204 protein-coding genes, 2 tRNA genes and 1 other RNA gene (2 of these 207 only partly in view) are annotated in these 230,686 nt (G+C 47.1%); 78 read left to right on the plus strand and 129 right to left on the minus strand.

The window, feature by feature from the left end; all coding sequences use genetic code 11:
- The 6 genes from NO559_RS00275 to NO559_RS00300 form a co-directional block, all read right to left on the minus strand.
- Window positions 1-782: the 5' portion of an alpha/beta fold hydrolase gene (locus NO559_RS00275; protein WP_258329762.1), read on the minus strand. 37 nt of this gene lie to the left of the window's left edge; 782 of the gene's 819 nt are visible here — the first part of the coding sequence; the start codon lies at window positions 780-782; its stop codon lies off the left edge, out of view.
- A gap of 19 nt (window positions 783-801) precedes the next feature.
- Window positions 802-1,311: a protein tyrosine phosphatase family protein gene (locus NO559_RS00280; RefSeq protein WP_258329763.1), complete on the minus strand. Its 510-nt coding sequence runs from the start codon at window positions 1,309-1,311 to the stop codon at window positions 802-804.
- A gap of 935 nt (window positions 1,312-2,246) precedes the next feature.
- Window positions 2,247-3,356: an OmpA family protein gene (locus NO559_RS00285; RefSeq protein ID WP_258329764.1), complete on the minus strand. Its 1,110-nt coding sequence runs from the start codon at window positions 3,354-3,356 to the stop codon at window positions 2,247-2,249.
- A 34-nt stretch (window positions 3,357-3,390) separates the two neighbouring features.
- Window positions 3,391-4,209, minus strand: a complete 819-nt coding sequence (locus NO559_RS00290) for a mechanosensitive ion channel domain-containing protein (RefSeq protein WP_258329765.1) — start codon at window positions 4,207-4,209, stop codon at window positions 3,391-3,393.
- Between the two features lie 160 nt (window positions 4,210-4,369).
- Window positions 4,370-5,605 (minus strand): TMEM143 family protein, encoded by a 1,236-nt coding sequence (locus tag NO559_RS00295; RefSeq protein ID WP_258329766.1) that lies wholly within the window; start codon window positions 5,603-5,605, stop codon window positions 4,370-4,372.
- A gap of 19 nt (window positions 5,606-5,624) precedes the next feature.
- Entirely contained in the window at window positions 5,625-6,026 is a 402-nt protein-coding gene (locus tag NO559_RS00300) for a hypothetical protein (protein WP_258329767.1), read from the minus strand.
- A 248-nt stretch (window positions 6,027-6,274) separates the two neighbouring features.
- On the opposite strand from NO559_RS00300, the gene NO559_RS00305 reads away from it, so the two are divergent.
- The 5 genes from NO559_RS00305 (at window position 6,275) to NO559_RS00325 (ending at window position 13,343) form a co-directional block, all read left to right on the plus strand.
- Window positions 6,275-6,991, plus strand: a complete 717-nt coding sequence (locus NO559_RS00305; RefSeq protein ID WP_258329768.1) for a response regulator transcription factor — start codon at window positions 6,275-6,277, stop codon at window positions 6,989-6,991.
- On the plus strand, window positions 6,981-8,321 hold the full coding sequence (locus NO559_RS00310; protein WP_258329769.1) for a FecR domain-containing protein: 1,341 nt from the start codon (window positions 6,981-6,983) through the stop codon (window positions 8,319-8,321). Before NO559_RS00305 ends, NO559_RS00310 begins: the two co-directional genes overlap by 11 nt.
- A 70-nt stretch (window positions 8,322-8,391) precedes the next feature.
- Window positions 8,392-10,632, plus strand: coding sequence for a CHASE2 domain-containing protein (locus tag NO559_RS00315; protein ID WP_258329770.1), 2,241 nt, complete (start codon window positions 8,392-8,394; stop codon window positions 10,630-10,632).
- 124 nt (window positions 10,633-10,756) lie between these two features.
- Window positions 10,757-11,947: an aromatic ring-hydroxylating dioxygenase subunit alpha gene (locus NO559_RS00320; protein ID WP_258329771.1), complete on the plus strand. Its 1,191-nt coding sequence runs from the start codon at window positions 10,757-10,759 to the stop codon at window positions 11,945-11,947.
- 4 nt (window positions 11,948-11,951) lie between these two features.
- Entirely contained in the window at window positions 11,952-13,343 is a 1,392-nt protein-coding gene (locus tag NO559_RS00325; protein WP_258329772.1) for an MATE family efflux transporter, read from the plus strand.
- A 16-nt stretch (window positions 13,344-13,359) separates the two neighbouring features.
- On the opposite strand, the gene NO559_RS00330 is transcribed toward NO559_RS00325, so the two are convergent.
- The 3 genes from NO559_RS00330 to NO559_RS00340 all read right to left on the minus strand — a co-directional run bounded on the left by NO559_RS00330 (window position 13,360) and on the right by NO559_RS00340 (window position 16,036).
- A complete protein-coding gene (locus tag NO559_RS00330) occupies window positions 13,360-13,665 on the minus strand; it encodes a hypothetical protein (protein ID WP_258329773.1) in 306 nt (101 codons plus the stop codon).
- Window positions 13,666-13,777: 112 nt separating this feature from the next.
- Window positions 13,778-14,239, minus strand: coding sequence for a hypothetical protein (locus tag NO559_RS00335; protein ID WP_258329774.1), 462 nt, complete (start codon window positions 14,237-14,239; stop codon window positions 13,778-13,780).
- A gap of 78 nt (window positions 14,240-14,317) precedes the next feature.
- Window positions 14,318-16,036 (minus strand): bifunctional sulfate adenylyltransferase/adenylylsulfate kinase, encoded by a 1,719-nt coding sequence (locus NO559_RS00340; protein WP_258329775.1) that lies wholly within the window; start codon window positions 16,034-16,036, stop codon window positions 14,318-14,320.
- Window positions 16,037-16,261: 225 nt separating this feature from the next.
- Between NO559_RS00340 and NO559_RS00345 the strand changes: the two genes are divergently transcribed.
- The 4 genes from NO559_RS00345 to NO559_RS00360 all read left to right on the plus strand — a co-directional run bounded on the left by NO559_RS00345 (window position 16,262) and on the right by NO559_RS00360 (window position 22,616).
- On the plus strand, window positions 16,262-17,998 hold the full coding sequence (locus NO559_RS00345; RefSeq protein ID WP_258329776.1) for an amidohydrolase: 1,737 nt from the start codon (window positions 16,262-16,264) through the stop codon (window positions 17,996-17,998).
- 199 nt (window positions 17,999-18,197) lie between these two features.
- The gene (locus NO559_RS00350; protein WP_258329777.1) at window positions 18,198-20,252 is read left to right on the plus strand and encodes an ATP-binding protein; all 2,055 of its coding nucleotides are present in this window, start codon (window positions 18,198-18,200) and stop codon (window positions 20,250-20,252) included.
- A gap of 76 nt (window positions 20,253-20,328) precedes the next feature.
- The gene (locus NO559_RS00355) at window positions 20,329-20,862 is read left to right on the plus strand and encodes a DUF2058 domain-containing protein (protein WP_258329778.1); all 534 of its coding nucleotides are present in this window, start codon (window positions 20,329-20,331) and stop codon (window positions 20,860-20,862) included.
- Window positions 20,863-20,966: 104 nt separating this feature from the next.
- Entirely contained in the window at window positions 20,967-22,616 is a 1,650-nt protein-coding gene (locus NO559_RS00360) for an acetolactate synthase large subunit (protein ID WP_258329779.1), read from the plus strand.
- 537 nt (window positions 22,617-23,153) lie between these two features.
- On the opposite strand, the gene NO559_RS00365 is transcribed toward NO559_RS00360, so the two are convergent.
- The 15 genes from NO559_RS00365 to NO559_RS00435 all read right to left on the minus strand — a co-directional run bounded on the left by NO559_RS00365 (window position 23,154) and on the right by NO559_RS00435 (window position 36,851).
- On the minus strand, window positions 23,154-24,647 hold the full coding sequence (locus NO559_RS00365) for an aldehyde dehydrogenase (protein ID WP_258329780.1): 1,494 nt from the start codon (window positions 24,645-24,647) through the stop codon (window positions 23,154-23,156).
- A 150-nt stretch (window positions 24,648-24,797) separates the two neighbouring features.
- Complete coding sequence (gene lipA / locus NO559_RS00370) at window positions 24,798-25,820, minus strand: lipoyl synthase (protein WP_258329781.1); 1,023 nt, start codon at window positions 25,818-25,820, stop codon at window positions 24,798-24,800.
- Window positions 25,821-25,872: 52 nt separating this feature from the next.
- Window positions 25,873-26,517 carry a lipoyl(octanoyl) transferase LipB gene (gene lipB / locus NO559_RS00375; RefSeq protein WP_258329782.1) on the minus strand — a complete coding sequence of 215 codons (645 nt, stop codon included), beginning with the start codon at window positions 26,515-26,517 and terminating at the stop codon, window positions 25,873-25,875.
- Window positions 26,518-26,799, minus strand: coding sequence for a YbeD family protein (locus NO559_RS00380; RefSeq protein ID WP_258329783.1), 282 nt, complete (start codon window positions 26,797-26,799; stop codon window positions 26,518-26,520).
- Window positions 26,800-26,812: 13 nt separating this feature from the next.
- Complete coding sequence (locus NO559_RS00385; RefSeq protein ID WP_258329784.1) at window positions 26,813-27,976, minus strand: D-alanyl-D-alanine carboxypeptidase family protein; 1,164 nt, start codon at window positions 27,974-27,976, stop codon at window positions 26,813-26,815.
- Between the two features lie 76 nt (window positions 27,977-28,052).
- Window positions 28,053-28,805 (minus strand): septal ring lytic transglycosylase RlpA family protein, encoded by a 753-nt coding sequence (locus NO559_RS00390; protein ID WP_309149043.1) that lies wholly within the window; start codon window positions 28,803-28,805, stop codon window positions 28,053-28,055.
- 8 nt (window positions 28,806-28,813) lie between these two features.
- Window positions 28,814-29,788 (minus strand): lytic murein transglycosylase B, encoded by a 975-nt coding sequence (gene mltB, locus NO559_RS00395; RefSeq protein ID WP_258329785.1) that lies wholly within the window; start codon window positions 29,786-29,788, stop codon window positions 28,814-28,816.
- 179 nt (window positions 29,789-29,967) lie between these two features.
- Window positions 29,968-31,113 (minus strand): rod shape-determining protein RodA, encoded by a 1,146-nt coding sequence (gene rodA / locus NO559_RS00400; RefSeq protein ID WP_258329786.1) that lies wholly within the window; start codon window positions 31,111-31,113, stop codon window positions 29,968-29,970.
- Window positions 31,103-33,007: a penicillin-binding protein 2 gene (gene mrdA / locus NO559_RS00405; protein WP_258329787.1), complete on the minus strand. Its 1,905-nt coding sequence runs from the start codon at window positions 33,005-33,007 to the stop codon at window positions 31,103-31,105. Before mrdA ends, rodA begins: the two co-directional genes overlap by 11 nt.
- Window positions 33,008-33,057: 50 nt before the next feature.
- Window positions 33,058-33,525 carry a 23S rRNA (pseudouridine(1915)-N(3))-methyltransferase RlmH gene (gene rlmH, locus NO559_RS00410; RefSeq protein WP_258329788.1) on the minus strand — a complete coding sequence of 156 codons (468 nt, stop codon included), beginning with the start codon at window positions 33,523-33,525 and terminating at the stop codon, window positions 33,058-33,060.
- Entirely contained in the window at window positions 33,525-33,857 is a 333-nt protein-coding gene (rsfS, locus tag NO559_RS00415; RefSeq protein ID WP_258329789.1) for a ribosome silencing factor, read from the minus strand. Before rsfS ends, rlmH begins: the two co-directional genes overlap by 1 nt.
- Window positions 33,858-33,901: 44 nt before the next feature.
- Window positions 33,902-34,552: a nicotinate-nucleotide adenylyltransferase gene (gene nadD, locus NO559_RS00420; RefSeq protein ID WP_258329790.1), complete on the minus strand. Its 651-nt coding sequence runs from the start codon at window positions 34,550-34,552 to the stop codon at window positions 33,902-33,904.
- Between the two features lie 20 nt (window positions 34,553-34,572).
- Window positions 34,573-35,829 carry a glutamate-5-semialdehyde dehydrogenase gene (locus NO559_RS00425; RefSeq protein ID WP_258329792.1) on the minus strand — a complete coding sequence of 419 codons (1,257 nt, stop codon included), beginning with the start codon at window positions 35,827-35,829 and terminating at the stop codon, window positions 34,573-34,575.
- Window positions 35,830-35,987: 158 nt separating this feature from the next.
- Window positions 35,988-36,575, minus strand: coding sequence for an LON peptidase substrate-binding domain-containing protein (locus NO559_RS00430; RefSeq protein ID WP_258329794.1), 588 nt, complete (start codon window positions 36,573-36,575; stop codon window positions 35,988-35,990).
- Between the two features lie 21 nt (window positions 36,576-36,596).
- Entirely contained in the window at window positions 36,597-36,851 is a 255-nt protein-coding gene (locus tag NO559_RS00435) for a YkgJ family cysteine cluster protein (protein WP_258329795.1), read from the minus strand.
- Window positions 36,852-37,173: 322 nt separating this feature from the next.
- On the opposite strand from NO559_RS00435, the gene NO559_RS00440 reads away from it, so the two are divergent.
- The 5 genes from NO559_RS00440 to NO559_RS00460 all read left to right on the plus strand — a co-directional run bounded on the left by NO559_RS00440 (window position 37,174) and on the right by NO559_RS00460 (window position 41,357).
- Window positions 37,174-38,079, plus strand: coding sequence for a mechanosensitive ion channel (locus NO559_RS00440; RefSeq protein ID WP_258329796.1), 906 nt, complete (start codon window positions 37,174-37,176; stop codon window positions 38,077-38,079).
- Complete coding sequence (locus NO559_RS00445; RefSeq protein WP_258329797.1) at window positions 38,066-38,917, plus strand: CBS domain-containing protein; 852 nt, start codon at window positions 38,066-38,068, stop codon at window positions 38,915-38,917. The genes NO559_RS00440 and NO559_RS00445 overlap by 14 nt, the downstream gene beginning before the upstream one ends.
- The gene (locus NO559_RS00450; RefSeq protein ID WP_258329798.1) at window positions 38,914-40,257 is read left to right on the plus strand and encodes a magnesium transporter; all 1,344 of its coding nucleotides are present in this window, start codon (window positions 38,914-38,916) and stop codon (window positions 40,255-40,257) included. Before NO559_RS00445 ends, NO559_RS00450 begins: the two co-directional genes overlap by 4 nt.
- 454 nt (window positions 40,258-40,711) lie before the next feature.
- Entirely contained in the window at window positions 40,712-40,924 is a 213-nt protein-coding gene (locus NO559_RS00455) for a hypothetical protein (RefSeq protein ID WP_258329799.1), read from the plus strand.
- Window positions 40,925-40,928: 4 nt separating this feature from the next.
- The gene (locus NO559_RS00460; protein ID WP_258329800.1) at window positions 40,929-41,357 is read left to right on the plus strand and encodes a hypothetical protein; all 429 of its coding nucleotides are present in this window, start codon (window positions 40,929-40,931) and stop codon (window positions 41,355-41,357) included.
- 477 nt (window positions 41,358-41,834) lie between these two features.
- Here NO559_RS00460 and NO559_RS00465 read toward each other — a convergent pair whose 3' ends face one another.
- From NO559_RS00465 to NO559_RS00475, 3 genes are all read right to left on the minus strand, one after another.
- Window positions 41,835-44,399, minus strand: coding sequence for an RND family transporter (locus tag NO559_RS00465; protein ID WP_258329801.1), 2,565 nt, complete (start codon window positions 44,397-44,399; stop codon window positions 41,835-41,837).
- Between the two features lie 37 nt (window positions 44,400-44,436).
- Window positions 44,437-45,801 carry a UDP-N-acetylmuramate:L-alanyl-gamma-D-glutamyl-meso-diaminopimelate ligase gene (gene mpl, locus NO559_RS00470; RefSeq protein ID WP_258329802.1) on the minus strand — a complete coding sequence of 455 codons (1,365 nt, stop codon included), beginning with the start codon at window positions 45,799-45,801 and terminating at the stop codon, window positions 44,437-44,439.
- 74 nt (window positions 45,802-45,875) lie between these two features.
- Window positions 45,876-46,154, minus strand: coding sequence for a PilZ domain-containing protein (locus NO559_RS00475; RefSeq protein ID WP_258329803.1), 279 nt, complete (start codon window positions 46,152-46,154; stop codon window positions 45,876-45,878).
- A 218-nt stretch (window positions 46,155-46,372) separates the two neighbouring features.
- Here NO559_RS00475 and ppa point away from each other — a divergent pair, with 218 nt between their 5' ends.
- Window positions 46,373-46,903 (plus strand): inorganic diphosphatase, encoded by a 531-nt coding sequence (gene ppa / locus NO559_RS00480; protein ID WP_258329804.1) that lies wholly within the window; start codon window positions 46,373-46,375, stop codon window positions 46,901-46,903.
- A 61-nt stretch (window positions 46,904-46,964) separates the two neighbouring features.
- On the opposite strand, the gene NO559_RS00485 is transcribed toward ppa, so the two are convergent.
- Both NO559_RS00485 and NO559_RS00490 read right to left on the minus strand, forming a co-directional pair.
- Window positions 46,965-47,441: a hypothetical protein gene (locus tag NO559_RS00485; protein WP_258329805.1), complete on the minus strand. Its 477-nt coding sequence runs from the start codon at window positions 47,439-47,441 to the stop codon at window positions 46,965-46,967.
- Window positions 47,442-47,609: 168 nt separating this feature from the next.
- Window positions 47,610-48,323, minus strand: coding sequence for a M15 family metallopeptidase (locus NO559_RS00490; RefSeq protein WP_258329806.1), 714 nt, complete (start codon window positions 48,321-48,323; stop codon window positions 47,610-47,612).
- A 103-nt stretch (window positions 48,324-48,426) separates the two neighbouring features.
- Between NO559_RS00490 and NO559_RS00495 the strand changes: the two genes are divergently transcribed.
- Window positions 48,427-48,693, plus strand: a complete 267-nt coding sequence (locus NO559_RS00495; protein ID WP_258329807.1) for a TfoX/Sxy family protein — start codon at window positions 48,427-48,429, stop codon at window positions 48,691-48,693.
- Between the two features lie 2 nt (window positions 48,694-48,695).
- A complete protein-coding gene (locus tag NO559_RS00500; protein WP_258329808.1) occupies window positions 48,696-49,016 on the plus strand; it encodes a Rieske (2Fe-2S) protein in 321 nt (106 codons plus the stop codon).
- Between the two features lie 137 nt (window positions 49,017-49,153).
- On the opposite strand, the gene pnp is transcribed toward NO559_RS00500, so the two are convergent.
- From pnp to rlmE, 15 genes are all read right to left on the minus strand, one after another.
- Window positions 49,154-51,265, minus strand: coding sequence for a polyribonucleotide nucleotidyltransferase (gene pnp / locus NO559_RS00505; protein WP_258329809.1), 2,112 nt, complete (start codon window positions 51,263-51,265; stop codon window positions 49,154-49,156).
- Between the two features lie 130 nt (window positions 51,266-51,395).
- Window positions 51,396-51,665, minus strand: coding sequence for a 30S ribosomal protein S15 (gene rpsO, locus NO559_RS00510; RefSeq protein ID WP_258329810.1), 270 nt, complete (start codon window positions 51,663-51,665; stop codon window positions 51,396-51,398).
- 168 nt (window positions 51,666-51,833) lie between these two features.
- Window positions 51,834-52,760: a tRNA pseudouridine(55) synthase TruB gene (gene truB / locus NO559_RS00515; RefSeq protein ID WP_258329811.1), complete on the minus strand. Its 927-nt coding sequence runs from the start codon at window positions 52,758-52,760 to the stop codon at window positions 51,834-51,836.
- A 2-nt stretch (window positions 52,761-52,762) separates the two neighbouring features.
- On the minus strand, window positions 52,763-53,167 hold the full coding sequence (rbfA, locus tag NO559_RS00520; protein ID WP_258329812.1) for a 30S ribosome-binding factor RbfA: 405 nt from the start codon (window positions 53,165-53,167) through the stop codon (window positions 52,763-52,765).
- 127 nt (window positions 53,168-53,294) lie between these two features.
- Window positions 53,295-55,943 carry a translation initiation factor IF-2 gene (gene infB / locus NO559_RS00525; RefSeq protein ID WP_258329813.1) on the minus strand — a complete coding sequence of 883 codons (2,649 nt, stop codon included), beginning with the start codon at window positions 55,941-55,943 and terminating at the stop codon, window positions 53,295-53,297.
- Window positions 55,944-55,988: 45 nt separating this feature from the next.
- Window positions 55,989-57,485 (minus strand): transcription termination factor NusA, encoded by a 1,497-nt coding sequence (gene nusA / locus NO559_RS00530; protein WP_258329814.1) that lies wholly within the window; start codon window positions 57,483-57,485, stop codon window positions 55,989-55,991.
- Window positions 57,486-57,552: 67 nt separating this feature from the next.
- Window positions 57,553-58,008 (minus strand): ribosome maturation factor RimP, encoded by a 456-nt coding sequence (gene rimP / locus NO559_RS00535; RefSeq protein WP_258329815.1) that lies wholly within the window; start codon window positions 58,006-58,008, stop codon window positions 57,553-57,555.
- A gap of 198 nt (window positions 58,009-58,206) precedes the next feature.
- Window positions 58,207-58,283 (minus strand) — tRNA-Met (locus NO559_RS00540).
- Between the two features lie 238 nt (window positions 58,284-58,521).
- Window positions 58,522-58,608: transfer RNA gene (locus NO559_RS00545), tRNA-Leu, on the minus strand.
- A 6-nt stretch (window positions 58,609-58,614) separates the two neighbouring features.
- The gene (gene secG / locus NO559_RS00550) at window positions 58,615-59,007 is read right to left on the minus strand and encodes a preprotein translocase subunit SecG (protein ID WP_258329816.1); all 393 of its coding nucleotides are present in this window, start codon (window positions 59,005-59,007) and stop codon (window positions 58,615-58,617) included.
- Between the two features lie 15 nt (window positions 59,008-59,022).
- Window positions 59,023-59,784 carry a triose-phosphate isomerase gene (tpiA, locus tag NO559_RS00555; protein WP_258329817.1) on the minus strand — a complete coding sequence of 254 codons (762 nt, stop codon included), beginning with the start codon at window positions 59,782-59,784 and terminating at the stop codon, window positions 59,023-59,025.
- A 108-nt stretch (window positions 59,785-59,892) separates the two neighbouring features.
- Window positions 59,893-61,230 carry a phosphoglucosamine mutase gene (glmM, locus tag NO559_RS00560; protein ID WP_258329818.1) on the minus strand — a complete coding sequence of 446 codons (1,338 nt, stop codon included), beginning with the start codon at window positions 61,228-61,230 and terminating at the stop codon, window positions 59,893-59,895.
- 29 nt (window positions 61,231-61,259) lie between these two features.
- On the minus strand, window positions 61,260-62,099 hold the full coding sequence (gene folP / locus NO559_RS00565) for a dihydropteroate synthase (RefSeq protein ID WP_258330183.1): 840 nt from the start codon (window positions 62,097-62,099) through the stop codon (window positions 61,260-61,262).
- A 57-nt stretch (window positions 62,100-62,156) separates the two neighbouring features.
- A complete protein-coding gene (gene ftsH, locus NO559_RS00570) occupies window positions 62,157-64,103 on the minus strand; it encodes an ATP-dependent zinc metalloprotease FtsH (RefSeq protein WP_258330184.1) in 1,947 nt (648 codons plus the stop codon).
- Between the two features lie 177 nt (window positions 64,104-64,280).
- The gene (gene rlmE / locus NO559_RS00575) at window positions 64,281-64,904 is read right to left on the minus strand and encodes a 23S rRNA (uridine(2552)-2'-O)-methyltransferase RlmE (protein WP_258329819.1); all 624 of its coding nucleotides are present in this window, start codon (window positions 64,902-64,904) and stop codon (window positions 64,281-64,283) included.
- 161 nt (window positions 64,905-65,065) lie between these two features.
- On the opposite strand from rlmE, the gene NO559_RS00580 reads away from it, so the two are divergent.
- The gene (locus NO559_RS00580; protein WP_258329820.1) at window positions 65,066-65,374 is read left to right on the plus strand and encodes a YhbY family RNA-binding protein; all 309 of its coding nucleotides are present in this window, start codon (window positions 65,066-65,068) and stop codon (window positions 65,372-65,374) included.
- Window positions 65,375-65,386: 12 nt separating this feature from the next.
- On the opposite strand, the gene NO559_RS00585 is transcribed toward NO559_RS00580, so the two are convergent.
- The 11 genes from NO559_RS00585 to NO559_RS00635 form a co-directional block, all read right to left on the minus strand.
- On the minus strand, window positions 65,387-65,806 hold the full coding sequence (locus NO559_RS00585; protein WP_258329821.1) for a hypothetical protein: 420 nt from the start codon (window positions 65,804-65,806) through the stop codon (window positions 65,387-65,389).
- 273 nt (window positions 65,807-66,079) lie between these two features.
- Entirely contained in the window at window positions 66,080-66,556 is a 477-nt protein-coding gene (gene greA, locus NO559_RS00590) for a transcription elongation factor GreA (protein ID WP_258329822.1), read from the minus strand.
- A gap of 18 nt (window positions 66,557-66,574) precedes the next feature.
- Entirely contained in the window at window positions 66,575-69,793 is a 3,219-nt protein-coding gene (gene carB, locus NO559_RS00595; protein WP_258329823.1) for a carbamoyl-phosphate synthase large subunit, read from the minus strand.
- 90 nt (window positions 69,794-69,883) lie between these two features.
- Window positions 69,884-71,038, minus strand: coding sequence for a glutamine-hydrolyzing carbamoyl-phosphate synthase small subunit (gene carA, locus NO559_RS00600; RefSeq protein WP_258329824.1), 1,155 nt, complete (start codon window positions 71,036-71,038; stop codon window positions 69,884-69,886).
- 305 nt (window positions 71,039-71,343) lie between these two features.
- Window positions 71,344-73,089, minus strand: a complete 1,746-nt coding sequence (gene aceK / locus NO559_RS00605; RefSeq protein ID WP_309149044.1) for a bifunctional isocitrate dehydrogenase kinase/phosphatase — start codon at window positions 73,087-73,089, stop codon at window positions 71,344-71,346.
- A gap of 49 nt (window positions 73,090-73,138) precedes the next feature.
- On the minus strand, window positions 73,139-73,627 hold the full coding sequence (gene rraA, locus NO559_RS00610; RefSeq protein ID WP_258329825.1) for a ribonuclease E activity regulator RraA: 489 nt from the start codon (window positions 73,625-73,627) through the stop codon (window positions 73,139-73,141).
- A gap of 784 nt (window positions 73,628-74,411) precedes the next feature.
- Window positions 74,412-75,035 carry a glutaredoxin family protein gene (locus NO559_RS00615; protein WP_258329826.1) on the minus strand — a complete coding sequence of 208 codons (624 nt, stop codon included), beginning with the start codon at window positions 75,033-75,035 and terminating at the stop codon, window positions 74,412-74,414.
- Window positions 75,036-75,178: 143 nt separating this feature from the next.
- Window positions 75,179-75,637 (minus strand): hypothetical protein, encoded by a 459-nt coding sequence (locus NO559_RS00620; protein WP_258329827.1) that lies wholly within the window; start codon window positions 75,635-75,637, stop codon window positions 75,179-75,181.
- An 8-nt stretch (window positions 75,638-75,645) separates the two neighbouring features.
- On the minus strand, window positions 75,646-77,691 hold the full coding sequence (locus NO559_RS00625; RefSeq protein WP_258329828.1) for an RHS repeat domain-containing protein: 2,046 nt from the start codon (window positions 77,689-77,691) through the stop codon (window positions 75,646-75,648).
- A gap of 237 nt (window positions 77,692-77,928) precedes the next feature.
- Window positions 77,929-78,486, minus strand: a complete 558-nt coding sequence (locus tag NO559_RS00630; RefSeq protein ID WP_258329829.1) for a hypothetical protein — start codon at window positions 78,484-78,486, stop codon at window positions 77,929-77,931.
- A 194-nt stretch (window positions 78,487-78,680) separates the two neighbouring features.
- A complete protein-coding gene (locus NO559_RS00635) occupies window positions 78,681-80,276 on the minus strand; it encodes an isocitrate lyase (RefSeq protein WP_258329830.1) in 1,596 nt (531 codons plus the stop codon).
- 136 nt (window positions 80,277-80,412) lie between these two features.
- Between NO559_RS00635 and NO559_RS00640 the strand changes: the two genes are divergently transcribed.
- Both NO559_RS00640 and NO559_RS00645 read left to right on the plus strand, forming a co-directional pair.
- The gene (locus NO559_RS00640) at window positions 80,413-81,360 is read left to right on the plus strand and encodes a LysR family transcriptional regulator (protein ID WP_258329831.1); all 948 of its coding nucleotides are present in this window, start codon (window positions 80,413-80,415) and stop codon (window positions 81,358-81,360) included.
- Between the two features lie 127 nt (window positions 81,361-81,487).
- Window positions 81,488-83,659, plus strand: coding sequence for a malate synthase G (locus NO559_RS00645; RefSeq protein ID WP_258329832.1), 2,172 nt, complete (start codon window positions 81,488-81,490; stop codon window positions 83,657-83,659).
- 53 nt (window positions 83,660-83,712) lie between these two features.
- Here NO559_RS00645 and NO559_RS00650 read toward each other — a convergent pair whose 3' ends face one another.
- The 5 genes from NO559_RS00650 to grpE form a co-directional block, all read right to left on the minus strand.
- Window positions 83,713-86,175, minus strand: a complete 2,463-nt coding sequence (locus NO559_RS00650; RefSeq protein ID WP_258329833.1) for a DUF6351 family protein — start codon at window positions 86,173-86,175, stop codon at window positions 83,713-83,715.
- Between the two features lie 364 nt (window positions 86,176-86,539).
- A complete protein-coding gene (gene dapB / locus NO559_RS00655; RefSeq protein ID WP_258329834.1) occupies window positions 86,540-87,346 on the minus strand; it encodes a 4-hydroxy-tetrahydrodipicolinate reductase in 807 nt (268 codons plus the stop codon).
- 60 nt (window positions 87,347-87,406) lie between these two features.
- Entirely contained in the window at window positions 87,407-88,543 is a 1,137-nt protein-coding gene (gene dnaJ / locus NO559_RS00660; protein ID WP_258329835.1) for a molecular chaperone DnaJ, read from the minus strand.
- A gap of 131 nt (window positions 88,544-88,674) precedes the next feature.
- Window positions 88,675-90,603 carry a molecular chaperone DnaK gene (gene dnaK / locus NO559_RS00665; RefSeq protein ID WP_258329836.1) on the minus strand — a complete coding sequence of 643 codons (1,929 nt, stop codon included), beginning with the start codon at window positions 90,601-90,603 and terminating at the stop codon, window positions 88,675-88,677.
- A 136-nt stretch (window positions 90,604-90,739) separates the two neighbouring features.
- Window positions 90,740-91,348, minus strand: a complete 609-nt coding sequence (gene grpE / locus NO559_RS00670) for a nucleotide exchange factor GrpE (protein ID WP_258329837.1) — start codon at window positions 91,346-91,348, stop codon at window positions 90,740-90,742.
- A 285-nt stretch (window positions 91,349-91,633) separates the two neighbouring features.
- Between grpE and recN the strand changes: the two genes are divergently transcribed.
- Window positions 91,634-93,298, plus strand: coding sequence for a DNA repair protein RecN (gene recN / locus NO559_RS00675; RefSeq protein ID WP_258329838.1), 1,665 nt, complete (start codon window positions 91,634-91,636; stop codon window positions 93,296-93,298).
- A gap of 81 nt (window positions 93,299-93,379) precedes the next feature.
- Here the strand turns inward: recN and fur are convergent, their stop codons facing one another.
- Window positions 93,380-93,796 carry a ferric iron uptake transcriptional regulator gene (fur, locus tag NO559_RS00680; protein WP_258329839.1) on the minus strand — a complete coding sequence of 139 codons (417 nt, stop codon included), beginning with the start codon at window positions 93,794-93,796 and terminating at the stop codon, window positions 93,380-93,382.
- Window positions 93,797-93,868: 72 nt separating this feature from the next.
- Here fur and NO559_RS00685 point away from each other — a divergent pair, with 72 nt between their 5' ends.
- On the plus strand, window positions 93,869-94,237 hold the full coding sequence (locus NO559_RS00685; protein WP_258329840.1) for an outer membrane protein assembly factor BamE: 369 nt from the start codon (window positions 93,869-93,871) through the stop codon (window positions 94,235-94,237).
- An 18-nt stretch (window positions 94,238-94,255) separates the two neighbouring features.
- Here NO559_RS00685 and NO559_RS00690 read toward each other — a convergent pair whose 3' ends face one another.
- The 3 genes from NO559_RS00690 to NO559_RS00700 are packed head-to-tail and all read right to left on the minus strand — an operon-like array spanning window position 94,256 to window position 96,466.
- Window positions 94,256-94,585: an RnfH family protein gene (locus NO559_RS00690; protein ID WP_258329841.1), complete on the minus strand. Its 330-nt coding sequence runs from the start codon at window positions 94,583-94,585 to the stop codon at window positions 94,256-94,258.
- 37 nt (window positions 94,586-94,622) lie between these two features.
- Complete coding sequence (locus NO559_RS00695) at window positions 94,623-95,054, minus strand: type II toxin-antitoxin system RatA family toxin (protein ID WP_258329842.1); 432 nt, start codon at window positions 95,052-95,054, stop codon at window positions 94,623-94,625.
- A gap of 35 nt (window positions 95,055-95,089) precedes the next feature.
- Window positions 95,090-96,466, minus strand: coding sequence for a sodium-dependent transporter (locus NO559_RS00700; protein ID WP_258329843.1), 1,377 nt, complete (start codon window positions 96,464-96,466; stop codon window positions 95,090-95,092).
- A gap of 169 nt (window positions 96,467-96,635) precedes the next feature.
- Here NO559_RS00700 and smpB point away from each other — a divergent pair, with 169 nt between their 5' ends.
- Together smpB and ssrA are read left to right on the plus strand one after the other, a co-directional pair.
- Window positions 96,636-97,118 (plus strand): SsrA-binding protein SmpB, encoded by a 483-nt coding sequence (gene smpB / locus NO559_RS00705; protein ID WP_258329844.1) that lies wholly within the window; start codon window positions 96,636-96,638, stop codon window positions 97,116-97,118.
- Window positions 97,119-97,487: 369 nt separating this feature from the next.
- Window positions 97,488-97,881: a transfer-messenger RNA gene (ssrA, locus tag NO559_RS00710) on the plus strand.
- Between the two features lie 775 nt (window positions 97,882-98,656).
- Here the strand turns inward: ssrA and NO559_RS00715 are convergent.
- Window positions 98,657-98,803 carry a helix-turn-helix transcriptional regulator gene (locus tag NO559_RS00715; RefSeq protein WP_375542729.1) on the minus strand — a complete coding sequence of 49 codons (147 nt, stop codon included), beginning with the start codon at window positions 98,801-98,803 and terminating at the stop codon, window positions 98,657-98,659.
- 113 nt (window positions 98,804-98,916) lie between these two features.
- Here NO559_RS00715 and NO559_RS00720 point away from each other — a divergent pair, with 113 nt between their 5' ends.
- From NO559_RS00720 to NO559_RS00730, 3 genes are read left to right on the plus strand one after another with little or no spacing between them, the layout of a single operon-like run.
- A complete protein-coding gene (locus NO559_RS00720) occupies window positions 98,917-99,219 on the plus strand; it encodes a type II toxin-antitoxin system HigB family toxin (protein WP_258329845.1) in 303 nt (100 codons plus the stop codon).
- Window positions 99,220-99,252: 33 nt separating this feature from the next.
- Window positions 99,253-99,621, plus strand: coding sequence for a type II toxin-antitoxin system HigA family antitoxin (locus NO559_RS00725; RefSeq protein ID WP_258329846.1), 369 nt, complete (start codon window positions 99,253-99,255; stop codon window positions 99,619-99,621).
- Window positions 99,614-102,016: a DEAD/DEAH box helicase family protein gene (locus NO559_RS00730; RefSeq protein ID WP_309149045.1), complete on the plus strand. Its 2,403-nt coding sequence runs from the start codon at window positions 99,614-99,616 to the stop codon at window positions 102,014-102,016. Before NO559_RS00725 ends, NO559_RS00730 begins: the two co-directional genes overlap by 8 nt.
- Before the next feature lie 498 nt (window positions 102,017-102,514).
- Here the strand turns inward: NO559_RS00730 and groL are convergent, their stop codons facing one another.
- Both groL and groES read right to left on the minus strand, forming a co-directional pair.
- A complete protein-coding gene (groL, locus tag NO559_RS00735; protein WP_258329848.1) occupies window positions 102,515-104,146 on the minus strand; it encodes a chaperonin GroEL in 1,632 nt (543 codons plus the stop codon).
- A complete protein-coding gene (gene groES, locus NO559_RS00740) occupies window positions 104,143-104,457 on the minus strand; it encodes a co-chaperone GroES (RefSeq protein ID WP_258329849.1) in 315 nt (104 codons plus the stop codon). The genes groL and groES overlap by 4 nt, the downstream gene beginning before the upstream one ends.
- Window positions 104,458-104,636: 179 nt before the next feature.
- Here groES and NO559_RS00745 point away from each other — a divergent pair, with 179 nt between their 5' ends.
- Window positions 104,637-105,224 carry a hypothetical protein gene (locus NO559_RS00745; RefSeq protein ID WP_258329850.1) on the plus strand — a complete coding sequence of 196 codons (588 nt, stop codon included), beginning with the start codon at window positions 104,637-104,639 and terminating at the stop codon, window positions 105,222-105,224.
- Between the two features lie 28 nt (window positions 105,225-105,252).
- Here the strand turns inward: NO559_RS00745 and NO559_RS00750 are convergent, their stop codons facing one another.
- From NO559_RS00750 to ectA, 17 genes are all read right to left on the minus strand, one after another.
- Complete coding sequence (locus NO559_RS00750) at window positions 105,253-105,558, minus strand: chaperone modulator CbpM (RefSeq protein ID WP_258329851.1); 306 nt, start codon at window positions 105,556-105,558, stop codon at window positions 105,253-105,255.
- A 1-nt stretch (window position 105,559) separates the two neighbouring features.
- On the minus strand, window positions 105,560-106,486 hold the full coding sequence (locus tag NO559_RS00755) for a DnaJ C-terminal domain-containing protein (protein ID WP_258329852.1): 927 nt from the start codon (window positions 106,484-106,486) through the stop codon (window positions 105,560-105,562).
- 82 nt (window positions 106,487-106,568) lie between these two features.
- Window positions 106,569-107,165: an Hsp20/alpha crystallin family protein gene (locus NO559_RS00760; protein ID WP_258329853.1), complete on the minus strand. Its 597-nt coding sequence runs from the start codon at window positions 107,163-107,165 to the stop codon at window positions 106,569-106,571.
- Window positions 107,166-107,245: 80 nt separating this feature from the next.
- On the minus strand, window positions 107,246-107,851 hold the full coding sequence (locus NO559_RS00765; RefSeq protein ID WP_258329854.1) for an Hsp20/alpha crystallin family protein: 606 nt from the start codon (window positions 107,849-107,851) through the stop codon (window positions 107,246-107,248).
- Window positions 107,852-107,944: 93 nt separating this feature from the next.
- Entirely contained in the window at window positions 107,945-108,427 is a 483-nt protein-coding gene (locus NO559_RS00770; protein ID WP_258330187.1) for an Hsp20 family protein, read from the minus strand.
- Between the two features lie 202 nt (window positions 108,428-108,629).
- A complete protein-coding gene (gene nhaA, locus NO559_RS00775) occupies window positions 108,630-109,988 on the minus strand; it encodes a Na+/H+ antiporter NhaA (protein WP_258329855.1) in 1,359 nt (452 codons plus the stop codon).
- A gap of 13 nt (window positions 109,989-110,001) precedes the next feature.
- Window positions 110,002-110,838: a GGDEF domain-containing protein gene (locus tag NO559_RS00780; protein ID WP_258329856.1), complete on the minus strand. Its 837-nt coding sequence runs from the start codon at window positions 110,836-110,838 to the stop codon at window positions 110,002-110,004.
- Window positions 110,839-110,847: 9 nt separating this feature from the next.
- The gene (locus tag NO559_RS00785; protein ID WP_258329857.1) at window positions 110,848-111,243 is read right to left on the minus strand and encodes a DUF2391 family protein; all 396 of its coding nucleotides are present in this window, start codon (window positions 111,241-111,243) and stop codon (window positions 110,848-110,850) included.
- A 91-nt stretch (window positions 111,244-111,334) separates the two neighbouring features.
- Window positions 111,335-112,771: a sodium/proline symporter gene (locus NO559_RS00790; protein WP_258329858.1), complete on the minus strand. Its 1,437-nt coding sequence runs from the start codon at window positions 112,769-112,771 to the stop codon at window positions 111,335-111,337.
- Window positions 112,771-113,664, minus strand: coding sequence for a TPR end-of-group domain-containing protein (locus tag NO559_RS00795; protein ID WP_258329859.1), 894 nt, complete (start codon window positions 113,662-113,664; stop codon window positions 112,771-112,773). The genes NO559_RS00790 and NO559_RS00795 overlap by 1 nt, the downstream gene beginning before the upstream one ends.
- Window positions 113,649-115,079, minus strand: a complete 1,431-nt coding sequence (locus tag NO559_RS00800; RefSeq protein WP_258329860.1) for an aspartate kinase — start codon at window positions 115,077-115,079, stop codon at window positions 113,649-113,651. The genes NO559_RS00795 and NO559_RS00800 overlap by 16 nt, the downstream gene beginning before the upstream one ends.
- Before the next feature lie 15 nt (window positions 115,080-115,094).
- The gene (locus tag NO559_RS00805) at window positions 115,095-115,436 is read right to left on the minus strand and encodes a TraR/DksA C4-type zinc finger protein (RefSeq protein ID WP_258329861.1); all 342 of its coding nucleotides are present in this window, start codon (window positions 115,434-115,436) and stop codon (window positions 115,095-115,097) included.
- Complete coding sequence (gene thpD / locus NO559_RS00810) at window positions 115,433-116,404, minus strand: ectoine hydroxylase (protein ID WP_258329862.1); 972 nt, start codon at window positions 116,402-116,404, stop codon at window positions 115,433-115,435. The genes NO559_RS00805 and thpD overlap by 4 nt, the downstream gene beginning before the upstream one ends.
- 12 nt (window positions 116,405-116,416) lie before the next feature.
- On the minus strand, window positions 116,417-116,815 hold the full coding sequence (locus NO559_RS00815; protein ID WP_258329863.1) for an ectoine synthase: 399 nt from the start codon (window positions 116,813-116,815) through the stop codon (window positions 116,417-116,419).
- Window positions 116,812-116,946 (minus strand): hypothetical protein, encoded by a 135-nt coding sequence (locus NO559_RS00820; RefSeq protein ID WP_258329864.1) that lies wholly within the window; start codon window positions 116,944-116,946, stop codon window positions 116,812-116,814. Before NO559_RS00820 ends, NO559_RS00815 begins: the two co-directional genes overlap by 4 nt.
- 150 nt (window positions 116,947-117,096) lie before the next feature.
- Window positions 117,097-118,395 (minus strand): diaminobutyrate--2-oxoglutarate transaminase, encoded by a 1,299-nt coding sequence (ectB, locus tag NO559_RS00825; protein WP_258329865.1) that lies wholly within the window; start codon window positions 118,393-118,395, stop codon window positions 117,097-117,099.
- Between the two features lie 118 nt (window positions 118,396-118,513).
- The gene (ectA, locus tag NO559_RS00830; RefSeq protein WP_258329866.1) at window positions 118,514-119,023 is read right to left on the minus strand and encodes a diaminobutyrate acetyltransferase; all 510 of its coding nucleotides are present in this window, start codon (window positions 119,021-119,023) and stop codon (window positions 118,514-118,516) included.
- A gap of 416 nt (window positions 119,024-119,439) precedes the next feature.
- Between ectA and NO559_RS00835 the strand changes: the two genes are divergently transcribed.
- Complete coding sequence (locus tag NO559_RS00835; protein WP_258330188.1) at window positions 119,440-119,952, plus strand: MarR family winged helix-turn-helix transcriptional regulator; 513 nt, start codon at window positions 119,440-119,442, stop codon at window positions 119,950-119,952.
- Window positions 119,953-119,982: 30 nt separating this feature from the next.
- Here NO559_RS00835 and NO559_RS00840 read toward each other — a convergent pair whose 3' ends face one another.
- From NO559_RS00840 to NO559_RS00850, 3 genes are read right to left on the minus strand one after another with little or no spacing between them, the layout of a single operon-like run.
- Window positions 119,983-121,410 carry an efflux transporter outer membrane subunit gene (locus NO559_RS00840; RefSeq protein ID WP_258329867.1) on the minus strand — a complete coding sequence of 476 codons (1,428 nt, stop codon included), beginning with the start codon at window positions 121,408-121,410 and terminating at the stop codon, window positions 119,983-119,985.
- Window positions 121,411-124,623 carry an efflux RND transporter permease subunit gene (locus NO559_RS00845; RefSeq protein WP_258329868.1) on the minus strand — a complete coding sequence of 1,071 codons (3,213 nt, stop codon included), beginning with the start codon at window positions 124,621-124,623 and terminating at the stop codon, window positions 121,411-121,413.
- Window positions 124,624-124,635: 12 nt separating this feature from the next.
- The gene (locus NO559_RS00850; RefSeq protein WP_258329869.1) at window positions 124,636-125,880 is read right to left on the minus strand and encodes an efflux RND transporter periplasmic adaptor subunit; all 1,245 of its coding nucleotides are present in this window, start codon (window positions 125,878-125,880) and stop codon (window positions 124,636-124,638) included.
- Between the two features lie 181 nt (window positions 125,881-126,061).
- Here NO559_RS00850 and NO559_RS00855 point away from each other — a divergent pair, with 181 nt between their 5' ends.
- From NO559_RS00855 to NO559_RS00880, 6 genes are all read left to right on the plus strand, one after another.
- Window positions 126,062-127,000, plus strand: coding sequence for a LysR family transcriptional regulator (locus tag NO559_RS00855; RefSeq protein ID WP_258329870.1), 939 nt, complete (start codon window positions 126,062-126,064; stop codon window positions 126,998-127,000).
- A gap of 80 nt (window positions 127,001-127,080) precedes the next feature.
- Window positions 127,081-128,247, plus strand: a complete 1,167-nt coding sequence (locus NO559_RS00860) for an ABC transporter permease (protein WP_258329871.1) — start codon at window positions 127,081-127,083, stop codon at window positions 128,245-128,247.
- A gap of 6 nt (window positions 128,248-128,253) precedes the next feature.
- Entirely contained in the window at window positions 128,254-129,027 is a 774-nt protein-coding gene (locus NO559_RS00865) for an ABC transporter ATP-binding protein (protein WP_258329872.1), read from the plus strand.
- Window positions 129,028-129,059: 32 nt separating this feature from the next.
- Complete coding sequence (locus tag NO559_RS00870; RefSeq protein WP_258329873.1) at window positions 129,060-129,959, plus strand: MlaD family protein; 900 nt, start codon at window positions 129,060-129,062, stop codon at window positions 129,957-129,959.
- Window positions 129,946-130,551: an ABC-type transport auxiliary lipoprotein family protein gene (locus NO559_RS00875; RefSeq protein ID WP_258329874.1), complete on the plus strand. Its 606-nt coding sequence runs from the start codon at window positions 129,946-129,948 to the stop codon at window positions 130,549-130,551. The genes NO559_RS00870 and NO559_RS00875 overlap by 14 nt, the downstream gene beginning before the upstream one ends.
- 188 nt (window positions 130,552-130,739) lie before the next feature.
- Window positions 130,740-131,294 (plus strand): GIY-YIG nuclease family protein, encoded by a 555-nt coding sequence (locus NO559_RS00880; RefSeq protein ID WP_258329875.1) that lies wholly within the window; start codon window positions 130,740-130,742, stop codon window positions 131,292-131,294.
- A 36-nt stretch (window positions 131,295-131,330) separates the two neighbouring features.
- On the opposite strand, the gene NO559_RS00885 is transcribed toward NO559_RS00880, so the two are convergent.
- Window positions 131,331-131,792 (minus strand): cytochrome c, encoded by a 462-nt coding sequence (locus NO559_RS00885; RefSeq protein ID WP_258329876.1) that lies wholly within the window; start codon window positions 131,790-131,792, stop codon window positions 131,331-131,333.
- Between the two features lie 138 nt (window positions 131,793-131,930).
- Window positions 131,931-132,437, minus strand: a complete 507-nt coding sequence (locus NO559_RS00890; protein ID WP_309149046.1) for an MgtC/SapB family protein — start codon at window positions 132,435-132,437, stop codon at window positions 131,931-131,933.
- A gap of 209 nt (window positions 132,438-132,646) precedes the next feature.
- Between NO559_RS00890 and NO559_RS00895 the strand changes: the two genes are divergently transcribed.
- A complete protein-coding gene (locus NO559_RS00895) occupies window positions 132,647-134,035 on the plus strand; it encodes a substrate-binding domain-containing protein (RefSeq protein WP_258329877.1) in 1,389 nt (462 codons plus the stop codon).
- A gap of 5 nt (window positions 134,036-134,040) precedes the next feature.
- Here NO559_RS00895 and NO559_RS00900 read toward each other — a convergent pair whose 3' ends face one another.
- On the minus strand, window positions 134,041-138,327 hold the full coding sequence (locus tag NO559_RS00900) for a diguanylate cyclase domain-containing protein (protein ID WP_258329878.1): 4,287 nt from the start codon (window positions 138,325-138,327) through the stop codon (window positions 134,041-134,043).
- Window positions 138,328-138,630: 303 nt separating this feature from the next.
- Between NO559_RS00900 and NO559_RS00905 the strand changes: the two genes are divergently transcribed.
- From NO559_RS00905 to NO559_RS00920, 4 genes are all read left to right on the plus strand, one after another.
- Window positions 138,631-139,590, plus strand: coding sequence for a DUF523 and DUF1722 domain-containing protein (locus NO559_RS00905; protein ID WP_258329879.1), 960 nt, complete (start codon window positions 138,631-138,633; stop codon window positions 139,588-139,590).
- Between the two features lie 18 nt (window positions 139,591-139,608).
- Window positions 139,609-141,021, plus strand: a complete 1,413-nt coding sequence (locus tag NO559_RS00910) for a deoxyribodipyrimidine photo-lyase (RefSeq protein ID WP_258329880.1) — start codon at window positions 139,609-139,611, stop codon at window positions 141,019-141,021.
- 506 nt (window positions 141,022-141,527) lie between these two features.
- Window positions 141,528-142,487, plus strand: coding sequence for a CoA ester lyase (locus tag NO559_RS00915; RefSeq protein WP_258329881.1), 960 nt, complete (start codon window positions 141,528-141,530; stop codon window positions 142,485-142,487).
- A gap of 83 nt (window positions 142,488-142,570) precedes the next feature.
- Window positions 142,571-143,839 (plus strand): CaiB/BaiF CoA-transferase family protein, encoded by a 1,269-nt coding sequence (locus NO559_RS00920; RefSeq protein WP_258329882.1) that lies wholly within the window; start codon window positions 142,571-142,573, stop codon window positions 143,837-143,839.
- Between the two features lie 614 nt (window positions 143,840-144,453).
- On the opposite strand, the gene NO559_RS00925 is transcribed toward NO559_RS00920, so the two are convergent.
- Both NO559_RS00925 and NO559_RS00930 read right to left on the minus strand, forming a co-directional pair.
- On the minus strand, window positions 144,454-145,344 hold the full coding sequence (locus NO559_RS00925) for a fumarylacetoacetate hydrolase family protein (RefSeq protein WP_258329883.1): 891 nt from the start codon (window positions 145,342-145,344) through the stop codon (window positions 144,454-144,456).
- A 71-nt stretch (window positions 145,345-145,415) separates the two neighbouring features.
- Entirely contained in the window at window positions 145,416-146,300 is an 885-nt protein-coding gene (locus NO559_RS00930; RefSeq protein ID WP_258329884.1) for a LysR substrate-binding domain-containing protein, read from the minus strand.
- 249 nt (window positions 146,301-146,549) lie between these two features.
- On the opposite strand from NO559_RS00930, the gene NO559_RS00935 reads away from it, so the two are divergent.
- Entirely contained in the window at window positions 146,550-147,452 is a 903-nt protein-coding gene (locus NO559_RS00935) for a TIGR01777 family oxidoreductase (RefSeq protein ID WP_258329885.1), read from the plus strand.
- A 2-nt stretch (window positions 147,453-147,454) separates the two neighbouring features.
- Here the strand turns inward: NO559_RS00935 and NO559_RS00940 are convergent, their stop codons facing one another.
- Window positions 147,455-149,809, minus strand: a complete 2,355-nt coding sequence (locus tag NO559_RS00940) for an aminotransferase class III-fold pyridoxal phosphate-dependent enzyme (protein ID WP_258329886.1) — start codon at window positions 149,807-149,809, stop codon at window positions 147,455-147,457.
- A gap of 93 nt (window positions 149,810-149,902) precedes the next feature.
- Between NO559_RS00940 and NO559_RS17015 the strand changes: the two genes are divergently transcribed.
- Window positions 149,903-150,034, plus strand: coding sequence for a hypothetical protein (locus NO559_RS17015; protein ID WP_375542731.1), 132 nt, complete (start codon window positions 149,903-149,905; stop codon window positions 150,032-150,034).
- A 177-nt stretch (window positions 150,035-150,211) separates the two neighbouring features.
- On the opposite strand, the gene NO559_RS00945 is transcribed toward NO559_RS17015, so the two are convergent.
- Window positions 150,212-151,414: an aminomethyltransferase family protein gene (locus tag NO559_RS00945; RefSeq protein WP_258329887.1), complete on the minus strand. Its 1,203-nt coding sequence runs from the start codon at window positions 151,412-151,414 to the stop codon at window positions 150,212-150,214.
- Window positions 151,415-151,963: 549 nt separating this feature from the next.
- On the opposite strand from NO559_RS00945, the gene NO559_RS00950 reads away from it, so the two are divergent.
- Genes NO559_RS00950 through NO559_RS00960 form a run of 3 tightly spaced genes read left to right on the plus strand, consistent with a single transcriptional unit; the run spans window position 151,964 to window position 156,631 of the window.
- Window positions 151,964-153,007, plus strand: coding sequence for a spermidine/putrescine ABC transporter substrate-binding protein (locus NO559_RS00950; RefSeq protein ID WP_258329888.1), 1,044 nt, complete (start codon window positions 151,964-151,966; stop codon window positions 153,005-153,007).
- 7 nt (window positions 153,008-153,014) lie between these two features.
- Window positions 153,015-155,378 (plus strand): bifunctional diguanylate cyclase/phosphodiesterase, encoded by a 2,364-nt coding sequence (locus tag NO559_RS00955; protein ID WP_258329889.1) that lies wholly within the window; start codon window positions 153,015-153,017, stop codon window positions 155,376-155,378.
- A gap of 47 nt (window positions 155,379-155,425) precedes the next feature.
- Complete coding sequence (locus NO559_RS00960; RefSeq protein ID WP_258329890.1) at window positions 155,426-156,631, plus strand: Nramp family divalent metal transporter; 1,206 nt, start codon at window positions 155,426-155,428, stop codon at window positions 156,629-156,631.
- Window positions 156,632-156,658: 27 nt separating this feature from the next.
- Here NO559_RS00960 and NO559_RS00965 read toward each other — a convergent pair whose 3' ends face one another.
- Complete coding sequence (locus tag NO559_RS00965; RefSeq protein WP_258329891.1) at window positions 156,659-158,224, minus strand: PAS domain-containing methyl-accepting chemotaxis protein; 1,566 nt, start codon at window positions 158,222-158,224, stop codon at window positions 156,659-156,661.
- A gap of 293 nt (window positions 158,225-158,517) precedes the next feature.
- Here NO559_RS00965 and NO559_RS00970 point away from each other — a divergent pair, with 293 nt between their 5' ends.
- Both NO559_RS00970 and NO559_RS00975 read left to right on the plus strand, forming a co-directional pair.
- Entirely contained in the window at window positions 158,518-159,936 is a 1,419-nt protein-coding gene (locus tag NO559_RS00970; RefSeq protein ID WP_258329892.1) for a sodium-dependent transporter, read from the plus strand.
- A gap of 38 nt (window positions 159,937-159,974) precedes the next feature.
- Window positions 159,975-161,324 carry a sodium-dependent transporter gene (locus tag NO559_RS00975; protein WP_258329893.1) on the plus strand — a complete coding sequence of 450 codons (1,350 nt, stop codon included), beginning with the start codon at window positions 159,975-159,977 and terminating at the stop codon, window positions 161,322-161,324.
- Between the two features lie 24 nt (window positions 161,325-161,348).
- Here NO559_RS00975 and NO559_RS00980 read toward each other — a convergent pair whose 3' ends face one another.
- The 7 genes from NO559_RS00980 to NO559_RS01010 all read right to left on the minus strand — a co-directional run bounded on the left by NO559_RS00980 (window position 161,349) and on the right by NO559_RS01010 (window position 167,630).
- A complete protein-coding gene (locus NO559_RS00980) occupies window positions 161,349-162,110 on the minus strand; it encodes an ABC transporter substrate-binding protein (RefSeq protein ID WP_258329894.1) in 762 nt (253 codons plus the stop codon).
- A gap of 115 nt (window positions 162,111-162,225) precedes the next feature.
- Complete coding sequence (locus tag NO559_RS00985) at window positions 162,226-162,591, minus strand: glutathione S-transferase N-terminal domain-containing protein (RefSeq protein ID WP_258329895.1); 366 nt, start codon at window positions 162,589-162,591, stop codon at window positions 162,226-162,228.
- Between the two features lie 77 nt (window positions 162,592-162,668).
- Entirely contained in the window at window positions 162,669-163,433 is a 765-nt protein-coding gene (locus NO559_RS00990) for a PepSY-associated TM helix domain-containing protein (RefSeq protein ID WP_258329896.1), read from the minus strand.
- Window positions 163,434-163,444: 11 nt separating this feature from the next.
- Window positions 163,445-163,981, minus strand: coding sequence for an FMN-binding protein (locus NO559_RS00995; protein WP_258329897.1), 537 nt, complete (start codon window positions 163,979-163,981; stop codon window positions 163,445-163,447).
- A gap of 49 nt (window positions 163,982-164,030) precedes the next feature.
- Window positions 164,031-165,215 carry a porin gene (locus NO559_RS01000; protein ID WP_258329898.1) on the minus strand — a complete coding sequence of 395 codons (1,185 nt, stop codon included), beginning with the start codon at window positions 165,213-165,215 and terminating at the stop codon, window positions 164,031-164,033.
- Between the two features lie 136 nt (window positions 165,216-165,351).
- The gene (gene feoB, locus NO559_RS01005; RefSeq protein WP_258329899.1) at window positions 165,352-167,397 is read right to left on the minus strand and encodes a ferrous iron transport protein B; all 2,046 of its coding nucleotides are present in this window, start codon (window positions 167,395-167,397) and stop codon (window positions 165,352-165,354) included.
- A gap of 5 nt (window positions 167,398-167,402) precedes the next feature.
- A complete protein-coding gene (locus tag NO559_RS01010) occupies window positions 167,403-167,630 on the minus strand; it encodes a FeoA family protein (protein WP_258329900.1) in 228 nt (75 codons plus the stop codon).
- Between the two features lie 249 nt (window positions 167,631-167,879).
- Here NO559_RS01010 and NO559_RS01015 point away from each other — a divergent pair, with 249 nt between their 5' ends.
- From NO559_RS01015 to NO559_RS01030, 4 genes are all read left to right on the plus strand, one after another.
- Window positions 167,880-168,224 carry a metalloregulator ArsR/SmtB family transcription factor gene (locus NO559_RS01015; RefSeq protein WP_258329901.1) on the plus strand — a complete coding sequence of 115 codons (345 nt, stop codon included), beginning with the start codon at window positions 167,880-167,882 and terminating at the stop codon, window positions 168,222-168,224.
- 18 nt (window positions 168,225-168,242) lie between these two features.
- Window positions 168,243-169,256 carry an ArsJ-associated glyceraldehyde-3-phosphate dehydrogenase gene (locus tag NO559_RS01020; RefSeq protein WP_258329902.1) on the plus strand — a complete coding sequence of 338 codons (1,014 nt, stop codon included), beginning with the start codon at window positions 168,243-168,245 and terminating at the stop codon, window positions 169,254-169,256.
- 194 nt (window positions 169,257-169,450) lie between these two features.
- Entirely contained in the window at window positions 169,451-170,680 is a 1,230-nt protein-coding gene (arsJ, locus tag NO559_RS01025) for an organoarsenical effux MFS transporter ArsJ (protein ID WP_258329903.1), read from the plus strand.
- Window positions 170,681-170,712: 32 nt separating this feature from the next.
- A complete protein-coding gene (locus tag NO559_RS01030; protein ID WP_258329904.1) occupies window positions 170,713-171,603 on the plus strand; it encodes a radical SAM protein in 891 nt (296 codons plus the stop codon).
- Here the strand turns inward: NO559_RS01030 and NO559_RS01035 are convergent.
- Window positions 171,598-173,568, minus strand: a complete 1,971-nt coding sequence (locus NO559_RS01035) for an LTA synthase family protein (RefSeq protein WP_258329905.1) — start codon at window positions 173,566-173,568, stop codon at window positions 171,598-171,600. The genes NO559_RS01030 and NO559_RS01035 overlap by 6 nt on opposite strands.
- A gap of 120 nt (window positions 173,569-173,688) precedes the next feature.
- The gene (locus NO559_RS01040; RefSeq protein WP_258329906.1) at window positions 173,689-174,546 is read right to left on the minus strand and encodes a PA4780 family RIO1-like protein kinase; all 858 of its coding nucleotides are present in this window, start codon (window positions 174,544-174,546) and stop codon (window positions 173,689-173,691) included.
- 179 nt (window positions 174,547-174,725) lie between these two features.
- On the opposite strand from NO559_RS01040, the gene NO559_RS01045 reads away from it, so the two are divergent.
- On the plus strand, window positions 174,726-175,571 hold the full coding sequence (locus tag NO559_RS01045) for an ABC transporter substrate-binding protein (protein WP_258329908.1): 846 nt from the start codon (window positions 174,726-174,728) through the stop codon (window positions 175,569-175,571).
- A 55-nt stretch (window positions 175,572-175,626) separates the two neighbouring features.
- On the opposite strand, the gene speB is transcribed toward NO559_RS01045, so the two are convergent.
- Both speB and NO559_RS01055 read right to left on the minus strand, forming a co-directional pair.
- Window positions 175,627-176,550, minus strand: coding sequence for an agmatinase (speB, locus tag NO559_RS01050; protein WP_258329909.1), 924 nt, complete (start codon window positions 176,548-176,550; stop codon window positions 175,627-175,629).
- Window positions 176,551-176,821: 271 nt separating this feature from the next.
- Window positions 176,822-178,177 (minus strand): DegQ family serine endoprotease, encoded by a 1,356-nt coding sequence (locus NO559_RS01055; protein ID WP_258329910.1) that lies wholly within the window; start codon window positions 178,175-178,177, stop codon window positions 176,822-176,824.
- A gap of 375 nt (window positions 178,178-178,552) precedes the next feature.
- On the opposite strand from NO559_RS01055, the gene NO559_RS01060 reads away from it, so the two are divergent.
- The 5 genes from NO559_RS01060 (at window position 178,553) to NO559_RS01080 (ending at window position 182,254) form a co-directional block, all read left to right on the plus strand.
- Complete coding sequence (locus NO559_RS01060) at window positions 178,553-178,936, plus strand: BlaI/MecI/CopY family transcriptional regulator (protein ID WP_258329911.1); 384 nt, start codon at window positions 178,553-178,555, stop codon at window positions 178,934-178,936.
- Between the two features lie 11 nt (window positions 178,937-178,947).
- Complete coding sequence (locus NO559_RS01065; RefSeq protein WP_258329912.1) at window positions 178,948-180,420, plus strand: M56 family metallopeptidase; 1,473 nt, start codon at window positions 178,948-178,950, stop codon at window positions 180,418-180,420.
- 100 nt (window positions 180,421-180,520) lie between these two features.
- Window positions 180,521-181,135, plus strand: a complete 615-nt coding sequence (locus NO559_RS01070) for an energy transducer TonB (RefSeq protein ID WP_258329913.1) — start codon at window positions 180,521-180,523, stop codon at window positions 181,133-181,135.
- 10 nt (window positions 181,136-181,145) lie between these two features.
- On the plus strand, window positions 181,146-181,556 hold the full coding sequence (locus NO559_RS01075; protein ID WP_258329914.1) for a biopolymer transporter ExbD: 411 nt from the start codon (window positions 181,146-181,148) through the stop codon (window positions 181,554-181,556).
- A gap of 8 nt (window positions 181,557-181,564) precedes the next feature.
- Window positions 181,565-182,254, plus strand: a complete 690-nt coding sequence (locus NO559_RS01080; RefSeq protein WP_258329915.1) for an SIMPL domain-containing protein — start codon at window positions 181,565-181,567, stop codon at window positions 182,252-182,254.
- 36 nt (window positions 182,255-182,290) lie between these two features.
- Here NO559_RS01080 and NO559_RS01085 read toward each other — a convergent pair whose 3' ends face one another.
- On the minus strand, window positions 182,291-183,295 hold the full coding sequence (locus NO559_RS01085) for an AraC family transcriptional regulator (RefSeq protein ID WP_258329916.1): 1,005 nt from the start codon (window positions 183,293-183,295) through the stop codon (window positions 182,291-182,293).
- A gap of 147 nt (window positions 183,296-183,442) precedes the next feature.
- Here NO559_RS01085 and NO559_RS01090 point away from each other — a divergent pair, with 147 nt between their 5' ends.
- The 3 genes from NO559_RS01090 to NO559_RS01100 all read left to right on the plus strand — a co-directional run bounded on the left by NO559_RS01090 (window position 183,443) and on the right by NO559_RS01100 (window position 186,665).
- On the plus strand, window positions 183,443-184,600 hold the full coding sequence (locus NO559_RS01090; protein WP_258329917.1) for an acyl-CoA dehydrogenase family protein: 1,158 nt from the start codon (window positions 183,443-183,445) through the stop codon (window positions 184,598-184,600).
- Window positions 184,601-184,649: 49 nt separating this feature from the next.
- Window positions 184,650-185,423 (plus strand): enoyl-CoA hydratase, encoded by a 774-nt coding sequence (locus tag NO559_RS01095; RefSeq protein ID WP_258329918.1) that lies wholly within the window; start codon window positions 184,650-184,652, stop codon window positions 185,421-185,423.
- Between the two features lie 63 nt (window positions 185,424-185,486).
- The gene (locus NO559_RS01100) at window positions 185,487-186,665 is read left to right on the plus strand and encodes a thiolase family protein (RefSeq protein WP_258329919.1); all 1,179 of its coding nucleotides are present in this window, start codon (window positions 185,487-185,489) and stop codon (window positions 186,663-186,665) included.
- On the opposite strand, the gene NO559_RS01105 is transcribed toward NO559_RS01100, so the two are convergent.
- Window positions 186,662-187,321 (minus strand): ABC transporter substrate-binding protein, encoded by a 660-nt coding sequence (locus NO559_RS01105; protein WP_258329920.1) that lies wholly within the window; start codon window positions 187,319-187,321, stop codon window positions 186,662-186,664. The two genes, NO559_RS01100 and NO559_RS01105, sit on opposite strands and share 4 nt — an antisense overlap.
- A 286-nt stretch (window positions 187,322-187,607) precedes the next feature.
- Here NO559_RS01105 and NO559_RS01110 point away from each other — a divergent pair, with 286 nt between their 5' ends.
- From NO559_RS01110 to NO559_RS01150, 9 genes are all read left to right on the plus strand, one after another.
- On the plus strand, window positions 187,608-187,994 hold the full coding sequence (locus tag NO559_RS01110; protein ID WP_258329921.1) for a MerR family DNA-binding transcriptional regulator: 387 nt from the start codon (window positions 187,608-187,610) through the stop codon (window positions 187,992-187,994).
- Window positions 187,995-188,036: 42 nt separating this feature from the next.
- Window positions 188,037-189,206 (plus strand): isovaleryl-CoA dehydrogenase, encoded by a 1,170-nt coding sequence (locus tag NO559_RS01115; RefSeq protein ID WP_258329922.1) that lies wholly within the window; start codon window positions 188,037-188,039, stop codon window positions 189,204-189,206.
- A gap of 72 nt (window positions 189,207-189,278) precedes the next feature.
- Window positions 189,279-190,886, plus strand: coding sequence for a carboxyl transferase domain-containing protein (locus NO559_RS01120; protein ID WP_258329923.1), 1,608 nt, complete (start codon window positions 189,279-189,281; stop codon window positions 190,884-190,886).
- Between the two features lie 132 nt (window positions 190,887-191,018).
- Entirely contained in the window at window positions 191,019-191,231 is a 213-nt protein-coding gene (locus tag NO559_RS01125; protein WP_258329924.1) for a hypothetical protein, read from the plus strand.
- Between the two features lie 165 nt (window positions 191,232-191,396).
- The gene (locus NO559_RS01130) at window positions 191,397-192,200 is read left to right on the plus strand and encodes an enoyl-CoA hydratase/isomerase family protein (RefSeq protein WP_258329925.1); all 804 of its coding nucleotides are present in this window, start codon (window positions 191,397-191,399) and stop codon (window positions 192,198-192,200) included.
- Window positions 192,201-192,238: 38 nt separating this feature from the next.
- Window positions 192,239-193,138 (plus strand): hydroxymethylglutaryl-CoA lyase, encoded by a 900-nt coding sequence (locus NO559_RS01135; RefSeq protein WP_258329926.1) that lies wholly within the window; start codon window positions 192,239-192,241, stop codon window positions 193,136-193,138.
- A gap of 79 nt (window positions 193,139-193,217) precedes the next feature.
- On the plus strand, window positions 193,218-194,033 hold the full coding sequence (locus NO559_RS01140) for an enoyl-CoA hydratase-related protein (protein WP_258329927.1): 816 nt from the start codon (window positions 193,218-193,220) through the stop codon (window positions 194,031-194,033).
- A gap of 95 nt (window positions 194,034-194,128) precedes the next feature.
- Entirely contained in the window at window positions 194,129-194,758 is a 630-nt protein-coding gene (locus NO559_RS01145; protein WP_258329928.1) for a DUF3313 domain-containing protein, read from the plus strand.
- A 254-nt stretch (window positions 194,759-195,012) separates the two neighbouring features.
- Window positions 195,013-196,476, plus strand: coding sequence for a DEAD/DEAH box helicase (locus tag NO559_RS01150; protein WP_258330190.1), 1,464 nt, complete (start codon window positions 195,013-195,015; stop codon window positions 196,474-196,476).
- A gap of 310 nt (window positions 196,477-196,786) precedes the next feature.
- Here NO559_RS01150 and NO559_RS01155 read toward each other — a convergent pair whose 3' ends face one another.
- The 5 genes from NO559_RS01155 to NO559_RS01175 form a co-directional block, all read right to left on the minus strand.
- Complete coding sequence (locus NO559_RS01155) at window positions 196,787-197,497, minus strand: DUF4145 domain-containing protein (protein ID WP_258329929.1); 711 nt, start codon at window positions 197,495-197,497, stop codon at window positions 196,787-196,789.
- A 114-nt stretch (window positions 197,498-197,611) separates the two neighbouring features.
- Window positions 197,612-198,073: a hypothetical protein gene (locus tag NO559_RS01160; RefSeq protein ID WP_258329930.1), complete on the minus strand. Its 462-nt coding sequence runs from the start codon at window positions 198,071-198,073 to the stop codon at window positions 197,612-197,614.
- Between the two features lie 110 nt (window positions 198,074-198,183).
- The gene (locus NO559_RS01165; protein ID WP_258329931.1) at window positions 198,184-198,705 is read right to left on the minus strand and encodes a hypothetical protein; all 522 of its coding nucleotides are present in this window, start codon (window positions 198,703-198,705) and stop codon (window positions 198,184-198,186) included.
- A 1,514-nt stretch (window positions 198,706-200,219) separates the two neighbouring features.
- Complete coding sequence (locus tag NO559_RS01170; RefSeq protein WP_258329932.1) at window positions 200,220-200,426, minus strand: cold-shock protein; 207 nt, start codon at window positions 200,424-200,426, stop codon at window positions 200,220-200,222.
- Window positions 200,427-200,655: 229 nt separating this feature from the next.
- A complete protein-coding gene (locus NO559_RS01175) occupies window positions 200,656-202,107 on the minus strand; it encodes a hypothetical protein (protein WP_258329933.1) in 1,452 nt (483 codons plus the stop codon).
- A 428-nt stretch (window positions 202,108-202,535) separates the two neighbouring features.
- Here NO559_RS01175 and NO559_RS01180 point away from each other — a divergent pair, with 428 nt between their 5' ends.
- Window positions 202,536-202,988 (plus strand): hypothetical protein, encoded by a 453-nt coding sequence (locus NO559_RS01180; protein WP_258329934.1) that lies wholly within the window; start codon window positions 202,536-202,538, stop codon window positions 202,986-202,988.
- Between the two features lie 109 nt (window positions 202,989-203,097).
- On the opposite strand, the gene NO559_RS01185 is transcribed toward NO559_RS01180, so the two are convergent.
- From NO559_RS01185 to NO559_RS01200, 4 genes are all read right to left on the minus strand, one after another.
- Window positions 203,098-204,522, minus strand: coding sequence for a sigma-54 dependent transcriptional regulator (locus tag NO559_RS01185; RefSeq protein ID WP_309149047.1), 1,425 nt, complete (start codon window positions 204,520-204,522; stop codon window positions 203,098-203,100).
- Window positions 204,519-205,736, minus strand: coding sequence for a PAS domain-containing sensor histidine kinase (locus tag NO559_RS01190; RefSeq protein WP_258329935.1), 1,218 nt, complete (start codon window positions 205,734-205,736; stop codon window positions 204,519-204,521). The genes NO559_RS01185 and NO559_RS01190 overlap by 4 nt, the downstream gene beginning before the upstream one ends.
- 244 nt (window positions 205,737-205,980) lie before the next feature.
- Window positions 205,981-207,420 (minus strand): sigma-54 dependent transcriptional regulator, encoded by a 1,440-nt coding sequence (locus tag NO559_RS01195; protein WP_258329936.1) that lies wholly within the window; start codon window positions 207,418-207,420, stop codon window positions 205,981-205,983.
- Window positions 207,421-207,650: 230 nt separating this feature from the next.
- Window positions 207,651-209,843 carry a bifunctional diguanylate cyclase/phosphodiesterase gene (locus tag NO559_RS01200; RefSeq protein WP_258329937.1) on the minus strand — a complete coding sequence of 731 codons (2,193 nt, stop codon included), beginning with the start codon at window positions 209,841-209,843 and terminating at the stop codon, window positions 207,651-207,653.
- A gap of 257 nt (window positions 209,844-210,100) precedes the next feature.
- Between NO559_RS01200 and NO559_RS01205 the strand changes: the two genes are divergently transcribed.
- Both NO559_RS01205 and NO559_RS01210 read left to right on the plus strand, forming a co-directional pair.
- The gene (locus tag NO559_RS01205) at window positions 210,101-212,608 is read left to right on the plus strand and encodes a 6-hydroxymethylpterin diphosphokinase MptE-like protein (RefSeq protein WP_258329938.1); all 2,508 of its coding nucleotides are present in this window, start codon (window positions 210,101-210,103) and stop codon (window positions 212,606-212,608) included.
- 39 nt (window positions 212,609-212,647) lie between these two features.
- A complete protein-coding gene (locus tag NO559_RS01210) occupies window positions 212,648-213,379 on the plus strand; it encodes a class I SAM-dependent methyltransferase (RefSeq protein ID WP_258329939.1) in 732 nt (243 codons plus the stop codon).
- Between the two features lie 19 nt (window positions 213,380-213,398).
- Here the strand turns inward: NO559_RS01210 and gmd are convergent, their stop codons facing one another.
- From gmd to fliS, 12 genes are all read right to left on the minus strand, one after another.
- Complete coding sequence (gmd, locus tag NO559_RS01215) at window positions 213,399-214,466, minus strand: GDP-mannose 4,6-dehydratase (protein WP_258329940.1); 1,068 nt, start codon at window positions 214,464-214,466, stop codon at window positions 213,399-213,401.
- A complete protein-coding gene (locus NO559_RS01220; RefSeq protein WP_258329941.1) occupies window positions 214,467-215,414 on the minus strand; it encodes a GDP-mannose 4,6-dehydratase in 948 nt (315 codons plus the stop codon). It lies immediately after the preceding gene.
- Window positions 215,414-216,649, minus strand: coding sequence for a class I SAM-dependent methyltransferase (locus NO559_RS01225; protein ID WP_258329942.1), 1,236 nt, complete (start codon window positions 216,647-216,649; stop codon window positions 215,414-215,416). Before NO559_RS01225 ends, NO559_RS01220 begins: the two co-directional genes overlap by 1 nt.
- Window positions 216,646-217,479 (minus strand): glycosyltransferase family 2 protein, encoded by an 834-nt coding sequence (locus NO559_RS01230; RefSeq protein WP_258329943.1) that lies wholly within the window; start codon window positions 217,477-217,479, stop codon window positions 216,646-216,648. Before NO559_RS01230 ends, NO559_RS01225 begins: the two co-directional genes overlap by 4 nt.
- Window positions 217,480-217,485: 6 nt before the next feature.
- Window positions 217,486-218,301 (minus strand): hypothetical protein, encoded by an 816-nt coding sequence (locus NO559_RS01235; protein ID WP_258329944.1) that lies wholly within the window; start codon window positions 218,299-218,301, stop codon window positions 217,486-217,488.
- A 51-nt stretch (window positions 218,302-218,352) separates the two neighbouring features.
- A complete protein-coding gene (locus NO559_RS01240) occupies window positions 218,353-218,994 on the minus strand; it encodes a glycosyltransferase family 2 protein (RefSeq protein WP_258329945.1) in 642 nt (213 codons plus the stop codon).
- Window positions 218,976-220,115, minus strand: a complete 1,140-nt coding sequence (locus NO559_RS01245; RefSeq protein WP_258329946.1) for an N-acetylneuraminate synthase family protein — start codon at window positions 220,113-220,115, stop codon at window positions 218,976-218,978. The genes NO559_RS01240 and NO559_RS01245 overlap by 19 nt, the downstream gene beginning before the upstream one ends.
- Window positions 220,116-220,134: 19 nt before the next feature.
- The gene (locus tag NO559_RS01250) at window positions 220,135-221,028 is read right to left on the minus strand and encodes a sugar nucleotide-binding protein (RefSeq protein ID WP_258329947.1); all 894 of its coding nucleotides are present in this window, start codon (window positions 221,026-221,028) and stop codon (window positions 220,135-220,137) included.
- A complete protein-coding gene (locus NO559_RS01255) occupies window positions 221,028-223,127 on the minus strand; it encodes an aminotransferase class III-fold pyridoxal phosphate-dependent enzyme (protein WP_258329949.1) in 2,100 nt (699 codons plus the stop codon). The genes NO559_RS01250 and NO559_RS01255 overlap by 1 nt, the downstream gene beginning before the upstream one ends.
- Entirely contained in the window at window positions 223,124-224,005 is an 882-nt protein-coding gene (locus NO559_RS01260; RefSeq protein WP_258329950.1) for an aldo/keto reductase, read from the minus strand. Before NO559_RS01260 ends, NO559_RS01255 begins: the two co-directional genes overlap by 4 nt.
- 31 nt (window positions 224,006-224,036) lie before the next feature.
- On the minus strand, window positions 224,037-225,038 hold the full coding sequence (gene pseB, locus NO559_RS01265; RefSeq protein ID WP_258329951.1) for a UDP-N-acetylglucosamine 4,6-dehydratase (inverting): 1,002 nt from the start codon (window positions 225,036-225,038) through the stop codon (window positions 224,037-224,039).
- A gap of 168 nt (window positions 225,039-225,206) precedes the next feature.
- Window positions 225,207-225,596 carry a flagellar export chaperone FliS gene (fliS, locus tag NO559_RS01270; RefSeq protein ID WP_258329952.1) on the minus strand — a complete coding sequence of 130 codons (390 nt, stop codon included), beginning with the start codon at window positions 225,594-225,596 and terminating at the stop codon, window positions 225,207-225,209.
- A 355-nt stretch (window positions 225,597-225,951) separates the two neighbouring features.
- Between fliS and NO559_RS01275 the strand changes: the two genes are divergently transcribed.
- The 6 genes from NO559_RS01275 to NO559_RS01300 all read left to right on the plus strand — a co-directional run.
- Window positions 225,952-226,752 (plus strand): flagellin, encoded by an 801-nt coding sequence (locus NO559_RS01275; protein ID WP_258329953.1) that lies wholly within the window; start codon window positions 225,952-225,954, stop codon window positions 226,750-226,752.
- A gap of 302 nt (window positions 226,753-227,054) precedes the next feature.
- Complete coding sequence (locus tag NO559_RS01280; RefSeq protein WP_258329954.1) at window positions 227,055-227,855, plus strand: flagellin; 801 nt, start codon at window positions 227,055-227,057, stop codon at window positions 227,853-227,855.
- An 82-nt stretch (window positions 227,856-227,937) separates the two neighbouring features.
- Window positions 227,938-228,738, plus strand: coding sequence for a flagellin (locus NO559_RS01285; protein WP_258329955.1), 801 nt, complete (start codon window positions 227,938-227,940; stop codon window positions 228,736-228,738).
- A gap of 62 nt (window positions 228,739-228,800) precedes the next feature.
- On the plus strand, window positions 228,801-229,199 hold the full coding sequence (locus tag NO559_RS01290; RefSeq protein ID WP_258329957.1) for a flagellar protein FlaG: 399 nt from the start codon (window positions 228,801-228,803) through the stop codon (window positions 229,197-229,199).
- A gap of 70 nt (window positions 229,200-229,269) precedes the next feature.
- On the plus strand, window positions 229,270-230,625 hold the full coding sequence (fliD, locus tag NO559_RS01295) for a flagellar filament capping protein FliD (protein ID WP_258329958.1): 1,356 nt from the start codon (window positions 229,270-229,272) through the stop codon (window positions 230,623-230,625).
- Window positions 230,626-230,662: 37 nt separating this feature from the next.
- Window positions 230,663-230,686, plus strand: the 5' end (the start) of a protein-coding gene (locus NO559_RS01300; RefSeq protein WP_258329959.1) for a hypothetical protein. Its footprint extends 300 nt past the window's final position; the window shows 24 of its 324 coding nt (coding positions 1-24); its start codon is at window positions 230,663-230,665; its stop codon lies beyond the right edge, outside the window.

A 230,686-nucleotide genomic window follows, 5' to 3' on the forward strand; every position in this document is an offset into this window, starting at 1 on the left:
ATGCGCTTAAAAGCGCGCTTGTCTTGCAAATAAAACAGATGGCCACCACTAAACAGCTGTAAATGGGAGTGCGGTATTTGGCTATGCATGGCCTCTAGATTTGCTGGCGGGGCTATACCATCAAAGCGGCCACCACAAATAAAAACCGGCATCTGCAACTGCGGCAACTGAGCGTAAGTATCGTGGCCTATACGCGCCTGTAATTGACGCTGGAGACCTATGGCGTGGTTAGGTTCATCAACACCGATTTGCTTAGCTGCTAGCTGATAATTAATTAAACGCTGAAACGTCTCGGCATGGCTAAGCTGCCAGGCATGATCCCTGCGGGTATCGCTTAACACTAAAAACCGTTTAGCGCGCTCGTAGGCTGGTAGCGCATCTAAGGTATGCATAGCAAAAGAGTCACCGCCCTCTCCACCACTGGAGGTGCAGGCCAGGACTAAACGTTGCACATGCTGTGGGTAATTCAGGGCAAAATGCTGCGCCACCATGCCACCAAAAGAGACACCCATAACTAGGCAACTATCCCATCCCACCGCCGCTAATAAAGCTGCAGTATCATCGGCGTAGTCCTGTAGCGTATAGGGATAATCTGGCTTACCGCTTTGCCCCAGGCCACGCTGGTCAAAAGCCAGTATGGTAAAGTGCTGGGCCAAGCTGGAATCAAAAATATTGGGCTTGTTGCGCAGGTCTGCGCCACTGCCATTAATATAAAGCAGCTTGGGGCCATGGCCTTGTATTTCGTAATACAAAGATATATCGCGGGCTTGTATAAACGGCATACTTTAATAAAGCTAAGTGTTAGAAACGATAGAGTTTTTCACGTACTACCGGTGCCATACCACTTAAGCCCCAACGCTGCCCCTCGGCCATAGCCTCGTCTACAGAATTGCCTTGTAACTTAGCTGATATCACCGCCACCAAAGCGCCCACTCTGTTGCCACTGGCGCAATGTAATAACACCGCCTCGCCATCTACCTGCGCCAGCAAGGCCGCTAATTTTTCGGCATTAGCCACATTTATGTCACCGGCATCACCAATAGCAAGATTGTGGTATTGCATACCTAGTGACTCAACCGCCGCCTGCTCATCCCACATTAATTCATCATGAGGGCGTAGGTTAATAATATGTTTGATGCCCGCCTGTTTAAGCAGTTGCAGCTCAACTATGCTGGGCTGGCCACTGCTAAATATATACTCATCGGTTTGACGTATATTTTTAATCGACGAATCATTGATTAGCGCGCTATCAAATTCAGCCCATACTAAGCCTGCCACTAGCATCAGGGCACTAAAGAATAGGGTTTTCATACTAAGCCTCCACGGCCACAGCCTTTATTGTTGTGATTGGGCATTAGTTTAACAAATAGTCAGCGCTATTGTTGTTCTTTATAGTCGATCTGATAACAGCCAAAATAGAGATAGGCATACACTTATCGGCTAGCCTCAAAACATTTGAAACACAGCAATATTAAAATACGCTCGATGGCAGAGGGGTGAGCCGGGTGCTGTCGCGAAATATAAGAGGGCTGGCCGGGGTAGCGGATGAGACAGCGTAGCGCCTTAAGGCTCTGTAGCGGACACGGGCGTCTTGTTAGATAAAGGAGGGAGGGGCCAGACCATGTAGCGGCGGTATCCGGCTCAGTCATCGGGTTTAGTAAACCACTGTGCTGGTCTAGAACGTTCCCAAAAAAAACAAAACCGAAAGCTTACCTGTTGGGATAATTAGAAGTTTTAAATCCGGCAATGGCACAAGGTCATTGCTCCATGATGGCGGCCCTCCGGGCTACCTTCACTCCCGCCTGAGCCCGCCTCCCCTGCGGGGAAGGCAGTCGGTCTCATGCGCTCACTCAGCGCTCATCTTTTATATTCCGCAATAACCTTCTGCCATTACCTGTCTATCGTAGTACATCAAAGTACATATTTTTTACCGACAGTAGTAAACGCTAGCACGAGGGTTGAGCCAGGTGCTGTCGTAAAATATAAAAGGGCTAGCCGGGGTAGCGTATGAGACAGCGCAGCGCCTTAAGGCTCAGTAGCGGACGCGGTCGTCTTTTTAGATAAAGGGGGGAGGGGCCAGACCATGTAGCGAGAGCATCCGGCTCAGCCATCGGCGTAACTAAACCTCACAATCAGCAAAGATTTCTCAGTCAAAAAAAAGCTCCTACCAAGGCAGGAGCTTTTTCATAGTTACGTCATACCGCCTTTGCGTAAAGGCGAAACATATCAGTATTAATTTACAGCGTTTACTCTGTTACTTGCGCTTTAAATACCGCAGCTACTCGACGATTAGCCTTGCGGCCAGCTACTGTTGAATTATCAGCTACAGGGCGGTCTTCGCCATAACCTACAGCGGTTAAACGATTAGCGGCTATGCCAAACTGGTTAATTAACACATCGCGCACTGCCTCGGCACGGCGCTGTGATAAACGCTGGTTAAAGGCGGCACCACCACTGCTATCGGTGTGGCCTTCTATTACAGCTGTTACCGATGAATATTTACGCATAAAGGCCGCAGCCTTTTCTACTTCTGGCATAAAGTTATCAGTTAGCTGCGCTGAGCTGCTAGCAAAAGATACATTTAATACTATGGTCTCTGTGCGAGTCAGTTTTTCAGCACAACCTTTGGCATCAACCTTGGCACCAGCAACCGTATTGGGGCACTGATCTTTAGAGTTGACCACGCCGTCGCCATCTGAATCCAGCTCGCAGCCGCGGCTGTCTACACTAACACCCATAGCACTATTCGGGCATTGATCCTGGCTATCTATCACACCATCTTTATCAGCATCGGCTACCATAGGTTTTTGAGCTACCGGCTTGGCGGCTGTTTTGCCGAAGGCATAGCTCAAAGCGATGGTGAAAAGACCATCATTCTCGCTGTAGTCCAATGCGTGTACCAAGCGATAATCAACCTTAGTAGACCATCTATCACTAAAGGCATAGCGAAAGCCGGGGCCAAAGGTCGCCGTAGTTTCACCGTTTTCACCCGAAAGGTCGTAGTCATATTCCTGATGGCCAAGGCCCAAAGCCAGGTAAGGAGTAAACTTGTTATTACCTAAAGCATTAAGGTTATAGATACCTTCTAATAATAAATGCTTCATATCAGCATCATTACCGGGAACACCTTCGCTATCCATAGAGCCTTGTAGGTATTTTAATTCCGTACCCCATGATTCGTTATATTGATACTCCACGCCCAAGCCATAGACTACATCTTCATTTAAGCGTCTTTCACTATCAGGCTTTTGGTGGCCTACCATAGGGTTAAGATACCACTGGCCGCTGTGATCTTCAGCAAGTGCAATATTAGCTATAGACAGGGCTATGGCTGTTACTAATGTTTTTTTCATCATAATAAACTCCAATTTTATATTAATAAGCTTTATGCTAGCTCACTTCTTTGTGTAAGTGCACATCCATTTGTGGATAAGGTATACCTATACCCTCTTCATCAAATCGCAACTTAATTTTCTCGGTAAGATCAAAGCGCGTAGGCCAGTAATCCGCTGAATTAACCCAGGGGCGAACTACAAAATTAACCGACGAATCAGCTAACTCAGATACCGCAATAGTCACTTCTGGATCAGCTAACACACGCTCGTCGGCAGCCACAATCTCATTAAGTATTTGTTTAGCTAGGCGTATATCTGCATCGTAAGATATACCCACAATTAAATCGATACGCCTAGTAGGCTCTGTTGAGTAATTAGTGATGGCCCCACCCATAATACCTGAATTTGGCACTGTAATAATTTTATTATCACCGGTTTTAAGAATAGTGCTAAAAATACTGATATTTTTCACTGTGCCCATCACGCCACCGGCCTCTATAAAATCACCCAGTTTTATGGGGCGAAACAATATGATCAGCACCCCTGAGGCGAAATTAGCCAATGAGCCCTGTAAGGCCAAGCCCACCGCCAGACCCGCCGCACCAATAATGGCAACAAATGAAGCCGTTTGTATGCCTATTTGCCCTAAGGCAGCAATCACCACAAAAGCTAGCAGCAGGCCATTAATTAAGTTAGCCGTAAAATTGCTAATGGTGCCGTCTACGCCACTTTTTACCATAGAGTTTTTAACCGCAGTAGCAATGTATTTTGCAATCATTTTACCAATTACAAAAATAGCAACAGCCAAGGCCAACTTAACGCCGTACTCAATAATTACCGGCAGATAATTATCAAGCATTTTTTGTATATCCATATTTCGCCCCTTCATGTTAATCGTTAATTAATATATGCACACAAACTAAATTTCAATTGCTTCCACATCAGCACGAAAACAATTATACGGACTATAACGCGGCAAAAACATCATACAAGCATATTATTTTACAGCATTTTACAACTGCCAATGTAGGCTCTTACATTGTCGCTGTTGAGCTAAAGTATTTATTCCAGCGGCACTCTAAAACATTGATAGTCTCAGATAAAGGCATGGACCTATAAAAACCTCTATCATGTTTAACAACGCCTAAGTTTAGCAACTTATTTAGCGCATCATCTATTTCAAAATCAATATCACACTGCCATAGATCTTTTAACCAAGCCTCTACTGCCGTATCAATTTTTTGCCTTGATAAAGGCTTATCCGCGACAAACAAAATAAAATAAGCCAATAGGGCCTCTTTGACCTCCTCTTCTTCAGCATCATTAGTGATGCGGAACAGAACCCCGGCATTATTATCCAAGTTTTTAAAATAGAGGTTTTTAGTCAACTCCTGCATAAACCGCAGCTTTCTGTTTTTGAAGTTAGCAAACTGCTTCCATATATAAGTCGCTAGCGTAGCAGCACCGGCCAATAAGGCAACTATAGCAGTATTATTGATATTTACCGGCTCAGCATGCAGCCCCAACCAAAAGCCCAGCAACGACCCCAACAGTAGCAAAGTGGCACTAAGCTTAGTTGTTAACACTATACCGCCGCTAATAATTGCCGGCACACCTATTAACAACTTGTCTCGCATACGCATACGCACCTGGGTATTAGGAAACAGCATTTCTAAGTCTGCTTTCGGCACATTGCAAAACAACTTTAACATGCTGCGACCGGCCATATGATCGGGTTGCAAAGGGTTTTCTGACCAGCCATCTTTAAAGCGTATGTAAATCACCACACGATCATAATGGGTAAATCTTATAGTCTTAGAAAACAAGCCTAAGCAGCTGGTCAAGCGTTCTTCGCGTATAGACTCACCCCGACAAAACAATAACTGTTCTGAAAAATCGTCAAAATCAACCTGCAAGCGTATTTTGAAAAGCGAGGACTCTTGCATCGCTTGATGAATATCGCCCTGATTCAAGGGCTGGTAATTCGCTTTTTCCAACAACTCCGCTAGTAACACCGGAAAATCATCATCACCTTTTGTTACCTTATATAGACAGGGGTACGGCAAGGTATCTGAATCAGGATCTACCGAAGAGTAGCTATTCTTTAATCGCTCTATGCGCTGATGAAATTCATAATGAAACACGCTATCTAGCATGCGCACCATCTGTCGAAAGCTATCCTCTTGCGCTTGCAGCGTAATATTAGTAAGGCACATCTCAACAAGGTCATGCTTGCGAAAAGGAATGAAACGATTTTTGCTTGCCCTCATGCCCCCACCTCCAGCGCTGTTAAACAGCCGCCCTTTGTAGATAAGTATCCACCTTAATACTGGCGGGTTTGACTAAGCTCTCTAACAAGGTCAGTGTTGGCTGCTGCTCTGATCGTACAACTATACCTAATTTAGCCATAGTCACTCGGCCATGAACTGACAAGCTCAATTGGTTGGTAAGCAAGACATTACCACTATTTATCACCGCACATTGATCCACATCAACTATATGCTTACCCCTACCATCCTCATACTCTAACTGTAAGCTCAACTGGCCACTAAAATTAACCCCAGCGGTGACCCAAGCTCTTATTGCGAATAGGCCCTGCCAGGTAGTCGTCACTGAGGCATGACGATGCCCAGTCATGGCATCGCTAACATTATCATCTAAGACCATATAATAATTTTGATAGCTACTCATGGATATTTCCTATAAACACTAATGCCAGTAAATTCATTGTTTAAGTTACTGAAACAAGCATAACAATATTTACTAATATCAATTGTAAAACCCTGTAAAATGTAAAAATCTGTGGCTATCATGCAATATCAGAACGTTTTACACGGTTTTACAACTGCAATAGCACAATACGCGGTATTATTACCGCTATTTAAACTCAGTCATGAAGGCCGAGATAGCTTGATTAAATCAGGATTAAGGAAGCGCCCTTGCACATAGGCCTACTAGAAGATGACCCACAACAAGCCGAACTAGTTTGTAACTGGCTAAGCGCTGCTGGCCACGATATTTGCCACAAGGCTAACGGCAGTGATTTTTTAGAGGCTTGCAAACACCAGCTTTTCGATATGGTCATACTAGATTGGGAGCTACCCGATCAAACCGGCATAGAGGTATTGAACACACTAAGAAACATTGAGCAAAATAATCTGCCCGTTTTATTTACCACCCAACGTGACAGCGAAGAAGACATAGTCGCCGCTCTCAGTGCTGGCGCTGACGACTACCTCATTAAACCCCTACGCCAAGCTGAACTAATGGCGCGCCTAGAGGCTATGCGCAGAAGAGCTGGCATAGAATCGCCTAGTGAAGTTATAAGTTTAGGCCCTATAGTTATCGACAGCCGTAAACGCAGCATTACCGTGCATGGTGAAGCAATTAAAGTCACCCAAAAAGATTATGAAGTCGCACTACTACTGCTAAGCAATATAGGCAAGGTGCTCTCCCGTGAGTTTTTATTAAAAACCGTGTGGGGCGTGGAAGCCACACTGAATACACGCACTGTAGATGTACATGTCAGCAGAGTAAGGCGCAGCTTAAAAATTAACCCCGATATGGGTTACTGCATTAAAACTATTTTCCAGCACGGCTACCGTTTAGAAAAAATCCCTGCCACTACTATGAGCATTAACAGCAATGATAAATAAATTACGCTTAGCACTAGCGTTTATTTGCAGCCTACTAGTAATCACTAGCAGCCAAGCAGCCGAGTGGCTTTATACCGTAAGGCCAGGCGATAACCTTTGGAACCTGTGTAAGCAATACACCACCCACCCACGCTGCTGGCAGGACTTAGCTAAAACTAACAAGGTCACTTATCCCAAGCGTTTACCACCCGGTTTTGTTATTAGCTTTCCCGTAGACTGGCTCAAGGCCATACCTCGCCCCGTGGAGGTTCGCTTTGTTCTGGGTGAGGTCAGTATTCAAGCGCCCAACAGCGACATAAGCTTAGCCCCTAGCATCGGTGATAAATTGGCGATAGGTAGTAAAATCACCACCCAACAAGGCCATATCAACTTGCGCTTTGGTGATGGCAGCCTAATGCAATTAGAGCCCCACTCTGAGCTACTCTTAGACAGCTTATCCAACTTTGATGGCGTAGGCATTGTTGATAGCCGCATGCGCTTAAACCAAGGCGCGGTTAAAACCCGAGTCATTAAACGCCAACCCGCCAGCCGCTTTCAAATCACCACGCCCACGGCCGTGGCAGCCGTGCGCGGCACCGAATATCGCGTGAGCAGTGTTATAGGCGAGCAAGCGTTAATGCGCAGCGAAGTTTTCGAAGGTTTAGTAGACGTTAGCGCTGCCAGCAATTCGCAACCCGTCGCCGCTGGCTTTGGCATTGTTGCCAAACAGGGTCAAGCCCTAAACCCAGCCAAGCCGCTACTACCTGCACCAAAGTTCAGCATTAATAAGCAAGCTCAATTACTACCTTTACAGCTACAATGGCAGCCCGTGCAAGATGCCCAACATTATTTATTAAGCCTGTTCGAAGATAACGACCAGCAAGAGCTAATCAGCCAGTGGCAAGTAGCCCAAAGCCAGCATCAACTCGTAGATTTAGCCGCCAATTGTTATCGCTTGCAACTGCGCGCCGTTGATCAGCAACAATTACAAGGTTTAGCCAGCCAGCAAAGATTATGCATAGCTCCTGCAATCTCGACGCCTATATTAGATAGCAGCAAACTAAAATCATATAACAAAACTGCCACATTAGAATGGCCAGCACTGGCCAATGCGAAACGTTATTACTATCAACTCGCCTTAGATAAAAACTTTGAGCAGATTATTGATGAGCAATGGCAAAACCACACCCAGCTAACACTATCCGGCGAGCAGCCACTTTATATACGTATAAAAGCACAGGGTGAACAGGGGCAAACCACTGCCTACAGCAACGCCTTACACTGGCAACCCAGCGCTAACAATTGGCCTGCCGCCATTATTTTTGTTTTATATGCGCTGGCTGTTTTATAAATCCAATTGGCGCCGGCTACGGCGCCATCAAGAGCTAATTAGTCTAGCCTTACTGCTAAGTTTACTTAGCTTGTGGCTAAGCAGCCATAATATAAGCAAACAATTTGATTGGTTGCTATACGATCAAGTCCAACAGTTTAGCCAGCTGCCTGCCGCCAATGACATCGTAATTGTTAACATAGATGAAAAAAGTATTGCCACCCTAGGGCGCTGGCCTTGGCCTAGAGACAAACACGCTCAACTCATTACACAATTACAGCAGGCTGGGGCTAAAGCTATAGCATTTGATATTATTTTTGCTGATAGTGACAGCAACAATCCCGAGGCTGATCTCGCCTTTGCCCAAGCTATAGCCGACCACGGCAAAGTGCTACTGCCCTTATACATCAAACAAATCAGTTTGCAGGGGCAGGTTTTAGAAGTCCCCCCCGCCCCACTATTTTACCGCGCAGCCCACAGCATAGGTCATGTGCATGTAGCTCCCAACGAGGACGGTGTGGTGCGCAGCTTATTTTTAAAAGAAGGAGTTAACAGCGCTTACTGGCCACATTTGTCTCTAGCCTTATGGCAAATGTTAGCTGGCCCCCAGCCTTTACCTGGCAGCCAGCAAGCAGCTGCCAATACAACATCACAACAACAATATATTATCCGAGATTTTCATAATTTCTTACCCATGCCAGGCCCGCAACAAGGCTTGCGCCACGTTTCGTACAGCGATGTAATAAACGCGGAAGTCGATAGCAGCTTATTAAAACACAGCTTGGTTTTTGTTGGTGCCAGCGCCGCCGGGCTTGGCGATACTATAACCACACCTATAGGCACCATGAACGGGGTAGAGTTTAATGCCTGGGCTTTTCACGCGCTGCGCAACGGCGTGCTCATACAACAACTAAACCGCACTACGCTCATTATTTGTCACAGCATCAGCGTGTTTATCTTGCTATTAATATTAGGCAGGCTCAGCCCCCGCGCATTTTTAACGGCCACACTGTTAAGCATTATAGGCTTAGTGACTATTAGCGCTCTACTGCAGCTACAGGCCCAACTATGGCTAGCCATCAGCCCCATCATTATTGCCTTGTTAGCCTTTTACCCTTTATGGAGCTGGCGACGCCTAGAAGTAGCCTTGCACTACCTGTGCCAAGAAATGAACGATCTGGAATCCAGCCCTATCACTACAGCACTAGCAATTTCAGCTAACAAAAAGCCAAGCACAAAAGCTAAAGGCAGTGAATTAGTCTCACAAACCATTAACCGCTTAAAACAGTTAAGAAATATCGCCCAAACTAACCAACGCTTAATGCAAAAAAGCCTAGAACAGTTAAATGATGCCGTCATTATCAGCAACACAAGTGGCCGCATTATACTTAGCAACCAAGCTTTCGCAGAGATGATAAGCCCTACAGAACAACAGCAACAGGATCTTTACGCAGCCCTCTCTAACATTGAGCTGCAGAACTATAATTGGCCATCTGTTATTAACGACTTACAAATCAACAGCCCGGCCTTTGCCCTACAAGGCACACACAAACACAGCGGCAAAGATTTGTTTTGCCAAGGCCATGTGGCGGCAATTAACAGCTCACACAACGACACCTTCATTATTAGCATCACTGATGTTAGTCAATTAAAAGCAGCAGAAAAATCACGTATAGAAGCACTAAACTTTTTATCACATGATTTACGCTCCCCCATGGTTTCTGTACTAGCTATTATTGAACAACAGCAAAAACATACAAACCCTCAGCAACAGGCATTAGCCAACATAGCGCTATTAGTACAAAAGAACTTATCCTATGCTGAAAGTTTTTTACAACTCAACCGTGCAGAAGCCATAACTCACGAGCAACTGCATTTATGTGACCTACATTCAGTATTCGACAGCGCCCAGACCCAGGCAATAGCTTTAGCTCACAGTAAAAATATCAACATTATTACCCAACGCAGCAATGAAGATGCCTGGGTACTAGGGGATAACAATCTGTTAGAAAGAGCCTTAATCAACCTACTCTCAAACGCTATTAAATATAGCCCTGCCAACAGCAAGGTTAGTTTGTCACTGATAGCTGAAGATGAGCAGCTATTATTACAAGTCTGTGACCAAGGCTGCGGCATTAACGCTGATGAGCTGCCCACACTGTTTGATCGCTACACCCGCGCCAAGCAACACCAGCATGAAATGGGCAGCGGCCTAGGGCTGCACTTTGTAGCCACAGTTGCCCATAAACACCAAGGGCAGATAGAGGTTAGCAGCCAACTAGGCGAAGGCAGCTGCTTCACCCTTAAGCTCCCCAAAGCTAATCCTGTTTAGCGCTTTAGATTGTTGCGTTCAAAAAACTCAATAAAAAATTCAAAACGCCGATAACAACACTAACAACAAAAAAACAATAGGCCTTAACGTCATAAACAAAACCGGCGTTATACAGGATATTTAAATGGATTTTAACAGGGAACTACAACGCTGCTTATTGCCATTAGGCCAAGCTTATTCGCTACCCGCTCACACATATACTGATGAGTCTTTTTTTTACTGGGAAAAACGCGCCAGCTTTGAAGAACAGTGGTTTTGCTTGGGGTTAGCTAAAGAGCTACCCAATTGTGGCGACTATGTTTTAAAAGATGTTTATGACCATAAACTTATACTCCTACGCGATGAACAAAAACAACTGCGGGCCTATAGCCGCGTTTGCCGCCACCGCGCCATGGACATGGCAGCCTGCCCTACATTGGCGAATCAAAATAGCAAGTCTGACATCTCGGCAGACAAAGGTAATATCAGCAAAATAATCTGCCCCTTCCATCGCTGGGCTTACGATATAAATAATGGCCAACTTCAGCAAAGCCCTCATGCACAACTCAGTACTACACAGCAAGAGATCCGCCTGCCTGAGTATCGACTACAACTATGGCAAGGCTTTATTTTTATTAATATCAATGGTCTAGCCGGTGAATTCCCCAAACAGCTACTAGTGCTAGAACAACAACTATCGCAAGCTAAGATCAGCCATTACGACATACATCCCAACACCACAAAGACAAATTATGAAGGTAATTGGAAACTGGCCATGGAGATTGCCATGGAGTCCTATCATCATATAGGCGCACATATTAATACCTTTCAAAAAGTATCTCGCGCCAGCAGCACCTATGTAGACCATGGCAACCAACGCTATGCAGCATTAATTAACCCCTACTGCAAAAACATTGATCGCAGCCTAGGCCCCGTTAAATTGGATTTATTCCCCCCGTCCAGCATAGAGCAACACTACCAGGGCTTTGTTTATTACGCGCTATTCCCCAATTTACTCATTGGCAGCATGGGGGGATTTTTCGACATCAACATTATTTACCCTATGAGCAAAGACAGCCATGTAGTCGAAGCCTTTCTTTTAGTGCCTGAAGGTGAAAGCAACAACCCCGGCGTAGCCACTATCCTGCAGCAATTTGACACCATAGAGCAAGAAGACGCAGCACTGATGCAAGCCTGGATTAAAGGCTTAAGCTCTGCACAAGCCACGCAAGGCCCATTAACAAAACTAGAAGAGGCCAACTGGCTGTTTTACCAATACCTACTATCCAGCCTGGCAGTTAAAAACACCTCGCCTATAAGCCTGCAAGAGGTATAAACCAATGAAACTAGCCTGTTTTATACAGGAGTTTAAGCAACTCATAACGCTAGCCATCCCCATGGCCATAGCTGAAGCCGCCGCTATGGGTATGGCTTTTTGTGATGCGATTTATGCAGCCCATGCCAGCATAGATGATTTGGCCGGAGTATCCTTAGGTGCGGCCTTTTGGAGCCCGCTAATCGTATTTAGCTTTGGTGCTTTAATTATTATTGCTACTTATGCCGCCAGGCATATAGGCGCCAACAAAACTCAGCACTTAGATAAATCCTTACAAAGTGGTTTACGCCTAGCTATTTGTTGGGGCTTATTACTCAGCGCCCTGCTTTTTTGCTCGCACTGGCTAATGCCCTATTTTTCCCTTAGCGAAAAAGCTCAACAAGTGGCTAGCAGTTATATTATGTGGTTGTCGCCAGCATTATTTTTATGGACCTTATTCACCGCTCTAACATTATTTGCTGAAGGTATAGGGCAAGTAAAACTACCCATGATTATTGCTATTATAGGTTTAGCTTTTAATGCGCTGGCCAACTACTTACTGGTTTTTGGCTTTTGGTTTATTCCCGCGCAGGGGGGCGTGGGCTGTGCCTACGCCACATCATTAACAGCTATCTTAATGCTAGTTTGTTTTGTTATTTGTATAAAAAATCCTAATTACAGCCGTCATCAACTTTTAAAAAAATACTACCGTATACCGTTTTCAGAGATTAAAAAACTATTACTCAAAGGATTGCCCGCCGGTATAGGTGCCATGTCAGAAAATTTAATTTTTGTATCGGTGGCGCTTATATTAGCAGCCACCAGCACCCAAGCTGTAGCTGCTAACCAAATGGTAAGAACATTTTACGAGGTGATTTTTGTATTGATATTTGCTCTGTCACAGGCGGTAACTATACGCACCGCTACAGCGATAGGTAGCAATAACAGCAAACTAATACGCCGCTGCATTAACACTGGCATATACAGCACCTTATCTATCGCCATGCTATTAGCGCTGGGGCTCTACACTGGCGCAAGCTTTATTATTGGCTTATACACCGATGACCTCAACACCGCCAGCTTGGCCAATAGCATCATGTTAATCAGCGCATTTTTATTGCTACCCGACAGTTTTCAATATGTCATGCTGGCTATTATGCGTGCCTATCACGATATAAAAATACCTTATTTATTGTTCACCGCCTGTGGCTGGCTAATTGCGTTACCGCTAGGTTTAGTGCTGTGTTATAGCAATTATTTAAGCCCAGCCCCCATGGGGCCGGTAGGCTTATGGTATGGAATATTAATAGGCCTGAGCGTTGCCTGCCTAGCACTATGGCTACGCTTTAAGTTGCACACACAAAATATACGTTGCCACAAAGATCAAGCACAGCTCGTAGCTGAACTCAGCGTTTAAACCGTAACAACAGAGGCTAATTCATGTGCTCTGAAAATAATAATGGCCAAGCCCTTTCATTGCCCAGCCATAAACTTAAATCATGGGCCTCAGGTTTTGTACAGGGATGAGCATTGAGTTCTGAGGCTAGGGCAGCTGCCAGGGGAGGGAAATAAAGCACTAATTCACAGTGCAAGCTTTGCGATTCATGCCGCCTAAACACAGCCATCTCACTAGGGCTGCCCGCAGCGTCATAAGTTGCGATAAATAAAGTTTTTATTTTTTCTAAATTATCATCAGCCAGCAATGGATCACCAAGGTTTTTAAGAAACCAGCTACTCATAACAAGCTCTTAAACTCTATGACAATATGCTTAAAACCTGATCCCAATGAACCACTGCCAAACTATCAGACTTAAGCAATTAATAAACGCCTAAGCCTGAATCCAGATAAATTTACTGACTATCTTGAGCTGGGGCAGTCTCATCATCCCCCCAGATTTTCCACCATTTTTTACGGCCCTGACGCTCTTCCTGCCCTTTTTCAGAGCCTTTAGTGGCCTCATTTTGAACCTGCTCTGTTTTATCGCTCATGGATTTCTTTTTTTGTTGGGCCTTAGCTTTATTTTCATCCATATCGTCACTTATATCGTCGTCCATGCCCTCTTCAGCCTTGTCAGCTTTAGCTTTTTTGGCTTTATCCTTCTTGGCTTTTTTTTCTTTTTTCAGTTTATCTTTCTTCTCCGCCATCTCTTCTTCTAACTCATCGGCACCCTCATCCTTGGCCTGCATAGCTGCAGTATGTGCTGCTTTCTGCTCTGCTGTGGGTTTACCCTTGCCCGCCCATTCTGGCTTATCAGCAACAGCAGGCAATGAAATTAAAAGACTTACCATGGTAGTTAATAGTGTAATTTTCATAATAATCGCTCTTTTATGTTTGTTATTGTTGCGCCCTAATTTGCTACAGCTAACTGCAAACCCTCTTGGCAGTGTAGCTTAAATCACACCAATTTCCTCTAAGCGTGCTACCACTATATCAATGGCCTCGGCCATTTCATACTGCGAGGTATCTATACGCATCTCCGGATTTTCTGGCTCTTGATAAGGGTCGTCTATGCCGGTAAAGCCTTTTACCTTGCCCGCTCTAGCCATGGCATACAGGCCCTTACGGTCACGGCCTTCGCAAACCTCTATAGGGGTGGCAACATGTATCTCTATAAATGTGCCCACCCCCTCAATTAAATTACGCACACTGCGGCGCCCAGCAATATAGGGGGCTATAGGTGCACAAATGGCTACACCACCGTTTTTGGTAATCTCACTGGCCACATAACCTATACGCTGTATATTCAGTTCGCGATGCTCTTTAGAAAAGCTGAGCTCGCTGGATAGGTTTTTGCGTACCACATCACCGTCTAATAACGTGACATGCCTACCACCGCGTTCACGCAAACGTACCATCAAGCCATTAGCTAAGGTTGATTTACCCGAACCGGACAAGCCGGTAAAAAACACGGTAAAACCCTGCTTAGCCCGTGGCGGCATGGTGTGCTGTAACTCTTCAACAATTTCCGGAAAGGCAAACCAATCCGGCACTGGGTCGCCGCGCTTTAAAATTTCTCGCAGCTCTGCCCCCGAAATATACAAACCCTCTTCTCCGGGTAGCAGCTGGCCTTCTTCGCAAAATTCTTCACGCCCCTGGGCATAGAGTAAAAAAGGTGCCGACAATATTTTTATCCCCAGTTCCGCTTGATAAGACTGCACTAACTGCTGGGAGGCTTCCGGCTCATAAAAGGCACAACCCTCATCGTTTAAACCGGGGCCGGCATGATCATGGCCCACTATAAAATGAGTGAAGCCGTAGTTTTGCCGAATAATCGCCTGCCATAGCGCTTCACGGGGGCCAGCCATGCGCATACCCAACGGCAATAAACTTAATTGCGCCGAACCCTGAGGGTAACGTTTTAATACTTTTTCGTAGCAACGCACCCGGCAGTAGTGATCCAAGTCACCGGGCTTAGTCATACCTACTGCTGTATGAATAACAAAATTAGCATTGTTCTCGGCCATCAGGCGCTTAGTCATAATGACATGGGCGCGATGCATGGGGTTGCGGGTTTGCAAAGCTATGGCCTTAGACCACCCCCACTCAGCAAACTTTTTGCGCAGCGAGCGGGGGCTGTCACGGTATTGTTTAAAGTCATAATACAGTGGCGGTGTAACCCCCACTAAACTGCCCCCTACATAGTACTCACCAGCCTCAGCCTGTAAGTAATGCACCCCTGGGTGACAGTCTTTCTCACTGCCAAATACCGCTTGCGCTTCGCGGGCCTTGTCAGGCCGCCAGCAATCGCTAACCGTCATATTGGCTATCACCACCCCTTCGGCATCGCGCAGAGTAATGGTTTGCCCCGGGCTCAACTGCTGGGCAAAACTGGCGCTAACATCCAAGGTAATAGGCATGGGCCACAAAGTGCCATCGGCCAAGCACATGCTGTCCAGTACGGCGTTGTAATCCGCTTCATTCATAAAACCGTTTAGGGGCGAAAAAGCACCATTCAACAACAGCTCTATATCGCACATTTGGCGTTTGCTTAAATCCCAGGAGAGATTAGTTTTAGCCTGCTCTTTGGCGGCAACTAAAGCCTCACCTTGTGCATATAGGTCTAATAATTGGCCACCGTGAGCTGTGCCAGCTGGGATTACATCACTCATACATTATCCTTCTTTTTAGAGTGGCTAATTCTACGGATTTTTAAATTAAATGCAGCTATAGAAATAGTGCAGCTTAACAGCCACACGGCGCCGGACTTTTTGCTTATTTAACATACAAACCATTAATTCTAAGCCATCGCTATAGCCAAACCGCTGATTAGTGATTATATTGGCGACACAAAATAAGCTTTTACTTACTATAATCACAATAACCCCGGAGCTACTATGTCAGTTCTTAATTCCCGCTTTATCAAACAACTGGGCCTAACCGCCCTGAGCGCAGCCCTAGCCGCCTGCTCACCCGGCAGCCCGCCTGCCAGCCAGGCCAAAGCCGACCTAATCTTAAACAACGCCAAAGTCTATACCGTTGATGAGCAACAGCCCTGGGCTGAGGCCGTAGCCGTAAAAGATGGCAAGATAGTCTTTGTAGGGTCTAATCAGGAGGTACAGCAATGGGCCGGTGACAACACCCAACTACAAGACCTAGCTGGCAAGATGTTATTACCGGGCTTTATCGACTCTCACGCTCACCCCGCCGCCGGTGGCGCCTATGTGCGCAGCTTATCGCTAGACACCTACGCCACCCCCAAGGACTGGGTTAAAGCCGTAGCCGACTATGCAGCCGCCAACCCCGATGCCCCCGTACTGTTTGGCTATGGCTTTTTAGCCAGCGCCTTTGGGCCCGAAGGCCCCACTGCTGCGCAATTAGACAGCGTGGTTGCCGACCGCCCAGTATTTATCATGGATGAAGGTTTTCACGGTGGCTGGGCTAACAGCAAAGCCATGCAAGTGTTAGGCATCAATAAAAACACCCCCGACATCACCCCTGGCTTTAGCTATTACAAACGTGATGCCCAGGGCAACCCTACCGGCTACTTTCTGGAAGATGCCGCTTCGGCCGCCGTCGATGCGCTCAATATTATCAACCCCGATAGCGTAGCCCTAGGTACAGCTGATGTTTTCGATATTATGAACAGCTACGGCATTACCGCCGTATTTGATGCAGGCGCCCTAAGCATTGATGACATACAAATCGAAGTCTTAGACAAGCTCTATGAGCAAGGCGAATTTACCGTGCGCATGGTAGGCTCGCATGCGGCCATGACCCCAGAGTCCTATAACACCGCAATAGAAAAAACCGTAGCCAAACGAAACGCTAGCAAACGCCCCATGTACCATATCAATACCCTAAAAATTATGGATGACGGCACCATAGAAGGGCGCACTGCGGGGATGTTTGAAGACTACCAAGGCGAGCCCGGCAATAAAGGCACCCATGTATTTAGCCAGGCACAAATGGATCATATGGTCACCGAAGCCACCGCCAAAGATATAGACGTGCATATACACGCCTTAGGCGAACGTGCCATAGCCGATGCCTTAAACGCCATAGAAGCAGCCAAAAAAGCTCACCCCAATAGCAGCAGCCGCCATGCGATTTGCCATGTGCAAGTGATACGCGACCAAGAAATTAAACGCTTTGCGGAACTAGGGGTTACTGTGCAAAGCACCCCGCTATGGGCCTCTTACGATGACTTTGGCGAACAGTTTGTGAGTGCAGACCAATTTAACCGCTACTTCCGCTTTAACACCCTCAAAGAAGCCGGGGTAAAAATGGCCTTTGGCAGTGACTACCCCGCCACCGGCGCAGGCACCTTGGGCATGTCACCCTTATTTAATATAGAGATAGGCCATACTCGCCAAAGCGCTGGCGAGCCCAATGCCAAAATCCAGCCCAATATTAATGAGCGCCTGGATATAGCCACATTAATACGCGGCTACACCATTAACGGTGCCTACCAAATGCATATGGAAGATCAAATTGGCTCCATCAGCGTGGGCAAACTCGCGGACTTCGTAGTGCTGGCTGACAATATCTTTGAGGTTGACCCTTACCAGATACACAAAGTCGCGGTAAGCCAAACCTATTTAGGCGGTAAGCTAGTGTACTCACAGCCTTAGCCTTATACGGTAAAAACCCCATATACCATGCAGCCTTAGGGCTGCATTTTTGTTTGTGCTGAGAAAATAAAACCGCCCACAAGCTATAATCTTTAGTTATTATCCCCCAGTAAGAACAATATAAGTGGACTCCCTATGCTTCACTACCTATATTAGCTAATAAAACATTCACGCATAAAAATCTGCAAAACATAACTCTATGCCTAATCTCCCCAGCCAACCCATTTCCAATACGCTGTTTAACAAACTTCCGGGGGCGGCCTATCGCTGTAAAAATACACAGCAGCGCTGCATGATAGAAATTACCGACGGTATAGAAAACCTAACCGGCTACAAGGTTGACAGTTTTATTAATCAGCAACTGCCCCTGCACAGCCTCATACACCCCGACGATCAAGAGCCCAGCTGGCAAGAAATTCAACAAAAACTAAAACATCATAACGAATACGACATTGAATACCGCATCATTAATAAATCGGGCGAAATACATTATGTATGGGAGCACGGCGTAGGTATCTATCAACAGGGGCAACTTACCGAGCTAGTAGGTTTTATTAGCGACCTAACCCCCAAAACCAAACAACTAGAAAAAACCCAACAGCATCAGCAATTACTCTTATCCTTAGCCAGCAGCCCGCACCTTGCCCAAGGGGAGCTGATACCCTTTTGCGAAACACTTTCCGAACAATCGGCTATCACCCTAAATGTAGACAGAGTTGGCCTGTGGCTAATTAACGAACAAAACGATGGCATAGATTTAATCACCCTCTACCAAAAAAACACTCACAGTCACGCCACGAATGTGACGCTATATGAAAAAGATTACCCCGAATATTTTAAAGCCATACGCACAGGCAGGGGCATGGATATTAGCGACATCGCCCAAGACCCGCGCACCCAGGAGTTTCTTAAAGAATACGCCCCCGCCACAGGTGTAACCGCCATGTTAGACGTGAGCATACGGTTGGCAGGAGAGGTGATAGGTGTTATCTGCAATGAAGTGGTAGGCCACGCCCGACGCTGGGCAGTAGAAGATATAGCCCACGCCAATGAACTCGCCGACCTAACCGCGCAACTTATCGCCAATAAAAAACAAATAGAAATCGAAAATAAAATCATTGCAGCTAACGCCTCCAGCAAAGCTAAAAGCCAACTGTTAGCCACCATCAGCCATGAAATACGCACCCCCATGAATGGGGTATTAGGCATGGTAGAGCTGCTATACGCCACTCCATTAAGCCAAGAGCAAAAAAATTATTTAGATACTATTCGCGACTCCGGTAGTTTACTGCTCACCATAATTAACGATGTTTTAGACTATTCAAAACTCAATGCTGGCAAGCTGCAACTGCTAGCCACTGCCACCCCCGTTAAAGAATTATTCACCAGCGTGATCTGGCTACTCAAGCAAACCCATAACAAAAATGTTGAGCTTATATTAAAACAACAAGGCCCCCTACCAGAGCAACTCAACCTTGATAAACAGCGCCTAAAACAAGTGCTTATGAACCTAATCGCCAACGCACTTAAATTTACCGAGCGGGGCAATATTACCGTTAGCTATGGGCCTATAGATGACCAGCAATGGTTTTTTAGCGTAACTGATACCGGCATAGGCATAGACCCCATAGCCATACCCAAGCTTTTTGAACCCTTTGAGCAAGTTGTTCACCACGGCGAAGTCATAGAGGGCACAGGCTTAGGTCTATCCATCTGCAAAAATATCGTCAACCTTATGCAAGGCAGTATTAAAGCCAGCAGCGTACCCGGCAAAGGTACTGAGATTGTAGTGACGCTACCGCTAGAGCCAGCAGCAGACAACCAGCTGACCACAGCCACCCACACCACTACCGACAAACTGCAGGCAACTGCAACATCGCTAAAAGTCTTAATCGCCGACGATAATCCCACTAACCGCTTGGTTATTGAAGGCCTGCTCAAACAATGTGGCATTAAGCCCGACCTGTGCAGCAACGGCTTAGAAGCCATAGAAATGTTCCAGCACAATGATGGCCACTATGACCTCATTCTTATGGATTGCGACATGCCCATCATGGACGGCTTTACTGCCAGCAGGAAAATCAGGCAGCTTAGCAACAACGCTAAACAACCGCATATAGCAGCCCTAACCGCACATGCCTTAAGTGAGTTTCGCCAACAAGCCCAAGAGGCAGGCATGAATCACTACCTCACCAAACCCATCAACATTAGCGCTTTGAAAAAGCTTTTAGGCGATTTAAATAACCTAAGCTAAACCCTACTGCTATTGCCTAGCCAAGCCGCATTGCCGATAATGGCAGCCTATCCTCCAAGTTTTTAAAGGTGGCAAGATGGCCTCACTACAAGACCAACTACTCAAAGCAGGCATAGTCGATGCCAAAAAAGCCAAAAAAATTAAGCAAGAGCAACGCAAACAGGCTAAACAACAGCCCAAAGGTAGTGTACAAGTCGATGAGGCTAAGCAACTGGCCCAGCAAGCCCTAGCTGAAAAAGCCGCCAAGGCCAAAGCTTTAAATAAGCAACAGCAACAACAGGCCGAGAAAAAAGCCATACAGGCGCAAATTATTCAACTCATTAGCCGCCACCGCATAGATAGAGGTGACGGTGACATAGCCTACCAATTTACCGACGGCAAAAAAATCAAAAAACTCTATGTTACCGCCCTGTTGCAAACACAATTAAGTAACGGCTTAATCGCTATCGCGAAACTTAATGAAGGCTATGAGTTAGTACCCGCTGTAGTGGCAGATAAAATCAAACAACGGGACGAATCAGTTATCGTGCTAATCAATGACAAAAAAGACAGCATAGATGAAGACGACCCCTATGCCGATTATCAAATCCCCGACGATTTAATGTGGTAGTGCTGGTTTAATAGCTACCCTTTAAAACACAAAAATAGCTCATCATTTATACCGTTAGCGAAATATGGTCTATGCTCAAACTACCCTAACGTAGAGGAGCAGCTATGAAAGCGTCAGACCTAATGGTGAAATGCCTGGAAGAAGAAGGCATAGAATATATTTTTGGTGTACCCGGCGAAGAAAATGCCGACTTTATGATGTCGCTGGAACACTCCACCCAAATCCGCTTCATACTCACCCGCCATGAACAAGGCGCTGCCTTTATGGCCGAAATATACGGCCGTCTCACCGGCAACCCTGCCGGCTGCCTAGGCACTTTGGGGCCTGGTGCCACCAACTTAATTACCGGCGTTGCCGATTCCAATATGGATAGAGCCCCCATGCTGGTACTCACCGGCCAAGGCGCCTCTACCCGCCTGCATAAAGAATCCCATCAAGTAATGGACGTGGTGCATATGTTTGAGCCCGTCACCAAATGGGCCACCACGGTTTGGCACCCCGAAAACATACCCGAAATTATGCGTAAGGCGGTACGCCTGGCCCGCACCGAAAAACCCGGCGCCGTACATATAGAACTACCCGAAGACATCGCCAAGCTACCCTGCGACAAGCAGCCCTTACCGGTAAAAAAATTCCGCCGACCAGTACCCGCCGATAAAATTATGGACCAGGCCTTTGCCCGTATACAGCAAGCGAAAAACCCCATCATTATTGCCGGCAATGGCTGCATACGCCGCCGTGCCAGCAAGCAGTTACGGTTGCTGTGTGAAAAAACACAAATCGGCGTACTCAGCACCTTTATGGCCAAAGGCTGTGTCGATATGGATGCCCCCTACTGCCTTTACACCATAGGTTTAGGCGCAAAAGACATACCTGCCTGCGCCCTAGACGCGGCCGACTTAGTCATCACCCTAGGCTACGATATGGTGGAATACCACCCCAAGCTATGGAATAACGACCGCAGTAAAGACATCATACACATAGACTTTTTACCCGCCGAAATCGATGAAAACTACCACCCTCAAATCGAAGTGGTGGGCGATTTAGCTCACGCCCTGTGGATGCTTAACGAGCGTATTGACGCCCAGGGCTACAGCTTCGACACCGCACGCCAGCAAGCAGTACGCCGCGATATGACCGAAGAGTTAAACCGCTATGCCGAAGATGTGACCGAAGGCATAATCAAACCACAAAAAGCATTAAGCGACGCCCGCGCGGTAATGGGGCCAGAGGATATACTGCTATCCGATGTAGGCGCGCATAAAATGTGGATAGCCCGTCACTACCAATGCCACGAACCCAACACCTGCCTAATCCCCAACGGTTTTTGCTCTATGGGCTTTGCTCTACCCGGCGCGATTGCCGCCAGCTTGGTACACCCCGACCGCAATATTTTAGCTATTAGCGGCGACGGCGGTTTTATGATGAATGTACAAGAAATGGAAACCGCCCACAGACTCAACTGCAAACTCACCGTCATGGTTTGGGAAGACGGCGGCTACGGTTTAATTGCCTGGAAGCAAAGCAATGAATTTAAAAAACACACCGACCTATCCTTCACCAACCCCGACTGGTTGCAACTGGCCTCTGCCTTTAACTGGCACGGCCACCGAGTCAATAACAGCGCGGATTTAAAAAACACACTCGCCCAAGCCCTAGCCGAAGACGGCCCCAGCCTAGTGGTTATTCCCATAGACTACAGAGAAAATATGGCCTTAACCGAGCGTTTAGGGGAGATGACCTGCCCCATATAAAGTCACCGTAAAGCAAATACAGGCAGTACATTATTTGATGATCTTAGTTAGTGGAAAGCTACGAGGCTCTTAGCTTTCCATAATATGATTTCACTATTAGCTGCCTGTTTTCTTCACCGAAAAATCAGCATTCGCACGATGCCAGAGGGCTGAGGCGGGTGCTGTCGCGAAATATAAAAGGGCTGGCCGGGGTAGCGGATGAGACAGCGCAGCGTCTTAAGGCTCAGTAGCGGACACGGGCGTCTTTTTAGATAAAGGGGGGAGGGGCCAGACCATGTAGCGACAGCATCCGGCTCAGCCGTCGGCGTTAGTAAACTATTGTGTTGGCTTAAGTTGTTCTTGGCAAAAAAGAATCTTACCTATTGGCATAGTTAGATATTTTAAACCCGGCAATGGCAGAAGGCTGGCCATCAGGGCTAGTAAAGCTCACATTTAACAAAGGTTGCTCAAGCAATAAAAAAGCCCTTACCTAAGTAAGAGCTTTAGCATCGTTAAACAATACGGCTTTTGTGCAGCCGCAGCATTTAGCTATAAAGACTAACTAATATCTATCCAAGTGGATTTTAGCTCAGTGTAATCATCAAAGGCGTGTAAGGATTTATCACGGCCATTACCCGATTGCTTAAAGCCACCGAAGGGCACAGTAATATCGCCACCAAAATAATTATTCACCCATACCGAGCCCGCCTCAATTTCAGCGGCAACACGGTGGGCACGGCCCAAGTTGTTGGTCCAAATACCACAGGCCAAACCATAAATAGAATCATTGGCTATAGCCACCGCATCGGCTTCGTCTTTAAAGGGGATGGCAACTAACACAGGGCCAAACACCTCTTCTTGCGCAATTTGCATATTATTGCGCACGCCTTTAAAAATCGTCGGCTCGTAATAATAACCGCCCTCTACTACCTGCGCGGGCTTACCACCACAGACCAACTCAGCGCCTTCTTTGGTGGCTACATCCACATAGTATTCAACGGTATCGAATTGCTTTTTATCAATTAAAGCGCCCATTACCGTATTGGGGTCCAAGGGGTTGCCGGGCATATGGCCCTTGGCCGCCTCAGCTACCTTGGCAACAAACTCATCTATAATGGATTCTTCTACCAATAAGCGTGAACCGGCAGTACAGGTTTCACCTTGGTTATAAAAGATCGCCAGCGCTGCCATTTTCGCGGCTTTATCCAAGTCAGCGTCAGCAAACACAATATTGGGTGACTTGCCGCCCAGCTCTAAAAAAGTACGTTTTAAATTAGATTTGGCGGAATACTCCATCAGCATTTTGCCTACCGGTGTAGAGCCGGTAAAAGTTTGGCCATCTATATCCATATGTAAAGATAGCGCCTCACCCAAGCTGCCGCCGGGGCCAGGCAACACTTGCAACACACCATCAGGCAGACCAGCCTCTTTGGCTAAACCGGCTAAACGCAAGGCAGTTAGGGGAGTATTAGAAGCGGGTTTTAAAATCACCGAGTTGCCGGTCGCTAACGAGGGGCCTAGTTTCCAAGCGGTAGTGGCCAGCGGGAAATTCCACGGCACTATAGCCACCACCACCCCTAGGGGCATACGGGTTACTAGACCTAATTCACCGGGGCCGGTGGGAGCAATTTCGTCGTAGACCTTATCCACGGCCTCGCCATTCCAGCGCAAGGTATTTATCGCGCTAGCGGAATCTACATAAAGGGTGTCGGAGATAGGTTTGCCGCAATCTAAGCTTTCTAATAATGCCAGCTCTTGTTGATGCTCTTCTAACAAGTTGGCCCAGCGCACGATGACTTTTTTGCGCTCGGCGGGGGGCAGCTTAGACCATACCCCAGACTGATAAGCTTTACGTGCGCCAGCAATGGCCAGCTCGGCATCTTCGGGACCACAGCAGGCTATATCTGCTAGCTTTTGGCCATTGGCGGGGTTGATGTCGGCCGTGGTTTTGCCCGAAAGCGCATTTACGTATTCACCATTAATAAAAGCGCGGCCTTCGATGCTGAGTTCAGCGGCTCGTTGCTGCCAATCTGCCAGTGTTAGATCACTCATAAGCTTACCTATTTTATTGAATTTATTATTGAAGCATGTGCTACAAGCATGCAATACGGTTACTGCTAAGTGCTCAAAACTAGCACAGCCCTATAGCAGTAACAACACCCACAAGATGTTATTCAATAGTAGGAAAAACTCTGTTTACAACTACTTAAACTGGCTGATATCAACCTGCTTATCGGCGTGATAGGAAGATCGCACCATAGGGCCGCTGGCCACACTCTTAAAGCCCAACTGCTTGGCAATTTCACCAAACTCGTCAAACTCTTCGGGGGTGACAAAACGCTCTACCGCTAGGTGATCTTTACTGGGCTGTAGGTATTGGCCCATGGTAATCATATCCACATCGTGGGCGCGCATATCTTTCATCACTTGGATCAGCTCTTCGCGGCTTTCACCCAGGCCCAGCATCAAGCCCGACTTGGTGAGCACATCGGGGCAGCGCGCCTTGAAGTTTTTCAACAAGTCCAGCGACCACTGGTAATCAGAGCCGGGGCGTATTTTTTTATACAGGCTGGGTACCGACTCCAGGTTGTGGTTAAACACATCCGGCGGCTCATTAGCCAAAATATCCAATGCGATATCCATGCGGCCACGAAAATCAGGTACCAGCGCCTCAAAGCGTATGCCGGGGCAAGCAGCGCGGGTTTCGCGTATACAGTCGGCAAAATGCTGCGCACCACCATCGCGCAGGTCGTCGCGATCTACTGAGGTCACTACCACATACTTGAGCTGTAAATCGCCTATGGCGGCGGCTAGCTCTTTGGGCTCGTTTTCATCTAGGGCATTGGGGCGGCCATGGGCCACATCACAGAAGGGGCAGCGACGGGTGCAGATCTCACCCATAATCATAAAGGTGGCGGTGCCACCGCTAAAACATTCGCCTAGGTTGGGGCACATGGCCTCTTCGCAAACCGAAGCCAGCTTATGCTTGCGCAACAGGTTTTTAATACGGGTGACTTCTTTGCCTGCTGGCACTTTAGCCCGTATCCAGTCGGGTTTTTTCGGCATCACTTCGGTGGGTATGACTTTTACCGGGATGCGGGCAACCTTATCGGCACCCCGTAGTTTTTCACCCTGTACAACTTTTTTAACGGCCTTTTTAGGCGCTGCTGGCGACGCTGCCTTTTGAGCACTTGCCGCGGTATTGACTTCGTTTTGTTCTGACACGTTGCAACCACTAGTTAGATGAGAGAGTGCGGATACCACTCAAGAAAAATTGTCAGGCATTATACCCAAGATCGGCCATGAGTTCGCCCAATAACTGCTCGGCTATAGGTGCTACCGCCACCGGCTGGTTTAACTCTTGCGCCATGCTGGTAACCGCCATGCCCGCATAGCCACAGGGGTTAATACGGGCAAAGGGCTGCATATCCATATCAACATTAAGGCTGAGGCCGTGAAAACTGCGGCCCTTACTCACCCGCAAGCCCAGCTGGGCGATTTTAGCTCCCGAATCCACATACACCCCGGGCGCGTCAGCTCTAGGGTTAGCACTGATACCCTGCTTGGCCAAGACCTTGACTATGGCCTGCTCAATTACGGTTACTAACTGCCGGACACCTATGCCTAAGCGTTTGATATCTAAGAGTAAATACACCACCAGCTGGCCGGGGCCGTGGTAGGTAACCTGACCGCCCCTATCCACCTGTACTACCGGTATATCGCCGGGGGCCAGCACATGCTCAGCTTTGCCGGCCTGGCCTTGGGTAAATACGGGGTAATGCTGTAACAGCCAGATTTCGTCGGTACAGTCAGCACTGCGCTCTTGGGTGAAGGTTTTCATGGCCTGCCACACCGGCACATAATCGACTAGGCCTAAGTGCTTAACCACTAAAGCTTGGCTAGCAGTTACCGCAGCAGCCATTTATAAAACCATTTTGACGCGGCTAGATAATTTCAATTCAGCGTGTATGGCCTCTAATTGCGTTACCCCTTCAGCGGTAATGGTAATAGTCACTGATTGGAAAGTGCCTTTGCCGCTGGCCTTGACCGATACTGAGTCGTGATCCACTTCAGCATGTTTATTCATAAGTTCAACAACAAATTGCTGAAAGTCATCGGAGGCATCCCCCAGCACCTTGATGGGGTACTGGCAGGGAAACTCTATTTTGGGTTTTTGATCGTCGGGAATATCAGAAAAGTTCATCACCTAGCCCCTACTAAAACGCCAGTAATTGTTTAAAAAACAATACAATACCGGCCCACAGGCGCTTAAATAAGCCACCCTCTTCCACCGATTCTAAGGCCACTAGCGGCTCTTGCAATAGGGTTTCGCCCGCCAAACTTACCACTAGTTCACCGTAGACTTTGCCCTTGGTAACCGGTGCCTTAATCGTTTCATCTATATTGAGCACGGCTTTGATATTATCGTGCTGGCCGCGGGGGATGGTTAGATGTATGTCGCGGCTCACCCCTAGTTTTAAACTATCACTGTTGCCAGCCCAGACTTTGCTATCGGTTAACTCGGCACCGGCATCGTATAGCTGGTGGGTTTCAAAATAGCGAAAGCCGTAAGACAGCAACTTTTGCGTTTCACGCTCTCGGGCCGACTCACTGCTAGTACCCATGACCACCGAGATTAAACGCATATCATTGCGCTTAGCTGAAGTCACCAAACAATAACCCGCCTCGCTGGTGTGACCGGTTTTTAGGCCATCAACACTGGGGTCTTTAAACAATAGACGATTGCGATTGGTGGTACGTATATTGTTGTAGGTGTAATCGTGTTGGCTATACAAGGCATATGATTCAGGAAATTTTAAAATCGCCTGAGCCAGCTTAGCCAAGTCACGAGCCGTGGTGTAATGCTCGGGGTCGGGCAGGCCGTGGGCGTTTACAAAATGGGTGTTTTCCATGCCCAAAATTTGCGCATGCTGATTCATAACATCGGCAAAGGCCTGCTCACTGCCCGCCAAATGTTCGGCCACCGCCACACTGGCATCATTGCCCGATGAAATCACTATGCCCTTGTGCAGTTCACCTAAGGGCACCTGCTTACCCACTTCTATCCACATCAGCGAGGAGCCTGCAAACACGGGGTTTTGCGCCCAGGCGCGCTTGCTTATTAACACCATGTCGTCATTGTTAATATTGGGGTTATTTTTTAAATCGTAGGACAGCACATAGCTGGTCATCAGCTTGGTTAAACTGGCTGGCGGCAGACGTTCATCCGCATTGCTTTCGACTATGACCTTGCCACTGTTGGCGTCTATTAACAAATAGCCAGAGGCGGCAATTTGCGGCGGCGCGGGGATAATAGCTGGCGCGGCCAAACTTAAGGTGGTTAGAGTGAAGCTGGCAAAAAGAAAAGCAATATATCTCATAAGTATGTGTATAAACCCACTATATATGGTGAGGTGAATGAAGTAACAGGATGGTAACGGAACTCAACGTGTTGCGCTACTCGCTAATCAACCTGGGTGTGGCCAGCTGCTTGCTGCGCAGCTCGCTGTCTAGCTGCTCCACTTTGGCATAGTCGACAAAGGGGCCCAGCAATACGCGATAAAAGCCAGGCACCTCGCTGGTGATAACACTAGCCACCTGACCCGTTTCCTGGGTTAATTTATCGCGAAAGTTTTGTGCCGAGGCCAAGCTCTGAAACGAGCCCGCCTGCAAATAATAACGCTTTAGGCCTAAGTCGCCGGGCAGGCTCATAGGGTCTATGGCCTCTACCCGCAATCGGGCGGTGCCCTTTTGGGCGTAGCCCAGCTTAACCGCAGCGGCATAGGACAGGTCTATAATCCTATCCTCGTGAAAAGGTCCTCTATCATTGATGCGCACAATAATTTGCTTGCCGTTCTCCAAGTTGGTGACCTTGGCAAAACAGGGTATAGGCAAAGTTTTATGGGCAGCAGTGGCTTTGTACAGGCTGTATAACTCGCCATTAGAGGTGTTGCGGCCATGAAACTTGGTGCCATACCATGACCCTATGCCCTCTTCCACATAGCCTTTCACCCCCGGCAATAGGTGATAGGTTTTACCCAGCACCTTATAAGGGCTGCGATTACCCGCCGTGGTAATAGGCTCGCGCACCGGCACGGCATCACTGATTTGATCAGCGGTAAGCACTATGGGCGGAGCACTATCTTTGGCTTCAAAGACGCTACAAGCCGTTAACAACACGGCGATAACAGCAATAAAAATGACTTTCATGATTGCGCTTACTTAATGGATTCACTGAGTTGAAAAACAGCCATCGCATACAACTTGCTGTGGTTGTAACGGGTAATTACATAAAAGTTTTTAAAACCTATCCAGGCTTCATCACCCTGCTCGCCTTGTAAAATCATAGCCGTGGCCGGGCTATTAATATCGACATCAAAGCTGGGCTGAAAACCGCCAGCCTGTATATCCTGCAAACTATGTTGTGGTTTTAAGGATTGATTGGCCAAGTCGCGATCGGTTTTATCGTTAATAGTGGCGGTAACGGTAACGGCCTCACCGCTTTGCCAACCGTGTTTGCTAAAATAATTAGCGACACTGCCTATGGCATCGATGGGGTTATTAATAATGTCGGCAATACCGTCACCATCAAAATCCACCGCATAATGCCGGTAGCTGCTGGAGATAAACTGGCCAAAACCCATAGCGCCAGCATAAGACCCCATCAGCTCTTCGGCCTTAAAGCCCTGCTCTTTTACCAGTAATAAGTATTGCTCTAGCTCACTGGTAAAAAATTTGCTGCGCGGTGGGTAATCAAACGCCAAAGTGGCCAGTGCATCCAATACTCTATAACTACCTTTAAGCTGACCGTAGCGTGTCTCTACCCCGATAATAGCGGCAATAATATGGGCGGGCACACCAAACTGCAGCTCGGCTCTAGCCAGCGGCACTTTATATTGTTGTAAAAATTCACGGCCCTGGGCTATGCGGCGCTCATCTAAAAAGATTTTACGGTAATCTTTCCACGTTAATACTTTTTCGGCGGGGCGCGAGATTGCATCTAAGATGGCTTGCTTGCGTTCAGCCCTGGCCAATAAACCGCTGACATAAGCCGTATCAAAACCGTGCTCGCTAGCCATACGCTGGACAAAAGCTTGCGCTTGCTCATGGCTTTGGTAGCTAGCTTGTAAGCCCGTACTTAAGCACAAAGCCAGTGCCGCCACTGCACTTTTAAACCCAGTTTTGTTAGTCAATTTTTTACCCACGTTTAACCTCTACACATCAACAAGCTATGCATTAAAATATTTTTTACTGCTTGCCGCTCTCCGTAGCCGCCAGCATAACATAGCAGCCCTGCGCAAATAGGAACTAGTTTAAACTTTAACGCATCGTTTATTGCTGACATGGCTTAGCCCGTTTAAAAACTAAAATTTTATTGATCAATAATGCGTTTTTCAGTGCTAATAGCCATCAGTAAACCAAAGCCCACCATCAGACTCACTATGGAAGTACCGCCCTGGCTCACCAAGGGCAAAGGCACCCCCACTACCGGCAACAAACCCGATACCATACCCATATTGACAAACACATAAACAAAAAAAGTCAGGGTAATACTGCCCGCCAATAAACGGCCAAAACAGTGCTGGGCTTTATAGCCTATCCACAGCCCCCTACCAATAATCAGCAAATACAAAGCCATTAATACCAGCACACCTTTTAGACCTAACTCTTCGGCCAATACGGCAATAATAAAATCGGTGTGACTTTCGGGTAAAAAGTCTAATTGTGACTGGGTGCCATTCAGCCAACCCTTGCCCTCAAAGCCGCCAGAACCTATGGCGGTTTTAGACTGAATAATATTCCAGCCAGCCCCCAGCTTATCGCTTTCGGGATTGAGCATGGTCAGTATGCGCTGCTTTTGATAACCGTGTAACACATAGTGCCACATGGGGTAAGCGGCCATTAAAACCAAGCCCAGAGCGCTGGCAATATACGACCAAGGTATACCCGCTAAAAACAGCACAAATAAACCCGAGGCGGCAATTAATATAGAAGTACCTAAGTCGGGCTGTTTAGCAATCAATAAAGTGGGGACAAAAACAATCACTAAGCTGACAATAACATGGCGAAAACTCGGCGGTAATACCCGCTTAGAAAAATACCAGGCCACCGCCATAGGCAGTACCACCTTCATTAACTCTGAGGGTTGAAAGCGAAAGCCCCCCAAACTTAACCAGCGTTGCGCACCTTTAGCACCCACACCAATAAAGGGCACTAAAATCAGTAATATCACACAAGCCACATAGGCGGGCGGCGCTAAGCGTTTAATACGCTCCACATCAAACTGGGCAATAAAAAACATCACCGCATAGGCCAAGAGAAAAAAGCGGCTCTGTTTATAAATAACCGAAATATCCTGACCGCTGGCACTGTATAAAACAAACAAGCCGCCGCCGGTAAGCAGCATCAGTAAAAACAGCAGCGGTAAATCTATATGTAAACGCTGCCAAATACTGTTGCGGCGTGCCAGCTGCGAGCCGGTATTGGGCATTTGCCGCACGAAGTCACTATGACTCATTTGCCACCTCTGTAGCCGCAACGTTAAACACTGGGCTGCTGGATTCTTTATTCAACATATCTTGATCGATTAACCAAGCATCAAATACTTTTCTTACCACCGCGGCAGCTCTGCTACTTTTTTCACCATTTTCTATGATCACAGCCACGACTATTTTGGGTTTATCGACAGGCGCAAAGCCTACAAATAAGGCGTGGTCGCGCTGCCGTTTTAAAATTTGCTCGGCATCATACTCCGCCCCCTGGGCTATACCTATTACCTGTGAGGTACCGGTTTTTCCCGCCATACTAAAACGGGCGCCGCGGCGTATGCTGTGTGCCGAACCACGTCGACTATCAATAACCTGCGCCATGGCCTGTATTACCGACTGCCAGTGTTGGGCCTGCACCTCTATATAAGGTTTGGCCACAGGAGGCAAAGCCTGCTCTGCTTGCTGACGCAATAAACGCGGCACAAAGTTATCGCCACGGTTGGCCACCGCTGAAAAAGCCGAAGCCAATTGCAGGGGGGTTACCAGCATATAACCCTGACCTATACCTACGTTTAAAGTTTCACCGGGGAACCAAGGCAGGCGTTTCATTTGTCGCTTCCAGGTTCTGGACGGTAATAAACCATCGCGTTCGTTAGTGTTGTCTATCTCTACTTTGCTACCCAGGCCAAAAGGTTGGGCAAAATCATGCATGCGATCTATGCCCAGCTGGTAGGCCAAGTCCCAAAAATAAGTATCACAGGATTCTGCGATGGCCTGTTCTAATTGCACATGTTCACCATGACCACGGCGACGGGTTTTCCAGGTCCAGTCGCGGTATAGGCGATCATCATTAGGCAGCTGATACCAGCCGGGGTCGCGCACTTTGGTCTGCGGCGTCACCACCTTGTGATGTAAACCCGCCAAACCGAAAATAGGCTTAACCGTAGAGCCCGGAGGATATTGGCCTTGTAGCGCTCGGTTAAATAGCGGCAGGTCTAAGGAGTCACGCAGCTGCGAGTAATCTTTGTTACTAATGCCGTTAACAAATAAATTGGGATCAAAACTAGGCGTACTGACCATGGCAATAACACCGCCATTACTGGGGTCTATAGCCACTACCGCACCGCGCTCGCCCGCTAAAGCATCGTGCGCCACCTTTTGTACATGGGCGTCCAGGTGTAAATAAATATCGGCGCCGGGCTCTGGGTCTTGCCGCTCTAATACCCGCAGTACCCGGCCGCGAGCATTGGTTTCTACGTTTTGATAACCCACTTTACCGTGTAGCAACTCTTCGTAGTATTTTTCTAGGCCTATTTTGCCTATGTACTGGCTGCCACTGTAGTTAACCTCATCGATCACCGCCTGTTCGCGCTCACTGATACGCCCCACATAACCCAGCACATGAGCAAAATATTCGCCTTGAGGGTAGTAGCGGCTTAGCCGCGCATCCACATCTACCCCGGGCAGCCTATAGCGATTTACCGCTATGGCGGCAATTTCCTGCTCGCTGAGCTGTGTTTTTAAGGTAATCGCCTGATAGGCGCGACGGCGGCTGAGTAGCTGCTTAAACTTTTCTATATGCTCGTCGTTGAGCTCTACAATGGTTTGCAACGTGGCCAGGGTTTGTTCTAAATCCCCCACCTGCTCTTTAACCACGGTGAGTTCGTAGCTGGGAATATTTTCGGCTAGCAATACGCCATTGCGATCATAGATTAGGCCGCGCTTAGGGGGGATGGCCTGCAGCTGTACGCGGTTGCGGTCGGACTGGGTGCGATAAATATCGTGATCCAATACCTGCAGTGAAAAATAACGCCACACCAGCAATAGCAATAGCGCGCTCACACCTAATAGCACCACCACTAACCTGGCGGCATAGAGTCGCTTTTCGGTGTAAGGGTCTTTAATGCTAACGCGTGGTGACATGCACTACAGCCAAGGTTGTTATTGTTATGTTCATGAACGAATTAAAACAATTAGCGATGATAGGGGTGATTACAATTGATCGTCCAAGCCCTATAAAGTTGCTCAGCTAATAATATACGCACCAAAGGGTGAGGCATAGTTAAGGCCGATAAAGACCATTTTTTTTGTGCCAAGGCCAAACATTCCGGTGCCAAGCCATCGGGGCCGCCTATCAATAAACTAATATTATTGCCGCTAAGCTGCCATTCGCTTAGCTCTACGGCCAGTTTTTCGGTACTCCAGGGCTTGCCTAAAACATCCAGCGCCACCACGGTATCGCCTTTGCCTATAGCCGCCAGCATTTGCTGGCCTTCGCTTTGTATGGCGCGCTGTATATCGGCGCCCTTACCGCGCTTGCCCAGGGGCAGCTCTTTAAACTCTAATTTAAGCTCAGGCGGCAGGCGCTTTTGGTACTCATGCACGCCCTGCTCTACCCAGCCGGGCATTTTAGTGCCCACGGCGATTACCCGTAAGCGCATTAGGCGGGCACAGACCAGAGTTTTTCCAACTCATAAAAGTTGCGCGCTTCTTCTAACATCACGTGTACAACCACGTCGCCAAAATCTACCAGCACCCACTCGGAGCCGCTATCGCCCTCTACACTCAAGGCTTGCAGGCCTTGTTTTTTTAACTCGGTGTAAACATTGTCGGCTAGGGATTTAACATGGCGATTAGAACTGCCGGTGCACACCAACATATAGTCGGTAACGCTGGTTAAGCCTTTTACGTCTAGGGTGACGATGTCTTTACCCTTGAGGTCGTCCAAGGCTTCAAAAGCGGCGTCTTTAAGGGTTTCGGCGGTAAACTTCATGGTTTTTCATTTCCTGTGCTAAGGCTAAGCAGTGTGGCTAATGCTCACTCGCTGCGGTACAGCTGATGCTGCTCTATGTAATTTAATACCGGCTCAGGCAGGGCCTGGCTGGGTCGTTTACCCTCCCTAAATGCCTGCCGTATCGCGGTGGCAGAAATCGGGTATGGGGTCAGTGTTTGTAATAATAGCTGCCCTGCGGGCTGTTGTAGCAAGACGGCCACCGTCTCAACTTGATGTGCGGCGAGTAGCTCTGCCACTGGCCCCTGAGTCGGTAGTGTAGCCTCTGGCCTGGCCATCACTATGATATGGGCGTAATCCAACAGCTCCTGCCAGCGATGCCAAGTGTCTAAATGACAAAAAGCATCTACCCCCATGACCCAACACAATACGGCATGCTCGCCATATTCGCGGCGTAGTTCGATTAGGGTATCGATGGTATAGGACAACTGATCGCGTTGCAGTTCACGACCATCCACGCTCAAGCCAGGCTTACCCGCTATAGCCAGCTCTACCATGGCTAGGCGCTGTTGGCTGCTAACCCCGGGGGTAGCACGGTGTGGTGGCCTATGGCAGGGGATAAACCTAAACTCATCGGCCGCCAATACAGCTTTTAGCTCCTGCGCTGAAAGCAAGTGGCCATTGTGTATGGGGTCGAAGGTGCCGCCCAATAACGCGATTACCGGCGGCTTAGTCAAAACGTTGGACTCGCAGGGCATTATTGACGTATATGGCCATCACCAAAAACTACGTATTTTTGTGAGGTGAGGCCTTCTAAGCCCACCGGCCCACGAGCGTGAATTTTGTCGGTGGAGATACCTATCTCCGCCCCTAGGCCGTACTCAAAACCGTCGGCAAAACGCGTGGAGGCATTAATCATCACCGAGCTGGAGTCTACCTCGCGCATAAAGCGACGGCCCTTGCTGTAATTTTCGGTGACTATAGAGTCGGTGTGCTGGGAGCTGTAGCGGTTGATATGCGCTATGGCCTCATCAAGATCGGCCACTATTTTTATCGCCAAAATAGGGGCTAGATATTCTGTGCGCCAGTCCTCTTCGCTGGCAGCCAAGGCCTGGGGCAGTATTGCTAGGGTTTGTTCACAGCCACGCAACTCCACCTCTTTTTGCTGATAACCCTGAGCGAGCAGCGGCAGTATTTCTTCAGCCACAGCGCTGTGTACCAATAAGGTTTCCATGGTGTTACAGGTGCCGTAGCGGTGCGTTTTAGAGTTCATGGCGATGTTATAGGCCTTATCTAAATCGGCCTGCTCATCGATATACACATGGCAAATACCATCTAAGTGCTTAATAACAGTCACTTTGGCATCGCGGGATATACGCTCGATTAAGCCTTTGCCACCACGGGGTACCACCACGTCTACAAATTCGGTCATGGTGATTAGCTCGCCTACGGCGGCTCTATCGGTGGTAGTGATGACTTGCACTGCGGTTTCCGGTAGGCCGGCTGCGGCTAAGCCCTGCTTAATGCAAGCAGCTATAGCTTGGTTAGAGGCTATGGCCTCAGAGCCACCGCGCAAAATGGTGGCATTGCCCGATTTAATGCATAGGCTGGCTGCCTCTACAGTCACATTGGGGCGCGACTCATAAATAATGCCTATCACACCTAAAGGCACGCGCATTTTACCCACTTGTATGCCTGAGGGGCGGAAGCTCACGTCTGTCATTTCACCCACTGGGTCTGCCAGGGTGGCCACTTGTTGCAAGCCCTCTATCATGGCGTCTATGCGCTCGGGGGTCAGTTCTAATCTATCCAATAAGGCGGCATCTAGCTGATTGCTGCGGCCGTTCTCCATATCAATGGCATTAGCGGCTAATAGGCTATCGCGGGCACTGGCCAGTGCTTTAGCGGTAGCCAGCAGAGCGCGATTTTTTGCCCCGGTATCGGCTGCGGCCATAGCGCGCGAGGCTGCCCGCGCTTGCTGACCCAACTCAGCCATATATGACTTTACGTCCATTCTTTACTCAACCTGTGTTTTTTACTGCGGTGTTATTCGATTATCAACTTGCGATTAGATATGCGGCCCAAAAGCCCCACTCAAAGATGGGCGCCATTATACCTGATGAGCCAAAGGAAATAATCACTATCTTGCAATGAACGGCACAGCTTGTGCGTTCATTCCATGGCAGCTAATAAATCCATCAGGCCTTCTATGCGGGTAAGGGAGTCAGAAGTTAGCAGCGAGTACTTCACCGACTCGTCTATGGGCAATAGCTGAGCTAAAACGCAGCTCAAGCTATCGACGTCGTTGAGGTCACTATCTATCTCTAGGCTGGCGATATGGGGGTGTTCGACTAATTGCGCCAGTAGGTTTTTTAATTCGGCGCTATATTGAGGGATGGGGATGCTGGGCTCGGGCTCTATCCACTCCACCTCGGCCTGCCACAACTCATTAACCCGCTGCTCGGCATGCTGTATGCGAAATTTTTTTTCGCCCTCTATTACCACCACTAGCAGGCCGTTCTCCAAGGAGTGCCAATCCACTATGCTGGCATAGGTACCCACATCGGCCAGTTTAGTACCCTGCGGTTGGCTGGCCACGCTGACCTCTGAGCCCTGCCGCAACCAGGCCACACCAAAACCAGTATTGGTTTTGAGGCAATCCTTTACCAAATCCAAATAACGAGGTTCGAATATCTGTAAGGGCATACGCCCCTTGGGAAATAACACCGCTTTTAACGGGAATAATGGAATAGTCTCCATAAACTGCCCCGGCTGCTGAATTTAAGACTGGGTTGCTAGCTCTAACACTGTTATTAAGTGTAATGCCTGATCGCGGTTATCACCACATACCTCAATATCAGCTTGAAACTGAGCACACAGGGCTGGCCGCTGAGGCAAGCCAAATAATTTGCAGAGATTGTCATCGTCTAACTGTACACAACGCACACCAGAGGGTTTGCCCTGGGGCATGCCAGGTATAGCGCTATTTATAGAGGGGGCAATGCAGCATGCACCGCAGCCTAAGCGGCAGTTCATTGGAAGAGTTTCATTTGGATTGCTTCACTTGCATGGGTTCACTTGGGTTGACCGCCGCGCGCTGTTATTGGCCAGGCCAGCCGAGAGTGATTATAACTCTATATTGCTGGCCTAGGTTAAACGTATTTAGCAAGCATAAGTCTATGCCGTATCTAGCGTTGTTCAGTGCTGCTCTGTGATTACGTTAATGGCCACCTTGCTTCAGGTGCTCGCAAGCCCTACACATTTCCCTAGCTGTACTAATATAAAACACGAGCAAGATCATTTTTAAGCAGCAAGATATCAACACCGCATAATACAACCACTCAGCTAGAGGCTTGCTATGGCAGAATCCAAACCGGTTTTCGATTGGCAGAATACGCTAACTGAAACCTATCATGAGTTCGCCCGTCAAACGATAGAACATATCCCCCAGTTACTAGGCGCTCTGGCTTTACTGCTTATTGGCTGGGTCATGGCGTGGCTGCTGCGTTTAGTCGCTCGCAAGTTAATTCGGGGGCTGGATGTACTGTTATTGCGAACCGCTCAAAAACGGGGACTAGCGCAATCATCCAACCGCTCCTACGCCCACTGGGTGGGCAACATAGTATTCTGGAGTGTATTGCTGTTTTTTATAGCTGCCAGCGCCAATATGATGGACTGGAAAATTATCGCCAGTGCCAGCAACGCTTTATTAATCTACCTCCCTAATGTACTCACTGGTTTGTTGATTATTTTGGCCGGCTTTGCTTTAAGTGGCATCGCACGCTCAGCCGTCGCCAGCGCCGCCGAGTCCACCGGTATCGCTCAAGCCGAACTGCTCGCACGTATAGCTCAGGTATCGGTAGTATTAACGGCGGTGATTATTGGTGCAGAGCAGTTAGGCATTAATGTTACCTTCCTCACCACCGCCCTGATTGTAATTACTGGTATATTTTTTGGCGGCGCAGCATTAGCTTTTGGCCTGGGTGCCAAGCACTTTGTGGCGAATGTGATTGGCGTACAAACCGCATGCAAACATTATCAACTAGGGCAACTGATTAAAATCGATGACATTGAGGGTTATTTATTAGAGATTACCTCCACCTTGGTAATTTTAGACACACCACAAGGCCGCGCTGCAATTCCCGCTAAGTTATTCCATGAAAAAATCAGCGAGATCATTACTGACACCGCTAGTAATGAAGCCGAGCCTCCACTGACTGGCAATCGCTTTAGCAAAAAAGGGGGGCATGATGAGCCAGTATGAATTGGATGTAGTGCTATCATTTATTCAGCAGCACCCCCAAGCCGCTGCACGTGAGCTGGAGTTACAATCACAGGACATAACCGCCGAACTTATTAAGGCTCTGCCACTGCGCCAAGGTCGCGAGCTGATTAGCCATATGCTGCCGCCTTATGCTGCTAGGCTATGTGCACATCTTTCGCTGGATATCACAGCTGGACTGCTTGCTGAATTTAGCAGCAATCAAGCGACGGCTATTTTAAGAAACATTCCCAAAACTAAGCGAGAACAAATTCTTATAGAGCTACCGGAAAAAACCGCCGTATTATGCCGTTTGCTGCTGAGCTATTCTGACGACTCTGTAGGTGCCTGGATGAGCGCCGATATTGTCATGTTACCGCCCAACTGCCTGGCAGCTGAAGCGCTGCAACGATTTGCCAATACCAATGGAGCCACCCTGGGCGATGCACTACCGGTTGTAGACAGCAACAACTATTTAGTAGGCCTCGTTTCAATAAGAGACTTATTAAACGCCAATAAAGCATCCTCCATTTCTCACCTTTGCATAGATGCACCCGCCCCCCTTTCTAGCCGCGCCAGTCTGGCGACGGCAGCCCACCATGAGGAGTGGCAACAATATGATGTTCTACCTGTGATTAACCGCAATAAAGAGTTAATCGGCTTATTAGCTCATGCCGATTTGCGCCGCAGCTTAGAACAATACGGTGAAATACCACGAGCCATTCCCCAAAATAATTTTCTGAGTAATATGGGGGAAGCCTATATAGGCTCACTGGTCGCACTATTAGCGCTGCTAGGCAACAAGTCCGATTCAGAATCCATGCTGGGAGAGCATCGATGAGTGATGAAGCAACAGCTGCCTCTGAAATATCCGAGCCTGAGGTATCAATATCTACAGAGATTTTGACGCGGGCTTTTTTCCGTAACTACCCTCGCGATGCCGCGCGCAAACTAGAGACATTACAAGCAAAAGCTGCAGCACAGATATTAGCTTCGCAGCCACCTGCGCTACGCCAAGGTGTGTGGATAAACATTACCCCGCCAGCAGCTAGCCAGATACTACCTCTGACCCCCGATGCCGTTGCCCTAGAACTGTTAGCGGCATTAGATGCCGGCCCCTGTGCCAGCCTGATCAGCCGACTTGAGCAACAGCAATGCGAACGCTACCTGTCATTAATGGGGCAAAGCCAAGCCCAAGAACTGCGGGAATTACTGAATTATCCACCCGACTGTGCTGGCCATATGATGGACACTGGCGTACTGACATTTAGCAAAGATATTACGGTGGCAGAAGCCATGGCACAACTAACCCAACACCCTGCCATTATGCGACGACGCCTATATACCCTAGACAGTGACTTTCGCCTACACGGGCAAGTAGACCTAGTGGATTTGGTGGCGGCACCAGCAAGCCAAACCTTAGCAGAGCTAAGTTCTTCAATCTCCGAATTTGTGGCCGCGCTAGACCCCAAGGAAGACGTTGCCGAAAAATTACAGAAAAACACCCTAGACATACTACCCGTTATTGATGTGCACCATCGCATATTGGGTATTATTCGCGGCGCCAATGCCATAGAGGCATTAAAAGAAAATATTTCCGCCGATTTGCAAACCATGGTTGGTGCCAGCGCAGATGAAAGAGCACTATCGAGCAGCTTATTTGCCGTTAAAAAACGCCAGCCCTGGTTGCAAATCAACTTGTTAACCGGCTTTTTAGCCGCTTCCGTGGTCGGTTTATTTGAAAGCACTATTGCGCAATTTACCGCCCTGGCCATATTGATGCCCATTGCCGCTGGGCAATCGGGTAATACCGGCGCGCAAGCACTAGCCGTCACTATGCGAGGCCTGACCCTGCGGGAAATCACCATTCGCCATTGGTTTAGAGTCATGATTAAAGAGGCCGGAGCCGGTTTCATCAATGGTATAGCCGTAGCCATCACCTGTGGCGCGGGAGTGTATTTATGGAGTCAGAGTATGGGACTGGCACTAGTGCTGTCTATGGCAATGATAATATCCATGACCATAGCCGGTATAGCCGGGGCGTTGGTGCCTATTTGTTTAAAAAAATTGGGGCAGGATCCCGCTCAATCTTCCTCCATTATATTAACGACGGTTACGGATATTGCGGGCTTTATGTCTTTTTTGGGGATCGCGACATTATTGGCTAGTATGTTGGTGTGAAAGTTAGTATCTAGGTGTAGTTGATTTGGGCTTTCTTTATTGATTTTTGTTTTTTGCTTAGCTTGGGTTCCGCCCTGCTGGGCGGGTTACTTTCTTTTGCTTGCCCAAAAGAAAGCTAACCAAAGAAAAAGGCCCCCCTAGTCCGTCGTCGGCTACGCCGATACCCTGCGCTACTCAGAAAATAACGGCCGCTGCGCAACTCGCATTTTTTGATACTTAATCAAAAAACACTCGGACAGTGCTCGCTACGTTGTGCCGTTATTTCCCTCCGTTGCTCGGCGACTCCCAAGGGGACTTCGGGTGCTTCGTAGTTGGTTTTGGAGGGCAATTTGAGCTTAAATGATGGGGGGGGGATGGTATACATAAAAATATAGGCGTAATGTCTAAATATAGCTATTCAGCTTGATAAGACTGTTAAAGCACCACTCAAACTCGCGTAGGAAAATTTTTAAGGATGACTGAATTGACTGCCCCCCAAATTCTACTTTCAGGAGAGTGGCAAGCTGCACTATTCCTTGGAGCTTTTTTTGTTGTAAATATAGCTATTACATCTTTCTTATCCGCTTACCTCAAGAAAAGAGCTGAAGATTATGCCTATCAACAAGTGGCAGCCGATATAACTAAGGCTGTAGAGTCTATAAAAGCTGATTTTTTCGGAAAATATTGAACGGATGAAATCCGATCTAGCCGGTGATATTGGACGAAGCCAGTATTTATATGAACGAGAACATGAAATACTCCAAAGCATTTCTACTCTGATATCTGAGGTTGAGCTGGCAAACAACAACTTCCGTTCTCAAAAGGTGATAGGTAGTAATACATCCGACAAAATATTTTTTGAGTTACAGGATAAGATCAAAGAAACAACTAACTACATATTCAAAGTAAGGGCTTTTATTCCAGATGAAATAATTCACGAAGCGATGAGATACATTGAATTAATTAATATCCACCATATGGATATTGGCTTATCTGAGCCCGATGAACTTCAGGAAAGAAAGATGCATTGGATGCAGGCAGATTTTAATGTTGTTTCAGAAAGTGGTAAATCATTGGTTGAATTAATTAGAATGCGAGTAAATCAGTGGTATAAGCTTTAAGATCAATGTGCTTGAAAGGTGCTATTTCAGGCTTTCGCAAAATCCACTACGAATTCAAAGGATCAGAGCACTTGAAAGACATTATTCTAGCTTTCTCAAATCCTACTACGAAGCACCCGAAGTCCCCTTGGGAGTCGCCGAGCAACGGAGAAAAGTAGCGGCGCGAAGCAGCGAGGACTGTTTGAGTATTTTGAAGATTTAGTATCTTCAAAATGCGAGTTCCGCAGCGGCCGCTAGTTTTTGAGTAGCACAGGGAACCCGAAGGGCGACGGACTAGGGGTGCCTTTTTCTTTGGTTAGCTTTCTTTTGGGCAAGCAAAAGAAAGTAACCCGCTCAGCAGGGCGGAACCCAAGCTAAGAAAAAAACAAAAATCAATAAAGAAAATCCAAATCAACTTCCTGGATTCCGGGCCATAGCCCGCCATGACAACCCCAAGCCCCTAGATACCTACCTACACAGGCATGACAGCCCCAACACCTACTGCCCTTCCTTACCCAAAGGCTTGAACGCAATAATCAACTGCGGCAATAATAATAAAGCCCCCATCAACGCGGCAAACATGGCCGAGGCAGTGAGCAAGCCAAAATAAATACTGGGTTTAAAGTTAGACAAAGCCAAAATCGAAAAACCCAAAACAATGGTCACCGAGGTGTAATACATAGCCTGCCCGGTAGAGGCGTGACAGCGGTACATGGTGGCTATGTAGTTGCGGTCTTTTTCAAACTCATCTTTAAAACGATGCACATAGTGTATGGTGTCATCCACACCTATGCCTATGGTGATAGCGGCTATGGTTACCGTCATAATATCTAAGGGTATTCCTATTAACCCCATACCGCCCAACACTAAGGTAGCAGCTAATAAATTGGGTGTGATAGCCAACAGCGCCATTTTGAATGAGCGAAACAACACTACAAACATCAGCATAATGCCTAAAAACACGGCACCTAAAGTGAGAATTTGCGAACGGAACAGGCTTTGCAGCATGTTGTTATACAACACCAACATGCCACTTAGGCGCACATTATCTTCGGCAAAGCCTAACTCATTAACCAAGTGCGATTTAATCTGTTTCATTAATTCATCGCGCTGCAGGCTGCGGCTGGTTTCTTTGACTCGTATGCTAATTCTTGCTTGATCTATCTCCTCGTCTAAATAAGGCGCTAACAATAAACTATGTATATCTTCGGGCAATTTCTTTTGGATTAAAGCCAATTGTATATTGTCGTAGCCGGGTGATAATTGCTCTAGCATTTTACCCGTGGTCGCCAGCGACATGACCTTGCCTGTTTCTGGCAGGCTGTCTATGTAATCGTGTACCTGCTCTATACGAGCCAAACCTGTGCGTGTAAACCAAATGCTGCTAGGGCCAGCATTTGCAGTGTCGTCATCTGCAAAACTCACATCATCAGCAAAAAAATCATCTTCGAAATCGTCGGCAAAATCATCGACAGCAGCTGCGTCATCAGCGCCGCTAGCTGGTTGCTCAGTACTGGCAAATACAGGGCCGCTTGCTTCTGCATCAATAATAATTTCTAGTGGTATGGTGCCACCTAGCTGTTCGTCTATTAGCTCCATGCCCTGATAAATTTCAGTAGATTCTTTGAAGTAATCGATAAAACGATTTTCGACTTTGAGTAAGCTAACCCCCCAAGCGCTCAAGCCAGCCAATAATAACGCCGCAATTAAGACTTTATTTTTATGATGCTCGGTAAGTTTGGCAAACCATAAAGTCATAGCAGCATCATGGGTATCTTCATCGCTTTTAGCAGCGCTGAGTGCGGGCTTTTTCATCAGCAACATAATGGAAGGCAATAACACAAAGGACAACACTAAGGCGGTGCTCACCCCTACGGTCATCATCCAACCAAAATCGATCACTGGCCGTATGCCACTAACCACCAGCGAGGCAAAGGCCACATTGGTGGTTAAGGTAGTGTACAAACAGGGCTTGGCCATAAACTGAGTGGTCTTGGCCACTAGTTGCGCCTGGCTATCATCGGGGTAGGCGTGTAACACCTCACGGTAGCGCACAATTAAGTGAATGGTGATAGACAAGGTAATAATTAATAACAGCGCCACAAAATTGGAGGAGATTACCGTCATACGCCAATCCAACCATGTGATTAGCCCCATCATAAATACCACGGTGGCCAAGCAGGTAGCCAAGGGCACGATTACCCAGCTGGGGCGTTTAAAAATAACTGCCATAACAAAAATAATAAACAGCATAATGCCGCTGCCAAAAACGACTAAATCGCTTTTAACAAAGTCAATCATATCCACTGCTATCATAGGCACACCACCTAAAAATAACTGTGCATTGCCGCGGTAACGATCCAGCACTTGGCGTACGCTATTGACCATTTCTGCTTGCTGTTTATTGAAGCTAACAGCGTAATCTCTAAAGGCTTGTTCGGCTTGCTGTAACTGCAATTGCTGCGCTTGCGTAAAACCCGGCCTGTGGGAGAGCGCCCGCAAATCATCCCGGGCATTGAGCAATTTAAAATACTGTTCATCGCGCTGTATGTTGACCTGTAAGGCTGTGGTCTTTGTATCCAGACTGGTTAGCAGGCTTTTATATACAGGGCTGGTGGTCAGTTCTTTGCGGGCTAACTCCCTATCCAGCTCGGGCATGCGCAAATTCATTATGCCCTTGTCATTGGCCACATCCTCTAAGGTGACTGGCGGGCTCTGCAGTAATGGCACATCTAAAATACTCACCACTGAGGTGATTTTGGGCAGCTGGGCTAAATCGCTTTGCAGGGCATCCAGTTGCGCCAATACCGCATCGCTAAGCAAATCTTGCTCGGGGGTGTAGGTGACCACCAAATAGTCGTCGGCACCATAGCGCTTATTAATTTCCCGGAAAAACTCTAAGTCTTTATCGCCCTCTAACACCAAGGAGTCGGCGGAGGCATCTAATTTAAAGTTGGGGATGTGACTGGCAAAACCAGCCAATATCAACAAGGTGGCTAATAGGGTCACTAAGGGACGCTGTAAAATTAATCTTTGATAAAACGAAAATAAACGCTGTTGCATGCGTAGAGTTATCCTTTAAACGATACCATGTGGTTGTTTATTTACTGAGCGCAGTAATGAGTTTTTGGTGTATTCCGGCAAAGCCGCCGTTGCTCATAATGACAATTTGTTCGCCGGGCTGAGCGCTGGCCACTAACTGCTCAATAATATGGTCTATGCTATGGCTAACACTGGCCCTACCCTCGCTGCCGGCCACGACTTGCTCTAAGCTCCAATCCAGCCCCGGCGGCTGATACCAGATTACGCGATCGGCTTGCTGAGTGGCATTGGGCAACTTAGCTAAATGCGCGCCCATGCGCATAGTGTTTGAGCGCGGCTCTATCACTGCGGTGATTTTTTGCGAACCCACTTTGGCGCGCAGGCCCGCTAGGGTGGTGGTAATCGCCGTAGGGTGATGAGCAAAATCATCGTACACCGCAACACCGTTAACCTCGGCTAATAGCTCCATGCGCCGCTTTACCCCTAAAAACTGGCTAAGGGCCTGCGCGGCTATAGCGGGGCTAACCCCCACATGCCTGGCTGCAGCCATCGCCGATAGCGCATTGCTGACATTGTGATGGCCACCATGGGCCCAATTAACCGTAGCCACGGGCTGGCCATCCAGCTGTACCTCAAACTGGCTGCCGTCGGCCTTTTGCAGTGTTGCCGCCCAACCCGCCGCTAAGGGCTTGTTGATAGCTGTGTAAACCTTCTCAGACCACAGGCCCTGTTTAAGCACAGCCTCTAGGCTGTCAGTTTGGGCGGGTAAAATAACCTGGCCATTGCTGGGTATGGTGCGTATTAAATGGTGAAACTGCTTTTGTATCGCCGCTAGGTCGTCAAAGATATCGGCGTGGTCAAACTCTAAATTATTAAGTACGGCAGTACGCGGGCGGTAATGAACAAATTTTGAGCGCTTATCAAAAAAGGCACTGTCGTATTCATCAGCCTCAATTACAAAAAAGGGCGATTCCCCCAGACGCGCCGATACGCCAAAATCGGCGGGCACACCGCCGATTAAATAACCGGGGCTCATGTTGGCGTATTCTAGTATCCACGCCAACATGCTAGAAGTGCTGGTTTTACCGTGCGTGCCAGCACAGGCTAATACCCAGCGATCTTGCAGCAAATGCTCAGATAACCACTGCGGGCCAGAGGTATACTTAAGCCCCTGCTCCAGCATGTATTCAACGGCGGGGTTGCCTCTAGACATGGCATTGCCCACCACCACTAAATCGGGGGCGGGGTCTAGCTGGGCGGGATCATAACCCTCAGTCAGTGCAATACCTTGCTCCTGCAACTGAGTGCTCATGGGGGGGTATACATTGGCATCTGAACCAGAAACGGTATGGCCTAACTGGCGGGCTAAAATAGCTAAGCCGCCCATAAAAGTGCCGCAGATACCCAAGATATGGATATGCATTACTGTCCTTAAGTGATTTTTATTGCGCGGATAGTATCACTGCAGCTAATTGAAACCCAGCACTAAGACCAGCCTTAGTCCTCGCTATCGACATACTCTAAACCTATGCCATTTTTATCGTGACGCACAACCCGCATTTTTACTACGGGAGCCTCACCATCACCCATGCCCTGCACCTGCACCGCTACGATCTCATTAATTTCAGGCATGGTATGCCCCTCGGAAAGTATAAAGGCACCCGTATCAGAAATATCACCCGTATGGGTTGCCAGCTCGCCCACTTCCGGGTGTGATACCTTGACCTCGGCACGAAACTTGGTGCGCACATCACGCCTTTTGTCTGAATCCGTCATAATAAAACCTAAGTTATTGTTATTGTCCTAAACCATCTCTGTGGCAAGGTTAGCATAAGCCGACCATTCAAGCATTGGTATTCAGCCCAGCTCAGTTTATAATCGCAGATCAATTTTTTAGGCCACTACTTTTAGCCTAGCGGTTATTAATACAGCGGCTAACCCCCTACTAATGGCACTAACTGTCAAATATTAACCACAATTGGAATGCAGCAACCATGAGCTACAACAAAATCCCAGCAGGTAAAGACTTACCCAATGACATTTATGTCGCTATAGAGATTCCAGCGAATCACGACCCTATTAAGTACGAAATTGACAAGGACATGGATTGCTTATTAGTTGACCGTTTTATGGCTACCCCCATGTTTTACCCTGCCAACTACGGCTACATACCTGAAACACTATCAGAAGATGGCGACCCATTAGACGTGCTGGTGGTCACCCCTTACCCGGTAGCCCCAGGCTCTGTTATACGCTCACGCCCTATAGGCATATTAAACATGAGCGACGAAGCAGGTTTAGACGCCAAGCTGTTAGCCGTGCCCCACGACAAGCTCACCACTTTATACAAAGACGTACAAGAGATTGCCGACCTACCCGAACTGCTAATCAAGCAAATCGAGCATTTCTTTGAAAACTACAAAGACTTAGAAGCTGGCAAGTGGGTTAAGGTAGAAGGCTGGGATAATGCAGAGGCCGCCAAAGCTGAAATTATTAAAGCTAAAGCCGCTTACGAAAACGCCTAAGGCTTATTCGAATATAAAAAAACCAGGCAATGCCTGGTTTTTTTATATTCATTATTTACCACTAAGCCGTTTTAGGCTTACTGTTGAGCAACTTTTGATAGAGCTTGGTGTTTTTGCGTATCGCCTTATGCTTAGCATAAGTTTCTATCGCTTTTTTCCAAGCCTCTTGTTCACCATGGGCATTTACGGAAAAACTGGTGCACACTATCTTTTGTTTAATTTCCGAAGAAATCCCCACTTGAAATATAGGGGTAATAGTGCCGCTCTTTTCCGTTTTCAGCAAATAACTAATCCCCTTAATAGTACCATCAGGGTTAAAGCAACGATCTGCTTTTAGTTGCTGTTTCGTTTTTTGTTGCAGTTCAGCAAGCTCCTTATCTCTATCAAAAGCATCTTGCTCAACCCGCCGCTTATGCCGGCCCTCCAAACGCACACCCTCGCTTTTTAGCGAAAAGTACTCTTGGTATAACTCCCCGTTTATCGTTCGCCGCACACGAAAACCATAAAAGGCCTCGTTGTCTATTAGTTTTACACTCAAAATAACCTCTTTACTCCGCAAAATGCAGAGAGATATGCCGCATCCGTGACGTATTTATTATTTCAGCTGAGTACCAACTCAACGTTTTTAAAGCTCGGCTAATGTATAGAAAACTGCTACAACTTTACAAGCGATTAAGTTCACAATATAAAAACTTATCCAAAAAAATTATTGCAAAATAAACTGGAAATTTTCCGGATAACAGTCTACGGGCACGTCAATAAAACGATTTTTAATCAAATCTATATTATTGAGCACCGTTTCTTTTAATAGCATGTCGCCGCTTTCACAACATTGCCGGATGGCAGTAAGCGTTAAAGCTTTTTGATAATGCGCAGCTAGCGGCGCATAACTTATATGCCAACGCTCGGGAGCCACCCCGCCCCTGTCCTTATCATAGGGGCGAAAAAAGCCTAGCTCAGGCTCTGCTAATATCAACTCATCTAGCCAATTATGCATGGCATTAAAAGGCCCGCCCTCACTAACTTCAGCCAGGGATAGCTGCAACTGATAGTCTGGCGCTACAGCAGCTCTGTCATATATATCTATATCGGTACCCCAGTGGTGCCTAGAGGCCCCAGGCAAGGCTGACCAGCGCAATACCGCTTGCAGCTGCTGCCACTCACTCAAACCCTGCAAGAGCAGCAGTTGATTTTGACTATCGTATACCGGCCTGGCGCCGCTGAGCTTAGCATTCCAGATCGCCAGCTGACGCTCATAACTGCGGTAGGCGCTGGCTATTGCCAAATCAAAGCCCGCAGCTGCCGCCCTGCGCTGCAAATCTAGATAAGCCGCCACCACGCCTTTATGCAGCGGCGCTTCGGCACTGCTGTAATCAATATCCTGATCGTTTTGGCCCAGTAAACTAGCAATATCCATCATAGCTTTTGCACTATTTTCAGCAATTTGTGTGTGTTTATTGATATATAAGACTATCTGTATTATAAAAATAGAACATAATAACAAAGATAGCAGAGCAAGCCTTATGCAAAACGATTTACTAGACTTAAAAAATCTAGGTAACACCTCTATTAACTGGCTTAAGGCCATAGGCATTAACAGCTATGAAGATTTAAAAAATATCGGCCCTGTTGAAGCCTACACCCAAATCAAACAACGAGAAATTAAAGTATCCAAGGTGTTTTTATACGCCCTGCAAGGCGCTTTAACTGACACCCACTGGAACGATTTAGCTCCCAGCTTAAAACAGCAGCTGGTTGAAGAAGCTGAAAAACGATTATCTACCACCTGATTATGCCCAAGCTTTGCCATATAGACGATATAGCTGACGACAGCTCCAAAGGTTTTGAACTCAAAGATGGCAGTATATTTGCCGTTAAAAAAGACGGCCAATTATTTGTTTATAAAAACAGCTGCCCACACTTAGGCGTGGAGCTAAACTGGCAGGAAGATCAGTTTTTAGATATGGATAACACCCTAATACAATGCAGTACCCACGGCGCTTTATTTCTAATAGAGGATGGCCAATGTGTTGCCGGACCCTGCATGGGAGAGTACTTACAGCCCGTCGATTATCACTTAGAGGACGGTGTTATTACAGTCTCTAGTCTCTAGTCTCTAGTCTCTAGTCTCTAGTCTCTAGTCTCTAGTCTCTAGAATTTTAGCGCCATCCCACAAAAACAAAAAAGGCCAGCTCCCCAAAGGGAGCTGGCCTTTTTACTAGCCACTATAAACTAGTAACTAGCGACTGTTTAGTCTTCTGAAGCTTGTTCAGTTTTTTCTTCTAGCTCTTTCATAGACAGCTTAATACGGCCGCGCTGATCCACGTCTAATACTTTAACTTGGATCTCTTGGCCTTCTTTTAAGTAGTCAGTCACGTTCTCTACACGCTCAGATGAGATTTGCGAGATGTGAACCAAACCGTCTTTGCCAGGCAAGATATTAACAAAAGCACCAAAATCAACGATGCGTGCAACAGTACCGGTATAGGTAGCACCCACTTCCGCTTCAGCTGTGATTTCTTCAACTTTAGCGACTGCGGCGTCACGTGATGCGGCATCAGTACCGTAGATGCGAACTGTGCCGTCATCATCGATATCAACGCTAGCGCCAGTTTCTTCAGTAATAGCACGTATAGTTGCGCCGCCTTTACCGATTACGTCACGAATCTTGTCAGAATCGATTTTCAACGTTGCCATAGAGGGCGCATTTTCAGACACTTCAGTACGGGCAGTACTGATCACCTGATTCATTTGACCCAAGATGTGCAAACGCGCATCCATGGCTTGCTGTAGTGCAATCTCCATGATTTGCTCGTTGATACCTTCGATTTTAATATCCATCTGTAGAGCAGTAATACCATCGGCAGTACCCGCTACTTTAAAGTCCATGTCACCTAGGTGATCTTCGTCACCCAAGATATCGGTTAATACAGCGAAACGCTCGCCCTCTTTAACCAAGCCCATGGCGATACCAGCAACAGGCGCCTTAAGTGGTACACCCGCTTCCATCATAGACAAACTGGCCACACAGGCAGATGCCATAGAGCTAGAACCGTTAGATTCGGTGATTTCTGAAACCACACGTATGGTGTAGGGGAAATCCTCAGGCTTAGGTAATACCGCAGCAACACCGCGACGTGCTAAACGTCCGTGGCCTATCTCACGACGGCTAGTGAAGCCAGCACGGCCACACTCACCTACTGAGTAAGGAGGGAAGTTGTAGTGCAACATGAAGTTATCTTCACGCTTACCTTCCAAGGCGTCGATTAACTGTGCGTCCCTAGTCGTACCTAAAGTGGTTACACCAATAGCTTGGGTTTCACCGCGAGTAAATAAGGCAGAACCGTGAGTTTTGGGTAATACACCTACTTCAACGTTAATGCCACGTACTGTGCTGTTATCGCGGCCATCAATACGGGCTTCGCCGTTTAGTATGCGCTGACGTACAGTAGACTTTTCAAGCTTTTTAAATACCTCTAAAACTTCCTCAGCTGTGTATTGCGCTTCTTCACCTGTGGCTAGCTGGGCAACTAACTGATCTTTTAAAGCACCTAAGGCAGCATAGCGCTCAGCTTTATCGGTGATGCGGTAAGCATCGCCTATACCTTGTTTAAAACCGTTAGCAACAGCCGCTAACAATGCAGTATTTTCAGGCTCAGCATCAGTTTCCCAACGCGGCTTACCGACTTCTGCAGCTAGCTCTGCAATCACTTTGATTACCGCTTGCATCTCTTGGTGGGCATATAAAACCGCACCTAACATTTGGTCTTCAGTTAATTCCTGGGCTTCCGATTCAACCATTAATACCGCGTCAGAAGTACCGGCAACAACCATATCCAAAGCACTTTCGGCTAATTTGCTATAGCTAGGGTTTAAGATGTAACCCTCTTCTGCGGTAAAGCCAACACGAGCTGCGCCTACGGGGCCGTTAAAAGGCACACCTGAAATCGCCAATGCTGCCGAAGTACCAATTAAAGAAATAATATCAGGATCAGTTTCAGTATCAGCAGACATAACAGTACAAATAACTTGTACTTCGTTTTTAAAGCCTTCAGGAAATAATGGACGTATAGGACGATCGATTAAACGTGAAGTTAAGGTCTCTTTTTCTGAGGGGCGCGCTTCGCGCTTGAAGAAACCACCAGGAATTTTACCAACGGCATAGGCTTTCTCTTGGTAATGCACACCTAATGGAAAAAAGTCTTGACCGGGCTTAGCAGACTTGGCGGCCACTACAGTACAAAGTACTTTTACATCGCCCATAGTCGCCAATACTGCACCTGTCGCTTGACGGGCAATACGGCCTGTTTCTAAAGTTACGGTTTGATTACCGTATTGAAATGTTTTTGTTACTGGATTCACCAATTGAAATCCTCCCTTCTGGGGCTAATTTAAGTTCTGTTTGACTATCTTTTACGATTTTTTAATAACATTTTAAACGAAGCTAAAATGCAAAAACCCCAACCGTTTAGCTGGGGTTTTTTATTAGGTCTTAACGACGTAGACCTAAACGCTTAATTAAGTCGGCATAACGTTCAACGTTTTTGCCTTTTAAGTAATCCAACAATTTACGACGTTGGTTTACCATACGGATCAAACCACGACGTGAGTGGTGATCTTGCTTATGGTCACCAAAGTGGCCTTGTAACTTTAAGATATTTGCTGTTAACAATGCTACCTGTACTTCTGGTGAACCGGTATCGCCTTCAGCTGTTTGGTATTCAGCTACTACAGCTGCTTTTTCGCTAGCAGATAATGCCATTTTTAAATCCTTAATTAATCAAATGATATGCCCCGTAACCACCACCTAAGCTGTGGCTACCTCTGAAATTTAGCCTGACCGCGCATATCTACAGTCAGGTTAATAGTGTGTTTTACACAGCCATAGGCTGCTTGCGCACATAAGCGCGGGATTTTACCCTATTTGGGATCAGTTTGTCGCTATTAATCGACGAGGTTTTACCAATCCATCGTCATTTAGCTCACCTATACCCAAAAAGTGCCCCTGCTCACTATAGAGCTTAAATTCACTATCACTTGGTGCCTTAGGCACCATCACCGCTTGGCCCTGCTTAATATAGTCCACCGCCGCCTCGCTGAGGGCTACCGAAGGCAGGTGAGTCAGCGCCTGATCGACCGGCTGCAGCAGTGCATCCAGATCAGCAAAGGCTTCGTTATCGCGCAATACTTGCAACTGCGCCAAGCTTACCCCCTGGGACTCAACAAAAGGCCCGGCCGCCGTGCGGCGCAGCATGGATACATGGGCACCACAGCCCAAAGCCGCGCCCAAGTCCTCAGCTATAGAGCGCACATAGGTGCCCTTGCTACACTCTATATACACATCGATTTCAGGGTGCTCGCCCGCTCTATACGCCTCTAAGTCTAGAGTGAAAATCTCTACTTGGCGGCGCTTGCGCTCCACCTCTATACCCTTGCGGGCTAGCTTATATAGGGGCTGCCCCTGGTGTTTCAGCGCAGAATACATAGAGGGCACCTGCTCTATTTCACCCCTAAACTGGGCCAGCGCCGCCAATACCTGCTGCTCACTAATATCAGCCGCAGGCTGAGTACTAATGACTTCGCCCTCAGCATCCCCCGTAGCGGTGCTCACCCCCAGGGTAAAGGTACTGCGGTAGGCCTTGTCGGAATCGAGCAGGTATTGCGAAAATTTGGTGGCCTCGCCAAAGCACAGCGGCAGTACGCCGGTAGCTAAAGGATCTAAGCTGCCGGTATGACCGGCTTTTTGGGCTTGATAGATAGCTCTAGCCACTTGCAGCGCCCAGTTAGAGCTTTTATCTAGGGGTTTATCTAATACTAAAATACCGTCTACCGGCCTACCACGACGTCGCCTAGCCAAAATCAGGCCTCACTATCGTCATCGGCTTTATCATAGCCTTCATGCTGCTTATCTTCAGACACAGCTTTGTCGATAAGATTAGAAAGATACTGCCCCTGCACCACACTGCTATCAAAATAAAAGCGCAGCTTGGGCGTGGTGCGTGCATTGTTGGCCTTGGCAATTTGGCTGCGTAAAAAGCCCGCTGCCTTGTTCAGTGCCTCTACAGACTCTTCCGCCTCTTGCTCGGTCTCTTTACCCAACACCGTCACAAATACCTTGGCGTGACTCATGTCGCGGCTCACCTCTACATCGGTGACACTTACCATGCCCACTCTGGGGTCGCGAATCTCAAATTGGATAAGGCCCGAAAGCTCTCGCTTAATAAAATCGCCCACCCGCTGGGTACGGCTATATTCTTTGGCCATGTCAGCCACCACCTAAACTAATTGCGGGGCCAATTAATCACCCCTGAAAATAAAAAATTGCCATGCCTGTAACAGGCATGACAATCATAAATATAGCTACGCTAATGCAACAATAAGCATGTAGAAATTACAGGGTACGGGCGTACTCTTTAACTTCATAAACTTCTATCTTATCGCCAGGCTTAACGTCGGTATAATTTTTAACACCTATACCACACTCCATGCCATTGCGTACTTCATTGACATCATCTTTAAAGCGACGCAGTGACTCCAGTTCGCCCTCATAAATAACAACGTCATCACGCAATACCCGTATGGGGTTGCTGCGTATAAGCGTACCTTCGATAACCATACAGCCGGCAATTTGACCAAACTTAGGTGAAGTAAATACGTCGCGCACTTCGGCGGTACCGTTAATCTCTTCACGCATTTCTGGGCTAAGCATGCCAGACAGGGCCTGTTTAACGTCGTCTATCAAATCGTAAATAATGCTGTAGTAGCGCAGGTCTATACCTTCATTCTCTACCACTTGACGCGCTTTGTTATCGGCCCGCACATTAAAACCAAATACTACGGCATTAGAAGTTAACGCTAAGGTAACGTCGGTTTCAGTAATACCACCTACACCACCGGTAATAATATTCACTTTAACTTCTTCGTTACCCAAGTCTAATAAAGATGCCTGTATCGCCTCTAAAGAGCCCCGCACATCAGCCTTGATAACTATATTCAAGGTGCGCACTTCGTCTGAGCCCATATTGGCAAACATATTTTCTAGTTTGGCTGCCTGTTGACGCTTAAGCTTATCTTCGCGATCTTTGGCCTGACGGAACAAGGTCACTTCACGCGCCTTCTTCTCGTTTTCGAGCACCATGAAGCTATCACCGGCATCTGGAGTGCCATCTAAGCCTAAAATTTCTACCGGTATAGAAGGCCCCGCCTCTTTAATCGGCTGGCCATTTTCGTCGTTCATAGCACGTACGCGACCATAGTGATGACCCGCCAACACTATATCGCCCTGGCGCAAAGTACCCGCCTGCACTAATACCGAAGCCACTGAACCGCGACCTTTATCCAAGCGCGATTCAATAACAATACCGCTGCCGGGTATATCGGTAGCCGCCTGCAGCTCTAACAGCTCTGCCTGCAGCAAAATAGCTTCTAGTAAGGCATCAACACCCTCACCGGTATGGGCTGAAACAGGTACAAACTGCACATCGCCACCCCAGTCTTCTGGGATTACGTCTTTAGCGGCTAATTCATTTTTAACCCGGTCCAGGTCGGCTGCTTCTTTATCAATTTTGTTAACTGCAACAATAATAGGCACTTCTGCCGCGCGAGCGTGCTTGATTGCCTCTTCTGTTTGCGGCATCACACCATCATCAGCGGCCACGACCAAAATAACAATATCGGTACTCTTAGCACCGCGTGCACGCATAGCAGTAAACGCCGCGTGGCCCGGGGTATCTAAGAAAGAGATCATGCCGTGGTCGGTTTCTACGTGGTAGGCACCTATGTGCTGGGTAATACCACCAGCTTCACCACCGGCCACACCGGTTTTGCGTATGTAATCCAGCAACGAGGTTTTACCGTGGTCTACGTGACCCATAACAGTAACCACTGGGGCACGAGGCGCCATGGTGCCCTCTTGCTGACCCAGCTCTATTTCTAGCGCCTCTTCAACTTCATCACCGCTGACCAGCTTGGCAATATGCCCTAGCTCTTCAACCACTAGCTGGGCTGTATCTTGATCCAAGCTTTGGTTAATGGTGGCCATTACCCCCATACCCATCAGCTTTTTAATGACCTCTGAGGCTTTTACATGCATTTTCTGAGCTAGCTCAGAGACTAAGATGGCTTCTGGGATTGCAACTTCGATAGTTTTCTTCTCGGTAGGGGCCGAGAAACCATGCTGCTTAGCACCTTCTGGCAATTTTAAGATTTTTTGTTTACGGCGGCCGCGCATATTGCCTTCACCATCCATATCGATATCACGGATGTTGTGGCCACGATTTTTGCCGCGTTTTTTAACAGCCAGCTCTTTCGCTTTAGGGCCGCCCTTCTTCTTGCTAACGCGCTCATCTTTATCGGCATCAGGCTCAGCGTGTAAACGAGTAGGCTTAGCTTTTTTCTCTTCCGACTTCTTAGCTGTTTCCGCGCCTGCCTGCTGACGCTCTTCCTCAGCGCGCTTAGCAGCCAAGGCCGCTGCTTGTAATTCGCGATCTTTGGCTTCTTTTTCTTGACGCTTAGCCGCGGCCATCTGGCGCAGCACTTCGGGGTCCATTTTGGACTTATCTAATATTTCTTCGGCGGGCGCAGCAGCTTTTGCCGCCGCAGCCGCTTTTTCAGCCTCGGCCTTGGCCTCTGCCGCAGCTTTTGCTGCCGCTTCTTCAGCAGCTGCTTTTTCGGCTGCTAGCTCTTGCTCAGACTTTTCTGAGCCAGCGTTTTTAGCCTGCTCTTCGGCCAACAACTCTTGTGGATCGCGCTTAACGTAGGTACGTTTTTTACGCACCTCTACGCTAACCGTTTTCTTACCCTGGCTAGAGCTGGTTTTTAAAGTGCTTAAGGTTTTACGTTTTAAGGTAATCTTTTTAGGCGCGTCTACAGTTTCACCGTGGCTGCTTTTCAAAAAAGCTAGCAGGGTTTGCTTATCATCATCCGATACAATTTGTTCAGCCTGTGTATGCGTTAGGCCCGCCTGCTTCATTTGACCCAATAAACGGTCAACTGGCGCGCCAACTACTTCAGCTAGTTGGCTTACAGTTACTTCAGCCATTCAGTATTCTCCTGTGTATTGCTACTTGTTGTTACTGATATACGCTTATTGATCGTCAGTTTCAGCAAACCATGGGGCGCGGGCAGTCATAATTAATGCACCTGCACGCTGCTCGTCCATACCTTCAATATCGACTATATCTTCTACACCTTGCTCAGCAAGATCTTCCATTGTGACTATGCCTTTGCTGGCCAGCACAAATGCTAAATGCTTATCCATGCCATCCATATTCAGCAAGTCTTCAGCGGGTTCAACTTCGCCCAACTGTTCTTCGCTGGCAATAGCCTGGGTTAATAAGGCATCTTTAGCTCTTGCGCGTAACTCTTCAGCAATATCTTCATCAAAGCCGTCAATGGCAGTCATTTCTTCTAACGGAACATAAGCGACTTCTTCCAAGGTGGTAAAACCTTCTTCCACCAATACTTCAGCCACATCTTCTTCAACATCTAAAGCAGTCATAAACTGCTCCATAATGGCACCCGACTCTTGCTGATGCTTTTCAGCAGCAGCTTCAACGCTCATCACATTGATAGTCCAGCCGGTTAGTTCACTGGCCAAGCGTACGTTTTGACCGCTGCGGCCTATGGCCATGGCTAGGTTTTCTTCATTAACCGCCACATCCATGGTGCCAGAATCTTCATCTACTACTATGGACTCAACCTCGGCAGGCGACATAGCATTTATCACCAGTTGCGCAGGGTTATCGTCCCATAAAATAATATCGACGCGCTCGTTGCCCAGCTCACCAGATACCGCCTGCACACGTGAACCACGCATACCTACACAAGCCCCAACTGGGTCTATGCGGCCGTCGTTGGTTTTTACAGTAATCTTGGCGCGCGACCCGGCGTCTCTAGCTGCCGAGCGTATTTCTATCACCTCTTCTGATATTTCAGGCACTTCAATTTTGAAAAGCTCGATAATCATTTCTGGGCAAGCACGGCTTAAGAATAATTGCGGGCCGCGGGCTTCTGGGCGCACTTCTTGTAAAATGGCACGCGCTCTGTCTCCCATGCGGAAAACTTCACGGCCTACCAACTCTTCTCTAGGCAACAGGCCTTCGGCGTTATTACCCAGATCAACAATAATATTATCGCGGGTAACTTTCTTAACCGTGCCGCTAACCAATTCGCCTACACGACCTTGGTATTCCTCTACTACTTGCGCACGCTCGGCTTCGCGAACTTTTTGCACGATTACCTGCTTAGCTGTTTGCGCAGCTATGCGACCAAAGCCTATATTTTCAACGACTTCTTCATGCACATCACCTACCTGCAGTGAGCTATCGACTTCGTGAGCTTCCTCAAGAGTAAATTGCGTGCCCAACAATGCCATTACGTCATCACTCATCACTTCCCAGCGGCGAGTGGTCACATAATTGCCCGTAGCTCTATCTATTACTACGTGTATATCGGCATCTTCGTCATAGCGTTTTTTAGTAGCCATGGCTAACGCCTGCTCAATCGCCTGGAAAATAATTTCCCGGTCTACGCCTTTTTCGTTAGAAACTGCTTCAGCTACTAAAAGTATTTCTTTACTCATTGCTCGCCTCGTTAAAATCCATTCACATGCGCTTACTCACTAAGCTAGTGAAACATGTTATTCGCAATTAAAATTGCGGAACAATATTTGCCTTATCGATCATCTCAAAGGGTAATAAATATTCGTGATCATCAACGACAATCACCACATCTTCGTCTTCTACACCCACTAGCTGACCAGTAAAATTTCTGCGTCCTTCGTAAGCCACACGCAACTTTATCTTTACCATGTCACCTTTATGGATTTGATACTGCTCCAGGCTAAACAACGGCCTAGCCATACCCGGCGAAGATACCTCTAGGGTATATTCACCCGCGATGGGATCTTCAACATCAAACACACTGCTCACCTGCCTGCTTACTGCAGCACAGTCATCAACATCTATACCCTTGGGGCTGTCGATGTATATCCTCACTACTGTTTGCTTGGCATGAGCTAAGTACTCAACACCCCACAACTGTAACTCTAAAGCCTCTACTACTGGCTTGATCAACTCTAGCAATAGCGCGTCTTTGCCAGCCATGCATGAAACCTCAATAAACTGTCATATAACCACTGCTGTTTTTAGCCATAAACGCTAAAACTTGCAGCAATAAAAAATGGGCTCCTAGGCCCACTTCATATGCTCAGCTCCTGCCTATTTGCAAAAGCTAAACCTCAAATAGCAAAAAACCCCAAAAAGGGGCTTATTAAATGTCACGCGCTTATCGAACGCATGAATTGGTAGCGGGGGCCGGATTTGAACCGACGACCTTCGGGTTATGAGCCCGACGAGCTACCAGGCTGCTCCACCCCGCATCTACTTTGGCTGGGCACATATAGCAAAAATCACCTATACCCTAGCACCATGCCCCTTTGGCATGCACTTTTTTAAAGAACCAGTTCAAAACCACCGAGCTTTAAATAAGTGCGCGAATTATAGAGATTTGATGGTTTTGGGTCAAGGGCAAAGTTCCCGTATTAAAGGCTAGGCCAAGACCATAAGCACAAATAAGAGGCATAAAAAAAGCGCCTACCATAGACGCTTTTTTATTTTTGGTGCCGAAGGCGGGACTTGAACCCGCACGAGCATACGCCCACCACCCCCTCAAGATGGCGTGTCTACCAATTCCACCACTTCGGCTAAAACTTAATTACCGGCCGGAATATCCTCCGCCGCCGCTGGCATATCACTAGACGTATCTGAGGCACCCATAGCAGGAATATCAGAATCTTCCGCCACTGGCATTTCTGCTTCGCTAGACTCAACCACCGCAGGCACTGGCATATCAGCGATGCCTACAGACATTGCCTTATCTTTAGCAACCACAGCCAACGCAAAGCTGGTAACAAAAAACAAGGTCGCCAGTATTGAAGTGCCTTTGGTTAGCAAGTTACCGCCACCCTGACTACCCATAATGGTTTGCGAAGCACCAGAACCAAAAGAGGCCCCCATGCTGGCGCCCTTACCCTGCTGTATCAGTATTAAACCGATAATACCTAAGGCTGCAAGCACATGAAAAATCAGTATTAGTTGTTCCATAGTAATAACTCTATTTTAAATCGATGACTGAGCCGCACGACAAATCACAGAAAAATCGTCTAGCTTTAACGAGGCTCCACCGACTAAAGCTCCGTCTATATCCTGTTGCGCGAACAATTGTGCCGCATTCGCCGCATTGACGCTACCGCCATATAACATTTGTAATTCTGCCGCCACTGCCGCGCTGTGCTGCGCCACCACCTGACGCAAATGCTGATGCACCTCTTGTGCCTGCTCGGGGCTGGCAGTCATGCCGGTACCTATAGCCCAAATAGGCTCATAGGCTAATACTGCGCCACTAAAAGCCTCTATTCCGGCTTTAGCTATCACAGCATTTAATTGCTGCGCCACAAAATCCAAGGTTTGACCCGCTTCACGCTGGGCCAAGCTTTCGCCTACACAAAGTATGGGCGTAAGCCCGGCACGCTGAGCAGCGATAAACTTATCAGCCACCAGCTCATCAGTTTCGGCAAATAATTCTCTACGCTCTGAATGCCCCACGATTACGTAGCGACAACCCAGCTCGGCTAACATAGATCCTGACACCTCACCGGTGTAGGCACCCTGCTCATGTTGGCTTAGGTTTTGCGCACCCAAACTAATTGCACTATCGGCTAGCAGCGTGGCTGCCTCAGCTAAGTAAACAGCGGGAGGACAAACCGCAGCATCAGCAAAATCACCCTGCGCCGCATTTGCCTGCAAACCCGTCAACAAGGTACGCAGTAACTCTTGCGAGCCATGCATTTTCCAATTACCTACGACCAGTTTACGACGCATAGTTTTCTCTTAGCTAAAAAAGGCGGCAATCTTACCCAAAGAACTTTCAACATACAAGAAAGCAGCCGCGCTTAATGGATAAATTCCTTGCACCACAAGCACCTAGGGCTAAGCCACCTGAGCCTCAACTACTGCGGCAATATCTTTGGCCAAACGGCCGACCAGCTCACCGTCTTCACCTTCTACCATCACCCGCACTACCGGCTCGGTACCCGAGGGCCGCAGTAAAACTCTACCGCGGCCATCTAGGGTGGCTTCCGCAGTGCTCACCGCCTGATCAATAACACTGTTATTACTGAGCTTGCTACTATCACTCACCCCCACATTAATCATGACCTGCGGAAATTTACTCATACCCGCCACTAAGTCATGCAAGGGCATACCGCTATCCACCACTGCAAACAGCACCTTTAATGCAGCAACCAAACCATCGCCAGTGGTAGTTACATCAGCACAAATAATATGGCCAGAGTTTTCACCACCTAGGCTCCAGCCTTCGGCTTGCATCAGCTCATTAACATAACGGTCACCCACTTTGGCACGCGCAAAGGGAACTTGTAATTTTTGCAGCGCTAACTCAAAACCCAAGTTAGACATTAACGTACCCACCACGCCAGCACAGGCGCCCGTGGTGCGTATTGCATCCTGCACAATCACAAACAACAATTCGTCGCCATCAATTAAGCGGCCATTGCGATCCACAAACACCAATCTATCGCCATCGCCATCAAAGGCCACGCCTAAATCGGCTTTTTCCATTAGTACCCGCTGCTGTAAAGCCTGCGGCTTGGTAGAACCTACTTGCTCATTAATATTTAAGCCATTGGGCTTGTCGGCAATAATAATTACCTCTGCACCCAACTCCTCAAACACCGCCGGAGCTACTTGGTAAGTAGCGCCATGAGCGCAATCCACCACCATTTTTAAACCCTGAAGACTAAAGCCACTGGGCACGGTACTTTTACAAAATTCTATATAACGGCCCGCCGCGTCATTGATACGGGTGACTTTACCTAATTTGGCTGAGTCTACCGTTGTCATGGGCTCGTCTAGCTGACGCTCTATTTCCAACTCCACCTCATCCGGCAGTTTGGTACCCTCGGCCGAGAAAAACTTGATGCCATTATCGTGATAGGGGTTATGGGATGCACTAATCACTATGCCCGCCTGGGCATGAAAGGTACGCGTTAAATAGGCCACCGCCGGGGTAGGCATGGGCCCCAACATACACACATCTGCGCCGGCCGCCACTAGCCCCGCCTCTAAAGCCGATTCAAACATATAACCTGATATACGGGTGTCTTTACCAATAATAATCTTACAGCGGCCTTTGCGAGCAAAGACCTTACCCACAGCCCAGCCCAACTTTAAGACAAATTCAGGCGTTATTGCGCCAGTGCCCACGAGACCACGTATGCCATCGGTACCGAAATATTTTCTTGTCATTCTTGCTCTATCCTAATTATTGTTTTTTGCTAACAGGATTGCTGCATAGCATTATATAAACGTATCGCATCCACAGTTTCGGCAACATCATGCACGCGCACTATGGCCGCGCCATGCATTACCGACATTAGCGCCAAAGCTAAACTGCCAGCCAAACGCTCATTAACTTCACGCCCCAACACCTGACCGATCAGCGATTTACGCGACAGCCCCACCAAAATAGGAAACCCCAAATCCTGCAACTGTGGCAATTGTTTGAGCAGCTGTAAATTATGCTCAGCGGTTTTACCAAAACCAAAACCCGGGTCTATGATGATGCGCCCTGGCTCCACCCCTGCGGCCATACAGCTTTCGGCTCTACCCGACAAATACTGCGCCACCTCGGTTACCACGCTCTGATAATTGGGATTATTCTGCATCATAGCCGGGCTGCCCTGCATATGCATAAGGCATACGGGCAGGCCAGTTTGTACCGCGGCGGTAACCGCCCCGGGGCGCTCCAAGGCACGCACATCATTAAGCAGGCCCGCACCACAGTCAGCCGCGGCCAGCATTAGCTCGGGGCTACTGGTATCCACAGAAATCACTGCGTCAAAGCGCTGGCTAATCGCCTCTACTACCGGCAACACCCTGTCCATCTCTTCCGCTAGAGGCACAGGCGTGGCCCCCGGCCGAGTGGATTCACCACCCACATCAATAATGCTGGCACCTTCGGCCAAGATGCGCTCTACGCGCTGTAAAACTTTTTGCTGGTTTAATTGGCCCGCGCTGCTAAGGCTACCGCCATCAGAGAAAGAATCGGGTGTCACATTTAACACCGCCATCACTTGCGGCTGCGACAAGTCCAAAACACGACCGCCGCAATCCATTAAAGAATTGCGGCGGCGCTTAGTAGAGTGTGCTGCTGTAGACATAGAGGGCGGCAATTAGTGATCGCTAGCGGGGCCACCAACCGGCTTATCTGCCTGTTCGCCTTTGCCTTCATCTTCGCCTTGTGCGTCTTCAGCAACAGGCTGGTCTGCATCACCACCCGCATCACTGTCATTATTATCCCAATCCGAAGGTGGTCCGGGCTTGCGACCCTCCATGATGGCATCGATTTGGCCTGCATCTATGGTTTCATAGTGCATTAGTGCCTCAGCCATCATATCCAACTTATCGCGGTTTTCGGCCAAGATCTGCTCGGCTTTGGCATAGCACTCATCCACTATGCGGCGCACCTCGGCATCTATTTCATTGCGGGTATTACCTGACACATGAGAAGAAGGACCACCGGCTGATTTACCCAAGAACACTTCCTCTTGCGCATCCTCATACATTAGTGGGCCCAGCTTTTCCGACAGCCCCCATTTGGTCACCATATTGCGAGCAATGCTGGTAGCACGCTCTATATCGTTAGAGGCACCCGTGGTAACACCATCTTTACCTAAGGTCATTTCTTCGGCGATACGGCCACCAAACAAAGAGCAAATCTGACCAATAATATGGCGACGACTCAAGCTATAGCGATCTTCTTCCGGCAAGAACATAGTCACACCCAAGGCGCGGCCACGGGGGATAATAGAAACCTTGTAGACGGGGTCATGCTCAGGTACCAAGCGCCCAACAATGGCGTGCCCCGCTTCGTGATAGGCCGTATTGAGTTTTTCTTTTTCCGACATCACCATGGACTTGCGCTCAGCGCCCATCATGATTTTATCTTTGGCCAGTTCAAACTGCTCCATACCCACTACTCGCACGCCAGTACGCGCAGCAAATAGCGCCGCCTCGTTAACCAAGTTAGCTAGGTCAGCACCGGAAAAGCCCGGCGTACCGCGCGCAATAACTGAAGCATCAACTTTGTCAGCTAAAGGCACTTTGCGCATATGCACTTTTAAAATTTGTTCGCGGCCGCGTATATCGGGCAAGCCCACCACCACCTGGCGGTCAAAACGACCGGGGCGCAGTAAGGCAGGGTCTAATACATCGGGGCGGTTAGTCGCAGCAATAACAATAACGCCATCGTTAACATCAAAGCCGTCCATCTCTACCAATAATTGGTTAAGGGTTTGCTCACGTTCATCGTGACCGCCGCCCATGCCAGCACCACGGTGCCTACCTACGGCATCTATCTCATCGATAAAGATAATACAGGGCGCTTGTTTTTTGGCTTGCTCAAACATATCGCGCACCCGAGAGGCACCTACACCCACAAACATCTCTACGAAGTCAGAACCTGAGATGGTAAAGAAAGGCACTTTCGCCTCGCCCGCTATGGCCTTAGCCAATAGGGTTTTACCGGTACCAGGCTGACCTACCATGAGTACGCCGCGAGGAATACGACCGCCCAGCTTTTGGAACTTACCGGGGTCGCTTAAAAAATCCACCAACTCTTTTACATCTTCTTTGGCTTCATCAACACCCGCCACATCGGCAAAGGTGGTTTTAATTTGGTCTTCACCCAGCAAACGCGCCTTGCTCTTACCAAAGGACATGGGGCCGCCTTTGCCACCGCCGCCACCCTGCATTTGGCGCATAAAGAACATAAACACGGCGATAATGACTAGGATGGGGAAGCTAGCAACCAGCAGCTGAGTCCAGATGCTTTGCTGCTCAGGCTTGCGGCCTTCAATCTCTACGCGGTGATCTACTAAATCGTTAATCAGGCCCGGATCTTCAATCAGCGGCCTAACGCTCTCAAAACGGCTATCGTCATTGCGCTGGCCGCGTATGGTCTGGCCCTCTATCACTACGCGCCGCACTCTATCGTTTTGTACTTCTTGGATAAACTGCGAGTAATCCAGCACCTCTGCAGTGGGGCGTACGTTGAAGTTGTTAAACACTGACAACAAAACCGTAGCAATCACCAACCACAGCAATAAATTTTTTACCATATCGTTCAAAAGTCTATCCTCTATAGAGCATCTAAGGCTTTATCACCCCGCACTCATTACATCAATTCTGCCACTTTACTACACATTGCCCTGTGGCTCCATTCGCTATTAGGGCTACAGTCTGCACCAACATAGCGCATATCTAGGCGATTACCGCCGCCGTTAAGACCACAGCAACTAGCCTTTAAATCCTCTAGCCAATAAATATACCTCACGGGAACGAGCGCGTGAGGCAGCTGGCTTGCGGGTAATAACGGTTTGGAAGCTGGCCTTGAGTTCGGCCATTAATGGCTCAAAGCCCTCACCCTGAAAAACCTTGGCTAAAAACATCCCCTTGGGCTTGAGCACCTGCCTGGCCATATCTATGGCCAATTCCACTAAATACATAGAGCGCGGCTGATCTATATCGCTCATACCACTCATATTGGGGGCCATATCGGAAATTACAAGGTCTACCGGGGAATCATTGATTACCGCCATAATCTCATCGAAGACTGCCTCTTCGGTAAAATCACCCTGTATAAAGTCCACTCCAGCCAGGCCATCCATAGGCAATATGTCTGAGGCTATCACCCTACCATGGTGACCCACCAGATCAGCCGCCACCTGCGACCAGCCCCCTGGGGCCGAGCCTAAGTCCACCACCGTCATACCTGGCCGTATCAGCTTATCTTTTTGCTGTATCTCCAAAAGCTTATAACAAGCTCTAGAGCGATAGCCTTCGCGCTTGGCCCGCATCACATATTCGTCGTCAAAATGCTCTTTTAGCCAACCTTTACTCGTACTTGCTTTTTTTGCCATTACCGCCAATTACCTTGCTTATAGAGCCACACCAGCGCATCTATTTCTATCGCCAACCTGTGCTTTTCTATACAATAGCGCAGCAGATTTAGGCCATTTACTAAAGCCGCCTATTATCCCACAAACCACAGCCCAACAGACAGCCTCAAAAGCCAGCCATTATGCCATTAACACCTGATCAGAAAAAACAATACCGCGCCCTAGGCCACAACTTAAAGCCCGTCGTGATGATAGCCGACAAAGGGATTACCGCAGGGGTGGAAAAAGAATTAGAGCGCGCGCTCAACGACCACGAGCTTATAAAAATTAAACTCAATGTTAATGACCCCGCCATACGCAAGCAGCTGGCACAGCAGCTGTGCGAGCAACACCGGGCCACCTTGGTGCAATCTATAGGTAAAATGGCGCTGATTTACCGCGCTGCTGCCAAACCCAACCCCAAGCTCTCTAACTTGCTGCGCCCACTTTAAGCGCAGCAACACTTACTCGCTGGACTTATTAGGGCTGGGCTCAGCCACCAACCCCAGCGCTGAATCCACACACTCCCAAGCCTGCGCCTCGGGCAAGCTTTTAAAGACCTTTAGCCGCCAAGGGGTTTGCACGAAGCGCTGCTGATAAAGGGCAATAGTCTTGGCCACAGAGTCACTGGCCGTCACTATGGCAATATGCGCATTGGGGTTGGTAGCAAAAGCCGCACTATCTATATGCACAAAGCTTTTTAAATCGTGCAGGCTTAAATTAAAACAGGTCACTGCCGTACAATCGTAAATACGCTTGCGCAAATCATCGTAGCGATAATCCCTAGCAACTTCATCGGCCATAGCCATAAGCGTGTCGGCATTAATTACCCCCGCCAGCTTTACACTAAGCACATCTTTAGACCATGACAGCGCATATACCATAGCAACTACAACCTTAGTTATCCCCAAACATCAGGCAGCCTCAACAGACCACACAAGAAAAAACATAAGTGAAACATAGCAATATGTAGGATTTTTAAAACAATTATTAACGCCAACTATTACCATTTTTGAGCCAGGCCTTTATTTTTATTATTGCTCACTTCGCCAGCAGCACTTGCAACTAGCGCGCTCATTAGCTTTTGTAATTGCCAGAACATTTTTTATAGGCAAAAAAAAGAGGCTGACGCCTCTTTTTCAACTCGCAACAAACTGTTACAGGTGCTCGACCTTTTCGATTTCATACTCAACATCGCCACCGGGCGTGCGAATAATCACATCATCGCCTTCGGACTTGCCAATCAATCCCCTGGCTATAGGCGAGGTAATGGAGATCTTGCCCAACTTAACGTCGGCCTCATCCTCACCCACGATTTGGTACTTTACCGGCTCGTCAGTTTCTATATTAATAATAGTAACGGTCACCCCAAATATAACTTTGCCCGAGTAGGGAATCGTGGTGACGTCTATCACTCGCGACTCACCCAGCTTGCCCTCTATTTCCTGTATACGCCCTTCACAAAAACCCTGTTGCTCACGCGCGGCGTGATACTCAGCATTTTCTTTTAGGTCGCCATGTTCGCGGGCCTCAGCGATAGCCTGGATAATACGCGGTCTATCTTCGGTTTTTAGGCGATTTAATTCTTCTCTCAGGGCCTTTTCACCAGCCACTGTCATCGGTGTTAAACTCATATTTTTAAACCAAACCTTTTATATCAAACCCTGATGTACGTCTTGTAAGCGGCGAACTTTTATTTCATCGCCCGCTTTAAACGATTCACAGATAGCCTCGCCACCTGCCAAGGTTGTGGTGTAATACACTTTATATTGCAATGCCGTACGACGGATTGAAGCAGAGTCGGCAATAGCCTGTCTACCCTCGGTAGTATTAACAATGAGGTCTATATCACCGTTTTTCAACATATCAACCGCATGAGGCCTGCCTTCGTTAACCTTGTTAACGACTTCGGTGGTGATGCCCGCTTCTTTAATCACTTTTGCCGTACCTCTGGTTGCCACCAGCGTAAAGCCAGCATCCACCAGGGATTTTGCCACCCCTACTATGCCCGCCTTATCAGCTTCGCGCACACTTAGGAAAGCCTTGCCGGAGGTAGGAATTACGCTACCGCCGCCCAATACCGCTTTGCGGAAGGCTTCGGGGAAGCTCTCACCTAGGCCCATCACCTCACCGGTGGATTTCATTTCTGGGCCTAAGATGGGGTCCACACCTTGGAACTTATTAAAGGGGAACACCGCTTCTTTAACACTAAAGAACTTGGGAATAATCTCTTCCGTAAAGCCCTGCTCTGCCAAGCTGGTGCCCGCCATACAACGCGCAGCTATCTTAGCCAAAGAAGTGCCTATGCATTTAGAAACAAAGGGGACGGTACGCGAGGCACGGGGGTTAACCTCAATCACGTAAATCTCGCCGTCCTGCTCAGCCAGCTGCACATTCATCAAGCCGCATACACCCAACTCTATAGCCATGGCTTTTACCATGTCGCGCATTTTGTCTTGGCTTGCTTTGCTTAGCGAGTAAGGCGGCAACGAGCACGCAGAGTCACCCGAGTGCACACCGGCCTGCTCTATATGCTGCATAATCGCGCCTATAACCACCTCTTTGCCATCGCTAACGGCATCCACATCCATCTCTACAGCGGCATTAAGGAAGTGATCCAACAATACTGGTGACTCGTTAGATACCTGCACGGCGTCAGTCATATAACGCAGCAATTCGTCTTCGTTATAAACGATTTCCATAGCGCGGCCACCCAATACATAAGAGGGGCGCACCACTAATGGGTAACCGATATTAGCCGCAGCCTCTACCGCTGCCTCAGTAGAGCGCACAGTAGTATTAGGCGGCTGTTTTAGGCCCAGCTTTTGTATCATGTGCTGGAAGCGCTCGCGGTCTTCGGCGCGGTCTATAGCATCAGGCGTGGTACCGATAATGGGTACACCCGCTGCCTCTAGGTCACGGGCTAGCTTCAAGGGGGTCTGGCCACCAAACTGTACAATCACACCTTTGGGCTTTTCTTTTTCGACGATTTCTAATACGTCTTCCAAGGTTACCGGCTCAAAGTACAGGCGATCAGAGGTGTCGTAATCCGTAGAAACGGTTTCGGGGTTACAGTTCACCATAATGGTTTCGTAACCGTCTTCGCGCATGGCCAAAGCCGCATGCACACAGCAGTAATCAAACTCTATACCCTGGCCTATACGGTTAGGGCCGCCACCTAATACTAGGATTTTATCTCTATCGCTAACATCGGCCTCGCACTCTTCCTCGTAGGTGGAGTACATATAGGCCGTGCTGGTAGAAAACTCCGCGGCACAGGTATCAACACGCTTATACACGGGGTTAACTTTTAAGGCTTTACGATGCGCCCTAACCGCTGACTCCTCTTCGTTTAGCAATACTGATAAGCGCTTATCCGAAAAGCCTTTACGCTTTAAGCGGAACATTTGCTCGGCGGTAATATCGTCTAGGTTAACTGACTTAAGGGCGTTTTCAGATTTCACTAAATCTTCAATTTGCACCAGGAACCAGCGGTCTATAGCGCAGTAGTCAAAGACCTCATCCACACTCATACCAAAGCGGAAGGCATCGGCCACATACCAAATACGCTCCGCACCCGGGGTACGCAATTCACGAATGATTTTAGTTTTGGCATCGGGTCTATCAACATCAATTTGATGCTCAAAACCTGACGAACCCACCTCTAAACCGCGCAGTGCTTTTTGCACCGACTCTTGGAAGGTGCGACCTATAGCCATCACCTCACCTACAGACTTCATCTGCGTGTGCAAACGGTCATCGGCGGCGGGGAATTTTTCAAAGGTGAAGCGTGGAATCTTAGTCACGACGTAATCGATAGCGGGCTCAAAAGATGCCGGGGTTGCGCCACCGGTAATATCGTTTTGCAGTTCATCCAGGGTATAACCCACCGCCAATTTCGCCGCCACTTTGGCTATGGGGAAACCAGTAGCCTTAGAGGCCAAGGCCGATGAGCGCGATACCCGCGGGTTCATTTCTATAATCACTAGGCGACCGGTGTTGGGGCACTGGCCAAACTGCACGTTAGAGCCGCCGGTTTCTACACCTATCTCACGCAATACCGCCAAGGAGGCGTTACGCATGATTTGGTATTCTTTATCAGTCAAGGTTTGCGCGGGCGCCACAGTAATCGAGTCGCCGGTATGCACCCCCATGGGATCAAAGTTTTCTATGGCGCAGACGATAATGCAGTTATCGTTTTTGTCGCGCACCACTTCCATTTCGTATTCTTTCCAGCCAATTAGCGACTGATCGATTAGCAGCTCATTGGTGGGGGATAAATCCAGGCCGCGCTCACAAATTTCGATAAACTCTTCTTTGTTGTACGCAATACCGCCGCCGGTGCCACCCATGGTAAACGAGGGGCGAATGATTGAGGGGAAGCCCAGCTCATCAAGTACCGCTAAGGCCTCTTCCATATTGTGAGCTATGCCCGAGCGCGGCGTTTCTAGGCCTATACGCTTCATAGCCTGGTCAAACAGATCGCGGTCTTCAGCCATATCTATGGCTTCTTTAGTGGCACCAATCAGCTCAACATTGTATTTTTCCAGCACACCTTCTCTAGCCAAATCCAACGCACAGTTCAACGCAGTCTGGCCACCCATAGTGGGTAGGATAACGTCGGGGCGCTCCTTCTCTATGATCTTTTCTACCGTGCGCCACTCTACGGGCTCTATATAGGTAGCGTCCGCCATAACGGGGTCGGTCATAATGGTGGCGGGGTTAGAGTTCACCAAAATTACCCGATAACCCTCTTCGCGTAGCGCCTTACAGGCTTGCGCACCCGAGTAGTCAAACTCACAGGCTTGGCCGATAACTATCGGGCCAGCACCCAGTATTAATATGCTTTCTATGTCGGTTCTTTTTGGCATCTATCTATTAACCTAGCGTTTTAATGTGTTCAATTCGTCGTTGTGCTGTGCAATATACAAATATGCCACTCTGTAGGGAGTGGCATACCTTTAAGCCTTGTGCGCTTCCATCAACTCAATAAAGTGATCGAATAAGTTGGCCGCCTCATGGGGGCCGGGGCTAGCTTCAGGATGGCCCTGAAAACTAAAGGCTGGCTTATCGGTGCGATGTATACCCTGCAAGGAGCCATCAAATAGCGACTTGTGCGTCACCCTGATATTAGCTGGCAAGGTCGCCTCATCAGCGGCAAAGCCGTGGTTTTGGCTGGTAATCAATACTGTGCCATCATCCAGGTTTTGCACTGGGTGGTTAGCACCGTGGTGGCCAAACTTCATCTTTAAGGTTTTGGCACCGCTGGCTAACGCCAACAATTGGTGGCCTAGGCAGATGCCGAAGATGGGGATATCGGTTTCCAAAAAGGCCTTTATCGCCTCTATAGCATAGGTACAGGGCTCTGGGTCGCCGGGGCCGTTGGACAGGAATATACCGTCAGGATTCATAGCCAAGACCTCAGCCGCTGGGGTTTCGGCGGGCACTACCGTTAACTTGCAGCCGCGATCGGCCAGCATGCGCAGGATATTGCGTTTCACCCCAAAGTCATAAGCGACTACGTGAAACTTGCACTCAGCGTCGCTGTACTCTTTATAGCTCTCGCCAGTCAGCTGGTCAGAAGGTAAAGTCCAGCTGCCTTGCTGCCAGTTATAAGCCTCTTTGGTGCTGACCACTTTCGCCAAGTCCATGCCTTTCAAGCCAGCAAAACCTTTAGCTAAGTCTAGCGCCTTGGCTTCGTCTATATCGTCGCCGGCCATAATGCAGCCATTTTGCGCACCTTTGTCACGCAAAATGCGGGTAAGGCGGCGGGTATCTATATCGGCTATGCCTATAATATTTTTGGCTTTTAGATAATCTTGCAGGCTTTGCTGGTTGCGAAAGTTACTGGCCAGCAAGGGCAGGTCACGTATCACCAGGCCCGCAGACCAGATTTGGCTAGCCTCTTCGTCTTCTACTGTGGTGCCGGTATTACCTATGTGAGGGTAAGTCAGGGTGATGATTTGCTTGGCATAGGAAGGGTCAGTCAAAATTTCCTGATAGCCGGTCATCGCCGTGTTAAACACAACTTCACCGACTGAGTGCCCCTGGGCACCGATGGCTAAACCCCGAAAAATGCTTCCGTCTTCTAGGGCGAGTATGGCTGGTACCGTCAAGCAAACCTCCAATATATAGGACAAAAAATGGGTTGTCCGCGAGTGCGGGAGATAGCAGTGGTGTTAGGCGTCTTGCTGCATAAAGGCATAAAACCCATGCTGCAGACTGTAAAAAAGCGAGATGAAGAATACCTCATCTCGCTTTTTATGAATGCTTTACCCGTGCGCTTATCTTAATACCCATAAACAGGCTCATACTGATAAATTAAGGGAGTTTTGACGCCGTTGACCACTGGTCTAACTTGGCGGGCGATTCTACGCAAAAGTTGGGCTATTGTCCAGTGAGCTGGGGCTTAATTTCAGCCTTATTGCAGCTCCGCCAAAGCCTTTTTACGGGGCCGCTTAAAACTGTATTTACGCCTATAGGGGAATACGCTCTTTATCTGACCATTGCGTATCTGCTTTTGCAGGCGCTGCCAGAACTCCACCTTGTAAATATCGCTGTGCAGGCGGTCAAACACCGCCCTGGCGCGCTGATTGCCCGAAAAAAACAAGCGAAACTCTTCAGGAAAGATATCGTTAGGCCCCACGTTATACCAAGGGTGGCTGGCCATTTCCTGCTCCTCGGTTTGCGGCTGGGGAATTTTGCGAAAATTACACTCCAGCAAGGGGCAGATTTCATCGTAGTCGTAAAACACCACCCGGCCATGGCGGGTCACCCCAAAGTTTTTCAACAACATATCACCGGGGAAGATATTAACCGCCGCCAGCTGCTTAATGGCATTGCCGTACTCATCCATCACGCTTTCTATTTGCTGATCGCTGGCATCTTTGAGATAGAGGTTTAGCGGCACCATTTTGCGTTCTACATAAACATGCTTGAGTATTAGCACATTGCCCAGCTCCTCAATTTGGCTGGGCACCTCGCGCATTAGCTCGGCCATTAACTCATCGGAAAAGCGGCGCCTATCAAATACCAGGTTCTTAAACTCCTGGGTGTCGGCCATGCGCCCGGCCCTATCCCAGCGCTTAACCAGAAAATACTTTTCCTCCACCTGGGCGCGAGTCATATCTTTAGGCGGGGTGAATCTATCCTTGATCACTTTATACACATAATCAAAGCCGGGGCGGGTAAACACCAGCATCACCATGCCCTTAATCCCCGGCGCGGTGACATACTCATCATCGGAGTGCATGGTCTCCCATACGGCGCGGCGGAAAAACACAGTTTTAGCATGGCGGGCGAACCCCAGCGCACTATACAATTCAAATACTTCTTTTTGCGGCATTAGTTTTTTTAAAAAAGCCACAAACTGCGAGGGCACCGAGGCATCCACCATAAAATAGCTACGGGTAAAACTAAATAAAATACTGACATCATCGGTTTCATGCAGCACAGTATCCACATAGATGCCACCGCGCTCATTATTCATAAAGGGCAGCACAAAAGGCATACTGTCTTCACCATCTATAATGCGCCCCACCAAATAGGCCGCTTTATTGCGATAAAATAATGACTCCAGTATTTCTGCCTTAAAGGTCTCACCCTGCTGCAAGCGCTCACCCAATAACGGCTGCAACACCTCTTCCACGCGCTCTACATCACGCTCAAAATCTTCAAAGGGCACATTAAAATCAGTGCTCGCCAACACCGTGCGCACAAACTTGTTTAAATCGCTAATTTTGTAACTGTCTAAAATCTTACTGGGCGGGATGTCTATATCTAAATCGTCATCATCAAAAACAAAGGAAAACTTGTCGCGGATTTTTCTGTGTTTAAAAATAAAACAGTAAACTGAATTAAAAAACGTTTGCGCTATTTCATAGTTGCTATGGGTTTCAACGATGTCGGCATAATCAAGCTTGGCATGTTCCCAAACCTGAGGGTCGCCCAGCAAATCACCCGCCACCGTCTCGGCCACCGCCGCCACCTCGGCTACCTTCTTTTTATACATAGACAGGCGATTACTCATTTCCGCCTGCACTAGATTCCAGTCTGCCTTTTCAAAGCGCGCCTGCGCACCCAAGGTGACGTTTTGAAAATCACCAAAAAAAGAATCAAAACCATTTAAAATGGCCTTGGCTAAACGCAGCGAGCGGGTCATACCCATGTTTTTAGTCTCTAGTTATTAGTCTACAGTCTCTAGCTTTTTCTAACGACTAGGAACTAGCCACTAGCGACTCTTTAGCAACAATAACGCCAGTGCCGTCGGCGTAGAGGTAATCGCCGGGGTTGATTGTTACCCCAGCAAACTGCAGGGGGATATTGATTTGGCCTTCACCGCGCTTTTCGGTTTTTCTAGGGATGGTGCCTAAAGCCATCACCCCCATATCCATTTCGGCTATGTCCTCTACGTCGCGTATATAGCCGTAAATCACTATACCCGCCCAAGCATTGCTAACGGCCTTGGCCACCAGCATATCGCCTAGCAATGAGCGCCTAGGAGAGCCACCACCATCGACCACCAACACCCTACCCTTGCCTTCGGTGGCAACTAGCTCGGCCACTTTGGAGTTATCTTCAAAGCATTTAACGGTAACCACTTCACCACCAAAGCGGCGTATGGGGCCGTAATGGGTAAATATTGGTTCTACTACTTGTACGGCATCGCCGTATTCGTCACATAAATCGGGGGTGGATATATGCATATTAGCTTCGCCTTCTTAGAAAATTTGCTCTGTCCAGTAAGATTAAAGCCTAACAAAAATCCAGCTGCCACCCTATAAAGCAATTAGTATAACCAGTATAAACCTACATTATTGAAACAAGAGCAGAATAAAAATACGCCCTTAACCGTAGACTTCAACTTGCCCATCAATCTTGTAACTTCGTATTCAAACTCAACTCTAAATACCTGCCTGGTTTCTGACCACTTTCACCTTACTAGGGACATCACCCCCGCCAGGCAGCGCGCCAAATCAGGATAGTGCGTTTTTTTGAGCAACATTTACTTAAACCACACCCTCTCATTACAGTGTCATACCGGCAAAAGCCCACTACTGTCCGGAATAATCTCCTAATCGTCATACCCGCGAAAGCGGGTATCCAGTTACGATAAAAGGCCTACACACATCAACATTCAAATTTACCATTAACGACTCTAAATACAGGCTGTTATTAAACTCAAAGTAATTTTCCTGGATTGATCTATTCCGTTGTTCTGGACCCCCGCTTTCGCGAGGGTGACGCATTAAAAATTGAGTATCCATTCTGATTTAATGCGTTTCGTGCTTTATAGTGTAGGCCGAAACGCATTTTCCTATAATTTATCCCGGACAGCTGTGGGCAAAAGCCGGTATCCACAGCTAGCAGCTGCATTTCAACTAACAGGCCGGAAGTACCAGCCCAATGAACATGGCGAGCGTTTTGGGCGTAACTCACACTTTTAGCTTAAATAAATACCCTAGCTGCCAGAGTTACCCCCCTCCGTTTTTATTCCACTAGCCGCGCAACAGCTTTCTCATCAAAACCCTGTAAGCGCTTCGCACCGTAATAAAACAGCGGGTAACCTGAAGACTGCAACCAGGTATACTTTCTTTTGTAATCATTATTAGCTTCTACATCACGTTCTTCATATGAAATATTATTTTCTGCAAAATACTTTTTGGCTTTTTGGCAGTAAGGGCGCCATTGAGTGCCGTACATAACCAATTTAGGGGAGCCATTATAAAAATGACTGGCCAGTACCTCTTTGGCATCCCAGGGTAAAACATCAACGCCTTCACTATCGCCAATAGCTGATAAATATTCCACACGGTTGAAGCCCTCTACCCGCCCCGTTTTGGTGATCAATAGCGGCGCAACCGCACTGCGCTTCACTTTTTTAAGCCGCTCCCAACTCCCCGGGTTACTGTCGCCCACTAAAATCTCTTCAACTTTTACCGAGGTTTCTCTTAAAACCGCTCGGGCATCAATGCAAGGCTGATGGCACACTTCACTGGTAAACAACATAACATCAGCATCGGTCATAGAGGCCAATGGCTCAGCCTTATTGAAATACCCGTAGCCTTTATACACCGCTGCCACGGCCAATATCATAATAACTAAATTCTTCATCGTTTATGAAAAGACCTTTTCTGGATTAGTGTATTTGTAAACTTCAAAGTACTTAATGGTTGACTAAAAGTCACTCTGACCCCGTTTATTCCTTTTTCCGTTAAAGTCACTCTGACCCCGTTTATTTCAACCATATTTGCCACTCATTTTCTATACTCCTTCAATATGCTATATCCAAAACCGGTTGCAATTAAAACATAAAAAACTTGAAGAAATGCAGCACCTCCAACTCCAGATGGATCCAGAACCGAAACCGAATGATCCTTTAGACTATAATAAACATCAACTTTCTTGTTAACGGTGTATTTATTTAAAATATCATTAACATCATTTGACATTAAATCATTTCTGACATAAGAGGACCTATATGCCTTCCCTAAAACTTTATATTCATAAACAATATTATACGTATCGGAACATCCATACCCACCACACTTTTGTATATTTTCAGAAGAGACTATAACGCCGCCAGCGACCCCGTCAAAATCATAAAAAACAAGCCTATAAATAACAGTTAAACTTTTGGTGTAAAATTCTGTCATTGACAAAAAAACAGAAAAAATAATAATTACAAAAAAATTGAATGATTTACTCCCTAACATACTCATGCCTAAAAAAATCTCCCTACAGCGTAGCTAGCAACACAACCAAAAACACCACTTTTCCTTGCAGCAGAGCGAGCATATTTTTCGGCTAATTTATTATATCCTCCTCGACTACTAGGGTATTTATTTGCTTTATTTTTATAATTATTGCTTTTATTATTCGCATTAGATGACGCAGCATTTCCCACTTTATTATTTGCCACCGTGCCTAGTATAGTGCCGACAGGGCAGCTTGACGGATTAGCAACTTGAGTTATAGCTGCCCCTATCGCTATGCCTAATGGGCCTGGAATCAAACCGCCTATTGCACCAGTAAGCATTCCCCCTAAAACACTTTGCCCTTGCAGACCGGCACAAATCCCTCCAAGTACTGCGCCAATGGCTGCCGACCCTACAGTAACTATCTCCCCAGTAGGATCCACATTAACCAACGGCCCACCAGCCGCATAAAGATAATAATTCAGCCCCCCATTCATCCCAATCGGATCACTCTGCAAATACCTCCCCACCTCCGCATCATAATCCCGAAAATAGTTATAACTCAGCCCCGACTCCCCATCAAAATACTGCCCCGGAAACCGCAAATTATTCTCAACAACCTCAACCGCAACAAACGCCTCACCAAACGCCCCATACTGCGCCTGCCAAACCACCTGGCCATTAGCCTTTACCATCTTCTGCGGCGTGCCTAAATGATCATTGTGATAATAAAAGTACTCACCACTGGCACGGCGTTGATACAGGGGATTGGTCATCCACGTGGACTGCGGTTTAAATTGATACTCAACAATTAAGTTACCCGCACTATCGTATTCCCCCGCCAAGCCCTGCACGGTATACAAATAATAGGTGGTGCCCGCCGCGGTGGTTTTGCTTATACGCTGGCCATAGGGGTTATAGCTATACGTGGCTAAAGTGCTATTGCCATTATCAACCTGCTGCAAACGTTGGCTGACATCGTAGTGGTAATTAATAACGGGGTGTAAGCTGCCGCCGGTTTTTTGGATGGTGTGGCCGTTGGCGTCGTATTGGTAGCTAAGGCCGCCGTAGCTTTGCAGTTGGTTATTGGCATTATATGCAGCAAGGGTGCTGCCGCCATTAAGCGCTTTGGTACGGTTGCCCACGCCATCGTAGTCATAGTGCACAGACTCCACCGGGGTATCGCTATGGCTTAAGCGGTAGAGATTATCGTAGCCAAAATTGTAATCGCCTTGCTCGGTGCTAATGGCGGTGATATTGGATTCGGCATCGTAGCTGTAGGCCGCAGTGGCCAGTGAATTGCTGGCTGGGTCTTGCAGCTGCCTATGGCTTTGGCGCAGTAAACCGTCTTGCGTCCACAGGGTTTTGCTACCACCGGGATAATGCATGCTGCCGGGTGATAACCAGTTAAAATCGCCCCAACTGATGATGCCCTGGCCGGGTATAGACACACTGCTAATTTGCTTATTGGCGTTGTAGCCATAGCTTACGGTGATGTTTTCGGGGTTGGTATAGGTTTTGATTAAGCCATTGGCGGTGTAGGTGTAGCTATAGGTTTTACTAAAGCTGCCAAAATGGGTGGTTACCGAGGCCAGTTTACCCCTAGCAGTAAAGGTGCGGGTTTCGGAGCTGGTGCTATCGGTGTAGCCCACCATTTGGTTGTTATTGTTGTAGTGGTACGCCACCTGTTTAACCGGCGCTGGGCTTGCCGCGTCGGCAGCGGTGACGTTGTTAAAGTAATCGACTGCCACTAAACGGTTGGCATCGTCATAACGGTAATCAGCCACCTCACCTTTGGCATTAAGGTAACGGCTTAAGTTACCGGCCGCATCGTATTGATAGCGGTGTTTGCGATTAGTGCCCACGTCCAGTGCTTTGGTTTCTGAGAGTTGTAGGTTGCGTAAATCGTAGCTGTAGTGGGTAGTATCATTAGCGCAGCCAAGCTGGCTGTTATTGCAGCCCTCCCTAGACGCAGAGATAGTTACAATCGCGCTTATTCTAATCGGCTTAAGCCGTTTTGGGTCAACACTATTAGAGCAGCATGTATGTTGATTATTTTGACTCGCGAACACTAACTATCCTTATCAATTACGCGAGCTTCCTGGTAGTGGTATAGCAAGGCAGGGGGAAAGCCCCCCATCAAATACAGTCGTATCAGAACCTTACAAACCTGCTAACAAAGAAACCAGTTATTATTTTTAACGCCGCTCAGTTAAGCATATTAAGCTACTTGAGCCAAGTGAGGCTCTGAGCTAGATGAATAGGGTTATACATAATTAAAGACAATAAGCTCAAAGCACGCTGCTCTGTTATTGCAGTTCCGTCACAAACTCAGCAGCAATATCTTTATTGTAATAAGCCATACCCAATAAATTGAGGTAATCCATACGATCAGCCTTCATTAAGTCTATTGCCGGTACAGCTAAACCCGCAGAATCGTACAGTGAAGTAATAAAGGCCATATAGCCCTCACCCTCTTTAGTCATCAACAAGCTAGCGGCACCTACATCGGGTTTAACTGCAGCGTTGAGTTCAGCAGGGAGTTTAACCGCCAATACTACCGGCGTTTCTTCGCCCGCAAAGCGCACTGCGCGGTTTTTAACCGCCTGCTCAGCCCAGTAATAGGCCAGCTCTTTACTCTGAGTTAAAAATACCGGCTCTATGGTTTCGGTATAAGCGTTACCTATTGTTGCCATGGTTTGCTTAGCTGCCTGTTTAATCGCCTTATCGCCAGAGCGATTTAGGCCCTTGCTTAAAATAGATTCAAGCAAGGCCGACGAGGTGCCGTGGTACCAGGTATCAGCAACGGCAAAACCGTTTTCGGTTAAGAGTTTTTTGGCGTCTTGTAAAGATTCGGGGGCTGGCATGAAATAAATCCCTATGGGCTCCCACTATTGTGAGAGCAAAAATATATAGATTCCCGCCTTCGCGAGAATGACAAACGAATACAGGCTCTAAGCCTGTTAAAAGCATAATAGTGTATCAGCAACAAAAAAGGCGACCCTAGGGCCGCCTTTCTTTGCCAGCGACTAAAAACTAGCCACTAGCGACTCACCACCCCTTAACCAAACTGGTTAGAGGTGTTCTTTTCACCAGCAGCTTTAAGCGCGTTTTCACCGGCAAAGTATTCTTTGTGATCGTCACCAATGTCAGAACCCGACATGTTTTGGTGCTTAACACAGGCTATGCCTTGGCGAATTTCTTTACGCTGTACGCCAGCTACATAGCCTAACATGCCTTGCTCACCGAAGTACTCTTTAGCCAAGTTGTCAGTAGACAATGCAGCCGTGTGGTAAGTCGGTAAGGTAATCAAGTGGTGGAATACGTTCGCTTCACGGGCGGTATCCGCCTGGAAGGTTCTGATACGAGCATCAGCGGCTGCTGACAACTCAGAGTCATCGTATTCAGCCGACATCAAGTTAGCGCGATCGTAAGCAGAAACGTCTTTACCTTCAGCTACCCATGCATCGTAAGTTTGCTGGCGGAAGTTCAACGTCCAGTTAAACGATGGTGAGTTGTTGTAAACCAACTTGGCATCAGGGTGTACTTTACGCACCTCATCCATCATGCCTTTGATTTCGTGCACAGTAGGCACCGCTGTTTCTATCCACAACATGTCGGCACCGGCATTGATTGCTTCTATACAATCGAATACGCAACGCTCGTGGCCAGTACCTTGACGGAATTGGTATAAACCAGAAGGTAAACGCTTAGGACGTACCAGCTTGCCATTGCGGCTGATTAATACGTCGCCCTCGGCAGTATCTTCAGGGGCAACGACTTCAACGTCTAGGAAAGAGTTGTAGACATCACCTTGGTCGCCCGGCTCTTTAACTACCGCGATTTCTTTGGTTAGGCCAGCACCTTCAGAGTCGGTACGTGCAACAATAACACCGTCATCTACACCTAACTCTAGGAAGGCGTAACGCAATGCGCGGATTTTGGCGTGGAAGTCTGCGTGAGGCACTGTCACTTTACCGTCTTGGTGGCCACACTGCTTTTCGTCAGCTACTTGGTTTTCAATTTGTAAACAGCAAGCACCGGCTTCAATCATTTGCTTAGCCATTAGGTAGGTCGCTTCGGCGTTACCAAAACCGGCGTCTATATCAGCAACAATAGGTACTACATGGGTTTCGTGGTTGTCGATTTTATCTTGTATTTCAGCTTCTTTAGTTTTGTCACCCGCTTCACGCGCCGCGTCCAACTCGCGGAACAAGCCACCTAATTCACGAGCATCAGCTTGACGCAAAAAGGTGTATAGCTCTTCAACCAAAGAGGCTACCGCTGTTTTCTCGTGCATAGACTGGTCAGGTAATGGACCAAACTCAGAACGCAAAGCAGCAACCATCCAACCAGAAAGGTACAAGTAGCGGCGCTCGGTGCTACCAAAATGCTTCTTAATAGAAATCAGTTTTTGTTGGCCGATAAAACCGTGCCAGCAACCTAGCGACTGAGTGTACTTAGTCTTGTCTTTGTCAAACTCAGCCATATCGCGACGCATAACACCCGCGGTATAACGAGCAACATCTAGACCCGTTTTAAATTTGTTTTGCGCACGCATGCGAGCGGCTGATTCAGGGTTAATGGCATCCCATGGGCTGCCGGCGGCCTCTTTAAGAGCGGCTATGGCTTGGATGTCTTGATTAATAGCTGACATGTGACTTCCTTACTGATTACTGACTGATTGGTAGATTAGGTCATCCAAAAGAGACCTTAGCTAAAGCGTAGACAAAGTCTATCTGAGCATGAGATGATTTAGCTAATTTATAGTTTTTATATCCGGTATTTTTTCAATGAATATATCTCGCATAGACCTCAACCTACTCGTTTACCTAGATGTGCTACTGCGCCAGCGCAATGTCACCAAGGCTGCCAACCAATTAGGCATTAGCCAACCAGCCATGAGTAACGGCCTGAGGCGGTTACGGGATTTATTTGGCGACCCTCTATTAGTGCGCACCAGCGAGGGTATGATGCCCACCGAACGCGCGCAGGAGCTACAACCCGTGGTGCGCAATATGCTGGCCAGCGTAGAAAAAGCAGTACAGCCCACCGCCGAATTTGATGCCAAAAACAGCGACCGCGTGTTTCGCATTATGGCCAGCGACTATACCGAATCCACTTTAACCATCCCCCTACTCAAACACCTGCGCGCGCAGGCCCCCAATATACGCCTGGATATTATGACGCCCAGTGATGTGACCTATGAGGATGTAGAGCAGGGCAAAGTGGACATGGTCATCAACCGTTTTGACGACATCCCGCAATCCTTTCACCAAACCACCGTATGGCATGATGGCTTCTCCTGCCTGTTTAGCCGCGACAACCCCGTAGCGCAAAACTTCAACCTGGACAGCTACTTAGAGTCACAGCATGTGTGGGTTAGCAAAACCGGCATGGGCACAGGGGTAGGGGTAAACCCCAGCGATGTGCAGCGCCTGGGCTGGGTAGATAACGAGCTGGGCAAGCTGGGTAAAACCCGCAACATCACGGTTTTTACCCGCCACTATTTGTCCGCCATGCAAATGGCCGAACAAAAAGACCTGATCGTTACCGTACCCAGCAAGGCCGCACTCTCACAACGAGATAACCCCAAGCTGCTGATCAAACCCGCCCCCTTCCCCATCCAGCCCCTAGAGCTAAAAATGGCTTGGAGCCCCTTGCTACAAAGCAACCCCGGCCACCAGTGGATGCGCCGCTTGATTAAGAGCGTGGCCGAAGAGATAGAAAGCGGTAACTAAACCGGCTTATTCACAAGCCTTATAGCGAACATAACAACTATTAATTAGATTTATCATGGTGCCCTACATAGAATGAGGAAACAGACTATTTCCTCACTCCATTCGCTTAGATGTTTAGGGCTTTACCATGGCAACGCGCATTCAACAGGGCGGCTTACAAGTCGACAGCACACTACACACGCTAATCAATCAGCAAATTATTCCCGGCACCGGCGTAGACGCCGATCATTTTTGGCAAAGTTTTGAAGCCATACTCAACGACCTAACCCCCAAAAATAAAGCCCTGTTAGAAAAACGCGCCCAGCTGCAACAGCAAATCAACCAATGGCATAAAGCCAGGCTAGGGCAAACACTCAATTTCGCCGAATACAAAAGCTTTTTAGCAGAGATAGGCTACCTAGTCCCCGTAGGCGAAGACTTTAGCATTAGCACTCAAAATATAGAGCCAGAAATTGCCGAGCAAGCGGGGCCACAACTAGTAGTGCCTATTATGAATGCGCGCTTTGCCCTCAACGCCGCCAACGCTAGATGGGGCAGCCTATACGATGCACTCTATGGCACTGACGTTATCCCCGACGAAGGCGAATTAGCTAAGACCAGCAGCTTCAATGCCCTGCGTGCCGATGAAGTACGCCGCCTAGCAAAAGAGTTTTTGGACAGCGCGGCGCCCTTAAACGGTGCCTCGCACAAAGATGCCGCCGATTACAGCATCAATAACGGCAAGCTCAATGTGCGACTTAAAGATGGCGAAACCGTCACCCTAGTCGACAACTCACAGCTGCAGGGCTATCAAGGCGAAGCCAACAAGCCCGACATCGTGCTACTCAAACACAATAACCTGCACTTTGAGATAGAAATAGACCAAAAGCTGTCTCGCAGTGTTGATGCCGCCGGTGTTATAGACGTCAATTTAGAAGCTGCTCTTTCCACCATTATGGATTGCGAAGACTCCGTTGCCGCAGTAGATGGTGAAGATAAAGCGCTAGCCTATAGCAACTGGCTGGGTCTAATGAAAGGCGACTTAGCCGTTACCATTAAAAAAGGCCAGCAGGAGTCCGTGCGCCGCCTTAACCCCGACCGCAGCTACACCAGCCCTAAGGGCAAAAAGCTTAAATTAAAAGGTCGCAGCCTGCTGTTTATACGCAATGTTGGCCACCTAATGACTACCCCCGCAATTTTAGATAGCCAGGGCCATGAAATACCCGAAGGCATAATGGATGGCATGGTCACCTCACTGATTGCCATACACGATTTAAAAGGCAACGGCCCCCTACAAAACAGCCGCGCCAACAGTATTAATATTGTTAAACCCAAAATGCACGGCCCAGAAGAAGTGGCTTTTACTAACGAATTATTTGCCCGCATAGAAGACGCCCTTGGGCTAACGCGCAACACCATTAAAGTGGGCATTATGGATGAAGAGCGCCGCACTTCAGTTAACCTTAAAGAATGCATACGCGCTGCTAAAGAGCGGGTGGTATTTATCAACACCGGCTTTTTAGATCGCACCGGTGACGAAATACACACCAGCATGGAGGCCGGCCCCATGGTGCCCAAGGCCGATATGAAAGCGCAAAAATGGATTAGCGCCTACGAAGACTCCAATGTGGATATAGGCCTAGCCTGTGGCCTACAAGGCAAATCACAAATTGGCAAAGGCATGTGGGCCGAGCCCGACAGCATGGCCAAAATGATGCAGGCCAAAATTGCCCACCCCATGTCAGGAGCCAACACAGCTTGGGTACCCTCACCCACCGCCGCCACCCTGCACGCCATGCACTACCACCAAGTAGATGTACAAAGCCAGCAGCAACAAATCAAACAACGCACTGCTGCCAACGTAGACGATATTTTAACAATTCCTTTATTAGGTGATCGCAAACTTAGCGACGCCGAAATACAAAGAGAGCTGGATAACAACGCCCAAGGCATTTTAGGCTATGTAGTGCGCTGGGTAGACCAAGGGGTAGGCTGTTCAAAAGTACCTGATATAAACAACGTAGGCTTAATGGAAGACCGCGCCACTCTGCGTATTTCCAGCCAGCATATCGCCAACTGGTTACACCATGGCATATGCAGCCAAGAGCAAGTGATGGCAACGCTAAAACGTATGGCCGCCATAGTAGACAGCCAAAATGCTGGCGACCCAGCCTATATTAATATGGCCCCCAACTTTGACGGCATCGCCTTTCAAGCGGCCTGCGATTTAGTGTTTAAAGGCTGCGAACAACCCAGCGGCTATACCGAGCCGGTATTACACGCTAAGCGTTTGGCGCTAAAAGCTGCCGCCAACACTTAAGCACAATTAGCAAACACCATGCCCTGCCTAAAACATTTAGGCAGGGCATTTTTTTAGGGCTGCAATAAAGACAGCGCCATGGGAGCCACGCTAATCGCTGCTGTGCCTTGGCCATGGCTACGCCCAACAGGATGACCCGCTGCCTTGTCTACAGAGGTGCTGTGTAAAGTGGCGTCGTCTAAAACTGGCTTGTTCAACGCGGTATTGTTCAACGCGGCATTATTCAGTTCAACCTCTTCAACAGCAGCCACTCTCTCACCCAGACCTGTGGGGCTAGCAACCAGCTGCTGACTGGGCTCACCCAGCCACACACTCACCGGTAAGCCCGCATCCTTTTGGCTATAATCGCAAACCCCCTCGGGGAATACGCGCTCTAATTGCGCCTGTAAGGGCTGCATATTAATTCGGCCATAAACACCTGCCGCCATGGCCTGTGCCACGGGTTGCAACTGGCACTTAAACACATCCCCAGCGATGCTATCGCCCGCCACCTCGCGCGAGGTTTTATAGCGCGGGTATACTTGGCTGCAAGCACCATCCGGCTGCTGATTCCAATCGCCATTCCACACATCTTCACCCTCTGCCAACAACTGCCCGGCAGCATTAAAACAGGCATCCTGTGCCGCCGCTGGCTTATTCGCTGCGATGGTTTTGTCGGGGTGTAGACGCTGATTTTGCAACCACTGATCCAGCAAGCTTAAAGCCTCGACTATAGGAATATGCGGCTTTTCCGTCATCCATATCAACTGGTTATCCGCATGACCCTGGCCTTTCAGCATACGCACACGGCTGGCAAACGAGGCCGTGCTGTGATGCATGTCTAACTCATCTTCCAAATAGTGGCGTAAATCAATAATGGGGATATCGGCATAGCCCAAAAACACATGGCCAGAGCGATAAGCTCCGTGCATAGCGGCTAAGCTGCCTCGCGTTCTAGCAGCAGGTTTGGCTCCCTCACTGAGCAGCATATTGTGGTGGCTCCACTGGGAAAAATCGACGGGCAAAACCTTACCCAGCATTAACCAATACTTCTCTTGCTCCATTTCATGAAAGGGTTTCCAACCGCCTACATGGCTGTTTATGTTTAAAAATAACTCAGGGCTAATATCACCGTTACGCAAAGCCTGTAAACCATACTGCACCCCCACATTATCCCAGGTGCTATTGGCATAGCCGTGCTCATCCACACCATAAAACTGCTTGAGATCATCCCAATGGGTCCAGTGTTCGTTATCGGCAATACGGCGGCGGTATTTTTTAGAAAAATGAATAAAGTTGGGGTTGTGTACTACCGGGGTTAAACCGCGCCAACCCTGCACACATTCGCTGGAGCCTTTACTAATCTTAGGCAGCTCACCATTTAATAATGCTGCCGCATAGGAAAGAAAGGCAAACTCATTGTCCGCCTCTTCCTGGGCATTAACACCTTCTATTAAGCTGCGTTTTTTCCAACTGCGCCACAGTGGGTTGGCGGCGTCGGTAACATCAAAATAATACTCCAAGGGCTCGCAATCCATCACATAAGTAGTTTGCGTTACCATGTCGGGGTAGGAGTACAAAGCAATAGCGGCATCTAATAGTTCGGGATTATTTTGCGCAAATAAATACTGCTGTATAGCACCACCGGAACCACCTATACCCACGGTATACAGAGGCTCGCCATATAAGCTTTGAAACTGTTTTTTGACCCGCAGCGCGGTATCTTCTGCCAACCAAATATTGTAGTGATTACTGGTTTGATTAGCAGTGGAATAAACCACTGCATAGCCCTGCTTAATGGCCTCGTAGCGGCGTTCCAGCAAATCTGCGGATTTAATATTGCCCTGCCGTTTGCCTATACCCACGCCGCCGCGAAACTGATAAATCAGGCGCTGATTCCAATTTTCCACACTGGGCTCAGCCAGGCTACCAGCACCTTTTAATACCGCTAGGCCATAAAAATAACGGTTAATCGTGCCGGTTTCTAAGCGCACTATAAAATCTATCTCGCGGCCGTTAACTGTAATTTTGGCAATATCATTATTTGCCTCAGCTAGCGGATAAAATTTCGCTGTGCCTAGTCGATTATAAAAATAACTGGCCTGAGTAAGGTGGGAACAATCTTTGCTGTAACCAATTATTTCTTCACTCAGTCCTTTATCACCATCACCGCCATACACCGGCACCCCCAGCCTATGCTGATTATCTATCATAGGCTGCAGGCTATGGACTTTATTGCGGCCACATAAAAAAGGGTAGCGGTTAGCACCGGCAAATAAGGGCTGCACGGGGCCAGTGCTACCTAAGCTAATAGGGAATGAAAAAGTTTCGTTGGGGCGGCTGCTATACCTGGGGTGCAGCCCGCTATAAGCTGCAGGAGTAGAAAGCTCATCCGCCATGGCCGGCATGCCCACAACATATTGTTTGGTTTGTTCGGGCATAGGCCTAACCTGCGCCAACACGTACAAAACCGCCCCCAAAGATAATAAAAAAAGTCCGGTAAATAAAACGGCGCAATATTTAAGTAACTTTTTCATTATCAATCACCTCGTAGACATACCACTACAGCACATAGGCCTTGCTAACCTAGGGGATTGTTATTGTTATACCAAAAGATGCTTTGCAAAAAGCTATTAACAATAGCCGCTAATAAAAACCTGACTTACTTAGAGTATATACAAGGAATTAGACCGCAGCGTTTTATAAATCAACACAATGCCGACGGCAATCGCCAACGGTTAGTGGCCACTTCTTTTACAGAGGAGAATTATCGAAAAAAGCCGTACTGAAACAGCACGGCTATAGGTAGTTTTTACAGAGAAAAAATATTAAAAAAATTTATTTATGGTGAATCGGTCTAATAACAGCAGGCCCCAAACAAGAGCCGACACAGTCGCCCAGCTATTTTAAGCCCAGTACATCTTGCATATCGTATAAACCGGCCGGTTGCGCAGCCAACCACACCGCAGCACGGGCTGCACCGCGGGCAAAGCTCATACGCGAGCTAGCCTTGTGGGTGATTTCTACTCGCTCACCGTCGGCTAAAAACATCACCGTGTGATCACCTACCACATCGCCGCCGCGCACAGTAGCAAAAGCGATTTCATCTTTACTGCGCGGCCCTACCTGCCCTTCGCGGGCGTACACGGCCACATCTTTAAGCTTTTGCCCCAAGCCAGTGGCTACTGCCTCACCCATGCTCAGCGCCGTGCCTGAAGGAGCGTCGACTTTGTGGCGGTGATGGGCTTCAACAATTTCTACATCGTAATCGTGACCCAAGATTTGTGCCGCCATATTCAGCAGCTTAAAGGTCACGTTAACGCCAGTACTGAAATTAGAGGCCATGCAAATCGCAGTCTGCCCAGCGGCCTGCTGAATAGCCGTCAGCTCCTGCTCAGTGCAGCCTGTGGTGCCTATAACCAGCTGCTTACCCGCTGCCGCACAGGCCTGCGCGTTGGCCACAGTGGCCGCCGGCGTGGTGAAATCTATCAGCACATCAAAGTCATCTAGCACGGCGTTAATATCGCCGGCTATGGCCACATCCAGCTTACCCAAGCCCGCTATCTCGCCAGCATCTGCCCCTACCAAAGAGCTATCGGGACGAACTATGGCAGCGCTTAGTTTGGCGCCCTCGGCTAAGTGCGCAGCCTCTATCAAGGCCTTACCCATACGCCCAGCGGCACCGGTTACTGCGATTCTTACTGTCATTATTGTTTACTCGTGAAATCAGTCGCTAGTCGCTAGCTTCTAGAAACTAGCGACTAGGAACTATATTTTCATATCGTCAAAAAAGTTTTTAACACCTTCAAACCAAGACTTTTTCAAAGGCGACTGATCGCCATTGCCGTCCTCAAAGGTTTGCTGTAGTTCTTTCAACAGCTCTTTTTGTTTTTTGGTTAGGTTTACCGGTGTTTCTACCGATACCCTACACAACAAATCACCGGTAGAGCCGCCGCGTACTGGGGTTACACCCTTACCACGCAGGCGAAATAGTTTGCCCGTTTGTGTTTCGGATGGAATTTTTAATTTAACGCGGCCATCCAAAGTAGGCACTTCTAACTCGCCACCTAAAGCGGCATCGACTATGGAAATAGGCACTTCACAATATAAATGCTTGCCATCGCGCTCAAAAATTTTGTGCGGGCGTACATTCATTTGCACATATAAATCGCCACTGGGGCCACCATCGGGGCTGGCCTCACCTTCGCCTGATAAACGTATACGGTCACCGGTATCTACACCGGGCGGAACTTTAACCGATAGGGTTTTGGTTTCTTCAACCCTGCCCTGGCCATAGCAGCTGCTACAGGGGTCAGAAATCATTTTGCCCTTACCACGGCAGTTGGGGCAGGTTTGCTGCACCGAGAAAAAGCCCTGTTGCATGCGCACCTGGCCAGCACCGCCACAGGTGGTACAACTTACTGGCGTACTGCCTTTTTTGGCACCGCTACCATCACAGGGCTTACAAGCAACTAGAGTAGGAATACGAATTTTAGTGGTAGTACCTTTAACGGCCTCCTCTAAATCTATCTCTAGGTTGTAGCGTAAATCAGAGCCCGGCTGCGGTCCACGATGCCTGCCACCGCCTCCGCCGCCACCAAAGATATCACCAAACACATCGCCAAAAATATCGCTGAAATTACCGGCACCGCCGCCACCAAAACCACCACCGGCGCTACCATCAACACCAGCATGGCCGTACTGATCGTAAGCCGCACGTTTTTGGCTATCAGAAAGAATCTCATAAGCCTCGCTGGCTTCTTTGAATTTTTCTTCAGAGGCTTTGTCATCGGGGTTACGGTCGGGATGGTGCTTCATAGCTACCCGGCGATAAGCTTTTTTTAGATCCTTCTCGGAAACATCCTTGCTAACCCCTAAAATTTCATAATAATCGCGTTTTGACATGGTTGCTCAACTTCTGTGTTCTTTAGATACAGCAAACGCGGATACAGGATCCGCGTTAATAATTAGATAGGAAGTAGTTGCTAGTACCTAGCCTCTAGAGACTAAGAACTAGCGCACTAGTGACTGACGACTTATTTATCGTCTTTCACTTCCTCAAACTCGGCATCCATTACGTCATCAGCAGGCTCGGCTTGCTCAGCACCGGCACCGGCGTCACCGCCAGCGGCTTGTGCTTTGGCTTGCTCTTCGGCGTATAGCTTTTGAGCTAATGAGCTAGAAGCTTCGGTTAGCTTTTGTGTTGCAGCTTCCATCGCTTCTTTGTCATCGCCGCTGACCACTTCTTCAGCACCTTTGATGGCCTCTTCTATGGCTGACTTTTCAGCGGCATCTGCTTTATCACCCGCTTCTTCTAAGGTTTTCTTAGTGGCGTGGATTAAACCTTCCAAGGTGTTGCGAGCAGTTACTACTTCCTCAAACTTTTTATCGGCTTCGGCATTAGCTTCCGCGTCGCGTACCATGTTTTCGATTTCGTCATCCGACAAGCCACTAGACGCGGTAATGCGTATAGATTGCTCTTTGCCGGTAGCCTTGTCTTTAGCGCCTACGTGTAAAATACCGTTGGCATCTATGTCGAAGGTTACTTCGATTTGTGGCATACCCCGTGGTGCAGGTGGGATATCGGCCAAGTCAAAACGACCCAATGATTTGTTTTGTGCCGCTTGCTTACGCTCACCTTGCACTACGTGTATGGTTACCGCTGACTGGTTATCTTCGGCAGTAGAGAAAGTCTGCGACTTCTTAGTAGGAATCGTGGTGTTCTTCTCTATCAAAGTAGTGGCCACGCCGCCCATGGTTTCTATACCTAGACTTAATGGGGTTACGTCTAGCAACAATACGTCTTTAACATCACCGCTTAATACCGCACCTTGAATCGCAGCACCCATGGCTACCGCTTCATCAGGGTTTACATCTTTACGTGGTGCCTTGCCGAAAAACTCTGCCACTTTAGCTTGTACTAAAGGCATACGGGTTTGACCGCCCACTAAAATGATGTCGTCAATTTCAGAGGTTGATAAATCAGCATCGGCTAAGGCTTGCTTAACAGGCTTCAGCGAGTTAACTACCAAGTCTTCAACCAGTGACTCTAACTTAGCGCGAGTTAGCTTAACCACTAAGTGTTTAGGGCCAGTGGCATCAGCAGTAATATAAGGCAAGTTCACTTCAGTTTGTTGGCTAGAAGACAACTCGATTTTCGCTTTTTCAGCAGCTTCTTTTAAACGCTGTAGCGCTAGCGGATCGTTGTGTAAATCTATGCCTTGCTCTTTCTTAAACTCAGCAGCCAAATATTCAATTAAACGTAAGTCGAAATCTTCACCACCTAGGAAAGTGTCACCGTTGGTAGAAAGCACTTCAAACTGGTGCTCGCCGTCTACTTCAGCAATTTCGATAATAGAAATATCGAAGGTACCACCACCCAAGTCGTATACCGCAATTGTGTGGTCGCCCTTAGTTTGGTCCATACCATAAGCGAGTGCCGCAGCAGTAGGCTCGTTGATAATACGCTTAACTTCTAGGCCAGCGATTTTACCCGCGTCTTTAGTCGCTTGACGTTGTGAGTCGTTAAAGTAAGCCGGTACAGTAACTACCGCTTCGGTCACTGCTTCGCCTAAATATTCTTCAGCGGTCTTTTTCATCTTTTTCAAGACTTCAGCAGACACCTGAGGGGGAGCCATTTTTTCGCCATTAACTTCTACCCAAGCATCGCCATTGTCGGCAGCTGAGATTTTGTAAGGCACCATGGAAATGTCTTTTTGTACTACGTCGTCTTTAAACTTGCGGCCGATTAAACGCTTAACCGCAAATAAAGTGTTGTTGGGGTTGGTGACAGCCTGACGCTTAGCGCTTTGGCCGACTAAAATTTCACCGTCAGCTGTATAGGCCACGATGGAAGGCGTAGTGCGATCGCCTTCAGCGTTTTCAATTACTTTGGCTTTACCATTCTCTAGTATAGAAACACAAGAGTTGGTTGTACCCAAGTCAATACCAATTATCTTACCCATTGTCATACTCCATCGTTCAATTCATGTCAGCCTGCCCAGAAGGGTAAGCCTTTACTATTCAGTTGTTACCTATATTGGCGCGTTTATAGGCTTTTCAAGGGCCGCGGCCATTTATTTTCTGTTACTTATTGCGCTATTAGGCCTGCTCGTCCACCGAGGTGCTGGCGGCTTTAGACACCATAACCATAGCCGGGCGCAACAAGCGGCCGTTTAGGGTATAGCCTTTTTGCATCACATGGATGACGGTATTGGGCTCTACATCGGGGTTTTCAACCATGGACATAGCTTGGTGTAATTGTGGATCAAAAGGCTCACCACTAGGGTCTACCTGCTCAACCTTGAATTTCTCTAGGGCAGCAATCAGTGACTTCTGAGTAAGCTCCACCCCTTCCAATAAGGGCTTTAAGGCTTCGTTTTCTTGGTCGGCGGCATCGATAGCACGCTCTAGGTTGTCGCTAACTACCAATAGCTCACTGGCAAATTTCTCTAGCGCAAATTTGCGGGCCTTATCCACCTCGGCTTCGGCGCGACGCTGGGTGTTTTGGGCATCAGCCACAGTGCGCAGGGCCTGCTCTTTGGTATCGGCCAACTCTTGTTGGGCGGCTTCCAGCTGCGCCTTCAGGCTATCAACTTCGCTCAATTCAGCCGCAGGCTCTGTGGCCTCTGGCTCAACAGCATCCACCACCGCTTCGGGCTCTGGGTTAGCTGAGTCTACTTCGGGGTTTGTTTGATCGTCTTTTGACACTGCGTACTCTCTCCAATTACCGCTTCTATTATGGCTACAAAAAAGCAGCTTCAGCACCGCCTTTTTACCTATTGTGCTCAGATATGGGGGCTGCCACAGCCATATCAAGGCCTAGGCCATAAAAAATAAATGCTTATTTATCAGGCAGTTAGCACAAGACCCCAGATTCACAAACTAGGCGGCAAAGCCGTTGCAAATTAAAACTAGACAAAACACTGTATAAATAACCATAATACTGTGCATAACAACAGTATTCGCAAACCCAACCAATAAGAGATAACCAGCATGCTCAGCCATTTGAATATTGATAACTTTGCTATTGCCTCTCATTTAGACATGGAGTTTCACGGCGGTATGACCGTGATCACCGGCGAAACCGGCGCCGGTAAATCCATTATGCTGGGGGCGCTAGGGCTGGCCTTGGGCGACCGCGCCGATGCCGCCATAGTCAGGCACGGCGCTGACCGCACCGATATACATGCCACCTTTGATATAAGCAACATCCCTGAGGCCCAGCAATGGCTGGCCAGCCGTGAACTTAGCGCTGGCCACGAATGCATGCTGCGCCGCGTTGTCACCAAAGAGGGCCGCTCGCGAGGCTTTATTAATGGCAGCCCCGCCACCCTCAACGACTTAAAAACCCTGGGCAATATGCTGATCGACATACACAGCCAGCACGCCCATCAATCCCTGCTAAAAAAAGAGCAGCAACGCCGCTTATTAGATGAGTTTGCCAACACTCAAAGCCTAGTAGACGACATCAAAAACACAGTCGCCGACTACAGCCAGCTGGCACAGCGCCTAGCCACCCTAGAGGCCAACCACAGTGAGCAAACCGCCAGAGCACAACTGTTGGGCTACCAAGTCGAAGAGCTAGACCAACTGGCCTTGGCTGAAGGTGAACTAGAGCAGCTAGAAGCCGAACAAAAACAAAGAGCCAATGCCGAGTCCATCTTACAGTCCTGCCATCACGCCCTAGCCCTATGCCAAGAAGGCGAACTTAACGTCAGCAATATACTCAACCAAGCCATACGCTCGCTGGCCAATATCCCCGCCAAAACCAAAGGTCTGGAAGAGGCCGAGCAACTGTTAAACAGCGCCCTGATACAGGCCGAAGAAGCCAGCCATGAAATTGCCGCCCATATAGACAATTTTGAGGTAGACCCCGAACGCCTGTTATATGTAGAGCAACGCCTCAACCTGGTGTTTGAAATTGCTCGCAAACATCGCATAGATGCCAGCCAACTCAGCGAGCTACACCAGCAGTTACAAAGCGAGCTCAACAGTATAGCCGGCAGCGATGAAGAAATAGACCAGCTACACCAGCAAACCACAGAGCTGCGCCAGCGCTACCAACAGCTGGCAAGTAAGCTCAGCAAAAAGCGCCGCAGCGCCGCCCAAAAATTAGAGAAACAGGTAGAGGCACAACTTAAAACCCTAGCCATGAGCAACTGCCGCTTTAGCATAGAGCTAGCCGCCAGACAGGGCGAAGAGCCACACCCACAAGGCTTGGAAGACATACATTTTTTAATTAGCACCAACCCCGGCCAGCCTGCCCAACCACTGGCACGCACCGCCTCGGGAGGCGAGCTTTCACGCATTAGCCTGGCCATACAAGTGGTGACCGCGCAAACCAGCGCCATACCCACCATGGTCTTTGACGAGGTAGACGTAGGCATAGGCGGCGCCACGGCCGAAGTAGTAGGCAACCTGCTACAGCAGCTGGGCGAAAAAGGTCAGGTACTGTGCGTTACCCACCAACCGCAAGTTGCCTCCAAGGGCCACCAGCATTTATACGTGAGCAAACAAAGCTCGAAAAAATCCGTCACCACCCAGCTAAAACAGCTGGCGCCAGAAGATAAGATAGAAGAAATTGCCCGCATGTTAGGGGGCATAGATATTACCGAGCAATCCATTGCGCATGCCAAACAGATGTTGGCGGTGCATTAACAGTCTTTAGACTGCAGTTCCTAGCCTCTAGTGCGAAGTCGCTAGCTTAAAGACTAGGAACTAGTGGCTATAAACTAGCGACTATTTTTCCTTCGGTTTTACATACAAAACAAGACTATGATCAACAATCTCATAGCCCATTTCGTCGGCTATTTCGTGCTGGCGCTTTTCTATTGTAGGGTCACAAAATTCCAGTACTTGGCCGCTGTCTAGGCACACCATGTGGTCGTGGTGGTCACCCTTAGCCATCTCAAATACCGAATGGCCGCCTTCAAAGTTATGCCTTACCACCAAGCCTGCCGACTCAAATTGGGTGAGCACGCGGTAAACCGTGGCCAGGCCTACGTCTTCACCGCTGTCTAATAATGATTTGTATACATCTTCTGCACTGAGGTGGTGGCTGTCTTGTTCTGCAGCCTCCAATAGCTGCAAAATTTTTACTCTAGGCAAGGTCACTTTTAACCCTGCATTACGTAGTTCCTGATTCTGGGTGGCCATGATGTAGCTGCCTTAGCGTTAATTGCGAGTTTCGGGTATTATCCACAACCTCAAGCAACAGTGGAACCACCCATGACTAAATATCTTTTACCTCTATGCTGCCTATGGCTAAGTTTAGCAGCTTGTACACCCCATAAAATCGCCATAGAGCAAGGCAATATTTTAAAGGCTGATATGCTAAGGCAGTTGGAAATTGGCATGTCTAAAAGCCAGGTTGAGTTTATTTTAGGCACTCCAGTTATTAAAGATAGCTTTAATAACGACCGCTGGGACTATGTGTATATTATGCGCCCCCACAAGCTGCCTGTACGCAAGAAAAACCTAGTGCTGATCTTTAAAGGTGAGCATTTAGCCAGCATGAGCGGCTCGGCACTGAAGTTACTCACCGAGGATGAGCCCGAAGACAACCCCGACGCCGAAACACTTAGCCGCGACGACTAAGCCCGCAGCTTACTAGTACTATTGCCGGGCATTTTTTTGCTCGGCCTTTTCCGCCTTCACTTTTTCAGCACGCGCTTTGCGCACCTCTTTGGGGTCGATTAACAGCGGCCGGTAGATCTCTACCCTATCGCCATCGCGCAAGGTCTGCTGCTGCGGCTTGGCCACCGCCTTGCCAAAAATGCCCAGCTTGGCATCAGCTATAGACAGCCCCGGGAAAAACTGCTCCATGCCCGAGGCCATAGCCCCCTCATACACCGTCGTACCCTCAGCAACCTCTAAGGCAATAATTTTTTGCTTATTGGGTAAGGCATAGGCGACTTCTATGGTGATGGTGGGCGTTACTGACATAGGGCTCTCTTAATTGCTTAGTAATAAATATTGCGGCTTAACCATACAACTGCTGGGCACGTTTGACGATGGCATCCACTAAGTTATTCGCCATAGGCTCAAACATTTTTTTAGCGGCCAGCGATAACACCGCTCCCTTTAATTGAAAGCTCATGCGTAAACTCACCTTACAGGCTTCATCACTTAAAGGCTGCAACAGCCACTCGCCCTGAAAATGGGAGAACGGCCCATCCACTAAGTGCATCACAATTTTATGGGGGTAATGCAGCTCATTGCGAGTGGTAAAACTGTAGCTAAACCCTAGCTTGGCTAAATCCAAACGCGCCTGCATATGGCTGTCACTTTGCGAGATAAGCTCAGCGCCAACACAGCCATCCATAAACTGGGGGTAAGCCGTTACATCGTTAATCAGTTGATAGATTTTATCAACGCTATAGGGCAGCAGCGCACTGCGCTCAATGGAAGTCATTTTAACCTTATTTATCTTAATCGCTAGAAACTAAGCTAGGCCGTCGCTACTAGCCAGCGATAAAGCGGCAGCAGCAAAATCAACAACACAGCAGGGGCGGCAATATAACGTAAAAGCCAATACCAAAGAACAAAAACAACCCCGCTATGCTTGTAAAACTCATCGCGCACCACCTCTAGGCGCATACGCCAGCCTACAAAAATGGCAATTAACAAGCCACCTAACGGCAGGAGAATATTGGCACTGATATAGTCCAGCCAGTTAAAAATGCTCCTATCTAACCAGCGCACATCGCTCCATTCATTAAGCGATAACAGCGCCACTATACCTAGCCCCCAGGCCAACAGCCCCACGGTTAATGCCGCAAACAGGCGCTTAAACTTGCAGCGCTCTACCAACCAAGCCACCGCCGGCTCCATTAGCGCCACCCCCGAGCTCAGCCCCACCAAGGCCACCACTGTAAAAAAGGCACCGCCAAATAGCTCGCCGTGCTCTATATGGCCAAAGGCATAAGGCAAAGCCACAAACATTAAACCGGGGCCAGTGCTGGGCGCTATATTCAAACTAAACACCAAGGGGAATATCGCCAAGCCTGCCAATAGCGCTACGGCCGTATCAATTAACACCACCGCCGATAATAAGCCCGCCACCGAGCGGCCATCGGGCATATAGGCGCCAAAGGCCATCATGGCCCCCAGGCCTATGCTCAAGGTAAAAAAGGCCTGACCCAAGGCCGCCAGCACTATCTCTGGGGTGATGGCCTGCCATTGAAAACTAAATAAAAACTGCTGGGCAGCTGCCATATCCCCCATACGGTTGCTATACAGCACCACTATCACTAACAGCAGCACAAACACTGGCAAAATAATACGCGCCATTCTCGCCATGCCGCGCTCCACACCAGTGGACACCACTAAAACTACCAAGGCCAAAAAGATTGAGTGCCATAAGGCCAACTGCCAAGGGTCGGCCAGTAACTGGTTAAAAGCTTCACCCACCTTAGCCGCCGTTAAGCCCTTAAACTGGCCAGTAAAGATACTATCTATATGAGCAATGCCCAGCCCGGCCATCACACTGTAATAGGACAGTATGCACAGCCCCGCCAAACAACCCAGCCAGCCCATCAACTGCCACCAACTAGAGACAGCGGCCTCACGCGCCAGGTTTTGGCTGGCCGTAATCGGGTTAGCGCGGCCGCGGCTGCCTATCACCACCTCGGCAATCAGCACCGGCAACGACACCAGCACCATAAAAAACAAATACACCACCACAAAGGCCGCGCCACCATTGGCACCAGCCAAGGCAGAAAACTTCCACAAGTTACCCATGCCCACGGCGGCACCAGCGGTGGCTGCCACAAAGGTCCAACGACTGCCCCATACCCCCTGGCTAGATTCCCTTAATAAAGACACTGGCTACACACCTTTTCGCTAAGCACACTGACAAATTGAACACAGCTTACCGTAAAGCCCTTAACTATGGCGATAAACAAGCAGCATTTTTAGGCAGGCTATAATTCCAGCCCCTATTATTGATCCCCCCTATATTCATTGCTCCATGAAATACCTATAATGCCGCCCCATGAACAAAAAGAAACCCAAACACACCAGTAACACCATTGCCCTTAATAAAAAGGCCAAGCACGATTACCATCTCGAAACTAAATTTGAGGCGGGCATCTCGCTGTTGGGCTGGGAAGTAAAAAGTTTAAGGGAAGGCAAAGTTCAAATTGTCGATACTTATGTGCATATGCAAAACGGTGAGGCCCTGCTGATAGGCGCCAACATCACGCCGCTCAATACCGTGTCCACCCATTTTGTGGCCGAGCCCACTCGCACCCGCAAATTGCTGCTTAATAAGCGTGAGCTAGCCAAACTTGCCGAAGCTACCCAGCAAGATGGCCGCACCTGCGTGTGCACCGCCTTGTACTGGAAAAATCACCTGGTCAAAGCAGAAATTTGCATAGCTAAGGGCAAGCAAAAACACGATAAACGCGCCACCGAAAAGGACCGAGACTGGGGCCGAGAGAAACAACGCATAGTGCGCGACAACACCCGCCAGTAACAACGCTTAGCTCTATTTTTATAGGCTTTTTTAAATGCCCTGCGAATTTTAAAGAGGTTTTTTTAGACGTAAACACTCTAACCACGGCATTGCATTTAGGCCTTATAGAGCCCATATTAACTAAGGCACTTTGATGCCAAGACAGATCTCCCTCAGGGAGCATCAACTGGGGTGCGGGCGCATAACCTACGGGTCGCCCCATCCCTGTTCTACTTTTCATATCCCTAACCCCCAACAAGCCCACTATTTAACACCTAACAGTGCTAAATACGCTTTATTTAAATGAAGTAGTAGCCGCAGCCAAACACTAGCACTATAATGGCGGTACTTAAGTGATTTACAGCCGCACTGTAAATCAACAACAGTTTCGGGGCCGATTTGGATTCGACGACGGTTACAAAACTTAAGTGTGCATGTCGTGATGGTAGCCAATCACGTAAATCCAAAGCTGCAAACTATTAGTTGCCAACGACGACAACTACGGTGCTCAACTAGCTGCGTAAGTAGCTTTTTGTTACACCATCTAGGGGCTAGCCCCCTAGCGGTCTTTAGCAAGGTGCCAGTATCGCGCTACTGACTGTCATTCAGAACTGGATCGCTGTGAAGCCTCGCCCGGGGTGGATCTGCTAAATATTAATCGGGATCGCCAACTACGTCCTGCCCGTCGGGCTGTAAGCGGTTAAAACAATTGACGGAATCTAAACATGTAGAGCACTAAGCAGCGGACTGACGGACGCGGGTTCAATTCCCGCCGGCTCCACCAATACAAAACCCTGCCTTCGCAAGAAGGTGGGGTTTTTTATTGGTAGTAACTGCAGGTATTGAGTTATAAGCCCGGGTTCACAAAAATGCAGGACAGCATTTTTGCACAGCCGCAGGCTGCCCACAGGGCGAGGCACATGGATGTGCCGAGTGAATTCCCGCCGGCTCCACCAAATAAAAAGCCTCACCCATTTTTGGGTGGGGCTTTTTTATTTGTGGTGCGGGTGTGGATGCGAACCCGCGTACCGGGTTCACAAAATGCAGGATAGCATTTTTGCACAGCCGCAGGCTGCCCGCAGGGCGAGGCACATGGATGTGCCGAGTGAATTCCCGCCGGCTCCACCAATAAAAAACCCCGCCTTCGCAAGAAGGCGGGGTTTTTTATTGGTAGTAACTGCAGGTATTGAGTTATAAGCCCGGGTTCAAAAAATGGCAGGACAGCCATTTTTGACGACCGTAGGTCGCCCCAGCGGGGTGAGCGCCAAGGATGGCGCGAATCAATTCCCGCCAAGCTATTAATACGCATCATAAAGTTTTTTATTTGCGGTGCAGGTGTGGATGCGAACCCGCGCACCGGGTTCACAAAAATGCATTTGCACAGCCGCAGGCTGCCCGCAGGGCGAGGAACATGGATGTGCCGAGTGAATTCCCGCCGGCTCCACCATCTTGTAAATAGCCCTAATGAGCCCTCACCAGCCATTAGGGCTATTTATTAACCCGCAATTTTACTCTCAGGAAATTAGGGCTGATGCGGTTATTTGCGTACTAACCCACACTCAAACAGCTTCAAAAGTACTCTTTCTTAAGCAACTGTCCTCATACTCCAGTACATCTTCTCGCCGGTACCTAACTTGACCACCAAGTTTCACATAAATCGGGCCTATCCCCCCTGAACGCCAGCGCTCCAGCGTAGCCTCACTCACTTGCCAACGATTACACAGCTCTCTTTACGTAATAAGTGATTGATATTCATTCATATTGATTCTCCAGTATATTCTAGTTGATCAAGTCCCATTTCGGGACTATTATTAACTTTATGAGAATCATTGCCTTGTCGACACTAAAAGCTTTCTGGGAAGAGCGCCCAGAGTACATGGATGCTAAAGAGCCTACGCTTGCTTGGTATCGACACGCCTTAGCAGCTGACTGGAGCGCACCTGCTGATGTTAAGCAGGACTTCAGAAATGCCAGCATCCTTAAAGATGGGCGTGCGGTTTTCAATATTGCGGGCAACAAGTACCGACTAGTCGTGTGGATCAACTACGCCTATCGCGTGGTGTACATCCGATTCATCGGCACCCATGCACAATACGACAAAATTGACGTACAAACTATTTAACTGACCCAAAGGTAGAAACGAGAGGTAAACACTATGGACATCAAACCGATCAAAACTGATACCGACTACCGAGCGGCATTAAAAGAAATTGAAAGCCTGATGATGGCTGGCCCTGACACTCCCGAAGGTGAAAAGCTAGACGTCATGGTCACGCTTATCGAAGCTTATGAGGCCAAGCATTTCCCTATGGAACTGCCTGATCCTGTTGAAGCCATCAAGTTCGAGATGGAGCGCAAAGGGTTAACAGTGAAAGATCTCGAGCCAATGATCGGTAAAAGCAACCGAGTTTATGAGATTCTCAATCACAAGCGCTCGCTCACACTAAAAATGATCTGGAAGCTGCATGAAGGTTTGGGTATTCCGGCTGAATCCTTGATCAAACCACCTCAAGCGCATGCTTAAGAGTGATAGATTTCAAAGCACAGCGGAGATTGACGCTCGGCTCGCAGAGCTTGAGCAGGAGAAAATGCAACTTCTAGCTCTTAGAGATCAACTCCAGCAACCTTCACCGAATACATCAGACTCGCCCCTATATTCGCCAGACCAAAAGATTGCCATATTCAGAGGATTGTTTCGGGGCCGAACCGATATTTTTGCTAACCGCTGGCAAAATAAAAAAGGTCGCAGTGGTTACTCTGTTGCCTGCAACAACGAGTGGGTACAAGGGATCTGTCATAAGCCTCGCATCAAATGTCAGGATTGCAATCACCGTCAGTTCACAGAGTTAAATGACCAGATCATTTATCGCCACTTAGCAGGGCAACAAGTGGCTGGCCTCTACCCTTTAATGCACGATAACACCTGCTACTTTCTTGCGGCCGATTTTGATAAAGGCCAATGGCAAGAAGAAGTGAACGCAATGTCGAGGGCTTGCCATAACTTCGAAATACCGCATACCATTGAAATTTCACGCTCTGGCAAAGGAGCGCACCTTTGGATTTTCTTCAACGAGAAAGTCCCTGCCAAAGAAGCTAGATTATTAGGATTTGGACTACTCGACAAAGCGATGGAGTTTTATCCCAACTTATCGTTTGATTCCTATGATCGCCTTTTCCCCAATCAGGATATTTTACCCGAAGGCGGATTTGGAAATTTAATCGCTCTACCACTCCAAAAGGAAGCGCGATTGTCTGGCAATAGCTCCTTTGTCAATAACGAATTGAATGTCATCCAGGACCAATGGCAACACCTAGCTAATATGGAGTCTATTTCACACAGCAGACTGACAAAGCTACTGACACAGATTTCACCAAACTCAGCGTTATTTAAAGAACAAGAGGTTATAGAGAATTGCCCACCTTGGGAAATGACCGCCAAGGCAAAACCTCATTTATTAGAAAACCCACCAAAAAAGATAAACGTCACTCTCGCAAATCATATTTATTTTGAATTAAGTGAGCTACCAAACGCCTTAGCAGCAAGGTTAAGGCGGCTCGCGAGCTTTTCAAACCCTGTATTCTTCAAAACACAGGCACTACGGTTTTCAACCCATGGTATTCCACGTTTCATTTCCTGCGCTCGAATAGAGCAAGGTTACTTGGCGATACCCCGTGGTTGCTTAGACGAAGCGTTAGAGTTATTAGCCGAGAATCAGATCGAAGTTCAATTAGACGATCAACGTGAAAGTGGTACTAAACTTAAAACCACTAAGTCGCTCGTCAAACTCAGAAAGAATCAACAAGTTGCAGTGCGAGCCATGAGAAAGCACGATGCTGGAATTCTTCACGCTCCAACAGCCTTTGGTAAAACAGTTACCGCTATTGGCATGATTACCAAGCGCAAAGCCAATACGCTAATTTTAGTTCACAGTAGACAATTGCTCGACCAATGGAGAGAACGGTTAAAATCGTTTTTGCCTGATATGGATGTTGGCATCATTGGTGGTGGCAAGAAAAAGCCAACGGGTGTCATCGACATCGCAACCTACCAAAGCCTCATCAATAAAAAAGAAAACACTGTATCGGAGATCGTCCAAGATTATGGGCATGTGATCGTTGATGAGTGCCATCACGTTTCTGCGCCGCGCTTTGAAATGGTGTTAAACGAAGTTAGAGCTAAATATTTACTCGGCTTGACCGCCACACCCGAAAGGCAGGATGGCCACCAGAAAATCATCTTTATGGCGACAGGGCCTATTCGTCACAAGGTTAAAAACACCACAGAAGAAAAATTTGAACAGCAGGTCGTTGTTCATCAGCTCTATGACTCTCCTCCAAAGCAGTTAATCCATTCAGAAGAGCGACCAAAAATCTCTGACGCTTATCGCTGGATCATGGAAAATGATGAACGAACACAGAGAATCATCATCGATGTTCTCGCCTGTATTCAGCAATCTAAACACCCAATAGTGTTAACAGAACGCAGGGGACATGCAGAGACGATCAATGCTTTGCTGCTCGACAAAGAGGTCGACTCGGTCGTTTTAAAAGGCGCAATGCGCGCGTCTGAGCGGAAGGCTGTTGAAGAGCAACTACCTACCGCACAAGTTGTCGTTGCCACTGGCAAATATGTAGGTGAAGGTTTTGATCTGCCAAGACTAGACACGCTGTTCTTAGCCATGCCCATTGCATGGAAAGGCTCTCTGGCTCAGTATGCCGGGCGCATTCACCGAGAATCAGATGGCAAAGAGCGTGTCACCATATACGATTATGTCGATTGCTCGCTCCCTATGTTGCAACGAATGTTCAACAAACGGGAGAAAAGCTATAAGGCAATGGGATATCAAATTTCGTTCAATGGTGAAGCGCCCGAACAAGGCCAATTGTCAACCGAGTTTCTGCTAGCTTCTGACGAATAGGGTTCCCAAGCTCCTGCGTAAGCATAGACCCGCATTGGCTTACTAAAGCGATTGAGGGACTAATTCAGTTCCTATTGTGGGAACCAAACCGGCGCCCCGTCTCACCATTAATACAAAACCCCGCCTTTGCAAGAAGGCGGGGTTTTGTATTAATGGTAGTAACTGCAGGTATTGAGTTAAAAGCCCGGGTTCACAAAAATGCAGGATAGCCATTTTTGACGACCGCAGGTCGCCCCAACGGGATGAGCGCCAAGGATGGCGCGAATCAATTCCCGCCAAGCTGTTAATACGCATCATAGAGTTTTTTATTTGTGGTGTGGGTGCGAACCCGCGTACCGGGTTCACAAAAATGCATTTGCACAGCCGCAGGCTGCCCACAGGGCGAGGCACATGGATGTGCCGAGTGAATTCCCGCCAGTGGCATTAACAAAAAAATAAACAATCAATAAAAAAGGGGAGCCCTACCGCTCCCCTAAACACGATTGTGGCTAGAAGGGTTTAGCCCCAATCGCCCATACCCGGTGCTGGCGCAGCGGGCTTTTCCTCTTTGGGCTGTTCGCTAACCATGACTTCGGTGGTTAGCATTAAGCCGGCGATGGAAGCTGCGTTTTGCAAGGCTGAGCGGGTGACTTTGGCGGGGTCGATAATCCCCATTTCCAACATGTCGCCGTAGGCTTCGGTTTGGGCGTTGTAGCCGTAGCTGTCGCTGCCTGCGCGTACTTTTTCTAGTACTACGCTGGGCTCTACGCCAGCGTTGCGCACAATTTGCCTAAAGGGTTCTTCCATGGCACGCAGGGCAATTTTTATGCCTTGCTTGTGGTCTTCGTTGGCAGACGCTAATTGCGCCTTGCTCACGGCGTCAGCCAGGCGCACCAGGGTAATACCACCGCCAGGTACTATGCCTTCTTCCACCGCCGCGCGGGTGGCATGCAGGGCATCGTCTACCAGATCTTTTTTCTCTTTCATTTCCACTTCGGTGGCAGCACCTACTTTAATTACCGCTACACCACCGGCGAGTTTGGCAACGCGCTCTTGTAGTTTCTCCTTGTCGTAGTCGGAACTGGCATTGGCGATTTCATTGCGTATTTGCGCAACCCGTTCGTCTATAGCCTGCTTTTCACCCTCCCCGTCTACCACGGTGGTGGCGTCTTTGCTGATAACTACGCGTTTGGCGCTGCCTAGGTGCTCTAGCTCTACATCTTCTAAACTTAGCCCTACCTCTTCGGCAATAACGGTAGCACCGGTGAGCACGGCTATGTCTTGCAGCATGGCTTTGCGCCTGTCGCCAAAGCCTGGGGCTTTAACCGCGGCGACTTTTAAAATGCCACGCAGATTATTAACCACCAGGGTAGCTAGGGCTTCACCCTCAACATCTTCGGCGATTAATAATAATGGCCGTGACTCTTTGGCAACTTTTTCTAGGGTGGGCAGCAGGTCGCGTATATTGCTGATTTTTTTATCAAACAATAGTAAGTAGGGGTTTTCTAGCTCAGCAGTCATTTTGTCTTGGTTGGTGACAAAATAAGGTGACAGGTAGCCCCTATCAAACTGCATACCCTCTACTACTTCTAACTCGTTGGCCAGTGACTTACCTTCCTCTACGGTGATTACACCATCGCGGCCGACTTTTTCCATGGCCTCGGCCAGTATGTCACCTATGTCTTGGTTCCAGTTAGCCGACACGGTGGCAACCTGGCCTATGGATTTGTTATCGCTACAGGGTTTGGCTAATTTGCCCAGCTCGTCTATGGCCACTTTAACCGCAGCATCTATCCCCCGTTTAATATCCATAGGGTTCATGCCAGCGGCTATAGATTTTAAGCCTTCGCTTAAAAAACCTTGCGCCAACACGGTGGCAGTGGTGGTGCCGTCGCCAGCAACCTCAGCGGTTTTGGCAGCCACTTCTTTCACCATTTGTGCGCCCATGTTTTCAAACTTATCTTTTAGCTCTATTTCTTTAGCGACCGACACGCCGTCTTTAGTCACCCGTGGTGCGCCAAAGCTTTTGTCTAGCACAACGTTACGGCCTTTGGGTCCTAGGGTAGCTTTTACGGCGTCAGCGAGGATATTAACCCCGCTAAGCATACGCTCGCGCGCATCATCAGAAAATTTTATAGCTTTAGCACTCATGCGGCTTTCTCCTCTATTTGGCTATGCTCAATTACAGCTAAAATATCTGACTCTTTCATTACCAATAACTCTTGGCCATCAACCTTTACTTCTGAGCCTGAATATTTACCAAACAAAACTCGGTCACCGGGCTTAATCGCCAAAGCCCGCAACTTACCATTGTCTAGTGCTATGCCGTCACCTACGGCTATAACCTCCCCTTGGCTGGGTTTTTCGGCGGCAGAATCGGGGATAATAATGCCACTATCAGTCGTGGTTTCTGCCTCTAGGCGGCGTACAACCACACGATCATAAAGAGGTTTAATTCCCATGAACGTTTCTCCTACTATGATTGAATACCAAATTAACTCGCAGCGGCAAGCATGGGCCCACCGCGCCAAAATTATGTAGGGGCAGTAAAAATTGATTTCAAGTATTTTAAATAAAAAATTTTTTACTATACTGAACAGGTAGATATAAACCCCTGTTATAAGCCCTGAGGAGTTTATTTATGCCCGTGAAAAGCACTATTAGCCGCGAAGGCTCTTTAGCCGCCTACTTTAAAAAACGCCTGCAGCGTTTTAGCCAGGCCTCCCCCCCGCACGACGACACCCTGTGGTATTTAAGCCATATGCTAGAACGCTACGGCCAAAGCCGTGAGCTATTTGAACAGCAGCAAGGGCTAAGCCTGCAGCCTTTGGCCCTACTTTATTTTGATGCACTAGCCACCAATAACAAAAGAGAAAAGCTGGCCCTGTTACGTAAGCTGGGGGACCAGTCTTTGTTTTTAGCGGCTTTATTCCCTGAGTATTTTGCACGCCGCGGTATACGCAAGGATTATATGGTGGGCATGGGCGGTGCGGCTTATTACTATGTCGCCGAAGCCAGTAAGCAACAAGCCCATATATTTTCGGAGTTAGCCACCGGCTTTGCTCGCTTATTAAGCTTAGTTAGCCAAGCTTGCTCTAAGGAGCATTTTTTTGATGCCCAGGATATTTTATTGCTGCACCAACGCTGGCTAAACAACAAAGACCAGTTAGCCGAACAACAGCTACGCGCTGTGGGCATTATCCCTATAGACCCAAGCTGGCAACATTAGCCGCGCAGCGCGCGGGATTAAGTAGTTTTTATTTTTCTATAAACCGTTTTAGCTGGTGTCGGTAGCGAAGGTTTTCTTGTTGCAGGGTCTCTTTTTGCTGCATAAGATCGATGACCAGCGCCACTGCTACCCAGTCTATTTCTAAGTCTCTTTGCAGGCGGGCTGCTTTTTTTATCCAGTGTACGCTGCTGGTATCAAATACCCAGTCGTTACTGCCCTGGCCAGCCACTGGCTCGGCTATGCCGTATTCGACAATATTAATAATTATTTCGCGCTCTATACTTTCCAACTGGCAGAGCTCGTTAATGGATAAGCTTAAAGTAATTTCAGCCATGCTATTTACTCCATTCGGCTCTGGGGTCAAAATTGGCAGCGGCATCGAGTTGCTGCCATAGCGCCTTAGTTTTTTCATTACTACTGCTGGGCATTACGATTTTCACCACGGCATATAAATCGCCAGCCACGCCTTTTCTATCCTTTAAGCCCTTGCCTTTAATACGTAGCTTTTTACCGGCTGGCGTATTGGGCGAGATGGTGACATTAACCGAGCCTTGCAGGGTAGGTACTTTGACTTTAGTCCCTAAGGCTGCCTCCCAAGGCGCTAAGGGCAAAGTAATGATTAAGTTATGGCCTTGCACATCAAACCATGGGTGCGGCACCAGGCGTATATGCAGGTATAAATCCCCCGCGGCACCGCCTTGACCGTGCCCTGCCCCACCCTGGCCTTTAACACGTATACGCTCACCATCACTAACGCCCTGCGGGATGGTTACTTTTAGATGTTTTTTGTTGGCCTCGCCTTGCAGATGATAGGCTACGGTTTTAACCGTTTTCTGTAGCGTATCCTCTAAAAATATAGGCATTTCTATTTCTACATCCTGCCCTCTAAATGCCTGCTGGCGACCTTGTTGGAAGCCTTGGCTGCCGCCAAACATAGAATTAAAAAAGTCTGAAAAGTCGCCATCGAAGTGAGCGCCACCTTGGCTATAATTGCGCTGGGAACCCTGCCACCCCGGCGGTGGTTCAAATCCGCCGCCAGGCCTGCCGCCGTATTTTTTTAGCTCATCAAATTCGGCACGGCGCTGATCGTCTTTTAATACTTCGTAGGCTTCCGCCACTTCTTTAAATTTTTCTTCTGCGCCCTTATCAGGGTTCATGTCAGGGTGATACTGACGTGCCAATTTTCTATAGGCTGTTTTTATGGTTTTTTCGTCGGCATCGTCTTTAACTCCAAGGATCTTATAGTAATCTTTAAATTCCATACCTTGTTCTCAGTGGCAATAAGCGTTTATTAATAATGGCAGTAAATTACTGTTCGGCAAGCTTAAAAGTACATTCACTTTGCTATTTTTTTGGGATGGTAATAACAATCTGCTGGTCTTGCTCTTCTATACGCATACCGGACTCATCCACAGCTTGCGCCAAGGTAATGGTTTGTGAAAACTGGCTGCTGCTTACAGCTTGCTGCACCGTATTATCATCACGGTTGCTATGGCTATTGCTTACCTTACCCGACAGGCTAAAAACATTGCCGCTCAACTCGGTATTGAGCTCTACTTGTTGGCCTTTGGGTACGGTTATGGTGATTTGATAGTGCTCAGCCTCATCAGCCATGGTAATTTTGGGACCCGAAGGTGAGTAACCAAAACCTCTGTGGCTAAAAATAGATTGGCCGGGTATTAGCTGGCTCATCATTTCGTCCATGTGCTTTTGCAGGCGGGAGAAGTGATTATCTTTATCCCAGGGCGCAGCCCATGGATCCCAGTTTTTTGGCCAAGGGTCGGCCAGATTTTGCATCATGGGCATTTCAATATTGCCCCAAGGGGCTAAGCTATTTAACTGTTGCTGTAAACGCCAGTTGTTATACAGCAACACGGCTATGGTTAATAAACACAGCAACAAAAGAGCCAATAGATACTGTTGTTTTTGCTTCGTTTTCATAGCGCTCCTTACGGTTATATTGCCAACAAATATTGATTAACAATCCGGTAGGCTAACTACAACCTACCGGCATAACACGATTAAGATATGGGTATGTGCTTCACCTGACTGGCCGGTGTATCTCGGCGCGGGATACGCAGGTTAAGCACGCCATCTTTTAGGCTGGCTTGTATATCCTCACTTATTGCGTCCTGTGGCAGCGACAAGGTACGCTGGAACGCACCGTAGCTGCGCTCTACTCGGTAAAATTGCTTATTGTCAGATTCGTTTTTCTCCTCTTTATGACCTTTCACCACTAATACATCGCCACTCACCTCTACCGACAAGTCCTGTTGCGATAAACCGGGTACGTCTAAGTTAATTTCGTATTGCTTATCATCACCGGTGACATCTATCTGTGGCCTATAACGTAGCTGTGGATTTTGCTCGGTAAGCTCATTTTGCCAGCCATTATTAAAAAATGGGCTGCGTAAACTGGGTAGCCCAACACTACTAAACACATCGTCGAATAGCCTATCCATTTCACGGTGCAAACGTAGCAATGGGTCTGCCTGCGCGGCTGTATTAGCAACGCTAATATCGCGACGGGTTACCGGTACGTGCTGTTGTTTATCCTCATCATTTTCGTGTTTAAACCAGTTCCAGGGATTGAGTTTTTCCCAGGTTGAATGCTTTTCAGTAGTCATTATTAACTCCTCATGCACTAAGCCAATTAAGCCTTACTAAGAAAACCCAGGCTGCCGGCAGGGCTAGTTTGCTGCCGGCAGCGCTAGTTGCTGCTAAGCCGCTTTATCGCCTTTAGCCTCGGACTTGCTTGCCGATTGATGCTCTATAACCTTGCTAGCTTTGTTAATGGCTATGGTTTTAGGCTTCATGGCCTCAGGAATTTCCTTGACTAGGCTTATAGTGAGCAGGCCATTGTCTAAGCTGGCATCAACCACCTCGACATGGTCATCAAGGTTAAATTTGCGTTCAAAGCTGCGGTTAGCAATACCTTGATGCAGATAGTTATGCTGCTCATTACTGGCTTTTTCACCGCGTATGCTTAGCACCCCTTTTTCCACTTTAATATCCAGCTCTTGATCAGTAAAACCCGCTACTGCTAAGGTAATAGCGTAGTGGTTATCTTCCAGAGCCTCGATATTATAGGGTGGGTAATTAGGGCTAACGGCATCACTGCTTAAAGCGCTATCCAATAAACCCGCAAGCCTATCGAAGCCTATGCTGCTGCGATAAAGTGGAGTTAGGTCTAATGTGTTCATCATAAATCCTCCCTAAGAAGCAAAATAAAATAAACAGCTTTACGGTAAGCTACTGCCACAGCTAGCTCCTTTAGAGCCTAGACATGGCAATCAATACCTATGGGCGGCGGGAGCTATTTCAATAGCTTGGTTAGATAAATTAATCATAAAAATTAACTGAAATATAAAGGCCATTTATTATTGGCCGTAGGGAGGCAAAAACTTAGCTGTCTTGGCCTAAGCTGACGACATATAGCCAGGCATAAGCCAGCACACCGGAAACGGTGGAAGCGATTAATATGGCAATCTTGGCCATAGCTAACAGCTCTTCATTACCGCCAAAGCTCATGCCGGCAATAAATATAGACATAGTAAAGCCTATGCCACAGAGAAAACTCAGCCCTATAATATGGCGTATCGTTAAGCCCTCTGGCAACTCACCCATGCCCAATTTAATCGCCAGCCAGGCAAATAAACTGATACCTAAACATTTACCCAGCACTAAGCCCAACATAATGGCCAGTGATAAGGGCTGTGCCACTATCCCAGCCAACGATAAGTCATCCAAAGAGACCCCCGCGTTAGTGAAGGCAAAGATAGGCATTACCAATAAAGCCACCGGGTGACGCAGTGCGTTTTCCCAACGTTTTAGAGGTGTTGACGCTTGATGAGCTGCATCCAGTACGTTTTCTACAACCTGATGCTGCTCTTTTTGCTCTAATATTTTTACCTCTGCTTGCTTGCCTGACTCTATACGCTCAAAGCGATGCAGTAATTTTTTTATACGCTTAATAAACCAATCCGGCTCTTTCGAAGAGCGCGCCGGTATAGTTGCGGCGACTAAAATACCCGCTACCGTGGCATGTATACCTGACACCAGCATGGCTAGCCACATAGCAACCCCGCCCAAAATATAAACACTGGGCCTACGCAGCCCCACGGCGTTAGCCAGTATTAGTAATAGTAAAATCACTGCGGCAATATACAGATAAGCAAGCTGTATAGACTCGGTATAAAACAGTGCAATAACCACGATAGCGCCCAAATCATCCACTATGGCTAAGGCGGTAATAAAGGCAAAAGCAGAGATGGGTATACGTGCGCCCAGCAAAGCCAACACCCCTATGGCAAAAGCCGTATCAGTAGCCATGGGTATACCCCAGCCACTGGCATAGGCGGTATCGAATGTTAAAGCAAAGTAAAACAGCGCCGGTACCAGCATCCCACCCAGGGCGGCCACTAAAATGGGTGCTGATTTTTTTATATCGCGTATTTCCCCGGCTAAGAGTTCGCGCTTGATTTCTACGCCTATAACAAAGAAAAATATAGCCATTAGGCCATCATTGACCCAGTGCTTAAAACTCATAGCATAGGGCTGCTGCCCTACTAGCAAGCCGATTTGATAGTGCAAATAGTCGCTATAGTGTTGCGCCCACTCGCTGTTAGCCAGCATTAACGCCAATACCGTAGCCGAAATTAAAATAATGCTGCTAGATTTTTGCTCTTCTATAAAATTTTGAAAAGGCGATAACACTTTGCTAAAAGCTTGTTCTAACGCCGTTTGATTGCTGCTCTCGGTCATTGCTGCACCTTGTTTAGCTACTGACTACGCAATTTTTACCACTGTGTTTGGCTTTATATAAGGCTAGGTCTGCTGCTTTAATCATAGCACTGGAGCTTGTTATGGTTTTATTAAGCGCTGCCACACCTATACTGACTGTCACATTTATGCCCTGTATTTGCGTATTCGCAATATTAGCGCGTATGCGATTGGCCGCCAGGTTGGCTGCACTAGGTTCTATGGCTGGCATAATAATGACGATTTCTTCACCGCCATAGCGGGCGGCAATATCCATGCTTCTCACCGAAGCGAGTATTAGCTGCCCCACTGTTGCCAACACCTGGTCCCCTGCTTGATGACCGTGGTTATCGTTAACCTGTTTAAAGTCATCAATATCTATCATTAACAAACAGACGGTATGGGGCGTGCGCTTAGCTAACTCTAGCTCTTTAGCGAGGTTTACATCAAAGACCTCACGGGTATATAAGCCAGTTAATTCGTCAGTGGTACTGGTATTGGTTATAAAAGTACTTTTTTGCTGGCTAATAATAATTGGGGATTCAAGCTGCGGGTTAATATTGGATAAATAATCCATGGCGGCAACAGCTATATGCACATCCCTGGCCAGCAGCTTATTTAACTGTTGATAATGCTCGTTGATAGCCTGCCACAGTTTTTTGGCCTGCTCGGGCTGGAATGTTTCATGGGTAAGTGACAGCAATATACTAACGTATAAATCTGTACCGTATTTGGCCTCTAATTTATTTGCTGCCGACTTTTTATCGGCAATATTTTGAATTAAATTAACTGATAGTTTCTCTTCGCCTAATTGTATTAAATCTTCAAAATATTCATCTTCACAATCGGCCACAATATCCCCTTATTCTTTATCAAAACCATCTACCACTATGGCCCCCATGGAGGCTGGCATGGCAATAATAATGAGGCGTTTAAAAGCAATCACAGGATCGCTTAATACCGGAAGTTTATCCAAGGCCAGCAATACCAGGGCGACTACCAGCATGGAAATTAAATACGCTATCACTATACGGGCGATATACACAGGCATACGGTATTGAACATCGCTTTGAAACACACCCTCGTAGGCAAAAAAAGCTAAAAACACAATAGATAAGATAAACAGCAGCGCAATATTAGCCATAGGCAGGGTTTTACTTAGCGACCAAGCCTCTTCCGAAAAAGAAATGGGCACCGCTAATACAAAAGAGCCAACAAATACTTGGCTCACATCTTCTAAATTAAAATAGAGCTTCAAAGGCTATCTCCAGCTAGGTAAACGATGTGATCGACTAGCAGTATAAACCAAAAACCGACCTTAGCTCAGTGCAAGCTAGGCCAGCACTAGGCTAGCGGCTGGCACCAGAGGACGTAGCAGCCAATTTGCCCGTAGCCAAATCGTTGATGGCCTTAGCGACCCATAAAAACAATACCCCTATGACTATGCCGGGAAAGCCTTCGTAAACATAGTTATGCCAATCCAATAGCCGCCATAACAAGGCTACGGAAAAACCGGTAAACACAGCGGCTATGGCTTGCCTCTCGGAAAATTTATAGCCCAGGCAATGCATTAACAGCAAAGGTGCAAAGGCGCTAGCCAAACCCGACCAAGCCATTACTACCATGCCAAATACGGATTGCTTATTAAAAATTGCTAACACTAAAGCCAGGGCTGTTACCAACACTGAAGACAGCTTTAATAAACCCACCTTTTCTATATTACCCGGCAAAATATCATGGGTTAGTGCCGCCGAGCAGCTCAAGACTAAAGAGTCTGCGGTAGACATAGTGGCAGCAAAAATACCCGCCAAGATCAAACCAACCAAGGCCGCCGGTAAAAGCTCTTGCGCCATAGTTGGCAAGGCCAGTTCGGCATCAAAGCCCGCGGTATCGCTGAGGTAAATTTTTGCTAATAGCCCCACCCCTGTAGCCATGCAGTAAAAAGCGGTGAACCACAGGTAATACCAAATTTTTGCTTGCTGCATATTGCCGGTGCTGTTTAGGGTCATAAAACGCACCATCACATGGGGCTGGCCGATAACTGAAAAACCAGCAAACAGCCAACCAACTACAAATAGCACGGCCCCCGCTGCACCGGGCAATAGTAAATCTTTAGGCATCCAATCCATATAACCGGGTACGCCATGTAATTGCTCTATGGCGGGCTGCATACCACCCAAGTGACTAACGGCTGCAACTAAAAGCACCGCCATGGCTACTATCATCACTATGGATTGCGCCGCATCAGTCCATATGGATGCTCGTATTCCCCCTGAGTAACAATAAATGCAAACAAATAAAGCGCCCATGGCCGCTCCCGACCATAAGGGCCAGCCCAGCAGTACATGCAAGGCCTTGCCACCAGCCATTAATTGCGCGGCCGCATAGGTCAGTAAAAATAATAAGGAGACTATGCCGATTAAACGCTGCAAGCTTACAAAGTTTTGCCCGTGCCAGTGACTCAATACCCCGGCATAACTCACTTCACCGCTGCGTTCGGCAGCCGCGCGCATACGTTTATGCACATAGAGCGAAGCGAGAAAGTCACCGCATATCCACCCCAGCATTAGCCATATAGCCGACAAGCCTTGGCTGTAGGTATAGCCAATCACGCCTATAAACATATAACCGCTATTATTGGTTGCCACCGCCGACAGGCCTACCAGCCAAGGTTTTACGCTAGCACTGGCCAAATAATAATCCTGTTTGGTGGAGCGGCTTTTCCAAGCCGAAGCTGCACCTATAAAAACAAAGGCCAGTAAGCAAACAATAAAAGAAATCAACATTAGCCCGCAGCCTTTTTAATTGTGGTATTGAGTGCAAAGGTTTTTTTAAATAAATCATGCACGACTAGCGGGGCCAAGGCTGGGTCTTGTTCTATGTCTTCACGATAACTTTCGGTGCGTTTAATTGCCTCATTTAAATACCGCACCGCCTCTTCAAACTGTTGCATAGCCGTATAGGCGCAGGCTAATTGATAGAAAGCATGGCTGTTTTCGGGGTCTATTTTTAACGCTTGTAAACAGAGGTTGGCAGCCCACTGCGGCTCGTGCAGCTCTAACACGGCATCAGCCTTATAGGTTAGGGCTTCACAGTCACTGGGGCGCAGCTTTAAAATATCATCGTAGATGGTAATTTTATTGGCTATAGAGCTTTCTTGCTGGGCTCTTAACCACAAGGATTGCAGCTCTTGGGTGAGCCCTATCTCATCGCGGTTTTCTTCTATGTGCTTGGTTTTTTGATGCAGTTGTTTTTCTATACCTGCCAAGCGGTTTTCATATTCCACAACCAGTTTAGAGATCTCTTCATCGGCCAATGAATGTACCCGCTCTTTCATATCACGTATAGAGGTCCAGCCCACCAGCACCAAAACCGAAGTAGCGGCTGCAATTAAATAAAAGAAATAGGTAACGGTATCCGTGGCATAACTCACCGCCCTGTCCACTGAGTTATGCTCCCTATCTAATATTTTTTGCATGAGCTCATGCTTGATATTTGCCTGGTCTACCCTAAGTGCCTTGACTTCATCGAGTATATAGCGCTCTACAAAAGGATTATATAAAGGCTGCTTTAAGGCCTCTATCTCGGCTTGGGCTTTAGCCAGCTGCTGCTCGCTATGCTCTTGCGCAAAAGTCAGCGTGGATAAAAATAAAGCAATAATAATTATGAAGCGATGCATATAGCCAATCCGTGATCGTGTATCTCTACTAAAGAGGCGTGTAGGCTTTTAACTGCAGCATCGTAATCACTTTCATTAACAATAAATTGCATGTCTACTTGCCGCATCGCTTGGTGTATAGATAAAACATTAATATTGGCACTGGCCACCGCCTGTACGGACTTGGCTAAGATACCTGGAATTTGCATATCACTACCAATCACCGACACTATGGCAACCGTTTGCTGATTAATATCAGCTTCGCTAAATGCTTTTTTAATTGCAGCAATTATCCGCTCTACCGTTTTTAAATTAGTGGATAGATAATGGGTAATAGTATTGGCATTGATATCCTTAGAAACAATTTGGGCATTAAAGCGCTGAATAATCTCTAAAATGGCAATATCATAACGCTGCACATTGCCCGCCATATCTTGATCAAATACCTCTAAGGCATACACCCCTTTGCAACCGGCAATAATTTCTACACAGGGGGAATCACTGACATATTCACTAGTGATTAAGGTACCTGTATGTTCTGGTTCAAAGGTATTTTTTACCCGCAATGGAATATTATTTTGTCGCAAACCTTTTGCCGCCTTTGGGTGTATGGCCTCCATCCCTAGGTTTGCCAATTGGTCTGCCACATCGTAGTTAGTTCGACCTATAGGTACAGCATTAGCTTCCCCCACTAAACGCGGGTCGGCACTGCTAAGGTGAAACTCTTTATGAATCACCGCTTCGCAAGCATCGGTAAGCACGGCCAGACGGCTAAAAGTCATTTCGCTGTAGCCGCGATTAAAAGATGACATCAATCCATCTTCACTGTGGGCATAACCGGTGACTATGGGCAGCTGTTTATTGACATCTATTTCTTTAAAAGCCAAATTAATACGCTCATCCAAAGAAATATGGTTATTGGCACGCCAGCCGGTTAAATCCACAAAGCAGGCATTAACGCCATCGCGCTGCAGTAAGCGAGAGGTATTCCAAGCGCTATGTGCTTCACCTATGCTGGCTAGCATTTCTCTAACGGTATGCAGATGGGAATCTAAGGAAAAATGGCCATGCTGGCAAAGGCTCTGCAAGTCCAGCAAGCATTTTTTAGCATCTTCTAAGCGGGCCTGCAAAAAGCTATTGGCCTCATGCAGTAACTCGCCCTCACCGAAAAGCTGCAAGTTAATCCCCTGCAATTCCTGGCTAAGCTTTTCAAAACGCTGTAACCAATTATCGCCACTCATACCTCCGGCAAATAAAGCGTAAATACCTGGCTCGCCGGTTTTTTTGTTTTCTAATAACTGGTCGGTCACGCCGCCATAAGCAGAAACCACAAACACCCGGCCATAGGGTCCGTTATCGTTGTTTAAAATAATATTATCCCTCACTGAGCAATAATCGCTCATAGAGGTACCGCCTATCTTTTCAATAGTGTGCATAAAAATTCGTCTTAGTTAATGTTGTTTAGCTGCGCATTCAATACACGATCGGCTGTGTGGCACTACCTCTAACCTGGCAACAGGAATAGTATTGCCGCACAATTCACAGTAACCCGCATCTTCGCTGTTTAACCACTCGAAACTTTTTACTAGCTCAGCCAGTTCCTTTCGATGGCCTGCGTATACGGTTTCATCTACTGGTGCCCCTATGGTTAAATCCAGGTTGGCACTACTGTCATCCGACTGTATTTGCTTTTTAACCGATAAAGAGTCGTTAGCTAATAGCTCTTGTTTTAAAAAAATAACTCTTTGCTCGATTTGTTTTATCAACTTGTTTTTATCTTGCGTGTTCATCATGTATGCGCATTCACTTTAAGGGGTTTTAGAGCGCTTATAGCCTCTCTGCTACAAATATATTCTGGCCTGGCTGGCCTGCCGCAGAAAGGCTGCTGCACTTGATTGCTAATAGCGTTATAGACAAAAAAAGCATTAGAACGTGGATAGGGGGTGATATTACTGTTAGAGCCATGCATAGTATTGCAATCAAAAATAATCACACTACCCGGCTTACATACCGCCGCCTTTACCCCTTTTTGATCAATCAAGGTGCTTAAACAAGCATCTGATGGCACACCATACTCCTGTTTTTTTAAGGAAGTTTGGTAGTGATTATCAGGCGTGTAGCCCTCGCATACCGCATATTGCTGATGCGAACCCGGAACCAGCATTAACGGCCCATTGAGGTTGTTATTTTCGGTTAAGCTTATAGACATGCTCAAGGCCCGCATACGAGGCATACCATCCTCTACATGCCAGGTTTCAAAATCTGAGTGCCAATAAAAATCTTTACCTCTAAAGCCAGGCTTATAATTTAGCCGCGACTGATGAATGTACACCTCATCATTTAAAATAAAACGCGCCAAATCCACCAGCCTTGCATCTTCAGCAAGCTGCTGGAAAATCGCGCTCATTTTATGCACAGCAAATATAGAGCGCACATCACCACTGCTATATTCAGTAATGGTCTCTCGCGCTCTTTTTACTGAATCGCTGCTGCGTAACTGCAATAATTCAGCGTTAAATCTTTCGATTTCCTGTGAGCTAAATACATCATCCAACACCATATAACCGTGTTGCTGATAATGCTGTATATGATGCTGCGCTATGGGCGCTTGCGACCAGTCACGGTTATAGACAACGGGATCTTTTCTTGCGATTAGCTGTGCGCTACGGCCATCTCTAGAAGCATAGTCATCACGGCCTGCGTCATGCAGTGCCGCGTCATCAGGGTTAGCAATGGCACAGTCCATCATTACATCAACCATTGTTTACACCTTTTATACTGTCTCTGCTTCTAACTCGTAGGCGCCCTCTGCATTGTGTACTTCCTTACCATTTAGCGGCGGGTTAAATACACAGGCCATTTCCATTTCTTCAAACGCGCGCAGTACATGCTTATCGTTTTTATTGAGCACGTACAAAGTACCGGGGCTTATTGGATAGCGTTTACCATCGGCCAAGGTTTCCACTTCGCCGCATCCCGACACACAATACACAGATTCTAAGTGATTTTGATAATGCATTTGAAAGTCGGCATCTTTGTAAATAGTGGTGATATGAAAAGAAAAACCCATACCATCATCTTTTAATAGCATACGGGTGCTTTCCCAGTTGCCATCGGGTGATACAATTCTACGTGCCGATTCTTTCGCGTCTTGTAATTGTCTAACTATCATAAATACTCTTCTTCCGTTATCTCTTTAATTTCTATAGTCATAGTCTGCCTGCCGGTAATAGTGGCAATTTCACCGCCATCGATAATCAGGTGATCACCACTGCGCAAAGACTCTCTATGCGTATCTGACATAATGCGTAGATACCCCTCGCCCGATGTGCACTCCACTTTATATAAGTTGGGAGCCTCACCAACAGGAAGCAAACACCTTTCACCAGGCCATATATTAATATGTTGTTGTTTGGTTTTTTCTGGCGTGTGCACCATGGGGGTATACATAACTTAAACCGCCTCCGCGAAATAAATTTTCTCTTCGGGAATTTCGTCAGCTTTTGCACAAACTTCCTTAATCGCTGCTTCCACAATATCTATGCCCTTTTTAAGATTTTCATCACTAATTACTAAGGGGCATAAAAATTTCACTACCTGATCATCAGCACCACTGGTTTCTATTAATAAACCTTGCTTAAAAGCAGCCCGGGTAATTTTGCCAGCTAGCTCACCGTTCACACAGTTAATACCCTGAAACATGCCGCGACCTTTGGTGGTGAAATTACCTTCGCCATAGTTTTCCACAATTTCATTTAAACGCTGTGACACATAGCGGCCCTTACGCTTAATGGCCTTAGAAAAAGTATCATCGGCCCAATAGTTCTCTAACGCCGCCTTGGCGGTAACAAAGGCCAGATTATTGCCCCTAAAGGTACCGTTGTGCTCGCCGGGCTTCCACTGGTCAAACTCAGGCTTCATTAGCACTACTGCAAAGGGCAAACCGTAGCCGCCTAAAGATTTAGATAAGGTAATAATATCGGGCTCTATACCAGCCTCTTCAAAACTAAAGAAATCACCGGTGCGGCCACAACCGGCTTGTATATCATCAACAATTAATAAAATGCCGTGTTTTCTACAAACTGTTTGTAAATTTCTTAGCCACTGAGCACTGGCCGCGTTAATACCACCCTCACCTTGTACAACCTCAACTAAAACAGCTGCAGGGGAATTAATGCCACTGCTAGAATCTGATAACACTTTATCCAAGTATTCTGTGGTATCGATACCATCACCCAGATAGCCATCGTATGGCATACGGTGTACACCGTTTAGGCTTACGCCAGCGGCATTGCGGTGGTGTGAGTTACCTGTAGCCGCCAACGAGCCCAAACTTACGCCATGAAAGCCATTAGTAAAGGTAACGATGTTTTGCTGGCCGGTAACATTGCGGGCAACTTTCATTGCCGCCTCTACTGCGTTGGTGCCGGTAGGGCCAGTAAACTGCACCATGTATTCCATACCACGCGGCTTTAAAATAGTGTCATTAAAGGCCTGTAAAAATTCACCTTTGGCTTTAGTGTGCATATCTAAGCCGTGGGTAATACCGTCGTTTTGAATATAATCTATTAGCAGAGGTTTAAATATTGGGTTGTTGTGTCCGTAATTTAAGGTGCCGGCACCGGCTAAAAAATCCAAGTATTGATTGCCGTCTTCATCCCACATAAATTCACCTTGGGCGCGATTAAATACCCGCGGGAAAGACCTGGCATAACTTTGTACTTCCGATTCTATTTCTTCAAAAATTCTCATGTGCTTCACTCCATTTTTTTCATATTTCAATTTGTGATGGCTAGCCCTATGTGCGATATGCGCGGCTAGTATGCGCGCTAAGGCATATCAGTTAGCGCGTGGGGATACGCATAGGGCCTTAGTGTAAGGGCCCTATTTTCACCAGCGTTTCGGAATCGTGCTGGCCATCGAAATGCTCTAAAGCATCTAGCCAATCCACCGCCTGCAGATCAGCATTAACTTGCTTGGCAAAAACTTTAAACAATCCCCAAGAGGCGTCGTTATCCTCGGTAATGGTGGTTTCTATATACTTGACGCCACTACCGCGCTGGCGATTAACAATATGCTGCAGCATTTTTTTACCCAAGCCTCGGCCACGCACCTCTTCGGATACGGCCACTTGCCAAATAAATAAAGTGTTAGGGCGATTGGGCAACAAATAACCGGATACAAATCCGACTATCTCGCCATCTTTTTCTGCAGCCACCGAAGTGCTCGCAAAATGGCCGCACTGCAACAAATTGCAGTAGGTGGAGTTGGTATCTAAGGGCTGGCAACGCTCAACTAGGTTGTTAACGGCAACCCCATCAGCCAGTGACGGCATGCGTAATTCAATAGGGCTACTCTCAGAACTTGCTTTATCAGACAAAGTGCCTCCAAAGGTTATTTATTTACAATACTAAGTATTTTTTAATAAAAAACACCAAACAAATTAGCCAAATATGTGAATTAGTGCCGATTTAGGCTTAATTTTTCGCCAATATGTTTAGTGATCTAAATATAGTACACTAAATAATTGTTGGCGTAAAATCAGCCAACTCTCAGGAAACCGGTAAACACAGCAACCAATTTCGCCTATTAGCTAAGCTGCGCAAGGGCAGCCGCAAGCCGCATAAAGCCCTGGCAACAACCAGCCGGGCCCAACTCAACAGCCCGATAATGAGCCTATTTATGAGCAGCAACAGCACCCCCACAGCGGTCAATACCCACAACTTAGGCACAGGCCGAGATTACCTATATAATCCGCCCAACAACCCCAAGCCAGCAGCCAACAGCGAGCAGCCCGTGAACCAAATAGAAGAAGTACTAGTTGCCTTAAGACGCGTTATTAGAGCAACCGACCTGCACTCCAAGCACCTAGCCAAAACCACGGGCCTCACTGCACCGCAAATTTTGCTACTGCAAACTATTAGGGATAAGGGCGATGTCACCATAGGTGAAATTGCCAAGGACATGAGCCTTAGCCAAGCAACGGTAACCACGATTATTGATAGATTAGAAAAACGCGGGCTGGTGTATAGGGAGCGCTCAAAAACCGATAAACGCAAAGTTCACGCCCACCTGACTGAAGATGCCCACAACACTTTGCAGGAAGCCCCCATCCCGCTGCAGGATCAGTTTGCACGCCAATTTAATGATTTGCAGGAATGGGAGCAGACCATGATCATCTCCTCACTGCAACGGGTCGCCCAGATGATGGACGCCCAACATATCGATGCCTCACCGGTATTAGATATAGGCACCCTAGATAGACAAAGCACCACCATAGATAAGCATGATGCTTATACAGATAAATAATGGCCTAGCCGTTTGGCAACATAGCGCTAGTTAAAAGGCCAGCCTCGCCGTAGCAGGCTGTGGCTGCTCGCCCAAAGCGCCACCAAAGGCCTGATAAACAGCCACCAGATCTTTCATCACCTGCATTTGGCCATCTATATAATCACTTTGCGCCTCCAACAGGCTGCGCTCGGCATCCAGCAAGTCCAGCAAGTCCGATAAACCGGCGCGGTATTCTGCGTCGGCCAACACCATAGAGCGCTGCGCCGCAGCCTGTTGATCAGCCAAGTGCTGCAAACGCTGCTGACTAAAGCTGTATGCCGATAAAGAAGACTGAGCCTCATTAATCGCCACCAACATTTGCTGCTGGTATTGCGCTAAAGCCTCGCGCTGGCTGGCACTGGCCGCACGTATACGAGCCTGCACCGAGCCCCAATCCAAGCCCTGCCAACTGACACTGGGCACCACCGACCAAGCCCTGGCATCGTGGTTTAACTGACTGGACTGACCGGTAACAAAACCCAAAAAGCCACTAACATTAATCGCCGGATAAAGATCTGCCTTGGCCACCCCTATCTGCGCGGTAGTCATTGCCAAGCGGCGTTCAGCGGCACGCACATCGGGGCGACGCAGCAATAGCTGACTGGCATCCCCAATCGCAACCGGGCCTTGCAAAGCCGGCATACTTTGATAATCGACCAGCTCTGACAAATCCACCGGCAGCTCATTAGCCTGAAAACCACTGAGCAAAGCCAAGTCGTATTGCGCTTTTTGCAGTTGGCTTTGCAACAACACAATGGCCGCCTTCACCGCACTTTGCTGCGCTTTAATTCGGCTAGACTCAAACTCGGAGGCCAAGCCCTCCTGCAAACGCAGCTCTATCAGCTGCAAGGTTTCAGCCAATATCAGGTCATTGCGCTGCGCTACTAACAACTTATTTTGGATACCGCGATAATCCGCATAACGACTGGCCAAGCTGCTAACTATGCTAACTCGCAGTGCCTGAAAATCAGCTTCGGCACTCTCGGCACGGGCATAGGCCGACTCACTGGCACGGCGCAATTTGCCCGCTACATCTAAGGCCCAATGCAAATTGGCACCGGTTTGATAGCGATGGCTATACACCCGCTCCGTGCTAACAGCAGGCTGCTGGCTTTTGCTGTTTTCCACCTGGGCACTAATATCCCCCTTGATCCAGCCATCATTATCGGCATCATCAAATTGCGCCATGGCACGCTCAACATTGGCGCGCGCCGCCGCTAGCGAATAATTATGCTCTAGCGTTTGCTGTACCAAGGTACTTAATAGTGGATCGTCAAAACGCTGCCACCACTGCTGCTCATAGGCGATGGTTTTTACATCGGGACTAATGCGCATATCTACCGTTAAGGCCTCTGGTTGCTGATAATCCGGGCCTACGCTAGCGCAAGCAGTTAACAGCATCGCACTAGCTAGCAAAAAAGAAAATTGAGTTTTCATTTAACGCTCTTCCGTAATTAGTTCGGGTCTAGCTTGCGATGGCACTAACGCTGGCTCACTGGCAGCATGATGATTATGCAAAGCACCGCGCCCTATATATTTACGCACCAATACATAAAACACCGGCGTTAATAGCAAACCAAACAAGGTTACCCCTATCATGCCCGAGAACACCGCCACCCCCATGGCCTGACGCATTTCGGCACCCGCGCCGGTAGAAATCACCAAAGGCAACACCCCCATAATAAAGGCGATGGATGTCATCAATATAGGGCGCAAACGCTGGTGGCTGGCCTCCAATATGGCATCGACTACTGACTTGCCCGCCAGCTCTTGCTCTCTAGCAAACTCAACAATCAAAATCGCATTTTTAGTCGCCAAGCCCACCAACACGATAAAACCTATTTGAGTGAAAATATTATTATCACCACCATAAATCACCACGCCTACTATGGCGGATAGCAAGGTCATAGGCACGATTAAAATAATGGCCAAAGGCAAGCTCAAACTTTCGTACTGTGCTGCCAACACCAAAAACACTAACAACACCACTAAGGGGAAAACAAACACCGCAGTGTTACCCGCCAGTTGCTGCTGGTAAGTGAGGTCGGTCCACTCGTACTCTATGCCTGCGGGCAGGTTGTCGGCCAATAGTTTTTCCATCGCCGCCTGCGCCTGCCCCGAGCTGTAACCCGGTGCTGGCGAGGCATTGATTTCAGCGGTAATAAAACCGTTGTAGTGCATAACTCTATCAGGGCCAGCCGAGTGCTTCACTTTAATAAACGAGGCTAAAGGAATCATATCGCCCTGCTTATTGCGCACTTTTAACTGGCCTATTTGCTCAGGCTGCTGCCTAAAACTTTCAACCGACTGCACATTCACCTGATAGTTGCGGCCAAACTTATTAAAGTCATTCACATACATAGAGCCTAAGTAAACCTGCATGGTGGCAAAAATATCATCCACTGCCACGCCCTGCATTTTGGCTTTTTCTCTATCTACATCCACATCAATTTGCGGGGTGTTAACTTGAAAGCTGGTAAATGCACCGGCTAATTCAGGTACCTGTCTGGACTTATTAATTATGTCCATAGTGGTTTGATATAAAGATTCGTAACCCAAGCTACCCTTGTCTTGCAGCTGCAAACGAAAGCCCCCTATATTACCCATACCAGGCACCGGTGGCGGTGGGAAGATGGCAATATAAGCCTCTTTGATACCGGCAAACTGGCCATTAAGCTGGCCCGCTATGGCATGAGCGCTAAGATTAGCTGCCCGCCTTTGCTCAAAGGGTTTTAAGGTAACAAATATCACCCCCGAGCTAGAGCTTTTACTAAAGCCGTTAATATTGAGGCCGGGAAAAGCCACCGTAGACTCCACCCCAGGGTGGGCCAAAGCCAGCGCCGACATTTCACGCACCACAGCCTCGGTGCGACTTAGTGAGGCGGCATCAGGCAGTTGCGTAAAAGCCACCAAATACTGTTTATCTTGCGAAGGCACATAGCCGGTAGGCGTGCTGGTAAACTGCTGCGCGGTTAATGCCAGCAAGCCCACATATAACAACATCACTATGCCAGCACTGCGTATGACTTTTTTAACCACCCGCGCATACCCCTGGCTACCCCAATTAAAAAAGCGATTAAAGGGGTTAAACAACCAGCCCTGTAATAATTTATCTAACACACGGCTGACCGCATCTTTAGGGGCATCTTTACTGCGCAATAATAAGGCCGATAAAGCCGGGCTTAAGGTCAGTGAGTTTAAGGCCGAGATAAATGTAGATATAGCAATGGTCAAAGCAAACTGCTTATAGAACTGGCCGGTTAAACCCGACATAAATGCAGTAGGGATAAACACCGCCGCCAGCACCAAAGTGGTCGCAATAATAGGGCCGGTGACTTCTTTCATGGCCTGCTGTGAAGCCGCTACCGGCGACAAGCCTTTTTCTATATTGCGCTCTACATTTTCCACCACCACGATGGCGTCATCCACCACTATACCTATGGCCAACACCAAGCCAAATAAGGACAGCGCATTCAGTGAAAAACCCAAGCCGTGCATCACCGCAAAGGTACCAATTAAGGAAACCGGCACCGCCGCCAAGGGGATAATGGCCGCGCGCCAGTTTTGCAAAAACAGCACCACCACAACTACAACCAGCAACAAAGCCTCAAACAAGGTTGCCACTACTGCGTCTATAGAGCCGCGCACAAACACCGTTGGGTCGTAAACAATTTGATAGTCCACACCCTGCGGGAAGTTAGCTTTTAGCTCGGCCATTTTGGCCCGCACCGCATCGGAAACCGCTATAGCGTTAGCACCGGCGCTTTGAAAAACGGGCAAGGCTACTGCCGCTTTATTGTTTAGCAAAGAGCGCAAGGCATAGCTTTTGGCGCCCAGCTCCACCGTTGCTACATCTGCCAAACGGACGATTTGGCCCTGCTCGCCCACCTTAATAACAATCTCGTTAAACTCTTGCTCCGTGCTTAAACGGCCTTTTAGGTTAATCAATAATTGAAAATCATTTTGCTCACTGGGCTGCGCCCCTAAACTACCGGCAGCAGCTTGCAGGTTTTGCTCGCGTATAGCTTGCACCACATCCATAGCCGTCATATTCAAGGCGGCAATTTTTTGCGGGTCTAACCATATACGCATGGAGTATTCATCCGAGCCGAATACGCGCACGCTACCCACACCGTTTAAGCGCGACAATTCATCCTTCACTTTAAGATTGGCATAGTTGGCTAAATATAAAGTGTCGTAGCTATCGTCTGGCGAGGTGATATGCACCACCATGGTTAAATCTGGCGAGGACTTTTCTACAATCACCCCTAAACGCTGCACCTCTTCAGGCAGGCGCGGCAAAGCACGAGTGACCCGGTTTTGCACCAATACCTGCGCTGCATCTACATCGGTACCCAACTCAAAGGTCACGGTTATTGATAAATTACCATCAGAGGTGGCCTGCGATGACATATACAACATGCCCTCGGTGCCATTAATCGCCTGCTCTATAGGCGTGGCCACGGTATCACCTATAACTGTGGGGTTAGCGCCGGGATAACTGGCAGTCACCACCACCGTAGGTGGGGTGACTTCAGGGTATTCGGAAATCGGTAATTGAAACACTGCAATTGCGCCGGCAATAGTTATCATCAAAGAGATAACCCCGGCAAATATGGGCCTGGAAATAAAGAATTGAGAGAACTTCACGCTACTTATTCCTTAACTTCTTGGGTCTGAGGGTAATTCACTAGCGGCAACCGCCGTTTGCGCCTGCAGCGTATCAACTCGCTGCTGCTGCTGTTGCAGCTGTGCGAGTAATTGCTGATCGGCCATCTCAACGGCTTGCGGCTGTACCACGGCGCCGGGGCGCACTCGCTGTACACCATTGACAATAATGCGCTCGTGGGCTGCCAAGCCCTGTTTAATAATACGCAGGCCATTGTGGCTTTTACCCAGTACTACGGCGCGGCGCTCAACTTTGTTGTCGTCGCTCACCACCCAAACAAACTTATGACTAAGGTCGGTAGCAACCGCTTTATCGTCTATTAATATGCCTTCATAACTGGCGCTGCCTGCCACCTTAATGCGGGCAAATAAACCCGGGGTTAAACCACCATCGCGGTTTTCAAATACGGCGCGGCCACGTATGGTGCCGGTTTGTTGATTAACCTGGTTATCAACAAAATCTATATAACCCGCATGTGGGTAGCCCTCGTCGGCCACCAAACCCATAAACACCGGTGATTGACTATCCCTTGAGCTAGGGCGGCTACCCTCTTTAGCCAGCTGGCTGTACTTGAGATAGGTTTGCTCATCGGCATCAAAGTAGGCGTAGATTTTTTCGGTAGACACTACCGTAGTCAGTAGGCTTTGCCCCTCGGTAACATAGTTGCCTTTAGTGATTAAGGCCCGCGATACCCGCCCCGTAATCGGCGCTTTCACTTGGGTGTAATCCAAGTCCAGCTGCATTTCTGCCAAGGCGGCTTGCTTGGCCTGTAAGGTCGCTGCGGCTTGCTGCTTGTGAGCCAAACGATTATCCACCGCCTCTTGGGCAATGGCGTTTTGCTTTTTCAAACGCTGGGCACGCTGCAGCTCACGCTTGGCCAAGGCCAGCTCGCTCTCGGCGTGGGCAACATCAGCCTTTAGGCGTGCTACCTGGGCTTGTAGGGGCTGGTCGTCGATTAAAAACAGCACGTCACCCTCTTGCACCAAGGCCCCCTCTTTAAAGACTACCTCATCTATATAGCCCGACACCCGAGGACGCAGCGCGACGGTTTGTGGCGCTTCTAAGCGGCCAGTAAATTCATCCCACTCCGTGATACGCAGGTTAATCACCTCGGCAACATTCACCTCAGGGCCCGACTTGGCAGCGGCATGGGGCTGCTCCGACGATTGGCAGGCCGCCAATGCAGTCGATGCAAGTGCAACTAACAGCAATGAACGTAGGTATTGTGGGGTTAACATGTTGTTTCTCCATGAAAAATAGCTTTTGAGGGGCGCATTTTATGCCAGCAAAATCATCATTAATAATCATCAGTTTATATAAAATACATATATAAATGTGATGTATTAGACTAGCACTAGCCAAATAACACATACAGTGCAATGATATGTAGCTTTATGATTGATAGGCTGAGGTAATGTTATGCGTCCACAAGAACTGAATTTGATGGTCATCTTCGACACCATCATGACGGAAAAATCCATCACCCGTGCCGCCGATCGCCTGTCCATGACCCAGCCCGCTGTTTCCAATGCGGTAGCCCGTATGCGTGATGCCTGGAAAGAGGAGCTCTTTGTTAAAGATGGCCGTAATATTCAACCCACGATTTACGCCAAAAACCTCTGGGAGCAAATTAAAGACCCTTTACACGAACTTAATCAGGCGGTTAACCCCGGCCACTTTGACCCCAAAACCGCCAAGCGCACCTTCAGAGTAGCGGTAAGCGACATAGTGGTAGATACCATCTGGCTGGAAATGCGCCGCCTGTTTGAAGAGCAGGCACCAGGTATCAACCTGCACGCGGTACCTTACACCATAGTGAATACCCAACAGGTATTAGATGATGCCGAAGTAGACTTGGTGGTGGCTGCTAAAAACCCCATGCAGGAAAACATACGCTCTAGCCATCTGTTCGACTCCTGCCTGGTTTGCTGCATGCGCAAAGACCACCCGCTAGCCAAACCCGACCTCAGCATAGAAGAATTTGCCGCCGCCGATCACTTGCTGGTATCGCTATCGGGCAACACCGACAGCCCCACCGACCAAGCCCTACAGCAGTATGGGCTAAAACGTCGCGTAGCCTTTACCGTTAATCATTTTGCCTCTGCCGCCCCCATACTGATAGGTAGCGATTTAATTGCCATGCTACCTACCGGCCTTAACTACAACTACATAGATAACGGCGAGCTGTCGGTGACCAAAGCCCCTCTAGAAATCCCCCGCCACGCGATTTCCATGCTCTGGCATAAGCGCCAAGATAAAGACGCAGGCCTGCAATGGCTGCGCATGCATATGCACAATAAAATGGTGGCTAACTGGCAGCATAATATGCAGAAAGTTCAAGACTGTTTATGCTCCTAAAGCCAACAAGTAAACACAGCAGCCTGCGGGAAATTCACTATAATCTGTATACCCCTCACTAAAGATAGCCCTAAGTCATTATGGTGGATGTACCCGAACAGCTGCGCATGATTTGCGATACAGATTTTTTCCGCTGCTGGCAAGATGGTGAAAATCTCAACATAGGGCTTAAGCGCGACTGGGTATTAAGCGAAGTAGGCCGCCTAGAGCAAGAGCTAGCACAACTCAATATCAGCCAACGCTCACTCAACAGCGTTGCGTTTTTTTGCGGTGGCTTACGCAATTTGGATTTAAGTGGTGCCATGCTGCTATACCGCACCGCAGAAAATTTAAAAGCCCAAGGTATGGCTGCCGATTTCTCTGGTTTTAAGGCCGAGCATTTTAAATTTATTAAACAAGTGCTGCATATAGAGTCCCAGCCCGCCTTGCCCACCAGCGGTGACTCCTTTTACCAACGCTTAGTCAAAAAAACTGAGCGACTGCTACTCAAGCTAAACAACAGCTTTAACCAGCGCCTGCAATTTATTAGCACGCTGTGTGCAGAATCCTTTGCCACCCTAAAACAGCCCAGCCGCCTGCGCTGGATAGCAACAACCCGGCATATAGAAGAAGCCGGCGTTAATGCTTTGCCGGTAGTTATTATGATGGCTTTTTTAATTGCGGTGGTATTAGCCTTTCAAGGGCAAAACCAGCTCTCGCGCTTTGGCGCACAAATTTTTACCATAGACTTAGTCGCCATTTCGGTATTGCGGGAGATGGGCGTATTACTTACCGCCATCATGATTGCGGGCCGATCAGGCAGCGCCTTTGCCGCTGAGATAGGTGTCATGCAGCTCAATGAAGAAGTCGATGCTATGACCACCATGGGCATACGCCCTTTCGAAGTGCTGGTAATACCGCGGCTACTGGCATTGCTAATTAGCGTACCCTTACTAAGCTTTATTGCTGACATAGCCGGCCTGCTAGGCACCTTGGCAGTAGCTACTAGCTTGTTAGATATCCCTTTTAACCTGGTAATAGAACGTTTTTTAAGTTTACAAATCAGCACTCATTTTTTAGTGGGCATGATTAAAGCGCCCTTTTTTGCCCTAGTGATTGCTTTAACCGCTTGCTATAGGGGGTTTTATGTTAGCAAATCAGCCGATGCCGTTGGCCGCAACACTACCCGTGCAGTGGTGGAATCCATTTTTTTAATTATCATGGTCGATGCGGTATTTTCTGTCATCTTTGCTCAACTCAATTGGTAACAGCCTATGACTGATACCCAGCCTAAAGAAATGATACGCATTAGCGGCTTAGTCAATCGCTTTGGCGACCACCTGGTACACGATGGCATAGACCTCAGCGTTTATGAGCACGAGGTGCTGGGCATAGTGGGCGGCTCTGGCACAGGCAAGTCGGTACTGCTTAACTGCATGCTAGGGTTGCGCATCCCCACTGCCGGTGAGGTGCGATTATTTGGCAAAAATATTTGCCAAGATGAAGACGGCAAACTCAGTTTTTGCCAAAGCCGCTGGGGGGTTTTGTTTCAAACTGGCGCTTTGTTTTCTGGCTTGACAGTATTAGAAAACGTAATGACCCCCATACAAGAACACAGCAACGCCAGCCAACAGCTAATCAAGGAAATAGCCTGTTTAAAATTGCGCATGGTGGGGCTAAAACAAGAGGCCTTTGATAAATACCCTTCAGAATTATCCGGCGGTATGATTAAACGCGCCGCGCTGGCCAGAGCCTTGGCCATGGAGCCTAAAATTATTTTTTTAGATGAGCCCACTGCCGGGCTAGACCCCATTAGCGCAGCCGAGTTTGATGCACTAATTTTATACTTACGCGCACATTTAAATTTAACCGTGGTGATGATATCTCATGATATGGATTCACTATTGACCATCTGCGACCGCTTTGCCGTTATCGTCGACAAAAAAGCCATCAGCGGTAAACGCGACGATATCATTAAACATCCGCACCCTTGGATACAGCAATATTTTGGCGGTGTACGCGGCCGCGCAGCGCTGGCCTCAGCCTAGCAAGCCGATAGTTTTTGTAAGAGAGTTAAACAATGGAAAGACATGCAAAATTTATTTTAGTCGGCGGTTTTATACTGCTATCACTGGCCGGCCTGACGCTGTTTAAACTATGGATTAGCCCTGCTGATAAAAATGACAAGCTCGCGGTTTATCACATAGTGTTTCGCGGCTCCGTGAGTGGTTTATCAGTTGGTAGTGAGGTGCGATACTTAGGTGTCGCTATAGGCCGAGTCAACAGTATAGCCATTAATAAACAACAATTGGGTCATGTTGATGTAAGCTTTAATAGCGAGCAACAACTACCCCACCGGCAACTATTGGCGCAATTAGAGCCCAAAGGCATTACCGGCCTGGCAGTGGTAGAGTTGCGTTTAAAAACCACCACTGATGCCAGCTTTGCCAACATAGGTGATAGCATACCCGGCTACCCTTCACTATTTACTCAACTAGGCAACTCCGCTAGCGCTACCGGCAATAACGCCAAAGAGCTGCTTAGCAATATCAATCAGTTATTTAAACCGGATAATATTGCTCACCTCAGCAATAGCATACAGCAGTTAGATTTAGCTACCGCTAACTTAGCCTACGCCTCTAAAGATATGGCCGAGTTGCTAGGCAACCTCAACAACAATAGCCGCCAACTGCAAAAAACCTTAAGCAGTTATCAGCAAGTTGGCGCAAAACTAGACCAAGCCCTATTGCCTAGCCTGCAAGCAGCAACTGACTCAGCACAACATATTTTAGGCAACAGTGAAGCCAATATTAACCGGCTATTTGAACAACAAATTCCTAAGTTAGTTGGCATTAGTGATCAGCTATCCTTTTCTTTACAGCGTATTAACGAGCTAGCCAGCGGCTTGAGCAACCAGCCACAGCAGCTTATTTACGGTAAATCGCTACCCCAATTGGAGGTCGACATTGCGCGCCAATAACAATAAAAAACTACTTACTTTAGCCTTGGCCAGTACCTTAGCAGGCTGCATTAACCTACCTGCACAAAATGATGCTCCTCCCCAGCATTACAGCTTGCTGGCGGCACAAGGTGACTGCCAGGCCAACACTCGCGCTACGATTAAGCTGGCTGTAACTCGCGTGGCCAGTGGTTTGGATAGCGACAGGCTGATCCAAATTTCTAAGCACAACGGTGAGCTACGCTACCTTAGTAATATGCGCTGGCCTAATAATACGCAAGCACTATTAGAGCAGCGCTTAGCACAGGATCTAGAAAGTGCCGGCTTTAGCATTATCACCAGCCATCAACAGCTAGCTAGTACCCCCCAGTTATACTGTGAACTGCGCTCATTAAATTTATTAAGCCAAGAGCAAGCCAATAATGCGGTCTTTGCCTTGTCATGTAATCTATACCAGCCCGAAAAAAAATCGCAGCACAGCATTGCTGTTAACGAGCAGGTAGCACTCACGAGCATGAATACCCATAGCATATCAGTGGCCTTGAGCAACAGCTATCAGCTTGGTTTTCAACAATTATGTCAGCGCTTAAATCAACAACTGTCTAGTCAGTAGCCAGTTTGTGCAATAAGCACACGCACAACCGCATCACTGCAATTGTTTGCCGGCAAGCGCTGGCACTCGCTTAGAAAGCCTAACCGGCTAAGCTAAAAAATAATGAATTTCAACTCTTACCTTTAGTCATATTTTCCCTATAATGCGCGCCCTTTATAAAGTCTCTCAATAGTCATTCGGGGTTTGCATTGATTATTTTTACTATTACTAACAACATCACTCAGCAAGTTTATGTAGGCACAACTAAGGAGTGCGCCTATGAACGCTGGAAGCAATACGTAGCCGCCCACAACAAAGCGATAGATGCACCACTGTACCGCGATATGCGCGAGCATGGCGTAGAAAACTTTAGTATTAATGAATGCGGCTTTGCCTATGATATGGAAGAGGCTAGGGAGTTACTCAGCGAGACTATGGCCGAGCTAGATGCTATCAACCTGCAAGGTATGAAAACATCAGCCGCCATAGTAAAAGCCGTTAGCAGTAAAACAAGCAACAGCGCTAGCAAGCCCAAGCCTAAGACCAGCCGCAGTGCAAGCAGCTCAATTACCGCCAAGCCTAAAATCGCCAATGGTCGCACCGGCTCTAGCAGTAAAGAGAAAAAAATACGCGAAGCCATAGAAAAAGAAAAAGCCGACAGACAAGAGCAGCAATATAGAAAAATTGCTGCCGAGGCTGAGGAGATGAAAGCCATAATGGCTAGGCTAGATGCCCGCGCTGCTGGCCCAGCTAAGCGCCGCTAAGCTCTGTAGAACCGCGGCGCACTCGCCTATAGTAAGTTATTTAGGGTAGTGATAACGCGGGTAGCGGGTTTGTATTACCGGGTCCATTTCATATTGGGCCTGTAAAAAAGCCACCAAATCCGTTAACTGCTGTACCGTCATTACGCTATTATAATTTGGCATTAACGACTGCCCCTCGGTTTGCACCATCGCTTGCGGGTAACCTTTGGCCAAGCGGTGGGAGGGGTTGATGATGGACGTTACCAACTGGCCATAGTTTTGAATAATACGCACCTTGCCACCCAGCTTAACCGTGATGGCAGCATCTTCGACATGCGGGATATCTGCTCTGCCAACAACGGCATGGCAGCTATTGCAGTGCAATTCTAAAAAAGCCGCCTGTCCTTTTTCCACATCCCCTTCAGGCAAGGTAAAACCTCTACCCGATTTGGTGGGGTCGCCACAGCCTTGTAGCAGCTGCACTGCCAACAAAACCAACATTAAATATAAATATCTCATGATAACTCCCTCTATTTCATAGCCGCCCAACAGTAGTAATAACACTATTGATTGCATAACAGCTGATTACAATAGACTAGTGTGGTAAATCGAATAGAACTTGCTTTAGATCAACTTTTAGCCAGCAGCTGATGATAATTAATCAGCTTCATCCCAACGTTTTTCGCGGCCCTTAAGCCGCCAGTTACGATACTTTTTGAGCAAACTACTACTAAAAGAAGACGACATGTCCTCAAAAGTATCAATGCCATAGAGGATAATCACCACAACTACAGACATTTTGATGGCAATATATTCGCCCGCCACCGTAATACATACGCCTATAGCAGCTAATACCCATATTGTTGCCGCCGAAGTCACTCCCACTACCAAGCCCTCCTTGGCCAGCATCACACCCGCCCCCAAAAAACCTATGCCGGTAACAACCTGCCCTATCACCCTGGCTGGATCAGCCACGTCATTAACTACCAGCATAGATAGCGCAACAAATAAGTAAGTGCCCAATACAATCAATGAGGAGGTGCGCATACCCACGGGCTTGCCCCGTAATTGCCGCTCTAAACCAATTAATGAGCCACAAAATAATGCCGTTGCAACCTTGTTCCAACTTAAGGGTTCAATAGCTAGCAAAGCATGCAGGTCCACAATTTAGTCCTCGAAGTCATTATGGCAATAACGATTCTATAGCGGTGAAAGAAGCGCAGAAAAAATCTTACTACCTATAAACTATAGCTTCATATTTTTGAGCCGACCATGTTAATTACTCACTACTGCATAGCGTTTAATGACAAAGCTGTCATCTTTATGTCATCTATTGGCTATAGGCTTATGCTGTGATTTTGCAGGAGCCAACCATGTTTAAAGCTGTTTTATTGGCAACAGCCATAGTATTAGCCCCCTACAGCCTGGCCAACGGCGATTACTTATTTAAAATTTCAGGTTCAAATACGCTAGGCGCACACCTGGCCCCTCTGTGTGCTGCAGAATATTTAAAAACAAAAGGCTTTAAACAAGTAAACATTAACAATACCCCAGTAGAAAATGAAAAAGTCGTAATGGGCTATAACCCCGCGGGGCAACAACAGGGAATTTTTATTGCCGCTCATGGTTCTAGCACCGGCTTTAAGGCGCTGCAAACAGCTAGCGCCGATTTAGCCATGTCATCTCGCCCCATCAAAGCTAAGGAGCTATTAGACTTAGCGGCATTGGGTGACTTGCGTGCAGCGCAGGCTGAGCATACTGTTGCCATCGATGGCTTAGCTATACTGGTTAACCCCAATAACCCTATAGCTAAACTGTCAGTGCAGCAGGTGGCTGATATTTTTTCTGGTGTTATCAGCAACTGGCAAGAGTTGGGCGGGGCCAATCTAGCGATTTCACTCTATGCCAGAGATGAACAGTCTGGCACTTGGGACACTTTTAAAAATTTAGTGCTAGGCAAGCAACATAAGTTAGCAACATCAGCGCTACGTTTCGAGTCCAACGATGAGCTATCGGATCAAGTCGCCAATGATCCTGGCGCTATAGGTTTTACCGGCTTGGCCTCGGTGCGCAACAGTAAATTAGTCGCTATTTCCGATAAAAATACCCTTGCATTGCTGCCACAACGCCTGACTGTAGCCACAGAAGATTACCCGCTATCTCGTCGGCTGTACTTCTATCAACCTCAGAACAGTTTAAAAAGCAAAGATTTGAACAGTAAAGTCTGGGTACAAGGCTATGTCGATTTCTGCCTGGCTGAGGCAGGGCAAAATTTAGTGGAACAAGTAGGCTTTATCACTCAAAACATTATTGCTGTGCAGCAACCCCAGTACCAAAATGCGCCTAGCAGCTATATGCAGCTGGCTGATAAAGCGCTGCGCCTGTCTATCAACTTTCGATTTAATAATGGCAGCAGCAAACTAGACAACAAGGCCTTAAAAGATATAGAGCGAGTCAGCCAATTTTTAAGCAAGCCAGAATATACTGGCCGCAATGTATATTTAGTGGGTTTTAGTGACAGCCACAAGAAGAAAAAACACGACCTACTTATTGCCCACTTCCGAGCCCTAGCTGTGCAGGCCAAGCTTATTAAGCAACAAATAGCCATAAGCAAAAGCTTGAGCCTAGGCTCATTTATGCCAGTGGCCTCGGCAGATAGCCAGGCAGCCAAGTTAAAAAACTCTAGGGTAGAGATATGGGTTGAAAAATCCCCTAGCGGGCAGCAGCTGACGCATATCAGCATCCCCAACGCTTTACCTTAATACAATTAGGCCTGCGGCTTTAAATCGGGATTATAAAATTGAAAAGTATTACGGCCTAGGCTTTTGGCTTTATACATGGCGATATCAGCGTTTTTCATCAACTCGGATACATCCTTGCCACCGCCAGGATACTGAGTAATACCTATGCTCACAGTAACGGCCACCTCTTCGCCGCTTAGTACCATAGGTTTAGATAGCTGCTCGATGATGCGAGTAGCTACAGCAGCCACACTGCCCTCTTCTTTAGCTTGAGTATTTCCTAATATAATGGTGAATTCATCGCCACCCAGCCTAGCCACACTATCATCAGCCCCTATACAGGATAATAAGCGCTCTGATACGTTCACCAATAATTGATCGCCAGCATCATGACCCAAAGTATCATTAATCATTTTAAAACGATCCAAATCCAAAAATAATAATGCAAAGCTATTGTTATTTTCTATAGAGCTGACTAATAGATGGGTAAGATTGTCTTTAAACAATCGCCTATTTTCCAGCCCGGTTAAGGTATCATAGTAAGCTAGTTGTTCCATTTGTGACTGGTGATTTTTATGTTCGGTAATATCCTCACACACGGCCACATAATGAGTTAGCTTACCCATATCATCGCGTATAGGCGACATAGAGATAAGCCCCCATACTTTATCACCACTCTTAGAGCAGATTTCTAATTCACCATGCCAGCTTTGCTGCTGTTCAACGGCCTCAAACATCAGGCTTAAATTAGCTAGCGTTCTATCCGTGACTTTTATTTTATATATCTCTGTGCCTAATAACTCCTGCTCTGCATAGCCAGTCATATTGGTTAGGGTAGGATTTACATACTCCACCAACATTTTATTATCGACTATAAAAACACCACTAGCGCTATGCTCTACTGCATTGGATAGCATCAATAGTTTATGAGCGCTTTCTTTGCGCTCAGTAATATCACATAACACCCCATGATAGTGGCTAACCTCACCCTGCGTATCGCGGTATATTTTGGTACGCTCCTCTATCCAGCGCCACTCCCCAGTTTTAGTGATAATGCGATACTCAATCGTATACTCATCATCACCGCGCAGCTCTTCAACACTATTAATAATATCAAGGTTATACTGATAATCTTCAGGGTTAATTATTTTACGATAGAGATTCTTATCTTCATAAAAATCTTCAGGCAGGTAGCCAAACTGACAAATATTATCGGATACAAAATCTATTGGCGAATTATCCCCCTCCCCCCACTCAACAACCACAAAGCGGCTGCCATTGATAATCGCATCCATCTCCTCTCTTTTTTCTGCCAGTTCCTTATAACGTTGCTGACTGTTTTTTCTTTCGTTATTCATTATGGCATGAGCCATAACATCGGCTAAACCGCCACACATAGCTATTTCTTCATTGGTCCATTGCCTAGTATCACCTCGATGGTCCAAATTAATCGCCCCTACCATTTTACCCTGCACACGTATTGCGCTTTCCAGACTAGAGGATATATTCTCTGGTATATAAAAAAGTTCTGAAAATGATTTAGCCAGTGGATCATTAAGCGTATCCTCAATTGCCACTGTACGCCTGCGCCTTAACTCTGTATAAAACTCATCATTAAAATCAGCACCGTGAGAAAACTGCTGTAAATCTTCTTCGTAGTAGTCGCCTTCTAAAACATACGAGCTCAACAGCCATGCTCTTTTCGCCTCATAATCGAACATCCAGATCCCGGTATTGTAAATATTGAGCTGTATTGCAGCCTGCCTAGTAATCAAATCCGCAACATTTTGTAAATTACCATTGATAACATCTTCGTGAGTTGCCAGCTTAACAATAACCTCCTGGTTTTTACTTAACCTTTCCCTACTCTGCTGTATTTTTGCATCTTCTTCTATACTTTCTTTATTCATTAAAGCTTGGGTTATTTGATCACTTAAACTAAACACGAAGGCTATTTCATCCTCTTGCCATATACGATCAGTTTTACAGTGCTCTACTGATAACAAGCCTACCGTCTCCCCCCTCACCCTTATAGCCACATCTATTCCCGCCAATACAGATTTATCCTCTAGTATTTCGGAAAAGTATTTTTTGTCTTTCGCATGTCTATCTGAATTATCAAATACTATCTGTCTGCCAGAAGTGAGAAGATCATAATAACCTTGCGAATCCTTTAGGCAATAACTTCTATCAGTATCATAATATTGTCTTTCAACATCATAACCCTGTGCAATATTTATGACGTCATCGTCATTTTCAGCAAGCCACCAAATCTCAGACCTTTGACACTGCAGCACCGACACAGCTTTTTCACAAACGGCCTTTATCACTTCACTAACGTCTCCATCTGCCAATGTTTTACTAACAGCAATATCAGTAATAATCGTATTTTGCATTTGCAATCGACTAATACGCTTAGCCTCTTGCTCTAGCCGTTGCCGTTCTTCTAACTCTCGCTGCCTATAATCCCTATTGACCAGCATAAAACCGATAATATCTGCCACCGCCCCATGAAAGGCGATTTCATCAACTGTCCAGTGTCTAATTTCGCCATAATGCTCAACGTTTAAAATGCCAGCGGTTTTACCCTGTAGCCTTATAGCGCTATCCATAGAAGAGCTAATACCATAAACCAGCTGCTCTTTTTCTAAAAACTCAAAGGTTCTTTTATCATTTCTGGCATCATCAGCCGCTACAGTTTTTTCTTTTTCTATAGCCTCAAAAAAGCAAGGGTATTGTTCACGACTATAACTATCATCAATATAGTGCCTATTTTCGCTACGCTGATAATAATCAACATTGTGTAGAATTTCGGACTTATCGCCTATCAACCAAACCCCACAGCCCTCTAGTGACAATGCTGTAGCCACCACCTCATTGATATAGCGAACAGCCTCATCAAATTTTGATGCATCGACTATTCTTGAATCTATAGAAAGATCACTAACAACCCTTTGTAAATTACTTGCGTAAATGAGTTTTTCATTAGCTCTACGCTCGTTCTCTTTAAGTTTTACATTGATAATAAGCTGTGACAGTTGGTTAGAAATTTCGGTTATAAAGCTCTCTTCATAAGGGTGCCAACAATATGCACTGTCTTGCTTGGCTAAGGCAATAACTGCCACGATATCTCCAGCCACGTATACACCGGTCTCTAGCACCGAACAAATAGTATTATCTTTGCTATTTTTAAAAATACTTTGGCATACATGCTTAGGGTTTTCAGAACCTGATCCTGAATGCCTAGTAATCAATTCACTAGCATGCCTTAAGGCCAATACGCTATTTACATCAACTTGATCAACAGCTATATAACGCTGTTCTTTAATGGCGTAATGTGAATAAAGAGAAAAATTATTGTCACCCTGCTCTTTAACCCAATAGCTAACTGTATCGACATTAAAATAGTCAGCCACAGCAGCCATTAAATGCTGCAAGGCTTCAGCATAATAGCCCTGCCTAAATGACGCTTGATTCACCAACTGCATAATCAAGCTTTGCTGCTGCTTATCTCTTTGTTTTTGTAGTTCAAAATCTTCGGTTAACTGTCTATAGCGCTCATTTCTTAGCAGCTCTGTAATAATGCCAGCAACATGGCTATGAAAAGTGATTTCATCGCTAGACCAGGTATGGGAAACCTTGCAGTGCTCGCTACTTACCAAACCAATGATCTCGCCATCTAAAGTAATAGGGCTGTCTAGGGTGGAGGTAATACCATAACGCCTTATTTCCTCCGCAAACTCGTGTTTATCTAACTGAATATTGGTATCACCTTGTTCAACTAATACCCTGGATCTTAATAATTCATCAAAAAAATCGGGATAATCTTGCTTGCGATAGTTATCTTCAAGATCGTGCTTATTCTTACTCAAGTTATATTCATCTTGTGCAATCAACAGATCCTTTTCTTGGTTAAAAAACCACACACCATTGTGCTCAGTAGCTAACACTTCTGCTAAAGCTTCGGTGATTAAAGGTATACCTTGCTGAGTATTGCCAGATTTAATATCAGGGTGTTGGCTTAAGCGTTTGAGCACTTCGGATTGCTGCTTTTCTCGTTGCTGCTGCTTGCGCTTGGGGCTATCAGAAAGATTAAACTCTAGGTCTAGGGCATGTATGACTTGTAACACCTTGCCCATCTCTACGGTGGACTTACCGTTTTCCAGCTCAGATAAAAATCGCGTCCCCACACCACAAAGCTGCGACACTTCGGCCTGGGTCAGTTTTTTAGCTTTGCGAAAAGCTTGAATTTTGGCTCCAAACTCACTAAAAAATTGATCACTCTCTACAATGACGGAGCTAGATACTTTCATAAAATGGCGACTCTAAAACTAAACAATGTGGCGCTAAGGGCTACTTTCCCGTACGGGATAATTCTCAGTGTAGCAGTATAAAACCACCCTGCAGCCCCTAACCCGCAAAGAATCGGAATATAAACGCGTCAAAATACTCAAGTATGTTATTAAAATATCTCATAGCGACCACAACTCGCCGCCTATAGCGCTATTGACTAGCCTTAGCCTGTGGCTACTGCAGTAGCCTCAAACTCTGATTGCAATAAACACTGTGGCAAGGCAAGCTTTGTTAACCGCTTAAACATCAACCGGGTGCAAACCATGAGCGATATCAGTACCACTATTCAGGTCGGCCTAAGCGCATGCCTAGCCGGGCAAGAGGTGCGCTATAACGGCGGCCACAGCCAATCTAAATTATGTTTGCACACCCTGGCTCAGTATTTTGAATTCAAAACTTTTTGCCCCGAAGTCGCAGCGGGCTTTGGTACGCCCAGACCCACCATGCGGCTCACCGGTGACCCAGCCAATCCACGGCTGCAATTTAGTGACGATAGTCAGCAAGACCTCACCCAGCAGCTCAACCAGGGGTTTAGCGATAAGTTAGCGCAATTTAAAGATTTTGATGGCTATATCTTGATGAAGAACTCCCCCAGTTGCGGCCTAGAGCGCATCAAAATCTATCAAGCAAATGGCTACCCTCATAAGCAGCGTGGCCAAGGCCTGTTTACTGCCGCCCTGATCAAACGCTACCCCCTACTACCGGTAGAAGAAGAGGGCCGCTTGCATGACCCCCACTTAAAAGAAAATTTTATTTTACGGGTATACGCCCATCATTATTTTAAGCAAGAGGTACTGTCAGCCCCCGACCATCACGCCCTAATCCAGTTTCACAGCCGCTACAAATATATACTCATGGCCCACAACCAAGAGCTATACCGAGAGTTAGGACGCATACTATCCAACGCTCAAGAAAGCGAAATCAACGCGCTCAGCCAGCAATACCTTAAGCTGTTTATGCAGGCACTCAGCAAGCCGGCCAGCCACAAAAATCACAGCAACACCTTATTACATATACTGGGTTATTTAAAAAAGACGGTTCCCTCAGAGGCCAGGCAAAATATTGCTGAAGTCATACACAAGTACCGCCAAAATCAGCTGCCGCTTAGCACCCCCATTACCCTGCTCAAACATTACATAGAGCAATATGGTACTGACTATATAAAAAGCCAGCGCTACTTTGAGCCCTACCCCGAGGCCCTGTGCCTGGCCAACCACTTATAAAAAAATACTGGATATTCAATGCCACAAGCTCTAATCATCCATTGGTTCAGGCAGGATTTACGCCTAGCCGACAACCCTGCACTTGTTCACGCCGCGCAACTTGGCCAGGTGCTGCCTATATACATACTCGATGATGAAAACGCAGCTGCCCAGCGCATAGCAGGGGCTGGCCGCTGCTGGCTGCACCACAGCCTCAACGCACTCAACCACAGCCTGCAAGGGCAGTTGCGGGTATATCGCGGTGATGCCAAAACCATTCTCAAGCAACTCTGTGATCAACATAAGGTAACAGCCGTATGTTGGAACCGCTGCTACGAACCCTGGCGCATAGGCCGCGACCAAGCCATTAAACAATCGTTACAAGCTGCGGACATAGCCTGCCACAGTTTTAACGGCTCATTATTATGGGAGCCATGGCAGGTGCTAAAAGCCGATGCCACCCCCTACAAAGTGTTTACGCCCTTTTACAAAAATGCCCGCCTAAACGGCCCCACTATACGTCAGCCCCTAGCAGCGCCCAAAGCACTCAAGCTGGCTAAAGGTAAATACAACGCCATCAGCATTCAGCAACTCAATTTATTGCCCGCCCACAGCTGGCATCAAGAGCTGCTCAAACATTGGCATATAGGTGAGGCCGCCGCACAAAAAACTCTGCAGCAATTTATTACTCAGGGTTTGGACGGCTATAAAGAGGGTAGAAACTTCCCCGCCCAAGCGCATGTGTCACGGCTATCGCCGCATTTGCACTGGGGCGAAATCTCGCCACAACAAGCCTGGCATTACAGCCAATTAGCGGGGGACAACGAAGACATAGCCCATTTTCACAATGAGCTGGCCTGGCGCGATTTTTCCTATGGCCTGCTTTATCACTTCCCCGAATTACCGCAGCGCAACTGGCAAAGCAAATTTGACCATTTTGCCTGGCAGCATGACAGCCAATTACTTAAAGCTTGGCAACAGGGCCAAACCGGCTACCCCATTATTGATGCCGGCATGCGCGAGCTATGGCAAACCGGCTATATGCACAACCGCGTGCGCATGCTGGTGGGCTCATTTTTGGTTAAAAATCTGCTGATAGACTGGCGTCATGGCGAACAATGGTTTTGGCAAACCTTGGTGGATGCCGACCTAGCCAATAACAGTGCCAGTTGGCAATGGGTAGCAGGCTGCGGTGCCGATGCGGCCCCCTACTTTCGTATTTTTAACCCGGTGACACAGGGTGAAAAATTTGATGGCGACGGCAGCTACACCCGCCGCTTTGTACCCGAACTAGCCGCGCTACCCAATAAATACCTGCACAAACCCTGGCAGGCTCCCTTAGAGATACAACAACAGGCCGGGGTAAAACTCGGTGAAAATTACCCTCAACCTATAGTCGATTTAAAGCTTTCCCGCGAAAGAGCCTTGGCTAGCCTAAAAGCCCTGCCCTAAAGCCAGCTTTAAGCCCCCCCTTTTCTGCTCAAAAAACAAGCAAACCTAAACATGGGAAACTGCACGTTTCCCTTAAAAAGTCACAAAAACAACCATTTTTGCAGTCTTTTTTTATCATGATTTCAGCCCTACTGTTTCCAAACAGCTATTAATAGTGTGACTTTTTACTGCTTACGCCCACAAAAAACTCCCTGCACCTAGGTCGCAATAGCCCTTTTGTTGTATTTTTCGGTTAATTTTCAACCAAAGCATGGCAACAATCACTATTCATATAATAAATAACGAACATTTGCATAAATTATAATGCTGTGTAATATCTGCTGCACTGTATTTTCGGGGAATCAATAAAACGCAATATAAACCCGTTGTTTTTTGCTGGGGACAATAGCCCTGCTTTTTTCTGCTAGAGTCGGTTCAGCTTAAATCAGGCAGTATAAAAAAAGATCAGCCCACCAAACTCTGGCTGGGCCATCCATAACAATTAAAAAAGAATTAAGGACAACTACATGGCTGTTAAAAATAGATTACACCGCAGTGAACTTGCCGTACCGGGTAGTAACCTACGCATGCTGGAAAAAGCACCTAGCTCCGGTGCCGATGTGGTATTTCTCGATTTAGAGGATGCCGTGGCCCCCGACGACAAAGAGCAGGCTCGCATTAACGTCATTAACGCCCTCAATAATTACGACTGGTCAAAATGCGCCGTATCGGTACGCATAAACGGCCTGGACACTCACTACATGTACCGCGACCTAGTAGACGTAATGGAACAGGCCGGTGACAAGCTAGATACCATTTTAATCCCCAAGGTAGGCTCAGCCGCCGATGTGCACCTAGTAGCCACCCTGATGGAACAAATAGAAGCCGCCATGGGCTACCAACAGGTCAACATCCATGTGCTAATAGAAACCGCCCAAGGCATGTACAACGTGGACGAAATCGCCGCCGCCTGCCCACAGCGCATGGAAGCCATGGTATTTGGCGTAGCCGATTACGCCGCTTCTATACGCGCCCGCACCACCCAAATAGGCGGTGCCAATGCTAACTACCAAGTGCTCTCGGGCGAGCCCAACGACCCCAACCGCCAATACTTTTGGGGCGATCCTTGGCACTACGCTATTTCACGCATGGTAGTGGCCTGCCGTGCCAATGGCTTGCGCCCCATAGATGGCCCCTTTGGCGCTATAGACGACCCCGATGCCTTTAGAGCCGCCGCCCATGCCGCAGCCGCCCTAGGGGTAGAAGGCAAATGGGCTATACACCCCTCACAAATCGAATTAGCTAACGAAATCTATACCCCCAGCGACGCCGAGCTAACCCGCGCCACCCGCATTTTAGAAATGATGGAAGAAGCCGCTCGTGAGGGCAAAGGTGCCGTCACCCTGGATGGTCGCTTAATCGATGCCGCCTCCATACGCCAGGCCGAAGTGGTGGTGGCACAGCACCAGCAAATAGCTAATCGCTAACACGCAGTAGCGTACTCGCCCAAATAATAAGTGACAAAGCTTGCCCCCCGCACTTTGTCACACACAACAAAGGGAGATACACCATGTGTCGTTCCAAAACAGAGCTGGATGCCTTTATCGCCTCCCAGCGCTTATCGAATTGCTTTGAAGGCTTACCCCTACAAGGCAAACGGGTACTGGATATGTCTACCGTGATTGCAGCCCCCTACGCTGCCGCACTGTTAGGCGATGCCGGTGCCGAAGTATTAAAAATTGAAAACCCCAAAGCCCCCGATGGCCTACGCAGTTGGGGCACCATTAAAGAAAACGGCATAGAGCCCTATTACGCCGTAATCGGACGCAACAAATTGCCGGTAACCGTGAACTTAAAAAACGAACACGGCAAGGCGCTATTTTTAGATTTGGTTAAGCAATCCGACGTGCTCATAGAAAATATGCGTGTAGGGGTAATGGAGCGCCTAGGCTTAACCCAGCAGGAATTGTTAGCAGTAAATCCTGGGCTAATCATCGCTAAAGTATCTGGCTACGGAACCAGCGGCCCCAACGCCGAACAACCCGGCTTTGGCACCTTAGCCGAAGCCTATAGCGGCTTTACCTATTTAAACGGCCACGCCGAAAGCGGCCCCACTAGCCCACCTAATGCGCTAGCGGATTTAACCACCGGCGTACATTTAGCCTTTGCTGTGAGCTTGGCATTGGCCAATCAAGAGCGTGGTGTTAAAGGCGGGCAGTTGATTGATATTTCCTTGTACGAACCCTTGCTGGGCTATTTGGGCGGCGAGTTTTTACATTACAAACTAACTGGCGAAAACCCTGAACCCATAGGCAACGAGTTACGTGCCGCCTCGCCACGCAATAACTACCAAACCAAAGATGGCAAGTGGATAGCGCTATCCTGTTCCTCACAAAAACCTTGGGAGAAATTAGCCCAGGTTATGGGCCATGACAATTTAATTAAAGACCCGCGTTTCCTCACCAATAACGAGCGCATAGAGCCCGCCAACCGCAAAGCACTTAATGGCATTATTCAAGACTGGCTAAAAAACCACACCAAAGCCGAAGCCCTAGAAATATGCCGCCGCGAAAATATTACCGCCGGCCCTATTATGGCAATGAGGGATATAGATGTGGATGAGCATATGCAACAGCGTGAATCTTTTATTACCCTAGAAGATCCCGCTACCGGTATAGCATTAAAATTCCCCAATGTACCGTTTCGCCTAACCGGCCAACCTACCCGTATACGTTTTCCCGGCCTACCTCATGGCTCGGCTAATGACACGGTTTATAAAGAGTTATTGGGTTACAACGAGGGGCAGATTAGCGAACTGAAAGCGATGGGGGCGATTTGAATTTCTAGTTTCTAGTTTCTAGTTTCTAGTTTCTAGTTTCTAGTTTCTAGTTTCTAGTTTCTAGTTTCAGAAAATCATATCACCATCACTTTAAAAAGGTGTCACTCCGGCGAAAGCCGGAGTCTAATTACAATGCGTTAATTTAAATATTCGGATATTTCAACTGAATTAGATGCTGGCTCGTTGCCCCACTAGTGTCCGGTTAAATTACTATTTCGGTCATGCCGGGCTTCGACCCGGCATCCACGGAAACTGAAATATCCTAGCAGTCTTTAGCGTGTGATTAGAATGCGCTATCAAAATAGTCATTTTTTTAAAATCTGTATTAAATACATGCCACGAACTTTGTAATCCTATGGGTACCGGCTCAAGGCCGGCACGACAGCCTGAAAGTGAGTCATAAATCTAATCGACGTGCATTCTATTCCCTATTTATAGTATCAAATACATACCATTACGATTTTAACCGGACACTAGTGGGGTCGTTGCCCGGCATGACAAGCAGATATTATGCGTAGTCTCCCTGTAAACAAAGCGGTTGGTTTCACAACCGCCACCTTGCTTAGCATTAGTAAAAAACCAAAAACAAAACTAACAACTTAAAGATTTAGCCCTCAAGCAACCCTATTTACCAAAGGCTTAACCCCTGTCACCTCTACCACCACCTCGTCACCCGCTTTTAAATAGCGCGGCGGTGTAAAGCCCATACCCACACCTTCGGGCGTGCCCGTAGCAATAATGTCACCGGGCTGTAAAGTCATGCCTGCCGATAGGCACTCGATAATAGCGGGTATATCAAAGATCAAATGATCCAGGGTCGCCTGCTGGCGCAGCTCACCATTAATTGTGCACTTCACTGCTAACTGCTCGGCGCTGGGCATAGCACTGCGGTGTACTACCACCGGTCCCATGGGGCCAAAGCCATCTAAACTTTTAGCTTTAAAAAATTGCTTATGATTTTTTTGTAAATCTCTGGCTGTTACATCATTAAACGCGGTGTAACCAAACACATGCTGCCAGGCATCTTGTGCTTTAATATCGCGGCCGCCACGGCCTATGATAATGGCCAACTCGGCCTCGTAGTCTAATTTTTGGGTGTACTGCTCACTGGCGGGGATGGTATCTCCAGGGCCAATAACACAGCTGGGGGCCTTGGTAAAAATAATGGGGGATTCAGGCACGGCTGCCGAAGTTTTCATTTTTTGCGCCACCTCTTGCAGGTGGCCCAAATAGTTTTTCCCCAAACACATAATATTACGGGCGGGGTTGGCTATAGGTGCAATAAGGGTTGCCGATTCATAAGGCTGGCAGGCGATATTTTCTGCAGCAGCAGCCGTGGCGATATCCCAAACAGCTGCTGCGTGTTCATCATCTAAAGCTACTAATTGGCTTAATGTGCTGGCAGGTAATTGCCGCTGTAAATACTCAGCGGCAGCAGCGATATCTACTACTTGCTCACCCACCAATGCCGCTAACTGGCCCTGCGCTAAGCTAACAAACTTCATAATGATTGATGCCCCGTAAGTCTAGCGATCAGCTTATAGAGCAAACTTAAATGATTAATTAATCAGCCGCTTTATACCACGTTATCGCTTTGAAAATATTCAATTAAAAAATCTACCAACATACGCACCTTAGTCGAAAGGTGGCGGTTGTGAGGGTACACTGCCCAGGTAGAAGTATCAAAGCCATTATATTCGGGTAGCACCTCCACCAATTTACCGCTGGCGATTTTTTCCTGCACATAAAAATGTGGCAACTGCACTATGCCTATGCCTTTTTCGGCGGCGACTAATAAGGTGTTGCCATTATTAGTGCGCCAGTTACCCGACACTTTGTAATTAATAATCTCCTTATCCACTTCTATTTGCCAGCTGGATAAAAAGCCGCGCAGGCAGTTATGCTGTTTTAAATCTTCCAGCTTTTCTGGGGTGCCGTATTTTTTAAGGTACTCGGGGCTGGCGCACATATATAAACGACGCGGTGCAATTTTACGGGCGATTAGCGAGGAGTCCTGCAGGCGGCCAAAGCGTATGGCTAGGTCGTAGCCCTCTTCCACTATATCCAGCGTACGGCTGGTAAAGTTTATCTCTATGGATAACTCGGGGTATTTCGCTAAAAAATCAGCAACAGCTGGGCCTATGTATTTTTCGGCAAAGGTACCGGCGGCGGTAATTTTTAAACTGCCGCGCGGGGTTTGCTGCAAATTATTAATGGCCATTTCGGCCTCTTCTAAATCGGCCAGTATTTGCGCGCAGCGGCTGTAATAACCCGACCCCACATCGGTGAGTTTTACCGTGCGCGTGGTGCGATTGAGCAAACGCGCGCCCAGCCTATCCTCTAAGCGAGCGATCTGTTTGCTGACATGTGATTTGGAGACATTTAATTTATCGGCTGCCGTGGAAAAGCTACCGCTATTCACCACCTCAACAAACGTCTCTAAGCCATCGTAACGAGGCATAGCACCCTCTCTTTAATATCGTGATCTTTAATTAGCTTATTCACAACAACATTAAAATGAATAAACATTCATTTAGTAAAGCAAGGCTAGCATAAACCGAGTTAGCGGTAAAAGCCAGAGTTATAATAGTCCAACTAAGGACTATAAGAGCATTTAATATCCCCCCTAAGAGCATCGCAAAATAGGTAATTTTGTGCCTATTTAATGCAGCTACACTATACTCACAGACCCCAGTCACGAGACTTAGCAATGAATATTTTAATAACTGGCGGCACCGGCTTTATAGGTAGAGCGTTGTGCCGTCACTATCTCAACAGCTATCAAGATACCCCCAAACTATGGGTATTAAGCCGCCGTAGCAGCGAGCAAGTAAAACAATTATGTGGCGAGGCGGTGCAAGGGCTGAGCACACTCACAGAATTAGGGCAGCCCATAGATCTCATCATTAACTTAGCGGGCGAACCCATAGCGGATAAACGCTGGAGCCTAGAGCAAAAACAGCGGCTCTACGACAGCCGCCTTAACATCACCCAGCAAATTATCGATTTTATCAGTAGCGCCCAACACAAACCTGAGTGCTTAATTAGCGGCTCAGCCATAGGCTATTACGGCGACCAAGGCCCTAAGCCAATTACCGAAGACAGCCCGCCTCACGATGAGTTTAGCCACCAGCTCTGCGCCCGGTGGGAGGCCTGTGCATTACAGGCGCAAGCTATGGGAGTAAGGGTTTGCCTATTGCGTACCGGCTTAGTCATAGGCCCCGATGGCGGTTTTTTGCAAAAAATGCGCCTGCCCTTTCAACTGGGCTTAGGTGGCCGCATAGGGTCGGGGCAACAATTTATGTCGTGGGTACACAGGGATGATTTACTGGCTATGATTGTATTTTTATCTAGCCATACAAACCTGCAAGGTGCCTTTAATGGCACCGCTCCCAACCCCGTCAACAACCTGGCCTTTACTAAGACCCTCGCCAGGCTGTTACACCGGCCCGCGATGATGCCGGTGATGGCCTGGACGCTAAAAATAGCGCTGGGGGAAATGTCGCAACTATTACTCAGCGGCCAAAAAGTATTGCCAGCCCGCCTACAGCAAGCTGGCTTTCGCTTTAAATACCCAGTATTGGCCGATGCCTTGGCGGCGGCCTTAGAGTAAGGTCATTGCACACTTAGCTGACTTAGCGACTTATCCAAAGCGGCAATGAAAATATCCACATGCTCAGGCTGAAACACCAACGAAGGCCGCAACTTAAGGCTGTTTTTCAAGGGGCCAGAGCGACCGATAAGCACTTGCTGCTGGCGCATTAACTCCAGCAACTGGCCGGTTTGCTCGCTGGCCGGAGCCTTGCTGAGGCGATCGGTTACAAACTCTACCGAGGCCAACATGCCCTGGCCACGCACATCACCGATTAAGGGCTGGGTTTGGGCCAACTGGCGCAGCTGCGCCCGCAGGTAATCACCGGTACTGTTGGCATTGGCGATGAGGTTTTCGTTTTCTATCACATCCAGCACCGCCATACCCGCCGCGCAAGACACCGCATTGCCGCCAAAGGTACTAAACAACTCGGTAGTTTCCATAAACTGAGCCAGCATATTTTTATTGAGCATGACCACACCTAAAGGATGGCCATTGCCTACCGGCTTACCTAGCGTAATCATATCGGCCTTCATACCTCGGGCGACATGGCCCCACATTTGCCCTAGCCTACCAAAACCGGCCTGCACCTCATCGGCAATAATTAAACCACCGGCGGCACGCACCTTGGCCTCGACCTTGGCTAAATAGCCCTCGGGCACATCCACTACGCCGCTAGAGCAATAAGCTGTATCCACCATAAAATAACTGGGCTTAAAGCCGCGCTGATCCAACTGCACTATAGCCTTATCGGCATCCTGCGCATATAGCTCGGCCATATCCGGCTTACCGGCATGGGGGCCGCGATAGGGGCAAGGCACACCTAAATAGCTAACATAATCGGGGCGGCGCCCCTCACAGGGTGATAAATCCATAGTGGCATCGGTGACACCGTGATAAGCATCTTCCACCACTATGGCGCCGCGCTGGCCAGTAAGCACCCGCGAAATCTGTACCGCCAAGTCGTTGGCCTCGGAGCCGGAGTTTACAAAAATACAGGTATCTATATGTTCAGGGGTAAGCGCCACCAAGCGCTCGGCATAATCCAATACACTTTGATACATATAGCGGGTGTTGGTGTTTAACACCTTCGCCTGCCGCCCTATGGCGCGCGCCACATGCGGATGGCAGTGGCCTACCTGTGGCACATTGTTGTACAAATCCAAATAGGCTTTGCCATCCACACCGTATAGCCAAGGGCCGCGGGCGCGCTCAAAATGCAGCGGCTCTTGATAAAAATGCCAGGGGTCGCCCAGTAACTGTTTGCGCTTTTCTTTTAGCAGGGCCTCGGCTTGCGAGTCGGGCTGCTGGTACTCACCTATGGCGGGGCTGTATACCGGGAAGCGGCAAGCCTTTCTAAACCTTGCAGTAATTTCTGCTCTACCTACATTGTGTAAACGAGTAATCAGCGCTTCGTATAAATCTATATCGCTAACATAGGGCGGCTCGTCGGGGCACATAGCCGAGCGCCAGGCGGTAACGGCCAAGGTAATGGCATTGCGCACCATGATCATGTCGTACAGCAAATCTATCTCTTGCTCTTCCAGCTCAAACTCGCTGTCAAAACCAGCCACGATATCGCACATATCGCTCACTGGATCGGCCACGCGGTGCATCATTAAATCACAGGCCACCACCAGCTCCATCATTAAGGGGCCGTAAAGCATATCGCCAAAGTCGATAATACCGGCCACATGGTCGGGCTGTTCGGGGTTAATCAATAAGTTGCCACTATGGGCATCTTGATGCACGACTTGATGACGCAGGGCCTTGAGTTTGGGCATTAGGCTATTGGCCCTATCGAACACCGCCTCTACCAAGCTGCGTATCTCGGGGTTGGCAATATGGTGAGTGTGCTCGCGGTACACCATAAAATTCATCATATCCCAGGGGTGGGCATTGCGAGCATTGGGATGGAAAAAACCGCGCAAAGCATGACCTAAACGGGCCACGGTTTGGCCTACATTGCGGCGCAGCACAGTAGTGTTAAGCTCGGCGCGCTCGCCTATCATTATGCCCGGTAAAAAACTAAGCAGGCGCACCACGTGCTTATCTTCGCCTTTGCCAGCCACGATTGCACAAGGCTCACCTGCCACCGTGGCCAATATGCGCGGCACCGGTAAATCGGCATTTTGTTCAGCAATATGCATTAATGCCTGGGTTTGAAAATCTATATCGGCGGGAGCATCCTGAGCGTTGGAGACCTTGAAAATATACTGGCTGCCATTGTCGGCGGTTAGACGGTAGCTCTGGTCGCGCTCACTGGGCAGGCGCTTAAACTCACCCTGCACATTAAAATACTGCAACGCTATACGCTTAATTTCATCTAATGAAAACGCGGGCACATTGCGATCTAGTAATTGTGCAACATCTAACATCTGAAAACTCCTAACCATTAATTTATAGCGGCTTTGTGATATAGCAATAATAAGGCGCACACTAGCAGGGACAACTATAGAGTTCAGTTCCCCATATGGGTAGGTGATGAGCTAAACAATGAAGCCCGAGATATGCATAGAGCCATTACTTCTCTTACGGAAGAGCTGGAGACAGTAGACTGGTATAAGCAGCGAGTAGACGCCTGTAAAGACAAGGAACTGTAAGCCATGCTGGCCCACAATCGCGACGAAGAAAAGATCCGCACTTTGATAAAGAGCTAAAAGATTAGCTCTTTATCAACCAAGCTATTGCGCATACCTAAGCGATCTAAAAGCGCTAAAAATAACTTGCAGTAACGCCAACCCAAGGTCGACGCTGCTGCAAAAAAACACCTAAATAAACTATAAAGGCGCAGGGACTTGGGTGCGACGCTCAAAGTTCACAAAAGGCAGCGAACAAATACTCACCGCAACTTTCTCACCATTAATACGCACAAAGCCCTCGGCAACTTCAGCATAGGCGCTACGCAGTGAAGACAAACCCAGCCAGTGTTTGGCGCTAAACGACCAAGATACTGAGGGCAGTGTACCTATTTGTAAATCTTCGCCATTAATGGTGGCGAACAACTCGGCGCCATCTTCTAACTCGCACTCATCCTTGATAATAAAACCTTTCATTTTAAAACGTGAGCCCTGCGCTTTTTCTTTTAATAACGCCGCTTTGCCTACAAAGTCATCCTCTCTATCCCAGCCTACGTTCCAGCCCATGGCCAACTCTAGCGGGCTGCGCTCAAACTCTGGGTCTTCAAAGGTTTGCAAGGTATCCCAGCCGGGCACTACCAAGCCGCCTTCCATGCGACACAGTTGTATGGCGGTAAGGCCATAGCCCGCAATTTTAATATCCACGGCTTTTTCGGCCTCAATAAAAGCCTGCTCTATCGTTTTTGCCAAGTCTGGCTTAAACCAAATCTCGTAACCCAGGTCAGCGGTAAAGCCCACTCGGCTAACCATGACATTGCCACCCTTGAGGTCATAATTAATCACCTCAAAAGGCTTCATATTTTCTATACCCTCAAAACCAAAGCTCTTTAACACCGCACAGGATTTTGGGCCCTGCACGGCAAAACCCGCTAGCGATGGGGTCTCTTCAGTGATTTGTATGTCGCCACCGACCTTTTCTTTGCAATTGGCAAAGTGCACATCGTGATCGACTTCGGCCACCATCAATAGGTAATCATCTTCGGCTAATTTATACAGCAGGGCATCGTCATTAAGCATGCCATCCTCGTTGCACCAGATCGCATAAGTGGCGCGGGGTACAGGTAACGCGCTCATTTTGCGGGTAAACACATAGTCCATAAAGGCACCGGCATTGGCTCCGCGTATGCGGTATTTTTTTACCGGCGTGGCATCAAACAAGGCACAGCCATTGCGTACGGCATTGTACTCTTGCTCTTCATCACCATAGACGTTGGGTAAACAGTAGCCGTGCCAGCTAAAATAATCCTCATCCTCTACCGCATTAGCCATATAAGTATCAAAATCAGCCTGCTCGTAGCGCGATACAAAATCATAGAAAAGACTTTTTTTAGCCGTAACACTCATGCGGTAACTCCCTTATTTATTTTATTTGGCATGGTAAAGCTGAACTTGCTCGACCACTTCAGTATTGAACAAGCGTACATTAAGAACAAACAGGCTACACACAGACGATGACGCTGTCAGCTATAAACTTCTAGCACCGCTGGCAAGGCTAACTGAAAGTCGCATAACAACGGCCAGCAAATATAAAAAAATTCTGCTATATCAATAATTTAACAAGCCAATCCGACATTGTTGCCTGAAAAAGACACTGCGTTAACCCTGAGAACGAATAACTATTCCCTCCCAATGACATTTTAGGGTTATGGATTGGACTAACGCCGTCAGCCATGGGCTAGAATCCCCCAAATGTAGCTATCTGCTAGGAAAAGCAGGCAAAGCTGCAAAAATCCGCTATACTCTTTGCGCTTTATGATATTGATTATCAACGCTTTTTTAACCATAACAATAATGAACAAAGCGAGCAGCCACCCTTTAGCCCTATTAGCCTATCCAGTTAGTAGTTAAGTTGTAGCTAAGCGTTCACTGCCAAATCATGACGACGTAAACCCCATGCCTAACTTTCATACATGCATCGCCATGCTCTGCGGCCTAGTTTTACAGGCTAACGCCATGGCCGAGACCGTACGCATTTTTAACTGGGAAGAGTACCTCGCTCCCGATGTGATAGCCGCTTTTGAGCGTGAAAGTGGCCATAAGCTGGAGCAGTTTTACCTAGATAACGAAGAGCAGCGCGACGCTCTAATCCTGAGCGGCCGCGGTGCTAATTTTGACTTAGTGATTATCGATAGCCAGTCACTAAAAACCGAAGGCAAAAAAGCCTATTTTGCCACCCTGCCCATGGCCCAAATCCCCAATAGCCAGCACCTATCCCCGGCGTTGCAACAAGCCTGCGGTAATAAAGGCCTAGCCTATTCCTGGGGCACCATAGGAGTGGCCTATAGAGCCTCAGCCAATCCTCAGGGCATTGACTCTTGGGCCAGCGTATTTGCAATTGAGCCAGCCAACCAATACAAAACGGTTATGCTCTCAGACTCTGTGGATAGCACTGCACTCAGCCTAATTGCCTTGGGGCTGCCCCCTTATAGCGTCGATAAGAATCACTTAAAACAAGCCTACGCACTATTGCAGCAACAAAAGGCCTATTTGCATTCCTATGGCTATGGCCTTAGCTATGTTATTGATAAGCAAGCGGCTAGCGACATCACCATGGCCGTCACTTACTCAGGTGATATTAAACATTTTATTAGCGCCAGCGGCCAACAGGACTGGCGCTACAGCATTCCTAAAGAAGGCACCATTATTTGGACCGACTGCCTAGCCATCCCCCATCGCACTGGTGCTATTAAAAAGGCTACTCTGGCTTTTTTAAATTTTATTAACCGCCCGGATATCGCCCTGTTAAATGCCCAAACTTCAGGGCTGGCCACACCCAACCTCGGTGCATTAGCATTAGCTGATGATAGTTATAGTAAAGATGACGAGCTATTTCCCAGCCCGCAAGTGTTAGCAAATAGCCACTACGCGCAAAGTCTCCCCAATGAGCAATTAAAATTGCGCAGTCGTATGCTACAAAAGTTAAACCAAAGCGAATAAACCTATAATGAAATTAACACAACGTATCAATGTTATTTTGCTACCGGTTATTGCCGGTGTATTTGTTGTTACCAGTTGGATACTCAATTCCACCATGGAAGATCAAACACGCCTAGTGTATGAAGAACAGCTAGAACAAACTGTTAACAACAGCCTATACCGCATCAATTACGAAACTAATTTAGCCGATTCTATTTTTTCACAGATTGTGAACAGCCATGAATATGCCAATTACATAGCCGACCCCTCTGTGCACGTGCTATACGACGCGCTAGACATTTTACTCAACCGCCAACGAGAGCAAGTGCGCAGCTTTATGCCTGGTTTGGTCAGCATACAGATATTAAATTCCCAGGGCGGCATTTTATTTTCGGCAGATGACCGAGAATTATTTACCGAAGCCAGCCTGCCGCCCATACCCAGCCAGCACCAACACTGGCTAAACCCAACGCAAGGCATAGCAGCCACTCAGGAATCCTTCTTATTTGAAACTGCAAACGGCGAGATACATCTAGGCAGGCTACATACCTTTAACTCAGAATTTTTATCCACCGCTACCCGCAGGTATAAAGACGACAATAAAACCATTTATTTTTTAATCGTCATTAATATGGATTTTTTGCGCCTAGGCACCCCCAACTTACAAAAAGAGTTTGAAGGCCACTACAGTATAGATTTACGAATCAACAATAATAGCCATCAGCAAAACGTAAGCCCCAGCATTGCCTTAGGTAAAAACAAAAAGTTTATGTCTGTAACTTTTACCCACCCATTATTTCTTCGCGAAGTAAAAATATCAGAGCAATTTATCAGCCAACAACTGCAAGAGCAAAAAAGCAAACAATGGTTTTTAACCATAGCGCTAATATTGTTCTCTTATTCAACCTTGCTCTCTTTAATACACCGGCAAATTATTAACCCGGTATTAAAGCTCACTAACCAAGTACGCAGTGGCAAAAGCATGAACAGCCACTTGCAAGCGGGTAATGATGAAGTTTCTGAACTACATAACAGTTATACCAAGTTATTAGAAGAAGTAGAAAAGCTGGCGCAATTCGACCCACTAACCAACCTGGCCAACAGAGCCAGTTTTAAGAGTGCCTTTGCCAGAGTCTTAACCCGCTCACTCTATCAAAATGAGCCTTTGGCCATACTGTATATAGACTTAGACAACTTCAAACAGGTTAACGATCATTACGGCCACGATGTGGGCGACCAACTGCTGGTTGAGTTTAGCTCACGCCTGCTTGACTCCATACGCAGCACCGATGCTTGCTCGCGTGTACCACAAGACGATGCCGTAGCCCGTTTAGCGGGTGACGAATTTGCCATAGTACTGGCTGACGCCAACCCCGACACCGCCGCTTTAGTAGCACAACGTATTTTAGACCTATTTAAAGGCGGCTTTACTGTAGGCCAGCAAAAACACAATGTAAAAGCCAGTATAGGTATAGCCATAGCCCCCAATGATGGCGAGGACGTTTCTGACCTTATGCTGCATGCCGATGCCGCCATGTACCAAGCAAAATCAGCCGGTAGAAATTGCTACCAATTTTTTACTCAAAAAATTGCTGATGCCATGAAAGAAAAGCTGGATATACAAGACCAAATAGCCAAAGCTTTAGAAAACCAAGAGTTTTATTTAATGTTTATGCCTATATACAGCAGCCAAACATTAGCTATAGAAAGCTTGGAAGTACTACTGCGTTCTACCAACCCCCTACTCAACAAAGTGGGGCCTGAGAAATTTATTCCAGTTGCTGAATCCACCGGGCTGATTAAAAAAATTGACTTATGGGTTGTTGAGCAGGCCCTTAAAAAACTCCATGAATTCAATCAAACCATTAATTATCAAAACACCTTTAGCATTAATATGTCATCGGTGGAGCTGCATAACAAAGAGTTCCCACTAAAAGTTGGCGAGCTCATTCAAAAATATCACATTAACCCTAAGCAACTGGATTTAGAGGTTACTGAAACATCACTTACCACCTACGACAAAAACAGTATACAAGTACTCAATGAACTTAAAGCGCTGGGTTTGAGTTTATCCCTAGATGATTTTGGCACCGGTTACACCGCCTTTAATCAATTAATACATTACCCTGTTGATCATTTGAAAATTGACCGAAGTTTTGTTGCTGCGCTCAATACCGAAGATGAGAAAAATCACTCTATGCTGGAAATCATTATTAGCATGTCTAGCATCTACGGTTTAAAAACCGTTGCCGAAGGGGTAGAAACACAGCAGCAGTTAGATTATTTAATAGAGCTGGGTTGTGACTACCTGCAGGGTTATTATCTTAGCAAACCCTTAATCGAAGCCGATTTGCTGCAACTGTTAGCATCACAAAGCAAGCAGCTTAGTTAATATTTTTAAATCACCGATAGCATTACAGTTTTACACAAGGTTATAGCATGAAACGATTTGGTCCCGGTTTATTGGTTATGGCAGCCTTTGTAGGCCCAGGCACCGTCACCACCGCCAGTAAAGCCGGTGCCCACTATGGCTATACCTTAATGTGGGCGCTGTTATTTTCGATTATCGCCACCTTGGTGTTACAAGAAATGTCATCAAGGCTGGGCTTAGTCTCTAGGAAGAACCTTGCGCAGGCACTGCGCAGCAGTTTTAACCTGCCTTTTTTTAATATTGCCGCCAGTATTATGGTGGTATTAGCCATAGGCTTTGGCAACGCCGCCTATGAGTCGGGCAATATAGCCGGTGCCGCTATGGGTTTGGCAGCCATTTCACCTTTACCGAATAACGTCTGGGCGTTGGTGGTGGGGCTCAGTGCTTTTTCATTATTGGCTATAGGCAAATATGCCTTAATAGAAAAAGGCCTGATGTTGTTAGTGCTAATCATGAGCATTGTATTTATAGCCACCGCCGTGATGGTACAGCCTGATTTCAGCAGCCTATGGCGCGGCCTTAGCCAGCCCAGCATGCCCACGGGCTCTACACTCACAGTAATCGCATTAATAGGCACCACGGTAGTGCCTTATAATTTATTTTTACACTCCAGCACTGTGCAAGAGAAATGGCCAGCCGATATGGATGTAGCCTGCGCCTTAAAAGAGTCGCGCCAGGACAATGCCTATGCCATAGGTTTGGGTGGTTTAATTACTATCGCTATAGTCACTACTGCAGCCTCGGCCTTTTATGGCAGTGATAGCCAATTTTCCGCCAGCACAATTTCACAGCAATTAGAGCCGCTACTAGGCAGCTACGCTAAATATTTTTTTGCTATAGGTTTGTTAGCCGCGGGCTTAACCAGCGCCATAGCTTCACCATTAGCTGCGGCCTATGCTGTTAGTGGTGCCATGGGCTGGCCGGTAGAATTAAATAATAAACGCTTCAAGTGCATCTGGGCCTTGGTGTTACTCTCTGGTACTGTTGCCGCAGCTCTAGGTACCAGCCCCATTAGTGCCATTATTTTTGCCCAAGCCGCTAATGGCTTTTTGCTGCCTGTAGTGGCGGTGTTTTTGCTGATAGTCATGAATCAAAAGAATTTACTAGGCAAGTATACCAATAGCCCGCTGGCCAATATTTTAGGCGCTATAGTAGTGCTAACGGTATCGGGCTTGGGTTTATTTAAACTCGCTACTGCTTTTAATATTGTTTAGCCGCCGTTTGCTTACAGCTTAACACCACTAAACTTTACCAAACTGCTGCACCATCAACGCCATATCGTGGGCCAGGCTGCTCACCTGCTGGCTGGCGCTATCGGTTTCTTGAGCATGGCTATGGGTTTCATTGGCTAAGGTCATAATATTTGCCATATTGCGATTAATCTCTTCACTCACCATGCTCTGCTGCTCTGAGGCGGCAGCCACTTGATAGTTCATATCGCTGATTTGGCTGACCCCTGCACTAATACCCTCAAAGGCCCCGCCTACGGATTCGATTTGCTGCACACTCTTATAGGCTAGCTGTTTACCGTTATCCATGGCTACTACCGCCTCTACTGCAGTTTGCTGTATGCGCTTAATCATTTGCTGTATTTCATCGGTAGAGTTTTGCGTGTTGCTGGCCAAGTTACGTACCTCATCTGCCACCACCGCAAAACCTCGGCCTTGCTCGCCCGCGCGGGCTGCTTCTATAGCGGCATTAAGGGCTAGCAAATTGGTTTCGCTGGCGATATTACTAATCACATCCACCACCGAGCCTATTTTTTCACTGTCGGCCTTTAAGGCCTCTATAACTTGAGTAGCCTGCTCTACTGATTGCGCAAGGCTGTCGATATCACTAATGGCAGCGGCTACTAACTTTTCACCTTGCTGAGTTTGCGCCAGCACCTGTTGCGAGGCCTGCGAGGTAGTCTCGGCATGGTGGGCAACTTCACTGACGGTAGCCGTCATCTCATGCATGGCGGTGGCGACTAGCTCTATCTCCTGTTGCTGCCTATCTACCCCAGCAGAGGTTTTTTTGACTACCGCCCGCGCAGCATCACTCACGGCTAACAAGCCTTGTGAGGCATGGCTAACCCGGCCCAAGATGGTGCGGTTTTGCGCGCACTGAGCTTTAATCACTAAATCTAACTGCCCTAACTCATCTGCTCGGCCACTGTATACCGCTTGGCTTAAAGCATTACTGAAAATACTTTTGGAGCCTGTAGCCATAGTGATTAATGGCTGCACCAAGCATAGGCTCACCCCCAGTGCTAGCCCTAGAGTTAACAGCGCCAGCCCTACGCTGCCCCCCACGCTGGCAGCCAGCAAGCTGGGGCTGGCCACGAATACAGCAGCCAAGCCGGCCTTGAGGCGAAACGATAAATTTTGCGGCTTAAGCAAGCGCAGCCACGAGTGTTTACGGTTAGCCAAATCTTTATATAGTTTTTTAGCTCTGGCTATCACTGCGGGGTCGGCTTTAACCCGTACCGATTGATAACCACTGACCTTGCCCTGCTGGTATATAGGGGTGACATAGGCATCGACATAGTAATGGTCGCCATTTTTACAGCGATTTTTCACTAAGCCCATCCACGGCTGATCGCCCGCTATTACTGCCCATAAGTCTTTAAAGGCCGCCTGCGGCATATCGGGGTGGCGCACAATATTATGGGCCTGCCCTAGAAGCTCCTGCTCACTAAAACCCGATACCCGAACAAAGTCTTCATTGACACTGCTAATCACCCCCTTAGTGTTGGTGGTGGAGATCAATACGTCATGCTCTTGTAGAACAACTTCATGATCGCTGATAGGCAGATTACTTCTCATAATTGGCAAACGCTCTGATTTTTAGTAAGTGCTTATTTTTATTGATTTTATTAACAGTTACATCCGTATATTTACCTAACTAAGTGGCAGCCATAAATATGCATTGATCTGTATCAAGGCTATGCTTTATAAAAGCCCAGCGCTGCGCATACGACCGCCTACTTTTTAAACAACTTTTTAGCTTGCTAACAAAAGCACTGGCATCGCTTTTTTAAGGTAAGCACTAACAAAGCTTGTTATTATCGGCGGCTAACGCCTAAAGACCTCACTACTGAAATAAAAAGAGAGAATGCATGACTAGCTCCCGTGAACAATTTGGCTCCCGTTTAGGGTTTATTTTGGCCGCTGCCGGCTCTGCCGTGGGCATAGGCAATTTAGTGGGGTTTCCCGTGGCTGCGACTAAAAACGGCGGCGGTGCCTTTTTATTAATCTATGCACTGTTTGTTGCATTTATCTGCCTACCGGTAATGGTGGCTGAACTTAGCCTGGGCAGAAACACCCAAAAAGACCCCATAGGCGCCTATCGCAAACAAGCGGGCAACCGCTCGCTGTGGCAAATCGCTGGGCTGCTCTCCTTTTTCACCCCTTTTATGATTGCCGTGTTTTATATGGTGATAACGGTATGGATTTTTGGTTACTTTGTAGAAATTATTAGCGGTAACTTAGATGCATTAGCCCAGGCCAATACCTTTGGCCAATTTATCAATCATAAAAAGATTTTTATTTATTTGCTGGTAGTGGCTGGCCTACTTAACGTTATTTTATTAAGCGGGGTCAAAAATGGCATAGAGCGGGCAGCTAAAATTATGATGCCCGCCTTATTTATTATGCTCATAGGCTTGGTGGCTTTTGTGTTAACTCTGGATAATGCTTGGGCGGGTGTCAGTTATTACTTAATCCCTGACTTTAGCAAGATCAACGCACAAGTTATTAACGGCGCATTATCGCAAGCTTTTTTCTCGCTATCACTGGGTATGGGGATTTTAATTACCTACGGTTCCTATGTTAATCAAAAAGAAAGCATTACCAGCAGCGCCAAGCTTATTGCCCTTACCGATACCGCGGTAGCCTTTTGTGCTGGTTTATTAGTCTTACCCGCTATTTTTGCCCTACACCCCAACACCGACACATCGCAATTGAGCAACTCCTCGGTAGCAATGATTTTTTCTTTCCTGCCGCAAATATTTTTAGAGCTGCAAACATTAATTGGCTATACCGGTGCCAGCGCTGTGGCAGCTATATTTTTTCTATTAGTCTTTTTTGCCGCCATCACCTCTATGGTGTCGATTACCGAAGTGCCTAACTCCAGCCTAATTGATAGCCTGCACCTGCCACGTAAAAAAGCCCTAATACGCTTGAATAGCGCCATGGCCTTATTCACCATAGCCTGCGCCGTTTCCTTTGGCATGGTGGGCTGGCTTACTGATTTTGTGAGCTATGCAGGCGCTAGCAAATCTTTTTTTGATGTTGTCGTCGACGTGTTTTATGACACCATTTTGCCGCTAAATGGCTTATTGGTATGCCTATTTGTGCGCTACCGCTGGAAGCGAGGTTTTAACGCTGAAGTCGAAAAAGGCGATAACAACTTTAAAGGCTCATTAACTGAGCGCTATATTAACTTTTCGCTAGCCACGTTTATTCCCTTAATCCTACTCATTATTTTTGCCAACACCGTAGCGCAAAAATTCTTTGGCGCCGCACTACTCGGTTAAATAACAATAATTTATTGCCACACATTCAGGAACACACTATGAGTACAGTTCGAGGTCAGTTTTCATCGCGCTTTGGCTTTATTATGGCCGCTGCGGGCTCTGCGGTTGGCTTAGGTAACGTGTGGGGTTTTCCCACCCAAACCGCCAGTAATGGTGGCGCAGCATTTGTATTGGTGTGTTTGCTACTAGCCTTTTTACTGGCCTACCCGGCATTGATGGCTGAACTTATCATCGGCCGCCACGCCCGTGCCAATGTAGTCACCGCGCTGGGCTCACTCAGCACTAAGCCCTTACTACGGTTTATCGGTCAAGGCGTAGGTTATTACGGGGTATTAATTGCCAGTTTAATTCTGAGTTTTTACACCATAGTCGCCGGTTGGATGCTCTCCCACCTGGGGCAGGCCATCAGTAATATTGTGGGCCTAGAAGCCATTGCCCAATGGCTGGTTACTGACTCTATAGCACGCAATCTCAGCAGCAGCGTGATTTTTGCTGGCTTAACCATGAGCATTATTGCCTGCGGCATAGAAGGCGGTATAGAAAAATGGTCCAGACGACTCATGCCCTTGCTAATGATTTTATTGGTTTTGCTAATACTTTATGTTTTCACCCTGCCGGGTGCAATGCAGGGGTTAAAGGTTTATTTACTACCCGACCTCAGCCAAGTACTCAACCCCGATTTATTAATTAGCGCCTTAGGGCAGGCCTTTTTTTCACTGTCATTAGGTGTAGGCACGATGCTGATTTACGGTTCCTATGTGGATAAAAATGAAAACCTGCCGCAGTTAGGTGCCATTGTTACCTGTGTAGACTTAGCCATTGCTTTTACGGCAGGCCTGCTAATCATCCCGGCTGTTTATGTGGCGCAGCATAATGGCACAGTGATTTTTAATGAGGCCGGTGATTTAATTGCCGGGCCGGGCTTAATTTTTCAAATACTACCCTCGCTGTTTAGCTCTATGGGCAGCGCCGGCTTGCTAGTGGCTACCGCTTTTTTTGCCTTAATGAGCATAGCTGCGGTTACCTCCTCCATCTCTATGCTAGAGGTGCCGGTGTCTACAGCGGTTGAAAAAACCTCACTTAGCCGCTTAGCCTCAACCCTGATTATGGGTGGCATTTGTTTAGCGATTAGCTCAGTGATTATTTTTAATTTTGACCCGCTGTTTGGTTTTGTAGTCGATCTCACCACTAAATACAGCGAGCCTTTAGTGGGCATAATGTTTTGTGTGTTTGCTGGCTGGGTAATGCATCGCAACGCGCTATTACAGGAGCTAAAACAAGGCAATAGCAATATTGAAAACAGTTTGTTTTGGAAAATATGGCCTTGGTATGTGAGAGTGGTATGCCCGCTACTAATTCTGGCAACTTTTGCACAAAGCCTAAGCTAATCTATCGCTCAAAATAAGCGGCAGCTATAAACTATTTAAATCGTATAGCTTTAATCGTTTTTGCCAAAAAAATTGATCGGACAAATCCATAATTGCCCGGTCAACATCGTCCATTACATGTTGATAGTGATGAGTAAGTAATAGATATCGTCTATAGGTATACAGTGGTTTTTTTGACATATATAACGACGGAACATAGCCTTTAGCCCTGGCTATATACAAGGCACTAGAGCGCACGATAAAAATCGCATCAACTTTACCACTTAATAAATTTTCAATATTTTCTTCATCGCTACTGGCATCAACACGTTTTATTTTTTCGCTGCCTAGCAATGGCACAGCAGCTGAATAATTGTGTCCAGCCCTAGCCCCTACCGTTTTTCCCAGCAGAGACTCTTGGCCTTCATATTTAAACGAACTGCTGCGTAGGCTTACTACCACATCGGAATCTAAAAAAGTCGCCTGCGTCCAAGAAAAGTTTAAGCCCTGTACATCAAACCACTTGGGGTTGGCCCACATCAATATGGTGGGCTTATCCTCAGCTAGACGCTGATTCAATGCCACCCTGTCAATAAACTGATACTCAATAGTGTATTTTTCACCGACTGCCAGCTGCATGGCTTTAACAAAGTCATAGTTAAGACCGCTAGCAGAGTCACTGTTAATAATAAAAGGGGGGGCATTGTGATAGGAATAAAAGATCAGTGTTTCCGGACTGGCATAGCAGCAGCTAGCCCAAACAAGCAAGATCACAGCGCTCATCCATAAACGACTTAATGCCTTCAACTCAACAAACTCCTGATAGCAAACACTAGTCCCTATAGTGTAGACGCCGTCAGAAACTGGGCAATGCTATTTAGCTATAAAAACACACTGTATTTAATTAATAGCCCGCCGCAGCTTAGGCACAGCGTTTTTCTAAATATTCAACAATGGCTTTAGACTCGTATAGCCACTGGGTTGAGCCGTTTTCAACTATTTTTAAGCAGGGTACTTTTACCCGACCACCACCCTCTAACAACTCGGCTTTGTGCTCAGGCTGTTGGGCATTGATAGTGGCCACAGGCATGTTTAAGCGGCGCAGGGCGCGGCGAACCTTTACACAAAAAGGGCAGGCATAAAATTGATACAGGGTTAAATCTTCAGCCAACTGGTTAATATGGGCCTGCTGTGCAGGGGGGCGTTTAGCCTTGCGTGGGCTAGTGATAAAACTGATGGCAACGATGCTATAACCCAATACTAAACGTAATACTTTTAACAAAACCACTTACCTCTATAACTAACATCTTTAACGTAATGATCTCTATGATCTTTATGGTCTATGGCGGCGCAGGCCTTAATCAACTAGCGCACTTTCTTTTTACTATATTGCTGATACCACAACACAAAACCCGACAGAGATAAAAACAGCAGCAATAGCGCCGCCGCATCCACTATCCATACTCCGGCATTACCAAACAGGCGACCGCTGTGTAAATCTAATAACACCCGTTCCCAAGATAAGCCCTGACCTCTGTAGGCACGAATAATGGCCTGCTCTATTGTTAGAGGTAAGTTAGCCTCAGCATTTACCAGGGGCTGGATTGCATCCACAGGTGTAAAAATAAATTGTTCCGCATCCATCACAAAACTGCGCTGAGCGGTGGCCAAGCATAACTGCTGTTCACATAAGCCAAATTTGACTATAGGCACCGGTAAGCCGTATACCGCACTGAGGCTATCTATCACTTCGCCTTGGGGGCTGAGCATTATCACTTGCTGTTGGCAGGCTAGCCAGTAATAGCCTTGGTGCGCAACAGCCGCAATTAACGATTGCTGGCATGTGCCTATAAGTTGCTCGTTAAAGTACAACTGTGATTTATCATCACCGCTAAACCAAACATCATTAACGGCAAAAGAGCTTAACTTGGGAGTTTGTATACCGTAATAGCCCAATAAGCGCTCGTTGCTCACCGCGGTTTTACCCAAAGAGAGTTCTGAGGTGTGATTCAGCATTAAGCCGGTCACAGTAACCAACACTACGACTATTAGCGCCGCCAAGCCCGCCCGGCGATGCCAACGCCACAGCCAGGGCCTGAGGGTCTTATACTGTAGCAGTGTTAGCTTCATGGGTTATAGGCTTAGGGGCTGTTGTTTATGGGCTGATAAAACGGTGTGCGTTGATGTAAAAAAAGAGCGAGTGTAGCGATTTTTTTCAATGCACGCACGGATAATGTGGCACCGGTGATGCCATCTATGGACTTATCCAACTGTGGCTGCGATTGCTGAGCCAAGGCCACTTGCTGAAACTGGCGAGTAAAAAAGGGATAACGCACCTCACCGCCACGGCTTTCTCTGTATTCTAAAATGCTGAGGTCGAAGATTTTCCCCGCCTCTACCACCACGCCGACGGTGATGGGTAGCTCTTTGCCTATTTCTTCCAATACCCAGCCGGTGCGCTGCTTATCGCCCCAATAGCGCAGCCGCAAGGTGCTAAAGCGCCGTCCTAAAATAGCTTCTATTTCGGCGCGCAGGGTTTTATCCACCCACAGGGTTTGCCATGGGGCATCATTAGCAAAAAAACGCGACTGATACTCAGCCACGCTGATAAATTGTCCTTTTTGCGCCCAGCTAGCGCCGCTCATCAACAGTAGCAAGACGGCAATAAATGCTTTCATAAAAACTCAAAAGGGGCGCAATGCGCCCCAAGATATTCGTCATTAAGACTTAGAATGACCAACCTATACCTAGGTTAAAGGCATCGTCATCGGTGCCTGTGCTGTCGTTAACATAGTCGGTGTAATCGGCTTTTAAGACCACGTTAGGAGTCAACCAGTAGTTAACACCGTAATCCCAGATTTCATAATCCACAGAGCTGCTTAAACCGGCTTTGTTGTTGTACTCACTGTAACGGGCAAATACACCTAACCTATCGGTTACCTTGTAGGAAGGCTCTATGTACCAGCCCTCTTGTGAGTCAGTACCAGCGGCTTCAAAAACGTCACCGTCTACATCCCACTCGGCCCATAAGGCACGTACAGAGAATGCGTCTATGCTGTAGATAGCGTGTACTTCGGTTAGCATGGCGTCAGCTGTGGCTAAAGCACCTTGAGAAATATCCTCTTGATATTGCACGGTAGCAGCTAGCTCTAAACCTTGTACGCCGGTGTACTTAATACGCGCGGTATAGGCCAAGTCGTTGGCTACGGCATTCGCTGATTTTTGACGACCGCTGCGGATGTTAGCTTCGTCAGTTTCCAAACCGCTGTGCACTGCAGCGCTATAGCTTAAACCGGGGGCGATTTCGCCGTTAAACATAATACCGGTTTCCCACCAAGTCGCAGGAATGATCTTAGCTTCTACCACGTTGCGCTCAGTACCGTAAAAGGTATCGGGTTCGTGAGTTTCGTTCATAATGCCCACAGGAATTAAGAACTGACCCATTTGTACGCTGTGACCCTGAGTGTAATCCCACTCTATATAAGCCTGCTCCAGCTCTACTTCACCGGGCTTGCCGTCACCGGCTAGGCTGTGCTCTAACTCAATTTCAGAGAAGAAACGCACAGTGTCAGAGAACTGGTGTGACAAAAACATCACAAAGCGGTGGGCGTCCACTTTGTCATCTTTGTCTTCAAAACGGTTAAAGTGGTGCTCGCCGTAACCGCCGATTTTAGTTTTTTCTACCCACTCGGCCATTTTTGACAATTTGCCAGTAGCTGATTGCTCAACTGCATCGGCGGTAGCAGCAACTTTAGTTTCAGTTTGCTGTAGTTGACCTTTAAGGTTTTTAATTTCTTGTTGTTGCTCTTGTATCACTTTCCACATATCTGCCGTGCTAGGTAAAGGCTCGGCCGCTTGCGCAGTAATAGCTGCAGCGCTAATAGTCGCCGCTAAGATGGTTTGCTTAAACATGAATGGTGAACTCCCCTATGAGTCTCGTTTTTAATGTTGCAAGAATAGTAATGCTAGTGAGAATGATTATCAATAGCTAAAAAGAAAAAAACTTACCTTGAGAAAATTTTTTAGCCCGTAGCCATTAATTAAACAGCTATAGATTAACCACCGGGATTTGATCGCGCATACCGCGCCGCATTTGCGCCATGATTAAGCGATAAGCTACGTACAGCAAAACTGTAGAACCCACTATCCAGCTACCAGCCGCCAGCGGTGCTGAAAACAGCAGGGCAATATGCCACAGGTTAGTCGCCAGCCAATAAGAAAGCAGCAAGCTCCACACTACCGAAAAGCTCAGCCAAACCTGCCCAGCCTCTTTTTGCATCACACCTATAGTGGCAACACAGGGCGCATAAAGCAGAATAAATACTAAGTAGCAAAACGCCCCCCAAGCCGAGGGAAACAGGTTTTGCATGGCCTGGTAACTACCGGGCTGCTGAGCGGTGATCTCTTCTTGGGTAGCTGTAATTTTTAACGGGTCGGTAAAGGCTGTCACCAAACCCACCGCATTTTCAGCGATGCTGGCTAGGGCTTCGGCTAGGTCCGCCCCGTAGCTAGGCAAGCTCACCTCATCCGAGGCCTGCACCAGCGGCGGCGCATATAAGGTATCTAAGGTACCCACCACCACTTCTTTAGCGAATAGTCCGGTAAACAAGCCCACCGTGGCTGGCCAGTTCTGCTCCCCTATACCCATAGGCGTAAACATTGGGGTTAGTGTTTTGCCCACCACCGACAATGCTGACTTCTCGGTATTTTGATTACCCCAGCTGCCGTCAGAGCCCAATGAGGACACCACGTTAATCACAATAACCACGGCCACAATACGCTTACCCGCGCGCCATATAAAAGACGATAAGCGGTGCCAAGTTTGGGTCAATATATTGCGCAACAAAGGCTTATGATAGGCGGGCATTTCGGTGACATTAGCCGCCTCTACATTGGCAAATAATGAGCGGCGCAAAATCCAGGCCGAAGCGATAGCCACCAGTATGCCCAGTAAATACAAAGCAAATATGGCGTTTTGCGCCTGACTGGGGAAAAACGCCGTACCCACAAAAACATACACTGACAAACGCGCACCGCAGGACATAAAAGGAGCAATAAAAATAGTCGTTAAGCGAGCACTTACTTGCCCCAAAGCCCTTGAGGCCATTACCGCAGGCACATTACAGCCAAAGCCTATAATCAGGGGGATAAAGGCCTGCCCGGGCAGCCCTATTTTGGCCATCATACGGTCGATAACAAAGGCGGCACGGGATAAGTAGCCGGAATCTTCCAATACCGACATACACAAATACAAACAACCTATAGTGGGGATAAACGTCCCCACTAGCTGCACACCGCCGCCCACGCCATCGGCCACAAAAGCTTGCAACCACTCTGGCGCACCTAGGCTAAGCAATAACCAGCGCGGAGTCTCTACAAAAAGGCTGCCCAAGACGATATCGAAAAAATCTATAAATACCGCCCCCAAGTTGACCGAGATGGTAAACAGCATATACATCACCAGCAAAAAGATGGGCAATGCTAGCAGCGGATGCAGCATCCAGTGATCAATACGCTCAGTGCGGGTTACCCCGTAGTTTTCTACATAACAAGCGGCGGCTACCGCCTTAACATCCACCGTTTTAGGCAACGCAGGATAAGCTACTAACAAGCTGGCGATAGCCGACTTAAGCTGATCAAAGCCCTCGCCGGTAGAGGCGGTGACCCCAACGACTGGCAAGCCCGTTTGCTTGCGCAACTCGGCTAGATCGACCTTAATACCTTCGGCTGCGGCGGTATCTAACATATTCACCACCAGCAACACCGGTTTGCCCATGGCCAACAACTCCGGCAGTAGCGCCAGCTGCCTGGGCAGGCGGGTGGCATCTAAGGCCATTAACACTAATTCGGGGTTTTGCTCACTGAGGTATTGGTGAGCAACGCGGGCCTCTATGCCCTGTATATCATCATGCAGGGAATACACCCCGGGTAAATCCACCACATTGAGCTGCTGATCCGCTAAATTGAGGCGGCCATCTTTGCGCTCAACGGTAACCCCGGGCCAGTTGCCAGTGCGTTGACGAGTGCCGGTAAGGCGATTAAATATAGTGGTTTTGCCGCAGTTTGGGCTACCTATAATAGCGAGTTCTTTCACGGCGGTTATGCAGCAACGACTTGAATCAATTCAGCATCATCGCTGCGTATGGCGTAAAGGGTGCCCATGCTTTTAATTTGCATAGGTCCTTTGCCGCGGGCGCGGCGCAAAACGGTAACCGGCGCGCCGGGAATTAGCCCCATGGCATCACATAGACGAACCAGGGCATTATCACTATTCACGTTCAAAATAGTGGCTAATTGGCCAATATGGAGTTGGTTTAAAGTCATCATTTAGGCAGCTCGTATTCCCGAAGAGCAGAACGCTCAAATCTAATTAACAATCATTCTCATTATTATTAATGTAAAGGCGATTAAGAGCAAGGGAGATTAGCGCAAATAGCTGATATTTTTTGCACAGTTCAGCCTGTACTTGATAAGCATCAACTATTTTCTGCTTATTTACTGTTTGCAACGGCCAATATATGGAATACCATATATATGGTTTTTCGAATATAGCCTAATAGCCTCGAGCAAACTGCCATGGACCCCGTTATTTTTTACAAATGCCTCGCCGAGGAAACTCGGCTGCGCTGTCTAATGCTTATTGAGCAAGAGCATGAGCTGTGTGTGTGCGAACTGGTCGCGGCACTGGCCGAAAGCCAACCCAAAATTTCCCGCCACCTCGCACAATTACGTGCTGCAGGTGTGCTTAGCGATAAACGCCAAGGGCAGTGGGTGTTTTACCAGCTCAATCCACAATTACCGGATTGGGCCTTAACCGTGATCCAACAAACCCGCCTGGCCAATCCCAGCTTTATTGCCCAGCACAGCCAGCAACTACAAGCCATGGGCAGCAGACCCCAGCGCAAGCTGAACTGTTGTTAATAGATAAGGAGTAGCAACATGACTATTAAAGTAGGTATCAACGGCTTTGGCCGCATGGGCCGTCTAAGCCTAAGAGCTGGCTGGGATAACCCCCAGTTAGAGTTTGTACAGATTAACGACCCCGCCGGTGACGCCGCCACCCTCGCCCACTTGCTCAACTTTGATTCGGTACACGGCCGCTGGCAGCATGAGGCCAAAGCGATTGCCGAGGAGATACACATAGGCAAGCGCCGCTTGACTGTTAGCCATAATAAAGCCATCGCCGATACCGACTGGTCACAGTGCGACGTGGTGATAGAGTCATCTGGGCTTATGAAAAAACAAACACTGCTACAAGCCTATTTAGAGCAAGGAGTAAAACGAGTAGTGGTTAGCGCTCCGGTAAAAGAAGAAGGCGTACTTAATATTGTGATGGGCGTGAACGACCATTTATACGACCCCGCCCTGCATCCCATAGTCACCGCCGCCTCCTGCACCACTAACTGCCTGGCACCGGCGGTAAAAGTGTTGATGGATAACATAGGCATTAAGCACGGCTCCATCACCACCATACACTCCATTACCAATACCCAAACCATTTTGGATGCACCACATAGCGACCTGCGCCGTGCTCGTGCCTGCGGCAGCAGCCTCATCCCCACCACCACCGGCTCAGCCACGGCGATTAGCCATATATTCCCCGAACTAAAAGGCAAACTCGATGGCCATGCTGTGCGGGTGCCACTCACCAACGCCTCGCTCACCGACTGCGTATTTGAAATGCCACGCGCAGTAAGCCGCGAAGAAATTAACCAGCTGTTTAAAACCACTGCACAAGGCGAGTTAAAAGGTATTTTAGGTTTTGAAGAGCGGCCGCTGGTATCTATAGATTACAAAACCGACTCACGCTCTTGCATAGTCGATGCCGACCACACCTTAGTAGTAAACGGCAGCCAGTTAAAATTATTTTTGTGGTATGACAACGAATGGGGATACGCCAATCGCTGCGCGGAACTGGTATACAAAGTGGGAGCCATAGATGCTAGTCGCTAGTCGCTAGTCGCTAGTCGCTAGTCGCTAGTCGCTAGTCGCTAGTCGCTAGTCGCTAGTCGCTAGTCGCTAGTCGCTAGTCGCTAGTCGCTAGTCGCTAGTCAAAAATCGACGTCACTCCACTTTCTGTCAACTATTATCTTCCGTTTTTTCTAGCATCTAGGAACTTATAACTAGCGACTTCTTTTAAACCCCTTATGTTTAAAAACTTAACAGCACTCAAACAAAGCAACCCCGCCCTGCAGCAATATTTAATAATTACCGCTAACTACTGGGCCTTTACCCTTACTGATGGTGCTTTGCGCATGCTGATTGTGCTGCACTTTCATCAACTGGGTTATGACGCCCTAGCTATTGCCTTTTTATTTTTGTTTTATGAATTTTTTGGCGTAGTAACAAATTTATTAGGGGGCTGGCTAGGCGCGCGTTTTGGTTTAAACAAAACCATGCAAGCAGGTTTAGTATTGCAAATAGTCGCACTAAGCATGTTATTAGTGCCCAATGGGCTATTAAGCGTGGCTTGGGTAATGGCGGCGCAGGCGCTATCAGGCATAGCCAAAGACCTTAACAAAATGAGCGCTAAAAGCGCAATAAAACAACTAATACCCAGCAACGCCGAAGCTAAACTCTACCAATGGGTGGCACTATTAACCGGTTCTAAAAATAGTTTAAAAGGTGTGGGTTTTTTTCTAGGGGCCGGCCTACTAGCAGCCTTTGGCTTTCATCAGGCCATTTTAATCATGGTGTGCGGTTTAATACTGGTATGCCTAACCAGCTGGTTTTTGTTGCGCAAGGACTTAGGCCGGGCCAGTTACAAACCCAAGTTTCGCGAGATATTCTCTACCAGTAGGGCTGTTAATATTTTATCGGCAGCGCGCTTATGTTTATTTGCCTCGCGGGATGTTTGGTTTGCTGTAGCACTACCGGTATACCTAGCTAGCGAACTGGCTTGGAATCACTGGCAAGCCGGTGCTTTTATCGCTAGCTGGATTATCGCCTACGGTATCATTCAGGGGCTTGCCCCTAGGCTTACCGGCCATAAAAAAAACGCCGCTGCCCCCGACGGCAAAGCCGCACTCACATGGGCTAGCTTATTACTGTTAGCCCCTAGCTTATTAGCGCTAGCGCTGACTAGCCAGATAGCCCCGCAAACGTTAACCATTATCGGCCTAATGCTCTTTGGATTTTTATTTGCCATTAACTCATCAGTGCACAGCTTTTTAATTGTGCATTACGCCAAGGCCGATGGCGCATCCTTAGATGTGGGATTTTATTATATGGCTAATGCCTTGGGGCGACTATTGGGTACTTTAGCCTCGGGCTACCTCTATATGCAGCAGGGGTTTATCGCTTGCTTACTGGCCTCCTGCGCGCTTATTATTTGCACCGCCTTAATATCACTGGCACTGCCTAGGCATGGCCATTAAATCAGCCAGATTTACACAACCGACATAGACCCATGTACCCACTTGACTATATACAACCCGTTTTTCGCCCGCCCAGTGAAGCGCGCTCGCTGATATTGCAAGTCACCAACGGCTGCTCATGGAATAACTGCACCTTTTGCGATATGTATACCGCGCCGCAAAAAAAATTCACCGTTAAACCTATAGCAGAGCTAGAACAAGAACTACTCGCCCTAGCCAACGCCGGCTACCCGGTAGACCGGGTATTTTTAGCCGATGGCGATGCCATGACCTTATCGGTGCGGCGCTTAACCGAAATACTCAGCACCATTAAACAGTACTACCCCAAGGTACGACGGGTATCGGCCTACTGCCTACCCCGCAACTTAAAAAACAAAAGCGTAGCCGAATTAACCGCCCTGCGAGAGCTGGGCCTGGACTATATGTATGTAGGCTGCGAAACCGGTGACGATGAATTGCTAACGCTAATAGAAAAAGGCGAAAACTATCAAAGCTCACTCTCGGCCCTGCAAAAAATAAAGCAAGCAGGCATGACCAGCTCAGTGATGATATTAAATGGCATAGGCGGGCCGAACTACAGCGCCCAACATGCTAAAAACTCTGCCCGGCTAATGAACGAAGCACAGCCTAATTTTTTAAGTATGCTGGTACTAGAGCTTCCCAACGGCGACCAGCGCTTTGCTAAAAATTTTAAAGGGCAATGGCGCAAGCTTAATAAAATGGAATTGTTTGAAGAAATGCATAGTTTTATTAGCCAACTAGAACTAGATAAAACTATATTCCGCAGTGATCACGCCTCAAATTACTTGGCCTTAAAAGGCACCTTAGGTAAAGATAAAGCCAAACTCTTAGACATATTAGATACCGCTATTAATAAGCCGGGATTAATACCACTTAGGGAGGAGTGGCAGCGTGGTTTATAACAGGCTTTCATCTGGCAGGCGATAATTACCCCGCTGATAGGCGTAGGGCCCAAACATGGCATGCGCCAGAGCCTTGTCCAATAAAGCTTTACTTTGCACGACAGACTTAGTGTATTGCCCCTCTTTATAGACATATTGCACAGCGGGCTTATTACGCTCAAATACCACTACCTGATCGCCCTCGCGGTAAGCCTGTGTTTTATTATATTGCATAATCGCCCTACCCGGATTGGCGGCATATTTAGGATCCGTTAAATCACGACCTATAGCGGGTGTTTCAGCGTCTATACCGGCCATAGAAAGTAGCGTAGGCAGCAAATCAATTTGGCTACTGACTTTGCTATATACCGCTGGTTGCACGCCGCCGCCGATAATCAAGCCCGGTATATGAAAATACTCTATAGGCACTAAGTTGGCGCCACGCACGCGAGAGTTGTGGTCGGCTACCACCAAGAACAGGGTGTTATGCCAATAACGGGACTGCTTAGCCTGCTTAAAAAATTGACCCAAACTGTAGTCGGCGTATTTAACCGCATTATTTTCGGTGGCTTTTTCCTGATCATATAAAACTATACGATCATCGGGAAAGTCGAAGGGATTATGGTTAGAGGAGCTAAACACTAAACTAAAAAAAGGTTGATCGCCGTAACTTTGAAAAAGCTCATCAGCCTTACTAAACAAGTCCTCGTCCGACACCCCCCAAGATCCGACAAACTGAGGATTACTATAATCTTTTTGCTCGATAATTTTATTAAACCCATTATTAATAAAAAAGCGCTGCATATTATCGAAGTGAGCCTCACCACCATAAATAAAACTGGTATCGTAACCCTTGCGCCTCAGCACTTCGGCAAAACTAAAAAAGCCGCGCTGCGATTTGCTTAACTTCACTACCGAACGGGCAGCCGTGGGCGTAAATCCGGTAATTAGCGCCTCTATACCTCGCACCGAGCGCGTGCCCGTGGCATACAGTTTTTCAAACCATAGTCCTTGTTCGGCTAGTACATCTAAATTAGGTGTTAGGGGTTTACCGCCCAGGCTACCGACAAACTCTGCCCCTAGGCTCTCTTCTAAAATAATCACGATATTTTTTGCTTTGGTCTGCGTATGCAAGGCGACTTGCTTATGTAAGGTAGGAATATCGCTGGTGATAAAATGACTGGCAGGCACCCGCATCTCAGCTTTTACCAGTGCCAGCATTGTGTCTACCGGCATATCGCCATAGGCTACCACGCCTTTTTCGTCCCTAGTAGATTCATAGATGGCATATAACAATGAGTAGCTGGAGTTTAAAGCTATGTCGTTAACCATTAAGTCGCTAGAAAAAGCCACCACACTAGGATTGGCAGGCCTGTGGCCAAGACTGGATCGAACAGCTAAACCTAATAGACATAATAATATTAACGACAACGCCAAAGCCTTAGGCCAAGTTAAATAAACGGGGTTAGAGGCTGGTAAAAGCCGCCATACAATGACGGCCACCACAGGTAGCATAACAGCAGCAAGGGTTATAGAACCTTTAAAGCCGCCCCATAGCATGGCCAATACTTCTTTGGGGTATTTCAAATACTCTACAAATAAAATATTGGGGCGGGCATCAAATTGCATTAAGAAGTTTGGGGTGGCCAGTTCCATAAATAATAGCCACAGCAACACCGCACACAAGTACACTTTTAATAGACCAGACCAGCAACGGTGCAAGGCTCTGCACTGGTTAAGCAAGGGGCTAAGGCTAAGCGGCACTATAAGCAGGGCCGATAGCATCAGCACATCAAAGCGCAAGCCTTGTAGTAACAAAAATCCTAGACCCTGCGAAGCAGCCACTCTATCCCATTGCCATGCGATATAGCCAACTCGAAAAGCTGACAACATGACAAGCCCCAAGCCCATAATAAAAACATAGGGCTTTAATAAGGCTAATGGCGAAGGATTATGGGGGCTGGTGGCAGCTGCGTAGGTAGTCATGGCAAGTACTGTACGCAACCAACCTTAAGATAGTCTTAAGACAAGCTTAAAATTAGCGAGCCAGCCCGGCTACAATCTGCAGCGCTAGCCTTTTGTATTGGCGAAAAAGACGAGCAGGGCTTAATCGCCCTCTTCAGCCTCTTGTAAACGCTGACGCCTTTCTTCCTCTTCTTGCATCACCGCTTTGATCTCTTCTAATACGGCGTCAACATCGGCGCTGGTGCCATCGTCCTCAAACAAACCAGTCAGTGGTGTTTCTGGGGTTAAAGCCCCCTCTTCATACAGGGCCCAGATTTCTTCGGCGTAGCGAGTATTTAATAGCTGGGGAGCAAACTCGGCATAATAGCGGGTCATATTATTAATATCGCGGGCTAACATGCTTTGGGCATTATTATTGGCCGCGGCATTTACCGCCTGCGGCAGGTCTATAATCACCGGGCCGTAGTCATCGACCAATACATTAAATTCAGAGAGGTCACCGTGCACCAAGCCTGCACACAACATAAGCTTCACGTAGTGCATCATGGTGGCATGGTCTTCTAAGGCCTGCTCAGCCGACATCATTACATCATCTAAGCGCGGCGCTACCTCGCCTTCATCATTGGTGACCAACTCCATCAGCAGCACACCATCGACGCAGCCAAAGGTTTCTGGCACTCGCACCCCCGCGCGGGCTAAACGCGACAGCGCGTCCACTTCGGCGTTTTGCCATACTTCTTCCTGCTGCTTGCGGCCATAATTAGAGCGTTTCTCCATGGCTCTAGCACGACGGCCACTGCGTACTTTACGGCCCTCTTGATATTGCGCGGCTTTTTTAAAGCTTCGCTTAACGGCATCCTTATACACCTTGGCGCAGCGTATCTCGCTGCCACAGCGCACGATAAAAATATCGGCCTCTTTACCACTCATTAAGCGGCTGAGCACTTCATCAATTAAACCATCATCCACCAAGGGTTGCAGGCGTTTAGGTACTTTCATATTGTCCTTACTACATGAACTACAGATATATGGGCAGTGCCCTTGGCAGCCCCTACTCAAAACGGCCAGCATTCTAACATTTTATCGCCTTTGGCTGCCGCTAAATTATGCTGTCGTGTTTTGGACTATACTTTACTGGCCTGCTACATTACTAGCCAGCTTAACCTCTGAGGGCACATATGCCAGCGCCACAACCCAGCAATAGACTATCCATCGGCCGCCTAATGGTGGGGATTTTTGTATTAAATTTTTTCACTGCCTATAGCCCTTACTCTCAAGCTGAGATAGTTCTAGGCAACATCACACAAATAACCGTGAGCTGCGACAACTGGCCTGGCACCTGCAATAGGGATGGCAGTGGTTTATATTTTGAGATCTTACGGGCCATTTATGAGCCCGAGGGCATACACATTAAACACCGCATAGACCCCTTTATGCGTGGGCTTAAACTAGTTGAAGAGCAGCAAGTGGATGTGATGGCCGCCGCTTATAAAATTCCCGAGAGAGAGCAGCGATTTACCTTCCCTAAAACACGCCTAATCACCGAATACACCTCTGTGCTGTACAAAAGCACACAACAGGTGCCTAGCGAGGGCAAACTCAAAGGCCGTATTAACATAATAAGAGGCTATGACTACAGTGCCTATATAGACACTAGCGCCAAAATTAATGAAATAGGTAGCATAGACCAAGGTATAAAAATGGTTTTGTCTGGCCGCAGTGATTATTTTATTAATGCCTTTTACGATAGCTATGCAGCATTGCAAAGATTATCTAAAACTGAAGGTGAGCTAGTACCCAATAAAGTCAGCCTCAAAATACTAGATAGTAAACCTATCTATTTGGTGTTTCCCAATAGCGCGCATGGGCAAAACTTAGCTCGACTATACGATAAAAATATTCAACGCTTATTTAACAGCGGGGCATTAAAAGACTTTTTTATCAGCAGGCCTATAGGTAGTTACTACTATTATTTTCCTGAGCTGAGCAACGACCATAGCCTGCCCCAATTTGAAGGCCATTAAGCCGAAGATGAAAAAGCGCTGCTAGTAGTTAAACCCGCAGCGCTTAATCACGCTATTAGCGTTTTGCCGCCATCATATACAACATCTCTAAGGCCAGCGTTGCACCCGCCAACGCGGTAATATCAGCATGATCATAGGCGGGGGCCACCTCCATTAAATCCATGGCTACTATATTGACATCACCCAGCGCACGAATAATTTGCATGGCCTTATCAGAGCTAATACCACCGGCCACTGGCGTACCGGTACCCGGGGCGTAGGCTGGATCTAAACAGTCTATATCAAAGCTTAAATACACCGGGCTATCACCGACTACCTTTTTTATTTCAGCGACGATTTCTTCAGCACTATGGGTATTAGCCCAGGCGGCATCCAAAACTGTAAAGGGGTGATTGTCATAATCGTATTCAGTGCGTATACCCACCTGCACACTTTTATCACTATCGATCAGGCCTTCTATAGGGGCGTGATGAAACATAGAGCCGTGATTAATAACTTCTTCGCGCTGTTCATTATCGGTATGCGCATCGAAATGAACCAAAGCCACTTTGCCATATACTTTATGCACGGCACGCAGTAATGGCAGCGTAATAAAGTGATCGCCCCCTAGGGTTAATAAGGTTTTACCTGCGGTGAGAATATGGCTTGCCGCTGCCACCACCTCTTCTATCATGGATTCGTGGTAGGCATCCTCAAAAGTAATATCACCATAATCAATGACCTTGAGTTTATCAGCCAAACTAAAACGCCAGGGCCAGCGCTTTTCTTCCCAACGTAATTGTGATGAAGCCTGGCGTATGCCGGTGGGACCAAAGCGAGCACCCGAGCGACCTGTGGTGGCAAGGTCGTAGGGCACTCCCATCACCACCGCATCAACCTCGTCGTTCAAATCGCGGCTTAGGGGCAGGCCCATATAGGTAAAAATATTGGCGTAGGTATTGGCACCTTGGCCGAACAGTGTTTCATTAGTATTAGACATGAGCGTCTCCTATTTCATTTATCGATTATGCCAACATTGGCATCGAGAAATGCACAGAGTGCTCTCGCTGTGGGATTCTCGGCACTAGCTAGCTAGCAGCCCATAGCGGAATTCAAAGTTTAAAGTCGTGAAGTTTGCGACCGCACAAATAATAGAAAAAGCTTACAAAAGCGTCGACTATGCTAAGTGGGTATAGGCAATTTATCTTTTTCTAGAAAAAGCCCATCACTATCAATCAATAATGGGCTTTCAATAAACTATCTTAACGTGCTTAACGCAATACTAGGTAAAACGCCCTGCCCCTGCGGCTAACGTGCAGCAATATAGAGTCATCACTTTTCTTGAGCGCCTTTTCTAGCTCTTTGACATTGCTAACACTTTCACGATTAGCGCCTATGATGACATCGCCTACTCGCAAACCGCTATAAGCCGCTGGCGAACTAGGTGCCAAGCCGGCCACCAACACACCTCCATCGGGATTATCTTCAAACCGGCTACCATCTAATAATTGATGTAAGCGCTTGTTAAGCTGACTTAGGCTTTGGCTTTCGCCAACTTTGACCTTGATAGTCTTCTCGCGGCCATCGCGGATCAGGGTTACTGCCACTTTATCGCCTATAGCACGCATACCAATTTGGCTGCGCAAATGCCCTGCCGAAGTGGTTTTTTCATCGTCTATGGCAATAATCACATCGCCGTCTTTTAAGCCAGCTTTGTCGGCTGGCGAACCTTCGCTAACACCGGTAATAAACACACCTTGCTGGCCATTTTCTAAATTAAAATGTTTGCGTAACTCAGGGGTAATATCTTGAATGCTAACACCTATCTGGCCGCGCCTAACTTCGCCGTGCTCGACTAATTGGTCAATACTACTTTTCACCATATTAATGGGAATGGCAAAACCTATTCCTACATTGCCACCAGCAGGTGACAAGATAGCGGTATTAATACCCACTAATTCACCACGCAAATTCACTAGCGCGCCACCAGAGTTACCGGGGTTAATAGAGGCATCGGTTTGAATAAAATTTTCATAGCCTTCTATACCTAAGCCGGTGCGCCCCAAGGCACTGACTATGCCGGTGGTAACGGTTTGCCCCAGCCCAAAGGGATTGCCTATGGCCACCACAAAATCACCCACATCTAAAAAATTTGAGTCGGCAAGTTTTACCTCGGCCAAATTATCCGCCTCAATTTTTAACACCGCTACATCTAACTCTGGGTCTGAGCCCAGCACTTCGGCCTTAAAGCTACGGCCATCTTCCAAGGCCACATGCACCTCATCGGCCTTGCCTATAACATGGTGATTGGTCACCACTATGCCTTGGTCTTTATCAATAATTACCCCCGAGCCTGCGCTTTGCTGACGGCGCTGCTGGCGCTGCGGCCGCTGTTGATCAGGCACATTAAAAAAACGCCTAAAGAAAGGGTCGTTAAGCAGGGGGTTATTCACCTGCTGGGTAGCATAGGTAGAGATATTCACTACCGCTGGGTTTACCTCTTTCAGCATAGGCGCCAGCGTGGGTAGCTGTTTGCCGCTGCTATCAAAGGCGGGAAGAGCCGCCTGGCTAAATGCCGAGCTGGCTATAAGAAAAAATGCTAAGCAATACCGTATTGTTAATTTCATCCACCATACCTTATTGTTGACAGGTTATCGCGCCCACCCTTGGCAGCAGCACGCTATGAATAAACAAATTTATGGGTAAAAAGTTCCTTAAGTAAAACGCCCTATTTCCCTAGATAGGGTTACCCTCCTGTATTTCAAGGGCTGAATAGTCGCGATGTAATATCTTCAGCGCTGTGCGTGAAGTGAGCAAACCACCCACACTGATAGATATTAACCTTTATTTTTCAATAAGTTATTTCTGCATCCGTGATTCAAACTACCGACATGCTAAAAAAATAGCACTAACTTATTGACAGCAAGCCCCAAGGTGCTAATTTTATAGCATGATGCTAAAAAATTAGCACTTATCCTAGACATGAATAAAGCGAAACAGACATGAACAAAGATAAAGATCTTAGCCGCAGAGAGCGACAAATCATGGATATACTCTATGAGAAAGAGCACTGCTCTGCCCATGAGGTACGCGACAATATGCCAGACGCTCCTAGCTATTCAACCGTACGCGCATTACTTGCCAAACTATTAGAAAAGGATCAAATCGATCACCGGCAGGAAGGGGCCAAATACATCTACTTCCCCAAACAAAAATTGGGTTCAGCACGACAAAGCGCCTTACAACGTTTAGTAAAAATATTTTTTGGCGGTTCTACGGCCAAAGCCGCTAATGCCCTACTTGGTCTGAATGCCAAGGGTCTAAACAAAGATGAGCTGGATGAGCTGAGTAAAATTATCGAGCAAGCACGAGAAAAACAGTCATAGGGGTATAAGGAATGGCCTACGAATTAATAAGCGTCTACGGGCTCACAACCTTGCTTATCAAAGCGGGGATTATCTTAATAATCAGCTATTCGTTTTATGAACAATTCGAACTCAGCCCTGCGTACACTAGGCATAATATATGGCTATATTCATTGATCAGTTTAGCCTTATTACCTTTGTTGTCCTCCCTGCTACCCGCGATTGAATGGCCAATACTCTCTATAAATAACCCTCCAGTTGTTAGTGAGGCCAGTAAAATATCGCTTTTTTCAGCACAAAACCTCATAGGCCTTTATTTACTAGTTCTAGCCGTTAAATTGCTGCGCTTAAGCTATGAGGTATTACGCATAGCTATGGTTTCCTCACGCGGGGTCGATGTTAGTGCTCATTATCAGCCATACACAACGCAGTTCAGCTCAAAAAAAGTAACAATAAAAACCAGCGCAGAAATTGACTCACCGTTAACCTGGGGCTGTATTAAGCCTGTAATTTTATTACCCGAGCGCGCTATGCATTGGAACCAACAAGAAATCACTATGGTGCTCATGCATGAGTTAGCTCATATCACTAGACGCGATTGGTTATCGCAATTATTAGGTCAGTTAGTCGGTATTTTATATTGGCCTATACCAGGTATACAAAGTGTATTAACTAGAATGTCATTAGAAGCTGAGCGTTCAGCAGATGATGAAGTATTAAGAATAGGCACAGCAGCACCTGATTATGCAGGCCTTTTAGTTAAACAAGCTCGCATTACCCAACTACAAGCTAGCGTTGCATTAGGTAAACCTAGTGAACTTAATTTACGCGTTAACCATATTATCAGCCGCTATATAGACCGTAGCCATGTAAACACCCTAAGGAAAATCATTATTGCTTTATGCTGGCTAAGCCTTATGCCTTTAGCGGCTATTAAAGTCACTGCCAAAATACACGAGGACAACTGGCACTATAGGCCGCTACAAATCACAAAAATTATACCGCCATCACACTCAACTGGTTTCGCTGATGATGTTATAAACAAAAAACCTATACGCCCTATCGTTATCGGCACGCCTCCCGAATTTATTGATCACAGTGTTAGCACTAATATAGATATCGCAGTTAATACCGTTAATCCCGCAAAAATAAACAGCGACACGACATTGACTAAACGCCCCCTCAATAGCAATAAACTCACCTTGCTAAAAAATGGCTTAGCGAAATATCCACCCAGAGCGCTAGCTAAAAATTTAGAAGGCTATGCCTTAGTCGAATATGATATCAATACTCAAGGGCAAGCTATCAATGGCAGAGTCATACGCAGCAGCCACAGAGTGTTTAATAAAGCCGCACTAAGTGCTATCAGCCAATACCTTTACACACCGGTACAGGTTAATGATGTCGCCACTGAGGTATTGGGCATACAGGAAAAATTTGTTTTTAAACTTTCATCTTCAAAGTCAGATGCATTAACCAGCAACCCTAGAGCTAGTCCGAACTAACCCATCCGGTTACGTATAAGTAACACTTACCTAAATAAACCCTTCATTTTTTCACTGATAACTAATCAGGGGCCAAACTCACCCTGAAAAGGAGCTCAACATGATATTGCATCAACTCTACCAGCACTCAGCACGTATTAGTTCTGCCATGGTATCAGCTTCATTTATCACCATAGCCTTACTGTTATTCATGCAAGCATTAATAGAAATGGACACCCCAATAAGCAGCGTAAGCCATACGGCCATTCGCGCGCCCATTATGGAGCCCGATAAAGAGATAGAAGTAAAAACACCTGAAAAACCTAAACCACCTATTGATCCAGTCGACCCACCACTCGCCATGCTCGAGACTATGCCTATTAATGCCCCCATAGATGGCACCACAATACCTACTGATTATGAGGGAGGTATAGATATAGACCCAAGCTCTAACGCGATGTCAGGCAACGCTATATCCATGATGCAAGTCGCGCCAAACTACCCAGAAAGGGCCAGAAGAAAAGGCATAGAAGGTTATGTAGATTTAGTTTTTGACCTTAGCGCAACAGGGCAAACATTAAATATTCGCATACTCGATGCTCAACCCCGGGGTTATTTTGAACAGGCTTCAATTCGCGCCTTAAAGAAATGGAAATACAAACCGGCAATGGAAGATGGCGTAGCCATCGCTATAAGCAATATGACCACTCGTATTAGCTACAGCCTAGATCAATAAGGAGCTTATTATGAAAAAGCTACGCACAAAAGAAAACACTGCAGCGAGTATCGACCTGACACCCATGTTAGATGTTGTTTTTATCATGTTGATATTTTTTATAGTCACCGCCTCGTTTATAAAAGAAGCCAGTATTACCCTAGATAGGCCAGATTCATCAGCCCTAGTTAAGCCCGAAAAAAATCAAAACATCACCGCCACAATACACCCAGATAATCAGATATCTATTGATAAACGCTTTATCGATAAACGGGCATTACGTGCCTATTTTGAGCGTCATAGTGCTAAAAATCCTGAAGCCAACGTTATTATTCAAGCCCACAACCAATCTACCACGGCAACATTAACTGCTGTCGCAGATGCAGCTAGGGCTGCAGGCATACTAGGCGTTAGTTTAAACAACAACGACGAAATTAAATAGGACATATTATGAAAACACTAATCCTAACTATTGGCCTGTGCATCAGTTCATTCAGCTATAGCAATTTTGAAATTGATAAGCCTTATATCAGCCTATCGGGTTCGGGATATGTAGAGGCCTATCCTGACTATGCAGAAATAAGCATTAGCATCTCTAAGTTATCTAAAAGCCTACAGGCGTCAAAACAACACGTCGATGAAGTCAGCTTAGCTGTTTTAAATTCGCTCTCACAATTTAACATTAGCCATGAGGACATAAACGCATCGACGATTTATGCCGCACCTAAATATAAGTGGCATGAAGGAGAACAAATCTATCTAGGCGAACAAGTCGGTAGAAATATCACCATAACCCTGCGCGATTTAAACTACTACTCCCCTCTAATTAACAGCCTACTTAAGAACCGTATTAGCGAACTTGAACATATAGACTATAAATTCAGCAATATTACCCAGCTGCGCAAAGACGCCCTAGAAATAGCTATTCAAAACATACAAGAAAAGGCAAAAGTAATTGCCAAGCAATTTAATAAAAGCATTAGCACTATCCAAAAAATATCCGAGCAACAGAATCATAGAGAGCGGCAACACCTAGCCATGTCACTGGATAGTCCAATGGGCAAGTCGAATAGCCTTTTTATTATTAACAAACAAAAGATACACAACACAATATATGCTGTTTTTTTGATAGGCGAATAAACACAGTTTACTACGAAGGCAACAGCGCCTAAGCAGCTATTTATTCCTATGCTTATAACGCTTAGGCGACAACCCCGTCCACTGCTTAAATGCGCGGGTAAAGGAGCGCGGTTCGGTAAAGCCTAAGTAGCTGGCCACTTTATGCACCGCCATGTTTTGCACGCAGATGCGCTCTATAGCTAGGTCGCGGCGTATTACGTCTTTTATTTTTTGATAGCTGCTGCCCTCTTCTTTTAAATGTCGGCGTAACGCTTGCGGGCTGTTATTTAAATAGCTGGCTACGGCTTCAAAGGCGGGGAACACATGATTTTTTTCAAAACTATCCAATAAAAAAGTTTTAACTTTTAGGCCGGTGCTGTCGTCTTCACCGGGCATCACCATAATGCCGGCCGGAGCATCTTTTAAAAAATGAGCGATTTCGCGCTGGGTGCGCACCAGCGGCATAGTACCGTAGTGGCTGGGGAACACGCATTTTGTGATATCTGCGTTAAAAATACACTCACAGGAAAACTGTATATCAAAGTCGGCCACATGCTCAGGTGCGGGGTAATTGAAATAGACTTTTTTCAGTTTGATTTTTTTACCTATCATCCAACTGGCAAAGCGGTGCCACAACATTAACCAAAACTCTAAATAAAAATGATTAGGATCTAAATCGGGGTCAGCCATGCGTATGCTAAATTCCATGCCCTCGTCGGTTTGCTCGTAGCCCATGACTATATCGTCAGTCACCAGGCTATAAAATTTAACCCCCTGCTCAAATAGCGAGTTAAGGTTTTCACAGTGGCTTACCATTTGGCATTTCATGGCATAGGTGCCAGGCTTGCAGCGGTGCTGGGTAAAGCCCATAAACTCATCTTGCAGCTCTGCCCAGATCAGCTGTATCAGCTGAGTCATTTGTATCACGTTGACCCGCGCCCCCGGTTGCTGGATTTTTTCAGCATCTAGGCCCACCTCGGCTAATAGTTTATCGGTATCAACCCCTTTGAGCTTAGCCCCCAAGTATGAGGTTTTGGCATAAAAGGCAGAGGTAGTGGCCAAGGTTATAACTCCCGCAGTGCATGATTAGCCCACATAATAGCCCTATCATTTAGGTGAATAAAGATCTTTTATGTGACTAACACTAAGCAAATTTAGCAAAAGCAACTATCGTCAATAGTAAGACTCGCACTTTCTAAGGTGACCACTGTGGACTTTAGCCTCAGCGAAGAACAAATCCTCATCCAACAAACCGCCCAGCACTTTGCCCAGCAAGAGCTGGCCCCCATAGCCGCCGACATAGACCAACACCGCCAGCACAATAGGTTTTTAGATAACCTTAAACAACTAGCCGAGCTGGGCTTTATGGGGCTGGGGGTTAACAGCCAATACGGCGGCAGCGAGGCCGGTACCGTTGCTTTTAGTTTAGCCATTACCGAGCTAGCTAAAGCCTGTGCCGCTACCGCCACTACCACCTCGGTGACCAATATGGTGGCTGAGGTAATACAAGCCATAGGCAATGAGGCCCAAAAACAGCGCTACCTCCCCAAAATATGCAGTGGCGAATACGCCGCCGCCAGCTTTTGCCTCACCGAACCACAGGCAGGCTCAGACCCAGCCGCCATGCAAACCAAGGCCGTTAAACAAGGCAAGGGCTGGCGGCTAAACGGCAGCAAGCTGTATATCACCAGCGCCCTCTATGCCGGTGTATTTGTAGTGTGGGCCGTTACCGACCCCAACGCCCCCAAGGGCAAGGGCATCAGCTGTTTTTTAGTCGAGGCGGGCAGCAAAGGCTTGGATATAGCCCCTCCCGAAAAAAAGATGGGTCAGCATGGCTCTTACACCAGCGTGGTTAGCTTTAACGATTGTCATATCCCCCACAGCGCTTTACTCGGCAGCGAAAACAGCGGCTACCGTATAGCCGTAGCCGAGTTGGCTGGCGGCCGCATAGGCATAGGCTCACTGGCCTTGGGTATAGGCTTGGCGGCCATGGATTATGCCAAACACTTTATGACTGAGCGCGAACAATTTGGCCAAAAGATAGGCCACTTCCAAGGCCTGCAATGGATGTTGGCTGATAGCTATACCGAGTTAGAAGCCGCTCGCCTACTTCTTATGCAGGCCGCCAGCTTAAAACAGCAGGGCCAGCCTTTTGCCACCCAAGCCGCCATGGCCAAGTTATACGCCTCCGAAAAAGCCAACCACGCCTGCTATACCGCTTTGCAATTATTAGGCGGCGCCGGTTATTTACAAGATCATCCATTAGAGCGCATGAGCCGCGATGTAAGGCTCACCACTATTTACGAAGGCACCAGCGAAATTCAGCGGCTGATTATTGCTAGGGATTTACTAAAAGAAATCTTATAACACTCAGCTAGAGACAGAGAACTAGAGACTGAAATTAGGGACGACAGCCATGAGCGAAACATTATTAGTCCAACAGCAAGAACATATTGCGATTATCACCTTAAATAATCCACCCGCTAACACCTGGACCATAGCCAGCCTAAAACAGCTAGAAAATATAATAACCGAACTCAATAACAACAAGCGCAACTGCGCCCTCATCATACACAGCAACAGTGAAAAGTTTTTTAGCGCCGGTGCCGATCTCAATACCGTTAATCATCGTGATAAGAGCCTAGCTTTAGAATTTGCTCAAGCCTTTGGCGATGCTTTTCAAGCCCTTAGCGATTACCAAGGTGTTTCCATCGCCGCCATTACCGGTTACGCCATGGGCGGCGGTTTAGAAGCCGCATTGTGCTGCGATATACGCCTGTGCGAACAACAAGCCAAAATGGCTCTGCCTGAAGCTTCTGTGGGTTTACTACCCTGTGGCCTAGGCACCCAACAACTGCCTTGGTTGATTGGCGAAGGCTGGGCTAAACGTATGATTTTATTGGGCGAGCATATTAATGCTAAACAAGCAGTAAACATAGGCCTGGTACAAGAGCTAGTTGCCACCGGCAAAGTTTTAACCAAAGCCTTAGAGCTAGCACAGCTAGCTGCCAAACAATCCCCCACCGCTCTGCGTCACTGTAAAAATCTCATTATGCAAGCACGCAACAACAGCATGGCCGAGGCCCTACAACAAGAAAGAGAATTATTTGTGCAATTATGGGATGATCAAAATCAACAAGAAGGGGTGAGTGCGTTTTTAGAAAAACGTCAGCCGGTATGGAAACCCTAAAAGTAAAAAACTTTAGCCGCTAAAATTATATTTCACCCACCCATAAGCACTATATAGAAAACTATGAGCAACAAACACAACATCGTCATCGTCGCAGCCAAACGCACCCCCATGGGCGGCCTGCAAGGTGAGCTAGCCAACATCCCTGCCACCGAGCTGGGCGCGGTGGCAATTAAAGCTGCACTGGTACAAGCAGCAGTAAGCCACATAGACGAAGTGTATATGGGCAATGTGGTATCAGCGGGTTTAAAGCAGGCTCCGGCTAGGCAAGCCTCACTTAAGGCTGGGCTGGACACATCCATACCCTGCACCACTATTAGCAAGGTTTGTGGCTCGGGTATGAAAGCCATCATGATAGGCCGTGACCAAATAGCTGCGAGCAATGCCGAGGTGATAGTTGCCGGCGGCATGGAAAATATGAGCGCCACCCCCTACTTACTGCCCAAAGCCCGACAAGGTTTACGACTGGGCCACGGCGAGGTGCTAGACAGTTTATTATTAGACGGTTTAGAAGATGCCGAAACCGGCGGCTTAATGGGCCACTTTGGCCAAAGCACCGCCGACAACTATAACATCAGCCGCACAGCCATGGATGCTTATGCCGTAGAGTCGCTAAAGCGAGCGCAGGCGGCCGCGCAACAACAACTAATGCAAGACGAAATTGCCCCTGTTAGCCTAGCTACCCGCAACGGCGAACACATCATTGCTCTAGATGAACAACCCGGCAAAGCGCAGCCCGAAAAAATCCCCCAGCTAAAACCCGCTTTTAAAAAAGGCGGCAGCATTACCGCCGCCAATGCCAGCTCTATCTCCGATGGTGCCGCCGCATTAATTTTAATGCGTGAAAGCCATGCCCTAGAGCAAGGCCATAAACCTTTGGCGCGCCTCATAGCACAAGCGACTCATGCGCAAGCCCCCAGCGAGTTTTGCCTAGCGCCCATAGGCGCCATCAATCAAGTGTTAGACCAGGCGGGGTGGTCAAGTCATGACGTGGATCTATGGGAGATTAACGAAGCCTTTGCCGTCGTTACCCTGCTGGCTATGCAACAACTGGGCTTAGATCACCGCAAAGTTAATATACACGGCGGTGCCTGCGCTTTGGGGCATCCGCTGGGAGCTTCTGGTGCTCGTATAGTGGTAACACTAATTTACGCTTTAAAGCGTATGGGGCTAAAAAAAGGGGTGGCCAGCCTTTGCATAGGTGGCGGTGAAGCCACAGCTATAGCCCTGGAAGTGCTTTAACGATAATCTAAACGCTGCAAATACGACTGATATATTTCTTCATACTGGCCGCTCTGTTTAATCTGCTCAAAGGCCAGATTAAACTTTTTACATAGCGATTTATCATGAAACGCCATACGACTATAGACAGGTTTGAAAACTGTGTGGAAAGTAAAATCTTGCGGCCGGATATTTTTATCGTTTAAATTTTTAATCGCCTGCAAAAAAATAAACATATCGCCCACGCTTACCTGGTAGCGATCAGCCAGCAACATACGCAATTGCAGCTCAGGCTTTGCAACCTCTAAATATGCACCGGTAATCGCTAGGCTAAATTCCTCACCCAAAAAACCTCTAGCCCCTTGAAAAGTGACAATGCTTTTTTCTTTAAAATCATCAATCTGGTTAATGACTAAGTGACTGTTGGCCTTGCTCACAGCCACATCTCGAAACCGGAATATAGGCGCAGACAAACAACCATCAACAGCGACTGAATCAAATACATTGCTAGCAGCGTCAACATGGCCGGATTTAAACCCCGCCCACAGGCCTTCATTGCTGTGACCAAAAACATACTTAGGCTGATATTCTGGTATCAGTTGAAAAGTGGCGTTAATAATCTCAGCAAACACCCCCGAATCACCCTGTTTCACATAATAGGGCTCGAAGTTACCCATAGCGATCGTGACCTCCCCAGCTAAGCTAGGAGAGCTAAGCAGCACAGCCAAGGTAAATCTGCAAAAATAACGCCTTAACATAGGACTAATTCCTTAGGTAAAAACTGTTAAGCAACTCCCTCCATTAAGCCCATAACATGATTAATAATTATAGCGCCAATTAAAAGCCGCGCTATAGCACCAATAGTTATAGCGAAGCCTTAGTTGACGTTAACGTAAACGGCAGCTAGCTTAAGTACTAGGTTGGTTAACACCTTCTTTATAGCCCTTTTCTATAGGCCTTACCATGAGTAAACCCTACCGCATCTCCGAGTTGGCAAGTGAATTTGGCATCACAACTAGAACCATACGTTTTTATGAAGAAAAAGGCCTATTAACGCCAAGTCGGCAAGCTAATAGCCGTCTATACAGCGATAGCGACAGAGTCATACTCAAGCTAATTTTACGTGGTAAGCGCTTAGGGTTTAGCCTGCAAGAAAGCTGCGAAATTATTGCCCTTTACAACCCACAGCAGGGCAATGAGAAACAGCTGCAAGTATTTCTTAACAAGATACAACAAAAACGCCAGCAACTAATCCAGCAGCAACATGATATAGAGATCATGCTGCAAGAATTAAAAAATTCCGAGCAACAATGCCTGGCCTACCTAGCCAATAAATCAAATAGCGCCTAAGGTTTTATCATATTCCAGCTAGACCTACAGCAGGCGCCTATCATGAACAGCAGCTATCCAACCCTCAACTACCACCTAGGCGAAGAGATAGATATGTTGCGCGACAGCGTTTATCAATTTTGCCAAAAAGAGCTAGCCCCTCGCGCCCAACAAATTGATAGCAGTAATGAGTTCCCCATGGATATGTGGCAAAAGTTTGGCGACATGGGTTTGTTGGGCATTACCGTTAGCGAAACTTACGGTGGTAGCGCTATGGGTTATTTAGCCCATGTGGTAGCCATGGAAGAAATCAGCCGCGCCTCGGCCTCTGTAGCGCTTTCTTACGGCGCTCACTCCAATCTGTGTGTTAATCAAATTTTTAAAAATGGCAGCGAGCAACAAAAGCAAAAATACCTACCCAAGCTTTGCAGCGGTGAGCATATAGGGGCGCTAGCCATGTCGGAGCCTAATGCCGGTTCCGATGTGGTCAGCATGGCACTTAAAGCCGAAAAAAAGGGCGACCACTATATTTTAAACGGCAACAAAATGTGGATCACCAACGGCCCCGATGCCCACACCTATGTCATCTATGCCAAAACCGATAACAGCGCTGGCAGCAAAGGCATCACCGCCTTTATTGTCGAACGCGATAGTGATGGTTTTAGCCGCCACCAAAAATTAGACAAGCTAGGCATGCGCGGCTCCAACACTTGCGAGCTAGTGTTTCAAGATTGCGCCGTACCCGCCGCCAATATTTTAGGTAGCGTAGGGCAAGGGGTAAAAGTATTAATGAGCGGCCTAGACTATGAGCGCACCGTACTAGCCGGTGGCCCCGTAGGTATTATGCAAGCCTGCTTAGACGTAGTACTACCCTACTTACACGACCGCAAACAATTTGGCCAAAGCATAGGCGAGTTTCAACTTATGCAAGGTAAAATAGCCGACATGTATACCGAGCTAGCCGCCAGCCGCGCCTATTTATATGCCGTAGCCCGCGCCTGCGACTTAGGCGAAAGCTCACGTAAAGATGCCGCCGGGGTTATTTTATACAGCGCCGAAAAAGCCACCCAAATGGCACTGCAAGCCATACAAGCTTTAGGCGGCAATGGTTATATCAACGAGTTTACAACTGGCCGCCTACTGCGCGATGCCAAACTCTATGAAATAGGTGCGGGCACTTCCGAAATACGCCGCATGTTAATAGGCCGAGAATTGTTTGAACAGAGTCGATAGATGGCAGTTTCTAGTCTCTAGTCTCTAGAAAACTAGAGACTCATAACTAAAGTCCACCAAGAGATTTATCCTATGAGTATTATCAAAACAGCTATCGATAAGCAAAGTACCGCCTTTGCAAAAAATGCCGCTCATATGCAAGCTCAGGTTGATGACTTACAGGCCTTGTTAGCAACGATTAAATTAGGGGGCGGCGAAAAAAATCAACGCCGTCATCAAGATCGCGGAAAATTATTAGTACGCGACAGAATCCAATTACTTATCGATAAAGACAGCCATTTTTTTGAGTTATCAGCGCTGGCCGCTTACCAAGTCTATGAAGAGACCGTGCCCGCCGCCGGTATTATTACTGGCATAGCTGTTATCCATGGCCAGCAATGCATGATTATTGCCAACGATGCCACGGTAAAAGGCGGTACCTATTATCCACTGACCGTAAAAAAACATTTACGCGCCCAAACCATAGCCGAGCAAAATCAACTGCCTTGTATTTACTTAGTCGATTCCGGCGGTGCCAACCTCCCCCACCAAGATGAAGTATTTCCCGACCGCGAACACTTTGGCCGTATTTTTTTTAATCAAGCTAATATGTCAGCTAAAAACATCCCCCAAATTGCCTGTGTAATGGGCTCTTGCACAGCCGGTGGCGCCTATGTACCCGCCATGGCCGATGAATCAATTATCGTTAAAAACCAGGGCACAATCTTTTTAGCCGGCCCGCCCCTAGTTAAAGCAGCCACGGGTGAGGAGGTAAGCGCCGAAGAACTAGGCGGCGCCGAAGTACACTGCCGAAAATCCGGTGTCGCCGATCACTACGCCGAGGATGATTTGCACGCCATACAATTAGTGCGGCAAGCCGTTGCCCACCTCAATCGCAAAAAAAATAACAGCCTAGCAAGCCAAGCCATTACTGAGCCCTTATACCCCGCCGAAGAACTGTACGGCGTTATTCCTACCGATAGCCGCCAGGTTTATAGCATGCATGAAATTATTGCTCGCATAGTGGACGGCTCTGAGTTTCACGAATTTAAAGCACTCTACGGTAAAACCCTAATCTGTGGCTTTGCGCATTTATACGGTAAACCTGTGGGCATAGTAGCCAGTAATGGGATTTTATTTAGCGAGTCTGCACAAAAAGGCGCGCACTTTATCGAGCTGTGCGCGCAGCGAAAAATCCCGCTGATTTTTTTACAAAATATCGTCGGCTTTATGGTGGGTAAACAATACGAGCAAGGCGGCATAGCCAAACACGGTGCCAAAATGGTTACCGCCGTAGCCACCGCACAAGTGCCTAAACTCACCGTATTAATAGGCGGTTCTTTTGGCGCAGGTAACTACGGCATGTGCGGCCGCGCCTACGACCCCCGTTTTTTGTTTATGTGGCCCAATGCCCGTATCTCGGTGATGGGGGGTGAACAAGCCTCTGGCGTATTAGCGCAGGTTAAGCGCGAGCAAAAACAAAAAAACGGTGAAAGCTGGAGCGAGCAAGAAGAAAATGACTTTAAACAACCGATTAAAGAAAAATACGAGCAACAGGGCCATCCCTATTACGCCTCAGCACGGTTATGGGACGATGGAGTTATAGACCCTAAAGATACTCGAGCAGTGCTAGGCAGCGCCTTAGAGGCCAGCCTGAATGCACCTATAGCCAGCACTCAATTTGGGCTCTTTAGAATGTAGCCATATATGCGCTATAGATAGCTATAAATGCTAACTATTCGCGTCAATTAGCCATAATTGTTAAGTTTTACGCGAGAGTATCCCCTCACTTTTGTATACAATGGCCTAACCCCCATCTATTAGAGGCCCAACATGGCAACTAAACCGTTAAAAACCGTAGGTAAAAAGAAACAGCCAGCCGCCGTAGAAACTTCCGAATCTATAGAAGACAAAGTGCAGGCCTTTCTCAAAGCAGGCGGCACAATAGAGCAAGTGGGCTCGGGTGTTAGCGGCCAGCAAAGCATGGCGCCCCCCAAACCCAAGCCTAAACCTGCCGAACCGACTGAGCCAACACCACAAAACTAGGCCACAGCTAAAACCATAAGCCCGCAGAGTGCGCATAAGCCATAAGCCTAGCTATGCCCTCTGCCCGCCCCTACTCGCTATACAGCGATTAAACAGCAGCTAAAATATAAAAAAAAGCAGCAACAGCCCTATACCGTCCCAGCTAGTAGACTAATAGGCCATACCATGACTGACAGCACAGCGAATACAGTAAGCACCACCATCAGCGCCAATGGCATAGCCACCGTTACCCTCAACCGGCCAGAAAAAAATAACGCCTTTGATGACAGCATGATTGCCCAACTAATCGGCCACTTTCAAGCCATCGATAACGACCCCAATATACGCGCCATGATTTTAGCCGCTAGCGGCAAAAACTTCTCCGCTGGTGGTGATTTAGCCTGGATGAAACGCATGGCCAGTTACAGCTATGAGCAAAACCTGCAAGATGCCCACGGTTTAGCGCAAATGTTAAAAACGCTTAATTTTATGAGTAAGCCAACTATCGCCCGCATACAAGGGGCCGCCTATGGTGGCGCAGTAGGTTTAGCCTGCTGCTGCGATATAGTTGTTGCCAGTAGCGACGCCAAGTTTTGTTTAAGCGAAGTTAAAATAGGCCTAATCCCTGCGACTATCGCCCCCTATGTAATAGCCGCTATAGGTGAACGCGCCAGCCGCCGCTACTGCCTTAGCGCCGAGCTAATCGATGCGCAAAAAGCGTTGCAATTAGGCATAGCCTCAGAGGTGGTGGCCAGCAACGAGCTAGACAACTGCATAGCCAATATCTGCAAGCAGCTGCTTAGCAACGGCCCCAGCGCCATGAGCGCCGCCAAGCAATTAATTTTTGAGCTTGCTCACCAGCCTATAGATGCAGCCATTATAGAAACCAGCTGCCAAGCTATAGCCCAGCGCCGCGCTGGCCCTGAAGGGCAAGAAGGCCTAAGCGCCTTTTTGGAAAAACGAAAACCGCAGTGGTATAAAGATCAATAAAAGCCAACTGGCGCGTAAATAATATATAGAGAAACTCCATGAGCACCCTGCCCAGCACCGTAAAAATTGTAGAAGTAGGCCCCCGCGATGGCCTACAAAACGAATCACAAACCATACCCACCGCCGTCAAAATTAAACTGATAGAGCTACTGACCGATGCCGGCCTCAATTACATAGAGGCGGGCAGCTTTGTAAACCCCAAGTGGGTGCCACAAATGGCCGACAGCGATCAGGTTTTTCAAGGCATCAACCGCCGCCCTAATACCACCTACGCCGCCCTCACCCCCAATATGCAGGGCTACCAGCGCGCCATGGCCGCCGGTGCCAACGAGGTGGCGATTTTTGCCGCCGCCTCAGAAAGCTTTAGCCAAAAAAATATTAACTGCTCTATACAAGAAAGCTTAAACCGCTTCGCCCCCATATTAGCTGCTGCCCAACAAGCGCAAATCCCGGTGCGCGGTTATATCTCCTGCGTGGCAGGCTGCCCCTATGAGGGCGCGGTCAGCGCCACCGCCGTAGCCGATATAGCCGAGCAGCTCTTTACCCTGGGCTGTTACGAAATATCACTGGGCGACACCATAGGCGTAGGCACGCCGGGTCAAATTACCGAACTCATCGCCCGCTGCAAACAACGCCTGCCGGTAAGCAAACTGGCGGTACATTTTCACGACACCTACGGCCAGGCTTTAGCCAATATTTATGCCGCCTTATTAGCTGGCGTTAACGTAGTCGATAGCTCTATTGCGGGCTTAGGGGGCTGCCCCTACGCCAAAGGTGCCAGCGGTAATATTGCCACTGAAGATGTGCTGTATATGCTCAACGGTTTAAACATCGCTAGCGGCGTAAAGCTGGATAAACTGTTAACCGCTGGCCACTATATTAGTGAGTTTTTGCAACGCCCCAGCGGCTCTAAAGTCGCCAACGCCAAAAGCCGTTAAACAGCCTAACGATTAATTGCTAGTATTAGCAGCGATTACTTACCACTATCAACAATAACTTTGTATATAGGCTTTTATTATGTCCACCGCGCCAACACTGACCGATGCCACTTTAACGCTAAACCAAGCTGTCGCCACCCTAAGCTTTAACCGCGATGATGTGCGCAATGCGCTAACGGGCACCACTCTCATCGATGATATTTGCAATACCGTCGAATGGATTAACCGCGATAATAGCGTCAGCTGTTTAATTATTACCGGCAACGGCAAAGCCTTTAGCTCGGGCGGCAATGTTAAAGAAATGCGCGATGGCGAAGGCATCTTTGGTGGCACCCCCGCCGAGATTGCCGAAAACTACCGCCGCGGCATACAGCGTATTAGCTTGGCCATGCACAGCATAGAAATCCCCACCATCGCCGCCATAAATGGTGCCGCCATAGGCGCAGGCTTTGACCTTAGCTGCATGTGCGATATACGCCTAGGCTCAGAGCACACCCTGCTAGGCGAAACCTTTATCAACTTAGGTATTATCCCCGGTGATGGCGGCGCCTGGTTTTTACAACGTTTAGTAGGCTACCAACGCGCTGCCGAACTCACCTTTAGCGGCAGGCTTATTAAAGCCGAGGAAGCCAAAGAGCTGGGCATTTTATTAGAGTTAGTCAGCGCCGACGAATTGCTGCCCCGCGCCCAAGAGCTGGCCGCCAATTTTGCCAGCAAGCCACCACAGGCTTTGCGCATGACCAAACGACTGATGAAAAGCGCCCAGCGCCTAGAGCTGGCCGACTTTTTAGACCTGTGCTCCAGCTATCAAGCCAGCTGCCACCACAGCGGTGATCACCAGCGTGCAGTAAACAGCTTTTTAGACAAAACCAGCCCTGAATTCCAAGGTAATTAATGCGCACCGCCGCCACAAACAGTGAACCTGGCAGCGCTGAAGCTGTCCATATACTAGCCCTATAAGCTCACCCACTTATCAGCAGGACCAAGACCATGAAAACTCTCTGCTTAGCACTCATCTCTGCGCTACTACTCAGCGGCTGCATGACCCACAGTACAGCGCCACAACAATCCGACGATGGCTTACAGCTAGTCAGCCCATCTAACTTTGATACCTTATACCTGCGCCCCGGCACCGATTTTAGCCGCTACAGCACGCTACAGTTTGAGACTATGCCGCTAAGCTATAGCGACGAACGCCGGCCACACAAGCTCCCCAACCTAAGCGATAAAGACTTTCAGTTTAGCGACAAGGAGATGGGCTATTTTCAAGAGCGCGCCCGCAAAGGTTTTAGCGCTGGTTTTGACAAAACCAATGATGCCCAAGGCCAGCTTATCGTGCGCAGCAGCATTAGCGAGCTTTACCTAACGGCTCCCATTAAAAACAGCATTATTCAACCCGACAAAAGCTTTGTGCAAGAGAGCAGCCGCATGGTGATTACCACCGAACTGGTAGACGCCAATAGCCAACAGGTACTGCTGCGCGCCACCGACAAGCTTAAAACCGGCGATATAGGCACCAACAGCAACAACTTAAGCCGCATGAACAGCGTGACCTACTGGCAGGATGTATACCGCGAGTTTAGAAGCTGGGGCAGCCGCCTAAAAAGCGCCAGCCAGTAAACAGCTATCACCAAAGGGGCTTAACCAGCCCCTTTTTTGCCCCTCCCCTTAGCAAACCACAAAGTAACCACTAACTCAGTAAAACATGGCGCTAGCGGCCACCTTGCTGTAAGCTGCACGCCCCCAGCATGGCGGTCTTGGTAACTGTAGCTATTAGCCAAACATTAATAGCCGCAGCCACGAATCCCATGCGCCACACTATGCGAATACCCGGCATACCTTATATCGCCGCGGACGCCACCAGAGATACCTTAATGAAGTTTACCGAACTAGGCTTATCAGCCCCTATACTCCAGGCTGTAGCCGAGCAGGGCTATGAAACCCCCTCACCCATACAAGCCCAAGCCATACCCGCCGTGTTAGAAGGCAAAGACATTATGGCCGCCGCCCAAACCGGCACCGGCAAAACCGCAGGCTTTACCCTGCCCCTGTTAGAGCTACTTTCCAAAGGCCCCAAAGCGCAAGGCAACCAAGCCCGCGCCCTAGTGCTTACCCCCACCCGCGAACTAGCCGCCCAAGTAGGCGAAAGTGTTGCCCTATACGGCAAAAACTTACCGCTAAAATCTGCAGTTGTTTTTGGCGGCGTAAAAATCAACCCGCAAATGATGAAGCTGCGCAAAGGGGTAGATATTTTAGTCGCCACCCCCGGCCGCCTAATGGACTTATACAATCAAAACGCGGTTAACTTTAAGCAGCTAGAAGTATTAGTACTGGACGAAGCCGACCGCATGTTAGACATGGGCTTTATTCGCGACATTAAAAAAATCCTGGCGATATTACCCAAGCAAAGGCAAAACCTTTTATTCTCAGCCACCTTCTCTAATGAGATACGCGAGCTAGCCAAGGGCCTGGTACACAACCCGGTAGAAATTTCGGTAACGCCGCGCAATGCCGCTGCCAAAACCGTGACCCAAGCGGTATACCCCGTAGATAAAACCCGCAAAACCAGTTTATTGATTCAATTAATTAAAGAAAACAATTGGCGTCAGGTGTTAGTGTTTAGCAAAACCAAACACGGTGCCAACCGCTTAACCAAACAGTTAGATGCAGCCGGTATTGCCGCCGCTGCCATACACGGCAACAAAAGCCAAGGCGCACGCACTAAAGCCCTGGCCAACTTTAAAGACGGTAGCGTACAAGTGCTGGTCGCCACCGATATCGCCGCCCGCGGCATAGACATAGACCAGCTGCCCCACGTAGTAAACTACGAACTGCCCCACGTATCCGAAGACTATGTACACCGCATAGGCCGCACCGGCCGCGCCGGTGCCGAAGGTGAAGCGGTATCCTTAGTCTGCGCCGACGAATTTAAATTACTAGCCGATATAGAGCGCCTAATACAAGCCCTAATCCCTCGCAAAAGCATGGCGGGTTTTGAACCGGTACACCCCCTGCCCGAGTCGCGTTTAAACACCAAACCATTTAAAGCCAAAAAACCCAAAAAACCACACAGCGGCCACCGCGATGGCCAACGCTCGGGCGAAATGGCCCAAGGCCACCAAGCCCCCGGCCAACGCAGTAGAGCAAACGCCAATAGCGATGGCAACAACGCCGCCAAGCCCAATAATAATCGCCGCCGCAAGCCTAGCAATAAACCGGCTGGTGGTGGTAACGGTAGCCAGGCTCCGCAGAATGCTAATCGTCCGCGTAAGGCGAATCCTAATAGTGGTAGGCCGCAGCGTAGTGGGGCTGGTGGTAGTGTTAGCGGTAATCGATAAACCCTTCCGCACTGCCCTGTCATGCCGGGCTCCGACCCGGCATCTAGGCAACAGCTTTACACTCGCTGTGTTATTTTTTATTTTTAGTAATTTGCTTTTAACTTAGCATGTGTTTCGCCCTGCTGAGCGGGTTCATTATTTTGATTCAAAATGCAAGCTAGATCTCCAATATCTATTTTGTCAGCCACCAGCCATTGTTTCTTAGTGAATTATGCATCTTGCTCCGATCTCAGAAAACGTGTAACGCCCGCATTAGCGGCTGGTTTGGAGCGCAGCGGAAAACCAGTCCGACAACACGCGCTTGTTAGCTCTACCCCTCAGCATCTACCTCACGATCTTCTTCGGGAATCCTTCCGGCTTCTCTCAAGAGGGTTAGAACAGATTCTCGATCATCATAAAAATCTTCAAGTATTCTCTGACAATAATGCCTCGCTGCCTCGACATCTTCCTCTGGTATTTCATGCCAATCGTCGTGCAAAACGTCATTGCCTAGAACTCTAATTTCATCATGAGCCCTACGCTTCCGCGCTTGGGTTATTACACCATCTTCAGCGGCAGCTTCAATTTGTTTGTACAAATTAGGTTCTTGTTTGGTTTTATACCCATTTGCACGTAGTGTTTTATCAAGTACCGATCGAATTAGCCCCGCTGCGGCCCTTATGCACTGGCTTTCCAAGCAGGTTTCGGCTTCGCGAAATTCAGTTATGATACCCTGCGGAACTGAGCGAGGTATGGATAACCTCTGCTTACTTTCTGGGAAGAATTTTAAAAGGCGATTATAAGATCCAGGATAGTTTCCTCCTCCGCCAAATTTTATAACTCCAAACGCTCCCATTCCGCAGCCTGCGCATTTAAACAATCTATAAGAGATGATGCAGTCCCGCCAATGCCGGTCTTCTTCTCTTCTTTCGTGAGCCCCAATTGATCGGCCATCTACTTTCCATTCGAAAGTGCTTCTACCTCCACGACAACCAGGGCAATGGCTGACGATAGATCCTTCTTGTTCATTTAAATGTGCCATGATGTTCCTTTGGAGCTAACGCCTTGCACACGGGCCGAAACGTAGCGGTGAAACCGCGCAGTGGAGGTCCGAGCCCAGCTTGCTGGGCTGTACGTGCTGCAGCTTGTTATATTATTAAGGGACTTTAAAACTGTTTACTGATTGAATTAGCTTGGACTTATTCATTGGCCAATTGATTTTTGAGTCAGTTGCAGTCGCTAGGTAAAAATAACTACCACGTTTAACTGCTTTGGCATAAAAATGAAGGTTTTGCCCATTCATGTTTCCTGAATACTCGAAATGCAAAGTGTCATCATTTTTACTTGAGCTAACAATAGTTAAACCCATTTGTTTAAATTGAGCTTCTGATAATTTTATGTAGTCATCAATTGAACCAGGATAGGCTTGTATTTGAACGTTCACATTTGCAGCGAAGCCATTGGATGGAGGTAAAAACATTTGTAAGGGTTGTGAGCCTGCAGGGCTAGGCTTATCATCAAGTAAATCAATGCTAAATCCATATTGCTCGAATTTTGCTGGCTCTGCAGTAACTAAAGATGATAAAAGGCTTATAAAAATAATAGTAAAAACTTTCACTTAAGACTCCTGTCTCTGATTTGATGAAATATAACGCTTATGGCATGGGCAGCGGCGCAGCCGTTGTCCAGCCCGCTTGCGGGCGTGCATGCCCATGATTGTTAGGTGGTTTACGCACTTAGATAAGCCCACTCAAATTTAACTTTGCCATCGGAGTACTTAATATAATAAGTTGAAGTTTGATTGCCAATGGCAATGTTTATTATGTGGCCGTCTAGCTCGCTGCAATCTTTGTTAATATGAAAGTAATAGTCAATATTGGTGTTATTTTTGTGATTTTCACTTTTATTGAGAATGCTTGTTATTGCTAAAATAGATACCCCCGAAGAGTTAGTAATGCTTATGTTTGGCTCATGGTCTTTGGGGGCCGTAATGTAAAGGTAAGATAATTCTTCATTACCCCAATAAGTAGGAATGATTGGCGGTAGAGGTACTAAGATGAACGCCATCATAGAATACATTTTTCCGGGGCATGACATGCTGGCAGACAAGGCTTGATGACTTAGTTCATTAGCTTGTGACTCTAGCTCAATGAATTCATCTTTGCCTGCCATGGAGATTGCGCAACCGTTAAGCATGATTGCGAGAGTGATTAATAAAATGCCATTTAATAGTTGCACGATTTTATTCACCTAACAGCTTTATTAACTCGAATGGCTATATTTAGACATTATGCCTACATTTGAACTAATTGACCTATATCCACCCATTTTCGCCTAAATATACACAGCTTCGGGCACCTATATCTAGACATTTTTATGTAAACTATTCACAACCCCAGCTTGAAAACTCAAGCATTCCACCAAAACCTGCTACGAAGCACCCAATTCCCCTTGGGAGTCGCCGAGCAACGGAGGAAAATAGCGGCACGAAGTAGCGAGGACTGTTTGAGTGTTTTGAAGATTAAATATCTTCAAAATGCGAGTTCCGCAGCGGCCGTTATTTTGTGAGTAGCACAGGGCATCGGCATAGCCGACGACGTACTAGGGGTGCCCTTTGCTTTGGTTACTTTCATTTGGGCAAGCACAAATTGCACCGCAATTTGAACGCCTGTAGTAAAAAGGCGCCCGCAGGGTGAAAAAATGCGAAGAGCATTTTTGAATCAAAAGAAAGTAACCCGCCCAGCGGGGCGAAAAAGCAGCAATCATCAAAATAAAAAATAACACAGCGAGTGTAAAGCTGTTGCCTAGATGCCGGGTCGGAGCCCGGCACGACAAACATTACTCCTTATGCTGAACAACTCTAATCATAGACCCGAACCAAAGAATCAAAGTCGATAAAAATAAACCACCACAAAAAAACCAACTACGAAGCACCCAAGATCCCCTTGGGAGTCGCCGAGCAACGGAGGAAAATAACGGCGCGAAGCAGCGAGGACTGTTTGAGTGTTTTGAAGATTGAGTATCTTCAAAATGCGAGTTCCGCAGCGGCCGTTATTTTGATTCAAAAACACTGAGGTGTTTTTTCACCCTGCGGGCGACCTAAAGGTCGTCCAAATTGCGCGCAATTTGTGTGAGTAGCACAGGCTTATTTATAAATATATAGGGGCGTAGCCGACGACGACAAATTGGCAGGATAGCTAATTTGCACAGCACGCAGTGTTGCCTTTAGGTGAGGCACATGGATGTGCCGAATGAAGTAGGGGGTGCCTTTTACTTTGGTTACTTTCATTTGGGCAGGCACAAATTGCATCGCAATTTGGACGCCTGTAGTCAAAAGGCGCCCGCAGGGTGAAAAAATGCGAAGAGCATTTTTGAATCAAATGAAAGTAACCCGCCCAGCAAGGCGGAACGGCAGTAACGATCACAATTAAAAAACAATAAAGAAAACTAAAACATTGGGTACCGGGTCAAGCCCGGCACGACACCCCCCCACTATGCTGAACAACTCTAATCATAGACCCGAACCAAAGAATCAAAGTAACTCGCCCAACAGGGCGAAACAAAAACCCGACGCCAAACAAAAAAAGAAAAAACAGTAGATACCGGCTCGGCGGCCGGTATGACTAGATCGAGAATAGCGGCCCAGCACTAGCACCACAATTATAAAGAGCAAAACCTCCAGACAATAAAAAAGGGCAAGACCGAAGTCTTACCCTTTTCCCAAACCCTTGCGAGTTTGCTTATAGCTAAATTAGGAGACCTAATTAGATAGCTACGATGTTCTCAGCTTGTGGGCCTTTTTGACCTTGAGTTACAGTGAACTCAACACGTTGGCCTTCAGCCAAAGTTTTAAAGCCAGAACCAGAGATAGCAGAGAAGTGAGCGAAAACGTCTGGGCCGTTTTCTTGCTCGATAAAACCGAAACCTTTAGATTCGTTGAACCACTTAACAGTACCAGTAGTAGTAGACATAATAATATCCTAAATTTTCAAAAGTAAATAAAGCCAATAATGGCCGTTGGGCTGGAAGTGTTGCTATTACTTATGAAATCAGGACGAGAATCTAAACGAATATCGAAATGGTGTGCATATTGTAAAAAACGTACTTTCAAGCTAGGTAGATTATATAGCGCTTAATAATTAAGTCAACGAGTAAAAGCGTAGCTAACCTTTGATTTTGCGGGTTTTATAAGGCAGCAGCCTACTGCCCTTCACCTTTTTTAGCATAGCCAGCAAAATCGATTTGGGTGACGTTACCGCAATCTACCTGCTCCTCGTTAAAAGTCATACTGGTGGGCTCTAAACCGCTGATCGCGCTACCCAGCGCAGCTTTATCACCAGGCTTGCTTTGCTGCAGGCGGGCGCTGATTTTTGCATCCAGCTGTAGGGGGATAAAAATCACGGCATCATACAGCCGCATCACTAAACGCCCTAATTCAACGCTAAGCGAGGCCAACACCCTAAACAATACGCTGGCGCAGTATAAAAGCAGCTGTAAGCTGCTGCTAAGCACCGGCCTAAAGGTTTGTACTGCGTATTCCAGCGGTATCACCACGGCGGCAAATAACCAGCAGGCAAAAAAGCTCATGATGGCCAAGGACCACTGCTGCAGGTCGGCCTGCATTACCCCAGCCATAGTTTCCATGCCGCCGGCCCAACTGGCCGATAACAGCGATAGCGCCAAAATCATTAACCCGGCCATGGCCGCCAAGCTATTTTTAAGCCAGCGCCTAAGTGGAGCCAGTAGCGGCAACATATGAGTCGCACCGGTGGTTTCGCACAATAGGACTGCCGCCAGAATCAACATAGCGCTGTGCATGGTAAGCACCGGCAAGCTCAGCGATAAGCTGCTGCCCAGCTGTTGGGCAAAAGGCAGTAGCAACAACTGGCTGTTATAAAACCCCACCAAAGCGGCGATAAACATTAACAAGCTGGCTAGAAAAAAGCGCGCTAATACCGAGGCCATAAAACCCTGGCCATTGCCGGCGGTTAACAGTTCATAGCGGCACATCTCTTGGTCTAGGCGGCGTATATCTCGTTGCAGGGTGGCACTTTTATTCTCAGTGGCGGCCAGTAATTGCCCCAGGCGGCGCCACTGCGGCTCTAGTTCGGCTAATAACTTATGGCGGTTGCTCACACTCCAGCGGTGTTCGCGCATGGCATCTTGCTGGTGTAACTGCACAGTATTGTGCATATCCGCCAAAATCTTGGCCATAACTTCGCTATTGCGCTCATCACCTTCAATTTGGGCGATAGACTCTACCGCGGCCACCCAATCAGGTGAAGGCGGCGGTATATGGGCGCTGTCTTCATAATCTTTTTGCAGGGTTTGTAGATGCTGGCTTACCACCTTGGACTTGCCTTTATAGTAGGCCAGCTCTTTTGCCACCCTAGCCTCTATGTCGCCATAGCGGCGCTGCACCCGGCGCTGCGATAATACCTCTACCAGCGCCTTGGTCACTTCGTAATGGCGCAGCCTGACGCGCTGCTCGGAGCGTATGCAAATCTTTGATAATAAACGGAATTGTTTTTGTAATACGCGAAAGAATTGTTCTATTAGGCGCTGCGCCTGAATGCGGAACAAATACATGATGACTAGCGCGGCCAGCCCTACAGCTATGGAAAACAACAACGGCGAGTCCGTGTAGTTCATGCCTAGCTCCTATAATCGTCTCTAATAAACTGCATTTTAGTGGAAACACCGACTATTGAATACGTTGACATTTGCCCATGCCGTGAACTAGGCAACGCTTTGCTGACAAAAATGTCTTTGGCAGCACGCGGTTAAAACTTAAGCTTTTAAAACCAGCAGCTTAGCGGCCATAAAAAGAATTAATCGAGGTATATGGTGTAAGCCCTTAAAATTTTTAGAAAAAAACTGGCACTAGTGAGCAATACAGACTAAACCTAAAGATAACAAAGCAAAAATGTTAGTAAGCAAAGCCAGCGCCGCTGCGCTTAGCGAAATCAATAAAAAAACGGAACATTTTATGCTTTGAATAAGAAAACGGCCGATAACTATGGCTAAGCACTAGTTAAAGCCATAGCAAGGCATCAGCACAGCAACAGGGCTGGCTTAACATGAATATTGATAACACCCATCTATGCCAACACGTGATAGCACCCACCCTTCACTATTTAGAGATGTACTCACCCGCGGCCTTACATATGCTGTTGGGCGTGGCCAAGCAGGAATCCGCCGGCAACCCCTTTTGTGTAGACCACCAAGGCTTAGGCTTATACCAAATAAGCTCAGCCCAACATCGCAGCGTATGGGACAACTACCTGGCCTTTCAGCCCGACCTCGCCAGCCGAGTGCGCGGCCTAGCCAGCCAACACCAGTTTTTAAAAGACCCCGATAGCGAACTCATCACCAACCTGCGCTACAGCACCGCCATAGCTTTAATGATATTTTTACAAAGCGAGGCCGACGCAAAGAAGTTACAAACTGAACCACTAAACCCTTATTGGCATAAGCTTTACCATGAAGAGATAGCGGTTGAAGAAGAAGCCGTATTGGCGAAAGCGGTTTAGGCTAGTACCTAGTTCCTAGTTGTAGAGCCCCTAGCTGCACAGTTCCTAACTGTAAAGCTCCTAGAATTTTTTGCTAGCATCTAGCGACTATCAACTAGCGTACTGTATTTTACTTATAGCTTGCCGCTTGCAGCTTACCACTGTCGCCCCCGGCGACATCAAACCCCGAATCGCGCATACGCGCAATTTTATAACGCAGTGTTCTTGGGCTAATACCCAGTTTTTCGGCGGTGTTTTTGCGTGAGCCGTTTTCTGAGCGCAGGGTATTTAAAATAATTTCAAACTCCCGCCGCTGTAGGTCGCTGCCTAGCGCATTGCTATCGTCTGCTGCTGGCTGCTCGCTGGTGGCTGCTACAGCACTCACGGTGCTGGCGGCTAAGCCCGCCGGTGCAAAGGGGTCTATGCGTAGGTCGGCGCTAGTAATGATATTACCCGGTTGCATAATCAGCGCGCGCTGCACCACGTTATCTAGCTCACGCACATTGCCCGGCCAGGGGTGGTTAATTAAGGCTTGCTGGGCCTGCTGGTCAAAGCTGGCGTTGACCCTACCCATTTTTAGGGTGTGGTTGTTCAATAGCCGCTGGGCTATGGCCAGTATATCTTGCCTGCGTTCACGCAACGGCAGCCAGTTTAAAGGGAATACGCTAAGGCGGTAGTATAAATCTTCTCGAAAGCGGCCATTGCTCACCTCTTCCGCTAAGTGGCGGTTAGTCGTAGCTAAAATGCGCACATCCAGGCTAATGGTTTTGCGGCCGCCTAAGCGCTCAACTTCGCGCTCTTGTATCACCCGCAGCAATTTGGCTTGCAGGCTAATGTCCATCTCTGAGATTTCATCTAGCAGCAAGGTGCCGCCGTTGGCCTGCTCAAACTTGCCCGGCATGCTGGAGTAAGCGCCGGTAAACGCGCCCTTTTCGTGGCCAAACAACATGCCTTCCAACATATTTTCGGGTATGGCAGCGCAATTAATGGCAATAAAGGGTTGCTGAGCACGGCTGGATTGCTGGTGTATATAACGGGCCAATACCTCTTTACCGGTACCTGACTCGCCGCAGATCAATACGGTGGAATCCGTAGCGGCCACCCGCTTAGCCAATTGCAGTAGCTGTAGGCTGGAGGCCTCTACCGCCACCGGTCCCTCATCATCGCTGGGGCTGGCCACGCCTACATAGCGGCTGACAGTATCTACCAATAGCTGAGGTTTAAAGGGTTTGACCAGGTAGTCCACTGCGCCGTTGCGTATGGCCTCTACCGAGGCACTGACGCTACCGTAGGCCGTGATTAGCAGCATGGGCAGCTGGGGATAATCTTGGCGCACGGCTTTTAACAAGGCCATGCCATCCATTGCTCCCATATTGATATCCGATACCACCATATCAAATACCTGCCTGGGCAGGATTGTTAGCGCCTGCTCGGCGCTGTCGGCCTGGGTAACTTTGCAGCCGGCAATTTCTAGGGTATCGGCCAAAGCTTCACGTAAATCGCGATCGTCTTCCACCACTAAAATACTGGCACTTAGCATTGGGGGTTTACTCATAGCGCGACTCCTGCGGCGGGGCTGGCCAGCAACGGTAACGTCACTGTGGCGCGGCAACCGCCATTGGGCTCTGAACGTAAACTAAATTGGCCGTGATGGGCTTGTGCCACCGCGCGCACCACCGCTAAACCTAGGCCTGTGCCTTGCGGCTTAGTGGTGTAAAAGGGCTCCTCCAGGTTAGCGAGTGCCTGCTCACTAATGCCAGGGCCGTTATCGATTATGGCTATGCTAATGCTGTCGGCACTGGCTTGAGTGACCTCTATCAGTAAATGGGCAGGCTGCCTCTCTACCGCCTGTACGCCATTATTAACTAGGTTAACCAAGGCCCCCAGCATGCTTTCACGGTTGCATTGCACTTGTAGCTCAGGGCAGTGGTTATGCAATTCGTAGCTGGCTTGTGCGCTATCCATGACCACCTCTATGGAGGTTTCTAAGTCGGCCATTAATTGCTGCATGCTGGTGGCGTCGGTGAGTTTGACGTCGCCACGCACAAAAATCAGCATATCTTTAACCTGCTGCTCCAGGTGATTTAAACGCGACAGTATCTTGGCGGAGAAACGTTGGCTTTGCTCTTTGCTTAGCTCTGAGTCACAAAGATGACCGGCATACAGCATGGCAGCAGATAGCGGCGTGCGTATTTGATGCGCCAGTGATGACATCATGCGGCCCATATCCGAGAGCCGTTTGTGGCGGCTGAGATTGCGCTGCAGCTCGCGGGTTTCGGTCATATCGGTGAGCACGATAAGCTGGCCGCCGTCCTTCTCCAGCGAGCGCGTCGCTAAGCTGACGCGACGGCCGTCCTTAAGGGAGATTTCGTGGCCATCGTCACCGCGCGGGGAAAAGTTTTTACTAATCACATCGCGCCATAACTCGCCAATTAACGGCTCGCCCAAAAAGGTAATCGCAGCGGGGTTACAGTCGCGTATGCGGCCGCGGTTATCAATAACGATAACCCCTGAAGGTAATACGTTGAGCAGGCTCTCTAGGTGATCGGACAGCCGCTCCTTCTCTTGCAGCTCTTGCAAGCGCTGCTCGGCCACCTGGTGTAGCTCCTCGCTAAGGGAGTCTACCCGCTGCTCCATCTCATGGTAGTTGTCGGCCAATTGCGTAGAAGCGCTATTAAACAGCGCTAAGGCATCGCTAATATTATTGGCGGCGGCCCCCTTTGCTGAAAGGTCGGCCACGGGTGGGGTCGTCAGTGCGGTTACGGGCATTATCGCTCCAGAGCTATCATGTCAGTGAATACACCAAAGCCAAATATCTGGCTCCAGCTACTGCGTTGACAGTACTACTGCAAAGGCCATGCCCATTTTAAAAACCCAATAAAAACAAGGAGTTAGAAAACAAAAAAGCCGCTAAAGAGCGGCTTCGTCAAGGAGTTGGCGCGATGACAGTCGCTAGTCTCTAGAGGGAAGTCACGAGTATTCTAGCGACTAGAGACTACTCACTAGCGACTGATTACTTCCGCTGTAATTCATACTTACGCATTTTTTCCACCAGCGTGGTGCGGCGTATTTTAAGGCGCTCGGCGGCGCGGGCGACGACGCCGCAGCTGTCGTCTATGGCTTGCTGGATTAGGCTTTTTTCTAGGTGGGTGAGGTACTCTTTTAGGTCTATGCCATTAACGGGTAGTAAGGCGGTAGCGTCGGTGTCGACTATGGTGGGCATGCCGCTGCTCTCACCTTTTGGCACGACTAGGTCTTCATTACCCGGGTCTACATGGCGGAATTTTTTAGGTAGCTCTTGCACCCCCACCACACCGTAAGGGAACAGTATGGCCATGCGCTCCACCAAGTTGGCCAGCTCGCGCACATTGCCCGACCACTCGTGGTGGCATAGCGACATTATGGCCGCAGAGTTAAAGCGTATAGAGCCGCGCTTTTCGTTTTCCATGCGGGTGATGAGCTCGTTAAGCAATATCGGTATATCTTCTACCCGTTCGCGCAGGGCAGGCATCTCTATGGGGAAAACGTTGAGGCGGTAATACAAATCTTCCCTAAAGCCGCCCTCGTCTATCATTTTTTCCAGGTCGCGATGGGTGGCGGCGATAACACGCACATCTGCCTTAATGGTTTTATTACCCCCTACCCGCTCGTAGCTGCGCTCTTGCAGGGCACGTAAGATTTTGACCTGCATATCCAGCGGCATATCGCCAATTTCATCTAAAAACAGGGTGCCGCCTTGGGCCATTTCAAATCGCCCGGCCCGTGAAGTAACGGCACCGGTAAAAGCGCCTTTTTCGTGGCCGAATAATTCACTCTCTAATAATTCGCGCGGGATGGCGCCGCAGTTAACCGGCACAAAGGGCTTATCTCTGCGGCTGGAGTTGTAGTGTAAGGTTCTTGCTACTACCTCTTTACCAGTACCGGATTCCCCCGTTACTAATACGGTGACCTCTTTATCGGCCACTTGGGTAATCATTTCGCGCACCCGCTGTAGCTCGCGGCTATTGCCTACTAGGCTGCGAAATAATTGCACATCGCGCTGGCGTACCCGGCCGGCGCGTATATCGTATTGCTCGCGATAGACTTGCGCGCGATGCAAGGAGTCCATAAAGCTGTTATAGCTAGGCGGAAAGCTAAGCTGGGCAATAACGATATGCTTTAGCTCTTCATCCTCTACGCTATCGAGCTTGTGCTCGCCTAGTAAAATAACGGGGCAGGATATATCCCATTGCCTAGCCTCAGCCAGGCGCTGCGCCAAAGGCTCACGGCTATTGTCACCCAGTATTAGGGCTTTGATTTTACCGCTATCGGCTTGGTCTTTGGCGATTAAGGCCTGCCATTGCTCGCCGGTGTAGCTAAACGGGTTATCACCCAAAAAATCTAATATGACGGTGGCGTCATGCCTACGCTGCTCATTGTCATCAACAACAATAACGCTATTTTCTTCCCACATGGGTTATTAACCTTATTAATGAGTAGCCCCAGTGCCCGCAGAGTACGCGCACTAAGACCTATACTAAACTTGAAGCGATGGGCTATTACTGAACACGGGCTGCCGGGTTTTTAACCCATTATCATTTATCGGTGGCAACCTGTGTTTATGACGGGCAGTAAAGCGTAATACGCCATGCCAGTCAATTTAATGACACACTATTTTTGGAAATTTCGGTGCTGATTAGTAAATTAATTGGCACTAATGACTGACACGGGCTGGGCTTGGCGGTTCTTTAGCCACTCGGTAACATCATCCGCCGACATAGGCCTGCAGTAGTAATAGCCCTGAACTTCGTCACACTCTAGGGCTTTAATGACCTCCAGCTCCTCTTCGCTCTCTACCCCTTCAGCAACCACATTAAAGTTTAGGGTATGCGATAGGTTAGTCACCGCTGATACGATGGCGGCTTTATCGGAGCCTAGGGTAATGTCTTGCACAAAACAGCGATCGATTTTTATGGTGTCTATGGGGAAGCGCGTAATGTAACTCAAGGACGAATAGCCGGTACCAAAGTCATCCAGCGCTATAGAAACCCCCTCACTACGCAGCACCGCCACGATATTGCTGATATTGGGGTCGGCCATTAACACCCCTTCTGTCATTTCCAGCTCTAAGCTGCTGGCTGGCAGGCCGGTGCGTTTTAAGACTTTGCGTACTAAATCGATAATATTTTTTTCTTTAAACTGCCTAGCGGCAACATTAACCGCCATTTTGGCTGTTACCAGGCCCTCATCCAACCACAGCTTGGCCTGTTCACAGGCGGTTTCCAGTACCCAAGTGCCCAGCTCTACAATTTGCCCAGTATCCTCGGCCACGGAAATAAATTGGTCGGGGGGTACCATGCCTTTAACGGGGTGAAACCAACGTACCAAGGCCTCAAAGCCACAGACGCTTTGATCATGAGTTGATATTTTAGGCTGGTAATACAGCTGAAATTCGTTGTTATCTAAGGCCCTACGCAAGTCCCCTTGGATGGATAAATGGCTGGAGACTTTCGCCACCAATTCACCGCTGTACTGGCGTATTTCGTTGCGCCCTTCGGCCTTGGCCTCATGCAGGGCTAAATCAGCCTGCTGGATCACCGTTTCGGCGGGGCTGCTGCCCGATTCTGAAAACGCATAGCCTATGCTAGCGGTAACAAAAAGCTCTTGGCCACGGTAAATAAAGGCCTGCTGAAAGCTGGCTTTAACTTTGGCAGCAAAGTCCGCGACGTGATGACTCTGCCTGTCCACCAAGGGCAATATGGCGATAAAGGTATCGGAGGCGATGCGCCCCACAATATCGCTGTCTGCAGCATTAATGGTTTCTTTGGTGGTGGAAAGATTTTCTAATACCACTTCAGGTGAGGCGACCTTAAACATCATCTTGAGGCGTTCGGTTAGCTGCAATAGCACCTCATCGCCTGCGCCATGCCCCATGGAGTTATTGATACGGCTAAACAAGTCTAGATCTAAGGTCATCACCGCTACGCATTTGCCGTTAACATGGGCGCGGGGTATGGCCTGATCTAGCATGGGCTCTAATAGCGAACGGTTAGGCAGGCTGGTAAGCCTGTCAAAATAAGCCAGCCGCAGTATCTCTTTTTCGTATTCTTTACGGGCGGTAATGTCTATACCCAAGCCCAGCATATGACTTTCGTTGTGGCGCTCATCGCGCATCAGCTTTAAATGCAGCTCTATGTAATGCACCTGCCCCTTTGGCGTGACAAAGCGATGCTCTATGCGGGCCTCTTTGCGCTGCTTAATCGCTCTGGCTACCGCGGCCTCTACCCACTCCCTGTCGTCGGGGTGGCAGTGTTTATCTAGTAAGGCTTTATCGTCGGGACTACAGGATGCCCCCAACTCATAGAGGCTGAACATTTCATTGGAAATGCTAAAACGCTCTCTATCGAAGTCATATTCCCAATAACCTAGCCTGGCAATAAGCTGAGCGTTTTCTAGCGATTGCGTGCTTACCCGCAGCTGATCCATCATCGCCCTAGAGCGTAGGTGGTAGCGTATGCGGTGTATTAACATACTGTGATTGATGGGCTTGGTGAAAAAGTCGGTGGACCCCACCTCATAGGCGCGGTTAATAGAATCCACATCATCAAGGCCAGTTAGCATTAGCACTGGCAGGTAGTAGCCTCTAGGATGTGAGCGCAGCTCACGGCAGACATCAAAGCCATCGGTATCGGGCAGCAAGGCATCCAATAGCACTAAATCAGGCTGATAGGTCTCTACCGACTCCAGCACCACACCACCACAGTCCACTGCCACAACATCAAAATCAGCATTACGCAGTATTTTGCTGACTAATTGGCGTTCAACAGGGTTATCTTCTACAACGAGAATAATGGGACGATCTTGTTCGCTGGTAGGCGGATGAGTGGTATCTACCAAAGTAATGCCCCTAGTTTATTATCCATATATACAGTTAAGCCGGTTTATATCAAAAATCAACAACTTGCCGCCCTCTAGAACAGCTTGCATAATTAGAAAACAACGGTGCTTACATCATGGTAATTACCAGCACTTGCATCTTACCGATAATTCCTCATGAAGCAAATGACCTTCCCTTCGGAAAAACAGGTATAGTAATTGCTTAATAAGAAAAAGCATCTTGCAAAATAGCGCTAAAACGTCAAAAGAGTGATTATATGAGCCACCAAGAACCCAGCCTTCCATTAGCAATTACTACCAATCAGTTTGGTGAACAATATTTACCCTCTATCAATAAAAACGTTTTCACTAGCCATGGCTCAAAACATGCTTTTCAGAAGCAATTTAAAAATGAGCTTTGGGAAACAGGAACCTTCCACATTATTGTAGGAACTGACTCAGGGTTATTAATAAAATACATTATCGAACACGGCATCCCTGAAGATTCCAGGTTCTTATTTATTGAGCCCAATAGCCTAATAGACACCATCAAAACCCTTGTTCCTGATTTAGAACAATACAGTAATCAACTAATACTATGCACCCCAGATGAATGGGAGGAAAAAACTGTTGATCTAGACATTGACCCCTACATACTAGACAACACCTTGCGACTCACTAAGTCCATTGCCGCTTTTGACCCCACGCTAGAAGAATACGAGCGATTAAATATAGAAATTAATAACAAATTAGAATCTACCGTTTACGCGATCAAAATCACTGACACCAGCGCTCGCTTTATTTCTCACCAATTAAAGCTTATTTCAGAAAATTACAACCCGTTTTATTTACTTAATGGTAAATTCAAAAATAAAACCTGTATCATTCTTGGTGGCGGCCCCTCTTTAGACAATCACCTACCCTGGATTAGGGACAATAAAGAAAACTTGGTAATTATAGCCGTATCCAGAATAGCTAAAGAAATACTCAATGCAGGGATAATCCCTCACATGGTATTTTCAGTCGATCCCGACATTGTGAGTTTTGACCTAGCCAAAAAACTTTTCACCCTTCCAGAAAAGGTTTTATTTGTCTATTCAAATCATGCTAACGCAGAACTCATTTCACAATGGCATGGCAAATGCGCCTATTTGGGGCCAAGATACCCTTGGGAAAGCAAGAATGAAAAAGAAAATATCATGCCCCATGGACCAACAGTAACAAACACAGCGCTTATGGCCGCCGTCAACATAGGCTTTAAAAGAGTGTTATTAGCTGGTGTAGATTTATGTTATTCAAAAAATGGCGTTACTCATACAAAAGGAAGCGAAGAAGCTGATGCCGGCCCATTCCTAAGTAATGAGGGGCAGTGGGTAGAAACCTATGAAGGGGAGAAAGCATTCACTGACATGCAATTTGTTTATGCAACAAAGCTACTAAAAGGACAGGCTGAATATGCCAAAGAGAACGGCACAGAACTTATAAATCTGTCAGAAACCGCAGTAAAAATTAAAAACATAGCCCACATAAAGCCTGAAAACATTGAATTTGAAGCAGTTGAAGATAGCATATGGGACATTATTGACAAACACATACCTAGCTATTGCCCCACAACAAACAAATCTGACAATTTAACTGTTATTCGAGAAATAGAAAAACACATTAACATAATTGGTGAAATTGAATCCTTAGCAAAAGACGCACTTAAAGAAAACCAACAGCTTTTCAAAAAGAACAAAGACAATGAATTCAACAAAAAAACAAATATAAAATTAGCAAAAATACATAAAAAACTCAGCGAAAAATACCCATCAGAAACCGCTCTACTTCAATCTTACGGATCTATTTTTTTTAGAGAATTCATTAAACCAGCAGTAACAGAAGATTGGAAAGAAAAAGAATTAGAATTAAGCAGAAATCTTTATTACAACGCAATAATAGAATCCATTACAGAATTCAGAAAGCTGTTAAAGAAAACACTCAAAAGAACCCAATCCAGAGTTGCCGAAGAAAAATCACCTGTAGACTTAAGCCATTCAATAAAACAATGGCAAGAGGACGGACAGCCTGGCAGATCCAAATTATGGATTACGAGACATCAAGAAGAGTACAAAAATCTTGACGAGGATACAAAAAAACAACTACAAGACATGGTCGAGGACTTTGAAAAGATACTGGTTACAGAGAACATGGAGTGGCGAAATGAGTGTAAAAAATCCACCTCTTTAGACGGCGTCAGAGCTAAACTTGATAAAATGATGCTACAAAAGAACAAAGAAGGCTTAATAAATATGCGAGAAGCTTTAAGTCAGCTCAAAAATCAAAATGAGCAAGCGGTTTCTTTACAACACTTATGTTCAGGCTACATATTAGCCATTGAAGGTAAAAGCCAAGCCTCGCTCGATGAACTTGAAAAAGTACTCGAAGAAGAAACCCAAGAACAAGCACTTAAGGTAATGTTAACACTAAGCATAGATTTACTAGAAAAAGATAAAGCAGAAACAGCCCTAGAAAGACTATCCGAAAAATCACAAATGTTCACGCCACATTACGCGGAATTTTTAAAACTACAAAACAAATATGAAAAGTCAATATTTACATATACAGAATATTTAAAAGACTACCCCGATGACATACCTGTTTGGTTCTCACTAGGCAAACTTTACCATGAAATAAATGAAATAGAATTAGCAAGCATGGTGTTTGACCATATCATAGAACATGACCCAAGCAATGAAGCCGCTCAAAGTTACGTTGAAAAAATCAGGCAGTCAACAATTTCCTAACTGTAATTTATCGCAGCTCTTGAACCAAGGTAATTAAAGGTGACCCCATTGGTAGACCAAACAAATGAATTCATAAAAGAATCCAAAAGATACGTTGAGAGTTATCTAAATATAAACACCGAGGATTATTCTTTTACCGAAGAGCCGCTACCAGACAACTTCTCTCCAACATCAATATTGGATGTTGGCTGCGGTAATGGCAAAGCATTATCTTCGCTGTGCCAGCGTTACACTTGCACAGGAACAGGGGTAGAACCGTCAAAAGAAGCCGTTGCTTTATTAAATAAAAAATACGCATCCACTGAGCATTTAAACTTTACACAGGCCAGCAGCCATCAACTTCCCTTTGATACAGACTCCTTCGACCTTGTCGTCATGTGGTCAGCATTGCATTGGGTAGGGAGAAATGAATACCTACAAACCCTAGGGGAACTGCTAAGGGTATGCAAAAAGCATTTAATCATCATGGACTTTATTGCCAAAAAAGATTACAGAACTCTATACTCACACGACGAAAGGCTATACACCTATAAAATGGACTTTGAGCCTATAATAATGGCCTCTGGCATAGCCAATAAAATAGGCTCCTCATGTTGGTGGGTGGACCCAAAAACTGGTGTTAAGACTGCGATATCCGAACAGGACATCAACACATTTAAGCACAACCCTTTAAATTACTATGCTAGAAAAATGGTTATATTTGAAAAGCAATACGCTTATCTTGAGACATATCCTGAAGAGTATTTCACCACCCCCACAAAAACAGAATAAATTCTCAGCCCCAAACAACTTAAGGCTTTTCAGACTCCATATCCGCAGCCATCATGTCGTTTACCAATGATTGCAAATCATATTTAGGCTCCCAACCTAATAAGGATTTTGCCTTGCTTGCATCACCTACCAAGGCATCCACCTCAGTAGGCCGGTAATAACGCTTATCGACAGTGACCACAACATCGCCTACAGCAAAGCCTTGTAGCGGATGCTCCATAGATGAAATTTTAGCGACTTCGTCAACACCAGCACCTTCAAAAGCTAACTCAATACCAATATAACGAAAAGCCAATACCACAAAATCTCTAACCGAAGCTGGCACACCTGTCGCAATAACAAAATCATCTGGCTCATTATGCTGGAGAATACGCCACATGGCGTCCACATAATCTTTTGCATGCCCCCAATCTCGAATCGCATTGAGGTTACCTAACACCAAGGTTTTCTGTAGGCCATGAGCCATTTTACTAACAGCTCTGGTAACCTTTCGTGTTAAAAATATTTCACCACGCAAAGGACTCTCGTGATTAAACAAAATGCCATTGCTAGCAAAAATACCATAAGCTTCACGATAGTTAACCGTTATCCAATAAGCATAAATTTTAGCCACGCCATAAGGGCTACGTGGGTAAAAAGGTGTAGTCTCTGTTTGAGGAGTTTCAAGTACCTTCCCATACAGCTCGCTAGTGCTTGCCTGATAAACACGGGTTTTATCTTCCATGTTAAGCAGCTTGACAGCTTCCAGCAATCTTAAAGTACCCAGGCCATCCGCGTTGGCAGTATACTCAGGTGTATCAAAACTAACATGCACATGACTCATAGCTGCCAGATTATAAATCTCATCTGGCTTAATTTTATTGATAAGACCAATAATACTTGTTGAATCCGTCATATCCCCATAGTGTAAAAAAAGATTTTTACCCAATCCAGACCGATCCTCGATTAAGTCATCAATCCTCGCCGTATTAAATAGCGATACACGGCGCCTAAGACCATGAACCTGGTATCCCTTTTCCAACAAAAATTCCGCCAAATAAGCTCCATCTTGACCCGTTATACCTGTTATCAATGCAACCTTATTCATTTATGTAGACCTTTTTTCGTCATTATTATCAACAACATCCTTAACCAGTTGCTTAACAAAGCTTTCGAAACTACGAGTGTATCGCCACCCTGTGCACTCATATATCTTCTTAGTCTCACCAATATATATAGGATGCTCCGTATTGAGAGACCCAGAAATTTCCACACATAACTCATAGTCAAGATTAAAACATTCAAGCACTATACGAGTGAATTCCTCTACACTATGCGCTTCACCGCTAGCAATATTAAAGTTGCCAGAGGAAGAAAGCTGCATCACTTCATAGACAGCCTCCATATAATCCGGTGCGTAGCCCCAGTCCACCTTAGCCATGGGATTTGCTATTTTAATTTTTTCTGACCCTGAGGCTTTCTGCAAATTAATAGCCGACTTAATAATACTTTTCGTTAAAAACCTATCATCTCGATAATGCGACTCATGATTAAACATAATGCCTACGGTAACAAACAAGCTAAAGTGATCTCTATAATATTCAGCTATCTCAGAGGCGGCCACCTTCGATATTGCATAAACATTTTTTGGCCGAAAAGGATCTGACTCAGAAAGCTTAGCCTGCGGCACATCGCCATACATATGGGAAGACCCGGCATAAAAAACCTTAGTGCTAGCTGCATGGACCCTGACAGCCTCTAAAACCTGTGAAAACAATAAAGTATTGACCTTAAAACTAGACTGAATCAAATCTAAAGGTGTATCAAGTACATCCGATGATGAATTATGGTAAGCGGCAAAATAATATAAACATGACACATTTTCAGCGACTAATATCTGCGTTAAACGCGTGATAAGGCAGAAATCTTTCTCTATAGGCTGACCTTCAACACCCTCCCTTTCAAAACCTATAACGCGATAGCCTTTGCTAAGCAATAACTTCGACAACAGCTTACCATCCTGACCAGCGCTACCTATAATAACGGCTACTGACATTACAGCTTAACTAGCTCAAGTGATGGCAGAGGAAAAACCAGCGTTCTGCCTTGAAACTTTTTATTATTAATAAAAAACTCTCTAAAATGCCATGGTAATATTAGATAGTAGTCATAATCCTGCGCTAAAGCCTCGTCCTCACTCACTATAGGAATGAAACTTCCGGGGGTATATTTACCAAATTTATCTTCATTCACCTCCCCTACGCATTCGATTTCTTGTTCAGTAAGCCCACAATACTGCAATAAAACATTACCTTTAGTCGACGCACCTAAGGCTGCTATCCTCTCGCCTCGCGCCATCGCAGCTCTTACAAAGCTAAGTACTTCAGACTTAGATCGAACAACCTCTTGTTTGAATTTATTAAAGGCACCACCACCTTCACCAAGCAACTTAGTTTCATTACGCCTATAGCCATCCAGCTTTTCTTTATCAACCTTAAAGATATTAGAAGGTTTTCCTGCTACAACTGAAAAGCTACCGCCATTAACATCATTAAACTCTACATCAAGTACAATCAACCCCGCTTTTTGCAAAATATATTCTATTTGCAAAAGCCCATAATACTCTAAATGCTCTTGACAAATCGTATCGTAAGAAACGCTCTTCAACATAGAGGGCATATAGCTTTGCTCAAACCCCCAAATACCATCATCAGCTATCAAAGCTGCAACGGTAGCAGCAAATGAAACTGGATCCTCAAGGTCATAAAACATTGAAAACGACGTTATTATTTTTGCCTTTTGATCTCCTACGACAGGGGTAATCACCGCCTGATCAAAAAAGTCATCAACAATTTCTATACCCTCTCCATAGTATTCCCTAAACTTTTCTGCACAAGGATCCACCCCTACTCTACGTAAGTTCGAAGGATAAAAACCTAAACTAGTACCATCGTTACTCCCGATATCTATCACCAAATCTCCATCTCGCAACTCAACAAGAGATGACAGCGTCGTAATTTTATTTTTTAAATGGCCAACCATGCTAGCATTCAAGCCAGATCTATATCCATAATTGTCGCCATACATTTCATCAAGTGAATAACTTTCTTTTAACTGAAGTAGCGAGCAGGCAGAATTAGTACACTTTACCAAAGTCATAGGTCCAGAACTAATAGCCGAATTTTTTTCTGATGGAAACACACCTGTCAGCATTTGATCAGGAAGAACCAGTATCTCCTCCAAATCTTTAGTGCCACAAACTCTACAGCCATCTATTATTGTGTACGTCACGTTGCAGACCGCCCAGAAAATAAAAAATATTTTAATAAGCCAGCTATTCTAACCAGCCCTTGTATGCAACAGAATAGCGAGGCATTAAATTTCCCCTTTACCAAAGCTTTTATTGGATAAATAAAGGAATAACGAATAGCAAGATGGTAAATCATGCTTAAGGCTCGCGATGGATGCTTACGACAAAATTCACCATCACCATAGCCATACCACATAAATTTTTTATAATAATCATGAAAACTTGAAAAGTGATGCTGCATAACCGTTGCGCGCCCTACACCTATTTTAAAATTAGTGTCTCGCTTTAAGCGGTATATAAAATCAGTATCATCAATAGTTGGTGTAGTTTCCGGCTCAAATCTAACCTGTTGAAATATCTCTTTTTTATAAATAGCTGGCGCAGTACCAATCATTTCTTTTTCGCCAACATGGTTATGATTGAGCTGCCACATTTCATCTTCAGCCTTATCCCAAAACCCTTTAACTTGATACATTCTAAGCTGACTTTGAACCATATCTAAGTCAAGCTCATGCAAATCATTTACTAAAGCTAACAAAGAGCCTTTCTCTAACCTATGATCAGCATCAATCATAGCAATAAACTCACATGATGCATTATCAATACCCACCTGCCTATCTGCACATAAACTTCCTGCCTTAGAAACTATTACCTTATCGGCGTATTTCCTTGCTCTTTCGGCAGTATCATCTGCAGACATACCATCAACTACTATTATCTCGCTAGGATTATTCATTAAAACACTTTGCAAGCAATCGTCGATTCGTGCGCCTTCGTTTTTAGTGCAAACAACCACTGAGATATTATGCATGATCGTTCACTTCTTAACCAAGAGTAGAAGTGCACAGGCCTCGGCATGCTCCTTTAACTCACCGGTTTTATTGTTAATATGACTTAACGACGGAACCTCTTCCCACAAACCATCACATTCCTGAAAAAATCTTTCCTGCGCTACAGAAAAATCACTATGCGAAATCAACTTCTTAAAGCTTTCGCCATCATACTCCCACTGAGCACAGTAAAAACCCAACGAATCTTTTAATAGCACAGGCTCGCCCTTGCCAACGGGAACAGAAATTAAAGCACTACCGCCAGACCGCAACAATGACGAAAAGGTATCCAGAACGTTTTCATCCACACTCTCTTCCCGTAGCATTTTCACATCTTTAGAGTTTTTGCACCTGGCAAAAGCAGTTTCCGGGTCATCATATGTGGCAGAATCAAAACCAACATGCTCTATTGTTGATATACAAGTAATAAAATCATACTGCTTAGTGCACCGATACTCCCTCACATCTGCAATCGTGATATTTTGCTGTTTAACCCTCTCCTGCCATTCTTCTGGATACCGCCCCATTACACGCTCTGGCTTAACAATATCAAGAGCATCAATATTGATCCCCAGCTTATCATTTAACATAAATAACAAACCTAGATAATCAAGGCTTGCCATAGTGAAACCTATGTCTAACAAATCTGAGTTAGGATATTTAGATAAAACACTGGCAACCCAAGGCGTCTCGATGACTCGTTCAGAGTGCCCTTTGCTTACCGCATGCAACTCAGTAAAATCTCTGCCCGAATCTACCACCTCTTCACAAAAATTAATTATCTCTTTCACTTTCTTATTCATATTATCATCCCCTATCCCCAGACAAAAAAGACCTTTAACCTTGAAGATCTTCTATCTCATCATAAAACCAAACATCACTTTTATAATTTTAATATTAACTCGCCATGCACGACCAAACCGGGAGTCATCCTCGCGCTCCCCTACAATTATAGGTAGGTTTATAACTTTTTTTCCGGACTGACAGGCAAAAATTGCTAACTCAGTACCAATCGACGAGCAACTATCAAAAAACCCCTGTTCATTATATACGTCTATCTTATAAGCCTTCATACCACATAGAGGGTCAAAAATCCCATAACGCCACCGTGTGTAATATGAAAATATATACTCGGAAAAACGAGCAAAAATATGGCGTCGCCCAACCACTACATCGGCCCCTCTATTCAAGGCCTCCAGGAACACAGGGATTTTACCCTCAGGATGCTGCCCATCGGCATCAAATGTAACAACCACATCAAAACCATTAATCGCAGCATAGGAAAACCCACTATTTAAAGCCTCATCATAACCTCGGTTAACATCATGTCTGATAATTAATGCACCTTCCGACACAGCATAACTCACTGTGTTATCGCAAGAACCATCATCAACGACTATAGGTACACCATACTCACTGACTGACCGCACTGTAGACTTAATACATCGTTCCTCATTAACAGCGGGAATTACAATGGCTACCTTATGTCTATCCACCTAGCCGACTCCCCTTTGTTTACATCCAAAAGCAAAGACCTACCTAAAATCTTATCTATATCGTAAGGTCTTACCGCCTCTTCAGGACATGGTCTTAACACTTCCAAATCGTCTTTTTTCAGCACATGGCCGGCAGGAAAATCGCCCTTATAACAAACACCTCTACGCTGTAAAACAACAGTCTCAAGCTCATTACTTTCAACCTTTTTCACACCGCAACCCAAAGCCATCTCCAGCTCTCGAGAACGATCTACCATCTCTTTCCAAGTAATAGGATTCATAGAAAAAGTGTGATCAGGTCCCTCCAAAGAATTATCAACAGTAAAATGCTTTTCTATGACACGTGCCCCCAAGGCTATTGCCCCTAAGACTGTTGCATGCCCTGGAGTATGGTCACTAAGACCCAAAACCACGTTGGGGTACATTGCTGCATAAGTTTTTAGTACATTAAGATGGATGTGATTAAAGTTTTCTGGATTGACTGTGTAGTTGGTATTGCACTGCATCAACACAACCTCTTGGCAATGCTTAGCTATCATAGCCATAGCTCTTTCCACATCGTCCAACGTGGAAGCGCCTGTAGCCAACATCACAGGCTTACCTTTTAAACTAATATGTTCTATATTTTCTAGCCAAGTAATATCACCTGACCCAATTTTATAGGCTGGAACATATGGATCTACCTTATCCACCAGCTCAATTGAATAAGGACTCGTAAAAAAATCAACTCCCACTTTATCGCACTCTTTTTTTAATATAGGAGTCCAATCCATATCTAAAGCAGCGGCATCATACACTTCATAAACACTTTTTTTCCATGAAGACTGATGAGATTGCTGGCTGCCTAATGCCTTGAAACCATAATCACTAACAATAGTCGAAGCTGTGAAATGCTGGAATTTAACGGCATCAGCGCCAGATTCTGCACATAGGTTAATTAACTCTATGGCCTTATCCAAACTGCCATCATGATTGGCAGCCACATCAGCGATAAAATAACTAGGGCGACGTTCCCCAATAGGACTATTAGCCACCAGAAAGTCTGATTTAAAATCATATGCGCAAGAGTAATAATTAGAGCTACTCTCACTATGCTTAGGTTTCACTGTTTGATCACTCATAATAATTAATAGGACTCAATTATATTGACAAAGTTAATATTTCATCTTCCAAAGTTGGAAGTGAAACATTGAATGCGCGCTCAAATTTCTCAACATTCATTAGCATATCTTTAGGCCTGGCAGTTAATCCTAGCCTAGTTTTTACTTGCTCAAAGCTTGCCTCCCTTAAACAGTCAGAATTCAACTGCAGGGAGTCCGCCAAAAAAAAGGAAAAATCACTCTTGCTCATACCTTTATTGGAACCCAAATTAAAAACACCCGCCACAGGACTCTCGACAACTTTACAAATCATCTCCGATAATGTCTGCATAGATAAAGGGTTAAACATCACATCCGAAAATAACTCTATATCTAGCTTCGATTTACAAGAACTTATAACCCAATCACTAAAGCTTTTTCGCCTATCACACAGACTATTACCAAAAAAGTTGGTTCGCAAGACAGTTGCTCCAGCCATTAACGCACTAAGCTCGCCAGCATATTTACTGAATGCATATTGGTTGCGAATAATCACCTCACCCTCTTTGTTCAATCCAGGTGAGTCATAAACATGATCTGTGGATATTTGAATCAAATGACTACTATCATTTTTAACAAGCCAATCAACTATAGACTCAACAACCGAAACATTAAGCGCATAAGAAAGATTGATATCACGCTCACATAAATCGACATCGGAAAGACAAATCAGGTTAATAATTAAATCCGGCTTTATTTGATCCAAAACACGCTTTACGTCATTTTTTTTTGTGAAATCTGCTTGGATAAAGCCAGCATCCTTTAGGTTTTTATAAGCTTGCCCTATAACCTCACAATCAGAAGTAATTGTTTTGTTATCGCCAATCTGACGCCGCAAAAATGGCAGCAAATAAGAGCCCAGTAAACCACTAGCACCTGCCACTAATATCTTCATTATGTCATCCGCTTAAAACCATTTGCGGCTGGCGAACCCTGCAAATAGTCGTACACGTTATTATTCTTTATACAATAAGCTATGGCGCCAAAAGCCAAGTCGGCTGCGGACTGATATTTTTCAATCATTTGTTCATCATGGCTATACATTGCGTAATAGGCTGTAGTCGCCAAAATATTTTGCCCAAGCATTAGCTGAACAAAAAGTGACTTTATCGCTTGCGAATCGCTATAATCGAAGCTAAATCCGGAAATAGGATAAAGGCCATAAACGGTAATATTAATATCATGCTTATCCGCCAAAGAACGCCATATATCCTGTATTTTTTTACCATTATCCATCAATCGTTGCGGAACATTGTTCGCTTCAATTTTATTTAGTGTCGCTAATGCAGCAGTAGGCCCAACCCTTTCAGTCCAATTGGTGCTACTAATAAAAGTTTCATTAACCGCATTCATGTATTTAGCTTTGCCAATTACTGCCGCCATGGCATAGCCATTAGCCAAAGCCTTTGAAAACACAGCGATATCAGGTTCCAGCCCCAGACTCAAATGAGCACCTCCATTTGCCATTCTAAAACCCGCCGATATTTCATCTATCACTAATACCACTTCATATTGATCAGCCAAACGCCTAACCCCTAGCAAAAAGTCATCTTTGGGGACAATATTACGTATAGGCTCCATAACAATGGCAGCGATTTCTCCTTGATTATCTTTCAGAATAGTTTCCAGTGAAAGCAGGTCATTGTATTTAAAAGGCAAGGCAGTTCCAGCTAACGCTTTGGGAACCCCTATTGGGGAAAGACCAGGCAATAGGTGCCCATTTAAATTATCACCATGCGATAAGTTTGCTGCCAAATACCAATCGTGCCAGCCATGGTATCCGCAGAACGCCACCTTATCTTTACCGCTTGCTGCTCGCGCAATTCGAACAGCTATAGCCATAGCCTCGCCACCTGTTCGAGCAAATCTCGCCTTATCTGCCCAAGGATGTAAACGACACAACTTTTCTGCTAATTCAATTTCTTCAGTACAGTTCAACGAACTAGCAACACCACTTTTTATTGAGGCAATAACAGCATTATCAACATCATCATCGGCATAACCTAACACGGTAGCGCCTATGCCGCCTATACTCATGTCTATATATTGATTTCCATCTAGATCCCAGACACTTGCCCCCTTGGCACGAGAAAAATAACTAGGCCATACAGAGTCGCAGAACTGATCTGGACGCTTTGAAAGCAGCTGAGATTCACCAGCAATAAGTAATTTAGCGGTGGCTTGTGCTTGGTGTGAAAGCGAGCAATGCTTAGAAGCAAGTAAAGTATCAATATAACGTGACTTTAACAAACCTTCATCACGACCTATATGATGATTAATTTTTTGCAACTCAGGGTTATTTATTATGTAAGCTTCAATATCTTTCATTGAAAAATCGCAGTTTCCGAAATGCTCATAAATATGACGGACAAATTCTAAATCTTCCGGCTCATCCACGGTCCATCGGCACATAGACAAATCTACATCATTAACAACATTACCCACTTTAAATAAATGCTGATTATCTTTTATATAAAGAGTCACATGCTCTCTATGCGATTTTATACTAGCTGATTTATTTATTTTACTAAGAATCTCATAGCTAACAACTTCGACATCAAGGCCATCAGGAAAACTGGGGACTATATTATTAGAGGTGTAATCATTATTATTTTCATCATGAACTTTTAGGATATGATCGATAAGCTCACTATCAATTAGCGGGCAGTCAGCGGTTAGCCTAATAATGTTTAGTCGCTGATTACTAGGCTGCTTAGCTTTCAACAGATAATCATCCGCAGCACTGATATATCTAGCTAATACATCATCTAGACTACCTCTATATACATCTATATTTTCATTAGCGCATACTGACTCTATCGGGTCATCGCTCACATGATCACTAGTCGCAACCATCAAATGATCAATTTTCTGACTTCTTCTTACCCGTTCAATTTGCTGTAACAACATCGGTCTACCGCACAGATCTGCTAAAACCTTTCCCGGTAAACGCCTGGATGACATCCTAGCTTGAATAATTGCTATATTTTTCATCGCGGACTATTCCACAACGCAGGATTGACCATAGATTCATCCTGCACTGAATACGCCTTAAATTTAGAATTTATTAACGGCTCCTCTATCAGTGCCTTTGCCACCTGCCAGTTGTGAATAATTTCTTCTAACTGAGCAGCACTATTAACTCCTACTACCACCCTATCAACCATCTTTTGTGAGCGGACAAAGGCCAGTGCTAAAGCCAAGGGGGAAACATTCAAGGTTTGATGCCACTGATGAAATTTCTCTAAAATATTTTTAATAGGAAAAAAATAATGCTCTAAATTTTGTATTGGCATAAGCAACAAGCCTTGCAAAAATGCTGATCGAGCATGCACCTCTATCCCCTTGCCGCTTAAACTAGAGAGCACTCCAGACTCAACAAAACGCTGATCCAGAATATTTAAAGGCAATTGAATAAGGTCTATGTCATAGCGTTCAGCGATGCTTTTAGCCTCGGCAGGAGAGTATACAGAGACACCTATTTTAGCGGCTTTACCTTCTAACTTTGCAGCTAAGGCCTGAGCATATAAATTGTCACCTTGTGCACCAAGTAAATCTTCGCCAGAATGAAACAATAAGCCTTCTATTGATCTACATCGCAATTTTTTTAACGATGATGCCACCGACTCAGCCACAGTCCCTTTATAACTTTTCATGCAAGGTACTTTGGTAGTCACTTTAAAAGCCGTGAGATTATTATCACCTAATATTCTTTCACTATCCCCATACACACTGGCTGTATCTATAAATGAAATATGGTTTTTTTTAGCTAATTTCAGAATGCAGGAAACCTCATCAGCGGACGTCTGACCCGAAGTATTTGAAACGCCGTAATCTAAGCCAAATTGCACACTACCTAACATCAACTTCATCAGGCAGCCTCACAGCCCTATAAACAGAGCGTTATACTTCTGCATGCTTATGCATTTCTGAGATTTCGCTGACCGACAAAAACACGGGGTTTTGACCAGAATCGTAAGAAAAGCCCTCTTCTACTTTACTACCTACCTCACCAGCATTATTAAAACAATAATCGACCTCGCTATCAGCAAATTTAATACTGGGAGTGATCACATAATGATCATCAAACTCTATTGTCCTATACGAATCATCCTTGGGCACCATTTTTTCATGCAGCTTTTCACCTGGGCGTATACCTATAATTTCATGCGGCAATTCAGGCGCAATGGCTTTTGCTAAGTCCACCACGTTGATTGAGGGTATTTTTGGCACAAATATCTCGCCCCCATACATCCTTTCAAAGGACTTTAAAACCAGATCCACCCCCTGCTGAAGGGTAATCCAAAAGCGAGTCATGCGTATATCGGTTATAGGCAAGGCAGCCACATCATCAGCGACTAACTGCTTAAAAAAAGGAACTACTGAACCGCGAGAACCCACCACATTACCGTAACGAACGACCGAAAAACGGGGGAACTTTGCCCCCACCATATTATTAGCTGCAACAAACAACTTGTCGGATGCCAACTTTGTAGCACCATAGAGATTAATAGGGCTAGCCGCCTTATCAGTAGATAGTGCAATGACCTTTTTAACCTTGTTATAAATGGCGGCATGTATCACATTTTCAGCACCATTAATATTGGTGCGTATACACTCCGTAGGGTTATATTCCGCAGCAGGCACCTGCTTTAGTGCGGCAGCGTGAATAATATAGTCAACCCCATTACAAGCCTGGGTAATACGCTCTTTATCACGAACATCACCTATAAAATAACGCATACAAGTATCATTGTATGTCTGCTCCATCTCATACTGCTTAAGCTCATCACGCGAATAAATAATTAATCGGCTAGGCTTGTAATTTTCAAGAATAGTTTTGACATAGCGCTTACCGAAAGAGCCCGTACCACCGGTAATCAATATAGACTTATCATTAAACATTATTCATTCCCACAAACAGCTACCCGCCAATAGATTGGCTAAAAACATCAACTATATAGTATATATGCAGGAATCACGCCATAAAAAGCAGTGGCAACGCTAAAATACGGGCAATAAAAAGCCGCCCATATTAAGGCGGCTCAGCTAGATAACAACAATGAGTGACTTTTAAGCAACCTCAGCCGCAATTCCATCCCAGCCAGACTTGATTGTTCTTAACAGCTTTATGGCCTCGTCTATCTTACGCTCATCATTATCAGCATTACCACGCATCAAACACTGCACCATATAGTCATATAAACTCGCCAAATTCTCTGGCAAGCCCCCTTCTACATCCATATTCAAGCTGTCACTTAAACCACCAATAATAGAGATAGCCTTACCCAATGACACCCCTTTTTGAGCAATATCACCGCGTAACATAGCTCCCTTACCCTCTGCCATACGCTGAAGCCCACCCTCCATTAAAAGCTGAATCAAACGATGCGGAGAAACCCCAGAAACGGCCTCCTGATTGCTCACTTTTTGGTATTGATTAAGCCCTTTTTTTAAAGACATCTTATCCCCCTTATTTGCTGACTTTTAATTGCCACACAAGCAAATACCTTAAACCAGCTTTACGCCTTAAAAACTATAGCGGCAGAGAATAGAAAAGCATTAGTTAAACTTTATTTATCTATGAAAAAAATCCATTTTCATTTTTTAAGCCATACACAAAAACCACTCAAATAAAATAAAAGCCTCACAAAACAACAACTTAAGAAACAAAACGCTGCCAATATGATTTTTTTTATTAAAAAAGCTCAAGTATCCAAATGCAACGCCGTTAAACATCTCGAGCCGTTAAACATCTCGCATAGCAAACACAGAAAAGCATGTGAGACCCATAAATAATTTGTAGGAGTGACCTATCATGTCACAAGTTGTAGCAACCAACATCGCGTCGATAAACGCCCAAAGAAACCTAACAAAAAGTGGGAACAGCTTAGCCACATCACTACAACGTCTATCTTCTGGCTTGCGCATTAATAGCGCCAAAGATGATGCTGCCGGCTTACAAATTTCCAACCAATTAACTTCACAAATCCGCGGCATGACAGTGGCTGCACGAAATGCAAGTGACGGTATATCTTTGGCCCAGGTTGCCGAAGGTGCAATGGACGAAGTGACTAATATATTTCAACGCATGCGAGAACTCGCCGTACAGTCTGCCAACGGCACCAACAGCACAAATGAGCGCACCGCCCTAGATGCCGAATTCCAAGCGCTGGCTTCAGAAGTAACCCGTATAGCCTCTGGCACACGCTTCGGTAACACCACCTTATTAACAGGCAGCCTAAATACAACCCTACAGGTAGGCGACAAAGCCGGTGAAAATATAGCCATAACTATATCCCAAGTTAGCACCGTAGGTGGCGATATACTCTCTTCAGCTAATGCCGCTACAGCGATGTCAGTACTCACTATCGCCATTCAAACGGTCGACGGACAGCGCGGTAAGCTAGGCGCCATACAAAACCGACTTGAATCAACGATTGCGAACTCCAATAGCATTATTGAAAACGCCTCCGCCGCTCGCTCCAGAATACGAGATGCGGACTTTGCTGTAGAGACCGCCAACCTCACCAGAGCGCAAATCTTGCAGCAAGCTGGCACCTCAGTACTATCTCAGGCCAATGCCATACCGCAGGGAGTATTGTCACTACTGCAATAAAAGAAGGCAGAGGGCAAAGAAAGGCGCAGATTCTCCTGCGCCGCCACCCACAGCAACAGCGAATAAGTAACCCAGAGGGGATTTTCCTCACCATAAAGTGAATTAATGGCCGCATACTTAGCCGTAATGCAAAATTAAAACTCTTTTAAAAACAGCCCTTTAGGGCAAAAAACAACCACAACAAGAAAGGATTCAGAAAAAATACTAAAGCAAGACTAAATTCTGCCGATATTAAGGGTGTACGAGAGAGATTATTTTCACTTAGCCAGTGAAATAGACAAGCTAATTTAGGAGTGACCGTCATGGCACAAGTCGTAGCAACCAACGTAGCATCGCTAAATGCACAACGTAATTTAACAAAAAGTGGCAACAGCTTAGCTACTTCCTTGCAACGCCTCTCATCTGGCTTGCGCATTAATAGTGCCAAGGATGATGCGGCGGGCCTACAAATATCCAACCAGCTAACCTCACAAATTCGTGGTATGACTGTAGCAGCTCGTAACTCGAATGATGGTATTTCATTAGCCCAAGTGGCTGAAGGTGCCATGGATGAGGTAACCAATATCTTTCAGCGCATGCGTGAACTCGCCGTGCAATCTGCCAACGGTACCAATAGCACCAACGAACGTACCGCACTCGATGCAGAATTTCAGGCTCTAGCTTCGGAAGTAACGCGAATTGCTAACACTACCCGCTTTGGTAATACCAATCTACTGAGTGGCGGCTTAAACACCACCCTACAAGTAGGCGATAAAGCGGGCGAAACCATAGCTATTACCATATCGATAGTTTCAACTGTAGGTGGCGATCTTTTAACCTCTGCAGCAGCCAGTACTGCGATGGACGCGCTTACTACCGCAATACAAACCGTTGACGGCCAGCGCGGTAAGCTAGGTGCTATTCAAAACCGCTTAGAATCTACTATTGCTAACACTAACAGCATTATTGAAAACGCATCAGCCGCGCGTTCACGTATACGTGATGCCGACTTTGCCGTAGAAACAGCAAACCTAACTAGAGCACAAATACTACAGCAAGCCGGTACTTCGGTATTGTCGCAGGCCAATGCCATACCGCAAGGTGTGCTATCTCTGCTGCAGTAATAGAACTAAGTATTATAATCATTCGTAGTTATATACCTGTACCTGCTGCAACAATCGCAGGACAGGCTAAAGGAGAGTACTCATGGCACAAGTTGTAGCAACCAATGTTGCATCACTTAATGCTCAGCGCAACTTAACAAAAAGCGGTAACAGTCTAGCGACCTCGTTACAGCGCCTATCATCAGGCCTACGTATTAACAGTGCCAAAGATGATGCCGCCGGCCTACAAATATCAAACCAGCTAACCTCGCAAATTCGTGGTATGACAGTAGCTGCACGCAACTCCAATGACGGTATCTCACTAGCCCAGGTTGCTGAAGGCGCCATGGATGAGGTAACCAACATTTTTCAGCGTATGCGTGAATTAGCAGTACAGGCTGCTAACGGCACCAATAGCACCAATGAGCGCACAGCCTTGAATGCCGAATACGCTGCCTTGGCCTCAGAGGTCGACCGTATCGCCAGCACAACACGCTTTGGTAACACCAACCTACTCACCGGCAGCTTAGACACCACCCTGCAAGTAGGTGACAAAGCAGGCGAAACTATAGCCCTAAGTATTGCAGCTATTGCTAATGTTGGTGGTAGCCTAGGCACTTCAGCTGCTGCTGCAACGGCTATGACCTCACTAACAGCTGCTATACAGGCTATTGATGCTCAACGCGGTAAACTAGGTGCTATTCAAAACCGCTTAGAATCCACTATTGCTAACACCAATAGCATTATTGAAAACGCGTCAGCCGCTCGCTCACGTATACGTGATGCCGACTTTGCGGTAGAAACAGCCAATCTAACCCGTGCCCAGATCTTGCAACAAGCCGGCACATCTGTGTTGTCGCAAGCTAATGCTATTCCACAGGGAGTACTCTCTCTGCTACAGTAACGCAATGGATCAGCTCCTCGCTAGGCTAACGCCTAGCGAGACTTAATGAAGTGAGAAACACCATGACAACCAGCATCACAAACTTGTCAGATAGGTTCTCCGATACCACTCAAGTAACACAAAAATCGGAATCCGCCTCGCAACAGGACGCTGTGCGGAAGCGGGCAATAGCTGCCGAACAAAAAAACATCCCAGACCCCAGCACTAACCTTAAGAATGTTTCGGAACCTACCAGCCAAGCCGAAATTGAGGCCGTTCTGGAAAAACTTAATCTTGCGGTAGAAAACATCCAGAGAGGCTTAAACTTCAGAATTGATGAAAGCCACGACGGTGTTATCATCAAGGTTATCGATCAGGCAACTAAAGAAACTATTAGACAAATCCCTTCCGAAGAAATGCTAAGAATCTATGAGCGTCTTGAAGAAGTTAACAGTCTCTTATTTGATGATATTAAAGTATAATCGCACATACGGCCTCTAAGTACCTTCTTATTGGCCTCTATCTCTAACGGAAGCAGCAAGGAGTAACAACGTGGCAATTACTGCGTCAGGCATAGGCTCCGGTATAGACATACACGGACTAGTAGCCCAGTTAGTGGATTCAGAACGCGCGCGCCCAGAGCAATTGCTTGACGATAGAGCCAGCACACTTAATAGCCAAATATCCGCCCTTGGCCAACTAAAAAGCTCTATTTCTACTTTTCAAAAAAGCTTAGCTACCCTTACTGACCCCGCCGCATTTATTATCTATAGCGGCAGCTCCAGCAATGAAAGCGTTGCCACCCTATCTACTGACGACAGCGCACAACCCGGCACTTTTAACATCAATGTCACACAAATAGCTAAAGCCCACAAATCCAGCTCGACTTTAATGGCCAATGCAAACGCATTTGAAGTTGGTACCGGCGACCTCACTATAGAAAACGCCAATGGCGACAGTTTCACACTGACGTTTGCAGGCGGCGGCGATAACACCCTCAATGCTATGCGGGACGCCATAAATGACGCCTCAGATAATTTCGGCGTAACTGCGACAGTTATCAATATTGACGATGGTATGGGGGGAAGTGGCAGCAAACTAGTCATCACCGCGAATGAGACAGGCACGGATAACAGCTTAACGTTTACCTCCGACCCTGGGCTGGGAATGAGCACCGTCACCCCCGCCGCCAATGCCATTGTTGAAATTGACGGCAGCAGTAATGTATACAACAGCCAATCAAATACCATAACCGGCGCCATTGATGGCATTAGTATTGAAGCAAAAACACTAGGCACTACCACTATCAGCGTTGCTACTGATCAAGATGCCATCATTGAAAGTGTTGAAGAATTTATCGAAGCCTATAACACAATGCGCGGTGTATTTAACATCCAAGCTTCCTATAATAACGGTTCTCCCGGGGCTTTATACAGTGACTCCACGGTAAGAAGTCTTAACTCACAAATTACCAGCATAATTTCTGATACAGTACCCTCGGCTACCAGTGCATTTAACTCCTTATCGTCACTAGGTATAACCACTAATGAGAATGGTGAGCTTTCGCTAAACAGCAGTAATTTGAAAAAAGCTTTAGATAATGATTTTGATGCAGTGTCTGTTGTTCTTACTGCTACAGACGGCATAACTGCTCGCCTGGATAACACTGTGGATGAGTATGTGAAATTCCAAGGCCTGTTCGATAATAAAAATGAGTCCTACAATACCCGTTTAGGCCTCATTGACGACGCAAGAGCACGATTAGACTATCGCATTGGTAAACTGGAGGCACGCCTAACTGCGCAATTTATCGCAATGGATGGACTGCTAGCCACCCTGAACACTACAGGTAGCTTTTTAACACAACAGCTCGCCAATCTCCCCGGTGTAGTAAAATCAAGCTCTTAACCTTAGATAGATCCCGTAACCAGCATCCCTACATTTAATGAAAGTTAATAAGCCTTTAAAA

The organism is Dasania sp. GY-MA-18, assembly GCF_024734385.1.
GTDB classification, from domain to species: domain Bacteria; phylum Pseudomonadota; class Gammaproteobacteria; order Pseudomonadales; family Dasaniaceae; genus Dasania; species Dasania phycosphaerae.

Excerpts from the sequence above, each read along its gene's own strand:
- fur (WP_258329839.1), bottom strand. The coding sequence starts at position 93,796 with ATGGCCACCCAGAATCAGGAACTACGTAATGCAGGGTTAAAAGTGACC.
- NO559_RS00950 (WP_258329888.1), top strand. The coding sequence starts at position 151,964 with ATGCCTAACTTTCATACATGCATCGCCATGCTCTGCGGCCTAGTTTTA.
- NO559_RS00840 (WP_258329867.1), bottom strand. The coding sequence starts at position 121,410 with ATGAAAACTCAATTTTCTTTTTTGCTAGCTAGTGCGATGCTGTTAACT.
- rbfA (WP_258329812.1), bottom strand. The coding sequence starts at position 53,167 with ATGGCCAAAGAATATAGCCGTACCCAGCGGGTGGGCGATTTTATTAAG.
- NO559_RS00765 (WP_258329854.1), bottom strand. The coding sequence starts at position 107,851 with ATGACTACTGAAAAGCATTCAACCTGGGAAAAACTCAATCCCTGGAAC.
- NO559_RS01290 (WP_258329957.1), top strand. The coding sequence starts at position 228,801 with ATGACAACCAGCATCACAAACTTGTCAGATAGGTTCTCCGATACCACT.
- NO559_RS00630 (WP_258329829.1), bottom strand. The coding sequence starts at position 78,486 with ATGCCAGCCCCCGAATCTTTACAAGACGCCAAAAAACTCTTAACCGAA.
- NO559_RS00955 (WP_258329889.1), top strand. The coding sequence starts at position 153,015 with ATGAAATTAACACAACGTATCAATGTTATTTTGCTACCGGTTATTGCC.
- NO559_RS01135 (WP_258329926.1), top strand. The coding sequence starts at position 192,239 with ATGAGCACCCTGCCCAGCACCGTAAAAATTGTAGAAGTAGGCCCCCGC.
- NO559_RS00300 (WP_258329767.1), bottom strand. The coding sequence starts at position 6,026 with ATGAGTAGCTATCAAAATTATTATATGGTCTTAGATGATAATGTTAGC.
- NO559_RS00380 (WP_258329783.1), bottom strand. The coding sequence starts at position 26,799 with ATGAACTTTTCTGATATTCCCGACGATCAAAAACCCAAAATAGAGTTT.
- speB (WP_258329909.1), bottom strand. The coding sequence starts at position 176,550 with ATGTCTAATACTAATGAAACACTGTTCGGCCAAGGTGCCAATACCTAC.
- NO559_RS00450 (WP_258329798.1), top strand. The coding sequence starts at position 38,914 with ATGAGTGATGAAGCAACAGCTGCCTCTGAAATATCCGAGCCTGAGGTA.
- NO559_RS00725 (WP_258329846.1), top strand. The coding sequence starts at position 99,253 with ATGGACATCAAACCGATCAAAACTGATACCGACTACCGAGCGGCATTA.
- NO559_RS00945 (WP_258329887.1), bottom strand. The coding sequence starts at position 151,414 with ATGAGTGTTACGGCTAAAAAAAGTCTTTTCTATGATTTTGTATCGCGC.
- NO559_RS00455 (WP_258329799.1), top strand. The coding sequence starts at position 40,712 with ATGACTGAATTGACTGCCCCCCAAATTCTACTTTCAGGAGAGTGGCAA.
- NO559_RS01195 (WP_258329936.1), bottom strand. The coding sequence starts at position 207,420 with ATGTGGGAAGAAAATAGCGTTATTGTTGTTGATGACAATGAGCAGCGT.
- NO559_RS00425 (WP_258329792.1), bottom strand. The coding sequence starts at position 35,829 with ATGGACGTAAAGTCATATATGGCTGAGTTGGGTCAGCAAGCGCGGGCA.
- NO559_RS00690 (WP_258329841.1), bottom strand. The coding sequence starts at position 94,585 with ATGTCAGTAACGCCCACCATCACCATAGAAGTCGCCTATGCCTTACCC.
- NO559_RS01185 (WP_309149047.1), bottom strand. The coding sequence starts at position 204,522 with ATGAGTAAACCCCCAATGCTAAGTGCCAGTATTTTAGTGGTGGAAGAC.
- NO559_RS00345 (WP_258329776.1), top strand. The coding sequence starts at position 16,262 with ATGTCAGTTCTTAATTCCCGCTTTATCAAACAACTGGGCCTAACCGCC.
- NO559_RS01100 (WP_258329919.1), top strand. The coding sequence starts at position 185,487 with ATGAGCAACAAACACAACATCGTCATCGTCGCAGCCAAACGCACCCCC.
- infB (WP_258329813.1), bottom strand. The coding sequence starts at position 55,943 with ATGGCTGAAGTAACTGTAAGCCAACTAGCTGAAGTAGTTGGCGCGCCA.
- NO559_RS00995 (WP_258329897.1), bottom strand. The coding sequence starts at position 163,981 with ATGAAAGCATTTATTGCCGTCTTGCTACTGTTGATGAGCGGCGCTAGC.
- NO559_RS01180 (WP_258329934.1), top strand. The coding sequence starts at position 202,536 with ATGAATATTGATAACACCCATCTATGCCAACACGTGATAGCACCCACC.
- NO559_RS00800 (WP_258329860.1), bottom strand. The coding sequence starts at position 115,079 with ATGCACACTATTGAAAAGATAGGCGGTACCTCTATGAGCGATTATTGC.
- NO559_RS01255 (WP_258329949.1), bottom strand. The coding sequence starts at position 223,127 with ATGAAAAATATAGCAATTATTCAAGCTAGGATGTCATCCAGGCGTTTA.
- NO559_RS00580 (WP_258329820.1), top strand. The coding sequence starts at position 65,066 with ATGCCATTAACACCTGATCAGAAAAAACAATACCGCGCCCTAGGCCAC.
- secG (WP_258329816.1), bottom strand. The coding sequence starts at position 59,007 with ATGGAACAACTAATACTGATTTTTCATGTGCTTGCAGCCTTAGGTATT.
- NO559_RS01110 (WP_258329921.1), top strand. The coding sequence starts at position 187,608 with ATGAGTAAACCCTACCGCATCTCCGAGTTGGCAAGTGAATTTGGCATC.
- NO559_RS01250 (WP_258329947.1), bottom strand. The coding sequence starts at position 221,028 with ATGAAGATATTAGTGGCAGGTGCTAGTGGTTTACTGGGCTCTTATTTG.
- NO559_RS00745 (WP_258329850.1), top strand. The coding sequence starts at position 104,637 with ATGCCCGTGAAAAGCACTATTAGCCGCGAAGGCTCTTTAGCCGCCTAC.
- greA (WP_258329822.1), bottom strand. The coding sequence starts at position 66,556 with ATGAGTTTAACACCGATGACAGTGGCTGGTGAAAAGGCCCTGAGAGAA.
- NO559_RS00615 (WP_258329826.1), bottom strand. The coding sequence starts at position 75,035 with ATGAAGAATTTAGTTATTATGATATTGGCCGTGGCAGCGGTGTATAAA.
- NO559_RS00770 (WP_258330187.1), bottom strand. The coding sequence starts at position 108,427 with ATGAACACATTAGACCTAACTCCACTTTATCGCAGCAGCATAGGCTTC.
- NO559_RS00695 (WP_258329842.1), bottom strand. The coding sequence starts at position 95,054 with ATGACTTCCATTGAGCGCAGTGCGCTGCTGCCCTATAGCGTTGATAAA.
- NO559_RS01235 (WP_258329944.1), bottom strand. The coding sequence starts at position 218,301 with ATGAATAAGAAAGTGAAAGAGATAATTAATTTTTGTGAAGAGGTGGTA.
- NO559_RS00750 (WP_258329851.1), bottom strand. The coding sequence starts at position 105,558 with ATGGCTGAAATTACTTTAAGCTTATCCATTAACGAGCTCTGCCAGTTG.
- pseB (WP_258329951.1), bottom strand. The coding sequence starts at position 225,038 with ATGTTTAATGATAAGTCTATATTGATTACCGGTGGTACGGGCTCTTTC.
- NO559_RS00440 (WP_258329796.1), top strand. The coding sequence starts at position 37,174 with ATGGCAGAATCCAAACCGGTTTTCGATTGGCAGAATACGCTAACTGAA.
- recN (WP_258329838.1), top strand. The coding sequence starts at position 91,634 with ATGCTCAGCCATTTGAATATTGATAACTTTGCTATTGCCTCTCATTTA.
- NO559_RS01080 (WP_258329915.1), top strand. The coding sequence starts at position 181,565 with ATGAAAACACTAATCCTAACTATTGGCCTGTGCATCAGTTCATTCAGC.
- rimP (WP_258329815.1), bottom strand. The coding sequence starts at position 58,008 with ATGGCTGGCAAAGACGCGCTATTGCTAGAGTTGATCAAGCCAGTAGTA.
- NO559_RS01105 (WP_258329920.1), bottom strand. The coding sequence starts at position 187,321 with ATGGGTAACTTCGAGCCCTATTATGTGAAACAGGGTGATTCGGGGGTG.
- ftsH (WP_258330184.1), bottom strand. The coding sequence starts at position 64,103 with ATGGTAAAAAATTTATTGCTGTGGTTGGTGATTGCTACGGTTTTGTTG.
- NO559_RS00895 (WP_258329877.1), top strand. The coding sequence starts at position 132,647 with ATGTTTAAAGCTGTTTTATTGGCAACAGCCATAGTATTAGCCCCCTAC.
- NO559_RS00850 (WP_258329869.1), bottom strand. The coding sequence starts at position 125,880 with ATGTTAACCCCACAATACCTACGTTCATTGCTGTTAGTTGCACTTGCA.
- NO559_RS00620 (WP_258329827.1), bottom strand. The coding sequence starts at position 75,637 with ATGTTAGGGAGTAAATCATTCAATTTTTTTGTAATTATTATTTTTTCT.
- NO559_RS00935 (WP_258329885.1), top strand. The coding sequence starts at position 146,550 with ATGAATATTTTAATAACTGGCGGCACCGGCTTTATAGGTAGAGCGTTG.
- NO559_RS01065 (WP_258329912.1), top strand. The coding sequence starts at position 178,948 with ATGGCCTACGAATTAATAAGCGTCTACGGGCTCACAACCTTGCTTATC.
- NO559_RS00500 (WP_258329808.1), top strand. The coding sequence starts at position 48,696 with ATGCCCAAGCTTTGCCATATAGACGATATAGCTGACGACAGCTCCAAA.
- NO559_RS00290 (WP_258329765.1), bottom strand. The coding sequence starts at position 4,209 with ATGGATATACAAAAAATGCTTGATAATTATCTGCCGGTAATTATTGAG.
- rlmE (WP_258329819.1), bottom strand. The coding sequence starts at position 64,904 with ATGGCAAAAAAAGCAAGTACGAGTAAAGGTTGGCTAAAAGAGCATTTT.
- NO559_RS00990 (WP_258329896.1), bottom strand. The coding sequence starts at position 163,433 with ATGAAGCTAACACTGCTACAGTATAAGACCCTCAGGCCCTGGCTGTGG.
- NO559_RS01130 (WP_258329925.1), top strand. The coding sequence starts at position 191,397 with ATGACTGACAGCACAGCGAATACAGTAAGCACCACCATCAGCGCCAAT.
- NO559_RS00815 (WP_258329863.1), bottom strand. The coding sequence starts at position 116,815 with ATGATAGTTAGACAATTACAAGACGCGAAAGAATCGGCACGTAGAATT.
- NO559_RS00330 (WP_258329773.1), bottom strand. The coding sequence starts at position 13,665 with ATGAGTAGCTGGTTTCTTAAAAACCTTGGTGATCCATTGCTGGCTGAT.
- NO559_RS01230 (WP_258329943.1), bottom strand. The coding sequence starts at position 217,479 with ATGCATAATATCTCAGTGGTTGTTTGCACTAAAAACGAAGGCGCACGA.
- NO559_RS01125 (WP_258329924.1), top strand. The coding sequence starts at position 191,019 with ATGGCAACTAAACCGTTAAAAACCGTAGGTAAAAAGAAACAGCCAGCC.
- nhaA (WP_258329855.1), bottom strand. The coding sequence starts at position 109,988 with ATGACCGAGAGCAGCAATCAAACGGCGTTAGAACAAGCTTTTAGCAAA.
- rraA (WP_258329825.1), bottom strand. The coding sequence starts at position 73,627 with ATGCATATATCCACCCCCGATTTATGTGACGAATACGGCGATGCCGTA.
- mpl (WP_258329802.1), bottom strand. The coding sequence starts at position 45,801 with ATGCATATCCATATCTTGGGTATCTGCGGCACTTTTATGGGCGGCTTA.
- arsJ (WP_258329903.1), top strand. The coding sequence starts at position 169,451 with ATGTTTAAAAACTTAACAGCACTCAAACAAAGCAACCCCGCCCTGCAG.
- NO559_RS00495 (WP_258329807.1), top strand. The coding sequence starts at position 48,427 with ATGCAAAACGATTTACTAGACTTAAAAAATCTAGGTAACACCTCTATT.
- NO559_RS01245 (WP_258329946.1), bottom strand. The coding sequence starts at position 220,115 with ATGAGTGATCAAACAGTGAAACCTAAGCATAGTGAGAGTAGCTCTAAT.
- NO559_RS00965 (WP_258329891.1), bottom strand. The coding sequence starts at position 158,224 with ATGAGAAGTAATCTGCCTATCAGCGATCATGAAGTTGTTCTACAAGAG.
- NO559_RS00285 (WP_258329764.1), bottom strand. The coding sequence starts at position 3,356 with ATGATGAAAAAAACATTAGTAACAGCCATAGCCCTGTCTATAGCTAAT.
- rsfS (WP_258329789.1), bottom strand. The coding sequence starts at position 33,857 with ATGAAGTTTACCGCCGAAACCCTTAAAGACGCCGCTTTTGAAGCCTTG.
- thpD (WP_258329862.1), bottom strand. The coding sequence starts at position 116,404 with ATGGTTGATGTAATGATGGACTGTGCCATTGCTAACCCTGATGACGCG.
- NO559_RS00350 (WP_258329777.1), top strand. The coding sequence starts at position 18,198 with ATGCCTAATCTCCCCAGCCAACCCATTTCCAATACGCTGTTTAACAAA.
- NO559_RS00295 (WP_258329766.1), bottom strand. The coding sequence starts at position 5,605 with ATGAGGGCAAGCAAAAATCGTTTCATTCCTTTTCGCAAGCATGACCTT.
- NO559_RS01145 (WP_258329928.1), top strand. The coding sequence starts at position 194,129 with ATGAAAACTCTCTGCTTAGCACTCATCTCTGCGCTACTACTCAGCGGC.
- NO559_RS01095 (WP_258329918.1), top strand. The coding sequence starts at position 184,650 with ATGAGCGAAACATTATTAGTCCAACAGCAAGAACATATTGCGATTATC.
- NO559_RS01070 (WP_258329913.1), top strand. The coding sequence starts at position 180,521 with ATGATATTGCATCAACTCTACCAGCACTCAGCACGTATTAGTTCTGCC.
- NO559_RS00280 (WP_258329763.1), bottom strand. The coding sequence starts at position 1,311 with ATGAAAACCCTATTCTTTAGTGCCCTGATGCTAGTGGCAGGCTTAGTA.
- NO559_RS00685 (WP_258329840.1), top strand. The coding sequence starts at position 93,869 with ATGACTAAATATCTTTTACCTCTATGCTGCCTATGGCTAAGTTTAGCA.
- NO559_RS00325 (WP_258329772.1), top strand. The coding sequence starts at position 11,952 with ATGAAACTAGCCTGTTTTATACAGGAGTTTAAGCAACTCATAACGCTA.
- NO559_RS00340 (WP_258329775.1), bottom strand. The coding sequence starts at position 16,036 with ATGAGTGATGTAATCCCAGCTGGCACAGCTCACGGTGGCCAATTATTA.
- NO559_RS00645 (WP_258329832.1), top strand. The coding sequence starts at position 81,488 with ATGGCAACGCGCATTCAACAGGGCGGCTTACAAGTCGACAGCACACTA.
- NO559_RS00360 (WP_258329779.1), top strand. The coding sequence starts at position 20,967 with ATGAAAGCGTCAGACCTAATGGTGAAATGCCTGGAAGAAGAAGGCATA.
- smpB (WP_258329844.1), top strand. The coding sequence starts at position 96,636 with ATGAACAAAAAGAAACCCAAACACACCAGTAACACCATTGCCCTTAAT.
- NO559_RS00435 (WP_258329795.1), bottom strand. The coding sequence starts at position 36,851 with ATGAACTGCCGCTTAGGCTGCGGTGCATGCTGCATTGCCCCCTCTATA.
- NO559_RS00445 (WP_258329797.1), top strand. The coding sequence starts at position 38,066 with ATGAGCCAGTATGAATTGGATGTAGTGCTATCATTTATTCAGCAGCAC.
- NO559_RS00795 (WP_258329859.1), bottom strand. The coding sequence starts at position 113,664 with ATGCATCGCTTCATAATTATTATTGCTTTATTTTTATCCACGCTGACT.
- NO559_RS00865 (WP_258329872.1), top strand. The coding sequence starts at position 128,254 with ATGACTGATACCCAGCCTAAAGAAATGATACGCATTAGCGGCTTAGTC.
- groL (WP_258329848.1), bottom strand. The coding sequence starts at position 104,146 with ATGAGTGCTAAAGCTATAAAATTTTCTGATGATGCGCGCGAGCGTATG.
- NO559_RS00355 (WP_258329778.1), top strand. The coding sequence starts at position 20,329 with ATGGCCTCACTACAAGACCAACTACTCAAAGCAGGCATAGTCGATGCC.
- NO559_RS00460 (WP_258329800.1), top strand. The coding sequence starts at position 40,929 with ATGAAATCCGATCTAGCCGGTGATATTGGACGAAGCCAGTATTTATAT.
- mrdA (WP_258329787.1), bottom strand. The coding sequence starts at position 33,007 with ATGTCACCACGCGTTAGCATTAAAGACCCTTACACCGAAAAGCGACTC.
- NO559_RS00320 (WP_258329771.1), top strand. The coding sequence starts at position 10,757 with ATGGATTTTAACAGGGAACTACAACGCTGCTTATTGCCATTAGGCCAA.
- NO559_RS00730 (WP_309149045.1), top strand. The coding sequence starts at position 99,614 with ATGCTTAAGAGTGATAGATTTCAAAGCACAGCGGAGATTGACGCTCGG.
- NO559_RS00930 (WP_258329884.1), bottom strand. The coding sequence starts at position 146,300 with ATGCCTCGTTACGATGGCTTAGAGACGTTTGTTGAGGTGGTGAATAGC.
- NO559_RS00640 (WP_258329831.1), top strand. The coding sequence starts at position 80,413 with ATGAATATATCTCGCATAGACCTCAACCTACTCGTTTACCTAGATGTG.
- NO559_RS01045 (WP_258329908.1), top strand. The coding sequence starts at position 174,726 with ATGCCAGCGCCACAACCCAGCAATAGACTATCCATCGGCCGCCTAATG.
- NO559_RS00975 (WP_258329893.1), top strand. The coding sequence starts at position 159,975 with ATGAGTACAGTTCGAGGTCAGTTTTCATCGCGCTTTGGCTTTATTATG.
- NO559_RS00885 (WP_258329876.1), bottom strand. The coding sequence starts at position 131,792 with ATGAGATATTTATATTTAATGTTGGTTTTGTTGGCAGTGCAGCTGCTA.
- rodA (WP_258329786.1), bottom strand. The coding sequence starts at position 31,113 with ATGAGTCATAGTGACTTCGTGCGGCAAATGCCCAATACCGGCTCGCAG.
- NO559_RS00755 (WP_258329852.1), bottom strand. The coding sequence starts at position 106,486 with ATGGAATTTAAAGATTACTATAAGATCCTTGGAGTTAAAGACGATGCC.
- NO559_RS00650 (WP_258329833.1), bottom strand. The coding sequence starts at position 86,175 with ATGAAAAAGTTACTTAAATATTGCGCCGTTTTATTTACCGGACTTTTT.
- ectB (WP_258329865.1), bottom strand. The coding sequence starts at position 118,395 with ATGAGAATTTTTGAAGAAATAGAATCGGAAGTACAAAGTTATGCCAGG.
- NO559_RS01275 (WP_258329953.1), top strand. The coding sequence starts at position 225,952 with ATGTCACAAGTTGTAGCAACCAACATCGCGTCGATAAACGCCCAAAGA.
- NO559_RS00335 (WP_258329774.1), bottom strand. The coding sequence starts at position 14,239 with ATGAAAATTACACTATTAACTACCATGGTAAGTCTTTTAATTTCATTG.
- NO559_RS00390 (WP_309149043.1), bottom strand. The coding sequence starts at position 28,805 with ATGAAAGTCATTTTTATTGCTGTTATCGCCGTGTTGTTAACGGCTTGT.
- NO559_RS01220 (WP_258329941.1), bottom strand. The coding sequence starts at position 215,414 with ATGTCAGTAGCCGTTATTATAGGTAGCGCTGGTCAGGATGGTAAGCTG.
- glmM (WP_258329818.1), bottom strand. The coding sequence starts at position 61,230 with ATGACAAGAAAATATTTCGGTACCGATGGCATACGTGGTCTCGTGGGC.
- ppa (WP_258329804.1), top strand. The coding sequence starts at position 46,373 with ATGAGCTACAACAAAATCCCAGCAGGTAAAGACTTACCCAATGACATT.
- NO559_RS00585 (WP_258329821.1), bottom strand. The coding sequence starts at position 65,806 with ATGGTATATGCGCTGTCATGGTCTAAAGATGTGCTTAGTGTAAAGCTG.
- tpiA (WP_258329817.1), bottom strand. The coding sequence starts at position 59,784 with ATGCGTCGTAAACTGGTCGTAGGTAATTGGAAAATGCATGGCTCGCAA.
- NO559_RS00475 (WP_258329803.1), bottom strand. The coding sequence starts at position 46,154 with ATGACGGATTCAGACAAAAGGCGTGATGTGCGCACCAAGTTTCGTGCC.
- NO559_RS01015 (WP_258329901.1), top strand. The coding sequence starts at position 167,880 with ATGGACCCCGTTATTTTTTACAAATGCCTCGCCGAGGAAACTCGGCTG.
- NO559_RS01155 (WP_258329929.1), bottom strand. The coding sequence starts at position 197,497 with ATGGCACATTTAAATGAACAAGAAGGATCTATCGTCAGCCATTGCCCT.
- NO559_RS00870 (WP_258329873.1), top strand. The coding sequence starts at position 129,060 with ATGGAAAGACATGCAAAATTTATTTTAGTCGGCGGTTTTATACTGCTA.
- NO559_RS00790 (WP_258329858.1), bottom strand. The coding sequence starts at position 112,771 with ATGTTGATTTCTTTTATTGTTTGCTTACTGGCCTTTGTTTTTATAGGT.
- NO559_RS00310 (WP_258329769.1), top strand. The coding sequence starts at position 6,981 with ATGATAAATAAATTACGCTTAGCACTAGCGTTTATTTGCAGCCTACTA.
- NO559_RS01175 (WP_258329933.1), bottom strand. The coding sequence starts at position 202,107 with ATGAACTACACGGACTCGCCGTTGTTGTTTTCCATAGCTGTAGGGCTG.
- NO559_RS00385 (WP_258329784.1), bottom strand. The coding sequence starts at position 27,976 with ATGAGATATATTGCTTTTCTTTTTGCCAGCTTCACTCTAACCACCTTA.
- NO559_RS00960 (WP_258329890.1), top strand. The coding sequence starts at position 155,426 with ATGAAACGATTTGGTCCCGGTTTATTGGTTATGGCAGCCTTTGTAGGC.
- lipB (WP_258329782.1), bottom strand. The coding sequence starts at position 26,517 with ATGGCTGCTGCGGTAACTGCTAGCCAAGCTTTAGTGGTTAAGCACTTA.
- NO559_RS01150 (WP_258330190.1), top strand. The coding sequence starts at position 195,013 with ATGAAGTTTACCGAACTAGGCTTATCAGCCCCTATACTCCAGGCTGTA.
- NO559_RS00915 (WP_258329881.1), top strand. The coding sequence starts at position 141,528 with ATGGCTGTTAAAAATAGATTACACCGCAGTGAACTTGCCGTACCGGGT.
- NO559_RS00940 (WP_258329886.1), bottom strand. The coding sequence starts at position 149,809 with ATGTTAGATGTTGCACAATTACTAGATCGCAATGTGCCCGCGTTTTCA.
- NO559_RS01280 (WP_258329954.1), top strand. The coding sequence starts at position 227,055 with ATGGCACAAGTCGTAGCAACCAACGTAGCATCGCTAAATGCACAACGT.
- NO559_RS01115 (WP_258329922.1), top strand. The coding sequence starts at position 188,037 with ATGAACAGCAGCTATCCAACCCTCAACTACCACCTAGGCGAAGAGATA.
- NO559_RS00855 (WP_258329870.1), top strand. The coding sequence starts at position 126,062 with ATGCGTCCACAAGAACTGAATTTGATGGTCATCTTCGACACCATCATG.
- NO559_RS01020 (WP_258329902.1), top strand. The coding sequence starts at position 168,243 with ATGACTATTAAAGTAGGTATCAACGGCTTTGGCCGCATGGGCCGTCTA.
- NO559_RS01075 (WP_258329914.1), top strand. The coding sequence starts at position 181,146 with ATGAAAAAGCTACGCACAAAAGAAAACACTGCAGCGAGTATCGACCTG.
- NO559_RS01120 (WP_258329923.1), top strand. The coding sequence starts at position 189,279 with ATGAGTATTATCAAAACAGCTATCGATAAGCAAAGTACCGCCTTTGCA.
- NO559_RS00760 (WP_258329853.1), bottom strand. The coding sequence starts at position 107,165 with ATGAAAACGAAGCAAAAACAACAGTATCTATTGGCTCTTTTGTTGCTG.
- aceK (WP_309149044.1), bottom strand. The coding sequence starts at position 73,089 with ATGGGTATGACCCGCTCGCTGCGTTTAGCCAAGGCCATTTTAAATGGT.
- gmd (WP_258329940.1), bottom strand. The coding sequence starts at position 214,466 with ATGAATAAGGTTGCATTGATAACAGGTATAACGGGTCAAGATGGAGCT.
- carB (WP_258329823.1), bottom strand. The coding sequence starts at position 69,793 with ATGCCAAAAAGAACCGACATAGAAAGCATATTAATACTGGGTGCTGGC.
- groES (WP_258329849.1), bottom strand. The coding sequence starts at position 104,457 with ATGGGAATTAAACCTCTTTATGATCGTGTGGTTGTACGCCGCCTAGAG.
- folP (WP_258330183.1), bottom strand. The coding sequence starts at position 62,099 with ATGGATTGCGGCGGTCGTGTTTTGGACTTGTCGCAGCCGCAAGTGATG.
- NO559_RS00720 (WP_258329845.1), top strand. The coding sequence starts at position 98,917 with ATGAGAATCATTGCCTTGTCGACACTAAAAGCTTTCTGGGAAGAGCGC.
- NO559_RS01035 (WP_258329905.1), bottom strand. The coding sequence starts at position 173,568 with ATGACTACCTACGCAGCTGCCACCAGCCCCCATAATCCTTCGCCATTA.
- NO559_RS00490 (WP_258329806.1), bottom strand. The coding sequence starts at position 48,323 with ATGATGGATATTGCTAGTTTACTGGGCCAAAACGATCAGGATATTGAT.
- dnaK (WP_258329836.1), bottom strand. The coding sequence starts at position 90,603 with ATGGGTAAGATAATTGGTATTGACTTGGGTACAACCAACTCTTGTGTT.
- NO559_RS01140 (WP_258329927.1), top strand. The coding sequence starts at position 193,218 with ATGTCCACCGCGCCAACACTGACCGATGCCACTTTAACGCTAAACCAA.
- NO559_RS00920 (WP_258329882.1), top strand. The coding sequence starts at position 142,571 with ATGTGTCGTTCCAAAACAGAGCTGGATGCCTTTATCGCCTCCCAGCGC.
- NO559_RS01010 (WP_258329900.1), bottom strand. The coding sequence starts at position 167,630 with ATGATGACTTTAAACCAACTCCATATTGGCCAATTAGCCACTATTTTG.
- NO559_RS01205 (WP_258329938.1), top strand. The coding sequence starts at position 210,101 with ATGAGCCACCAAGAACCCAGCCTTCCATTAGCAATTACTACCAATCAG.
- NO559_RS01055 (WP_258329910.1), bottom strand. The coding sequence starts at position 178,177 with ATGAAATTAACAATACGGTATTGCTTAGCATTTTTTCTTATAGCCAGC.
- NO559_RS00430 (WP_258329794.1), bottom strand. The coding sequence starts at position 36,575 with ATGGAGACTATTCCATTATTCCCGTTAAAAGCGGTGTTATTTCCCAAG.
- rpsO (WP_258329810.1), bottom strand. The coding sequence starts at position 51,665 with ATGGCATTATCTGCTAGCGAAAAAGCAGCTGTAGTAGCTGAATACCAA.
- dapB (WP_258329834.1), bottom strand. The coding sequence starts at position 87,346 with ATGACAGTAAGAATCGCAGTAACCGGTGCCGCTGGGCGTATGGGTAAG.
- NO559_RS00970 (WP_258329892.1), top strand. The coding sequence starts at position 158,518 with ATGACTAGCTCCCGTGAACAATTTGGCTCCCGTTTAGGGTTTATTTTG.
- NO559_RS01170 (WP_258329932.1), bottom strand. The coding sequence starts at position 200,426 with ATGTCTACTACTACTGGTACTGTTAAGTGGTTCAACGAATCTAAAGGT.
- fliS (WP_258329952.1), bottom strand. The coding sequence starts at position 225,596 with ATGTCTTTAAAAAAAGGGCTTAATCAATACCAAAAAGTGAGCAATCAG.
- nusA (WP_258329814.1), bottom strand. The coding sequence starts at position 57,485 with ATGAGTAAAGAAATACTTTTAGTAGCTGAAGCAGTTTCTAACGAAAAA.
- NO559_RS00910 (WP_258329880.1), top strand. The coding sequence starts at position 139,609 with ATGCCACAAGCTCTAATCATCCATTGGTTCAGGCAGGATTTACGCCTA.
- NO559_RS00805 (WP_258329861.1), bottom strand. The coding sequence starts at position 115,436 with ATGATGAACACGCAAGATAAAAACAAGTTGATAAAACAAATCGAGCAA.
- NO559_RS01030 (WP_258329904.1), top strand. The coding sequence starts at position 170,713 with ATGTACCCACTTGACTATATACAACCCGTTTTTCGCCCGCCCAGTGAA.
- NO559_RS01060 (WP_258329911.1), top strand. The coding sequence starts at position 178,553 with ATGAACAAAGATAAAGATCTTAGCCGCAGAGAGCGACAAATCATGGAT.
- NO559_RS00365 (WP_258329780.1), bottom strand. The coding sequence starts at position 24,647 with ATGAGTGATCTAACACTGGCAGATTGGCAGCAACGAGCCGCTGAACTC.
- dnaJ (WP_258329835.1), bottom strand. The coding sequence starts at position 88,543 with ATGTCAAAACGCGATTATTATGAAATTTTAGGGGTTAGCAAGGATGTT.
- NO559_RS00900 (WP_258329878.1), bottom strand. The coding sequence starts at position 138,327 with ATGAAAGTATCTAGCTCCGTCATTGTAGAGAGTGATCAATTTTTTAGT.
- NO559_RS00465 (WP_258329801.1), bottom strand. The coding sequence starts at position 44,399 with ATGCAACAGCGTTTATTTTCGTTTTATCAAAGATTAATTTTACAGCGT.
- rlmH (WP_258329788.1), bottom strand. The coding sequence starts at position 33,525 with ATGCGCTTACGGGTAATCGCCGTGGGCACTAAAATGCCCGGCTGGGTA.
- NO559_RS01000 (WP_258329898.1), bottom strand. The coding sequence starts at position 165,215 with ATGTTTAAGCAAACCATCTTAGCGGCGACTATTAGCGCTGCAGCTATT.
- NO559_RS01260 (WP_258329950.1), bottom strand. The coding sequence starts at position 224,005 with ATGAAGTTGATGTTAGGTAGTGTGCAATTTGGCTTAGATTACGGCGTT.
- NO559_RS00905 (WP_258329879.1), top strand. The coding sequence starts at position 138,631 with ATGAGCGATATCAGTACCACTATTCAGGTCGGCCTAAGCGCATGCCTA.
- NO559_RS00635 (WP_258329830.1), bottom strand. The coding sequence starts at position 80,276 with ATGTCAGCTATTAATCAAGACATCCAAGCCATAGCCGCTCTTAAAGAG.
- NO559_RS00820 (WP_258329864.1), bottom strand. The coding sequence starts at position 116,946 with ATGTCAGATACGCATAGAGAGTCTTTGCGCAGTGGTGATCACCTGATT.
- NO559_RS01285 (WP_258329955.1), top strand. The coding sequence starts at position 227,938 with ATGGCACAAGTTGTAGCAACCAATGTTGCATCACTTAATGCTCAGCGC.
- NO559_RS00860 (WP_258329871.1), top strand. The coding sequence starts at position 127,081 with ATGGTGGATGTACCCGAACAGCTGCGCATGATTTGCGATACAGATTTT.
- NO559_RS01040 (WP_258329906.1), bottom strand. The coding sequence starts at position 174,546 with ATGAAAGTACCTAAACGCCTGCAACCCTTGGTGGATGATGGTTTAATT.
- NO559_RS00925 (WP_258329883.1), bottom strand. The coding sequence starts at position 145,344 with ATGAAGTTTGTTAGCTTAGCGCAGGGCCAGTTAGCGGCATTGGTGGGT.
- NO559_RS01190 (WP_258329935.1), bottom strand. The coding sequence starts at position 205,736 with ATGCCCGTAACCGCACTGACGACCCCACCCGTGGCCGACCTTTCAGCA.